165 protein-coding genes, 1 pseudogene and 1 riboswitch are annotated in these 177,364 nt (G+C 69.1%); of the genes and pseudogenes, 79 read left to right on the plus strand and 87 right to left on the minus strand.

The window, feature by feature from the left end:
* On the minus strand, positions 1-675 hold a 675-nt coding region (locus AWB92_RS23800; RefSeq protein ID WP_142282281.1), incomplete at its 3' end, for a PE family protein.
* A 176-nt stretch (positions 676-851) separates the two neighbouring features.
* On the opposite strand from AWB92_RS23800, the gene AWB92_RS23805 reads away from it, so the two are divergent.
* Positions 852-1,679 (plus strand): SDR family NAD(P)-dependent oxidoreductase, encoded by an 828-nt coding sequence (locus tag AWB92_RS23805; protein WP_068184338.1) that lies wholly within the window; start codon positions 852-854, stop codon positions 1,677-1,679.
* Between the two features lie 78 nt (positions 1,680-1,757).
* Here AWB92_RS23805 and AWB92_RS23810 read toward each other — a convergent pair whose 3' ends face one another.
* Genes AWB92_RS23810 through AWB92_RS23820 form a run of 3 tightly spaced genes read right to left on the minus strand, consistent with a single transcriptional unit; the run spans position 1,758 to position 4,817 of the window.
* Positions 1,758-2,609 (minus strand): glycine betaine ABC transporter substrate-binding protein, encoded by an 852-nt coding sequence (locus AWB92_RS23810; RefSeq protein ID WP_085190059.1) that lies wholly within the window; start codon positions 2,607-2,609, stop codon positions 1,758-1,760.
* Entirely contained in the window at positions 2,606-3,778 is a 1,173-nt protein-coding gene (locus AWB92_RS23815) for an NADP-dependent malic enzyme (protein ID WP_142282282.1), read from the minus strand. The genes AWB92_RS23810 and AWB92_RS23815 overlap by 4 nt, the downstream gene beginning before the upstream one ends.
* 49 nt (positions 3,779-3,827) lie before the next feature.
* On the minus strand, positions 3,828-4,817 hold the full coding sequence (locus tag AWB92_RS23820) for a malate dehydrogenase (protein ID WP_068184328.1): 990 nt from the start codon (positions 4,815-4,817) through the stop codon (positions 3,828-3,830).
* Between the two features lie 168 nt (positions 4,818-4,985).
* Here AWB92_RS23820 and corA point away from each other — a divergent pair, with 168 nt between their 5' ends.
* Positions 4,986-6,089: a magnesium/cobalt transporter CorA gene (gene corA / locus AWB92_RS23825; RefSeq protein ID WP_085190313.1), complete on the plus strand. Its 1,104-nt coding sequence runs from the start codon at positions 4,986-4,988 to the stop codon at positions 6,087-6,089.
* Positions 6,090-6,189: 100 nt separating this feature from the next.
* Here the strand turns inward: corA and AWB92_RS23830 are convergent, their stop codons facing one another.
* The 6 genes from AWB92_RS23830 to AWB92_RS23855 are packed head-to-tail and all read right to left on the minus strand — an operon-like array spanning position 6,190 to position 11,546.
* Positions 6,190-6,768, minus strand: coding sequence for a suppressor of fused domain protein (locus tag AWB92_RS23830; protein ID WP_085190315.1), 579 nt, complete (start codon positions 6,766-6,768; stop codon positions 6,190-6,192).
* A gap of 2 nt (positions 6,769-6,770) precedes the next feature.
* Entirely contained in the window at positions 6,771-7,943 is a 1,173-nt protein-coding gene (gene ugpC / locus AWB92_RS23835; protein ID WP_085190065.1) for a sn-glycerol-3-phosphate ABC transporter ATP-binding protein UgpC, read from the minus strand.
* Positions 7,944-7,947: 4 nt separating this feature from the next.
* Entirely contained in the window at positions 7,948-8,781 is an 834-nt protein-coding gene (locus AWB92_RS23840) for a carbohydrate ABC transporter permease (RefSeq protein ID WP_085190317.1), read from the minus strand.
* Positions 8,771-9,586, minus strand: coding sequence for a sugar ABC transporter permease (locus AWB92_RS23845; RefSeq protein WP_241523566.1), 816 nt, complete (start codon positions 9,584-9,586; stop codon positions 8,771-8,773). Before AWB92_RS23845 ends, AWB92_RS23840 begins: the two co-directional genes overlap by 11 nt.
* Positions 9,587-9,639: 53 nt before the next feature.
* Positions 9,640-11,019, minus strand: coding sequence for an extracellular solute-binding protein (locus AWB92_RS23850; protein ID WP_085190069.1), 1,380 nt, complete (start codon positions 11,017-11,019; stop codon positions 9,640-9,642).
* Entirely contained in the window at positions 11,019-11,546 is a 528-nt protein-coding gene (locus AWB92_RS23855; protein WP_068184318.1) for a general stress protein, read from the minus strand. Before AWB92_RS23855 ends, AWB92_RS23850 begins: the two co-directional genes overlap by 1 nt.
* Before the next feature lie 66 nt (positions 11,547-11,612).
* On the opposite strand from AWB92_RS23855, the gene AWB92_RS23860 reads away from it, so the two are divergent.
* From AWB92_RS23860 to AWB92_RS23880, 5 genes are all read left to right on the plus strand, one after another.
* Positions 11,613-12,140, plus strand: a complete 528-nt coding sequence (locus AWB92_RS23860) for a DUF4190 domain-containing protein (protein WP_085190071.1) — start codon at positions 11,613-11,615, stop codon at positions 12,138-12,140.
* Positions 12,141-12,205: 65 nt separating this feature from the next.
* Positions 12,206-13,519 carry a CBS domain-containing protein gene (locus tag AWB92_RS23865; RefSeq protein WP_085190073.1) on the plus strand — a complete coding sequence of 438 codons (1,314 nt, stop codon included), beginning with the start codon at positions 12,206-12,208 and terminating at the stop codon, positions 13,517-13,519.
* Positions 13,516-14,058, plus strand: a complete 543-nt coding sequence (locus AWB92_RS23870) for a DUF1003 domain-containing protein (protein ID WP_085190075.1) — start codon at positions 13,516-13,518, stop codon at positions 14,056-14,058. Before AWB92_RS23865 ends, AWB92_RS23870 begins: the two co-directional genes overlap by 4 nt.
* A gap of 100 nt (positions 14,059-14,158) precedes the next feature.
* Positions 14,159-15,409: a lytic murein transglycosylase gene (locus tag AWB92_RS23875; RefSeq protein ID WP_173817478.1), complete on the plus strand. Its 1,251-nt coding sequence runs from the start codon at positions 14,159-14,161 to the stop codon at positions 15,407-15,409.
* A 34-nt stretch (positions 15,410-15,443) separates the two neighbouring features.
* Complete coding sequence (locus AWB92_RS23880; protein ID WP_085190076.1) at positions 15,444-16,577, plus strand: Mrp/NBP35 family ATP-binding protein; 1,134 nt, start codon at positions 15,444-15,446, stop codon at positions 16,575-16,577.
* Between the two features lie 80 nt (positions 16,578-16,657).
* On the opposite strand, the gene tatB is transcribed toward AWB92_RS23880, so the two are convergent.
* The 3 genes from tatB to rseA form a co-directional block, all read right to left on the minus strand.
* Entirely contained in the window at positions 16,658-17,059 is a 402-nt protein-coding gene (gene tatB, locus AWB92_RS23885; RefSeq protein ID WP_085190078.1) for a Sec-independent protein translocase protein TatB, read from the minus strand.
* A 7-nt stretch (positions 17,060-17,066) separates the two neighbouring features.
* On the minus strand, positions 17,067-18,575 hold the full coding sequence (locus tag AWB92_RS23890; protein WP_085190081.1) for a trypsin-like peptidase domain-containing protein: 1,509 nt from the start codon (positions 18,573-18,575) through the stop codon (positions 17,067-17,069).
* Between the two features lie 137 nt (positions 18,576-18,712).
* Positions 18,713-19,087, minus strand: coding sequence for an anti-sigma E factor RseA (gene rseA, locus AWB92_RS23895; protein WP_085190321.1), 375 nt, complete (start codon positions 19,085-19,087; stop codon positions 18,713-18,715).
* Positions 19,088-19,490: 403 nt separating this feature from the next.
* Between rseA and AWB92_RS23900 the strand changes: the two genes are divergently transcribed.
* Entirely contained in the window at positions 19,491-22,082 is a 2,592-nt protein-coding gene (locus tag AWB92_RS23900) for a LuxR family transcriptional regulator (protein ID WP_241523563.1), read from the plus strand.
* A gap of 213 nt (positions 22,083-22,295) precedes the next feature.
* Positions 22,296-23,132, plus strand: a complete 837-nt coding sequence (locus tag AWB92_RS23905) for an SHOCT domain-containing protein (RefSeq protein ID WP_085190083.1) — start codon at positions 22,296-22,298, stop codon at positions 23,130-23,132.
* Positions 23,133-23,197: 65 nt separating this feature from the next.
* Here the strand turns inward: AWB92_RS23905 and sigE are convergent, their stop codons facing one another.
* On the minus strand, positions 23,198-23,980 hold the full coding sequence (gene sigE / locus AWB92_RS23910) for an RNA polymerase sigma factor SigE (RefSeq protein WP_068189350.1): 783 nt from the start codon (positions 23,978-23,980) through the stop codon (positions 23,198-23,200).
* A 202-nt stretch (positions 23,981-24,182) separates the two neighbouring features.
* Between sigE and AWB92_RS23915 the strand changes: the two genes are divergently transcribed.
* The 6 genes from AWB92_RS23915 to AWB92_RS23940 all read left to right on the plus strand — a co-directional run bounded on the left by AWB92_RS23915 (position 24,183) and on the right by AWB92_RS23940 (position 30,506).
* Positions 24,183-24,851 (plus strand): O-methyltransferase, encoded by a 669-nt coding sequence (locus AWB92_RS23915; protein WP_085190085.1) that lies wholly within the window; start codon positions 24,183-24,185, stop codon positions 24,849-24,851.
* Between the two features lie 80 nt (positions 24,852-24,931).
* The gene (locus AWB92_RS23920) at positions 24,932-25,570 is read left to right on the plus strand and encodes a TetR family transcriptional regulator (protein ID WP_085190087.1); all 639 of its coding nucleotides are present in this window, start codon (positions 24,932-24,934) and stop codon (positions 25,568-25,570) included.
* The gene (locus AWB92_RS23925) at positions 25,560-26,480 is read left to right on the plus strand and encodes an ABC transporter ATP-binding protein (protein WP_085190090.1); all 921 of its coding nucleotides are present in this window, start codon (positions 25,560-25,562) and stop codon (positions 26,478-26,480) included. Before AWB92_RS23920 ends, AWB92_RS23925 begins: the two co-directional genes overlap by 11 nt.
* Complete coding sequence (locus AWB92_RS23930; RefSeq protein ID WP_142282285.1) at positions 26,477-28,120, plus strand: ABC transporter permease; 1,644 nt, start codon at positions 26,477-26,479, stop codon at positions 28,118-28,120. Before AWB92_RS23925 ends, AWB92_RS23930 begins: the two co-directional genes overlap by 4 nt.
* A gap of 13 nt (positions 28,121-28,133) precedes the next feature.
* Positions 28,134-28,808 (plus strand): isoprenylcysteine carboxylmethyltransferase family protein, encoded by a 675-nt coding sequence (locus tag AWB92_RS23935; protein WP_085190094.1) that lies wholly within the window; start codon positions 28,134-28,136, stop codon positions 28,806-28,808.
* A gap of 18 nt (positions 28,809-28,826) precedes the next feature.
* The gene (locus tag AWB92_RS23940) at positions 28,827-30,506 is read left to right on the plus strand and encodes a CocE/NonD family hydrolase (protein ID WP_085190096.1); all 1,680 of its coding nucleotides are present in this window, start codon (positions 28,827-28,829) and stop codon (positions 30,504-30,506) included.
* On the opposite strand, the gene glgC is transcribed toward AWB92_RS23940, so the two are convergent.
* Positions 30,503-31,717 carry a glucose-1-phosphate adenylyltransferase gene (glgC, locus tag AWB92_RS23945; RefSeq protein WP_068112822.1) on the minus strand — a complete coding sequence of 405 codons (1,215 nt, stop codon included), beginning with the start codon at positions 31,715-31,717 and terminating at the stop codon, positions 30,503-30,505. The genes AWB92_RS23940 and glgC overlap by 4 nt on opposite strands.
* A gap of 155 nt (positions 31,718-31,872) precedes the next feature.
* Here glgC and glgA point away from each other — a divergent pair, with 155 nt between their 5' ends.
* Positions 31,873-33,036 (plus strand): glycogen synthase, encoded by a 1,164-nt coding sequence (gene glgA / locus AWB92_RS23950; RefSeq protein ID WP_085190324.1) that lies wholly within the window; start codon positions 31,873-31,875, stop codon positions 33,034-33,036.
* Between the two features lie 7 nt (positions 33,037-33,043).
* On the opposite strand, the gene AWB92_RS23955 is transcribed toward glgA, so the two are convergent.
* The 5 genes from AWB92_RS23955 to folP form a co-directional block, all read right to left on the minus strand.
* Positions 33,044-33,211 carry a DUF3117 domain-containing protein gene (locus AWB92_RS23955; protein WP_003406247.1) on the minus strand — a complete coding sequence of 56 codons (168 nt, stop codon included), beginning with the start codon at positions 33,209-33,211 and terminating at the stop codon, positions 33,044-33,046.
* A gap of 186 nt (positions 33,212-33,397) precedes the next feature.
* Positions 33,398-33,964, minus strand: coding sequence for a DNA-3-methyladenine glycosylase I (gene tag / locus AWB92_RS23960; RefSeq protein ID WP_085190098.1), 567 nt, complete (start codon positions 33,962-33,964; stop codon positions 33,398-33,400).
* Positions 33,961-34,302, minus strand: coding sequence for a DivIVA domain-containing protein (locus AWB92_RS23965; RefSeq protein ID WP_085190100.1), 342 nt, complete (start codon positions 34,300-34,302; stop codon positions 33,961-33,963). The genes tag and AWB92_RS23965 overlap by 4 nt, the downstream gene beginning before the upstream one ends.
* A 38-nt stretch (positions 34,303-34,340) precedes the next feature.
* The gene (locus AWB92_RS23970; protein ID WP_085190102.1) at positions 34,341-35,297 is read right to left on the minus strand and encodes a glucosyl-3-phosphoglycerate synthase; all 957 of its coding nucleotides are present in this window, start codon (positions 35,295-35,297) and stop codon (positions 34,341-34,343) included.
* On the minus strand, positions 35,294-36,118 hold the full coding sequence (folP, locus tag AWB92_RS23975; RefSeq protein ID WP_085190326.1) for a dihydropteroate synthase: 825 nt from the start codon (positions 36,116-36,118) through the stop codon (positions 35,294-35,296). Before folP ends, AWB92_RS23970 begins: the two co-directional genes overlap by 4 nt.
* 237 nt (positions 36,119-36,355) lie before the next feature.
* Between folP and AWB92_RS31145 the strand changes: the two genes are divergently transcribed.
* Both AWB92_RS31145 and AWB92_RS31150 read left to right on the plus strand, forming a co-directional pair.
* Positions 36,356-38,101, plus strand: a complete 1,746-nt coding sequence (locus AWB92_RS31145; protein ID WP_142282286.1) for a PE family protein — start codon at positions 36,356-36,358, stop codon at positions 38,099-38,101.
* 108 nt (positions 38,102-38,209) lie between these two features.
* Entirely contained in the window at positions 38,210-40,024 is a 1,815-nt protein-coding gene (locus AWB92_RS31150; RefSeq protein ID WP_085190104.1) for a PE family protein, read from the plus strand.
* Between the two features lie 61 nt (positions 40,025-40,085).
* On the opposite strand, the gene fadD6 is transcribed toward AWB92_RS31150, so the two are convergent.
* Together fadD6 and AWB92_RS23995 are read right to left on the minus strand one after the other, a co-directional pair.
* Positions 40,086-41,867, minus strand: coding sequence for a long-chain-acyl-CoA synthetase FadD6 (fadD6, locus tag AWB92_RS23990; protein WP_085190106.1), 1,782 nt, complete (start codon positions 41,865-41,867; stop codon positions 40,086-40,088).
* A 48-nt stretch (positions 41,868-41,915) separates the two neighbouring features.
* Positions 41,916-42,458 (minus strand): TIGR00730 family Rossman fold protein, encoded by a 543-nt coding sequence (locus AWB92_RS23995; protein WP_068188415.1) that lies wholly within the window; start codon positions 42,456-42,458, stop codon positions 41,916-41,918.
* 61 nt (positions 42,459-42,519) lie between these two features.
* On the opposite strand from AWB92_RS23995, the gene AWB92_RS24000 reads away from it, so the two are divergent.
* Both AWB92_RS24000 and AWB92_RS24005 read left to right on the plus strand, forming a co-directional pair.
* Positions 42,520-44,661 (plus strand): AAA family ATPase, encoded by a 2,142-nt coding sequence (locus AWB92_RS24000; protein WP_193791428.1) that lies wholly within the window; start codon positions 42,520-42,522, stop codon positions 44,659-44,661.
* 75 nt (positions 44,662-44,736) lie between these two features.
* On the plus strand, positions 44,737-46,236 hold the full coding sequence (locus AWB92_RS24005; RefSeq protein ID WP_085190108.1) for a cellulase family glycosylhydrolase: 1,500 nt from the start codon (positions 44,737-44,739) through the stop codon (positions 46,234-46,236).
* Between the two features lie 3 nt (positions 46,237-46,239).
* Here the strand turns inward: AWB92_RS24005 and AWB92_RS24010 are convergent, their stop codons facing one another.
* The 5 genes from AWB92_RS24010 to AWB92_RS24030 are packed head-to-tail and all read right to left on the minus strand — an operon-like array spanning position 46,240 to position 49,709.
* Complete coding sequence (locus tag AWB92_RS24010) at positions 46,240-46,635, minus strand: type II toxin-antitoxin system VapC family toxin (protein ID WP_085190110.1); 396 nt, start codon at positions 46,633-46,635, stop codon at positions 46,240-46,242.
* Between the two features lies 1 nt (position 46,636).
* Positions 46,637-46,885, minus strand: a complete 249-nt coding sequence (locus AWB92_RS24015) for a type II toxin-antitoxin system prevent-host-death family antitoxin (RefSeq protein ID WP_085190112.1) — start codon at positions 46,883-46,885, stop codon at positions 46,637-46,639.
* Positions 46,886-46,917: 32 nt separating this feature from the next.
* Positions 46,918-47,982: a succinyl-diaminopimelate desuccinylase gene (gene dapE / locus AWB92_RS24020; RefSeq protein ID WP_085190114.1), complete on the minus strand. Its 1,065-nt coding sequence runs from the start codon at positions 47,980-47,982 to the stop codon at positions 46,918-46,920.
* Positions 47,983-48,008: 26 nt separating this feature from the next.
* A complete protein-coding gene (locus AWB92_RS24025) occupies positions 48,009-48,746 on the minus strand; it encodes a hypothetical protein (RefSeq protein ID WP_085190116.1) in 738 nt (245 codons plus the stop codon).
* A 45-nt stretch (positions 48,747-48,791) separates the two neighbouring features.
* The gene (locus tag AWB92_RS24030) at positions 48,792-49,709 is read right to left on the minus strand and encodes an NAD(P)H-binding protein (RefSeq protein ID WP_085190118.1); all 918 of its coding nucleotides are present in this window, start codon (positions 49,707-49,709) and stop codon (positions 48,792-48,794) included.
* A 97-nt stretch (positions 49,710-49,806) separates the two neighbouring features.
* On the opposite strand from AWB92_RS24030, the gene AWB92_RS24035 reads away from it, so the two are divergent.
* Positions 49,807-50,292 carry a helix-turn-helix domain-containing protein gene (locus AWB92_RS24035; RefSeq protein ID WP_085190120.1) on the plus strand — a complete coding sequence of 162 codons (486 nt, stop codon included), beginning with the start codon at positions 49,807-49,809 and terminating at the stop codon, positions 50,290-50,292.
* 92 nt (positions 50,293-50,384) lie between these two features.
* Positions 50,385-51,338, plus strand: a complete 954-nt coding sequence (dapD, locus tag AWB92_RS24040; protein WP_142282297.1) for a 2,3,4,5-tetrahydropyridine-2,6-dicarboxylate N-succinyltransferase — start codon at positions 50,385-50,387, stop codon at positions 51,336-51,338.
* Here dapD and AWB92_RS24045 read toward each other — a convergent pair.
* From AWB92_RS24045 to AWB92_RS24080, 8 genes are all read right to left on the minus strand, one after another.
* Positions 51,335-52,594, minus strand: coding sequence for an MFS transporter (locus AWB92_RS24045; RefSeq protein WP_085190330.1), 1,260 nt, complete (start codon positions 52,592-52,594; stop codon positions 51,335-51,337). The genes dapD and AWB92_RS24045 overlap by 4 nt on opposite strands.
* A gap of 204 nt (positions 52,595-52,798) precedes the next feature.
* Complete coding sequence (locus tag AWB92_RS24050) at positions 52,799-54,229, minus strand: acyl-CoA synthetase (protein ID WP_085190124.1); 1,431 nt, start codon at positions 54,227-54,229, stop codon at positions 52,799-52,801.
* A 9-nt stretch (positions 54,230-54,238) separates the two neighbouring features.
* Positions 54,239-55,150, minus strand: a complete 912-nt coding sequence (locus AWB92_RS24055) for an alpha/beta hydrolase (RefSeq protein ID WP_085190126.1) — start codon at positions 55,148-55,150, stop codon at positions 54,239-54,241.
* Positions 55,151-55,178: 28 nt separating this feature from the next.
* Entirely contained in the window at positions 55,179-56,057 is an 879-nt protein-coding gene (locus AWB92_RS24060; protein ID WP_085190128.1) for an alpha/beta fold hydrolase, read from the minus strand.
* Positions 56,054-56,515, minus strand: a complete 462-nt coding sequence (locus AWB92_RS24065) for a nitroreductase family deazaflavin-dependent oxidoreductase (protein ID WP_085190131.1) — start codon at positions 56,513-56,515, stop codon at positions 56,054-56,056. The genes AWB92_RS24060 and AWB92_RS24065 overlap by 4 nt, the downstream gene beginning before the upstream one ends.
* Before the next feature lie 38 nt (positions 56,516-56,553).
* Positions 56,554-57,435 (minus strand): RNA polymerase sigma factor SigI, encoded by an 882-nt coding sequence (gene sigI / locus AWB92_RS24070; RefSeq protein WP_085190133.1) that lies wholly within the window; start codon positions 57,433-57,435, stop codon positions 56,554-56,556.
* 121 nt (positions 57,436-57,556) lie between these two features.
* The gene (locus AWB92_RS24075; protein WP_085190135.1) at positions 57,557-58,525 is read right to left on the minus strand and encodes a zinc-dependent alcohol dehydrogenase family protein; all 969 of its coding nucleotides are present in this window, start codon (positions 58,523-58,525) and stop codon (positions 57,557-57,559) included.
* Positions 58,526-58,564: 39 nt separating this feature from the next.
* The gene (locus AWB92_RS24080; RefSeq protein WP_085190332.1) at positions 58,565-59,023 is read right to left on the minus strand and encodes a hypothetical protein; all 459 of its coding nucleotides are present in this window, start codon (positions 59,021-59,023) and stop codon (positions 58,565-58,567) included.
* 136 nt (positions 59,024-59,159) lie between these two features.
* On the opposite strand from AWB92_RS24080, the gene AWB92_RS24085 reads away from it, so the two are divergent.
* Entirely contained in the window at positions 59,160-59,963 is an 804-nt protein-coding gene (locus tag AWB92_RS24085) for a helix-turn-helix transcriptional regulator (RefSeq protein ID WP_085190137.1), read from the plus strand.
* Positions 59,964-59,972: 9 nt separating this feature from the next.
* Here the strand turns inward: AWB92_RS24085 and AWB92_RS24090 are convergent, their stop codons facing one another.
* On the minus strand, positions 59,973-61,058 hold the full coding sequence (locus AWB92_RS24090; RefSeq protein WP_346962959.1) for a zinc-dependent alcohol dehydrogenase family protein: 1,086 nt from the start codon (positions 61,056-61,058) through the stop codon (positions 59,973-59,975).
* Positions 61,059-61,215: 157 nt separating this feature from the next.
* On the opposite strand from AWB92_RS24090, the gene AWB92_RS24095 reads away from it, so the two are divergent.
* Positions 61,216-61,761, plus strand: coding sequence for a hypothetical protein (locus tag AWB92_RS24095; protein WP_085190141.1), 546 nt, complete (start codon positions 61,216-61,218; stop codon positions 61,759-61,761).
* Here the strand turns inward: AWB92_RS24095 and AWB92_RS24100 are convergent.
* Together AWB92_RS24100 and AWB92_RS24105 are read right to left on the minus strand one after the other, a co-directional pair.
* The gene (locus AWB92_RS24100; protein WP_085190143.1) at positions 61,756-63,912 is read right to left on the minus strand and encodes a CoA transferase; all 2,157 of its coding nucleotides are present in this window, start codon (positions 63,910-63,912) and stop codon (positions 61,756-61,758) included. The genes AWB92_RS24095 and AWB92_RS24100 overlap by 6 nt on opposite strands.
* Complete coding sequence (locus AWB92_RS24105; protein ID WP_085190145.1) at positions 63,909-65,378, minus strand: aldehyde dehydrogenase family protein; 1,470 nt, start codon at positions 65,376-65,378, stop codon at positions 63,909-63,911. The genes AWB92_RS24100 and AWB92_RS24105 overlap by 4 nt, the downstream gene beginning before the upstream one ends.
* A gap of 201 nt (positions 65,379-65,579) precedes the next feature.
* On the opposite strand from AWB92_RS24105, the gene AWB92_RS24110 reads away from it, so the two are divergent.
* The 9 genes from AWB92_RS24110 to AWB92_RS24150 are packed head-to-tail and all read left to right on the plus strand — an operon-like array spanning position 65,580 to position 73,324.
* Positions 65,580-66,761 carry a cytochrome P450 gene (locus AWB92_RS24110; protein WP_085190147.1) on the plus strand — a complete coding sequence of 394 codons (1,182 nt, stop codon included), beginning with the start codon at positions 65,580-65,582 and terminating at the stop codon, positions 66,759-66,761.
* Positions 66,761-67,957 carry an acyl-CoA dehydrogenase family protein gene (locus AWB92_RS24115; RefSeq protein ID WP_085190148.1) on the plus strand — a complete coding sequence of 399 codons (1,197 nt, stop codon included), beginning with the start codon at positions 66,761-66,763 and terminating at the stop codon, positions 67,955-67,957. The genes AWB92_RS24110 and AWB92_RS24115 overlap by 1 nt, the downstream gene beginning before the upstream one ends.
* The gene (locus AWB92_RS24120) at positions 67,954-68,502 is read left to right on the plus strand and encodes a MaoC family dehydratase N-terminal domain-containing protein (protein ID WP_085190149.1); all 549 of its coding nucleotides are present in this window, start codon (positions 67,954-67,956) and stop codon (positions 68,500-68,502) included. The genes AWB92_RS24115 and AWB92_RS24120 overlap by 4 nt, the downstream gene beginning before the upstream one ends.
* A complete protein-coding gene (locus AWB92_RS24125) occupies positions 68,502-68,900 on the plus strand; it encodes a Zn-ribbon domain-containing OB-fold protein (RefSeq protein WP_085190150.1) in 399 nt (132 codons plus the stop codon). The genes AWB92_RS24120 and AWB92_RS24125 overlap by 1 nt, the downstream gene beginning before the upstream one ends.
* A gap of 8 nt (positions 68,901-68,908) precedes the next feature.
* Positions 68,909-70,024, plus strand: a complete 1,116-nt coding sequence (locus tag AWB92_RS24130) for an acyl-CoA dehydrogenase family protein (RefSeq protein ID WP_085190151.1) — start codon at positions 68,909-68,911, stop codon at positions 70,022-70,024.
* Complete coding sequence (locus AWB92_RS24135) at positions 70,021-70,473, plus strand: MaoC family dehydratase (protein WP_085190152.1); 453 nt, start codon at positions 70,021-70,023, stop codon at positions 70,471-70,473. Before AWB92_RS24130 ends, AWB92_RS24135 begins: the two co-directional genes overlap by 4 nt.
* Positions 70,470-71,639 carry a lipid-transfer protein gene (locus AWB92_RS24140; protein WP_085190153.1) on the plus strand — a complete coding sequence of 390 codons (1,170 nt, stop codon included), beginning with the start codon at positions 70,470-70,472 and terminating at the stop codon, positions 71,637-71,639. Before AWB92_RS24135 ends, AWB92_RS24140 begins: the two co-directional genes overlap by 4 nt.
* Positions 71,640-71,648: 9 nt before the next feature.
* The gene (locus AWB92_RS24145) at positions 71,649-72,719 is read left to right on the plus strand and encodes a zinc-binding dehydrogenase (RefSeq protein WP_085190154.1); all 1,071 of its coding nucleotides are present in this window, start codon (positions 71,649-71,651) and stop codon (positions 72,717-72,719) included.
* The gene (locus AWB92_RS24150) at positions 72,719-73,324 is read left to right on the plus strand and encodes a TetR/AcrR family transcriptional regulator (protein ID WP_085190155.1); all 606 of its coding nucleotides are present in this window, start codon (positions 72,719-72,721) and stop codon (positions 73,322-73,324) included. Before AWB92_RS24145 ends, AWB92_RS24150 begins: the two co-directional genes overlap by 1 nt.
* Positions 73,325-73,426: 102 nt before the next feature.
* On the opposite strand, the gene AWB92_RS24155 is transcribed toward AWB92_RS24150, so the two are convergent.
* The 4 genes from AWB92_RS24155 to pruA all read right to left on the minus strand — a co-directional run bounded on the left by AWB92_RS24155 (position 73,427) and on the right by pruA (position 77,117).
* Entirely contained in the window at positions 73,427-74,170 is a 744-nt protein-coding gene (locus AWB92_RS24155) for an MBL fold metallo-hydrolase (RefSeq protein WP_085190156.1), read from the minus strand.
* A 32-nt stretch (positions 74,171-74,202) separates the two neighbouring features.
* Complete coding sequence (locus AWB92_RS24160) at positions 74,203-74,418, minus strand: hypothetical protein (protein WP_085190157.1); 216 nt, start codon at positions 74,416-74,418, stop codon at positions 74,203-74,205.
* Positions 74,419-74,526: 108 nt separating this feature from the next.
* On the minus strand, positions 74,527-75,486 hold the full coding sequence (locus AWB92_RS24165; protein ID WP_085190159.1) for a proline dehydrogenase family protein: 960 nt from the start codon (positions 75,484-75,486) through the stop codon (positions 74,527-74,529).
* Entirely contained in the window at positions 75,486-77,117 is a 1,632-nt protein-coding gene (gene pruA, locus AWB92_RS24170; protein WP_085190161.1) for an L-glutamate gamma-semialdehyde dehydrogenase, read from the minus strand. Before pruA ends, AWB92_RS24165 begins: the two co-directional genes overlap by 1 nt.
* An 84-nt stretch (positions 77,118-77,201) precedes the next feature.
* Between pruA and AWB92_RS24175 the strand changes: the two genes are divergently transcribed.
* Both AWB92_RS24175 and AWB92_RS24180 read left to right on the plus strand, forming a co-directional pair.
* A complete protein-coding gene (locus AWB92_RS24175) occupies positions 77,202-78,782 on the plus strand; it encodes a helix-turn-helix domain-containing protein (RefSeq protein ID WP_085190163.1) in 1,581 nt (526 codons plus the stop codon).
* A gap of 80 nt (positions 78,783-78,862) precedes the next feature.
* The gene (locus AWB92_RS24180; protein ID WP_085190165.1) at positions 78,863-80,377 is read left to right on the plus strand and encodes an HNH endonuclease signature motif containing protein; all 1,515 of its coding nucleotides are present in this window, start codon (positions 78,863-78,865) and stop codon (positions 80,375-80,377) included.
* A 19-nt stretch (positions 80,378-80,396) separates the two neighbouring features.
* Here AWB92_RS24180 and AWB92_RS29635 read toward each other — a convergent pair.
* The 3 genes and pseudogenes from AWB92_RS29635 to AWB92_RS24195 form a co-directional block, all read right to left on the minus strand.
* Positions 80,397-80,501: pseudogene (locus tag AWB92_RS29635) on the minus strand (SHOCT domain-containing protein); the annotation flags it as partial.
* 678 nt (positions 80,502-81,179) lie between these two features.
* On the minus strand, positions 81,180-81,494 hold the full coding sequence (locus AWB92_RS24190) for a hypothetical protein (protein WP_085190170.1): 315 nt from the start codon (positions 81,492-81,494) through the stop codon (positions 81,180-81,182).
* Positions 81,495-81,624: 130 nt separating this feature from the next.
* Entirely contained in the window at positions 81,625-82,092 is a 468-nt protein-coding gene (locus AWB92_RS24195; RefSeq protein WP_142282288.1) for a hypothetical protein, read from the minus strand.
* Positions 82,093-82,263: 171 nt separating this feature from the next.
* Between AWB92_RS24195 and AWB92_RS24200 the strand changes: the two genes are divergently transcribed.
* The 4 genes from AWB92_RS24200 to AWB92_RS24215 all read left to right on the plus strand — a co-directional run bounded on the left by AWB92_RS24200 (position 82,264) and on the right by AWB92_RS24215 (position 85,128).
* The gene (locus tag AWB92_RS24200; protein ID WP_085190174.1) at positions 82,264-83,067 is read left to right on the plus strand and encodes a Stf0 family sulfotransferase; all 804 of its coding nucleotides are present in this window, start codon (positions 82,264-82,266) and stop codon (positions 83,065-83,067) included.
* A gap of 117 nt (positions 83,068-83,184) precedes the next feature.
* Positions 83,185-83,322, plus strand: a complete 138-nt coding sequence (locus AWB92_RS30130) for a hypothetical protein (protein WP_173817477.1) — start codon at positions 83,185-83,187, stop codon at positions 83,320-83,322.
* A gap of 4 nt (positions 83,323-83,326) precedes the next feature.
* Complete coding sequence (locus AWB92_RS24210) at positions 83,327-84,454, plus strand: YeiH family protein (RefSeq protein WP_085190178.1); 1,128 nt, start codon at positions 83,327-83,329, stop codon at positions 84,452-84,454.
* A gap of 29 nt (positions 84,455-84,483) precedes the next feature.
* Positions 84,484-85,128, plus strand: a complete 645-nt coding sequence (locus AWB92_RS24215; RefSeq protein WP_085190180.1) for a GAP family protein — start codon at positions 84,484-84,486, stop codon at positions 85,126-85,128.
* Between the two features lie 35 nt (positions 85,129-85,163).
* On the opposite strand, the gene AWB92_RS24220 is transcribed toward AWB92_RS24215, so the two are convergent.
* Genes AWB92_RS24220 through fdxA form a run of 3 tightly spaced genes read right to left on the minus strand, consistent with a single transcriptional unit; the run spans position 85,164 to position 88,967 of the window.
* On the minus strand, positions 85,164-87,500 hold the full coding sequence (locus AWB92_RS24220; RefSeq protein WP_085190334.1) for an APC family permease: 2,337 nt from the start codon (positions 87,498-87,500) through the stop codon (positions 85,164-85,166).
* A 46-nt stretch (positions 87,501-87,546) separates the two neighbouring features.
* A complete protein-coding gene (gene dapC, locus AWB92_RS24225) occupies positions 87,547-88,632 on the minus strand; it encodes a succinyldiaminopimelate transaminase (protein ID WP_142282289.1) in 1,086 nt (361 codons plus the stop codon).
* Positions 88,633-88,640: 8 nt separating this feature from the next.
* Positions 88,641-88,967 carry a ferredoxin gene (gene fdxA, locus AWB92_RS24230; protein ID WP_068132416.1) on the minus strand — a complete coding sequence of 109 codons (327 nt, stop codon included), beginning with the start codon at positions 88,965-88,967 and terminating at the stop codon, positions 88,641-88,643.
* A gap of 371 nt (positions 88,968-89,338) precedes the next feature.
* On the opposite strand from fdxA, the gene AWB92_RS24235 reads away from it, so the two are divergent.
* Complete coding sequence (locus AWB92_RS24235) at positions 89,339-89,674, plus strand: hemophore-related protein (RefSeq protein WP_085190185.1); 336 nt, start codon at positions 89,339-89,341, stop codon at positions 89,672-89,674.
* A gap of 13 nt (positions 89,675-89,687) precedes the next feature.
* On the opposite strand, the gene AWB92_RS24240 is transcribed toward AWB92_RS24235, so the two are convergent.
* Entirely contained in the window at positions 89,688-90,455 is a 768-nt protein-coding gene (locus tag AWB92_RS24240) for a maleylpyruvate isomerase N-terminal domain-containing protein (protein ID WP_085190187.1), read from the minus strand.
* Positions 90,456-90,485: 30 nt separating this feature from the next.
* On the minus strand, positions 90,486-93,062 hold the full coding sequence (locus AWB92_RS24245) for a bifunctional FO biosynthesis protein CofGH (RefSeq protein ID WP_173817483.1): 2,577 nt from the start codon (positions 93,060-93,062) through the stop codon (positions 90,486-90,488).
* A 233-nt stretch (positions 93,063-93,295) separates the two neighbouring features.
* Here AWB92_RS24245 and AWB92_RS31155 point away from each other — a divergent pair, with 233 nt between their 5' ends.
* Positions 93,296-94,384 carry a PE family protein gene (locus AWB92_RS31155; RefSeq protein ID WP_085190191.1) on the plus strand — a complete coding sequence of 363 codons (1,089 nt, stop codon included), beginning with the start codon at positions 93,296-93,298 and terminating at the stop codon, positions 94,382-94,384.
* A 9-nt stretch (positions 94,385-94,393) separates the two neighbouring features.
* Here AWB92_RS31155 and AWB92_RS24255 read toward each other — a convergent pair whose 3' ends face one another.
* The gene (locus AWB92_RS24255) at positions 94,394-94,855 is read right to left on the minus strand and encodes a hypothetical protein (RefSeq protein WP_068103087.1); all 462 of its coding nucleotides are present in this window, start codon (positions 94,853-94,855) and stop codon (positions 94,394-94,396) included.
* A gap of 92 nt (positions 94,856-94,947) precedes the next feature.
* Positions 94,948-95,850: an N-acetyl-1-D-myo-inositol-2-amino-2-deoxy-alpha-D-glucopyranoside deacetylase gene (mshB, locus tag AWB92_RS24260; protein ID WP_085190193.1), complete on the minus strand. Its 903-nt coding sequence runs from the start codon at positions 95,848-95,850 to the stop codon at positions 94,948-94,950.
* 66 nt (positions 95,851-95,916) lie between these two features.
* Between mshB and AWB92_RS24265 the strand changes: the two genes are divergently transcribed.
* Positions 95,917-96,522, plus strand: coding sequence for a TetR/AcrR family transcriptional regulator (locus tag AWB92_RS24265; protein ID WP_085190195.1), 606 nt, complete (start codon positions 95,917-95,919; stop codon positions 96,520-96,522).
* Here AWB92_RS24265 and AWB92_RS31160 read toward each other — a convergent pair.
* The 4 genes from AWB92_RS31160 to AWB92_RS24285 all read right to left on the minus strand — a co-directional run bounded on the left by AWB92_RS31160 (position 96,519) and on the right by AWB92_RS24285 (position 103,436).
* A complete protein-coding gene (locus AWB92_RS31160) occupies positions 96,519-98,801 on the minus strand; it encodes a PE family protein (protein WP_277622329.1) in 2,283 nt (760 codons plus the stop codon). The genes AWB92_RS24265 and AWB92_RS31160 overlap by 4 nt on opposite strands.
* Positions 98,802-99,035: 234 nt before the next feature.
* On the minus strand, positions 99,036-100,922 hold the full coding sequence (locus tag AWB92_RS24275; protein ID WP_173817484.1) for an ABC transporter family substrate-binding protein: 1,887 nt from the start codon (positions 100,920-100,922) through the stop codon (positions 99,036-99,038).
* A 67-nt stretch (positions 100,923-100,989) separates the two neighbouring features.
* Positions 100,990-102,879, minus strand: a complete 1,890-nt coding sequence (gene typA / locus AWB92_RS24280) for a translational GTPase TypA (RefSeq protein WP_085190202.1) — start codon at positions 102,877-102,879, stop codon at positions 100,990-100,992.
* A gap of 164 nt (positions 102,880-103,043) precedes the next feature.
* A complete protein-coding gene (locus AWB92_RS24285; RefSeq protein WP_085190204.1) occupies positions 103,044-103,436 on the minus strand; it encodes a (deoxy)nucleoside triphosphate pyrophosphohydrolase in 393 nt (130 codons plus the stop codon).
* 200 nt (positions 103,437-103,636) lie between these two features.
* Between AWB92_RS24285 and AWB92_RS24290 the strand changes: the two genes are divergently transcribed.
* Positions 103,637-104,413 (plus strand): DivIVA domain-containing protein, encoded by a 777-nt coding sequence (locus tag AWB92_RS24290; RefSeq protein WP_085190206.1) that lies wholly within the window; start codon positions 103,637-103,639, stop codon positions 104,411-104,413.
* 41 nt (positions 104,414-104,454) lie between these two features.
* Positions 104,455-104,739, plus strand: coding sequence for a 4a-hydroxytetrahydrobiopterin dehydratase (locus AWB92_RS24295; protein WP_067151040.1), 285 nt, complete (start codon positions 104,455-104,457; stop codon positions 104,737-104,739).
* On the opposite strand, the gene AWB92_RS24300 is transcribed toward AWB92_RS24295, so the two are convergent.
* Positions 104,736-105,959 carry a mannosyltransferase gene (locus tag AWB92_RS24300; protein WP_085190336.1) on the minus strand — a complete coding sequence of 408 codons (1,224 nt, stop codon included), beginning with the start codon at positions 105,957-105,959 and terminating at the stop codon, positions 104,736-104,738. The two genes, AWB92_RS24295 and AWB92_RS24300, sit on opposite strands and share 4 nt — an antisense overlap.
* A 142-nt stretch (positions 105,960-106,101) precedes the next feature.
* Between AWB92_RS24300 and AWB92_RS24305 the strand changes: the two genes are divergently transcribed.
* Positions 106,102-106,770 (plus strand): hypothetical protein, encoded by a 669-nt coding sequence (locus AWB92_RS24305; protein ID WP_085190208.1) that lies wholly within the window; start codon positions 106,102-106,104, stop codon positions 106,768-106,770.
* A gap of 49 nt (positions 106,771-106,819) precedes the next feature.
* The gene (locus AWB92_RS24310; protein ID WP_085190210.1) at positions 106,820-107,887 is read left to right on the plus strand and encodes a hypothetical protein; all 1,068 of its coding nucleotides are present in this window, start codon (positions 106,820-106,822) and stop codon (positions 107,885-107,887) included.
* A 2-nt stretch (positions 107,888-107,889) separates the two neighbouring features.
* Here AWB92_RS24310 and AWB92_RS24315 read toward each other — a convergent pair whose 3' ends face one another.
* On the minus strand, positions 107,890-108,504 hold the full coding sequence (locus tag AWB92_RS24315; RefSeq protein ID WP_085190212.1) for a TIGR03086 family metal-binding protein: 615 nt from the start codon (positions 108,502-108,504) through the stop codon (positions 107,890-107,892).
* A gap of 50 nt (positions 108,505-108,554) precedes the next feature.
* On the opposite strand from AWB92_RS24315, the gene AWB92_RS24320 reads away from it, so the two are divergent.
* Positions 108,555-108,983 carry a MarR family transcriptional regulator gene (locus AWB92_RS24320; protein ID WP_085190213.1) on the plus strand — a complete coding sequence of 143 codons (429 nt, stop codon included), beginning with the start codon at positions 108,555-108,557 and terminating at the stop codon, positions 108,981-108,983.
* On the opposite strand, the gene AWB92_RS24325 is transcribed toward AWB92_RS24320, so the two are convergent.
* Positions 108,984-109,130 carry a DUF1059 domain-containing protein gene (locus AWB92_RS24325; protein WP_068103058.1) on the minus strand — a complete coding sequence of 49 codons (147 nt, stop codon included), beginning with the start codon at positions 109,128-109,130 and terminating at the stop codon, positions 108,984-108,986.
* Positions 109,127-109,708, minus strand: a complete 582-nt coding sequence (locus tag AWB92_RS24330; protein WP_085190215.1) for an HhH-GPD-type base excision DNA repair protein — start codon at positions 109,706-109,708, stop codon at positions 109,127-109,129. Before AWB92_RS24330 ends, AWB92_RS24325 begins: the two co-directional genes overlap by 4 nt.
* Positions 109,709-109,816: 108 nt before the next feature.
* On the opposite strand from AWB92_RS24330, the gene AWB92_RS29645 reads away from it, so the two are divergent.
* The 3 genes from AWB92_RS29645 to AWB92_RS24350 are packed head-to-tail and all read left to right on the plus strand — an operon-like array spanning position 109,817 to position 112,503.
* Positions 109,817-110,848 carry a hypothetical protein gene (locus AWB92_RS29645; RefSeq protein ID WP_142282291.1) on the plus strand — a complete coding sequence of 344 codons (1,032 nt, stop codon included), beginning with the start codon at positions 109,817-109,819 and terminating at the stop codon, positions 110,846-110,848.
* Positions 110,849-110,874: 26 nt separating this feature from the next.
* On the plus strand, positions 110,875-111,402 hold the full coding sequence (locus tag AWB92_RS24345; RefSeq protein ID WP_085190221.1) for a nuclear transport factor 2 family protein: 528 nt from the start codon (positions 110,875-110,877) through the stop codon (positions 111,400-111,402).
* Between the two features lie 21 nt (positions 111,403-111,423).
* Positions 111,424-112,503 carry a hypothetical protein gene (locus AWB92_RS24350; protein WP_085190223.1) on the plus strand — a complete coding sequence of 360 codons (1,080 nt, stop codon included), beginning with the start codon at positions 111,424-111,426 and terminating at the stop codon, positions 112,501-112,503.
* Here the strand turns inward: AWB92_RS24350 and AWB92_RS29880 are convergent.
* Complete coding sequence (locus AWB92_RS29880) at positions 112,500-112,676, minus strand: DUF5302 domain-containing protein (protein WP_158090405.1); 177 nt, start codon at positions 112,674-112,676, stop codon at positions 112,500-112,502. The two genes, AWB92_RS24350 and AWB92_RS29880, sit on opposite strands and share 4 nt — an antisense overlap.
* Positions 112,677-112,718: 42 nt before the next feature.
* Positions 112,719-113,162, minus strand: coding sequence for a PPOX class F420-dependent oxidoreductase (locus tag AWB92_RS24355; protein ID WP_085190225.1), 444 nt, complete (start codon positions 113,160-113,162; stop codon positions 112,719-112,721).
* Between the two features lie 32 nt (positions 113,163-113,194).
* Here AWB92_RS24355 and AWB92_RS24360 point away from each other — a divergent pair, with 32 nt between their 5' ends.
* The gene (locus AWB92_RS24360) at positions 113,195-113,710 is read left to right on the plus strand and encodes a DUF1697 domain-containing protein (RefSeq protein ID WP_085190227.1); all 516 of its coding nucleotides are present in this window, start codon (positions 113,195-113,197) and stop codon (positions 113,708-113,710) included.
* 18 nt (positions 113,711-113,728) lie between these two features.
* Here the strand turns inward: AWB92_RS24360 and AWB92_RS24365 are convergent, their stop codons facing one another.
* Positions 113,729-114,094 carry a GntR family transcriptional regulator gene (locus AWB92_RS24365; protein ID WP_066930370.1) on the minus strand — a complete coding sequence of 122 codons (366 nt, stop codon included), beginning with the start codon at positions 114,092-114,094 and terminating at the stop codon, positions 113,729-113,731.
* Positions 114,095-114,131: 37 nt separating this feature from the next.
* On the opposite strand from AWB92_RS24365, the gene AWB92_RS24370 reads away from it, so the two are divergent.
* Positions 114,132-114,845 (plus strand): NAD-dependent deacylase, encoded by a 714-nt coding sequence (locus AWB92_RS24370; protein WP_085190229.1) that lies wholly within the window; start codon positions 114,132-114,134, stop codon positions 114,843-114,845.
* Positions 114,846-114,970: 125 nt separating this feature from the next.
* Here the strand turns inward: AWB92_RS24370 and AWB92_RS24375 are convergent, their stop codons facing one another.
* Genes AWB92_RS24375 through AWB92_RS24385 form a run of 3 tightly spaced genes read right to left on the minus strand, consistent with a single transcriptional unit; the run spans position 114,971 to position 118,633 of the window.
* The gene (locus AWB92_RS24375; protein ID WP_085190230.1) at positions 114,971-115,612 is read right to left on the minus strand and encodes a class I SAM-dependent methyltransferase; all 642 of its coding nucleotides are present in this window, start codon (positions 115,610-115,612) and stop codon (positions 114,971-114,973) included.
* Entirely contained in the window at positions 115,609-116,307 is a 699-nt protein-coding gene (locus AWB92_RS24380; RefSeq protein WP_085190231.1) for a TetR/AcrR family transcriptional regulator, read from the minus strand. Before AWB92_RS24380 ends, AWB92_RS24375 begins: the two co-directional genes overlap by 4 nt.
* Before the next feature lies 1 nt (position 116,308).
* Positions 116,309-118,633 carry an MMPL family transporter gene (locus tag AWB92_RS24385; protein WP_085190232.1) on the minus strand — a complete coding sequence of 775 codons (2,325 nt, stop codon included), beginning with the start codon at positions 118,631-118,633 and terminating at the stop codon, positions 116,309-116,311.
* Between the two features lie 332 nt (positions 118,634-118,965).
* On the opposite strand from AWB92_RS24385, the gene AWB92_RS31165 reads away from it, so the two are divergent.
* Positions 118,966-119,097: a hypothetical protein gene (locus AWB92_RS31165; RefSeq protein ID WP_142282293.1), complete on the plus strand. Its 132-nt coding sequence runs from the start codon at positions 118,966-118,968 to the stop codon at positions 119,095-119,097.
* A gap of 130 nt (positions 119,098-119,227) precedes the next feature.
* Here AWB92_RS31165 and AWB92_RS24390 read toward each other — a convergent pair whose 3' ends face one another.
* Together AWB92_RS24390 and AWB92_RS24395 are read right to left on the minus strand one after the other, a co-directional pair.
* Positions 119,228-119,980, minus strand: a complete 753-nt coding sequence (locus tag AWB92_RS24390; RefSeq protein ID WP_085190233.1) for a 3-hydroxyacyl-CoA dehydrogenase — start codon at positions 119,978-119,980, stop codon at positions 119,228-119,230.
* 43 nt (positions 119,981-120,023) lie between these two features.
* The gene (locus AWB92_RS24395; RefSeq protein WP_085190234.1) at positions 120,024-121,106 is read right to left on the minus strand and encodes a CaiB/BaiF CoA-transferase family protein; all 1,083 of its coding nucleotides are present in this window, start codon (positions 121,104-121,106) and stop codon (positions 120,024-120,026) included.
* Positions 121,107-121,199: 93 nt separating this feature from the next.
* Between AWB92_RS24395 and AWB92_RS24400 the strand changes: the two genes are divergently transcribed.
* Both AWB92_RS24400 and AWB92_RS24405 read left to right on the plus strand, forming a co-directional pair.
* On the plus strand, positions 121,200-122,012 hold the full coding sequence (locus AWB92_RS24400) for an enoyl-CoA hydratase (protein WP_085190338.1): 813 nt from the start codon (positions 121,200-121,202) through the stop codon (positions 122,010-122,012).
* 74 nt (positions 122,013-122,086) lie between these two features.
* Positions 122,087-123,454, plus strand: a complete 1,368-nt coding sequence (locus AWB92_RS24405; RefSeq protein ID WP_085190235.1) for a DUF2867 domain-containing protein — start codon at positions 122,087-122,089, stop codon at positions 123,452-123,454.
* Here AWB92_RS24405 and AWB92_RS24410 read toward each other — a convergent pair.
* The gene (locus AWB92_RS24410; RefSeq protein WP_085190236.1) at positions 123,417-124,139 is read right to left on the minus strand and encodes a type II CAAX endopeptidase family protein; all 723 of its coding nucleotides are present in this window, start codon (positions 124,137-124,139) and stop codon (positions 123,417-123,419) included. The two genes, AWB92_RS24405 and AWB92_RS24410, sit on opposite strands and share 38 nt — an antisense overlap.
* Positions 124,136-125,284: an NAD(P)H-binding protein gene (locus AWB92_RS24415; RefSeq protein WP_085190237.1), complete on the minus strand. Its 1,149-nt coding sequence runs from the start codon at positions 125,282-125,284 to the stop codon at positions 124,136-124,138. The genes AWB92_RS24410 and AWB92_RS24415 overlap by 4 nt, the downstream gene beginning before the upstream one ends.
* Before the next feature lie 425 nt (positions 125,285-125,709).
* Here AWB92_RS24415 and AWB92_RS24420 point away from each other — a divergent pair, with 425 nt between their 5' ends.
* The 3 genes from AWB92_RS24420 to AWB92_RS24430 are packed head-to-tail and all read left to right on the plus strand — an operon-like array spanning position 125,710 to position 128,341.
* Positions 125,710-126,813, plus strand: a complete 1,104-nt coding sequence (locus AWB92_RS24420; RefSeq protein ID WP_085190238.1) for a 3-oxoacyl-[acyl-carrier-protein] synthase III C-terminal domain-containing protein — start codon at positions 125,710-125,712, stop codon at positions 126,811-126,813.
* 14 nt (positions 126,814-126,827) lie between these two features.
* Positions 126,828-127,328, plus strand: a complete 501-nt coding sequence (locus tag AWB92_RS24425; protein WP_085190240.1) for an isoprenylcysteine carboxyl methyltransferase family protein — start codon at positions 126,828-126,830, stop codon at positions 127,326-127,328.
* Positions 127,325-128,341, plus strand: coding sequence for an NAD(P)/FAD-dependent oxidoreductase (locus tag AWB92_RS24430; protein WP_085190242.1), 1,017 nt, complete (start codon positions 127,325-127,327; stop codon positions 128,339-128,341). Before AWB92_RS24425 ends, AWB92_RS24430 begins: the two co-directional genes overlap by 4 nt.
* On the opposite strand, the gene AWB92_RS24435 is transcribed toward AWB92_RS24430, so the two are convergent.
* Both AWB92_RS24435 and AWB92_RS24440 read right to left on the minus strand, forming a co-directional pair.
* Positions 128,338-129,141 carry a crotonase/enoyl-CoA hydratase family protein gene (locus AWB92_RS24435; protein WP_085190244.1) on the minus strand — a complete coding sequence of 268 codons (804 nt, stop codon included), beginning with the start codon at positions 129,139-129,141 and terminating at the stop codon, positions 128,338-128,340. The two genes, AWB92_RS24430 and AWB92_RS24435, sit on opposite strands and share 4 nt — an antisense overlap.
* Positions 129,138-130,283, minus strand: coding sequence for a thiolase family protein (locus AWB92_RS24440; protein WP_085190246.1), 1,146 nt, complete (start codon positions 130,281-130,283; stop codon positions 129,138-129,140). Before AWB92_RS24440 ends, AWB92_RS24435 begins: the two co-directional genes overlap by 4 nt.
* A gap of 280 nt (positions 130,284-130,563) precedes the next feature.
* Between AWB92_RS24440 and AWB92_RS24445 the strand changes: the two genes are divergently transcribed.
* Positions 130,564-132,102, plus strand: a complete 1,539-nt coding sequence (locus AWB92_RS24445) for a tectonin domain-containing protein (RefSeq protein WP_142282294.1) — start codon at positions 130,564-130,566, stop codon at positions 132,100-132,102.
* 73 nt (positions 132,103-132,175) lie between these two features.
* Here AWB92_RS24445 and AWB92_RS24450 read toward each other — a convergent pair whose 3' ends face one another.
* From AWB92_RS24450 to AWB92_RS24480, 7 genes are all read right to left on the minus strand, one after another.
* Positions 132,176-133,660, minus strand: coding sequence for an aldehyde dehydrogenase family protein (locus tag AWB92_RS24450; protein ID WP_085190250.1), 1,485 nt, complete (start codon positions 133,658-133,660; stop codon positions 132,176-132,178).
* 91 nt (positions 133,661-133,751) lie between these two features.
* Positions 133,752-134,969, minus strand: coding sequence for a cytochrome P450 (locus tag AWB92_RS24455; RefSeq protein ID WP_085190252.1), 1,218 nt, complete (start codon positions 134,967-134,969; stop codon positions 133,752-133,754).
* Positions 134,969-135,949 carry an SDR family NAD(P)-dependent oxidoreductase gene (locus AWB92_RS24460; protein WP_085190255.1) on the minus strand — a complete coding sequence of 327 codons (981 nt, stop codon included), beginning with the start codon at positions 135,947-135,949 and terminating at the stop codon, positions 134,969-134,971. Before AWB92_RS24460 ends, AWB92_RS24455 begins: the two co-directional genes overlap by 1 nt.
* Positions 135,942-137,084 (minus strand): spirocyclase AveC family protein, encoded by a 1,143-nt coding sequence (locus AWB92_RS24465; RefSeq protein WP_085190257.1) that lies wholly within the window; start codon positions 137,082-137,084, stop codon positions 135,942-135,944. The genes AWB92_RS24460 and AWB92_RS24465 overlap by 8 nt, the downstream gene beginning before the upstream one ends.
* Positions 137,084-138,202, minus strand: a complete 1,119-nt coding sequence (locus tag AWB92_RS24470; RefSeq protein ID WP_085190259.1) for an ABC transporter substrate-binding protein — start codon at positions 138,200-138,202, stop codon at positions 137,084-137,086. The genes AWB92_RS24465 and AWB92_RS24470 overlap by 1 nt, the downstream gene beginning before the upstream one ends.
* Before the next feature lie 83 nt (positions 138,203-138,285).
* Entirely contained in the window at positions 138,286-139,137 is an 852-nt protein-coding gene (locus AWB92_RS24475; RefSeq protein ID WP_085190261.1) for a CbbQ/NirQ/NorQ/GpvN family protein, read from the minus strand.
* A gap of 28 nt (positions 139,138-139,165) precedes the next feature.
* Positions 139,166-140,866 carry a VWA domain-containing protein gene (locus tag AWB92_RS24480; RefSeq protein WP_085190263.1) on the minus strand — a complete coding sequence of 567 codons (1,701 nt, stop codon included), beginning with the start codon at positions 140,864-140,866 and terminating at the stop codon, positions 139,166-139,168.
* Positions 140,867-140,979: 113 nt separating this feature from the next.
* On the opposite strand from AWB92_RS24480, the gene AWB92_RS24485 reads away from it, so the two are divergent.
* The 9 genes from AWB92_RS24485 (at position 140,980) to metE (ending at position 151,519) form a co-directional block, all read left to right on the plus strand.
* Positions 140,980-141,954: an SDR family NAD(P)-dependent oxidoreductase gene (locus tag AWB92_RS24485; RefSeq protein ID WP_085190265.1), complete on the plus strand. Its 975-nt coding sequence runs from the start codon at positions 140,980-140,982 to the stop codon at positions 141,952-141,954.
* Between the two features lie 45 nt (positions 141,955-141,999).
* Positions 142,000-143,145 carry an acyl-CoA dehydrogenase family protein gene (locus tag AWB92_RS24490; RefSeq protein WP_085190267.1) on the plus strand — a complete coding sequence of 382 codons (1,146 nt, stop codon included), beginning with the start codon at positions 142,000-142,002 and terminating at the stop codon, positions 143,143-143,145.
* Positions 143,142-144,227 (plus strand): acyl-CoA dehydrogenase family protein, encoded by a 1,086-nt coding sequence (locus AWB92_RS24495; RefSeq protein ID WP_085190269.1) that lies wholly within the window; start codon positions 143,142-143,144, stop codon positions 144,225-144,227. Before AWB92_RS24490 ends, AWB92_RS24495 begins: the two co-directional genes overlap by 4 nt.
* The gene (locus AWB92_RS24500; protein WP_085190271.1) at positions 144,227-144,874 is read left to right on the plus strand and encodes a nitroreductase family protein; all 648 of its coding nucleotides are present in this window, start codon (positions 144,227-144,229) and stop codon (positions 144,872-144,874) included. The genes AWB92_RS24495 and AWB92_RS24500 overlap by 1 nt, the downstream gene beginning before the upstream one ends.
* 62 nt (positions 144,875-144,936) lie before the next feature.
* Positions 144,937-146,229, plus strand: a complete 1,293-nt coding sequence (locus tag AWB92_RS24505; RefSeq protein WP_085190273.1) for a TetR/AcrR family transcriptional regulator — start codon at positions 144,937-144,939, stop codon at positions 146,227-146,229.
* 78 nt (positions 146,230-146,307) lie between these two features.
* Positions 146,308-147,150 carry an SDR family oxidoreductase gene (locus AWB92_RS24510; RefSeq protein WP_085190275.1) on the plus strand — a complete coding sequence of 281 codons (843 nt, stop codon included), beginning with the start codon at positions 146,308-146,310 and terminating at the stop codon, positions 147,148-147,150.
* Between the two features lie 75 nt (positions 147,151-147,225).
* The gene (locus AWB92_RS24515; RefSeq protein WP_085190277.1) at positions 147,226-147,882 is read left to right on the plus strand and encodes an SDR family oxidoreductase; all 657 of its coding nucleotides are present in this window, start codon (positions 147,226-147,228) and stop codon (positions 147,880-147,882) included.
* Positions 147,883-147,945: 63 nt separating this feature from the next.
* Positions 147,946-148,881 carry a cytochrome P450 gene (locus tag AWB92_RS24520; RefSeq protein ID WP_085190279.1) on the plus strand — a complete coding sequence of 312 codons (936 nt, stop codon included), beginning with the start codon at positions 147,946-147,948 and terminating at the stop codon, positions 148,879-148,881.
* A 47-nt stretch (positions 148,882-148,928) separates the two neighbouring features.
* Positions 148,929-149,119: riboswitch (cobalamin riboswitch) on the plus strand.
* Positions 149,120-149,245: 126 nt separating this feature from the next.
* Positions 149,246-151,519, plus strand: coding sequence for a 5-methyltetrahydropteroyltriglutamate--homocysteine S-methyltransferase (gene metE, locus AWB92_RS24525; RefSeq protein WP_085190281.1), 2,274 nt, complete (start codon positions 149,246-149,248; stop codon positions 151,517-151,519).
* Positions 151,520-151,616: 97 nt separating this feature from the next.
* On the opposite strand, the gene AWB92_RS24530 is transcribed toward metE, so the two are convergent.
* Positions 151,617-153,365, minus strand: coding sequence for a DUF3556 domain-containing protein (locus tag AWB92_RS24530; protein ID WP_085190282.1), 1,749 nt, complete (start codon positions 153,363-153,365; stop codon positions 151,617-151,619).
* A gap of 110 nt (positions 153,366-153,475) precedes the next feature.
* Between AWB92_RS24530 and AWB92_RS24535 the strand changes: the two genes are divergently transcribed.
* On the plus strand, positions 153,476-153,694 hold the full coding sequence (locus tag AWB92_RS24535; RefSeq protein ID WP_142282295.1) for a hypothetical protein: 219 nt from the start codon (positions 153,476-153,478) through the stop codon (positions 153,692-153,694).
* Between the two features lie 80 nt (positions 153,695-153,774).
* Here AWB92_RS24535 and prpD read toward each other — a convergent pair whose 3' ends face one another.
* Positions 153,775-155,283 carry a 2-methylcitrate dehydratase PrpD gene (prpD, locus tag AWB92_RS24540; protein WP_085190340.1) on the minus strand — a complete coding sequence of 503 codons (1,509 nt, stop codon included), beginning with the start codon at positions 155,281-155,283 and terminating at the stop codon, positions 153,775-153,777.
* 89 nt (positions 155,284-155,372) lie between these two features.
* Between prpD and AWB92_RS24545 the strand changes: the two genes are divergently transcribed.
* The 8 genes from AWB92_RS24545 (at position 155,373) to AWB92_RS24580 (ending at position 166,061) form a co-directional block, all read left to right on the plus strand.
* Entirely contained in the window at positions 155,373-155,609 is a 237-nt protein-coding gene (locus AWB92_RS24545; protein ID WP_068128487.1) for a hypothetical protein, read from the plus strand.
* Complete coding sequence (locus AWB92_RS24550) at positions 155,593-157,005, plus strand: 2-polyprenyl-6-methoxyphenol hydroxylase-like oxidoreductase (RefSeq protein WP_085190287.1); 1,413 nt, start codon at positions 155,593-155,595, stop codon at positions 157,003-157,005. The genes AWB92_RS24545 and AWB92_RS24550 overlap by 17 nt, the downstream gene beginning before the upstream one ends.
* Before the next feature lie 11 nt (positions 157,006-157,016).
* Complete coding sequence (locus AWB92_RS24555) at positions 157,017-157,454, plus strand: ester cyclase (protein ID WP_085190289.1); 438 nt, start codon at positions 157,017-157,019, stop codon at positions 157,452-157,454.
* Positions 157,455-157,486: 32 nt separating this feature from the next.
* The gene (locus tag AWB92_RS31170) at positions 157,487-158,035 is read left to right on the plus strand and encodes a PE family protein (RefSeq protein WP_085190291.1); all 549 of its coding nucleotides are present in this window, start codon (positions 157,487-157,489) and stop codon (positions 158,033-158,035) included.
* 95 nt (positions 158,036-158,130) lie between these two features.
* Positions 158,131-160,752: a LuxR family transcriptional regulator gene (locus AWB92_RS24565; protein WP_085190293.1), complete on the plus strand. Its 2,622-nt coding sequence runs from the start codon at positions 158,131-158,133 to the stop codon at positions 160,750-160,752.
* Between the two features lie 42 nt (positions 160,753-160,794).
* Entirely contained in the window at positions 160,795-163,380 is a 2,586-nt protein-coding gene (locus tag AWB92_RS24570; protein WP_173817480.1) for a helix-turn-helix transcriptional regulator, read from the plus strand.
* Positions 163,381-163,460: 80 nt separating this feature from the next.
* Complete coding sequence (locus AWB92_RS24575; RefSeq protein WP_085190297.1) at positions 163,461-164,522, plus strand: GGDEF domain-containing protein; 1,062 nt, start codon at positions 163,461-163,463, stop codon at positions 164,520-164,522.
* A 168-nt stretch (positions 164,523-164,690) separates the two neighbouring features.
* Complete coding sequence (locus AWB92_RS24580; RefSeq protein ID WP_085190342.1) at positions 164,691-166,061, plus strand: NAD(P)/FAD-dependent oxidoreductase; 1,371 nt, start codon at positions 164,691-164,693, stop codon at positions 166,059-166,061.
* 57 nt (positions 166,062-166,118) lie between these two features.
* Here AWB92_RS24580 and AWB92_RS24585 read toward each other — a convergent pair whose 3' ends face one another.
* The 6 genes from AWB92_RS24585 to AWB92_RS24610 form a co-directional block, all read right to left on the minus strand.
* Positions 166,119-166,403: a WXG100 family type VII secretion target gene (locus AWB92_RS24585; RefSeq protein WP_085190299.1), complete on the minus strand. Its 285-nt coding sequence runs from the start codon at positions 166,401-166,403 to the stop codon at positions 166,119-166,121.
* Positions 166,404-166,414: 11 nt separating this feature from the next.
* Positions 166,415-166,711 (minus strand): WXG100 family type VII secretion target, encoded by a 297-nt coding sequence (locus AWB92_RS24590; protein WP_068108169.1) that lies wholly within the window; start codon positions 166,709-166,711, stop codon positions 166,415-166,417.
* Positions 166,712-166,803: 92 nt separating this feature from the next.
* Entirely contained in the window at positions 166,804-167,913 is a 1,110-nt protein-coding gene (locus AWB92_RS24595) for a PPE family protein (RefSeq protein ID WP_173817481.1), read from the minus strand.
* 94 nt (positions 167,914-168,007) lie between these two features.
* Positions 168,008-169,651 (minus strand): PPE family protein, encoded by a 1,644-nt coding sequence (locus tag AWB92_RS24600; protein ID WP_085190303.1) that lies wholly within the window; start codon positions 169,649-169,651, stop codon positions 168,008-168,010.
* Positions 169,652-169,660: 9 nt separating this feature from the next.
* The gene (locus AWB92_RS24605) at positions 169,661-171,388 is read right to left on the minus strand and encodes a PPE family protein (RefSeq protein WP_085190305.1); all 1,728 of its coding nucleotides are present in this window, start codon (positions 171,386-171,388) and stop codon (positions 169,661-169,663) included.
* Between the two features lie 9 nt (positions 171,389-171,397).
* Positions 171,398-172,945 (minus strand): PE family protein, encoded by a 1,548-nt coding sequence (locus AWB92_RS24610; RefSeq protein WP_085190307.1) that lies wholly within the window; start codon positions 172,943-172,945, stop codon positions 171,398-171,400.
* Between the two features lie 363 nt (positions 172,946-173,308).
* On the opposite strand from AWB92_RS24610, the gene AWB92_RS24615 reads away from it, so the two are divergent.
* Both AWB92_RS24615 and AWB92_RS24620 read left to right on the plus strand, forming a co-directional pair.
* Positions 173,309-176,539 carry a LuxR family transcriptional regulator gene (locus tag AWB92_RS24615; protein WP_241523565.1) on the plus strand — a complete coding sequence of 1,077 codons (3,231 nt, stop codon included), beginning with the start codon at positions 173,309-173,311 and terminating at the stop codon, positions 176,537-176,539.
* Positions 176,540-176,739: 200 nt separating this feature from the next.
* A partial coding sequence (locus tag AWB92_RS24620; RefSeq protein ID WP_085190311.1) for a PE family protein occupies positions 176,740-177,364 on the plus strand: 625 nt, incomplete at its 3' end.

The following is a 177,364-nucleotide window of genomic DNA, read 5'->3' on the forward strand; positions in this document are numbered from 1 at the left end:
GAACAGCACCGCGCTGCCGCCCCCGCCACCGGGCCCGGGGTTGCCGCCGTTGACACCGCTAGCGGCGGCCCCGCCGAGCCCGCCGTTTCCGCCGTTGCCATGGAGCAGGCCGCCGCTGCCCCCGTGACCGCCGTTGGCGCCGGCCCCGCCGCCACCGCCGCCTCCCCCGTTGCCGAGCAGCCCGGCGTCGCCGCCGTTGCCGCCGGCCACGCCGTTGGCCATCTGAGTGAACCCGGTTCCGCCGTTGCCCCACAGCAGCCCCCCGGCACCGCCGTTGGGGTTCGTCGCCGTGCCGTTGGCGCCGTCGCCGATCAGCGGCCGCCCCAGCAGCGCCTCGGTGGGGGTGTTCACCAGGCCCAGCAACTCTTGCTCCACGCCCTGCAGCGGGTTGGCGTTGGCGGCCTCCGCGCCCGCGTACGCGGCCGCGCCGGCCTGCACCGCCTGCGCGAACTGCTGATGGAATGCCGCCGCCTGCGTGCCGAGGGTTTGGTAGGCCCGGCCGTGGGCGCCGAACACGTCGGCGATGGCCGCCGACACGTCGTCGGCGCCCGCCGGCAGCAGCTCGGTGGTCGCGGCCGCGACCACGCGGTTGACCTCACCCAACGAGTAACCGATGCCGGCCAAATCCGTTGCCGCAGCCTCCAATCCGTTGGGCAGGGCCACCAAGAACGACATCGCCACCTCCGAATCGCCGGTCGGGAGGGAAGCATCTCATGTTTGCTGCCGCCCGCGCCGCGATATGGCCGACACCGGCCGGCCGCGGCGGCTGCCCGGCCGCGCCTCCTCCCGATGGCGCCGATACCCGGGGTACCGGTTAGCCTCGACACCGAGCCGACACGAGGAGGGTGCTCATGCAGGGATTCGCGGGAAAGGTCGCCGTGGTCACGGGTGCCGGTTCGGGTATCGGTCAGGCGTTGGCGATCGAGCTGGCCCGCTCGGGCGCCAAGGTGGCCATCAGCGACGTCGACACCGAGGGCCTGGCCCACACCGAGGAACGGCTGAAGGCCATCGGCGCGCCGGTCAAGGCGGACCGGCTCAACGTCACCGAGCGCGAGGCCTTCCTGGCCTACGCCGACGACGTCGCCGAGCACTTCGGCAAGGTCAACCAGATCTACAACAACGCCGGCATCGCCTTCACCGGCGACGTCGAGGTCAGCCAGTTCAAGGACATCGAGCGGGTGATGGACGTCGACTTCTGGGGCGTCGTGAACGGCACCAAGGCGTTTCTTCCGCACCTGATCGCCTCCGGGGACGGCCACGTCGTCAACGTGTCCAGCGTGTTCGGGCTGTTCTCCGTGCCGGGCCAGGCGGCGTACAACGCGGCCAAGTTCGCCGTTCGCGGCTTCACCGAGGCGCTGCGGCAGGAAATGGTGCTGGCCCGCCACCCGGTCGCGGTGACCACCGTGCACCCCGGCGGCATCCAGACCGCGATCGCCCGCAACGCCACCGCCGCCGAGGGACTCGATCCCGAGCAGCTGGCCAAGCTGTTCGACAAGCGGCTCGCCCGGACCAGCCCGGAACGCGCCGCCAAGGTCATCCTGGACGCGGTGCGCAAGAAGAAGGCCCGGGTGCTGGTCGGCACGGACGCCAAGCTGTTGGACGTGATGGTGCGGGTGGCGGGCCCGTATTACCAGCAGCTGTTCGGCCCGGTGATGGGCCGCTTGATGCCCAAGCCATAACGGCCGCGCCGAGACTGCGCTCAGCGCGCCCGATCGTGGCGAAAGCACGCTCTCAGCGCAGACTCGACGGCCAGATCCTTAGCGCCCCAACGGGTGTTCGGCCAGCCAACCGCCCGCGACTGCCTGCGGGTCGGCGCCGCCGGCCACCTGCCGGCGCATGTCGGCCAGCGCCGCGGTGTCCAGCACGCCGGCCACCTCGTTGATCGCCAGCAACTGCCGATCTTTCAGCGCGTTTCGCCGATACAAGGGCACCACGTTCTCGGCCTGGATCAGCGCGGGTTTGCCGTCGGCCAGCGCGACCAGGTCGCCCGGGCTGTTGGGGTCGGCGGTGGTGGTCCATCCCGCCGACGGCTGCCCGGCCCGCACCGCCGCGAAAAGCGCGTCTTCCGAAGGGAATTCGCGCGGCGCGGGCAGCCGGCAGGATCCCACGGCCGCGGGTGCGTGAAATCCGGTGACGGCCCCGATCGCCAGCCCGTCGCAGTGCGCCTGCAGCGTGCTCAGGTCCGCGGTGAGGTCGTGCCCGCCCCAGGCCTTCGCGGTGGCCCGGGTGACCAGCAGCACGGGCTTGTCCTCGGCGGCGGTGGCGTAGTCACCGGCGAGGACGCCCTCGGGCAGCGCCGCGATCATCGCCCGGTAGACCTGGGCGTCGGACATCGCCATCGCGCCGGGCTGCAGGAGCCGCAACGTCTGTCCGGTGAACGCGGGCACGACGGTGAACGCGCCCGAGTCCAGCTTCGCCATCGGGTCGGGGGCGGTTTCCGGCCGGGCCGCGAAACCGTAGGACCGCAGCGCCGCCGTGTAGAGGGCGGCCAGCAGCGTCGACTCGGGGTCGGGCCGCGACCCGACCACCAATTCCGTTGCGGGACGGCCATGGCCGCAGCCCGCCACCGCAAGCAGCGCGGCCAGCAGCAGCGCAGCCAGCCTGGTCACACGGAGGAGTCGGAAGCGATCGCGACGGCGGCGGCGACGGCTTCCCCGACGCGGGAGTCCAGCGGGCTCGGGACGATCCGGTCGATCGCGAGGTCGTCGCTGACGACGGAGAAGATCGCCTCGGCGGCGGCCACCATCATCTTCTCGGTGATGCGGCGGGCCCCGGCGTCCAGCGCGCCGCGGAAAACCCCCGGGAACGCCAGCACGTTGTTGATCTGGTTGGGAAAGTCGCTGCGGCCGGTCGCCACCACCGCCGCGTACCTGGCGGCGACGTGGGGGTGGATTTCCGGGTCCGGGTTGGACAGCGCGAACACGATCCCGCCCGGCGCCATGGTCGCGACCAACTCCTCGGGGACCACTCCCCCCGACAGGCCGAGGAACACGTCCGCGCCTTCGAGCGCCTCGACGAGGCCACCGGACAGGCCGTCGGGATTGGTCCGCCGGGCGAGTTCGACCTTGACGCCGTTCATATCGTCGCGCCCGCCGTGCAGGATGCCGCGCGAGTCGAGCACCGTGATGTCCGAAACACCCATCGTCAGAAGGAGATTCGTGCACGCCACCCCGGCGGCGCCGGCACCCGAGACCACCACGCGCAGCGAGGACATGTCGCGGCCGAGCAGCTTGCTGGCGCCCATCAGCGCGGCCAGCACCACGATCGCCGTGCCGTGCTGGTCGTCGTGCATCACCGGACAGTCCAGCGCCTCGATGACCCGCCGTTCGATCTCGAAGCAGCGCGGGGCGGAGATGTCCTCGAGGTTGACGGCGCCGAACGTGGGGCGCAGCCGCACCAGCGTCTCGACGATCTCGTCGGGGTCCTTGGTGTCCAGCACGATCGGAATCGCGTTCAGCCCGCCGTACGCCTGGAACAGGGCGCACTTGCCCTCCATCACCGGCAGCGACGCCGCGGGGCCGATGTCGCCGAGGCCGAGCACCGCGCTGCCGTCGCTGACGACGGCCACCAGCCGGTTCGACCAGGTGTACCGCGCGGCCAGGGTGCGGTCCGCGGCGATCGCCCGGCTGACCTGCGCCACGCCCGGGGTGTAGGCGATCGACAACGCGCGCTGGGTGTCCAGCGGCGCGCTCAGGGCCACCGAAAGCTTCCCACCTACGTGCGCATCGAAGATCTCGTCGTCTCCGATGGCCAGCTGCGGCGACGCGGTGTGTGGCATCGCATCAGGGTAAGGGCTACCCATTAGTAGGCCTAATTTCCGTCTGAGATCAGATGAGGCCGAGCTCCGTGACCGCGTTGCGCTCGTCGGCCAGCTCCGCGGTCGACTTGTCGATCCGGCCGCGGGAGAACTCGTCGATCTCCAGGCCCTGCACGATCGACCAGTTGCCGTCCTTCGTGGTCACCGGGAACGAGGAGATCAGGCCCTCGGGCACGCCGTAGGAACCGTCGGAGACGACCGCCATGGAAAGCCAGTCGCCCGCGGGGCTGCCGAGAAGCCAGTCACGGGCGGCGTCGATGGTCGCCGACGCGGCCGACGCGGCCGACGAGGCGCCGCGCGCGTCGATGATCGCGGCGCCGCGCTTGGCGACGGTCGGGATGAAGTCGTTCTCGATCCACCCCTGGTCGCCGACGACCTCGGCCGCGTTCTTGCCGCCGACCTCGGCGTGGAAGATGTCGGGGTACTGGGTGGCCGAGTGGTTGCCCCAGATCGTCATCTTCTTGATGTCGGTGACGGCGGCGCCGGTCTTCTTCGCCAGCTGCGATATCGCCCGGTTGTGGTCGAGGCGGGTGAGCGCGGAGAACCGCTCCCGCGGGATGTCGGGCGCGTTGGTCATCGCGATGAGCGCGTTGGTGTTGGCCGGGTTGCCCGTCACGCCGACGCGCACGTCGTCCGCGGCGACGGAGTTGAGGGCCTTGCCCTGCGCGGTGAAGATCGCGCCGTTGGCCTCCAGCAGGTCGCCGCGCTCCATGCCCGGGCCGCGCGGACGCGCACCGACGAGCAGGGCGAGGTTCACGCCGTCGAAGATCTTGTTCGGGTCCGCGCCGATTTCCACGCCCGACAGCAGCGGGAAGGCGCAGTCGTCGAGTTCCATCACGACGCCCTCGAGCGCCTTGAGCGCCGGCTCGATCTCGAGCAGCCGCAGCTCGATCGGGCGGTCGGCGCCCAGCAGCGCCCCGCTGGCCAGGCGGAACAACAGGCTGTAGCCGATCTGGCCGGCGGCGCCGGTGACGGCGACCTTGACAGGACTTGCGCTCACGTCGATTTACTCCTCAGGACACGGTTGCGGTCGACGTCGAAACTAGCGCACCGCCGTCGGCGCGAAATCTCCGGTCCAGGGCGCGCGCGGAGTCTTCACATCGCGTTTCAGCAGGACGCGTAGCATTGACCACCGCTTTCCCGACCTGCGCCGCGATCGGAGGTGACGGTGTTTCCCGGACCTGACGCGTTGCCCGAAGTGCTGCGACCACTCGTGCCCGAGCCCCGCGAGCAACGCACCCAGCCTGTCGAGCAGGCACCCGTCGAGAGCCTGGTCGACTGCGCCGTCTACGTCGACGGCCATCGGCTCCCGGGGAAGTTCAGCTATTCGGCGGCGCTCACCCGGGTGCGCCAGACCCAAGTGTTCGGGCAGCAGGCGTTCGTCTGGGTCGGGTTGCGGGAGCCGAGCCTGGCCGAAATGCAGGAGGTCGCGGACGTCTTCGGGCTACATCCCCTGGTCGTGGAGGACGCCGTGTGCGCGCACCAGCGGCCCAAGCTGGAGCGATACGACGAGACATTGTTCCTCGTCCTGAAGACCGTCAACTACGTCCCGCACGAATCGGTGGCGGCGGCCCGCCAGATCGTCGAAACCGGCGAGGTGATGGTGTTCGTCGGCAAGGATTTCGTGGTCACCGTCCGCCACGGCGAGCACGGCGGTCTGTCCGAGGTGCGCAAGCAGATGGAGGCCGACCCCGAGCAGATGCGCCTGGGGCCGTATTCGGTGATGCACGCCATCGCCCATGAAGTGGTGAACCACTATCTCGAGGTGAGCCACCTGATCGAATCCGACATCGACAGCATCGAAGAGGTGGCGTTTGCGCCCGGCCGCAAGATCGACGTCGAACCGATCTACCTGCTCAAGCGCGAGGTCGTCGAGCTACGCCGGTCGGTCAACCCGCTATCGGGCGCGTTCCATCGCATCCAGGTGGAAAACAAGGACTTGATCTCCAAGGAGGTGCGGCGCTACCTGCGCGACCTCGCCGATCACCACTCCGAGGCCGCAGAGCACATCGCCAGCTACGACGACATGCTCAACTCGCTGATCCAGGCCGCCCTGGCCCGGGTCGGCATGCAGCAGAACAACGACATGCGCAAGATGGCGGCCTGGGCCGGTATCTTGGCCGTGCCCACCATGGTCGCCGCCATCTACGGGATGAACTTCCATTTCATGCCCGAGCTGAACTGGACGTGGGGCTATCCCGGCATCATGGCGTTCATGGCGATGTTCTGCCTGGTCCTGTACTTCCAATTCCGCCGCAACAACTGGCTTTAATGCGGGTTTCAGTGTGCGCCCAGGGCTTTGCGTGTGCATCCAGGGCGGGATTTCTCGATTTTCCCGCCGCTGATACCCACTCAAAGCCGCCACTGCACACTCAACTGGGTTGCGCCGCAGGGCGTTTCGGGTCCAGCACGTCGACGCCGTCGTTGCGCCAGGCTTGCCGCATCGCCTCGGCACCCTTGAGCCGCACCCAGGCCGCCTCCGTCGCGGTGATGGGGGTCACCGACAGGAACTTCACCGCCTCACGCGGCGGGTCGAGCGGTAGATCCGGGATGTCGGTGTCGCCCAGCAGCACCGCGGTGAACGGCACCCAGCCCGACGGCCACGCCCACAGCGGCGAGCCGAGGTCGACGAGGGCGTCGGCGACCAGCACCACGCCCTCGACGGCCGGCGTCGCCGCCAACACGGCCAGGCTGCGCGCGATGCCGGTGGCCGGCCCGGGATCCCGCAGCCGCAACACGATTTCGGCGCGCGGGCCGCGCAACGGGTCGGCCAGCACCTCGGTCGGATCGGTCATCGGGTGCCGCGAGCAACCCAGCGACACGTAATGCACCAATCCCCCGCCGCGAAATCGCAGCACCTCAATGGGCTCGGTGCCCAGGAACGTGACGCTGGCCGAGTCAGGCTCGGCGCCGGCGAAGTGGTCGCGCAGGTGCGCGCGCACCAATTCCAGGGTCACGGGGCGACGGGCAGTGTCAGGTTCACCCCGGAGTCGGCGTCGAAGACGGCGACCTTCGTCGTGTCGAGGGCCAACTCGATCGACTGCCCGATGGTCGCCTTCGACTCCGCGGGAACCCTTGCCACGAACTGGTTTTCGTGCACCTCGCCCTGCGCTTCCAGCTCGTCGAGCTGGGCGGCGTGCACGGCCGGGCCCGCGGTGGTGAAGTACACATACTTGTCGGCACCCAGCGATTCGACCATGTCGACCTTCACCTCGAAGGTCAGCGCCCTGATCCGCTGATAGCCGTCGATCAGCGCGGCGTCGGCCAGGTGCTCCGGGCGCACGCCGACGATGACGTTCGCCGGCTTGTCGTGCGCCGAGATCTCGCGCTGCACCTCCGGGTCCAGCATCACCTCGCCGAACGAGAGGGTCAGCCCGTTCGGCGTCAGCTCTGCGGGGAAGAAGTTCATCGCCGGCGAGCCGATGAACCCCGCGACGAACAGATTCGCGGGACGCTCGTACAGCTCGTCAGGAGTGCCGATCTGCTGCGCCACACCGCCGTGCATCACCACCACGCGGTCCCCCAGCGTCATGGCCTCGGTCTGATCGTGGGTGACATAGACGGTGGTGGTGCCCAATCTGCGCTGCAGCCGCGCGATCTCGCCGCGCATCTGCACCCGCAGCTTGGCATCCAGGTTGGACAGCGGCTCGTCCATCAGGAACGCCTTGGGATGGCGCACGATCGCCCGGCCCATCGCGACCCGCTGGCGCTGGCCACCGGAAAGCTGGGACGGCTTGCGGTCCAGAAGCTCGGTCAGGTCAAGGGTTTTCGCGGTCTCTTCCACCTTCCGCGCGATTTCTGCCTTCTTCATCTTCGCCAGGGTCAGCGGAAACGCGATGTTCTGGCGCACGGTCATGTGTGGGTAGAGCGCATAGGACTGGAACACCATCGCGATGTCGCGGTCCTTGGGCGCCTTCTCGTTCATCCGCTGGCCGTCGATGCGCAGCTCGCCCGACGAGATGTCCTCAAGCCCGGCGATCATGTTCAGCGTCGTGGTCTTGCCGCAGCCGGAAGGCCCGACCAGGATCAGGAATTCACCGTCGGCGATGGTGATGTTCAGGTCCTTCACCGCCGTGGCGCCGTCGGCGTAGCTCTTGTTGACGTTCTCCAACACGATCTCGGCCATCGCGCTATCCCTTCACAGCGCCAGAGGTCAACCCGGCGACAATCCGTCGTTGGAAAATTAGAACAAAAACGATGATCGGGACGGTAATCACGACGGCACCGGCCGCGATCGACCCCGTGGGTTCCTCGAACTGCGAACTGCCGGAAAAGTTCGCGATCGCCACCGGCGCGGTGATGGCCGCCTTGGTGGCGGTCAGCGACAACGCCAGCAGCAGGTCGTTCCAGGCGAAGATGAAGACCAGGATCGCCGAGGTCACCAGGCCGGGCGCCGCCAGCGGCACGATCACCCGGCGGAAGGCCTGACCCGGCGTGGCGCCGTCCATCTTGGCCGCCTTCTCCAGGTCCCACGGAATCTCGCGGAAGAACGCCGACAGCGTGTAAATGGCAAGGGGCAGAGCGAAAGTGATGTACGGCAGGATCAGGCCCGGCCACGTGTCGAACAGGCCGAGCGCGCGTTCGATGTTGAACAGCGGGGTGACCAGCGAGATGGCCGGGAACATGGTGATCAGCAACGTGGCGCCGATCAGCGCCCGCTTGCCGGGAAAGTCCAACCGGGCGATCGCGTAGGCCGCCATGGCACCCAGCGCCACCGCGATCGCCGTGGTGATCAAGCCGATGCCGATCGAGTTGATCAATGCCGAGCTGAAGAACTCGCCCCGGAAGATGCCGCGGTAGTTCTCCAGGGTCACCGAGGACGGAATCAGCTTGCCGTCCTTGACCGTTGACGACGGCTTGAGCGACAGCGACAGAATCCACAGCACCGGGACGATCGCGTACACCACCACCAGCGTGTCGATCACGGCCCAGACGGCCAAGCGCCCGACGGGTTTAGCGGCCATCGCCCGCACCACCGGGCGCTGATGCGCCGAACGCCTTGATGTACACCAGCGCGATGATGCCCACACAACAGAAGATCAGCACGCTGATCGCCGAGCCCAGGCCCACGTTGAAGCCCTTGAACAGGTTGTCGTAGCCCAGGATTGACACCGAGTCGGTGTTGTTGGCGCCGTCGGTCAGCACGTAGATGTTGTCGAAGATGCGGAACGCGTCCAGGGTCCGGAACAGCAGCGCGACCACGACCGCCGGCTTGATGATCGGCAGGATGATCCGGGTCAGCCGCCGCCACGCGCCGGCCCCGTCGACCTGCGCGGCCTTCAGCAGGTCCTCGGGCACCAGCGCCAGCCCGGCCAGCAGCAGCAGCGACATGAACGGCGTGGTCTTCCAGACCTCGGCCAGCACGACGATGCCAAGCGACGGAATCTGTTGCGTCAGTGGGGCGCTCCCGTGCGGTAACAGGTTGGCCAGGTAGCCGGTCCCGGGCGTCCACGCGTAGTACCAGCTGTACGACGCGACGACGGTCACGATGCCGTAGGGGATCAGCACCGCGGTGCGCACCAGGCCCTTGCCGACGAGCGTGCGGTGCATCACCAGGGCCAGCGTCAGGCCCACCACGAACTCGATCGTCACCGAGACCGCCGTGATTCCCAGCGTCACCAAAAGCGCTGTCCACCAGTACCGGTCGGTCAGGATCGTCTGGTAGTTGCCCAGCCCGACGAAGGCGGTGTCACCCGGCGTGGCAAGGTTGTTGCGCTGCAGGCTGAGCCAGACCGCGTAGCCGATCGGGTAAGCCGTCACCGCGAGCATCAGGGTCGCGGCGGGTGCGACCAATGTGAACGCCAGTCGCCGCTCGGCGCGGCTCACGGCAGCAGCCCCTTGCCGTCGATCGCCTTCTGCGCCTGCGCGGTGAGCTCGTCGGCCGTGCGCTCCGGGTCGATCCGGGTGATCGGGCTCAGCGCCGCCGACAGCCGCAGCGACAGCGCCTGGTACACCGGCGTCGCCGGGCGCACGGCCGCGTCGGTGAGCTGCTGGCGGATCACCGTGTGCATCGGATACTTCGCCTGGAATTGCGGATCGGAATACAGCGAAGTGCGCACCGCGGGCAAGCCGCCGGCGATCGACACGTACTTCTGGCTCTGCAGGCTGCGCAGGCAGCGCACCGCCTCGAACGCCTCCGCGCGGTGGCGGGTGGTGCTGGCCACCGCCAGGTTCAGCCCGCCGATGGTCACCTTGGCCGGGCGGTCCGGCGCCACCCGCGGGTAGGGCGCGAACCCGAAGACCCTCTGGCTTGCCTCGTAAGCGATGCGGAATTGCTCGTCGGTGGGCACGAAGGTGCCGACGTCGTTGATGCTGCCGGCCAGCGCCGGATCGCGGTTCAGCGGCAGGAACGGCACGCCGCCCTTGACGGCGTTCTCCAGCAGGGAGGCCAGCACGTAGGGCCAGTTGACCTCGAGCGCGGCCCTGCCCTGTTCCACCGCCAGCCGCGCGGTGCCCTCGTCGGTCCGGCTGAACGACGGGTCGGCCCCGGGCGCGGTGGCCACCGACTTGAGGACCCGCAGGGCGTCGACGGTGGCGGTCCGGTGCGCCGGCGTGTCGGTCAGCGTGACGCGACGGCCGTCGTCGGAGAGCACCTGCCCGCCCGCGCTCACCAGCAGCGTGTTGAACCACACCACCAGGCCCTCGCCCTCGTTGGCCTGCGCGGCGATCCAGGAAGGCTGGCCCGCGTCGTGCAGCCGGGTGGCCTCGGCCACCATGCGGTCCCAGGTCGACGGCGGCTGGCTCACCAAATCCGGCCGATACCAAAGCAATTGGGTGTTGGTGGTCACGGGTGCGCCGTACAGCCGCTGCTTCCACCGCGCCGTCGCCAGCGGGCCCGGCAGGGTATCGACGGTGGCGTCGGACTCGGCCTGTCCGGCGGGATCGTCGGACAGCGGCAGCGCCCAGCCCGCCTCGGCGAATTCCGCGGTCCACACCACGTCCAGCGCCATCACGTCCAGGCCGCGGTCGTGGGCGCTCAGCCGGCGGGCCAGCTGCACCCGCTGCTCCCCGGGGCCGCGGGGCAGGCTGACGTGCCGGACCGTGAACCCCAGTTGCCGGGTGCATTCCTGCGCGACCGCGGTGAAGGTGGCCGCGTCGGTCGCCGGCGTGTAGAAGCTGACCGTCATCCCCGAGCCGGCCGCCGCGCAGCCGGACAGCAGCGCCGACGCGACGGTGAGCGTCGCCAGGCCACGACGACCCATCAGATCGCCAGGCGCGCCAGCAGATCCCGTGCCTTCTCCGCGTTTTGCGGATCGCAGAGCACGTCGTAGCGTCCGGCCACCAATTGCAGAGTGGAGCTGAAATCCCTTGTGCCACGGGCCATTGCGTAGGGCACGGCGGAGGTGATCAGGCCGAAGAACACCCCGGCGACCAGGCCGGTGACCAGCGCGGCCCACGGATTGGGGCTGAAGAAGCCGAGCACCAGGCCGATGAACAGGCCCAGCCAGGCCCCGCTGATCACCCCGCCGCCCAGCACCTTGGGCCACGACAGCCGGCCGGTGACGCGCTCGACCTGCATGAGGTCGACGCCGACGATGGTCACCTGCTGCACCGGAAACTGTTGGTCGGACAGGTAGTCGACCGCGCGCTGCGCCTCGGCGTAGGTGGGATAGGAGCCGACGGGCCAGCCCTTGGGCGGTGTCGGCAGCGAGGGCACGCCGCGCCGGCCGGCCGCCGCGCCCGTGGGCGTGGCGCCGGGAACCTGTCCGGGCTGGAAAGGACTACTCATCGCCGCTCATTCTCCTCCGCCTCGGCCATCCTCTCATCCCGAACCCGTTTTGCTAGGTTGAGCACCATGTCAGCCCCCGGCGACCCCGGCGATGGCGCCAAACCGCCGCAAGGCGGCGGCCGGGATGATTGGACGCCGCCCTGGGATCCGCCCGCGCTCGAGTATCCGGCATATTCGCCCCCGGGCTACCCGCCGGGCTATCCCGCCGACTACCCACCGCCGATGCCGCCGCCCGAGTACGGGCCGCCCCCGGGGTACGGCCCACCGCCCGGCTATGGACCCACCCCCTATCCCGCCGGATATCCCGGCTACGGGCCGCCGTCCTATCCCGGCGGCTACTTCGCGACGCCGGACTACCGGGTCCAGGCGGGGACCAACGGCATGGCGATCGCGTCGCTCATCTCGTCGTTCTCCGGCTTTCTGTGCTGTGCGATCGGCTCGATCGTGGCCATCGTGCTGGGCGTCATCGCGCTGAACCAGATCAAGCGAACCCGCCAGGAGGGCTACGGTTTGGCCGTCACGGGAATCGTGGTCGGCGCGGGCACCCTGGTGGTCTTTTTGGTCATCGCGATGTTCAGCATCCGTTCCCATTAGGGCAACTCGCCGCACCGGGGCGTCGCAGCCTGCCATCCGGGCGACGGCTGAATAGGCTCTCTGGCATGGGACCGGTCAACAGGGTGTACGTCGCGCGGCTCCCGCGAATGCTGGTGTTGGGTCCGCTCGGCGAAAACTTCGGCCGCGTGCGCGACGTCGTGATCAGCATCAGCATCGTCCGCCAGCAGCCCCGCGTCCTGGGGCTGGTGGTCGATTTGGCAACGCGCCGCAGCATTTTCATCCCGATGCTGCGGGTCGCCGGGATCGAGCCCGACGCGGTGACGCTCAACACCGGCAGCGTGTCGTTGCGCCACTTCGAGCAGCGGCCGGGCGAGGTGCTGGCGATGGGCCAGGTGCTCGACACCGTCGTCAAGGTCAACGATCCCGAACTGCCGGAGCTGGCCGGTCTCGACGTCGTCATCACCGACCTTGGCATCGAGCAGATCCGGACGCGCGACTGGCTGGTCACCCGGGTCGCCGTGCGCACCCAGCGACGGCTGCGACGGCGCGGCCCCGTGCACGTCGTGGACTGGCAGAACGTCCAGGGCCTGACCCCGTCGGCGCTGGCGTTGCCCGGCCAGGGGGTGGCACAGCTGCTGGACCAGTTCGAGGGGCGCAAGGCGGTCGACGTGGCCGACGCGATCCGCGGGCTGCCGCCCAAGCGGCGCTACGAGGTGCTCAAGGCGCTCGATGACGACCGGCTGGCCGACGTCCTGCAGGAGCTGCCCGAGTTGGACCAGGCCGACGTGCTCTCGCAGCTCGGCACCGACCGATCGGCCGACGTGCTCGAGGAGATGGACCCCGACGACGCCGCCGACCTGCTCGGCGTGCTGAACCCGACAGACGCCGAAATGCTGCTGACCCGGATGGACCCCGACGAGTCGGAACCGGTGCGCCGGCTGCTGACCCACTCCCCCGACACGGCGGGCGGCCTGATGACCTCGGACCCGGTGGTGCTCACCCCGGACACGTCGGTCGCCGAGGCGCTGGCCCGGGTCCGCGACCCCGACCTCACCGCGGCGCTGTCGTCCATGGTGTTCGTGGCGCGCCCGCCGACGGCCACCCCCACGGGGCGCTACCTGGGCTGCATCCCGTTGCAGCGGCTGCTGCGCGAGGCGCCGGCGGAACTGGTCGGCGGGATCGTCGACAGCGACCTGCTGACCCTGACCCCGGAGACCCCGCTCGGCGCGGTCACCCGCTACCTTGCCGCCTACAACCTGGTGTGCGGTCCGGTGCTCGACGACCAGAACCACCTGTTGGGCGCGGTGACCGTGGACGACCTGCTCGACCACCTGCTGCCGCACGACTGGCGCGTGGATGTGCAGCAGCTGGACACCACTGGCCGCATCGAACAACGACTGGGAGGGGCGTCCGGGTGAGCAGATCCACCGCAACGCGCCGGCTTTACACTCCCCGGACGTCGCGCCGGTATTCGCCCCGCGTCGACCCCGAGGCCGTCGGGCAGATCACCGAGTCCATCGCACGGTTCTTCGGCACCGGCCGCTACCTGCTGATCCAGACGATCATCGTGCTGGCTTGGATCGCGCTGAACGTGTCCGCGGCCGAGCTGCGCTGGGATCCCTACCCGTTCATCCTGCTCAACCTGGCCTTCTCCACGCAGGCCGCCTACGCGGCGCCGCTGATCCTGCTGGCCCAGAACCGGCAGGAGAACCGGGACCGCGTCGCGCTCGAAGAGGATCGGCGCCGCGCCGCCCAAACCAAGGCCGACACCGAGTACTTGGCCCGCGAACTGGCCTCGTTGCGGCTGGCGGTGGGCGAGGTCGTGACCCGTGAGTACCTGCGCGACGAGCTGGAGGACCTGCGTTCTATGCTGGCCCGGTTGCAGCCGGAAGGTGCGGACGGGGAGGCCGCGAGGGCGGGTGACGACTGGGAGCGAACGGCTAAGAAATCCCGGTAATTATCAAATCCACCATTGCGCCACTCCCGTCACGGGGGTTATGTATTGTGATCTGGTTCACGAAGCTCAGCAGGTAGTTTCCCGACCTTAGGACCGTCGAGTGCGCATTGGGGCACGCTGGGGTAAACGCCCCGACGCCGCGGCCGAGCGGCAACGCGCACGCCTGACAAAATCGCCGGTTTTCGGGGTCGCCGTCATCACTCCCCTGGTCTTCGCCGGAGCGGTCGGCGGCGCGGCTCCCACTTTCCCCGGGCATGCCCCACCGGTGCACAGCCAGGTCATGCCGGTGCGCGACGCCGCGATCTTCCCGGTGGCCGCGGTTTCGCCGAGCGCGCCCGACACCACCGGGCCGGTGGTCTTCGCGATCGACCGGGCACCGACGGCGTTCCACATCGCCGAGGCCGCCCCGTCCGCGCCGCCTCCCCCGATGATCGTGAGTGCGCCTGGCGCCCTTGGCATTCCGTCGGTCGCGCTCGCCGCGTACCGCAGCGCCGAACAGAAGATGGCCGTCGCCGCCCCGAACTGCGGCGTCAGCTGGAACCTGCTCGCCGGCATCGGCCGCATCGAATCGGGCCACGCGAGTGGCGGCGCCGTCGACGCGCGCGGCACCGCCGTCGTCCCGATCTATGGCCCCGCGCTGGACGGCACGCTGCCCGGCAACGAGGTCATCCTGCAGAGCACCGCCGGCAACCGCCCCACCTACGCCCGCGCGATGGGGCCGATGCAGTTCCTGCCGGGCACCTGGGCGCGCTATGCCGTCGACGGCAAGGGCGACGGAACGGCCGACCCGCAGAACTTGTTCGACTCCACCCTGGCGGCCGCCCGCTACCTGTGCAGCGGCGGGCTCAACCTGCGCGACCCGTCGCAGGTGATGTCGGCGATCCTGCGCTACAACAACTCGATGGCCTACGCGCAGAACGTGTTGGGCTGGGCCGCGGCCTACGCCACCGGCGTGGTTCCCGTCGACCTGCCGCCGATGACCGGGCCGCCGCCGCCGCTCGGCAACGCACACGACGATCATCCGGAGGGGCTCGGCCCCAACCTGCCGATGAACGTCATCGGCCTGCCGTCGGACGACTTCTTCGCGCGGACACCGCTGATCGACCTGAGCGGAACGCCGTCCACCGGCCAGCAGCCGATGTACCCGTGGATGCAACCCACGCCGCAGCAGTCGCCGACGCAACTGCCCGGCTGCACCGTGATCTGCATCGGTCCGCAGAACCCGCCGCCGCCAGCCTTCGGGCAGCCGGCGTTCGGTCCGCCGCCCGCCAACCCCGTTCCGCCGGCCCCGGTGGGCCCCGCCGCGGGGCCGCAGGCGTCGGGATCGCCCAGGCCCGGCCCGGCCGGCTAAAGGGACCCGCCGCGCACGCCTAGACTCGGCGGTGATGACCACCGATCTAGCTGCCGCTATCCGCACCGCCCTGGGGAAGGTGATCGACCCCGAATTGCGCCGTCCCATCACCGAACTCGGGATGGTCAAGAGCGTCGACGTCGACGCCGACGGCGCCGTGCACGTCGCGATCTACCTGACCACCGCCGCCTGCCCCAAGAAGACGGAAATCACCGAGCGGGTCGCCGGCGCGGTCGCCGACGTGCCCGGCACCGGCGCCGTCAAGGTCAGCCTGGACGTGATGAACGACGAGCAGCGCACCGAGCTGCGCAAGCAGTTGCGCGGGGACGCCCGTGAGCCGGTCATCCCCTTCGCCCAGCCCAGCTCCCTGACCCGGGTCTATGCCGTCGCGTCCGGCAAGGGCGGCGTCGGGAAGTCCACGGTCACGGTCAACCTGGCGGCGGCGATGGCCGCCCGCGGGCTGTCGGTCGGCGTGCTGGACGCCGACATCCACGGCCACTCCATCCCACGGATGATGGGCACCACCGACCGGCCCACCCAGGTCGAGTCGATGATCCTGCCGCCCATCGCCCACGAGGTGAAGGTCATCTCGATCGCCCAGTTCACCCAGGGCAACACCCCGGTGGTGTGGCGCGGGCCGATGCTGCACCGCGCGCTGCAGCAGTTCCTGGCCGACGTGTACTGGGGCGACCTGGACGTCCTGCTGCTCGACCTGCCGCCCGGCACCGGCGACGTCGCGATTTCGGTGGCCCAGCTGATCCCCAACGCCGAGATCCTGGTCGTGACGACCCCGCAGCTTGCGGCGGCCGAGGTCGCCGAGCGGGCCGGCAGCATCGCGCTGCAAACCCGGCAGCGCATCGTCGGCGTCGTGGAGAACATGTCCGGGCTGACGCTGCCCGACGGCACCACCATGCACGTGTTCGGCGAGGGCGGCGGGCGGCAGGTCGCCGAGCGGTTGTCCCGCGCCGTCGGCGCCGACGTGCCGCTGCTGGGTCAGATTCCGTTGGACCCATCCCTGGTCGCCGCGGGTGATTCCGGCGTCCCGGTCGTGCTGAGCGCGCCGGACTCCCCGGTCGGCAAGGAACTGCGCGGCGTGGCCGACACCCTGTCGGCGCGAAAGCGTGGGCTGGCGGGCGTGTCGCTGGGCCTGGACCCGACGCGCCGTTAGCTCACCCACCCGCGAGCGACCTTGTTTGCACGGCGACACGCCATAAACGGCGTACATCTGCGGTCGCCCGCGACCAGAGATCAGGTCGCGTCGGTGTCGAATGGGGCCGGGCCGGACGCGCGCGGCTCGGTGACCGGCTGGGGCGGCTCCGCCGGCTGCACCGGTTTAGGCGCCCCATTCACGGGCCCCTCGAAATTCCCGGTCAGGAACGAGTCGTCGCCGTCCAGCAGGTGCTTGGTCAGCGCGGCGCGCGGCGTCATGCCGCGCAGCTTCTGCAGCTCGGACAGCGGGGCGCGCAGGTCGTCGAACTCGGGTCCGATGTCCTCGCGCAGCTGGTTGGTCACGCCGCTGAGGTAGTCGCGGGCCTGCCGCAGCGCGGTGGACGTCCAGCGGATGGCGCCGGGAAGGCGCTCGGGCCCGAGGATCACCAGCCCGACCACGACGAGGACCAGGATGTGCTCCCAGCTGAGGTTGGAGAACATCGAACGCCTAGTCCGGATCCGGTTTCACCGTCAGCGTGACGTGGCGGCCGTCACGGACCACCTCCACCGGGGAGTCCTGGCCGATGGTCAGCTGCCGGACGGCGACGACGAACTCGTCGGCGTCGGCGACCTTCCGGCTGCCGACCTTGACGATCACGTCGTTCTCCAGGATCCCGCCCTTCTGCGCGGGGCTGCCCGCCTTGACGTTGGCGACCTGGGCGCCGGAGGCGATCGCGTTGCTCACCGAGCGGGTGCTGACCCCGAGCGTCGGGTGCACGATCTTGCCGTCCTTGATCAGGGTCTGCGCGACCTGCTTGGCCTCGTTGATCGGGATCGCGAAGCCCAGCCCGCTCGCGCTGTCCGACAGCGACTTGCCCGCGGTGTCGATGCCGATCACCTGGGAGTCCATGTCGATCAGCGGGCCACCGGAGTTGCCGTGGTTGATCGAGGCGTCGGTCTGTAGGGCGTCGATGACGGTGTCGGTGTCCGAGCCCTCCCCGGACAGCGGGACGGGCCGGTGCAGGGCGCTGATGATGCCGTGGGTCACGGTGCTGCGCAGCCCCAGTGGCGCACCGGCGGCGATGACCTCGTCACCGACCCGCACCTTGTCGGAATCGCCGAGCCGGGCCACGGTCAGGTTGTCGACGTTGTCGACCTTGAGCACGGCCAGGTCGGTCTTCGGGTCGCGACCGACCAGGTTGGCGGGCACTTCCTTGCCGTCGTTGAACACCACGGTCGTCTTGAACTGGCTCGGGTTGTTGGCCGCCTCCGAGATCACGTGGTTGTTGGTGACGATGTAGCCGCGGCCGTCGATGACGACGCCGGAGCCCTGCATGCCCTCCTGATCGCTCTTCGACTCGATGGTCACCACCGCATTGGCGGTCGCGGCGGCCACCTTGGCGAACCGGCCGGCCGGCGACTCGCCGTTGCCGGGGGTCGCCAGGCTCACCTTCGAGGTGGTGAACGCCTCGACGACCTCGGCCGTCTTGCGGCCGATCACGCCGCCGATCATGCCGATGACCAAGGCGATCAGCAGCAGGACGGCCAGCGCCAGGTAGGACACTTTGCGCCCGAACAGGACGTCGCGCACGCCGAGCTTGCCGGTGTAGCCGGGCACGCCCTGCGGCGGCGCCGGCGGCACGGCCGGGGTGCCCAGGGCAGCCCCGGCGGCCGGGTCGCGCCAGGGGTCTTCGGCGCCGTCGGGCTCGTCGCCGTCCTTCTCGGCCGTCAGCGCGCCACCATCGATCGGGTGACGCTGCAGCGTGTCCACGGTGCCGACGGGCTTGCTGAAGGCCTCCTCCAGTACCGGGTCGGCCGGTTGGTCGTGGGGCGCGAATTCCCCCTCGTCGCGGTACTTCGGCGGGCGCACGCGCTCGGCCACGAAGGAGCCCTGTTGCCCGGCGGGACGGCTGAACAACTGACGGGATGCGGGGTCGACCGGTGGCCGTGAGATGGGACGCGGCGCCAGGCGGTTCCCGCCCTGGTTTCCGCCGTCAGTACGGTCGTCGGAGGTCACGTTACCCCTTTGGATTCTCTTCTCGAGCGCTCGAGACAAGGCCCGCTTACCGGGCGCTTTGCGCCCCCACCGGCGTTGTCCGTGTCCACCCTAGTATCCACAATGCGCCGTTGGTCGGCACGAACGCGCGTGTGGGGCTACCGGCGCTTACGCTGATCGCGCGCGTCGCGCTCGGACGTGTCGTCCTCCGCGGGGTAGTGCGGTATTTCGGATAGCAGCCCGAGCAGGTTGCTGGGGATGCGAATCGGATGGGAGTCGCGCAGCGCGGCGCGTGCCCGGCTCTGATCCTCGACCTCCGCCGCGCATTCCGGGCACAGCGAGAGATGGTGCGCCGCGCGCAGGTGCGCGTTCATCCGCAGCTCGCCGTCGACGAAAGCCGCGATGGCCTCGATGGACAGGTGCTCCGTGGAACGGAACCGGCGCGGCGCGCCGACCGGTTCGTCGCTTTGGGAGGCGAACTGCGAGGGCAGCCAGGAGAACGCGCGGCGAAACACCTCTCCCCGGTCGGCCATCACCACATCCCTTCGGGGAACTCTAAGATTTCTAAGCCGCGCATAATTCGAATGTAGCGCGGCGCGGCCGCCGATACCCCGTGTACGGCTCGCAAAAATCCCAGGATTCGCGGCCGAGGCGGCCTCGCGACGTCGAGTCGGCGGGTCCGGCGCGTGCCGGCGCCGATTTCTTCATCCATTCGCCATCGTTGTGCGCGGCGCGCGGACCAGCGCCGGGGCTACAGTGAATCCGCATCATGTCCAGGTGTGCGGTTGCAGTGGCCGCTGAAGTCGTGCGGGCCGCCCCGGGCGCTCACTGGTTAGTGTGCGCCGGCGCGACGGCGCCGTTGATGGGGAATTCTCCCCATTTAGGCCGGCATTCGTGGTGGGCGGCACCGTGACTTCGGGCCGCAACGTAAATCGCTTGCTGGAGCGCGAGGCGGTCCTCGCGGAGCTTGATGGTCTGACGCGGGCGGTACGCCGCGGCAGCGGCCGGGTCGTCTTGTTGCGGGGCGAGGCCGGGGTTGGCAAGACTGCGGTGGTCAACGCGTTCACCGCGGGGCTCGATCGGTCGGTGCGGGTGTTGGCGGGCGGGTGCGACCCGCTCAGCGCGCCTCGGCCGTTGGGGCCGCTGCTCGACGCGCTGACCGGGTGGGGTCCCGCGGCGGCCGCGCTGGAGGCGGCAATCGATGCGGGGGACACGGCGGCGTTGTACCGGCGGCTGTTGGCGCTGCTGCGCGACGGGCAGCGCTGGGTGTGGGTGATCGAAGACGCCCATTGGGCCGACGGAGCCACCCTGGATCTGCTGCGGTTTGTCGCGCGGCGCAGCGGCGCGCTGCCGCTGTTGCTGGTCGTGACCTATCGCGACGACGAGGTGGACGCCCGGCACCCGCTGTCGGTGGCGCTCGGGGACGTGGCCACCTGTGCGGCGGTGCGCCGCATCGAATTGAAGCCACTCAGCCGCGACGCCGTGGCGGTGCTGGCCGCCACGAGCGGTATCAACGCCGACCGGTTGCATCAACTCACCCGCGGTAACCCGTTCTTTGTCACGGAGGTGTTGGCCGCCGGCGTCGATGCGCTGGACCGTAATGCCTTGCCGCGCAGCGTTTCCGAGGCGGTGTGGGGCCGGTTGGCGCGCTTGTCGGCGGAGGCCCGCGAAATCGCCCGAGTGGTGGCGGTATGCGGGACCAACGCCGACACGGCCCTGCTGCATCAGCTATGTCCGGCGGCCGGCGCGGGGCTGGCCGAATGCCTGGACGCCGGCATGCTCGTCGCCGAGGGAGACGCGATCGGGTTTCGCCACGAGCTGGCCCGGCGCGCCACACTGGACCGCATCGACGACTACCAGCGCAGAGCGCTGCATACCCGGGCGCTCGCTGCCCTGGCCGAGCCGCCCGTCGATCCGAACACGTTGGCCGCGTTGGCCTTTCACGCCGACGAGGCCGACGATTCCGCGGCTGCCGTCCAGTACGGCGTCGCTGCCGCGCAGCGCGCCGCCGGGCTGGGGGCGCACCGCCAAGCCGCGGAGCTCTACGCCCTGGTCCTGCGCCGCGCCGACGCCTCGCCCGCCGAAGAAAAAGTGGTCTGGCTTGAGCAACACGCGCAGGCCGCCTACCTGGGCGGGTTCGTGCAGCCATCCGTGCGCTCGTATCGGGCGGCGATCGCGCTGCGCCGTCAATTGGAGGATCCCCTGGGCGAGGGCGACGACCTGCGCCGGCTCTCGCACGTGTTGAGCCGCCTCACCGAGGCCAGGAAGGCCGGCCAGGCGTCGTTGCGCCTGCTGGAGCAGTGCGGGCCCACCCCGCAACTGGCTTCGTCGCTGGCTCACATGGCCGAGCTGTCCATGATGGCCGACGACCCGGCCTGCGCCGAGTACGCGGCCCGCGCGAGCGCCTTGGGCAACCAATTGCACCTGCCGGCCGTCGTACTCAAGGCGAACTACTATGCGGCCCTGTTCGGGCTGCTGCGCACGGGCGCGGGGTGGGACGAGCTAGAAGGCGCGTGGCGGGAGGCGATGGACAGCCCGGAGCTTGCGGAGCTCGCCGGGCTGATGGGCATGGGGCTGTGCTGGCAGGCGGCGCTGCACTACGAAGTCGATCGCGCCGAGGGCTACATCGCCGAGACGACGGCGTTTTGCGCCGATCACGATTTGGCCACCTATGAGCCGCTCGCGGTGTCGGCCGCGGCGTTCGTCGCGTTGCACCGCGGGGATTGGGCTCGCGCCGCCGCATATGCCGAGGACGTGCTGTCTCGACCCGCGATGACCCCGCTGCACCGGTTCTTGCCGTTGACCACCCTCGGTCTGATCCACGCGCGACGCGGCCAGGGACCGGTGTCCGCGCTGCTCGACGAGGCCCTGGCCGCCGCCGAACGCGACGATTTTTTCCGCCTGGGACCCGTGTGGCCCGCCCGCGCCGAGGCGGCCTGGCTACGCGGCGACGACGACACCGCCCGCGCCGAGGCGCAAGCGGGGCTGGCGACGGCTCGCGACCACGCCAACCCGTGGCTGGTCGGATCCCTTTGTCGCTGGGTCCGTTTGGCGGGCGGTGAACCCGATGACCGCCGAACGCTGAGCACCCACTTCGAGCTGGAGGCCAGTGGTGACTGGCGCGGCGCCGCGGCCGAATGGACGCGCCGAGGTTGCCCTTACGACGCCGCCGTCGCCCAGCTCGGGGGTGACATCGCCGCGGTGGAATCGGCGCTGGCCACGTTCCGCCGGCTGGGCGCGACGGCCGTGGCGCGGCGCGCCCGCCATCGCCTGACTGAGCTGCGCGGCCGCACGCCACGGACCCGGCGCGCGGACATCCGGGCCGACCCGGACGGGCTCAGCCGCCGCGAACGGGAGGTGCTCACGCTGATCGCCGCCGGCCATAGCGACGCCGACATCGCCACCAAACTCTCGATCAGCCCGAAAACCGTTGGCCACCACGTCGAATCGATCCTGACCAAACTCGGCGTGGAGAACCGCACCCAGGCCGCCGCTCAGGCACGGCAACCCCAAACGATCGACTCCTGATCAGGCCAATTGCGCCTACTCGAAGCGGCAAGCGAATAACAATCGTCGCCGTTTTCCTCGCGCATTTGACGGTCAGTGAAACTCGGTTCCAAGAAATATAGGGAAAATTCCCCATCAACCGCCGCCGCTGGCCAGCGCACACTGGCTAACTAGCGCGGCCCCCGAAGCCCGCGCACTGCCGGCGCCAGCCGACCGCAACGACAGGATCCAACCATGAATCTGAGGCGCTACCTCAAGGCTCAACCCATCGTTCTGAGGTATGGGTTCATGGGGCCGGTCTTACTGATCGGCTACTTCTTCGTGATTCCGCCCATCGCACGGCGGAACGAACCCTGGGTTCTGTACATCGGGCTATTCATCACCTTTGCCGCCGTGGTAGCCACGCCGTTCGTGGCCAACTCCATCGGCAGGCGGGAAGCTGAGCTTGCGGCGCTCGAACAGAGCGGGGTGCTGGCGCTGGCCTGGATCATTGGCCTGACCGAAACGGGGACCCGCATCAACGACCGCCCGGTGATCAAAGTGAACCTGCGCATCGCCGGGCCGGGGTTCGCGTTCGACAGCCAGAAACGGATAGAGGCCGACATTGTGCGACACGGCAATCTCATTCGGGGCAAACTCGTCGTGCTGGTGGACCCAGCCACTCAAAATTACGAAATTGACTGGGGCAGGAGTTCTTTAGTCAACGGTATGGCGCCGGCTCAGTTCACGAGCGTCGAGGACAACAGGACCTATGACCTGACGGGTCAGGCGGGCCCCTTGATGGAGATCCTGCAGATCTACAAGGCCAACAACATTCCGCCGAGTGGAGTGGTCGACATGCGCTCCAACCCGGCGCTGCGCCAGCAAGTCATGGCCGTGGTGCGCCGCGCCGCGGCCCAGCAGACCCCTCCAGCGGCCGCGCCCGCCGCACCCACGGCAGCCCCGCCCGCACCCGCAGCGCATCCGACCGTCTCGCAGCGGCTCCGGAAGCTCGAGACGCTGCGCGCCACCGGGGCGATCTCCGACGTGGAGTACAGCGCGAAGCGCGAGGCAATCATCTCCGAGCTCTGAGAGCCCACCCCTCTTTGATTGGCGAGCCCTTAAGACCGTGGCGACCGCCCGGTGCGCCCTGGCGGTTAGGCCGACTTGACCTGCGCCGCGTCACCGGTTTGCGGGTGTGCGGCGAGGTAGTCGCGCAGCGCCTGGCGACCGCGGTGGATGCGGCTGCGCACAGTGCCCAGCTTGACGCCGAGGGTGGCGCCGATCTCCTCGTAGGACAGACCCTCGATGTCGCACAGCACGACCGCGGCGCGAAATTCCGGCGGCAGCGAGTCCAGCGCGGCCTGCAGGTCCGGCCCGAGTCGCGAGTCGTGATAGATCTGCTCGGGGTTGGGCTCGTCGGCGGGCACCCGGTCGTAGTCCTCGGGCAGCGCCTCCATGCGGATGCGCGCGCGCCGGCGCACCATGTCCAGGAACAGGTTGGTGGTGATGCGGTGCAGCCAGCCCTCGAACGTCCCGGGCTGGTAGTTCTGCACCGAGCGGAAAACCCGGATGAACGTCTCCTGGGTCAGGTCCTCGGCGTCCTGCTGGTTGCCCGAAAGGCGGTAGGCCAGCCGGTACACCCGGTCGGCGTGTTGGCGCACCAGCTCGTCCCACGACGGCATCGTCGCCATGTCCCCCGTCGCGTCGAACACCGCGGTGCCCTGCAACGCGTCCGTCGTTTCCACCCATTCGTCGTCAGGGCAGTCCTGGACGTGAGACATGGTGGTCGGGCTCAAAAGCGCTGTGGTGATTGGATCCTCCAGAGTTGGCCTGCCGTCAAAGTTCGGCAGCTCATCGACCGCGTCAACGCGGAGTTCCCAGCGTGTATTCCCATTCCGGCGATTTGTATTCCCGGCCCCCACCACCCCGCGTTCCATATGCATACCGTCACCCATCGGCGTATGCAGGGCATAGGAGCAATCTGAGGTTTGCCTGAGAAACCAGATCGTTACCAACGTTGAGCAGGGCGAATCCGTCGGCGAGTGAGCTTCGTCGCGCCGCGGGCTTTGGGCGTGTCGGGGCGGTCCGGTTTAAGGCGCGCCTGCCGGACCGCGCCGCAAATTGGAATACGCTGCGGGCATGGACGGCACCGACGAAAAAACCCCCGCCCAGGCGGCCCCCAGTCGAGCCGAATCGCTGTGCGCGCACGCCGAGGCCTCGATCTCGGAGGACGCGCTGCTGGCGGCCGCCCGCGAGCGCGCCGAGGAGATCGGCGCCGGGGCGGTGACGCCCGCGGTCGGGGCGCTGTTGAGCCTGCTGACCAAGCTCAGCGGCGGCAAGGCCGTCGCGGAGGTGGGCACCGGCGCCGGGGTCAGCGGGCTGTGGTTGCTGTCGGGCATGAGCGACGACGGGGTGCTGACCACGATCGATATCGAGCCCGAGTACCTGCGGATCGCCAAGCAGGCGTTCACCGACGCAGGCATCGGACCGTCGCGCACCAGGCTCATCGGCGGCCGCGCTCAGGAGGTGCTCACCCGCCTCGCCGACCAGTCCTATGACCTGGTGTTCATCGACGCCGACCCGATCGACCAGCCGGACTACGTCATCGAGGGCGTGCGCCTGCTGCGGTCCGGCGGTGTCATCGTGGTGCACCGCGCGGCGCTGGGCGGACGGGCCGGCGATCCCGCGGCCCGCGACGCCGAGGTGACCGCGGTCCGCGAGGCGGCCCGGCTCATCGCCGAGGACGAGCGGCTCACCCCCGCCCTGGTGCCGCTCGGCGACGGGCTGCTGGCCGCGGTCCGCGACTAGCTCCCGCAGCCAAATCTTTACGAGTTCCTGACGGGGCGCCTCCTTGACCGGCGGTTGAACGCACGTTTAGTGTACTGAACATGCGTTCAGCCGACCTGACCGCCGCCGCCCGGATCCGAGACGCGGCCATCGAGCAGTTCGGTGAGCGCGGGTTCGACGTCGGCCTTCGCAAGATCGCCGAGGCAGCGGGCGTGAGCGCCGCGCTGGTGATCCACCACTTCGGCTCCAAGGAGGGCCTGCGCAAGGCTTGCGACGACTACGTCGCAGAACAGATCCGCGAGACCAAGGCGGAGGCGCTGCAATCCAACGACCCGGCCGTGTGGTTCGGACAATTAGCCGAAATCGAAGAATTCGCCCCGATGACCGCCTACGTGTTACGCAGCATGCAGACCGGCGGCGACCTCGCGAAGATGTTGTGGCAGAGGATGATTGACAACGCCGAGGGATACCTGGAAGACGGCGTGCGGGCCGGGACCATCAAGCCTAGCCGTAACCCCCGGGCCAGGGCCAAGTACCTGGGCATCACGGGAGGCGGCGGGCTCCTGCTCTATCTGCAAATGCACGACACCCCAACCGATCTGCGTGCGGTCCTGCGCGACTACGCGCGGGACATGATCCTGCCGGCCCTGGAGATTTACACCGAGGGCCTGATGGTCGACCGCACCATGTACGACGCATTCCTGGCAGTAGAAGATCAAGGAGAATCACATGACGGCTAACACTGTCGCACCCATCGAAATCCGGGGCCTGACCAAGAACTTCGGCGCGGTGCGCGCGCTGGACGGCCTCGACCTCACGGTGCGTGAGGGAGAGGTGCACGGCTTCCTCGGGCCGAACGGGGCGGGGAAATCGACGACCATCCGCATCCTGCTGGGCCTGGTGAAGGCCGACGGCGGAAGCGCGCGGTTGCTGGGCGGCGACCCGTGGACCGACGCGGTCGACCTGCACCGCCAAATCGCCTACGTGCCGGGCGATGTGACGCTGTGGCCCTCACTGACCGGCGGCGAGACCATCGACCTGCTGGCCCGCATGCGCGGGGGGCTCGACGAGGCGCGCCGCGCCGAGCTGATCGAGCGCTTCGACCTCGACCCGCACAAGAAGGCACGCACCTACTCGAAGGGCAACCGGCAGAAGGTCTCGCTGATCTCGGCCTTCTCGTCACACGCCCGGCTGCTCCTGCTGGACGAACCCAGCAGCGGACTGGACCCGTTGATGGAGAACGTCTTTCAGCAGTGCGTCGCCGAGGCACGCGACCGCGGCACGACGGTCCTGCTGTCCAGCCACATCCTGGCCGAAACGGAAGCGCTCTGCGAGAGGGTCACCATCATCCGCGCGGGCCGGACCATCGAGAGCGGCACGCTGGAGTCGATGCGCCATCTCAGCCGCACCTCGATACGGGCCGAAATGGTCGGCGATCCGGGCGATCTCAGGCGCATCAAGGGCGTCGAGGACGTCAGCATCGACGGCAACACCCTGCGCGCCCAGGTCGACAGCGAAAGCCTGGGTGAACTCATCCGCGCCCTCGGCGACGCCGGCGTGCGCAGCCTCGTCAGCCAGCCCCCGACGCTGGAGGAACTCTTCCTGCGCCACTATGACACGACGGACAGCCAGCGGAAGGTTTCGGCATGAGCACCGCGACCCTGGATCGGCCCCGCCACCCAGCGCACCCGGCGCCCCGGGCCGGCTCGAATTTCTCTGGGACGCTTGGCATGTTGCGGCTCTACCTGCGCCGCGACCGGGTCTCGTTGCCGCTGTGGGTGCTGCTGCTGTCGGTGCCACTGGCCAGTGTCTACGTCGGCAGCGTCCTTAAGGTCTACCCCACCGAGACCGCCCGCGCGGGCTTCGCGGCGTCCATCATGGCCAGCCCTGCCCAGCGCGCGCTCTACGGCCAGGTCTACAACCACAGTGTTGGCGCCGTTGGCATTTGGAAGGCCGGGATGTTCCACCTGCTGATCGCGGTGGCCGTCATCCTCACGGTGATCCGCCACACCCGCGCCGACGAGGAGACCGGCCGGACCGAACTCGTGGACTCGACCGCGGTCGGCCGGTACGCGAGCCTGACCGCGGCCCTGCTGTTGTCGTTCGGGGCGTCGATCGCCACCGGCGCGATCGGCGCGGCCGGGCTGCTCACCACCGACATTCCGCGCGCCGGGTCGCTGGCGTTCGGCGCCGCCCTGGCCTGCTCCGGCCTGGTCTTCACCGCGGTCGCCGCGGTGGCCGCGCAGCTGTCGCCGAGCGCCCGCGTCGCGCGCGGCACCGCGTTCGCGGTGTTGGGGACCGCGTTCACGCTGCGCGCCGTCGGCGACGCGGGCGACGGAACGCTGTCGTGGTTCTCGCCGTTGGGATGGTCGCTGCAGGTCCGGCCCTACGCAGGCGATCGCTGGTGGGTGTTGCTGCTGCACCTGGCGACGACGGCCGTGCTGACCCTGGTGGCCTACCGACTGCTCGCCGGCCGCGACGTGGGCGCCGGGCTGATCGCCGAACGTCCCGGTCCCGGCCGGGCCGGACCGCGGTTGGGCGGCGTCGACGGCCTGACGTGGCGGCTCGACCGCGGCGCGCTGGTGCTGTGGACCGTCGGCCTGTGCCTGTACGGCCTGCTGATGGGCAGCGTGGTGCACGGCATCGGCGACGAGCTTGGCGACAGCACCATGGTGCGCGACATCGTCGCGCGGATGGGCGGCACCAGCGCGCTGGAGGATGCATTCATCGCAGTCGCCTACGCGATGATGGGCATGGTGGCCGCGGCGTTCGCCATCTCGCTCACGCTGCGCCTGCACCAGGAGGAAACCGGCCAGCGCGCCGAGACCACGCTGGCCGGCGCCGTCTCCCGAACCCACTGGCTGGCAAGCCATTTGGCGGCCGCCCTGCTCGGGTCCGCGGTCGCGATGCTGCTCAGCGGCGTGGCCGGCGGGCTCGTCTACGGGGTAGCGGCCGGCGACGTCGGCGGCAAGCTGGCCGTCGTGGTCGGCACCGCGGCCGTCCAGCTGCCCGCCGTCTGGCTGCTGGCCGCGGTCACCGTCGCGCTGTTCGGCCTGGCCCCGCGGTTCACCCCGGTGGCGTGGGGCGTCCTGGTCTGCTTCGTCGCGATCTACCTGATCGGCGAGCTGGCCCGGTTCCCGCAGTCGCTGCTCGACCTGGAACCGTTCGCCCACATTCCGCGGGTCGGCGCCGACTTCACCGCCGCGCCGCTGCTCTGGCTGCTGGCCATCGACGCCGCACTGATCATCTTGGGAGCCACGGCCTTTCGACGCCGTGATCTACGATCCTAGGGAGGGCACGATCATGAAAACCGCAATCCGATTGACGGCATCCTCGATCTTCGGAACGGCCGCAACCTGTTTGATTTTGTTCGGACCGGCGGGCACGTTCCACTATTGGCAGGCATGGGTTTTCCTCGCCGTGTTCGTAGTGGCCTCGCTCGGCCCCACCATCTACCTGGCCAAGTACAACCCGGCGGCCCTGCGGCGGCGTATGCACGCCGGCCCGCGGGCGGAAACCAGGGCGGCCCAGAAGGTCATCATCACCAGCTCGTTCCTGGTCCTCTTCGCGATGATGGCGTTCAGCGCACTCGATCACCGGATGGGCTGGTCGACGGTGCCGGTGTGGCTGTCCCTGTTCGGCGACGTGCTGGTGGCCGCCGGGCTCGGCCTCGCCATGCTGGTAATCATCCAAAACAGTTACGCCGCAGCCACCGTCACCGTCGAAGCGGGCCAGAAGGTCGCCTCCGGCGGCGTCTACAAGTTCGTCCGGCACCCGATGTATGTCGGGAACGTCATCATGATGGTGGGCATGCCGATGGCGCTGGGCTCTTACTGGGGCCTGCTCTTCGTCATCCCCGGGGTCGCGGTGCTCGTCTTCCGCATCCTCGACGAAGAGAAGCTGCTCATCCAGGACCTGCCGGGGTACCGCGACTACGCGCAGCACGTGCGGTATCGCCTGGTGCCCAATGTCTGGTAGCCGCCCTAGGGTATTGGCGTGGCCCGAAATCCGGCACCCGCGCTCGACCGGCCATGGCGACGTCGCGGCGCCCTGCGCTACGCGCTGACCCGGCTCCGCGGCATCGCCAAGCCGCCCATCACCGTCACCCCGGCGCCCCCCGTCATCCTGGTCGAGCGTGACGTCGGCGTCCCCACCCGCGATGGGACGGTGTTGCGGATCAACGTCTGCCGCACGCCCGACGACACGCCTCGACCGGTGATCCTGAGCGTCCATCCGTATGGCAAGGACAACCTGCCGCGGCGGCGGGCCGGGCGGTGGACCTTCTCGGTGCAATACCGGGTGTTGCGCCAGACCCAGCCGATCACCTTCTCCGCACTGACCGGTTGGGAGGCGCCGGATCCGGCGTGGTGGACCGCGAACGGCTTCACCGTCGTGAACGCCGACATGCGCGGCTGCGGCCACTCCGACGGCACCGGAAACCTGCTGTCGCGCCAGGAGGCCGAGGACAGCTACGACCTGGTGCAGTGGATCGCCGGCCGGCCGTGGTGCGACGGCCGCGTCGTGATGCTCGGGGTGTCCTACCTGGCCATCACCCAATACGCCGTCGCCGCCCTGCAGCCGCCGGCGCTGCGGGCGATCTGCCCGTGGGAGGGCTTCACCGACGCGTATCGCGACCTGACCTTTCCCGGCGGCGTTCGCGAGCTCGGCTTCACCCGGTTGTGGTCGCGCAACGTGCGCCGCGACACCCGGCAGCGCTACGACCTCGAGCGGATGCAGGACGCCCACCCGCTGCGCGACGACTTCTGGCGCTCGGTGGTGCCCGAGCTGTCGGCGATCAAGGTTCCCATGCTGGTCTGCGGCAGCTTCTCGGATAACAACCTGCACAGCCGCGGTTCGATCCGGGCGTTCATGCGCGCGGGTTCCGCCCACGCCCGGCTCTACACCCATCGCAGCGGCAAGTGGTCGACGTTCTACTCCGAGGCGGCGCGGGCCGAACAGCTCGAGTTCTTCCGCGGCGTGCTGGATGGCGCCGAGCAATCCCGCAGCGTGCGCCTCGAAGTGTGTGAGGACCGCGACACCGTCGCCGCGGTGCGCGAGGAATCCGACTGGCCGCTCCCCCGGACCCGTTGGCGGCCAATGTATCTCGCGGATGCTGGAGTCTTGGCACCCGATCCGCCGACGCGGGTCGGCAGCGTCGCGTTCGAAACCGCCTCCAACGCAGCTGCGTTCAGCTGGACGGTCCCGGACGACGTCGAGCTGACCGGCCCGATGGCGGCCCGGCTCTGGGTCGAACTGGACGGCTGCGACGACGCCAACCTGTTCGTCGGCGTGGAGAAGTGGCGGGACGGGCGGTTCGTCGGGTTCGAGGGGTCGTACGGGTACGGGCGCGACCGGGTCACCACCGGGTGGCAGCGGGTCTCGCTGCGGGCGCTCGACCCGCAGCTTTCCCAGCCGTGGGAACCCGTCGCACGATGCGCCGAGCCGCAGCCGGTCTCCGCCGGCGAGGTGGTCGCCGTCGACGTCGCGCTGGGCCCCTCGGCCACGCTGTTTCGCGCGGGCGAGCAGCTGCGGCTGGTGGTTGCCGGGCGCTGGCTGTGCCCGACCAACCCGCTGACCGGTCAGATGCCCGCGGCGTATCAGGGCTCACCGCGCGATCGCGTCACCCTGCACTGGGGCCCGGACCACGACGCGCACCTGCTGATCCCGGAGATCTAGATCCAGACGCCCTTGCCGACCGCGACCACGCCGCCCGCGCTGATCGCGAAGCGCTCGCGGTCCTTCTCCAGGTCGACCCCGACCATCTCGCCGGGTCCCACGACGACGTTCTTGTCCAGGATCGCGTGCCGCACCACCGCGCCGCGGCCGACGCGGGCGCCCGGCATGATCACGCTGCCCTCCACGATGGCGCCGTCGTCGACGACGACGTTCGACGACAGCACCGAGTTGCGCACGGACGCCGCCGAGATGATGCTGCCGGCGCCCACGACCGACTCCTGGGCCGAGCCGCCGTTGACGAACTTCGCCGGCGCCAGGTTCTCCGACTCGCCCCGGATCGGCCAGCGCTTGTTGTAGAGGTTGAACACCGGGTGCACCGAGACCAGGTCCATGTGCGCGTCGTAGAACGCGTCCAGCGTCCCGACGTCGCGCCAGTAGCCGCGGTCGCGGTCGGTGGCCCCGGGCACCTCGTTGTCGGAGAAGTCGTACACCGCGGCGATCCCGTCTTCCACCAACCGCGGGATGATGTCGCCGCCCATGTCGTGATCGGAGTGGTCGTCGTCGGCGTCGGCGCGGATCGCGTCGATGAGGACCTTGGTGGTGAAGATGTAGTTGCCCATGGAGGCGAACGTCGACTCCGGGTCGTCGGGGGTGCCCGGCGGCTCCAGCGGCTTCTCCACGAAATTGCGGATCCGACCGGACTCGTCGGCGTCGATGCAGCCGAACGCGCTGGCGTCGGCGCGCGGCACCCGGATGCCGGCCACCGTCGCGCCGGCGCCGCTGTCGATGTGGAACTGGACCATCTGCTCGGGGTCCATCCGATACACGTGGTCGGCGCCGAAAACGACTATGTAGTCGGGGTCTTCGTCGTAGATCAGGTTGAGGGACTGATAGATCGCGTCGGCGGAGCCGGTGTACCAGCGCGGGCCGAGGCGCTGCTGTGCGGGCACCGGGGTGATGTACTCGCCGGCCAGGCCGGACAGCCGCCAGTTCTGCGAAATGTGACGGTCGAGTGAATGCGACTTGTATTGCGTGAGAACGCAGATCCTCAGATAGCGGGCATTGACCAGGTTGGAGAGCACGAAATCGATCAGCCGGTAGGCGCCACCGAAGGGAACGGCGGGTTTGGCCCGGTCGGCGGTCAGAGGGTACAACCGCTTGCCCTCCCCGCCGGCCAGGACGATCCCCAGCACGTGTGGCGCTTCCCTCATGACTACAAACTATCGGCCCCCGCGAACCGCTGCCAGGGGGAGCGCGCTATTGGCGGCACGCTGACGGGCTGTCCGTCAATGGTTTTGGGTCCGCACCGCCGCCCGATCCTTGGCCCGAGATGCGGGCCGCCCCGCCGTCGAACTACGGTGCGGGTATGCGGGTGGCGATGATGACGCGGGAGTACCCACCAGAGGTCTACGGAGGAGCCGGGGTACACGTCACCGAACTCGTCGCCCAGCTGCGCCGGCTGTGCGCGGTCGACGTGCACTGCATCGGCGCACCCCGGCCGGATGCGTTCGCGCAGCAGCCCGACCCGCGCATCCACGGCGCCAACCCGGCCCTCCTGACGCTGTCCGCCGACCTGATGATGGCCAACGCCGCGTCGGCGGCGAACGTCGTGCACTCGCACACCTGGTACACCGGGCTGGCCGGGCACCTGACCGCGTTGCTCTACGACATCCCCCACGTTTTGACCGCGCATTCGCTCGAGCCGCTGCGGCCGTGGAAGGCCGAGCAGCTCGGCGGCGGCTACCGGGTGTCGACGTGGGTGGAGCGGACCGCGGTGCTGGGCGCCGACGCCGTCATCGCGGTCAGTTCGGCGATGCGCGAGGACATCCTGCGCGTCTACTCCACGCTGGATCCAAGCCAGGTGCACGTCGTGCGCAACGGCGTCGACACCAACGTCTGGTATCCGGCCGGCCCGGCGGAGAGTGGGTCGGTGCTGGCCGAACTCGGCGTCGACCCGGCGCGGCCCATGGTCGCGTTCGTGGGTCGGATCACCCGGCAGAAGGGCGTCGCACACCTGGTGGCGGCCGCGCACCGGTTCAGCCCGGAGGTGCAGTTGGTGCTGTGCGCCGGCGCCCCCGACACTCCGGAGCTGGCCGAGGAGGTCCGGGCCGCCGTCGCCGAGCTGGCCCGCGAGCGCGACGGGGTGTTCTGGATCCGGGAGATGCTCCCCATCGGGGAATTACGCGAAATACTTTCGGCGGCAACGGTTTTCGTGTGCCCATCGGTTTACGAGCCGTTGGGGATCGTGAACCTCGAGGCGATGGCCTGCGCGACGGCGGTGGTGGCCTCCGACGTGGGCGGGATCCCCGAGGTGGTTTCGGACGGGGTCACCGGGTCGCTGGTGCGCTTTGACCCCGACAACCCCGCCGCATTCCGGGCCGGCCTGGCCAGTGCGGTCAATGAGCTGGTGGCCGACCCCGACAGGGCAAAGCGCTATGGCGAAGCCGGGCGCCAGCGCTGCGTGGAGGACTTCTCGTGGGCGCACGTCGCCGAGCAGACGCTGGAGATCTACCGGAAGGTGTGCGCGTAAAGGCGCCTTAGCTGGTTACGCCCTTGAGTTCGTCGCCCAGGGCGGCGGCTTCGTCGGGTGTCAGCTCCACCACCAGCCGACCGCCTCCTTCGAGCGGTACCCGCATAACGATGCCGCGCCCCTCCTTCGTTGCTTCCAAAGGACCGTCTCCGGTACGGGGCTTCATCGCCGCCATCGAGTGCTCCCTCCAGATTCGAGCTGGCCCGCGTTCGCGGGCCTGGTCGGCGCCGAGCATGCCCCGCCAGTGGATTTCCAGCCATACCCGACTTTGAAATGCATCGACTGCCAAATCACGCCTCCATTGTTCCCTATCCGGGGCGGCAGTTACACAAAGACCCGCTTCTGAAGCCTGATCAGCCCCTCAAAGTGGCGTGGCGGGCACCCAGCAACCGCGAATATGGTCATCGACCATGCCGGTCGCCTGCATCAGCGCATAGGCCGTGGTGGGCCCGACGAAGCGGAATCCGCGTCGTTTCAATTCCTTGGCCATCGCCTTCGATTCGGCGGTGGTCGAGGGAATTTCCGACGCGTCGGCCGGGCGGGGGCGCCGGGACGGCGCAAACGACCACAGCAGCTTGGACAGGTCCTCGGCGGACCCCAGCTCTGCGGCGGCGCGCGCGTTGGCGATCGTCGCGTCGATCTTGGCGCGATTGCGCACGATGCCATCGTCGGCCAGCAGCCGCTGCACGTCGGCGTCGGTGTAGCCGGCGACGGTCTCGATGTCGAACCCGGCGAAGGCCCGCCGGAAGTTCTCCCGTTTGCGCAGGATGATCAGCCAGGACAGGCCGCTCTGGAAGGCCTCGAGGCTCATCCGCTCGAACAGCGCCACCCCGTCGTGCACGACGCGGCCCCACTCTTGGTCGTGGTAGTCGCGGTACATCTCGGTGCCGTCCGCCCACGGACAGCGGATTCGGCCGTCTTCGCTCACATCTTGTCCTGACGATCCTCGGCGTCATCAGGTTCCACGGGATCGCTCGGTCTGGACGCCTCGACCGCCGCCAGCTGGCCGCGCAGCGCCTCGAGTTCGCGGGCGAGCCGGTCCAAGACCCAGTCCACCTCGCTGGTCTTGTATCCCCGCAACACCTGGGTGAACTTGACGGCGTCGACGTCGGCGCCGGTGACGCCGTACGCGGGCAACACCGTCGCCGTCGTCCCGCGCGGCAGGGGCGGCAATTGCTCGCCACGACCGAACAGCAGGCTGGCCGCGCCGAACAAGACGACCGCCACCAGCACCAGAACCACCAGGTACAGCAACACCAACGCCACGTCGTCGATATTGCCCTATCCCGCCGACAAGTCGGCGATCAGCGCGGCCGGAGCCCGTTCATCGGCGGCCGGTCGTCCAGCGAGACCGGCGAGGTGCGCGCGGTGTAGCCGTAACCGTCGGGGCCTTCGGCGAAGAACTGGGTCAGTCCGATCCCGGAGTCGGGGATCCCGCAGCGCGACAGCAGGGTCGCGATGACCTGGCGGCTCATCGCGCCGAGCTCGGCCAGCGGTCGGTTGCGGTGCGCCCGAACGCCGAGGTTGACCTGGGCGATCGCGTCCAGGCCCAACCGCTCGAAGGTGTCCACCAGCAGGCCGATTTCCACGCCGTAGCCCGGCGCGAACGGCAGGGAGGTCAGCAGTTCCCGGCTGGCCGCGTACTCGCCGCCCAACGGCTGCAGGATGCAGCTCAGCTCCGGGCGCAGCGCCGCCAGCAGCGGCCGCGCCACCAGCTCGGTCACCCGCCCGCCGCCCCCGTCGGCGCCGTGCAGCGGCCGCCGGTAGAAACTCTTGACCAGGTGGATCCCGTCGCCGGTGAGCAGCGGTGTCACCAGCCAGGGCACGAACATCGGGTGCGGGTTGATCAGGTCGGAGTCGACGAAAACGACGATGTCGCCGCGGGTGGCCGCGAGCGAGCGCCACAGCGCCTCGCCCTTGCCGGGCCGCACAGGCACCTCAGGCAACGCCTGTTCGCGGCTGACGACGCGGGCGCCGGCGGCGATGGCGCGAATCTCGGTGTCGTCCGTCGAACCGGAATCCAGCACGATCAGCTCGTCGACCAGGCCATCGACCAGCGGTGAGATGCTGTCGATCACCGACTCGACGGTCGCTTCCTCGTTGAGCGCCGGCAGCACCACCGAGATGGTCCGGCCGGCCTTCGCCTCCTCCAGCTCGCGGACCGTCCGGCCGCGGCGGCTCCACCTGCGGTCGGCCAGCCAGACGTCCCCTGGCCGCGCCGCGAGCACGCCCTCGCTGGCAAGGTCCACCAGCTCCGTCATGCCAGCCCCCTTACCGTGCGCGCCGGTCGGCGCACCCCCTGGATCGAGGACACCATCTCCAGCACCCGCCGGGTGGCCTCGACCTGATGCACGCGGAACATTCGGACGCCCGCCGCCGCCGCCAGTGCCGTGGCGGCCAGCGTCCCCTCCAGCCGTTCGGTCAGCTCCACCCCCAAAGTCTCCCCGACGAAGTCTTTGTTACTCAAAGCCATCAGGACGGGCCATCCGGTGTTAACAAGTTCGCCTGCGTGTCGCAACAAAACCAGCCCGTGGAAGGTGTTCTTGCCGAAGTCGTGGGCCGGGTCGATGAGCACCCGGTCACGGGCCACCCCGGCCGCGACCGCCCGCTCCGCCGCGCCGGTCACCTGGCGAATCACGTCGTCCAGAACGCCGCGGGTGGTGGTTCCGTAACTCACCCGGAACGGGCGGGTGCGCGGCAGCGCGCCGCCGGTGTGCGAACACACCAGCCCCGCGCCGAACTCGGCGGCGACCTCGGGCAGGGCCGGGTCGATGCCGCCCCAGGTGTCGTTGATCAGGTCCGCGCCGGCCGCGCAGGCCACCCTGGCCACCCCGGAGCGCCAGGTGTCGGCGCTGATCAGCTGGTCGGGGTAGGCGTCGCGCAGCCACTCGATGAAGGGCACCAGCCGGGCGATCTCGGTGTCCTCGTCGACGTTCTCGCCCGGGCCCGCCTTGACGCCGCCGACGTCGATGACGTCGGCGCCCTCGGCGATGGCGCGGTGGACGGCATCCCGGGCGGCCTCGTCGCTGAAGGTCGCACCCCGGTCGTAGAACGAATCCGGGGTGCGGTTGACGATCGCCATGATCAGCGCGCGGTCGCCCGCGACCGGCCGGCCGCACAGAGTCTGCACGGGTCTATGGTGCCTGGCCCGGTCCGCGAGTGTGCGGCCAGCCGCACATTGGACGCCGAACTCGCGACTGGCCGCGCGCTCGGCACCACCCCGAGTGCGCCGCCCGGCCTCGGCACAAATAAATGGGGAGAATTCCCCATCAACTGCCGCCGCCCCGCCGCGCACACTTCACAGCGACGGGAGGCCGAGATGTCTTTTGTGATTGCCGCGCCGGAGTTCGTGGCGGCGGCGACGACGGATTTATCCAACATCGGCTCGGCCATCAGCGCCGCCAACGCGGCCGCAGCGACCCGAACGACCGGGCTGCTGGCCGCGGGCGCCGACGAGGTGTCGGCAGCGGTGGCATCGCTGTTCTCCGGCCACGCAATGCAGTTCCAGGCGCTCGGCGCGAAGGCGGCGGCGTTTCATGCCCAGTTCGTGGCGGCGTTGGGCGGCGCAGGCGCCGCGTATGCGGCCACCGAGGCGGCCAATGCGTCGCCGCTGGACGCCGTCTGGCAGCCCATTCGCGCGGTGATCAATACGCCCACCGAGCTGTTGTTGGGCACCCCGCTGATCGGCAAGGGGATCAACGGAGCGCCCGGCACCGGGCAGCCCGGTGGGCCGGGCGGGCTGTTGTTCGGCCCCGGCGGCGACGGCGGGTCCGGCGCGCCCGGCCAACCCGGCGGCCGCGGCGGCAACGCCTGGTTCTTCGGCAGCGGCGGCCGCGGCGGAGACGGCGGCACGGGCCTCACCGGCACGGCGGGCTCGGGAGTCAGCCACACGAACGGCGGCGTCGGCGGATTCGGCGGCACGGGCGGGGCCGGCGGCAACGGCGGGCTGATCTTTGGCAACGGCGGCGCCGGCGGCATTGGCGGTGTGGGTGGGCTCGGCGGCGCGGGCGGGGCGGGCACCTCCGGTCTCGTCGCCGGCAACGGCACCAACGGCGGTCAAGGCGGCGCGGGCGGTGCGGGGGGCATAGGCGGCCAAGCGGAGGGCTTGTTCGGCCACGCCGGAGCCAACGGCAATGGCGGCCTTGGGGGCACTGGCGGCCAAGGCGGGCAGGGCGGCAGCCCAATCTTCGCCGGTGACGGCGGCAACGGCGGCAACGGCGGGACCGCTGGCGTGGGCGGCAGCCCCGGCGGCGTGGGCGCCGTCGCAGGCAACGCCGGCGATGGCGGCGACGGTGGTGGCGGGGGCGCCGGCGGCGGCATCGACACCACCGGCAATGTCGTCGTGGGCGGCGGCAACGGCGGCCACGGGGGTAACGGCGGCAACGGCTACGCCGGCGGAAAGGGCGGCGACGGCGGCCCCGGCGGTTCGGCCGTCCTCACGAACACCACCGCCGGCGCGGCGGGCGGCGGCGGTGGTGGCGCCGGCGGCAACGGCGGTACCAGCGTCGGTGGTGGCCTCGGCGGCCACGGCGGCAACGGCGGTGCCGGTGGCACGGCCCAAATTGACGGCGCTGCCGCCACCGGTGGCGGGGGGGCCGGTGGCAATGGCGGCGCCGGCACCTTCGGTCTCGGGGGCTTTGGTGGTGCCGGCGGCGGTGGCGGTGCCGCCAGCGTCGGCGCCAGCGGGCCCGGGATCGCCGGCGGTCCGGGCGGCTCCGGGGCCAACGCCCAAGGCGGGTTTGGCGGCTTCGCCGCCGGTGGTTCCGACACCGGCTCATTCGACTCCGCCGGCGGGGGCGGTGGAGGAGGAGGCGCCGTCAACGGCGGCATGGGCGGCACCGGCGGGGCAGGGGGCGGCGCCGGGGCCAACAGTGGTGGCGGCGGCGAGTTCAACGGCGGCGGTGCCGGCGGTGGCGCCGGTGCATCCGGCAGCGGTGGGGTCAGCGGTGCCCCCGGCGGTGCTGTCGGCACCAACGGCGGTGGCGGTGGCGGAGGTGGCGCCACCGCCGGAGCGGGCGACTTCGGCGGCAGCGTCGCCGCCGGCGCTGGCGGCCACGGCGGCTAGCAATAGGGGCAACCCCTACGAGCGGATAAATGGGGAAAATTCCCCATCAACTGGCACCGCCTCCGCGCGCACACTTCACGGCAACGGCCTGGATCGACGGGAGCGGCCATGTCCTTTGTAATTGCGGCGCCGGAATTCATTGGGGCGGCGACGACGGATTTGCACAACATCGGCTCAGCGCTGAGCGCCGCAAACGCCGCGGCGGCGGGGCCGACAACCAGCGTGTTGGCCGCGGGCGCCGACGAGGTGTCGGCGGCGGTGGCGTCGTTGTTTTCCGGGCAAGCAGTGGAGTTCCAGGCGCTCAGCGCGCAGGCGGCGGCCTTTCATTCCCAATTTGTGGCGGCGTTAGGCGGCGCGGGCGCGGCCTATACGGCCAGCGAGGCGGCCAACGCCTCACCGTTGGACGCGCTCTGGCAACCCGTTCGCGGCGTGATCAATTTGCCCACCGAGCTGTTGCTGGGCACGCCGTTGATCGGCAAGGGGATCAACGGCGCCCCGGGTACCGGGCAGCCCGGCGGGCCCGGCGGACTGTTGTTCGGACCGGGCGGTGATGGCGGATCCGGCGCGCCCGGGCAGCCCGGCGGGCGTGGGGGCAACGCCTGGCTGTTCGGCAGCGGCGGCCGCGGCGGCACCGGCGGGACGGGCATCACCGGCACCACGGGCGACGCGACCCAGAGCACCAATGGCGGCCTCGGTGGTAACGGCGGCGTGGGCGGGGCAGGGGGGAACGGCGGGTTGATCTTCGGCAACGGCGGTACCGGCGGTGCCGGCGGTGTAGGCGGGACCGGCGGGCACGGCGGCAACGGCCCCGACGGCGAGTTCGGCGGCGCGGTCAACGCCTTCAGCGGCACCGACGGCGGCCAAGGCGGCAACGGCGGCCAGGGTGGGGTCGGCGGCCAAGCCGAGGGGTTGTCGGGAATGTTCGGCGGCCATGCGGGTGCCAACGGCAACGGCGGCGCCGGCGGCGACGGCGGCCAGGGCGGCCAGGGCGGCGGCGGCGCCTTCGACGATGGCACCGTCAACGGCGCTGGCAATGGTGGCAACGGCGGCAACGGCGGCGCCGCCGGCCTGGGTGGCGGCGCCGGCGGCCCCGGCGGCATCGCGGGCGCGGCGGGTACCGGTGGCAACGGCGGCGACGGCGGCCCCGGCGGCAACAGCACCTTCGGCCTCGACGGCCCCGGCCAGGGCGGAAACGGCGGCAACGGCGGTGCCAGCACCGGGAACGGCGGCAACGGCGGCAACGGCGGTAACGGCGGTACCGGCAGCTTCAGTGCGACCGTCGGCAACCCCACCGGCTTCGTCATGGGCGGGGGTGGTGGCAGCGGCGGGGCGGGCGGCGATAGCACCGGCGGTGGCACCGGCGGCACCGGCGGCACCGGCGGCACCGGCGGCGGGGCGCAGTCCTTCGGCATCGGCCACACCATCGCCGACGCCAGCGCCAGCGGCGGCAACGGTGGCGGCGGCGGCGGCCCCGCCGGGGTCACCGGTGCCATCGGCGGTCCCGGTGGTGGTGGCGGCGGCGGCGGGATTGCCACCGTCGGTGCCAACACCGTCAACATCGGTGGCCAGGACGGCGTCAGCGCGAGTGGCTCCGGCGGTGGCCACGGCGGCCTCGCTGGCGCGGGCTCCGGCGGCGCCAACACCTTCGATGCCGCCGGCGGGGGCGGCGGCGGGGGCGGCGGTATCGGCGGTATCTTCGGCGGCACCGGCGGCGTCGGCGGCGCCGGCGGTGGTGCCGACTTGCTTAGCGGCGGCCCAGGCGGTCCCGAGGGTCAAAACGGCGGTCACGGCGCGGTTGGCGCCGGCGGCAGCGCCGGTCCCGGTGGTACCGGACATACTGGCGGAGGTGGGGGCGGCGGCGCCGCCGTCGTTATGGGTGCCGCCGGCAGCGCCTTCGGCGGCACCGGCGGCAACGGCGGCTAGCACCGACCGGACAAAGACCATCCGCGAACGTGCGGCTGGCCGCAGAATCGGCGCAGACGCCCTACCCCTTGGGGCGCTTACCGGCCGCGACCTCTTCCGGGTACTCGTCGTAGAACGGCACGTAGCCCTCGTCGCGGCCGGCCAGCACGTAGAGCGGGTCCTTGACGTCGGGGCCGTAGGCCTGCTCCCGGAGCTCCACCTTGCGGCTCTTGAACGTCGTGGTGTGCTCCAGCGTCTTGACCACCCGCACGAACAACGGCAGCGCATAGGGCGGCAGCTGGGAGTACACCGCGCGGGCCAACGACTGGCCGTCGAACTCGGCGCCCTCGCGCAGCTGGACCGCGGCCATCCCGGCGCGCCCGCCGGTGTGCGGGATCTCCACGCCGAACACCGTGCATTCCTCGACGGAAGCGTCGGAGGCCAGCGCCGCCTCGACCTGCGTGGTGGCGACGTTCTCGCCCTTCCACCGGAACGTGTCGCCGAGCCGGTCGACGAACGCGGCGTGCCCCATGCCCTGCGGGCTCATCACGTCGCCCGAGTTGAACCACACGTCTCCCTCGCGAAAAGCGTTGCGCACCAACTTCTTTTCGGTCGATTCCTGGTCGGTGTAGCCATCGAACGGCTGCAGCTTGTTGACCGGGCTGAGCAGTAGGCCGGGCTGGCCGGCGGGCACCCGGCGCACCCGGCCGTTCTCGTCACGCAGCGGCTCGCCGGTGTCGGGGTCGTACTCCACGTAGGCCAGCGGCATCGGGAAGATGCCGGTGGACCGGGGCACGTTGAAGACGTTGATGAACGCGGTGTTGCCCTCGCTGGAGGCGTAGAACTCGCACACCCGCTCGATGCCGAACCGCCGGGTGAACTCGTCCCAGATCTCCGGGCGCAGCCCGTTGCCGGCGATCACCCGCACCTTGTGCGCCCGGTCGGTAGGCTTGGGCGGCTGGTTGAGCAGGTAGCGGCAGATCTCGCCGATGTAGATGAACGCGGTGGCTTCGGTCGCGATCACCTCGTCCCAGAACTTCGACGCCGAAAACGACTTGCCCAACGCCAGCGTCGCCCCGGAGTTGATCACCGACGACAACGCCACCGTCAGCGCGTTGTTGTGGTACAGCGGCAGGCAGCTGTACAGCGTGTCGGTGCTCTTCAGCCGCAACCCGATGCCGCCGAACGCGGCCAGCGCCTTGAGCCAGCGCAGGTGCGTCATCACGCTCGCCTTGGGGAAACCCGTTGTGCCCGAGGTGAATATGTAGAACGCGGTATCGCGGGCCTGCACGGCCGTCGCCGACGCCGGGTTGGTCGCCGGCGCGCTGACCGCGAAGCGGTCCAGGTCCTCGACGGTCAGCGTTTCGGTGGCGCCGGTGCCGCCGCACTCGGCCACGGCGCTGACCAGATCGGTCTCCGCGATCAGCACCTTGGCGTCCAGCAGGCCCAGGCTGTGCGCCAGCACCTCGCCGCGCTGGTGGTAGTTGATCATCCCGGCAACCGCGCCGCACTTGACCGCGGCCAGCATGGCCAGCACCGCATGCGGCGAGTTGCGCAGCATGATCGCGACGACGTCACCGCTGCCGACGCCGTGCGCGGCCAGCACCGCGGCGTACCGGTTGGCGGTCGCGTTGGCGTCGCGGTAGGTCAGCTGCTGATCGCCGAACCGCAGGAAGACCCGGTCGCCGTGGCGGGCGGCCCGGTCGGCGAAGACCGTCCCGATCGACTTCTTGGAACCCGGCTGGGCGAACAGCCCGGTCAGTGCCCCACGCACGATCGTCGGCATGTCGGCCAGCAGGCCCGGCACCCGAGATGCGATGTCGGTCAGCCTGACGGCCGTGCGCGCTCCCCCGTCGTCGGACACGTTTCCCTCTATTCCTGTGAGTCCTCACGGCGCACGTTCGCCCGGCACTCAGGCTGGTGCGCACGCCTCCACTGCGGCCCCCACCTTATCCACCAGCACCAACCGGTCCATCGCCGCTTGCGTGATGTACCCGCTGTCGAGCAATCCGCACAACCACAGCCACAGCCCCTCGTAATGCCCGAAGGGGTCCAGCATCACGATGGGTTTGTCGTGCACCCCCAGATAACCCGTGGTCCACGCGTCGAACAGCTCGTCCAGGGTGCCGACCCCGCCGGGCAGCACGACGAACGCGTCGGCGCGGGCCTCCATGATCTGCTTGCGCTCGTGCATGGTGTCGCTGACGATCAGCTCGTCGGCGTGGCGGTCGGCGACCTCGAGGCGCATCAGGTTCTGCGGAATGACGCCGACGGTCCGTCCGCCGCGGGCGCGCGCCGCGCTCGCCACCGCGCCCATCGCCGAAACCCGGCCGCCGCCCCACACCAGCGTCCAGCCGCGCTCGGCGATCGCCTCGCCGAGTTCCGAAGCCAGCTCAAGCAATTCGGGGTGCTCCGGGCCCGACGCGCAGTACACGCACACCGCCCATTCGCGCATACAACGAAAGGTAGACCAAGCCCGGTGCGGCGCGCACACTGCGCGCAATAAACTCCGGCTGGTGCCGATTCGTTGGAACGTCCCCCAACACGAGGCGGCGTTGGAGCGGCTGAACGACGCGCTCGGGGCGGGCCGCGGCGCCGTCGTGCTCGGGCCCGACGGCTGCGGCAAATCCACCCTGGCCCGGCTGGCCGCCGAGGGCTACGGCCGCGCGCACCCGAGCACCCTCACCCGCTGGGTCACCGGCACCCCGACCGAGCGCGCCGTACCGTTCGGGGCGTTCAGCCACCTGGTCGCGATCACCGACCTCGGCAAGCCGGCCGCCCTGTTGCGGGCCGCCCGGGCGTCGCTGGCCGGCGGGAACGACCTGCTGCTCGTCGTCGACGACGCCCACCAGCTCGACGTCCTGTCGGCCACGCTGGTCTACCAGCTGGCGCTGGCCGGCACTGGCCGGATGGTGGTCACGGCCCGCGGCCCGGATTTTTCGGCGGCGCCCGACGCCATCGCGGCGCTGTGGACCGACGGCTTGCTGCCGCGAATCGATGTCGAGGCGCCCGGCGGCGCGACCACAGCCGCTCAGGTCGACTCGTTCATCGCCGAGCTGCCCGGCCCGGCGCGGGCGGTGCTGGACTACCTCGCCGTGGCTGAGCCGCTGTCGGTCGCCGACCTGACCGCCCTCGCCGGGGCGGGCGCCGTCGGCGAGGCGGAGGACCTCGGCGCGGCGGAAACCCGGGTGCGCGGCGGCAGTTCGGATGTTCCTGACGAGCCGGTCGTGTACACCGCACATCCGCTGTTCGCCGAGCGGGCGCGCGCCGCGCTCGGTCCCGACGACGCCCGGCAACGGCGCACCGCCGTCGTCGAGCTGCTGTCCCAGCGCGCGTCGGACCACCTCAGTGATCGGCTGCGGCTGGCGTCCCTGGCCCTGGACAGCGACGCCCCCCAGCGCGTCGCCGACGTCGCCGACGCCGCGCAGCAGGCCCTGCGCCTGGGCGACCTCGCGCTCGGCGAACGTCTGGCCCGCTCGGCGCTGGAGCGGTCCGGGGGCCTGGCGGCGCGGCTGTCGCTGGCGCACGCCCTCGGGTGGCAGGGCCGCGGCCGCGAGGCCGACGCGCTGCTAGCCGAGGTCGACTCCGCCGCGCTGGCCGAGCCGGCGCTGATGGACTGGGCGCTGCTGCGGGCCGCCAACCAGTTCTGGATGCTCAGCGAACCCGAGCGGGCCACCGCGTTCCTGCGGACCATCCGCAATCGGGTCACGGATCCGGGCCCGCGCACCACCCTCGACGCGCTCAGCGCGACGTTCGCGATGAACGCCGGCAATGTCGGATACGCCGTCAAGATCGCCGGTGAAGTGCTGGATTCACCGTCGGCCGGTGACCAGGCGGTGGCCTGGGCCGCCAGCACCGCGGCGCTGTGCGCGGCGCGGCAGGGCCGATTCGGCGACGTGGAGCCGCTGGCGCAGCGCGCCCTGTCCGCGGAACACCCCGGGCTGCTGCGCTTCACGATCGGGCTGGGCCAGACCACCGCGCTGTTGATGGCGGGCCGGCTGCCCGACGCGCGCGAATTGGCCCAGCAGTTCACCGATTTCGCCGAATTGCAGCAGCCGGGCCGCGCGATCGGCGAGGTGCTGCTGGCGCACGTGCTGATCGCCGAGGGCGAGTTCGCGCAGGCGGCGGCGCTGCTCGGCCCGGCCGCCGCCACGCTGGAACGCACCGGCTACTCGTGGGGGCCGCTGTCGCTGACGCTGCTGGCGACGGCGCTGGCCCAGCAGGGCGACATCGCCGCCACCGCGAAGGCCTTGAGCCGGGCCGAGTCTCGGCACGGCACGAAGTCGGCGCTGTTCGGCCCGGAGCTCGGCATGGCGCGGGCGCGGCGGCTGGCGGCCACGCGCGACTCGGCCGGCGCCGTCGCGGCCGCCCGCGACGCCGCCCGGATGGCCGAGCGCGGCGGGCAGTCGGCGGTGGCGATGCGCGCCTGGCACGAGGCCGTCCGCCTCGGCGACACCCGCGCGGTGGACCCGCTGGCCCGGCTGTGCGCCGAGGTGGACTGCGTGGTGGGCGGCCTGGCGCTCGCCCACGCGCGCGCCCTGGCGTCCGGCGACGAGGCGGCGCTGCGGGCCGTGTCGGAGGAGCTGGCGGAAGCCGGGATGCGCGCCGCGGCCACCGACGCCGCCGCGCAGGCGCACCGCATTGTGCGCCAACCGTGACGCGCCCGTGTTACAGCAGTGACTATTGCGCCTCACTGTTTCCGAAAGTGACTTCGCTCGGGGCTTGGAGGCTGCATGCGTATCCGCCCTTCGCGCGCGGCCCGGCTGCTCGCGGCCGGTTTGCTGATCGCCGCGCTGACGACCGACGCGTCGTCGGTCGTCGCCCCGCCCCGCGCCTCGGCGGCGCCCAGCGGCCCGACGCTGCCGCTCGGCCACGCCGGCCGCTGGATGACCGACGCCGACGGGCGCGTGGTGATCCTGCACGGGCTCAACCAGGTGTACAAGATTCCGCCGTACACGCCGTCGGCCGACGGGTTCGGCGACGACGACGCGGCCTTCCTGCAGGCCAACGGCTTCAACGCGATGCGGGTGGGCGTTATCTGGGCCGCCGTGGAGCCGCAGCCGCTCACATACGACGACAACTACCTCAACTCGATCGCGCAGACCGTGGCGACCCTGGCGTCGCACGGCATCGTCAGCCTGCTCGACTTCCATCAGGACCTCTACAACGAGGCGTTCCAGGGCGAGGGCGCCCCCGCGTGGGCCGTGGCGCAGGCGGGCCTGCCCAACCCGCAACTCGGCTTTCCGGGCAACTACTTCCTCAACCCCGCCGAGGAGTACGCCTGGAATGCCTTCTGGCGCAATGCCCCCGCGCCCGACGGGATCGGGCTGCAGGATCACTACGCGCGGGCGTGGGCGCACGTCGCGGGCTTCTTCCACGGCAATCCGGGAGTGTTCGGCTACGAGGTGTTGAACGAGCCGTGGCCCGGCTTCATCTGGGAGGGCTGCTTCGACTTCGTTCTGGGCTGCCCGGTCCAGGACCACAAGCTGACCGTGTTCTACCGAAAGGTGGTGCCGGTCATCCGCGCGGCCGACCCCACCACGCTCGTGTTCTTCGAGCCGAACACGCTGTCCGACGAGGGCGTCCACACCGACCTGGGCGGGGTGGTCGACCCGAGCACCGGGTTCTCCTTCCACGACTACTGCGCCATCGAATCGGTGCTGCACAAGAACATCACCTGCCGCTTCCAGGACGGCCTGACGATCACCAACGCGAACCTCTACGCGTTCTTCCACCACATCCCGCCGCTGCTGACCGAGTTCGGCGCCACCAACGACCTGAAGAACATCGCCGAGGTGATGCGTCACACCGACCGGCAGCGGATGGGCTGGCTGGAGTGGGCGTACACCGGCAACGACAAGACAAGCTCGTCGCCGACCGACCAGGCGCTGGTCTTCGACCCGAGCCAGCCGCCGACCGGCGCCAACGTCAACGCGGCCAAGCTCGCGGTGCTCGCCGCGCCGTACCCGCAGGTGGTGGCGGGCACGCCGCGGGAGTGGTCGTTCCAGTCGGGCATCTTCCGGCTCTGCTACACCACCGAGCGGGCCGACCACGCGGGCAGCTTCGCCGCAGGCGCGCAGACGTTCATCTCGGTGCCGCCCGTCGAGTATCCGAACGGCTACCACGCGAATGTCACGGGAGGACAAGTTGTTTCGCCGCCCAACGCGCCCGTGCTGGCCGTCGTGGCGAACGCGGGCGCCGGCAGGGTCGACGTGGTCGTGGCCGCGGCGTGACGCTCAAATGGTGACTACGCGGACAAGGCCGTCCAGCCCGGCGAAGTCATCACCGTTGCGGGTGTAGAGGTCAAGGCGACTCGCGTGGGCGGTGGCCGCTACGAGCAGATCGGCGAATCGACTCCTGGGCTTACGTCCTTCGCGGACCACCGCCGCGACGACGAGCCCGTAGCTGCGCGCGGCGGCCGCATCGAACGGAATCGGTTCCAGAATCGATTCGACCTCCTGCAACCGAGCCTGACGTTTCGCCGCCTCCACCGCGTTCGCGGCCAGCAGTGGACCGGACGCCAGTTCCGCCGCAGTGATCGCCGATATCGCCATCTCGTCGGGCAGCGCGGCGACGACGGCCGGCTCATGCCAGTCGACCACAACGGAGGTGTCGAGGAGGCCGGACGACACCTCAGAGGCCCTGGTCGATCAACCGGTCCACGTCTACCCGGAACCGGCGATGGTCGATCCGCACCGCCGCCGCCGCGAGCGCCGCGACTTCATCGCGGGAGACGAAGCGGCGGCGACCGGTCTTGATGGGGCGGAGTTCGGCCACGGGTTCTCCATTGCGCGTGACGACGAAAGTCTCACCCGCCGTTACCGCTTCGATCACCCGGGCATTGTCGTTCCGCAGCTCGCGCTGGGCGATGGTCCGGACCACGGCACAAGTGTAGCAATGTGTGCTACAGCGCGCTACGCACCCAGGTAGTGCCGCAGCATCTCCACCGCGGCGGTGATGTTGGCGACGGGCACCCGCTCGTCGCGGGTGTGGGCCAGGTTGGGATCGCCCGGGCCGAAGTTGACCGCCGGGATACCCAGCGCGGCGAACCGCGCCACGTCGGTCCAGCCGTACTTCGCGCGCACCCGCCCGCCGGCGGCCTCGACCAGGGCCTTGGCGGCGGGCTGGGACAGTCCGGGCAGCGCGCCCGCCGCGGAGTCGGTCATCTCGATCGCGACGTCGAGCCCGTCGAACACCTCGCGCACGTGCTGCAGCGCCGCGTCGACCGAGCGGTCCGGGGCGAAACGGAAGTTGACCGTCACCGCGGCCGCGTCGGGGATCACATTGCCGGCCACGCCGCCGTCGATGCGCACCGCCGACAAACCCTCGCGGTACTCGCAGCCGTCGATGTCCACGGCGCGCGCGCGGTAGGAGGCCAGCCGGTCCAGCACCGCGCCCAGCTTGTGAATCGCGTTGTCGCCCAACCAGGATCGCGCCGAATGCGCGCGCGTTCCGGCAGCGCTGATCACCACCCGCAGCGTGCCCTGGCAGCCGGCCTCGATGTAGCCGCCGGTGGGCTCGCCCAGGATCGCGACGTCGGAGGTCAACCACTCCGGCAGCTCGCGCTCGATGCGGCCCAAACCGTTTGCCGCCGCGTCGATTTCCTCGCAGTCGTAGAACACCAGCGTCAGGTCGTGCACCGGCTCGGCTACCGTCGCGGCCAGGTGCAGGAAGACCGCGTCGCCCGACTTCATGTCCGCGGTGCCGCAGCCGTACAGCTCGCCGTTTTCCAGGCGGCTGGGCAGGTTGTCCGCCACCGGCACGGTGTCGAGGTGCCCGGCCAGCAGCACCCGCGACGGCCGGCCCCACGACGTGCGCGCCAGCACGGCGTCGCCGTTGCGGACGATCTCGAAGCCCGAGGTCTGGGCGCGCAGCGCGGCCTCCACCTCGTCGGCAAGGCGCGCCTCGTCCCGCGACTCGCTGGGGATGTCGACCAGCGCGGCCGTCAGCCCGATCGGGTCACCGCGCAGGTCCAGCACGAAGCCCAGCCTAGCCCTTGGGGCGATCAGGTCAGGACGTAGTCCCCGGCGAATTCGATGCCGATCAGCAAAGATTCGGGATCGGCCGGCACCACCGGACGGTTATCTTCGGGACGCGGCACCACTTTTCGATTCCGGGGGAACATGATGCCGTCGGAGTCGGCGTAGTCGTACAGGTAGTGGGCGGCGGGCCTGGAGCCGAGGACCTCGGCTGCGTAGTCATGGCGGGCGATGAGCCCGTCGCTGTCGACGTAGAGAACCTGGACCGGGCAGTGGGTGGCGATGTGCGACGGGAACGTCAGCCGCAGCCGCCGCCAGTCCTTGCCGGGTCCCTCGTGCCAGGGATCGATCTCCTGCGCGTCGACGTCGGGCCTGCTCGCCACAAACGGCAGGTTGAGGTAGTTCCACAGCGCGTAGCCGGCGAAGTACAAGCCGTGCAGGTGGTCCCACGGTGTTTGCAGAGAGTGCCCGGCGAAGGCATCGCGCGGATGCCGGCGATCCTCCAGGACCGTTCCGTGCGCGGACTCGGTCCAGACCCGCTCAGGGGTGTAGAAGCCGCGCGCGTCGTCCCCGGTGAACGGGTGGAGTTGCAGGGTCTGCCTGGCGGTCTCGGCCTCGGCGCGCCCATCGGCGAGCAGGGTCGGTTGGCCTTTGAGCGACCAGGTCATTCCCCAGGATCGCAGACCGGTGGACACGGTGCGGACCTCACGCCACCGCTTCAAGCCGCCGTGCGCGGCGACGGCGACATCGAGCAGATCGCTCATGGGTGTTCTCCTAACAGCTCAGCGCAGCAATGGGTTTCGTCGGCCTCAGGCGGCCGCGAGCAGCTCGCGCAGCGCGAATCGGCCGTCGCGTTCGAAGGCGGCACGGTTGGCGGTGACGAACTCGGCCACGGTCATGGGATTGTGCCCGCCGACGACCTCGACGAGATTGTTCTCGCCCGCGAAAATGCCGTCGCGGTAGTCCTGGGCGACGCTGCTGATGTGTTGCACGAAAAAGTCCGTCATACCGTGGGCCGTGAGGGCCGCCGCGAACGCGGGGATGTCGACCGGCTCGTAGCGAACCGGGATGCCGAGGGTGCCCGCGATTTGATCGGCGATGGCGTAGTGGTCGAGCTCTTCGGCCCCGACCAGCGGGTAGACCTGGCGGTCGTGCGGGGCGGGGTTTTGCAGGATCGCGGCGATCACCCGGGCCTGGTCGTATCCGGCGATGGGAGCGTGGCGCCCATTGCCGAACGGCAGCGGCAGCACACCTTCGTTGTCGTTGCGAAGGAATTGCCATGTCAACCACTCGGCGAAGAAGGTCGGGCGCAGGTGGGTGGTGCCGAACGCCGAGCGGTCGAGTAACCGTTCGGCGAGCCAATGCTGCTGGGCGGCATGGCTTTTCGCATCACGTCGCGCCGAGATCTGAGACATGTTGACCACTGCCTCGACGCCGGCCTCGCTGGCGGCCTGAGCGAAGATGGCGGTGGCGGACAGCAGGCCGGGGACTATGGGGTAGCAGAAGTAGGCGGCGCTGACACCGGACATCGCCGAGCTCACCGCGCGGAAATCAAGCAGGTCGCCTTCGACGACCTCGGCTCCGACCGCCGCCAGCGCCTCGGAGCGCTGGTCAGCGCGGTGTACGAACGCTCGCACCCGATGGCCGGCTTCGCGCAGGAGACTGACGGTGGGCGCGCCCGTGTTGCCGGTGGCGCCGGTGATGAGGAACAGCCGATCGGATGACATGTCTTTCCCTCCGTGGTTCTTGCTGACTAACGATGTCGTTAGTAAGATGTAACCATCGATGGCTGAGTAACGCAAGCGTTAGTTATCAGGGGCGCGCATGGAGTTCGAGAAGCGGCTGCAGGACCGGCAGCAGTGGTCGATCGGCGACGCCTGCTCGATGTCGAAGGTGCTCGAGCTGCTCAGCACCAAGACCGCTTTCCAGGTGATCCGCGAATTATTCTTCGGCACAACGCGGTTCGAGGATTTTGTGGAGCGGATCGGAACGTCGGCGCCGGCGGTGTCCCGCGCGCTCAAGCAGCTTGAGGCGGCACGGATCGTGGCCCGCATTCCCTATCAGGTGCCGGGAAGCCGTGCGCGACACGAGTACCGACTCACCGAGGCCGGGGAGGATCTGCTGCCGGTCTTCATGTCGCTGGTGCAGTGGGGTGACACGTACCTGCACGACGGGGCGGCTCCCTTGTCGTTCGTCGACGCCGACACCGGCCGCACCCTCGGGGTCTGCGTGACCGCCGACACCGACGGCCCGAAGAAGCGCTCAGCCGACATCCGGGTACAACAAAATGCCGCCCGCCGGCGCCGTTGAGCAGTGGCGCCCCCGAGCGCGAGCAGACACAAAAGCGCCATTTTCATCGGCGTGTCGGGGGCTTTTGTGTCTGCTCGCGCCGGGACAGTAACCTGACCGCCGTGACTGGAGCTGTAGGCATTGGGCTGGCGACGCTGGCGAACGACGGGTCGGTGCTCGACACGTGGTTTCCCGCACCGGAACTGACGGAATCGGGCGCCGGCGGCACGTCGCGGCTGGCGTTGTCCGACGTTCCGCCGGAACTGGTCGCGCTGGTCGGCCGCGACGACGATCGCGGCACCGAGACCGTCGCGGTGCGCACCGTCATCGGTTCGCTGGACGACGTGGCCGCCGACGCCTACGACGCCTACCTGCGGCTGCACCTGCTGTCGCACCGGTTGGTGGCGCCGCACGGGCTGAACGCCGGCGGCTTGTTCGGGGTGTTGACCAACGTCGTGTGGACTAATCGCGGTCCCTGCGCGATCGAGGGGTTCGAGGCGGTGCGCGCGCGGCTGCGCCGCCACGGGCCGGTGACGGTCTACGGCGTCGACAAGTTCCCCCGGATGGTCGACTACGTCCTGCCCACCGGGGTGCGCATCGCCGACGCCGACCGGGTGCGCCTGGGCGCGCACCTGGCGCCGGGCACCACGGTGATGCACGAGGGCTTCGTCAACTACAACGCCGGCACCCTGGGCGCGTCGATGGTCGAGGGACGCATCTCGGCCGGGGTCGTGGTCGGCGACGGGTCGGACATCGGCGGCGGGGCGTCGATCATGGGCACCCTGTCCGGCGGTGGGACGCAAGTCATTTCGATCGGCAAGCGGTGCCTGCTCGGCGCCAACGCGGGCCTGGGCATCTCGCTGGGCGACGACTGCGTCGTCGAGGCCGGCCTGTACGTCACCGCGGGCACCAAGGTCACCACGCCCGACGGCACGGCGGTCAAGGCCCGCGAGCTCTCCGGCGCCAACAACCTGTTGTTCCGGCGCAATTCGGTCACCGGGGCGGTCGAGGTGGTGGCCCGCGACGGTCAGGGCATCGCGCTGAACGAGGACCTGCACGCCAACTAGCCGAGGGGCGTCCCGTTGGTTTCCGGCAGCAGGTAGGTGCAGACCAGGCCGACCGACGTCAGCGCGGCCAGCATGGCGCCGATCGCCCAGCTGCCGTACGTCGCCAGGAGCGTCCCGGCGAGCAGCGGCGGCAGGGCCCCGCCGATGACCCCAGCGAGGTTGAGGGCCAGCGCCGACCCGCTGTAGCGGTATCGCGTGGCGAACAGCTCGGGGATGAAGGCGGCGGTGGGCCCGGAGCCGATCGCCCCACCGATCGCCATCCCGACGACGGCAACCACGTACAGCGCCGGGTTGCGGGTGTTCAGCAGCGGCATCACCACGAACGCCCAGGGCAACAGGAGGGACCAGCCGAGCAGCATCAGGCGACGGCGCCCGACCAGGTCGGACAGGGTGGCCGAGGCCGCCACCGTCGCGATGCTGACCAGCCCGGTCAGCGCGCCCACCGACCAGATGAAGCCGCGGGTGTACCCGAGATGCGAATTGGCGTAGATGAGCAGATAGGTATGACCCAGGTAGCCGAACCCGAACCCGCCCAGCAGGCTGCCGCCGGCCAGCAGGATCTCGCGGCGCTGCAGGCGCCACAGCTCCCCGAGCGGCGCCTTGGGCACCAGGTCGCGCGCCTTCTCCTCTGCGAATACCGGGGTCTCGTCGATGTTGAGCCGCACGTACAGCGCGATCCCGATCAGCCCCGCGCTGAACAGGAACGGCAGCCGCCATCCCCACTGCATGAACGCGGCGCTGTGCTCCCCGATGCTGAAGTTGACGCCCAAGAAGGTCAGGCTGGCGAGCACCGCCGCGGTGCCGGCACCGAGCAGGGTGAACATGCCGTAGCGGCCCCGCTTGCCGGCGGGCGCGTACTCGGCGCTCAGCAGCGCCGACCCCGCCCATTCGCCGCCGACAGCGAACCCCTGCATGAGTCGCAACACGATCAGGATCAACGGGGCGGCCGCACCGATGGCGGCCGTGCTGGGCACCAGCCCTACGCTGACCGTCGAGACGGCCATGATCAGCAGCGTGGCGATCAGCGTCTTCTTGCGGCCCAGCCGGTCGCCGAAGTACCCGAACACGGCGGCGCCCAGCGGCCGGGACAGGAACGCCGTCGCGAACGTCGCCAGCGAGGCGACGACGCCCAGCGTCGAACCGAGGCGCGGGAAGAACACCGTCGGGAACACCAACGCGGCCGCGGTGCCGTAGATAAGGAAGTCGTAGTACTCGATCGCCGAGCCGACCAGGCAGGCGGCCGCCACCCGCCGCATGGGCGTGTGGGCGCGCTCGGCCACAACCGTCGGCAGTTCCGTCACGACTACGACGGTAGGTGAAGGTGCGCCGTCACGCTCGATGGAAAACCTGGCAAAACCCTGCGTGTCTCGCCCGGGCCGATGGCCGCGAGCGCGTGTTTGCACAGCGACACGCCGTCAACAACGTACATTTGCGCGCGCTCGCGCCAGACAGCCCGCGGCTCAGCCCTCGGACAGCAGCTGCTTCTTGAGCACCTTGCCCATGGCGTTGCGGGGCAGCGCCTCCACCAGACGCACCTCGCGCGGACGCTTGTGGATCGAAAGCTCTTGGGCGACGTAGTTGATCAGCTCGTCGGTGTTCAGGTCGGACGAGCCGACGACGAAGGCGACGATGCGCTGGCCCAGGTCCTCGTCGGGCAGCCCGACGACGGCCGCCTCCTGCACGCCGGGGTGCCCGAGCAGCGAGGTTTCGATTTCGCCCGCGCCGACGCGGTATCCGCCGGACTTGATCAGGTCGACCGACTCGCGTCCGACGATGCGATGCATGCCGGCGTCGTCGACGACCGCGACGTCGCCGGTGCGGTACCAGCCGTCGTCCCCGAACGCCTCGGCGGTGGCCTCGGGCCGGTTCAGGTAGCCGTCGAACATCATCGGGCCCCGAACCTGAAGCCGCCCAACGGTTTCCCCGTCGTGCGGCACCGGGTTGTCGTTGTCGTCGAGCAGCCTGGTCTGCACGCCGGCGACCGGCAGGCCGACCCAGCCCGCGCGGCGCTCGCCGTCGGCCCGGGTCGAGATGGTGATCAGCGATTCCGAGGCGCCGTAGCGTTCGATGGGCTGATGCCCGGTGAGTTGGGCCAGCCGGTCGAACACCGGCACCGGCAGCGGCGCGCTGCCGGACACCAGGAGCCGCGCCGGGCGGAGCGCCTCGGCCGCCGACGCGTCGGCGACCAAGCGCGACCATACGGTCGGCACCGCGAAGAACAGCGAGCCCCGCGACTCCGAGGCGGCTTTCGCATAGCCGGCTGGAGTGGGTTTGCCGGTGTGCACGAAGCGGTTTCCGATCCGCAGCGACCCGAGCAGGCCCAGCACCAGCCCGTGCACGTGGAACAGCGGCAGGCCGTGCACCAGGACGTCGTCGGCGGTCCACTGCCAGGCCTCGGCCAGCGCGTCGAGGTCCGCGGCGATCGCCCGGCGGCTCAGCACGACGCCCTTGGGCAGCCCGGTGGTGCCCGACGTGTAGATGATCATCGCGGTGGCATCGGGTGACGGCTCGGGATAGCGGTGCCAGGAACGGGCGTGCAGTCGCACCGGAATGTGCGGCAGCCCTTCGGTTGCCGAGTCGTCGGCGGGTTCGGGCCCTAGCCAGGCCCGCGCGCCGGAGTCGGTGAGCATGTGCCGGCGTTCGGCCGCACCGACGTCGGAGGGTACCGGCACGAACGGCACGCCCGCGATCAGGCAGCCGGTGATCGCCAGCACGGTCGCCGCGGACGGCGTGGCCAGGACCGCGACCCGTTCCGCGCCGGCCACCCGCTCGGCGACCGAGGTGGCGGCGCCGACCAGGTCGCTGCGACTCAGCGTGACGCCGTCGATGCTGACCGCGTCCGCGATGTCGGTGGTGGTAACGGCCGAGGGGTTCAGCGATGCCAGCAGCACGACTGCAGGCTACCCGGCCTTCTCGTCCCAGATCTTCATCAGGGTGGACAGGATCTCCTCGCCGCGACCCAGCCCGGCCAGATGACTCTCACCCGGAAGCACGAACAGCTCCGCGTCGGGCAGCAGCGAGACGACGTGCTCCCCGTGGGCGAACGGGACGATGTGGTCGCTGTCGCCGTGCCACCACCGGACCGGGACTTTCACCTCGTCGAGCCGGAATCCCCAGTCCCGGGTGAACAAGATCACGTCGTTGAACGGGGCCGCCAATTGCTTGCGGCTGCCGTTGAGCAGGTCGTCGAGGAACATCGCGGCGAACTCCGGCCGGGTAAGCAGGCGCCGGTCGCCCTCCGGCGATATCGCGGCGTACAGGTACAGCGCGGGATTGGCGACCGGACGGATCGCCCGGATCACCAGGCTCGCGCCGATCCGCAGCGGGTCGCCCCCCAGCCGCAAGAACGGCGCCGCCCGCTTGCCCAGGTTCATCAGGCCGCTGGTGATCCCCTCGTCACCGAGGAACGGTGCGACGCCGCCGAGCACGCCGACCGCGACGACACGATCGGGCAGCACCGCGCCGGACGCGAGCGCATACGGTCCGCCGCCCGACAGGCCGATGACCGCCATCTTGTCGATGCCCAGCGTGTCGGCGATCGTGCGCAGGTCCTCGCCGAAGGCCCGGATGTTCTCGTACCGATGGGGCGTCGACGAACCGGTGCCCGGCCGGTCCATGCCGATCAGCCGGATGTCGTGCTGTTCGGCGTAGACGCGGGCCTCGACCGGGATCTGCCGGCGGGCCCCGGGCGTTCCGTGCAGCCAGAAGACCGCGCGACCCCATGGGGCGCCGAACTCGGCGAACCCGATTTGGCGGTCCTCACCGACCGCGATGTTGCCTTCGAGCTTGGGGCGGGCGATCGCGATGGCCATGCCTGGAGCTTGTCATGTGACGCGCCGATTACGAAAGGCTCACGGCCTGCTGGACGAAGGACCGCAGCGCCGAGGCCACCAGGTCCGGGTCGTCGCACATCGGAAAGTGGTTGCCGTGGCGCACCTTCAGCTGTTGCGCGGTCGGGAACAACGCCTTCCAGCGCGGCTGAAACCGCAGCGGGTCGTTGAACTGACCGAAGACGGTCAGCAGCGGCCGGGCAGCCAGGGGTCCGCGCAACGCGGCGTCGACCTCGCCGTAGAGGGCTCGCGCGCCGCGGGCGTCCCGGAAGTACGCGTGCCAGGCCCGCCGCGCCGGTGCGCCGACGCCGGCCCGGAAGACCGCGCGGTCGGCGCGCCCCCAGTGCCGCCCAACGCCGAAGCTGGTCGAAGTGATGCGCGCCAGCAAGTTGGTCGCGACGTCCACCTCACGGACCGGGGCGCTGCCCATCACGGCGAGCATGCCGCGAAACGCGGGGCCGGTGGGCGTCCAGGCGAAGCAGTTGACCGCGGCCAGCGCCGCGACGCTGTCAGGACGGCGGGCCGCGGCCAGCAGCCCGGCCGGGCCCCCCAGGTCGTGGGCGACCAGGGTGACGTCGCGCAACTGCAGCGCATCGATGACGGCGGTCACCGCGTCGCCTGCCTGGGCCAGCGTCGGGTTCGGCGTCGGGTCACTGAGCCCGCAACCGGGCGCGTCGACAGTGACGCACCGAAAATCGTTCTGCAGGCGCAGCAATACGTCGCGCCAGACGAAGCTCCAGCTGCCGACGTGAACGAACAGCAGCGTGCGCCCGCGGCCGGTGTCGGTGACCGCGATGCGGCCTTCCGGGCGGCTCACGGCGTAGGTGTCCCACGGCCACGCCGACGACGGCAGCCAGTCAGGGCGGTCAAGTGTGGCAAGGGTTTTCATGACGAAACCTCCGGATTGGCGATGCGCAGAAACAGGTACTGCCGGATCCCGTACATCTTGAACATGAGCCGGTTGAAGGCGCCGAAGGATTGCCTCACAAGGGGTTTCGCGTCGGCCGCGTCGACGAACCGCGGCTGCGTCGCGTGATAGGTCTTGCCGCCCAGCGCCACCACGCACCCTCCGGCGGCCCGGACGTTGCGGGCCCAATCGGACACATTGCCGAACGACAAGGGAATCACGATGGTGTCGCCCGTGACGTGGGCTCCCGTGGAGGTCACGTACCGCTTGCCGGACTTGCGGCCGACGTGATGGACGCGGGCGATGAGCGGCACGAAGCGTCGCCCGGCCAGCAGGCCGACCAGCGGGTTGAGCAATCGCGACGATGGCCCTAGGAGCACCCTGGCGACGAGTGACGGTCCTACCGGGACGAACGAATTTTGTTGTGCTGCAGTACTCATGAATCTAAAGGACGACGCGGAGGTACGGAATGTGACGCCTACCGGTTGCCGCCGAGTTCGGCGCGCAGCGGCTCCAGCGTCGAAGGGCGCACCAGGACATGGATTTTGGTGATCTTGTCGTCCCGGATGGTCAGCGCCAGCAGGCCGGCGAGGCGGCGGTTGACGAAGCCCAGCACCGCGGGCTGACCGCACACCGGCTGCGCCACCAGCACGGTGCCCGGACCGCTCCAGTGGCGCAGGATGTTTCGCCCGACGCGATCGGCGCCCAGGACAATAAGGCCGCTGCGGGCGTCGATTTCACCGGACACGTCGGGGTCGAGCACGCCCAGCAGCGCATCGAGGTCGCCCGTGGAGCACGCCTCGATGAATGCCCGGGTGACCTGCTGGTGCTCGACCGGTTCGATACCGCCGGAGCGCATTCGGGATTCGCCGATCTTGCGCCGGGCACGATGCGCCAGCTGCCGGCAGGCGGGCGCGCGGCTGCCGACGGTCGCGGCGATGGAGTCGTAGGGCACCTGGAAGATGTCGTGCAGCACGAACACCACCCGCTCGGCGGGCGTGAGGCGTTCGAGCACGACCAGCAGGGCCAGCCGGACCTCGTCGTCCAGGGTCACCCGGTCGGCGGGATCCACCGCCGGCGACGGGCGGTCGCGGTAGCCGTGCTCGTTCATGTCGTGCGGGCGTTCCCGGCGCGATGACGCCGACTTCATGTGATCCAGGCACAGCCGGCTGGTCACCACGATCAGCCAGCCACGCTCGTCGTTGATGGCACCCAACGGAGCCTGGAGCAGCCGGAAGAAGGCCTCCTGCACCACGTCCTCGGCCGCGCCGACATCGCCCAGCATCCGGAACGCCAGGTCCAGCAGGTAGGCGCGGTTGGCCCGCCACGCGTCGCTCACCTGGTCGTGCCGAGAATCCATGAAGTTCAGGACGAAACGGCCGGGCCAAATGTGACACGCGGCGGCCGTCGGTAGTGGCTCAGTTAGAAGTGGCCTGGTTCCAGCGCTTGGGAGAGCTTCCACAGCCGTCCGGTGTACGCCCTCATCCCCCGGCGACTTTCAGCAGGATCTTGCCGCCACGCAGGAGATGCGACACCGCGTCCTGGATCTGCTCCAGGGGATACACGGCCGCCACCGGAACCACGAGGGCGCCGTCGGCCACCAGCGGTGCCGCCTCACGGATGACAGGCAGCACCTTGTCGCGGTAGTCGAAGTCGCCGACAAAGAATCCGCGGACGCTGAGGTGCTTGGCAACCAGCGTCGAGGTGTCGACCCACATGGGTTCGTCCCTTGCCCAGGAATAACTCACCAATGATCCACCGTCGGACAGCAATTCGAGCAGCCGCGCCACCCCTGGACCACCGACGGCGTCCACCGCCAGCGCCACCCGCGCGTCGCCGATCATTGCCCGAACATCGCCGACCGCGTCGGGGTCGTCGGCGTGGACCACGTCGCCCCCGGCTGCTGTGAGCTCGGCGAACGTTGTCTCGTCGCGGGCCAGGTTGATCGTCTTCAGTCCGCGACGCTTGGCCAGCGCGATCAACGACCTTCCCACGCCGGAGTTCGCGGCGTTCTGAACCACCCAGTCACCCGGCTGCAGGGTGGTGCATTCACTGAGCATCAAGCCCGCGGTCGGAGGGTTGCTGCCCAGCATCGAGTACTGCTCGATGCTGCCGCCGGCGGGGAGCGCGAACAGGCCGTCGGCCGGCACGACGAGCCGCTCACGCCACGCCCCCGCGTACAGGGGTAGCACGACCAGATCGCCGACCTGGAGTCCATCGACCTCGGCGCCGGTGGCGAGCACGCGGGCGACCCCCTCTGCCCCGGGTACATGGGGCAGGGGCGGTCGCGCCAGCATGCCAGTGACAACGAGTAGGTCGTGTTTGTTCAACGGCGACAACTCGACGCTGACCAGAACCTCATGCGGCCCGGGTGGCGGCGGCTCCTCGATGTCGACGACGCGGAGCACCTCTGCAGGGTCGCCGAACCTCTCAATTTGGATGGCGCGCATATCAATTCCTCTCACCGGGCTGGTCAGTTTTGGAAACGGTTATCGCCGAATTTCGGCGCCACCGCGGGCTTCGATGGCCTTGACGCTGTGGACGAACGGCTTCTTCAACACGTTGCGGCCGCCCGTCGCGAGGAGGAGCGCCAACACGCGGCCCTTGAAGGACTTGCCCTCGCGGACGATGACGACGTCCACATCCGTGGTGCCGTCGGGACGCCGGGTCAGGGTGTAGACGTAACCCGACGCGCCACCCCAGGTGTTCGAGTCGGTGGTCGTCAGCACGACGCGGTTGGGATCGGACCAGTCGTAATGCAGGCGCTCCCAGATGCCGCCCGAGCCTTCGGTGATGTCGGCGTCACGCTCGCCCAGGCGGTGCACCTTGAGGTCGCTGTCGGCGCTGTTCGGGAAGATCTCCGAACGTCCCGGCCCGAAGTCGGTGAGCCCGGCGACGAACTGCTCAGGGGTGGAGGTTGTCGACTGGTGAAAGTGAAGAGTGGTCATGGCGTGCTCCTTGATTAGCGGTGTGGGTATTTCGTCCACGGGAAGCGTTTCGCCGGTAACGCCAATTCCGGGTAGGGACTGCGGAAGGCAACCCTGTTCATCCTGGTACTGCGGGGAACAGCCTTAAGATCGGGCGATGGCGTCAACGACAAGTGCGCTGGGTGACTTCCTGCGCGCGCGCCGCGAACAAATCCGGCCTGAGGATGTCGGGTTGGATTCCGGACGTCGCAGACGCGTTCCGGGATTGCGCCGCGAGGAGTTGGCGATGCTCGCTGGGATCAGCGTCGACTATTACCTGCGGCTCGAGCAAGGCCGTGACCAGCACCCGTCCGCACAGGTGCTCGATGCGCTCGCCCGGGCGCTGCGACTGGATATCAAAGCCACACAACATCTGCATCGGCTCGCGGGATTGCAGGCGACGCATAGCCCTCGACCTGCTGCAGAGACGGCGACTGACGGTCTCGATCAATTGATCGCTCAGATCTCGCTTCCTGCGGTCGTCACCAACCGATACCAGGATGTGTTGGCGGCCAACGCGATTGCCCGCGTATTGTCACCAGGGTTCGCGCCCGGCGAGAACATGCTGCGGTGGCGGCTGCTGGCACCGGCTGCTCGCGAATTCTTCGCCGATTGGGACGACGCGACTGAAGTCGCGGTGAGTGGATTACGTGAATCCACGGCCGGTGATCTGGGCGACCCCCGCCTACGCGCCCTGATTGACGAGCTCTCGGCAGCCAGCGATCGGTTCCGCGAACTGTGGGCACGCGCAGATGTCGGATACCGCACCGGCATCCTGCACATGCGGCATCCCGTCGCGGGTGACCTTTACCTTCACCGCACCAGGCTCAGCGTCCCCGAGTCGGACACTCAGGTGTTCATTTACCATCCCGAACCGGACAGTGATTCGGCGAAAGCTCTTGTGGCATTGGCAGCTTCTTAACCCACATTCTCACGGTTCGAAAATCAGCAGGGGCTTGCCCCCGTGTGCGGGAGCTTCGGCCAAATAGACCGCTTCGCTGAACTTTTCGACGCGGATGGGCTGGCCCTCCGGCACGCGCAACGCGCCGCTGTCGGCGAGCTGAACAGTCCGGTTGATCGTTGCGGCCATCCGCTCCTTCGGGGCCTCGGTGAACCAGCGGAACAGCCAGAATCCCCGAACGGTCTTGGTTTCGTAAATGAGCGAACGCGCGAAGATCGGGATGGTGAGTTTGTCGGCATCGGTTTGGCGGTGCGTGGACAGCGCGCCGTAAACGATCAGTTCACCGTGTGGCGCCAGCGCGCGCGACACGTCCGCACCCACCTGACCGCTGACACAGTCGATCGCCTTGGAAACGGCATCGTGGCCTGCGATGTCGGCCACCCGTTCGCGCAGGTCCTCATCCTCGGTGCAGATCACCGCGGTGCCGCCCAGCCTGAGGATGTCCTCGACCGCGGATCGGCGGCGGACCACGTTCAGCGTCTTGAAGCCGACGTGCGCTCCGAGTTGGATGACCGACTGACCCACGGTTGAACCGGCCGCGGTCTGCAGGAGCCATTCACCCGGTCGAACATCGAGTTCATCACCGGTCAAGATCACCGCGGTGAGTGGATTGCTGAGAATCTGGGCGGCCGTGGAGTTGCTCATGCCGTCGGGAACAGGCAACACCCGCCTGGCGTCCGCAACAACATAGTCCTGCCACGTGCCCGTGACCCCGATCGTGATGACACGCTGCCCGACGGTCAGATCGTCTGCGCCGCTACCGAGTTCGTCGATCACACCGACGGATTCGATTCCGGGCACGGCGGGGAACTCCGGGGTGAATCCATATCGTCCGCGGATGGTATGCAGATCGCTGGCATGGACCGGTGCAGCCGTTACGCGGATCCGGACCTGGCCCGGACCGGGCTCCGGAACCGGGCGCGTCTGCAGGTTCAGGACCTGGGACGGTTCGCCTAACGTGTCGGCGACGAGAGACCGCATCGCTCGCATCGTCCTCACGCTCCTTCTGTCGCTCCATATCTCAGCGGTTCGGTTCGCACAGCGTCGGCCGCCCATGGCGGCGAAGATCGGATCAGGCTGGTCAACTGCAGCCGCCCGAGCCCCAATGCTGCCACCGCGGGCAGGGTTTTAGGGTCCCATCTCGACCGCTGCGGATACAGGGGGAAAGTCCCCGGCCGTCACATTTCGCGACGCCGCGGCGTCCTTACCAGACATGAGCCGCATCCCCACCCACACCGTCGACGACGCACCGCAGGCCAGCCGGCGCCTGCTCGCCAACGTCATCCAGTTCTCCCCGACCGGCCGACCGCTGAACCTGCACGGACAGATGGCGCACTCCCCAGCGGTGCTCGTCGCGTACACGTCGCTGCGCGCGGCGACCGCCGAGCACGGCACCGTCGGCCCGCGGGTGTCCGCAGCACTCATGCTCGCGGCGGGCGGCGTCATCGGCAATGACTACGTCGTCGCGATCACCGAACGGCTGGCCAAGCTCGCCGGCTGGGCCGACGAGCAGATCGCGGCGCTGCGAGCCGGGACCGCAACCGGCGACACCAAGGTCGACGCGATCGCCGGGTTGGTCCGGGAGGCGACGGCCGACTCCGGCCGGGCCGGCGACGCCGCGTGGAGTCGCGCCGTCGACGCCGGCTGGACCGACGAACAATTGACGGAGGCCTTCGCCTATCTCGGCCTGACCGTCTTCACCGCGTACTTCCTCAACTATGCGCAGACCGAGCTCGACGTCCCGGTCGTGGCGCTATGAACCGAGCGGCCGATCGCCGATCACCCGTTCGGCCCGCAGCGCGGCCAGCTCGTCCGCGGAAAGGCCGAGCCCTCGCAGGATCTCGTCGTTGTGCTGACCCAGCGTCGGCGGGGCGCCGCGGTGGTGGCGCACCGGCCCGGGGGTGATGCGAAACGGCCAGCCGGGGTAGCGGTGCGCTCCGGTGACGGGATGTGTGAACTCCTCGTAGTATCCGCGAGCGTCGAGCTGAGGTATGTCGTACATCTTCTCGCCGGTGATCACGGGTTCGGCTGGAATGCCTTGCGCGTGAAGGGTTTCGACGACCGTGTCGGGGGTCTCGGTGCGGGTCCAGGCGGCGACCATCTCGTCGAACGCGTCGTGGTCGATTCCCGGCTCCTCGGGCAGCGACAGCGCCACCCAAGCGTCGTCGACGTTTGTCGGGTACACGCCCTGCAGGTAGCCGCGCCGGCGGTTGCCTTCCCGCGCTTGCACGACTCCGTTCATCGAGTACTCGATCACCGGTTCGGCGGTCACGGCGGCGGCGACCTCGATCTGGGCGACCTCGATCAGCTGGCCCTCCCCCGTCGTGCCCCGATGCTCGAGCGCAGCCAGCAGCGCGACCCCGGCGTGCACCCCGACGATCGGGTCGGCGGGCCCCTGCGGGTTGCACGGCGGCCCGTCCGCGTACCCGGTGACGGCCGACATCCCCGCGGTCTGCTCGAAGTTCAGCGCCCAGCCGACGTAATCGCGCCAGGGGCCATGCAAACCGAAACCCGGCATCCGGACCATGATCACGTCGGGCTTCAGCGTTACCAGCGACTCGTAGTCCAGACCGAACTGCTCCACCACTCGCGGGGAAAAGTTCTCCACCACGACGTCGGCCTGCGCGGCCAGCCGCCGGACGATTTCCCGGCCGCGCTGCGAGGTCAGGTCCAGCGTCAGGTCCTTCTTGTTGAGGTTGGTGGCCTGCCACAGGCCGCTGCGCTCGTACCAGTCGTCGCCCTCGAAGGGAAACGCGCCGGAGTAGCGAAACCCGTCGGGCCGCTGGATCGATTCGACCTTGACGATGTCGGCGCCGAACGCGCCCAGGTAGCAGGTCAGGTACGCGCCGGCCCAGAATGTGCTCAAATCGAGGACTTTCAGTCCTGCGAACGGCAGTGCCGCCGGCGCCCGAAGGGGCACCGGATCCTGCTGCACCGCAGTCCCTTTCGTCGGCCGGAACGGCGCGCGGGGGTATTGGAATCTCCCACCATCTACGAAGAACTCGCGTTTGGCGTATTGCGGACATCCCAGGACGGTGGCGCCGTCGTTGACCGGGGTGGCCGGAATGCGCATCGCCTGGGCGAGTTCGACGATCTCGGCGACGGTCTGCTCGGCCAGCAACGGCTCTGCGCGAGCGTAGAATTCGGCGCGTTCGGGGCCGCCCAGCATGATCGGGATCTGCTGGTCGCCGAACTCGGGCAGGCCGAGCATCGCGCACACATCCAGCCAGTGCTGACCCGTCAGGCAGTTGATTCCCACCCAGCCGTCCGCGGCGCGGACCACACCCAGCATGGGAGCGCCCCGGGCGTTGGGGGGCAAGCCGAGGCTGAGCATCTTCTGCGCCATCAGCATGGGATACGGCAGGGTCGAGAGCAATGATTCGAATTCCGAAACATCAACCTGGACAACCTGATCGGAGGCAAGGCGGAGCGCGGTCAACGCGCCCAGCGCGCCGTAGGCACCCGCGACGTACTCGGCGATCCGCGCGCCGACCTGCACCGGCGGGCGGTCGGGATCGCGGGCGCTGACCCAGCCCGACGCAGCCTGCAGCGTCAGCGACGTGGCCGGCCGGTCCCGCGACGGCCCGGACTGCCCGAAGGCAGATATGCGGAGCAGCACCAGGCTGTCGAGATCGAAGCCCAACGCTTCCAGCTCTCCCGGCCCGAGGTTCTCCACCAGCACGTCCGCCTGCCCGACCAGGTCCGGGGCGTCCTCCAGCGCCACAATCCGCTTGCCGGCGTTGAGGTACTCGAACAACCCACCACTGCCCCAGTGGCGCAACGGATCTCCGCCCGGCGGCTCAACCTTGATGACCTCAGCACCGAGGTCGACGAAAAGCTTTGCCGCATAAGGGCCGGAGATCTCCCTGGTGATTTCGACGACGGACAGCCCCGCAAGGGGTCCGCTCACGCGGGAACCCCGATGGCCATTGCCTCCATGTACTGGTACAGCCCGGCGATGCCGCCGCCCTCGCGCCCCAACCCGCTGAGCTTGAACCCGCCGAACGGCGCGCCGCCCGGACCGCACCCGTTGACCGCGACCTGCCCGGTGCGGATGCGTCGCGCGACGCCGACGGCGCGATCCACATCGCCGCCCCACACCGCCCCGGAAAGCCCGTACTGAGAGTTGTTTGCGATGGCGACCGCGTCGTCGTCGTCGCGGTAGCGCAGCACCGTCAGCACCGGCCCGAACACTTCCTCCTGAGCGATGGTCGAATCCGGGTCGACGCCGGTGAGAATCGTCGGCTCGAAATAAAATCCGACGTCCAGGCCGGCCGGGCGGCCACCGCCGGTCGCCAGCCGGGCCCCGTCGCGGACCGCCCCGTCGACATGCGCCTGGACCCGGTCCCGCTGCGCGGCGCTGATCAGCGGCCCCATCTGCACGTCGGGGTCGGCGGGGTCGCCGACCTTGACGGCGCGGGCCAGCGCCACCAGCCGGTCGACCACGTCGTCGTGCAGCGAATCGGGAAGCAGCATCCGGCTGTGCAGGATGCAGGCCTGCCCCGCGTGCAGCGAGCACGAGTCGAACAGCATCTGCTGCAACATCTCGTCGGTGACCTCGGTGTCGTCCAGGACGATGCTGGCCGACTTGCCGCCCAGCTCCAGCAGGATCCGCTTCATGGTGTCTCCCGCGGCGGACATGACCTGGCGCCCGACGACGGAGCTGCCGGTGAAGCTCACCATGTCGATCCGCGGGTCGGTGGTGAGCAGCTTGGCCGCCTCGATGCCCGACGGCGTGACGACGTTGACCACGCCGGGCGGGATGTCGGTCTCCTCGTCGATGATCCGCGCGAGCGCGAGCCCCGCGAGCGGGGTCAGCGGCGAGGGCTTGAGCACGACGGTGTTGCCCGCGGCCAGCGCGTGGTTGAGCTTCATGACGTTGAGGCAATGCGGGAAGTTCCACGGCGTCAGGACCGATACGACGCCCAGCGGCTGGTGACGCAGCAACGTGGTGCCCGCGCTCATCCCGGTCACCGCTTCCTCGCCGAGCTGTTCGGCGAGCTGGGCCGCGACCATCGACATGTATCCGGCCCCGTCGATTTGCATCATCCGCTCGTTCGAAACGCAGCCCCACTCCGCCTGCGACAGCGCGAAAAACTCGTCGGCGTGCTTGAGCAGCGCCGCGCCGAGCTGGTTGAGGCAGCCGGCCCGCTCCGCTGGGCCCATGCGGCCCCACGGCCCGCTGTCGAAGGCCCGTCGCGCGGCGTCTATCGCCGCGCCGACCTGCGCGATGCTCGCGTCGGGCGCGGTGCCGATCGATTGCTCGGTCGCCGGATTGATGTCGTCGTAGCGACCGTCCTCCGGGTCGACCCATCTGCCGTCGATGTAGAGCTGGTAGGTGTCGACAAGAGTTCCCGGAGTTTGTAGCTCGGTCATGCGCGCTTCCTCACCAGAACGTCGGTCATCTAGACAGTCAGTGTTCACCCGCGGCCCTCTGGCGTCAATCATCAATTAAACGAATTCCACCCTATTTCACGGCGTTGGCGGTCCATTGACAGACCTCGCCGGACCGAGTAGACACAACGTCGCAAGACACATTGGTGTGATGTGTCGGATCGTCCGTCAGGGAGGCTGGCCGTGCGGACCACATTTCCGTTGCACTCCCCTGACTTCTACGCGGGCGATCCGTACCCGGCGTACCGGGAGCTGCGCGCGTCGTCGCCGGTGTGCTGGAACGACGTGACGAACTTCTGGGCGCTGCTGAAGTACGAGGACATCCGCTTCGTGTCGAGCAACCCCGCGCTGTTCAGCTCGACCGAGGGCATCACGATCCCCGATCCCGCACAGCCGAGCCCGGTCCAGCCCGGCAGCCTGATCTTCACCGACCCGCCGCGGCACCGGCAGATGCGCAAGCTGATCAACTCCGGCTTCACCCGGCGGCGGGTGGCCGTCCTCGAGCCGAAGATCCGCGAGATCGTGCGGGGCATCCTCGACGACGTGCAGCCCGATTCCGTCCACGAGTTCGCCGAAGAGATCGCCGCGCCGTTGCCCACCCGGATGATCGCCGAGCTCATCGGCGCCCCGCCCGACGACTGGGAGCAGTTCCGGGCCTGGTCGGACGCCGCCACCGGCAGCGCCGACCCGGAGATCGAACTCGATCCCCTGGTGGCCATGGGCCAGCTTTTCGAGTACTTCCAGAAGCTGATCGCCCAGCGACGCGTCGAGGGGCACGACGACCTGCTGTCGGTACTGGCGGGCGCGGAGATCGACGGGGTCCGGCTCACCGACGAGGACCTGCTCAACTTCGCCTTCCTGCTGTTGGTCGCCGGCAACGAAACCACCCGCAATCTCATCGCTTTGGGCACGTGCGCGCTGATCGCCCACCCCGACCAGTGCCGGCTGCTGGTCGAGGACCGCTCGCTGATCCCGGGCGCCGTCGAGGAGATGCTGCGCTGGAACAGCCCGGTGGTGCACATGGCCCGCACCGCGACAGCCGACGTCGAGATCCGGGGGCAGCGGATCGCCGAAGGCGACACGGTGGTGATGCTGTACGGGTCGGCCAACCGCGACGAGGACATCTTCGGCGCCGACTCGGAGGAGTTCAAGGTGACCCGCCACCCGAATCCGCACATCGCGTTCGGGTGTGGTGAACATTCTTGCGTCGGTGCGCAATTGGCCCGCCTGGAGGCCTCGGTGATGTTCGACGAGCTGCTGCGGCGCTTCCCCCGGCTGGAACTGGTCGGCGAGGTGGACCGGATGCGCGCCACCATGGTGCCCGGCGTGAAGCGGATGCCCGTGCGGCTCGGGACGGCCGAGTGATGGAGCTCGACTACACACCCGAGCAACAGCAGCTGCGCGCCGAGATCCGCGCCGCGCTGGAGCGGGTGATGACGCCCGAACGCACGATGGCGCTCAGCGAGCGGATGGAGGGCGGTCCCGAGGTGCGCGAATGCGTACGCGCCCTGGCCGCGGCCAACCTGCTCGGTGTCGGCTGGCCCAAAGAGTATGGCGGACGCGGGTTTTCGGCGATCGAGCAGTTCATCTTCGCCCAGGAAGCGCAGCGGGTCAACGCGCCGATCCCGCTGGTGACGCTCAACACGGTCGGCCCCACCCTGATGCAGTGCGGCACCGAGGAACAGAAGCGGAAATTCCTGCCCGCCATCCTCGACGGCAGCGTGGAGTTCGCGATCGGCTACTCCGAGCCGGGGGCTGGCAGCGACCTGGCGTCGCTGCGCACCACCGCGGTGCGCGACGGTTCGGACTATGTGATCAATGGCCAGAAGATGTTCACCAGCGGCGCCGCCTACGCCGATTACGTCTGGCTGGCCGCCCGCACCGACCCGAACGTCAAGAAGCACAAGGGCATTTCGATCTTCATCGTACCCACCTCGTCGCCCGGCTTCTCCTGGCAGCCGCTGCACACGATGCCGGGCATCTCCACCTTCTACACGTTTTACGACGACGTCCGGGTACCGGCCAGCGCCATCGTGGCCGGGGAAAACCAGGGCTGGCAGCTGATCACCACCCAGTTGAACTTCGAACGCGCCGCGCTGGGCAACCTCGGCGCGCTGGAGCCGCTGTTCGAGAAGACCCTGGATTGGGCGACCACCACCGAACTCGACGGCGGCCGCGTCATCGACCAGCCCTGGGTACGGCTCGCGCTGGCCAGGGTCGAGGCGCAGGTCGCCGCGTACAAGCTCGTCAACACGCGGGTGAACGCGGCGATGACGAAAGGCGAGCTGAACATGGGAGAGGCGTCGGCGGCCAAGGTTTTCGGCACCGAGCTCACCCAGCAGGTCGCCCGCCAGCTGCTGGAGGTGCTCGACGGCAACGGGGTGCGCCGCGGCGACGACGCGCCGCTGCGGGGCGCCCTGGAAACCGCGTACCGCTGGGCGGTCATCAACACGTTCGGCGGTGGCGCCAACGAGATTCAGCGTGACATCATCGCCATGGCCGGGTTGGGGATGCCGAGGGCACCCCGCGACCTTCGCCCCCAGCAAACAGGAGGATCATGACCGACCAAGATGCCGAGGTGCTTACGAAGCTGCGGGCGCTCGTGGGCCAGCCCACCGGCGGGACCGGAAAGCCCTCGGTGGCACCGGATCCGGTCAACCAGCCGATGATCCGGCACTGGGCCCACGCCCTCGACGACATGAACCCCGTCTACCTCGACCCGGAGTTCGCGGCGTCGTCGCGGTTCGGCGGCATCGTGTCGCCGCCGGTGATGCTGCAAACCTGGACGATGCCGTCGCCGAAATTGGAGGGCATCGGCGACCGGGGCGGCTCCCCCGTCGAGATCCTCAGCAACCCAACGGCATTCTTGGACGAGGCCGGATACACCAGCACGGTGGCCACCAACTCGGAGTTCGAGATCGAACGTTACCCACGGCTGGGTGACGTCATCAGCGCGACGTCGGTGTTCGAGGAAGTCTCCGACGAGAAGAAGACCGCGCTGGGCACCGGGTTCTTCTTGACATGGGTGATCACCTACACGGATCAGGACGGTGAGGTGCTGGGACGACAGCGATTCCGCGTGCTCCGATTCAGGCCGGCCCGCTGATGGCCCCCCGGCTGGCGCCGGCGATCAGCCCGGACACCGAGTTCTTCTGGAATGGCCTGCGCCAGCACAAGCTGCTGATCCAGCGCTGCGGCGGATGCGGGGCGCTGCGCCACCCGCCCCGCCCCATGTGTCCGAACTGCCGGTCCCTGGACTGGGAGGCCATCGAATCCGCTGGCCGCGGCACCGTGTACAGCTACGTGATGCCGCACGAACCCCGGTTCCCGTTCTTCGAATATCCCTACATCGTGGCGCTGGTACAGCTCGACGAGGGGGTGCGGGTGGTGTCGAACCTCTGTGGCATCGACCCCGCCGACGTCACGGTCGGGATGCCGGTCGAGGTCTTTTACCAGGCCTTCGATGACGACCTGGTGCTGCACCAGTTCCGGCCTCGGCAGTAGGTGGCGCAATGGATTTCACGTTCACCGAAGAGCAGGAGACGATCGCCAAACTCGCCCGCGACGTCTTCGAGCGCCGGGCCACCCCCGAACGGCTGACCGAGCTGGAGGCCGGCGAGACCCGTTATGACGCCGCGCTGTGGAGCGAGCTCGCGGCCGCCGACCTGTTGGGCACCGGGCTGCCCGAGGCGGCCGGCGGCACGGGCGGCGGCTTCCTCGAGTTGGGCGTGCTCCTGGCCGAGGTGGGCTTCAGCGTCGCGCCGGTGCCCGCGTACCCGACGCTCGTGCTGGGCGCCGACCCGATCGCCCGGCACGGAACCCCCGAACAACAACGGCGGTTCCTGCCCGGCGTCATCGCCGGAAACCGCATCCTGAGCGGGGGCCTGCAAGAGCCCGGCCGCTCCAATCCGACGCGGCCGTCCACCAAAGCCTCTCGCGACGGCGCGAATTGGCGACTCGACGGCGCCAAACAGCTGGTGCCGGCGGCGCAGCTGGCCGACACCATCCTGATCCCCGCCTGCACCGACGACGGCGACATCGGGGTGTTCCTGCTGCCCACCGACACTCCCGGCGTCGAGGTCCGCCCGGTTGCGACCACCAATCGCGAACCGCACGCGGACGTATTCCTCAATGGTGCAACCGTTTCCGCCGACGACCGGCTCGACGGCCCCGTCGAGTCGTTGCACACGCGCGCGCTGGTGGGCCTGTGCGCGATTCAGCTCGGCGTCGCCGAGCGCGCGCTGCGCATCGCGGCCGACTACACCAGCGGCCGTGAGCAGTTCGGCCGGCCGATCGGCAGCTTCCAGGCGGTGCAACAGCGGATGGCCGACGCCTTCATCGACGTCGAGGCGATCCGATGGACCACCTGGCACGCGGCGTGGCTCGTCGCGCGCGGACGTCCCCCCGAAGAGGCGCAGCGGGCGGCTCGCATCGCGAAGTTCTGGGCGGCCGAGGCCGGCGCCCGCGTCGCCGCCACCGCCCAACAGGTGCACGGCGGCATCGGGATCGACGTCACCTATCCCCTGCACCGCTACTTTTTGTGGGCCAAGCACAACGAGCTCGCCCTCGGTCCCGCCACTGCGCAGCTGGCCAGTATCGGCAGCACCTATTCGGAAGGAAACCGATGACAGCCACCCAAAGCCGCACCACCCTCAAGTGGGCCGACATCAACGTTAACGACGAGGTGACCCCGCTCGAGATCCCCATCACCACAACGATGATCGTCGCCGGCGCCATCGCGTCGCGGGATTTCATGCCGGTGCACCACGACCGCGACTACGCCAACAAACAGGGATCCCCGAACCTGTTCATGAACATCCTGACCACCAACGGGTTTTGCGTGCGCTTCCTCACCGACTGGGCCGGCCCCGAGGCGATGGTGAAGAACCTGTCGATCCGCCTTGGCGTGCCGTGCTTTCCCGACGATCCGCTGCGCTTCACCGGCAGCGTGACATCGAAGACGGAGGGATCGGACGGTGAGAACTTCGTCGAGGTGACGTTCAAGGGCTCCAACAGCCTTGGCGATCACGTCTCCGGCACCGCCGTCCTCAGCCTGCTCGACAGGGCCGGCTCATGAGCCGCTTGCTGCCCGGGAGTTGCGCCATCGTCGGCATCGGCCAGACCGAGTTCTCCAAGGAATCCGGACGCAGCGAGCTGCAATTGGCTTGCGAGGCGGTCAGCGCGGCGCTCGACGACGCCGGCCTGGAACCCGCCGACGTCGACGGCATGGTCACCTTCACCATGGACTCCAGCGACGAGATCGACATCGCCCGCAATGTGGGCATCGGCGACCTCAGCTTCTTCTCCCGCGTACACCACGGCGGCGGCGCAGCGGCCGGCACGGTCGTGCACGCGGCGATGGCCGTCGCGACCGGCGTCGCCGACGTGGTGGTGTGCTGGCGGGCCTTCAACGAGCGCTCCGGCTTCCGCTTCGGCGGCAGCGGGCGCGACATGAGCGCGACGCCGCTATTCATGGCGCACTACGCGCCGTTCGGATTGCTCACCCCCGCGGCCTGGGTCGCGATGCACGCCCAGCGCTACATGTCCACGTACGGGGTGACCAACGAGGACTTCGGCCGCATCGCCGTCGTCGACCGGGCGCACGCGGCCAAGAACCCCGACGCGTGGTTCTACCAGCGCCCGATCACCCTGGAGGACCACCAGAACTCGCGCTGGATCGTCGAACCCGTGCTGCGGCTGCTGGATTGCTGCCAGGAGAGCGACGGCGGGGTCGCTCTGGTGGTGACGAGCGCCGAACGCGCCCGCGACCTTCGCCAGCCGCCGGCCGTGATCACCGCAGCCGCCCAGGGCGCGGCCGCCAACGGGGAGATGATGACCAGCTATTACCGCGACGACATCACCGGGCTTCCGGAAATGGGGGTGGTCGCCAACCAGCTGTGGCGCGATTCGGGCCTCAAGCCCCAAGACATCCAAACCGCCTTCATCTACGACCATTTCACCCCGTTCGTGTTCACGCAGCTCGAGGAGCTCGGCTTCTGCGGGCGCGGCGAGGCGAAGGACTTCGCGACGGTCGAGCGGCTCTCGCTGGGTGGGGAATTTCCGATCAACACCAACGGCGGGCTGCTCGGCGAGGCCTACATCCACGGCATGAACGGCATCACCGAGGGCGTGCGGCAGGTGCGCGGCACGTCCCACAACCAGGTCGAGAACGTCGAGCACGTGCTGGTCACGTCCGGAACCGGCGTCCCCACCAGCGGCCTGATCCTCGCACCCGCCGATTAGGGGGAACTCATGCCCAAGCTCGCGGTATTGACCGCACCCGGGGGGCCGATCGCGCTGGCCGAATTCCCGCTCACCGCGCCCGCGCCGGGGACGGCGGCGCTGCGACTGCGGATGGCGGGGATCTGCGGATCCGACCTGCACATCTTCCGGGGCGAGCTGCCGTTGCCGTGCCCGTTTGCCCTGGGTCACGAAATGGTTGGCGAGATAGTCGAACTCGGCGAGGGGATGACGACCGACGCGACCGGCAAGCCGCTCACCGTCGGCGACCGCGTCGTCACACCGTACTTCTGGACCTGCGGGCAGTGTCACGCGTGCGCGCGCGGCAGGTCGTACGCGTGCCAGAACCTGATGGCCGGCGAATATCGCACGCACGAGCAGGCCCCGCACTTCGTGGCCGCGCACGGCGAGTACTACTACACCAGCCGGCGGCAGCCGTTGTACAAGGTGCCCGAGGAACTCCCCGACGAAGCCGTGACACCGCTCAATTGTGCTCTGGCGCAAGTGCTGTTCGCGCTGCGCGACGTGCGGCTGGGCGACACGGTCGTCATCCAGGGCGCGGGCGGGTTGGGCATCAACGCCGCCGCCGTGGCCCGGACCGCCGGCGCAGCGGCCGTCATCGTCATCGACAAGATCGCCGAACGGCTCGACGTCGCATCGGATTTCGGCGCGACCCATTGCATCGATGCCAGCGACATCTCGTCGTACGAGGTGACCGAGCTTGTCCGTGCACACACCGACGGCATCGGCGCCGACTGGGTGCTCGAGGTCGTGGGCGTGCCAGGCGTCATCCCCGACGGAATCGGCTTCTTGAACAACGGCGGCACCCTGCTCGAGGTCGGCAACGTCGGGATGGGGCGCACCTTCGAGCTCGACCCCAGCGCCCTCGTCTACGGCAACAAGTCGGTGCGCGGCGTGATGCTCTACGACCCGGTCACGCTGGCGATCGGCTTGTCCTTCCTGCGGCACACCGATTTTCCGTTCGATCGGCTGATGCCCAAGCCCTTCCGGCTGGACGACGTCAACGAGGCCTTCGCCGCGGCCGATGCCGGGCTGGTGCCGCGGGGAGCGTTGGTGCCGTGATGTCACAAGCGGCGGAAACCACCGATACGCGGGAACTCATCGTCGAGTCCGCATTCGTTTGTTTTGGCAAGCAGGGGCTGCAGAAGGCGACGATCGTCGACATCGCCCGGACAGCCGGCGTGTCGCGCAGCACCATCTACGAGTACTTCAGCGACAAGGCCGAAATCATCGAGGCGTGCGCCGAACACGCGTCCGAACGCTTCTACCGCGAGATGTCCAGGGCGATGGCCCAGGGCAGCTCGCTCGAGGACAAGCTCTGCCGCGCAGCGGTTTTCGTGACCCAGGCGCGGCGGGTCATCGCCTCCGAGAAGTACTTCGACGAGGACGCGGTCAGCCTGCTGCTTACCAAGGACGCCGCGGTGTTGCTGCGCGAGTGCGTCGACTTCTTCGCGCCGTATCTCGCCGCGGCGCGGCTCACCGGTGAGGTCCGCAAAGACCTCGACATCGAGGCGGCCGGCGAATGGTTCGCCCGGATACTCTTCTCGCTCTTCAGCACCCCGTCGTCGACCCTGGACATGGACGATCCCGAGGTGGCGGCGGAGTTTGTGCGCGCACACGTGGTGCGGGGCTTCGGCAGCGATCGCCCGCGACCCCGCCGCGGTTAGCGGCGGCATCGAGTGTGCAACCACGGCGTTGCGTGTGCATCCATGGCGGGATTCGGGCGATTTTTCCACCTTGTGCTCACACTCAAGTACCCGACTTCACACTCAGCGGCGCTGTTGCGGCCAAACGGTTTCGGCGACATGCACCGGGCGGCCGTGGCCCGGGAGCAGGTGCGCAACGGGTAGTTCCTCCAGACGCTCGCGGGTGGCGGCGGCGCTGGACGCGTCGACGATTTCGGTTGTGTGCCAAACCCTTCCGCGAACGGTCAGCACGGCGTCACCGGACAGCAGCGTCCGGGTCGTCGGGTTCCACAGCGCGACGCTGTCGTCGGTGTGACCGTTCGCATTGATCACCGTCCACTCCGGCGCGCCGGGCAGCGGCTGGCCGTCGGCGAGGCCGCCGGCCGGCGCCGGACCCCTCCAGCGCATGCCGAGCGGCGTGCCATATCCCGCCACCCGGGCGCCGCCGACGAGGCCGGCCACGCCGACCCGGTCGAGCGGCTGGTCGATCATGGTGGGCCAGATCGTCGCGGCCTTGGCCGGCGTCGGGGTGCGCGGTTTCACGCCGTCGAGGTAGGTGAGCGTCGCCTCGGGCAACCAGATCGGCGCGCGGTGCCGCGCAGCCAGTTCCACCGCGCCGGCCACGTGGTCGCTGTGTCCGTGCGTCGCCACCACGGCCTGCAGGGTTCCGCCGCGGCACAGCACCGCAGCGAGATCGCCGGCGACCCGCGGCAGCCCGGCGTCGACCACCACCACGCCGTCGTCGCCCCGCACGACATAGCAGTTGAAGATCCAGCGCGACACCCGCGTGACGCCGATGTCGGGCATCTCATCGACAACCAGGCTCATGCCCGAGAGGCTACGCCCGGCGCACGCGACCGCTAACCCGCGCCAGGCACCGGAATCGGGAAGTCCAGGGGCGGCGACCACGGCGGGGCCGGCGGCGCCGGCGGCGGCGTGGGCGGCGGACCCGCGGGCTGCCCGGGCGGCGGGGGTGGCGGGGGGTCGGCGTGCGCCGCGCCGGCGCCGATACCGGATGCGCCCACCCCCAGCGCCGCGGCGACGGTGAAACCGGCCAACAGCTGCTTGATACGCATGGCCCGAATCTATATCGAGTGTGCATCCTGGGCGTTGAGTGTTGCGACTAGGCGGGATTTCGGCGAAATCTTCACCCTGGGTTCACATTCAACGCCGTGCGTTCACACTCAATGCGTCAGCGCGCGCAGGAAGAACGCCAGGTTGGCCGGCCGCTCGGCGAGCCGCCGCAGGAAGTATCCGTACCACTGGGTGCCGAACGGCACGTATACCCGCACGCGGTTGCCCGCGTCGGCCAACCGTCGCTGCTCGCCGTCGCGGATGCCGTAGAGCATCTGGTATTCGAGATCTCCGGCGACGCGGCCGGATTCGGCCACCATGGCGGGCACCAGGGAAATGATGGCCGGATCATGCGTCGCGACCATCGGATAGCCCGACCCCGCCATCAGCACCCGAAGGCAACGCAAGTACGAGTCGGCGACGTCGGCGGCGTCCCGGTAGGCCACCGACGCCGGCTCGTCATAGGCGCCCTTGCACAACCGGATCCGTGCGCCGGACGCGGCGAATTCCTCGCAGTCGCCCAGCGTGCGCCGCAGGTAGGCCTGCAAAACCGCACCCAGCCAAGGGAAGTCGGCGCGCAGGTCGTGCACGATCGACAGCGTCGAGTCGGTGGTGGTGTGGTCCTCGGCGTCCACCGTCACCCAGATACCCGCGCGCCGCGCGGCCGAGCAGATGGACCAGGCGTTCTCCCGCGCGATCTTCTCGCCGTCGCGCTCCAGCGACTGGCCCAGCGCCGACAGTTTGAGCGACACCTCCAGCGGCCGGCCGCCGTCGTCACCCAACTCGCCGGACCGGCCCAGCGCCTCGATCAGATCCAGGTAAGTCTGCGTCGCCGCGTCGGCGTCGTCGGCGTCGGTGACGTCCTCGCCGAGGTAGTCGACGCTGACCCAGCGGCCCGAATCACGCAGCGCAGCAACGCTCTTGAGCGTGGACTCGATCGTCTCCCCCGGCACGAACCGGCGCACCACCCGGCGGGTGATCGGCAACCGCTCGGCGGCCCGGCGCAACCCCTCGCGCCGCCGGGCCGCCATGATGGCCGGACGCACGGTGCGGGCGAACAGCCCGCCCATCAGTCGGCCGCCATGTGCGGATAGGTGTGGTCGGTGGCCGGGACGAACGTCTCCTTGATGGTGCGGGCCGACGTCCAGCGCAGCAGGTTCAGCACCGATCCGGCCTTGTCGTTGGTGCCGGACCCGCGCGAACCGCCGAACGGCTGGCGCCCGACCACCGCCCCGGTCGGCTTGTCGTTGACATAGAAGTTCCCGGCGGCGAACCGCAGCCGCTCCTGCGCGGTCAGCACCGCGGCCCGGTCGTCGGCGATGACCGCGCCGGTCAACGCGTACCGCGAACCGGTGTCGATGACGTCGAGGATTCGTTCGTACTGGTCGTCGGGATAGACGTGCACCGATAGCAGCGGGCCGAAGTACTCGGTCGCAAAGGACTCGTCGGTCGGGTCGTCGGACAGCAGCACGGTCGGCCGCACGAAATAGCCGAAGGCGTCGTCGTATTCGCCGCCCACCGCGATGGTCATCCCGGGCGCGCCCTTCGCCCGCTCGATGGCGTCGACGTTCTTGATGAAGGCGCGCCGGTCGATCAGGGCGCCGCCGTAGTTGGTCAGGTCGGTGATGTCGCCGTAGCGCAGCGCGGCCGTCTTGCCCAGGAACTCGTCGCCCATGCGCTGCCACACCGAATGCGCGACGAACGCCCGCGACGCCGCCGAGCATTTCTGCCCCTGGTAGTCGAAGGCCCCGCGAATCAGCGCCGTGCACAACACATCCGGACGCGCCGAGGCGTGCGCGACGACGAAGTCCTTGCCGCCCGTCTCCCCGACCAGCCGCGGATAGCTGCGGTAACGGCCGATGTTCGCGCCGACCCGCTGCCACAGCTGTTCGAAGGTGGTCGTCGACCCGGTGAAGTGGATGCCGGCCAGCCGCGGATCGTCCAGGGCCACATCGGAAACCGCGAACCCGTCGCCGGTCACCAGGTTGATCACGCCGGGCGGCAGGCCCGCGGCCTCCAGCAATTGCATGGTCAGATACGCCGACAGCGTCTGGGTGATGGACGGCTTCCAGACGACGGTGTTGCCCATCAGCGCGGGCGCGGTCGGCAGGTTGCCGGCGATCGAGGTGAAGTTGAACGGCGTGATCGCGTAGACGAAGCCGTCCAACGGGCGGTATTCGCTGCGGTTCCACTCGCCGGGTCCGCTGATCGGCTGCTGCGCCAGGATCTGTCGAGAGAACGCGACGTTGAACCGCCAGAAGTCGACCTGCTCGCACGGCGAGTCGATCTCGGCCTGGTAGGCGGACTTGGACTGGCCGAGCATCGTCGCGGCCGCGATCTTTTCCCGCCACGGCCCGGCCAGTAGGTCGGCGGCCCGGAGGAACACCGCGGCCCGCTCGTCGAAGGGCATCGCCGCCCAGGCGTCCTTGGCGGCCATCGCGGCCTCGATGGCGGCCGTCGCGTCGGCGTGCCCGGCGTTGGTCAGGGTGCCCAGTGTCGCGGCGTGCCGGTGCGGCTGGACGACGTCGATGCGCTCGCCGTCGCCCATCCGGTGGTTGCCGGCGATGACATGCGGCAGGTCGCTCGGGTTGTCGGCGAGTGCGCTGAGTTCGGTGAGCAGGCGCGCGCGTTCGGGGGATTTCGGGGCGTAGTCGTGAACCGGCTCGTTGCTCGGCAGTGGAACCTGGGTGATCGCGTCCATGCCGCTAAGGGTCCCCCGCGCGGGCCAGGATCCTGTTAGCCGATTGGACAAGAATTGCGGCATTGAGTAGTAGGATCAGACAACATGCAAACGGCGCGGGTCGGCCTGGGCCAGCTGCTGCTCGCGCTGGACGCGACGCTGGTCAGCCTGGTGGACGCCCCCCGCGGCCTCGACCTGCCGGTGGGATCGGCGGCGCTCATCGATTCCGACGACGTGCGGCTGGGCCTGGCCGCGGCGGCCGGTGCGGCCGACGTCTTCTTCCTGCTCGGGGTCCGCGACGACGAGGCGCTGCGATGGCTCGACCAACAAGCGCGCGCGCCGGTCGCCATTTTCGCCAAGGAGCCGTCGGCCGCCCTGGTGGCGACGGCGGTCGCGGCCGGGTCGGCGGTGGTGGCCGTCGAACCGCGGGCGCGCTGGGAACGGCTCTACCAATTGGTCAACCACGTCCTGGAACATCACGGCGACCGTGGCGATCCCGTCGACGATTCGGGCACCGACCTGTTCGGCCTGGCGCAGTCGCTGGCGGACCGCGTCCACGGCATGGTCTCCATCGAAAACGCCCAGTCGCAGGTGCTCGCCTACTCGGCCTCCAACGACGAGGCCGACGAGCTGCGCCGCCTGTCCATCCTGGGGCGCGCCGGCCCGCCCGAGCATCTGGAGTGGATCGGCCAGTGGGGCATCTTCGATGCGCTGCGGTCCAGCGGCGAGGTCGTGCGCGTCGCCGAGCGCCCGGAGTTGGGCCTGCGCCCGCGGCTGGCGATCGGGATCCATCAGCCAACGGCCGGTGCGCGCCGGCCGCCGACATTCGCCGGCACCATCTGGGTGCAGCAGGGATCGCAGCCGCTGGCCGACGACGCCGACGAGATGTTGCGCGGGGCAGCGGTTTTGGCCGCCCGGATCATGGCCCGGCTGGCCGCTCGGCCGTCCACCCATGCGCGACGGGTGCAGCAACTCCTCGGCCTCACCGACGACGAGCCCGCCGATGTGCCCGCCATCGCCCGCGAACTCGGTCTCGCCGCCGACGGGACCGCCGCGCTCATCGGCTGGGACACCCGGGCCCGGCATCCGCGGCTGGCCGACGTCCTGGCGTTGAGCGCCAGCGCCTTTCGCCGCGACGCTCAGGTCGCCGCGCGCGGCTCGCGCATCTATGCGCTGCTGCCGCAGACCGCGCCCACCCGGTCGGTCACCTCGTGGGTGCGCGGCACGATCGGCGCGCTGCGCACCGAACTCGGCGTCGAGCTACGCGCGGCCATCGCCGCGCCGGTCGTGGCCCTCACCGAGGTCGCCGCGGCGCGCGCGGAGGTGGACCGCGTGCTCGACAGCGCCGAGCGACACCCGATTCTCGGACAGGTGACCACGCTGGCCGAGGCGCGGACCACCGTCCTGCTCGACGAGATCGTCACCCTGGTCGGCGCCGACAAGCGCCTGGTCGATCCCCGGATCCGCGACCTACGGGAGCAGGATCCCGTGCTGGCCGAGACGCTGCGCACCTACCTGGACAGCTTCGGCGACGTCGGCGCCGCCGCGTCCGCGCTGCGGGTGCATCCAAACACCGTCCGCTACCGGGTGCGGCGGATCGAGAAGTTGCTCGGCGCCTCGATGTCGGATCCCGAAGTGCGACTGGTGTTCTCGCTCGGGTTGCGGGTTACCGAACGCCCAGCCTAGTTATCCACAGTTGGCAGTTTGTCCACAATTGGGCTTCTCACTAACGGTTCACGTCAGTCGGGATCACTAGGTTCGAAACTATGTTCGATTCCCAGGCGCCGGACGCCGACGTGGTGGACGCTATCACCGACGGCGCTCGCGCCGAGTCGGCCGCCGCGGCGCACCGGTTGGCGGCGATCGCCGAGCTGGTCACCCGCCGCGCCGATGGCCCGACGGATCGCGCGCACTGGTCGTGCGACAACTGGGATGCAATAGCCGCCGAAGTGGCCGCGGCGCAGTGCATTAGCCATGCGCTGGCGTCGGGGCAGATGTATTTGGCGGTGGCGCTGCGCGACCGCTTGCCCAAGGTCGCGGCCCTGTTCGCCGAGGGCGCCGTCAGCGTGCGGCTGGCCTCGGCGATGGTGTGGCACACCGACCTGATCAAAGACCCCGACACACTGCGGTTGGTCGACGAGGCGCTGGCCGCCGACGCCAGGCACTTCGGCCCGATGTCGGTGAGCAAGACCGCGCAGGCCATCGACGCCATCGTGGATCGCCACGACCCCGGGGCCCTGCGACGCGCCCGCGCCGGCGCGCGCGGGCGCCACGTCACGATCAGCCCCGCAGACGACCAGTCCGGCACCGCAGCCCTGTGGGGTTCGCTGCTGGCCACCGACGCGGCCGTGTTGGAGCGCCAACTGACCCACATGGCCGGGCAGGTTTGCCGGGACGATCCCCGCACGCTCGATCAGCGCCGCGCCGACGCGCTGGGCGCCCTGGCCGCGGGGGGTCAATACCTCGCCTGCGCGTGCGGTGGCGCCGAGTGCCCTGCTGCCGGGGAGGCCGACCCGCGCGCCGGCGCAGTCGTCGTCCACGTCGTCGCCCGCGAGGACACGTTGGACGCCCAGCCCGACCCGCACACTTCCGGCGAGCGCCCGTCGCGACCGATCACCCCGGGGATGACCCTGGCCGAGGCGCTGGCCCCCGAGCCCGAACCTCACCTGCCGCGCACGCCGCGGCCCCCGGCCGCGCATCTGCTCGGCGGCGGCACGCTGCCCGCGTCGATGGTCGCCGAGTTGATCCGCGCCGGAGCCAAGGTCACGCCGGTGCGCTTTCCCGCCGATGCCTTACCCGAACCGAACTACCGGCCCTCGGCGCAGCTACAGCGGTTCATCCGCTGCCGCGATATGACCTGTCGCTTTCCGGGCTGCGACCGGCCCGCCGAATTCGTCGACATCGACCACACCATCCCCTACCCGCTGGGGCCCACCCATCCGTCCAACCTCAAATGCCTGTGCCGCAAACATCACCTGATCAAGACGTTCTGGCCCGGCTGGCGCGACGCGCAGTGGCCCGACGGCACCGTGGTGTGGACCTCGCCGAGCGGACGCAAATACAAGACCTATCCGGGCAGCCGGCTGCTGTTTCCGACGCTATGTCTGCCAACGGGCGAATTACCTGCTGCCCCAACGACATCCCCACCGCCGGGCGACCGCGGGATCATGATGCCCACCCGGCGACGCACCCGTGAACAAGACCGCAACCGCCGCATCGACGCCGAACGCGCCCTCAACGCCGACCGCGTCGCCGAACGCAACAAGCCCCCGCCCTTCTAGGGATTGACCGGCGAGCGCTTCATATCTCGTTGATGATCTGCTCGCGCTTGGCGGCGTACTCGGCCTCCGAGATCACCCCCGTGGCGCGCAGTGTTTCCAGCTCTTGCAGTCGCTGGGCGATCGACCGCCGCGGCGGCGTGGCAGCGGGTGGGCTCATTCCCGGCGCGATCCCAAGGCATTCCGAAATGCGCTGCAGGACAACGTCCTTCCCTTCGGCCAGGGCCGCCAAGCCCAACTGCGTGGCGCTCCAGTGGCGGGTTCCACCATGGTCAATCCAAGTTTGGCAGACGAGTCCGGCACGCTCCAAGAGCTGCACAACCTCCAACACGCTCACAAACGGGGGAAGCGCGGGATTATGAAAACACCAGGAGGAGAGCAGGCTTTGATCGATGCCCCCACCGGCGTCGGGGCTGAGGAGGCCGAGCGTGGGCCACTTTGCTCCTTCTGGGCCGAATGCTCGCATCACCTCTGCGGCCTGCTCGGCCAACTGGCGGTCTAACTCGCCGATGCGTTTCTCAGGGCCATACCGGTCCATGAGCAAATGGTCCCACCCCGCAAGCCGCGGCGGTAGGGCGTCGTCACTCGCCGATGCCACGCCCGTGTGGAAAACCATTTCGCCGGCCGGTGATCTGCGAGCGTCAACTTGTGATGGCGCGTATACAGAGCATGGTTGGGCCAACTCTCATGAACAAGGTTTTCGATGACTGAGGAGATGTCCGCCGCACCAACTAGCATCGACCCGCGCTGCGAGGGGAGAAGCTAAGCGATCCCATTGCGCGGCCGGTCTTTTCGCTCGGTCTTCCTATTGCCAGTCGACCGGCAGATCGCCCGCATGGTTGGGGCAGACGTCAATGGTGGCGGCCTTCAGGACGTGCGCCGCATCCAGTGGCGGCATTTCCTTGGACAGCACCACGAAGGCGTACTGCCCCGCATACGACGAATACCCCTGGATCATCGCGTCGGCGTGATCGTCCATCAGCGCACACGCTTCGCGCTCGCGGTTGGTGTCGGAGTGTGCGAAGCCGGTGCCAAACCAGGCGGCCAGGCCGACGGCCGCGGCGGTGGTGATGGCCCGAGTGGCGCTCCGGCCGGTGCCACAGTATTGGCGTGTGTGCAATTTCTTAGGGGACATGTCGAGTTTTACCCGAGCGACCCAGAAATTAAACGAAATAAACCCGCCGAATTTCGAAAGCTATTTGTCGCGACCGACAATTATTACATTAAAAGACAGGCGTCGAATAACCCCGTCAGCCCAATTGATACGACTCGCGGGACACCCGGAAAAAGTGCCCGGTCCCGGCGTCGGTGCACGTCACCCCATCGGGCTGGCTGCTGCACGTGATCGCGCCGAGCGATCTCGACTGACCCAAGCCGAGCGCCGGCCACGACCCCGCCCCCGAACCGAGCGCCGAGTACGTGCAGGCGACGTAGGGAGCCTGGCCCTGGTCGAGCCGGAAATCGCGACCCAGATCCGATCCGGGCGGACACGGTCCCCCATTCTTGTCCCGGCCCACTGCCTGCGGGACCGGGTAGGTGTGGTCACCGATCTGGCACACGGCAATCGGCAGCGGAGCGTCCTCGCCGTTGAGAATGCATCGAATGTCTCCCGACGCGGACGCGAACTGCTGGTAATTGTCGTCGGCGTGCGCGCTCGCCGCGCCGAAAAGCAATAGGGCCGGGGCGACAACGGCAACCGCCGCGGAGATCCTGTTCATTCGGTGCTCCCTTCCCGCGATGTTCGGGTGCGGCATGAACAAGCCGAAAGGCAACTTTTGCACGCCGGTAATCATCGCATCCGGGACCGCCCGCCGCGCCACAATAGTTATTTTCACCATGAAGACAATTCCATGTCTTGCAGCGGGTTTCGATCCGGATAGGCTTCTTTGGTGACAAGAAAGCCGTCGTCATATTTGGTGCTGGCTTCCCAGCGCAGCGGCAGCACGCTGCTGGTCGAATCGCTGCGCGCGACCGGCGTCGCCGGCGAGCCGCAGGAGTTCTTCCAATACCTGCAAACCACCAGCCAGGCCCCGCAGCCGCGGGAGTGGTTCGCCGATGTGGACGACGCGTCGATCCTGAGCCTGCTCGATCCGCTCGACGAGGGGAAGCCGGACCTCGCGCCGGCCGAGGTCTGGCGCGACTACATCCGCACCGTCGGGCGAACCCCGAACGGCGTGTGGGGCGGCAAGCTGATGTGGAACCAGACGCCGCTGCTGTTGAGCCGCGCCAAAGACCTCCCCGAGCGATCGGGCGACGGCCTGAGGGCCGCGATCCGCGACGTCATCGGCGAAGAGCCGCTGCTCATCCACGTGCACCGACCCGACGTGATCTCCCAAGCCGTGTCGTTCTGGCGCGCGGTGCAGACGCGGGTGTGGCGGGGCAGGCCCGATCCGGCGCGCGACGCGCGCGCCGTCTACCACGCCGGGGCGATCGCGCACGTGGTCCGCATGTTGCGTGCTCAGGAGGAGGGCTGGCGGAGGTGGTTTGTCGAGGAAGACGTCAAGCGGATCGAAGTTCCCTATCCGGTGTTGTGGCGCAACCTGACTCAGGTGGTGGGAACCATCCTCGAGGAACTGGGCCTCGACCCGCGGCTGGCGCCGCAGCCGGTGCTGGAGCGCCAAGCCGACCAACGCTCCGACGAGTGGGTGGAACGGTACCGCGCGGACGCCGAGCGAGACGGGCTACCAACCTAACGGCGACGAACGCGGGCACCGCCCTTGCGCCGCCGCCGGTTTCGACCGGGCCGTCGACCTAAATTCAGCGCGAGCCAATCGCTTGGTCGCCGGCGCCGGCCGGACAACGATGTCATCGTGAGCGAACAGGATTCGAAGCCGCTCGGTTGGCGCGAGCGGCTCGGCTCGGTGTCGGTGGACTGGTGGGCGACCTTGCTCGCCGGCGTGATCACCGCATTGGCGGTGGCCAACGTGCTGCCGAAGATTCCGTGGTGATCGCGTGAGCACCACCGAAGTCCAATCCCCAGAATACGAAGACGCGCTCGACGAGCCCGCCTTCACCAGCCGGCGGCCGCTGGATTACGTGCCGGGCATCCTGCTGCTGATCGGCGTGGGCCTGCTGGGCAAATACGCCCAGATCTGGTGGAACGCGCTGGCCAAACACCACCACTGGCACGTCCCCGACATCGAATACGTGTTGTGGGCCATCGTGATTGGGCTGCTGATCACCAACACCGTCGGCCTGCACCGGATATTTCGCCCCGGTGTGCAAACCTACGAGTTCTGGCTCAAGGTCGGGATCGTGGTGCTGGGGGCCCGGTTCGTGCTCGGCGACATCGCCAAGCTGGGCGGGCTGAGCCTGATCCAGATTCTGGTCGACATGGCGGTCGCGGGAACCATCATCATCGTCGCCGCCCGCGCATTCGGGTTGTCCGGAAAACTCGGCTCCCTCCTGGCCATCGGCACCTCGATCTGCGGGGTGTCCGCGATCATCGCCGCCAAGGGCGCGATCCGGGCGCGCAACTCCGACGTGGCCTACGCGATCGCCGCGATCCTGGCGCTGGGCGCGGTGGCCCTGTTCGTGCTGCCGCCGCTGGGACACTCGATCGGCCTGACCGATCGCGAATTCGGCATCTGGGCGGGGCTGGCGGTGGACAACACCGCCGAAACCACCGCCACGGGCTATCTGTTCTCCGACCACGCCGGCAAGATCGCCGTGCTGGTCAAGTCGACCCGCAACGCCCTGATCGGTTTCGTCGTCCTGGGCTTCGCGCTGTATTGGGCCGCGCGCGGCCAGGCCGACGAGATCGCCCCCGGCTTCAAGGCCAAGGCCGTGTTCGTCTGGACGAAGTTCCCGAAGTTCGTGCTGGGTTTCCTGGCCGTCTCGGCGATCGCCACCGCGCACTGGCTGACCAAGGGGCAAACCGCCAACCTGGCCAACGTGTCGAAATGGGCGTTCCTGCTCACATTCGCCGGCGTGGGCCTCAACACCGACATCCGGCAGATCGCCCGCACCGGGTGGCGCCCGCTGGTCGTCGCGGTCATCGGCCTCACCGTCGTCGCGACGGTGTCGCTCGGCATCGTCCTGCTCACCTCCCGCGTCTTGCATTGGGGCGTAACGGCCTAGCGGATACCCGGGCGGTAACCTGGCCCGCAATGTGGATCACCATCCTGGTGATGGCCGTCGCCGTCAGCCTCGAACCCTTCCGGGTCGGCATGACGGTACTGATGTTGAACCGGCCACGGCCGATGCTGCAGCTGCTGGCGTTCCTGTGCGGCGGCTTCGCGATGGGCATGAGCGTGGGCCTGGTCGTGCTGTTCGTCTTGCGGCGCAGGCTGCTGTGGTCGACGTACCTCACGCTGCCGCGGGTGCAGGTCTGCATCGGCGTACTGGCGCTGTTGGCCGCGGCCGCGCTGGTCCTGACCCGCAACCGGGTGGCCGTCCCGGAAACGGTGACGACGCGCGCGCAGCGGCTGGTGGCCGGGCGGTCGCTGTGGGTGGCGGGCGCGGCCGGCCTCGGAATCGCGTTGCCGTCGGTCGACTATCTGGCCGCGCTGGCCGTCATCCTGGCGTCGGGTGCCGCGGCCGCCACGCAGGTCGGCGCGCTGCTGATGTTCAACGCCGTGGCCTTCGCCCTGGTGGAGATTCCCCTCGTGGTCTACCTGCTGGCGCCCCAAGCGACGCGCGACTCGATGGCGGCGCTGCACAACTGGATCCGCTCGCGCCGCCGCATCGAGGTCACCGCGCTGCTGGCCGCGGTCGGGTGCGTCCTGCTGGCGGTCGGCCTAGCCGGTATCTGAGGCCAACACCGAAACCAGCAGGGCCGCCAGTCGTTTCAGGACCCGGCGGCCTTCGCGGGGTCCTCGATGATGTGATACGCGGGGTCGACCAGCGCCATCGGTTGGGTGCCGCTCTGCCGGGGCTTGCCGGTGATCCGCAGCAGCTGACCGGGCTGGATGTCGGCGCCGCCGCGGCCGTGCCGGAATGTCACGCAGATCTCGCCGCTGTTGTCCCCGACGACGACGCGCCGGACGGTGCGCCTGCGTTCGTTGACGTCCTCGACTTCGTTGACCCGCCCCTCAAAGGTGGCGCGCTGCCCGGGAATAAGACCCCCGACGGTGATCACCGACGCCGACCGATCGGGGTGTTCGTAGGCTTCGACTTCCTGTTCCTCGTCCCTCGAGACCCACGCCTCGATCTTGTCGAGCTCGCGGGAGATTCGTTGCTCGAACCCTTCGGGGTAAGCCTCCTTGATCCGCGAATCCACGTCGTAGGGAACGATGGTCGCCGCGGCGTCCGGGATCAGGCTGACCGCCCGGGCCACCTTGTCGGCGGTGCGGTCGTGCAGCAGGCGCCCCAACAGCGGGGCGTAAGTCCGGCGGGGCAGCAGCACGGTGACGTTGGTGTTCCGGTGTTCGTCGCGCGCCTTGGCGACCAGCACCTGCGCGGCACGCGTGACCCGGCGGTCCGGGCAGTCGACCACCCGCAGCGGGGTGTCGAGATCGAAGTCGTCCCAACGCTTTCGCAACGCCTTCGCGTGGGCGTCGTCCACCATGAAGTGCACCGCGACCAATTCGTCGGCGCGCAGCCCCCTGCCGTAGCGCAGCGCTTCGATGACCGCGAGGTCGAGGGAGTTCACGAACACGAACACCTTGTGCCGGGCGTACTTCACCAATTCGGGGCGGTCCGTGCGGAACATCTCGAGGATGGCCGCCTCGGCGCGGTATTCGCGGTTCAGCCGCGTCAGCGCGAACACCAGCACGGGAAAGACCACGACCACCAGCCAGGCGCCCTCGGTGAACTTCGCCACCGCGAAGATTCCCACCACGATGGTCGACAGGATCGCCGCGGACAGGTTGATCGCGAGGCGCCGTCGCCACCCCGGCTCCCGATGGGTGAGATGGTGTTTGGTCATCCCGTAGCCGGCCATCGAGAAACCGGTGAACACGCCGATCGCGTAGAACGGGACGAGGGCGGTGACCGAGCCGCCGGTCGCCAGCAGCAGCACCACCGAAAGCCCCGTCAGCGTGATGATGCCGTTCGAAAACACCAGCCGGTGGCCGCGTTTCATCAGCTGGCGCGGCAGGAAACGGTCTTCGGCGACGAAGCTCGCCAGCGCGGGGAATCCGTTGAAGCTGGTATTACCGCCGGTGAACAGGATGGCGGCGGTCGACGCCTGCACGAGAATGAACAGGACGTTGCCAATCGCCCCGTTGCCGAAAACCGCGCGGGCAACCTGCGACAGCACCGACGGATATCCGGCCTCGAACGGCGTCGAGTGGGTGACGAACGTCAGGTAGGCGACGCCGGCCAGCAAGAACCCGAGTATGCACGCCATGATGGTGAGCACCCGGCGGGCGTTGCGTCCCTGCGGCTTACGGAAGACGTTCACCGTGTTGGAGATCGCCTCGACCCCCGTCAGCGACGAACCGCCGTTGGCGAACGCACGCAGCAACACTAGCACCGTCGCGCCCATCACCAGGCCGTCCCCTCGATGAACCGGCACCGCCCCGGCGATGTGCTCCGCGTCGTAAGTCGGTAATCCCCAAAATATCTCGCGAATGACGCCGGTCGCGATCGTCAAGCCGATCATCGCGACGAAGAAATACGTCGCAACGGCGAACGGCCGCCCCGCTTCCTTCAACCCGCGCAGGTTTGCGTAGCACATGACGATCACCACACCCACCGTGATCGCCAGGCTGTAGGGACCGAGCACCGGGATCGCCGACACCACCGCCACCGTGCCCGCGGCCGTCTGCACCGCCACGGTGACCACGTAGTCGATCAACAACGCGGCGGCGGCGACCTGCGCCACCCGGGGCCCGAAATTCTCGCGTGCCACGATGTATGAGCCGCCCGCACGGGTGTAGGCCATCACAACCTGGCGGTAGGACGCGGCCACCAAAGCCAGGATCACCAAAATCACGCCGTTAATGGGCAGCAACAACGTGAATGCCGCCAGCCCCGCAGCCGGCAGCAGCTCGATCAGGATCTGTTCGCTGCCGTAGGCGGTGGACGAGATCGCGTCGGGTGCAAGCGCGCCGAGCGCAACCCCGTTAGAAAGCCTCTCGTGTGTCAGCTTCTCGGTGATCAGCGGCTTCCCGAGAAACACGCGCTTGGCGATGTCCCCGACCGACGTCGGGATCGGGACCTTGCTCGTAGAAGTTGTCACGACCTGCATTCTGCCGCTCGGCCGGTTCGCGCGGCGGGCGGACGGGCTAAGTCAGCCGCGAGACCGCCGCGGCGATGCGCTCGTCGGTGGCGGTCAGCGCGACCCGCACGTGCCGGGCACCGCCCGGGCCGTAGAAGTCGCCGGGCGCCACCAGGATGCCGAGGGAGGCAAGCCGCGAGACGCTGTCCCGGCACGGCTCGCCGCGGGTGGCCCAGAGATAGAGGCCGGCCTCGGAATGGTCGACGGCGAAACCGGCGGAGCGCAGCGCGGGCAACAGGGCGGCGCGCCGCCGTTCGTACCGCTCGCGCTGCACCCGCTCGTGGCCGTCGTCGTCGAGCGCTGCCACCATGGCGGCCTGCACCGGCGTCGGCACGATCATTCCGGCGTGTTTGCGCACCGCGAGCAGCTCGCCGACCAGGGCCGGATCCCCGGCGACCAGGCCGGCCCGATAACCGGCCAGCGACGAGCTCTTCGACAGCGAGTGGATCGCGAGCAGCCCGGTATGGTCGCCGTCGCACACCGAGGGATGCAACACCGACAGCGGTTCGGCGTCCCAGCCCAGCCCCAGGTAGCACTCGTCGGAGGCGACGATCACCCCCCGCTCGCGCGCCCATCCGACGACCTTGCGCAGGTGGTCGACGCCCAGCACCCGACCGGTCGGGTTGCTCGGCGAGTTCAGGTAGAACAGCGTCGGGGATTGCGGGCCCACCTGGGTCAGCGAGTCGGCGCGCAGCACCGGGGCCCCGGCCAGCCGCGCGCCCACGTCATACGTCGGGTAGGCCAGCTCCGGCACCACGATCAGGGCCTCGCGGCCCAGGCCCAGCAGCGTCGGCAGCCAGGCGATGAGTTCCTTGCTGCCGATCACCGGCAGCACGGCCGCCTCGGTCAGCCCGGTGATCCCGAAACGGCGGGCCAGCGCGGCGACCGCCGATTCGCGCAGTCGCGCCGTGCCGGCGGTGGCGGGGTACCCGGGGGCCGAGCTGGCGGCCGCCAGCGCCTCCCGGATCAGCGGCGCGACTGGGTCTACCGGGGTGCCGACGGACAGGTCGACGATTCCGTCCGGATGCGCCGCGGCCCTCGCCTTCGCGTCGGCCAGCGTGTCCCAGGGAAACTCCGGCAGGGACGCCGACACCGTTCCGCTCAGTCGCCCTCGCCCTGGGGCGGCAGGTCCTTGACGACCTGCGGGTCGTTCTCGGTCAGACCGACCTTCGCAGCGCCACCCGGCGACCCCAGCTCAGCAAAGAAGTCGGCGTTGATCTGTGTGTACTGGCTCCACTGCTCCGGCACGTCGTCTTCGTAATAGATCGCTTCGACGGGGCAGACCGGCTCACAGGCCCCACAGTCGACGCACTCATCGGGGTGGATGTACAGCATCCGGGCACCCTCATAGATGCAGTCGACCGGGCATTCCTCGATGCATGCCTTGTCCTTGATGTCGACGCAGGGCTCGGCGATCGTGTACGTCACAGACATCTCCTCCATGTACTGCGTGTGGGCTGCGGTTCGGCTCGCCGCGGCGCTCCGGCCGCGTCAGCGCAAGCATTCGGTTACTGATACTAGACGTTGCACATACACGTCAACCACTCGGCACCCCGCCGGTTCGCTAACGTGTCGGGGCCGGGCCGGGTGCGGCGGCCCCTGCGGCATTTCACCGAGGGCGAACACCCACGTATAACGCCCTGACCTGCGCATAGTTACGATTAGAAGTTCCTGTGCGATAACGGTTGCGATAGAAGATTGCTCACGGGGCCTGGTAGCCTCGACCGCAGACGGCAACCGTTGGGCAATGTCGTCGCCGTTTTATCGACGGTGCATTGAATGGGGAAGGTGTCCACAGAATGGTCAGGCTGTCGTTAACCAAACTTGCCGCCGCCGCTGGAGGCGTGGCATTCGCGTTGACGGCCGGCTCGGGGATCGCATCCGCGGATCCCCTGGATCCGGTCGTCAACACCACCTGCAACTACGGCCAGGTGATGGCCGCGCTCAACGCGACGGACCCGGCGGCTGCCGCGCAGCTCACCGCGTCGCCGATCGCGACGAGCTACCTGCGCCAGTTCCTGGCCTCGCCGCCGCCGAAGCGGATGCAGATGGCCCAGCAGATCCAGGCCATGCCGCAGGCCGCGCCGTACTTCAACGACGTGATCGCGGTGGCCGGGAGCTGCAACAACTACTGAGCGCGCCAGCGCGTCAGTAGCCGCTGAGCAGTCGGCGCACCTGGCCCAGCAGTTCGGGGCCGGCGTCGCTGCAAATCCGCGACGGGTTTCCGGGGCGGCGACCCCAGAGCAGTAAAACCCTTGCGGCGGAGTCGGTTTCGAGGATGGCCGGGCCTTCGGGCCCGGCCATTCCGATTGAGGTCTTTTCGGCGTCGGCGGTGACCACCACGTCGTCGCTGCCGAAGACGCGCAACCGCGCCTCGATTCGCTCGCCCGGTTCCAGCGACTTGGCGCCCTTGGCGAGCAGCGGGCGTCCCACCGCGACGACGCTGTGCGTCGTCATCCAGGGCTCGGCGAGCCGGGCGGCGAACCCGGTGTCCTCGTCCCCAGTGATGTCCCAGCCGTGCAGGACGAGTTCCTCCCGCATGTGCTCGGCGAACCAGGGCACCTTCATGGTGCGTCCGGTCCAGGCGACGTCGGTGTCGGCGGGAACGCTCTCGGCGGCGGCCGCGACCTCGTTCAGCGTGGTCATCCGGTCGTGCAGCGCGTCCCAGAGGTCCGAGTCGTTCATGGCGCGCAGCGGGGCCTCCCGTTCCTCGAAGCCGCGCGTGCCGACGGGTTCGCCCTCCAAGTGGGCTCCCAGCACCCGGGCGAGCTCCTCGGCGTTTCCGGCCTGATGGATGACGATGTCGCGCACCGTCCACGCTTCGCACCAGGTGCCCGACTCAGGGCGGCGCCGCTGCACCGCGTCCAGGAAGGGCTGCCATTCCGGGAATCGGTCTTGATCGATGTGTTGCTTCACGGCCTCGGGTATACCCGCGGCCACCGACAGCTACGCGGCGAGCGGGGCGTACGTAGTGGTGCGCTGACGCGCCGGGCGGCCGATGCCCTCGGCGATCGCGGCCAGCTCCGCCGCGGTCTTCGACGACCCGTGTTCGGACCCGGCCATCCGCGAGATGGTCTCCTCCATCAGCGTCCCGCCCAGGTCGTTGGCGCCGCCGTTGAGCATCACCCTCGTACGTTCGACCCCGAGCTTGACCCAGCTGGTCTGGATGTGAGAGATGCGGCCGTGCAACATGATTCGCGCCAGCGCGTGCACCGCACGGTTGTCCCGATGGCTGGGCCCCGGGCGCGCCGCGCCGGCCAGGTACAGCGGCGAGTTCTGGTGCACGAAAGGCAACGGGACGAACTCGGTAAAACCGCCGGTGCGGTCCTGGATGTCCCGCAGCACGTTGAGGTGGCCCACCCAGTGCCGCGGGGTGTCAACGTGGCCGTACATCATCGTCGACGACGACCGCAGGCCCACCTCGTGCGCGGTGCTGACGATCTCGATCCACAACGAGGTGGGCAGCTTGCCCTTGGTGAGCACCCAGCGCACCTCGTCGTCCAGGATCTCCGCGGCGGTGCCGGGGATGGTGTCCAGGCCGGCCTCGCGCAGGCTGATCAGCCACTCGCGAATGCTCAACCCGCTCTTGGTCACACCGTTGGCGATCTCCATCGGCGAGAAGGCGTGCACGTGCATCGAGGGCACCCGGGCCTTGACGGCGCGCACCAGCTCGGCGTACCCGGTCACCGGCAGTTCGGGGTCGATCCCGCCCTGCATGCACACCTCGGTGGCACCCTCGACGTGCGCCTCCCAGGCGCGGTCGGCCACCTCCTCGGTGGACAGCGAATAGGCGTCGGCGTCGCCCTTGCGCTGGGCGAACGCGCAGAAGCGGCAGCCCGTGTAGCAGATGTTGGTGAAGTTGATGTTGCGGTTCACCACAAAGGTCACGTCGTCGCCGACGGCGTCGCGGCGCAGCGAATCCGCCAGCGCGGCAACCGCTTCCAGCGCCGGGCCCTCGGCCGTCGCCAGCGCCAGATACTCCTCGTCGGTGCACCCCGCCGGGTCGCGCTCGGCCGAGCGCAGTGCGGCGAGCACGTCGGTGTCCAGGCGTTCTGGCGTTTTGGCGCCCTGCGCCGCCAGCTCGTGCACGTGCGCGCGGATCGATTCCCAATCGCCGAACGCGCTGTCGAGGTCGCTGCGGGCCGCGGTGTTGCGGCCTTCGGTGTCGATCGCCGCATTGAGGTCGACCCGGCCGGCGGACTCCACGTCGTCGGGCTCCTGCCACGGCATGCCCACCGGGTTGACGTCCCGGGCCAGGCCGGTCGCCGGGTCCGCCAGCGCCAGCACGTGTCCGCGCACCCGCGGGTCGATCCACGCCGCGCCGGCCTGGACATACTTGGGCTGCGCGGTCAGCCGCTGCACCAGGTCATACCCGCCCTCGGCGGTGACCGCGGCCAGCTCGTCCAAGGCGGGCCAGGGACGTTCGGGATTGACATGGTCGGGCGTCAACGGCGAGACGCCGCCCCAATCGTCGACCCCGGCGCGGATCAGGGCCAGGCACTCCTCGCGCGACACCAGGTTGGGCGGCGCCTGGATGCGCATGCCGGGGCCGAGCACCAGCCGCGCGACCGCCACCGTCGCCAGGTAGTCCTCGATCCCGGCGTCGGGGAACGCCGCCATCGCGGTGTGCTCCTTGGCCCGGAAGTTCTGCACGATCACTTCCTGGACGTGCCCGAACTCCTTGTGCGACTTGCGAATCGCGTGCAGGGTGTCCGCGCGTTCGGCGAGCGTTTCGCCGATGCCGACCAGCAGCCCGGTGGTGAACGGAATGGACAGCCGCCCGGCGTCGGTCAGGGTGCGCAGCCGAACCGCCGGGTCCTTGTCCGGGCTGCCGTAGTGCGCAAGCCCTTTCGTCTCGAAGAGCCGCCGCGACGTCGTCTCGAGCATCATGCCCATCGACGGCGCCACCGGCTTGAGCCGCGACAACTCCGACCAGCTCATCACGCCAGGGTTCAGGTGCGGCAGCAGCCCGGTTTCCTCGAGGACCCGGATCGCCATCGCCCGCACGTAGGACAGCGTCGAGTCGTAGCCGCGTTGGGCGAGCCACTCCCGTGCCTCCGGCCATCGGTCCTCCGGCCGGTCGCCGAGGGTGAATAGCGCTTCCTTGCAACCGAGTTCGGCCCCGCGGCGGGCGAGGTCGAGTATCTCGTCGGGCTCCAGGTACATGCCGGCGCCCCGCGCGCGCAGCTTGCCCGGGACGGTGACGAACGTGCAGTAATGGCAGCTGTCGCGGCACAGGTGGGTGACGGGGACGAACACCTTGCGCGAATAGCTGATCGGCAGCCGCCCGCCCGGTCCGCGCCGCCCCGCCGACTCGAGGCCCGCGTCGCGCACCCGCGCCGCGCTCGCGCACAGATCGGCGAGGTCCTCGCCGCGCGCGGTCATGGCGACGGCCGCCTCCTCGACGTTGAGCGCGACCCCGTCCCGGGCCCGCCGCAAAACGCGCCGCAATGCCGACGCGCTGGCCTTGGGCGGAACGACGGGGCTAGGCAGCGCGGTGGGCGCCGGAGGCTCCGGTGTCAGTGGCACGTTGGTGTAACTTCCCCACGATCGAATTTCATCCGGCTCGGCCCAACCTGTGCAGCTCTGGGCGGCGGTGCCATATGCGCAACAGTAGCGCCAGGCTCTCGCCGGTCTGCGGTCGACATCCCGGCACCGCGGCCCCCGCGCGGGGCTCCTTAGTTAAGTGTTTGACGAACTTGCCCGCCGGCCAGCAGCGATCGAGATAGCATCCGTCCTATCCAGGGAGGTACCGAATGTCGTTCCTATTCGCCACCCCGGAGGCGCTGGCGGCAGCGGCTTCGGACTTGGCTGGCATTGGTTCGACCATCAACAGCGCCAGCGCGGCGGCGGCGGCCCCCACATCCGCGGTCGCGGCCTCGGCGGCCGACGCGGTGTCGGCCCAGGTCGCGGCGTTCCTCTCCGAGCACGGGCTGGGATATCAGCAGTTCAGCGCGCAGATCGCGCAGTTTCACGAGCAATTTGTCCAGACCTTGAGCTCCGGCGCGAACGCGTTCGCGGCGGCCGAGTCCAGTGCCGCGCAGAACCTCGCCGGTGCGGTCAACGCGCCCGCCGCGGCGCTGCCCGGGGCCGCGGAGAGCCTCGCCAGCGCGGTGAATGCGCCGGCCGCGTCGCTGCTCGGCGGCGGTGGCGGCGGCGTCGCGGGCGTCGTCGGCGGCGCCGTGGCCAATGCGGTGAACCGCGTGGAGAGCGTCGTGGCCGGCTCCAACTTCCTGGGCGGCGCCGGACTGGTGGGCGGGGGCGGTGTCGCCGGCATGGTCGGCGGCGGCCTGTCCGCCGCGGTGAACCAGGTCGAGAGCGTGGTGGCCGGCTCCAACTTCCTGGGCGGCGCCGGCCTGCTCGGCTCCGGTTTACCGGGTGGCCTTTCGGCGCTCGCCGGTGAAGCCGGCGCGCTGTTGCCGACCGGCGGCATCCGCGCCCTCACCGCGGCCAGCGCGCTCGTCACACCGGCCGCCATGACCAACGCCGCGGTCGTGCCGGCGGCGTCCGGGTCGATCGGCGACGCCATCAAGGCCGGGTACCTACTCGCCGAGCCGTATGTGCAGTACGGTTTCGACCTCGCCGCGTACGCGGTCGGTTACCTGCCCTACGTCGGCTGGCTGGCCCCCCAGATCTATTTCCTCTACGACCTTTTCGAGCCCATGGTGCAGGCCGGCCTGTTCAACACCATCGACTGGCTGCAGGGCAGCATCAGCTTCGCTCAAGGGCTGGCCAACTTCTGGGATGCCACCACGGCGTCGATCAACCAGTTCATCAACACCGAGATCTACTGGGCGCTCAGCTTCCTCCCGCCGCTGCCGCCGTTGCCGCCGTTCTTCCCCTAACCCGGGTCGTCAGCCGCGCAGGCCGCGCCGGAACAGCACCCACACCGGCGGCGCGACACCCAGCGCGATCAGGACCAGGGCCCCGTACGCCATCAGTCCCCGCCCGCCCAGGATCACGTCGTCGCCGGGACCGCCCATGCTCAGCACGGCGACCGTCAGCAGCCACGTCCACAGGGGCAGCGCGGCCACCCGCGCGGAGCGGGTCCACAGCCCGGCGGCCCACACCAGTGCCGCGTTGACGAGCCCGCTGACCAGCGCACTGATGGGGAACGGAATCGAACCTATATAGGAAGGAAGCAGCATCGCGCCGGCCAGTGCCGAGAGGATCCCGTCCACAGCCAGCAGCGCCAAAACGACGAAACGAATCGCCGGATCCGTGGCGCCGCCGTCCTGGATGGAAGCGGCGCGTGGCTTGGTTTCGGTCAGGTCGGGACGCTGTCGACGTTGGCGAGTATCGAGCCGATGACCCACTGCAGACTGTCGAGCCGGTCCTGCCAATGCTGCATATTGGGGTCCAGGTCGGGGTCCATGCGAATTCCTTCCGTGGCTGCCTGTTTGGCAGCCTACCGCGTTGCGGCCGCGGTCAAACCGAGTCCCGCGAGCAGGTCCGTCTCCCATCCGCGCCCGTCGCGCTCCCCTGCGGAGCCTTCCACCAGCACGTAGTGCTCGTCGGGCAGGATGGGCAGCGCGAAGTTGTTCGACAGCGCGAGGGCGCGGGCCGTCGGGCCGACGACGAGCTGGGTTTCGTGGGCGGCCAGGGCGGCGATCTTCGCCGCGAGCGCATCCGGGGCGGCCTGCACGACGGCGTCGATGTCGGCATCCGCGTATCCGAAGTCGAACTCCTCTTGCGGCGGGACCATCCAGCCGGGCAGCAGGTCTTTCCGATCGAGCTCCCGCCAACCGGCCTGAAACGCGCTCGCGGCCAGGACCGTCCAGTAGAACTTGGGCACCGCCCAGGGCTCGCCCGGGTAATCGTCGGTGGCGGCGGCGGCGACCGCGGCGGTCGTGACGGTGTGGGTGTGGATGTGGTCGGGATGGCCGTAGCCGCCGTTGGGGTCGTAGGTCACGACGACGTGGGGGCGCTGCTCGCGGATGACGGCGACCAGTGCGCCGACGGCCTCGCGTTCGTCGGCGTCGATGAACCTCTGCCGACCCCGCGGCGGGGTGCCCTCCATCCCGGAGTCGCGCCAGCGGCCCGCGCCGCCCAGATAGTGGGGCGCGTCGACGCCCAGCGCCCGCAACGCGGCCGTGAGCTCGCCGATCCGGTAGCCGCCCAGTTGGTCCGCGCGGTCGACGGCGAGCCCGGCCCATCGGTCGCCGATGACCTCGCCCTCCTCACCGAGCGTGCAGGTGACGACGCGGACGTCCGCCCCGCGGGCGGTGTAATGCGCGATGGTGGCGCCGTTGGCGAGGCTCTCGTCATCGGGATGCGCGTGGACGAACAGCAGCCGTGGAGTCTCGGGCATGCAGGCACCCTACCCCCGTCTCGCCGAGGCTCGGCGAATAGGAACGCGGGCGGCTACTATCGAGAAATGCCGCAGCTAACCCAGGGCCGGAGCAGCGTCCGGAGCCGCCGACGTGGCGAGGTGCTCGAACGTGCGCTCTACGAGGCCACGCTGGTCGAGTTGGCCGAAGTCGGCTACGGCGGGCTGACCATGGAGGGTATCGCGGCGCGGGCGCACACCGGCAAGGCGGCGCTGTACCGGCGCTGGTGCAGCAAGCACGACCTGGTGCACGCCGCCCTGGTCTACGCGCTGCCGCCGACGCCCGAGCCGCGCTCCGGCCGGTCAGCCAGGGAGAACCTGCTGACAATGTTCACGTCGCACCGCGACATGTTGGCCGGAAAGACCACCTTTCCCGGCATGTACGTCGTCCAGCAGCTGCTGCACGAACCGGAGATGCGCACCATCTTCGCCGACGCCGTGGTGGCCCCGCGCCTGAAGGTAATCGAATCGATCCTGCAGGCCGCCGTCGAGGACGGCGACCTCGACCCCGCCACGATCACGCCGCTGACCGCGCGCGTCGGACCGGCGTTGATCAACCAACACTTCCTGCTCACCGGGGACCCGCCGAACCGGCGCGAACTGGCGATGGTGGTCGACACGGTGATCCCGCCGCGGGCGGCTCCCCAGGCCTAGGCCATGAAAAGTCCGGCGAAGTCGGCACCGGCGGCCAGGGTCTGGTCGAAGATGCCCTCCAGCCCGCCGATGTTGCCGCCGTTGAACACCTGCGCACCGGTACCGGTCAGGACCGTTCCGACCGCCGGGAACTGCACACCGCCCACGAAGCTGTTGATCGTTTGCTCGCCGGTGAGCAGCAACAGGTTGGGGACGTTGAACAGCCGGTTCAGCCCGCCGTTGAATGCGGTGTTGGTCCCGAATGTCGCTGTCTCCCAAGCCACTTCGTTGCTCACCAGGTTGGCGTTGAAAGCGGCCTCGGACGGAATCAGGTTGGACAGGAAGTTGATCTGACCCGACGCCAAACCCTGCAGACCCGCCGTCGGCGCCGCCACCAGCGCCACGCCGAGGTTTGGCACCCCGGCGACCAGCGACCCGTTCAGCGCCGCGTTCAGTGACGCCTGCAAGCCGGCCGCGTTGATCCCCGCTGTCAACGCGGCCTGCAGGGCGCCATTGCCGGTCAACGAGGTCGCCACCCCGCTGATGACGTTCAGGTCCCACAGGAACTTGGTGTCCAGGGCGCCGAGGAACCCGCCGAGCGTGCCGCCGGCGATCAGGTTGCCCGGCGCGCCGACGGCGAGGCTGGCCAGGATGGCGCCGCCGGTTGGAAGCTGCGCGCCCAAGATGCTGTCGAAGGTCACCTCGCCGGTGCCCAGCACCAGGTTCCAGAAGTTGAAGAAGTTGTCGATCGAGCCGCCCAACGCGCCGGTGCCGCCGAAGAGCGCCGTCTCGAGCGCTGTCTCCTGGGCGACCAGGGACGTGTTGAGGCCGAGCTCGTTGGTGATCAGCGACGTGTTGAAGCCGACCTCCATCGCCTGCAGCTGGGTCAGGAACGCGGGCACGTTGGGCGCCGTCAACAGCACCTGCCAGGGCGCGACCAGGTTGGCCAACAGCGTGGGAAGCCCGGCGAGCCCGAGGCTGAGGCCGCCGTTCAAGGCGAGGTTCAGCTGAGCGCTGAGCCCGTTGAGCCCGGCCATGATGTTCACGCCCAGGCTGGGGCTCAAGCCGAGCGCACCGCCCAGCGCGTTGAGCGCGACGGTCAGGTTGGCCGGCAGGGTGAGGCCGCCCGACAGGGCCGGCAGCCCGGCGCTCAGGTTGGCGATCAGCGACCCGCCGGTTTGCAAGGCACCGGACAGGGCGGCGCCGAGGCCCGACAGGCTGCCGCCGAAGCCGCCCGAGAGCGCGGCGTTGATGGCGCCGTTCAGCCCGGCGAGCCCCCCGGTGAGGCTGGCCTGGAGGCCGGGGAACCCGGCGGTCAGGCTCGTCACCAGCGCACCGCCCGTCTGGGCCAATCCCGACAGCCCACTGCCGATGTCCGCCGCCAGGGTGGCGCCGAGTGGCCCGAGGCCGGAAAGGCCGCCGCCGAGGCCAGCCGACAGCGCGGCGTTGATCGAGGCGCTCAGGCCGCCAAGCCCGCCGCTCAGGCTGGCCACGAGGCCCGGCAACGCGAGGCTCAGTCCGCCGGCCAGCCCGGCGCCGAGGTTCGCCGCCAGCGTGTTGCCCGCCTGGACCAAGCTCGCGAGGCCGGTGTTGAAGCCGGTCGCCAAGGCCGCACCGAGCGGCACCAGGCCCGAAAGGCCGCCGCTCAAACCGCCCGACAGCGCGGCGTTCAGCGAAGCATTCAGCCCCGACAGCCCGCCGCTCAGGCTGGCCTGCAGCCCGGGCAGCGCGGCGTTGAAGCCGCCCGCCAGCCCCGACAGCCCGGTGCCGATGTTCGTCGCGATCGCGCCGCCGGTCTGCGCCAGCGCCGTCAGTCCGCCGTTCACGTTGGTCGCGATCGCCGCGCCGAGCGGCGCCAGGCCGCCCAGGCTGGCGCCCAAGCCCAAGTTGCCCGACAGCGCGGCGTTGAGCGAAAGCCCGATCGCGTTGATGTCGGCGCTGAGGCTGGCCGCCAGCCCTGAGATCCCAGCGCTCAAGTCGATGCCAAGCGCGGGGACCGCGCTCGCCAGCGTCTGCACGACGTTTACCTCGGCGGCCGCATAGGCGCCTGCCCCCGCGCTCAAAGTTTGAACGAACTGCTGGTGGAATACCGCCGCCTGCGCACTGAGTTGCTGGTAGCCCGCGGCGTGCGAGGAGAACAATGCGGCAATTTCCGCCGAAACTTCATCGGCGGCCGCGGGTAGCAGTCCCGTCGTCGCCACCGCGGCCGCGGAGTTGGCCGAACCGATGGCGGCCGCAAGGTTCGCCAAATCCGTTGCGGCATCGGCAATCAGCTCTGGCGCTGCGATGAGAAATGACACTTCGACCTCCCCGATTCACCCCACGTGACCGCCGGCGACCGTTTTCCCGAGCAGCCGTTCAGCGATGGCCGCAGCGTATCGAAATGGTGTTGTGAAAACGTTTGTTTGCACGAACTGGCTTTGCAGGTATTGAATTCGGCGAGCCGTAATTAATTCGTTACCTTTTTTTGGGACGGCGGTATTAGATACCCATTTTTTGGAAAATGATTGTTTTCAATACCAAATAAATGGCGCCTAGGGCCCGGTTTTGATCCATTGGCCGGCGTCTCCGACGATGCCGACGGGAACCGCGCCGGACAGGCTGACGTTTTGCACGCTGGGGCCGGCCGCGACGATCGTCGTGTCCTGCAGGATCGGCAGCACCGTGGACATGTTCCACAGCCGCGGCTCCACCGCGGTGATCACGTCGTTGATGCTCTTGGTGCCGTTCAGCGCGGCGTCGATGTTCGACTGGATGCTGCGGTCGCAGATTCCGGTGAGGTTCGACGGCGCCTGCACCAGGGCGCCGGGCTCGGGTGGGCGGCTCGGCGGTGCCGACGTCGGCGTCGTGACGGTGGTGGCGGGCGCGGTGGACGGCGTGGGCCCGGCCGCGGGGGTGGTCGTGGCCACGTTCGAGGTCGGGACCGTCGTCGTCTGCAGCGCGGGGCAGCCGTAGCGCGAGGCCAGCAGCGTCGCCAGGTTGCCCCCGGCCCGGTGCCAGCCGACGATCGCGTCGACAGAGTTGTTGTTCAGCGCGTCGCGGTACAGCGTCACCGGGTCCAGCGCCAGCACCGTCGCCGCGATGCCGACGTTGCGCAGCTGGTCGGCGGCGGTGTTGGCCACCGCGACAGAGGTCGGGTCGTTCGCCGCCACCCCGATGATCAGCGACAGCTGCTGGCCGTCCTTGCTGATGCGGCCGCGGGTGACCTCCGGCGGCCCGGTGCTCGCGGGGGTCGGTGCCGGCGACGTCGACGTGTTGGGCTCGACCTTGTATCCGGAGCTCTCCAACAACGCCAGCGCGGCGGGCGTGGTCATCGCGGGCGGCGCGGTCGGCTCGTAGCCGGGGTCGCTCGGCGAGCGGATCTGGGCCTGGTCGAGCGTGACCGTGTTGTCGCTGCCCGCGCCGACGGCCGCCAGCAGATCGACGTCGAGCAGGCCCAGGATCGCCTTGCGGACCTGAGTGTCGGACAGCTTGGACTCGTTGGCGCGCAGCGTGAGCTGCATGACCCGCGGCGTCACGATCCGCGCGGTGCGCACGTCCGGGATGGCTGACAGCTGCGCGAAGGCCGCGGAGCCGCCGTGCACCTGGGCGACCTGGGTGTCGCCGTTGCGCACGGAATCGGCCAAGGCGGCCGGCGCGCCGGCCCGGCGGAACAGGATCAGTGCGGGCTTGGCCGGCGGTCCCCAGTAGCGGTCGTTGCGGGCGATCAGGATCTCGTCGCGCTGCGGGTCGATGCTCTCGACCCGGAACTGGCCGCCGGTGACCGGCAGGGCCCGTGCCAGCCCGGCCGCGAATCCGCCCGGCACGTCCTTGACGATGTGGGCCGGCAGGATGTTGCTGAACAGCTCTTTCCACGCCGGATACGGTTGCGCGAACGTGACGACGGCCTGCTTGCCGCCCTCGAGCGACTGCACCCCGGTGATGAGGTCGTATCCGGCCGGATCGACGACCCCGGGCTGGCTGACCATTTGGCGCCACAGGTACCAGAAGTCGTCGGCGGCGATGGGCGCGTTGTCGGTCCACTGCGCCTCGGGCCGGATCTTGTAGGTCACGGTGAACGGGTTTTGGTTGGTCACGTCCGCGGACACCAACAGGGTCGGGTCCATCTCCCAGCGCGACCCCGTCGGCGTGGCGGGATCCGGCACCGGCCGAAACGCGCTGGGCAACACCAGCGCGCTGATCGCCGCGTTCACCGGCGACAGGTCGCTCAGCAGGTGCGGGTTGAACCCGGCGCCGATCGAATCGATGCCCATGATGATCTGGGTGGGCCGCTGCGGCGGCGGCGCCGAATTGTGCGGGGTGTCGGTGCTCTGGGGCGCCGGCGGCGGGTTGACCGTGCACGCCGCCAGCACCAGCCCGACCAGCGAGACCAGCACGCCGACCCTCAGGAACAGGCGGCTGGCTCGTCTCGGCACGCCCATCAGGGTATCGAGCACCTGCTCAGCAACCCGGCCAACCACGCCCGTGACGCGGCCCGGCGCCAAGCCGCTAGCCCCGCGCCTTGGCCCGCGCCCGGCTGCGGGCCCGGGAGGGGGCGTCGAGCTCGACCTTGCGCACCCGCACGATCTCGGGGGTCACCTCCACGCATTCGTCGGGCGCGCAGAACTCCATGGCCCGTTCCAGGTCGAGCTCCAGCGGCTTGGCCAGCGTCTCGATGACGTCCGCGGTCGACGACCGCATGTTCGTCAGCTTCTTCTCGCGCGTCACGTTGATGTCGAGATCCTCTGGGCGCGGGTTGATTCCGACGACCATGCCCTCGTAGGTGTCCTGCCCGGGCTCGACGAAGAACTGGCCTCGGTCGGCGAGCTGGATGAGGGCGAACGGCGTGATGGTGCCCGACCGGTCGGAAACCAGCGAGCCGGTGTGGCGGGCCCGGATCTCCCCCGCCCACGGGCGGTAGCCGTCGAACACCGCGTTGGCGATGCCGGTGCCGCGGGTCAGGGTGAGGAAGTCGGTGCGGAAGCCGATCAGGCCGCGGCTGGGCACGACGAAATCCATCCGGACCCAGCCGGCCGCGTGGTTGGCCATCTCCTCCATCCGGCCCTTGCGGCCGGCCATCAATTGGGTGATCGCGCCGACGAATTCTTCGGGGCAGTCGATAGTCATCGCCTCGAACGGCTCGTGCAGCTGACCGTCGATGGTCTTGGTGACCACCTGCGGCTTGCCGACCGTCAGTTCGAAGCCCTCGCGGCGCATCTGTTCGACCAGCACGGCCAGGGCGAGCTCGCCGCGGCCCTGCACCTCCCACGCGTCGGGCCGGCCGATGTCGACCACCCGGATCGACACGTTGCCGACCAACTCGGTATCCAGCCGGCCGCGGACCATCCGCGCGGTCAGCTTGTGGCCGGACACCTTGCCTGCCAGCGGCGAGGTGTTGGTGCCGACCGTCACCGAGATCGCCGGCTCGTCGACCGTGATGCGCGGCAGCGCGTGGGCGTGGTCGGGATCGGCCAGCGTGTCGCCGATCATGATCTCGGGGATGCCCGCCACCGCCACGATGTCGCCGGCGATCGCCTCGTTGGTGGGGCTGCGCTCGACGCCCTCGGTGGCCAGCAGCTCGGTGATCTTGGCGCTGGTGATCACCGGCACCCCGTCGACCTCGCGCATCCAGGCGACCTGCTGGCCCTTGCGCAGCTTGCCGTTGTAGATGCGGATCAGCGCGAGCCGGCCGAGGAAGGCCGACGCGTCGAGGTTGGTCACCAACGCCTGCAGCGGCGCCTCGGGGTCGCCCGACGGGGGCGGGATGTGCTCCATCAACACGTCGAACAGCGGGTCGAGGTTGTCGCCGGCCGGCACCTCGCCGTCGGCCGGCTGTTCGGTGCTCACGATTCCCGCCCGCCCGGACGCGTACAGGGTCGGCAGGCCCAGGGCATGCTCGGCGGCCTTGGCCGCCTCGTCGTCGAGGTCTGACGCGACGTCGAGCAGTAGGTCGTGGCTGGCGTCGACGACCTCGGCGATGCGGGCGTCGGGCCGGTCGGTCTTGTTGACGACCAGGATGACCGGAAGATGCGCGGTCAGCGCCTTGCGCAGCACGAACCGGGTCTGCGGCAACGGCCCCTCGGAGGCGTCGACCAGCAGCAGGACGCCGTCCACCATGGACAGCCCGCGCTCCACCTCGCCGCCGAAGTCGGCGTGCCCCGGGGTGTCGATCACGTTGATGACCGTGACCGTCCCGTCGCTGTTGTGGCGGTGCACGGCGGTGTTCTTGGCCAGGATGGTGATGCCCTTTTCCTTTTCCAGGTCACCGCTGTCCATGATGCGTTCCTGGGTGTCGTCGCCGCGGTGATGCAGCGCCCCGGATTGCCGCAGCATCGCGTCGACCAGGGTGGTCTTCCCGTGGTCGACGTGGGCGACGATGGCGACGTTGCGGAATGGCACGTCGGTGATTCTGGCAGCGGGGGCCTCAGATAGCGAACCGGCCGCTGCCCGACCGCTTGACCGCGCTGAGTGTGCGGTGGCGGCGTTGAGTGTGCGGTGGCGGCGCGTGCGGTCGGCGTGTCGTCACCGTCAGCGCACACACGACGCCCTGAGCGCGCTTTCGATCACAGCGCTCGAACGAGGTCCGGTAGCCAGCCGCGATCGGCCGGGACCCAGTCGATGTCGTGTAGTTCCGCGGCGGTCACCCACCGCAGCGCCCGATGGTCTCGCGGGTGTGGCTCACCGCCAAGGAGCCGGACGTGATACGCCCGCAGCGTCATCGTTTCGTTCAGCGGAATGTCGGCGCCCAGGCGGTCGCCCACCACAAGGTCGCCGCTCTCGAGGCCCAACTCCTCCACCAACTCTCGGGCCAGCGCGTCACGTTCGGTTTCACCGGGTGCGACCTTGCCGCCGGGCAGTTCCCAAAGGCCGGCCAACTCGGGCGGCCGGACTCGCTGCGCCACCAAAACCTTGGAGCCGGAGATGATCGCTGCGGCGACGACGATCCGGGTCGGCATGGCCAGTGACGGTATACCGTGGGGCGCGGCTCGCCGGAGGGGCCACCGTCCCGGGAACTGCTTCACGCACCGAGCGCGTTGCTCCGAATCGAATTCCCTTGGGGCACAACGCCTGTATTACGGTTTGAGCGCCAAAGTGGAATACTCGAATGCGTCGGTCACGACCTCTACGGGGCACTTTCTGAGAATCGGGGTTGGCAATGATCACCGAAACCGCAACGACGTTCGGCCGCACGTTCAGGGGCTACGACCCGGCCGCGGTCGATGCCTACATCGAGATGTTGCTCACCAAGCAGAAGTTGCTGATCGACGAGGTCCAGAGCTTAAGAGCCCAGCGAAATGAATCCGGCGACGAAGCGGCCGCGCTGCGCATCGAAGTCGCCTGTCTCAACGACGAGGTCGCCATGCTGTCGGACACCTCACCGTCGCCCTACGCGATGCAACACCGGATGGCGAAGATGCTGCGGCGGGCGATCGATGAGGTTTCCCGGATGCAGGCCGAGGCGCGAGCCGAGGCCGACGCCCTGATCGCGGCGGCCGAGGCCGAGGCCCAGGCCGCGCAACGGGAGCACCGAGAACTGTTGGCGGACATAGCCTTACAGCAAAGTGCGCTAGAAGCGCAGTGCGCGGAAACCAAGAAGAATGTCGACGCCGAAGTCGCCGGGAGGCGCGCCGAAGCCCAATCGTCGATCGATCACGCGTGGCAGGAAGCCCAGCAGCAACGTGAGCAGCTCCTCGCCGACGCAAGGCAACAAGCTCGTCTCGTCCATGAGCAGGCCCGGCAAGCGGTGACCGAGGCGAACCAGCAGCGCATCATGATCCTGGAAGAACTGATGGGCATTGCCCGCGACCTGCAAGCGGTTCCGGCCAGCCTGGAGTCCGCCTATCAGGAACTGAGGAATCCGCCGGAGGCCAGCGTCGTGGTGCCCTTGGACCAGAGAAGTCAAGCGCCGGCCGGCCCCGCCGTAGCCTCGTAGGTGAGCACCGTTCCCATCCCAGACGAGAGGACGCCTCCGGCATGGCTGTGTTAACGGATGAGCAAGTAGACGCCGCACTGCCCGAACTCAACGGATGGGAGCGTGCCGACGGCGCCCTGCGCCGGTCGATCAAGTTCCCGTCGTTTCTGGACGGCATCGACGCCGTGCGCCGGGTGGCCGAGCACGCCGAGAGCAAGGATCATCATCCGGATATCGATATCCGTTGGCGGACAGTGACTTTCGCGCTGGTCACGCATTCCGAGGGTGGCATCACCCAGAACGACGTCGACATGGCGCGCGACATCGACGGGATCGTCGGCGGCTAAGCCGTCGGCTCGGCGCGTCGGCCGGATGCCGCGATCCAGATCAGCGTCGCCACCGCCGCCACGATGTAGACCAGCCCGGCCCAGGCCAGGTACCAAGGCCGGCTGATCTGCCAGATGGTCGGTTGCGCGAAGCTGAGCAACCACGGCACCCCGACGATGGTGAGCGCCAACCAGCCCCAGCCGACAACGCGAGCGCCGGGCCGCTCGCGCGCCGGCCCGTGGATCACCCAGATCATCAGCGGCACCAGCCACACCCAGTGGTGCGTCCACGAAATCGGCGAGAGCAACAGCCCGAACAGCTCGACCACCAGCAACTTGCCCAGCCGATCGGTGGGGTCCAGCGCCCGCCAGGCCAGGACGGCCAGCACCGCCGTCACCGTGACGGCCCCCAGCACCAGCGGACCGAAGCCGGCGTCGTGGCCGAGGATCCGCGAGATGCCACCGCGCCAGGATTGATTGAACGACGTGGCGATCGGCCCCACCCGGTGCGCGTCGCCCAGCAGATCGGTGAAGTAGTAGCGGGCCTGGTCGCCGACGACCAGAACCGACACGCCCACGGTGGCCAGGAAGACGACCGCCGAAAACACTGCCGCACCCCAGCGCCGAACGCCGAGCAGGTACACGCCGGCGATCGCCGGCGTCAACTTGATCCCGGCCGCCACGCCGACCAGCAACCCCGATAGCCACCAGCGCGTCGTCCAGGCCGCCCACAGCACCGCCAGCATGAGCAGCACGTTGACCTGGCCGTAGTCGAACGTGCTGCGGAGCGGCTCGATCCAGATGGTGACCGCCGTCCACAGCATCGCGACGCGGTGACCCGCCCCCGCGGGCACACCCATCAGGCGCTGGCTCAGCCGGATCGCGCCGTACAACGCGGCGATCGTCGCCACCTGCCACAGGAAGGCCACCAGCGCAAACGGCAGCAGGTGCAGCGGGTAGAACACGACCGCCGCGAAGGGCGGATAGGTGAACGGCAGCGGGAAGTCCGGCGTCTGGTCGGCGTAGACGTAGCTGTACAGGGTGCCGGGATGGTCGAGGGCGGCGGCGCCGCCGAGGTAGACGTGCAGGTCGACGAAGTTCGCGCCGTTCGGCGCCAGGTACGTCCAGGCGAGTCGCGCCGCGACGCTCGCGATCAGCAGCGCCGGGGCCGCCGCCCGCCGCCGGGTGCGGGGTGCCGCCTGGGCGGCCGGGATGGTGTCTATCCGCCCGACTTTAGCCATCGCCCGGTGTTCTGTGGGCCGCCCGGTCACCGCCGTCACTCGTATCGGTAACGATCGAATAAATGCCACACGTGTCACTTGAGTCACACCAGTATCAACGTAACTTCGGGGCCGAACCCATCATCGACAACCAGGGAGAGTCATGCCAACCATCTGGACCTATCTGCGAGCGGCCGCCGTCTTGGTCGGTTCGTCCGCCGCCCTACTGACGGGCGGGATCGCCCACGCCGACCCCGTCCCCGCGCCGCCGGTGCCGAACATTCCGCAGCAGCTGATCAGCTCGGCGGCCAACGCGCCTCAAATCCTGCAAAACCTCGCGACCGCCCTCGGCGCCACCCCGCCCGCGGCGCCCGCTTCGCCGGGCATCACGTTCCCGGGACTGCCCTCGGCGACGTCGCCCGTGTCGCCTTCGGCGGGCGTCCCGTCCATTCCGGGGCTCACCCCGCCCGCCGCGGCGACGGCCCCGGCGGCGACGCCGACCATCCCGGGCCTCGGTTCGCTCCCGGGCCTGGCCCAGACCACCCCGGCGGCGCCCGCCGTTCCGGCGGCCCCGTCGATTCCGGGCCTGCCCGCCATCCCGGGCCTGTCCTCGCCGGCGGCTCCCGCCGCCCCGGCGACACCGCAGATCCCGCAGGCGAAGGTGGACATGCCGGCCCTGCCGTCGGGCCTGCCGGTCAACGTGCCCGCGCAGCTGACGATCCCGCAGGATCTGCAGGCGCTGGCCACGGGTCAGGCCCCGGCGGCACCGGCGGCACCGGCCGCACCGGCGCCCGCCAGCCCGATGTCGCCGCTGCTTTCGGCCCTGCCCTGAGCAGCTCGATACCCAACTGAACCGCCACTAGCCAGGACCGGAGGACATCGTGGCAACCACTAGGAATCTGTCCAAGGGTTTGGCCGCTGTTGTCGTGGCGTCGGCTGCCGCGTTCGGGTTATGCCCGAGCGCGGCGGCCGACCCGGCGGCGCCGCAGCCGACACCGCAGCCGAACTCGACCCAGCAGCTTCCGGGCCTGCCCGCCCTCTCGGAGCTGAGCCCGATCATCCAGCAGGCGGCGAGCAATCCGGGGCAGGCGACGCAGCTGCTGATGGCCGCCGCCCAAGCGTTCACCCACAATCCGACGGCGCCCGCCGAATCGAAAAACGTTGCGGCGTCAGTGAATAAGTTCGTGGCTGAGCCGGGGTCTCCGGGCGCCGCCCCGGCCGAGACCGCGCCGGCGCAGCACGTGCCGCCGTTGGGCATCGAGCCCGGGCTGCAGTCGCACCTGCCGCCGGGGATCGATCCGGCGCGCGCGGCGGGCCCCGGGCCCGTTGCCGCACCGCCGGCCGCCCCCTCCGCGGCCCAGTCCGCGCCGATGCCGCCCGCCGCGACGCCGGGTACCGAGCCCGTCGCGGCCACCGCGCCGGCGCCGCCGGCACCAGCCGCGGCCCCGGCCCCCGCGCCGGCACCCGCCGCAGCCCCGGCCCCCGCGCCGGACGCGGCACCCGCTCCTGCACCGGCTCCGGCGCCGGGCCTGGGCCCTGACGCCCCGCCCACGCAGGACTTCATGTATCCGTCGATCGGCACGAATTGCCTTGCGGACGGCAGCAGTTCGATCGCGACCGCGCTGTCGGTGGCGGGGCCGGCCAAGATCCCGACGCCGGGACCCGGGCCGGGCCAGACCGCCTACGTGTTCACCGCGGTCGGCACACCGGGGCCCGCCGAGGTGCAGAAGCTGCCGTTGAACGTCACCTGGGTCAACCTCACCACGGGCAAGTCCGGGACGGTCGCGCTCAAGCCGCGCACCGACATCAATGGGGATGGGCCGACGACGCTGACGGCGATCGTCGACACCGGCTCGGGCAGCATCATGTCGACGATCTTCGGGCAGGTCACCACCAAGGAAAAGCAGTGCCAGTTCATGCCCACGATCGGTTCGACGGTGGTGCCGTAGCTCTAAGCGTTCCAGCCGGGCGCGCGGCCGAGGTGGCCGAGGATGCGGTCGAGGTCGCTCGCGCCGTCGGGCGCGGTGACGGCCGGGCCGAACGGGGCGCCGTCCGTCGCGCGGTACTCACCATCCGGAATCGCGAACACCAGCGGTAGCACGGCGGCCACCACGTCATCCGGAAGCGCAAAGGGGGCGCCGATGCTCTGCGCGACGTCCCAGCCGTGCACCACGTAGTCCACGAAGTGGAAGCCGATCGCGATCGCGCCGGGGAAGGCCGCCCCCGGCCCGAAATCGGGCAACGAGAAACTCGCGTCGAGCACGCCGTCGGCGGCGAAAGCGTCGAGCACGTCGGCGGCGGCCGCGGCGTAGGTGCCGCCGGGGTCGGCCGCGACCGCCTCGACCACGCGGTCCGCCTGCCAAACGGTCGCGCTGTCGCCGTGGCCCCGGGCGGCCGCGGCGAACCCCCGATGCTGCGCGGTCATGTGGGCGAGCAGGTCCAACAGGTCCCAGCCCGCGCAGGGCGTCGGCCGGGACAGGTCGTCGCGCGTGACGCCCGCGACGACGTCGACGGAAGCCTGTACGGCGGCGCGGTGGAACGGTCGAACATCGGAAATAGTATGCATTCGTAGATCGTATGCGTGCGCATATTATCCGTCAACGCTACGCTTCCAGCATGGCGAGGGCGAGGCGTCCCGATCTCGCGGCGATGATGGGGCCGCTGGTCCGCGAGATGATGGCGGCCGAGGTCCCGGTGCTGGAAGCACACGGGTTGTCGATGTGGGGCTACATCGTGCTGAGCGCGCTCGATCGCTCGCCGGTGCGCAGCCAGGCCGCGCTCGCCGGGGCGATCGGCGCCGACAAGACGCGCATCATCCCCACGCTCGACGACTTGCAGGACCGGGGCTATATCGAGCGCCGGCCCGACCCGGACGACCGCCGCGTGCGCCTGCTTGAACTCAGCGAGGCGGGTCGGGCCGCGAAAGATGCCGCGCAGGAAGACATTCAGCGCGGCGAAGAGCGCTGGCTCGGGAGGCTGTCCGCCGAAGACCGTCGCCTGTTCCTGCGCGTCCTGCAGCAGCTGTCGGCGACGGACGGCGGCTAGCTAGTACGCCATGAACAGGATGGCGTCACGGTCGTACTCGAGGCCCGGGTGGGCGCTCGCGAGGTGAGCCTGGGTGAGCTCGACCAGCTCGTCCTCGTCCTTACCCGTGATGGCTTCGCCGCACGGACACGTGATGTGTGTCTTCACGTTGCCGCCTTTCCCTTCGCTGCTGCCTTCATCTGCTTCTTATACGACCGCACCTGTCCAAGGGAATGGGCGTCGACGATGTCGGCGACGGACAGGTGCGTGCCCGCCTTGCCGAAATCGCCGGCCGCCTCGCGCCAGCCCGTCGGCGTCACGCCGTACTGCTTACCGAGCAACGCCAGGAAGATCTTCGCCTTCTGCTCGCCGAAACCGGGCAGCCCCTTGAGCCGGCGCAGCAACTCCTTGCCGTCCGGCTGACCGGCCTTCCACAGTCCGGCGGCGTCGCCGTCGTAGTCATCCACGATGATCTGCGCCAGGGCCTGGATGCGCTTGGCCATCGACCCCGGGAAGCGGTGCACCGCAGGCCTTTCCGCGCACAACGCGGCGAACTTGTCCGGGTCGTAGGCGGCGATCTCGCCGGCGTCCAGGCCGCCCATCCGGTCCGCGATCTTCTTCGGTCCCGCGAAGGCGGTCTCGAACGGCACCTGTTGGTCCAGCAGCATGCCGATCAGCAACGCGAACGGGTCGTCTTCCAGCAGCGCGTCGGCGGCCGGATCTTGGGCAAGCTGCAGTCGCGGCATCAACACAGTCTAGAACTGCGAAGCGGAGGGGACTGTGCGCGAGGCCTTTGGGCAATGCGGCGAGATGAAACTCGCGGCTCATAGCCCCGAAGTGGGATCCTTTTTCAAATGAGCATCCACGACGGATCGCCCGCGTCGCGCCAGTTCGTGGCGTCCTCCCCGTCCATGTCCTCCCAAATGACCGCGTTTGCCACCGGAAAGGGGCGGTACGGTGTGCAGGCGGCGGGCTTCGCGTTGATCTTTGTAATGGTCGGGGGGGTCGTCACCCGGCGAAGCGAGGGAATGGCGATCGCCGGCGCGGGGCTGGTGGCGCTTTCGGTTCTCGCTCTGGCGTGGACCGCGTACGTGTGGTGGCGTTCGCGCCGAAAGATCATCATTGGCGTCACGAGCGAAGGCCTGACCGTCAATCAGCGCGACGTTTTTCCATTCGTTGACGCAAAGCTCGGCCCATGGGTGAACATGGGCCTGGCCCTTCACCTGCGACGTCGCCGTCGCCGGTTTGTTCTCGGCGGACGAGATCGTCGCATCGCTCCCACAACACGGCTCGAGGAGCCGCCCGTACAGACCGTCGACGCGTGGTTGTGGGACTCAGAGTTCGATGAGCTTCTCTCCGTCAGCGGCCGCGGGAGTGGGGTGGATGCGCGCGGGCCTGCACCGGGGGAACCGACTCGGTGTCTGCTGTTTCCCAACCCCTATTTGGCCGAACAGATGGGATCGTTTGCCTTCCGAAAACAAGCTCGACTTCAGCGATCGCTTTCGAAACCGAGCCTGGTCGTTGATGTGGACAACGACGCGATGCGGGTTATGGACCCGACCACCGACGCGCTCAGCGCCTCGGCCTCGCGCGCGGACGTGACCGCGACACCGACAAGTTTCCAGGCGGACAGCGTCACGAGCGGCGATGGCAGCACGCATGACTACCCCGCGACGCCCGGCCTGGTCGTGCGTGTTCCGGGTGCGCAACCACTGACCATCGGATGTCTCGACTTGGTGGGGTCACAATTTCGATTTTCGTGGCGCGGCGATGTGCCTCGGTCGAATGAACGCCCTGCCTATGTGGTCTCGGCGGCGGACTTGCGGACGCTCGTCGAGACATTCGGCCTGGCAACCCATCTGGAAGACGGGACAAATCGGGCTTGACCAGAAACCCGCCGAGTTATCGTGGCGTGGTGGTGGATGAGGCCAAATTGGAACTGATGCTGGCCCGAGACGAACTGCATCAGCTCGTCAATGCCTACTGCCGCGCCGTCGACCGCGCCGATTATGAAGCGCTGCGCGCCCTCTACCACCCCGACGCGACCGACTCGCACGGCTCGTTCTCGACGGGTGGCGTCGAGCAGTTCATCGACCAGCTGCGCGCGGCGGAACCCTACGTGCGTGTCTCCCAACACAACGTCACCACAACGAATTTCGTGATCGAGGGCGACGCGGGCCGCGGTGAAATCTACTGCCTGGTGTTTCACACCTTCGCCGGTCCCGAACACGACATCGACGTCATCATCGGCGGCCGGTATCTGGATCGGTACCTCAAACACGACGGCCGCTGGAAGTTCGGTCAACGCACGATCGTGGCGGACTGGGCGTACCAGAAGGACCCGTCGGAACTGGACTTCGGACACCCCAGCACCCGCGGCAGCCTGCGCGGGCAACCCGGCCAGGACGACCCGTCGATCGGCCTGTTCACACCCGACTGAACCGGTGGCATCCTTCTCGGCATGAGTGTGCGGGACGAGTCGACCGCCGGACGGCAGTTCGTGGCCAAGCTCCCGTTCCCGCTGTCCAAAGCGATGTCGAAAATGATCACCGACGAGGCGCGCCCCAACTGGGTTTACTTCATCGTCATGGGGGTGGCGCTGGCGGCGGTCTACGGGGGCTTCTACCTGGCGGAGCACGCCCCGGCCGGATGGGAGCACACGCCCACCGCCGGAGTGGTCGGCATCGTCCTCGTCGTGATCGCGCTGATCTATGTCGGGTGGCGCGCCACCGGGGAGGTCCGCATCTCCATCACGGGCGACGAGGTCACCGTCATGAAGCGGCACGGTGGTGTCTTCTCGTTCAGTGATGCGACGCTTGGCCTCTGGGCGTACGGCAGCGCGACCAAGGTGATGGGTAGCGCGCTGCACCTGCGGTCCGGTAGCCATCACTTTGTCCTCGGTGGACGGGATCATCGCGTGGCCGCCGGAACGCGGCTCGACGAGCCGCCCCAGGGCTACGTCGACGCCTGGCTGTGGCCGTCGGATTTCGACGAGCTGCTCGCCATCGTCGGCCGCCGAAGTCGCTTGGCTGCGCACCAACCCGGGCCGACCGAACTCGCTCGCTGTCTGCTGTATCCCAACATGGAATTGGCGCAACAGATGTCGACGTGGTCCGTGGTGGGCAAACAACGACTCTTCGCGTCGGCCTCGCAACCACTGGTGGCCCTGGAGCTGGGTGGGGATTCCATCCGCGTGCTCGACGCGAGCAACGGGGCGCTCATCGCGACGGCTCCTAGTGCGCAGGTGACCGCGACGCCGGAAACCTACAAATGCCGGCGGTGGCGAAACGGCCCGTCCTACAAGCAACCCAAGCCGTCGCCCGTTCTCGTGCTGTGCGTTCCCGGCGTGGAGCCCATGCCGATCGGATGCCAGGAGTACCGCGGCGTGCTGGACTTCTCATCGCGGTTCGCATGGCGCGGCACGGTCCCGGATCGGGTGAACCGGCCGGCCGATTATTCGGTCGCGGCCGGCGATTGGCTGCTGCTCGTCGATCGATTCGGCCTGACCCCGGAGCTGGTGGACAGGGCGCAGGTGAATTAGCCGCTCTTGCGGCGGAATTCGCGGCGGCTCTCCACGGGGCCGTGCGCGCGCGGGCGCTTGTCGCCACCGTCTTTGTGCTCCGAAGCGCCCGACGACTTCGCCTTCTTGCGATCGAGGGCTTCACGGAACTTGCGCTTCGTGTCGTCCTCTTCTTGCGGGTTCGATTCGGCCATACCGGCAGCCTAGCCTGGACAGCCGCGGCTGGCTTGTGGTTTTTACCGCTTGCCCGGCGGCATGCCGTAGACGTGCGAAATCCGCAGCGTCATCAGCACCCGCCGGTCGGTGACCATCGCCTCCCGGTACTCGTCCCAGTCCGGATGCTCGCCGGCGATGTTGCGATACAAGGCAATCAGACCCTCGACGGTGTCGTCGTCGGGCGCGGCGGCCGGGGGCGTCAGTTCCGCCTTCCCTTCGGCGACGGCATACGACCATCCGTCGTCGGCGTCGACCAGGATCGAGGCGCGGGGGTCGCGGCGCAGGTTGCGGGTCTTGGCCCGAGGCTCGGTGATCGACACGCGCACCACCAGCTCGCGCGGGTCGAAGTGATAGCTCACGTTCGACAGTTGGGGCCGCCCGTCGCGCTTGATGGTGGCCAGCACCCCGAGGGAGTTCCCGCTGATCACGGCCAACAGCTTGTCGTCGAAGACTTGGCGTCCCATGCACCGAGCCTACGTCGTGGTGAAATCGGGACATGACCAAATACGCAGCGTTCCTGCGCGGCGTCAACGTCGGCGGCGTCAACCTCAAAATGGCCGAGGTTGCCGGCGCGTTGACCGAGGCGGGGTTCGCCAACGTCCGCACGATCTTGGCCAGCGGCAACGTGCTGCTCGAGTCGTCCGCCGGGGCGGCCGCGGTGCGCAAGAAGGCCGAGGCCACGTTGCGCGAGAGGTTCGGCTATGACGCGTGGGTGCTGGTGTACGACATCGACACGGTGCGCGCCGTCGTCGAGGCCTACCCGTTCGAGCGCGAGGTCGAGGGGTACCAGTCCTACGTCACCTTCGTCGCCGACAAGGGGGTGCTCGACGAACTCGCCAAGTTGGGCGGGGGCGCCGATGAGAAGATCAGTCGCGGTGACGGCGTCGTCTACTGGCAGGTTCCCAAGGGCGCCACGCTGGACAGCACGATCGGCAAGACGATGGGCAAGCCGCGCTACAAGTCCTCGACGACAACCCGCAACCTGCGCACGCTGGACAAAGTGTTGCGCTGATTGCCTTGCGCGCCAACGTCACTCGTCGGGCACGTTGGTCAGGTAGCGCATCGCGTCGGACTTGGTCAGCCCCAGCGCCTTGGCCACCTCGACATACTCCTTGGCGGCCGCCGCCATCGCGGCGTCGGTCGGATCGAAGCGGGAGATGAAAGTGCCGAAGCGCCCGCGGGTTTCGACGATCGCCGCCGACTCCAGCTCGCGGTAGGCCCGCGCTACGGTGTTTGCCGCGACGCCGAGCTGGCCCGCCAGGTCACGCACCGTCGGGAGCCGGGAACCGGGCGGCAACGCACCCGCCCGAACCCCGTCAATGACCTGGGTTCTGAGCTGGTCGAACAGCGGTTTGCCCGCCTTCACGTCGACCTTCAGCCAATCCCGCAGCTCCACTTCTTCAGTATGTCCCAAGCACGACTATCTTTGTGGGATGCGAGTAACTGTGCTCAGCGGCGCGGGGATTTCGGCGGAGAGCGGCGTGCCGACATTCCGGGACGACAAGAACGGATTGTGGGCCCGCTTCGATCCCTACGAGCTGTCCAGCACGCAAGGGTGGCGCAAGAACCCGGAACGGGTCTGGGGCTGGTATCTGTGGCGCCACTACCTGGTCGCCGACGTCGAACCCAACGCCGGGCACCTCGCCATCGCCGCGTGGCAGGACCACGCGGATGTCACCGTCGTCACCCAGAACGTCGACGACCTGCACGAGCGCGCCGGCAGCTCCCCGGTGCACCACTTGCACGGAAGCCTCTTCGAATTCCGTTGCGACCGTTGCGATATGGACTACACCGGCCCGCTGCCCCGAATGTCCGAGCCGGCCGTGGAGGTCGAACCCCCGGTGTGCCACTGCGGCGGCCTGATCCGGCCGGACATCGTGTGGTTCGGTGAGCCGCTGCCCGACGAGCCGTGGCAGCACGCGGTGGATGCGACCCAGGCCGCCGACGTGATGGTGGTGGTGGGGACCTCGGCGATCGTCTACCCGGCGGCCGGGCTGCCGGACCTGGCGCTGTCCCGCGGCGCCGTCGTCGTGGAGGTCAACCCCGAGCCGACACCGCTCACCCGCAGCGCCACGATCAGCATCCGCGAGAGCGCGAGCCAGGCGTTGCCGGAGCTGCTGCAGCGGCTGCCCGCCCTGCTGAGGTAGGGCCGCGCGTCCTCGACCGACGCGGCGATCCAAGGACCACCACATGATCCGCGAACGTGATAGCGCAGGCGATATCGCCTTTGACTGTCGCCTATTGGTGCTCGGCGCCCGGCGCGGCGGGAAACCTACGGCCGCCGCGCCCGGCCCAGCGCCAGCTCCGACACCGGCAACGGCGCCCATATCGGCAGCGTCCATTCCCGCCGCGACGTGTCCACCTCGAACCCGGCGTCGACGATCGCCCGCTCGGTGTCGCGATGGGTGTGGCAGTTGCCGAACAGCCTGGGCCACAGCGTCGCGTCGGCGAAGCGCTGCCACCGGCCCCGCCCGCCGGCGCTGGCCACATGCTCGAGGAATCGCAGCTCGCCGCCCGGCCGCAGCAGCGAGTACATCCGGCCCAGCACGCCGGGAACGTCGCGCACCGAGCACAACACCAGCGAGCACACGACGGCATCGAAGAGCTCGCCGTCGCTGAACGCCTCGGCGGTCCCCCCGATCACCATGACCGGCACCGGCGCCGCCTCGGCCGCGACGCGGGCGTGGGCTCTCAGCCGAGGCTCGGGCTCGACGGCGATCACCTGCTCGACCGTCGGCGGATAGTTGGCGAAGTTCGTCCCGACGCCTGCGCCGATTTCCAGCACCCGGCCCGACAACCCGGCCACGTTCTCGCGGCGCAGCGCCCGAACCGCCTCGGTCTCGTGGGCGGCGACGACGGGCCAAACACGCGCGAAGAACGGGTTGTCGATCGTGCGCTCGGCTGCCTGCGTCATTTCCGCGACTCCTCCGGCGGTCGATGCGCCGCCACCCATGCCGCCAACATCTGGGGTGTGGCGTCTCGGCCGCAGTATCCCATTACCAATTGCCCACAGAACACGGAGGACAGCACTCGGTCGGCAAACGCCTCGGCGTCGCCGAACGGCAGGTGTGGCTTGGCGATCAACATGGCCGCGACGCCGTGCAGCGCGCTCCACAATTCCAGCGCGACGGTTGTCGGGTCGACCGGGCGGTAGGTGCCGTCGTCCATCAGCCGCTGCACGGTCGCGCGGATGTGCTTGAACGCGGAGTTGCTCAGCGTGGTGTCGACGCTGCTGCCGGAGCGCCACTCACCCATCGTGGCGATGCGGTACAGCCCCGGGGTCTGGACCGCGAGCCGGACGTAGGCCAGCCCCTGCGCGCGCAAGACCTCCACCGGGGAGGTGTGCGCGGCGGCCAGGCGCCGCATTTCGGGGTCCAGCTTTTCGAAGTAGCGCGCGCACACCGCGTCCAGCAGGGCGTCCTTGTCGGCGAAATGCAGATAGATCGACGGCGGCGTGACGCCGACGCGTTGTGCCACCGAACGGATCGACACCGACCCCGCGTGCCCGGTTTCCAGCAGCAGCTCGGTGGTCGCGTCCAGGATCTCGTCGTGCAGGCGCTCGCCCGAGCCGCGCGGGGCCCGGGCGCGACGCAGACCGTCGACCGACACGTCAACCAATGCGGGTCACCGATTCGTGGACTGGGTGCCCATTGTGTTGCACCGGCTCCCCGGTCGGCTCGGGGTGGAGCGCTATCTCGGAGGGCGCCTCGCTGATGCCGAACCGCTCGTGCACCCACACCAAAGGCTTTGGCGCCCACCAGTTCCAGCGGCCCATCACGTGCATGAAGGCCGGGACCAGAACCATGCGGACCAGGGTGGCATCCGCGAACACGGCGAGCACCAGGCCGAGGCCGAACATCCGCATGAAGGACACGTGCGCGGCGATCAGCGCGGCGAACGACATCGACATCACCAACGCGGCCGCGGTGATCACCCGTCCCGTGCGCGCGACGCCGTGCGCCACCGCTTCGTCGTTGGCGGCGTGCGCGTCTTTTCCGGTCGGGTTCGCCGGTCGGTACTCCAGCCAGTACTCCCGGATGCGGGAGATCAGGAACACCTCGTAGTCCATCGACAGCCCAAAGGCTATGCAGAACAACAACACTGGCATGTTCGCCACCAGCGTCCCGCTGGGCGTGGTGCCGAGCGCGCCGAGGTGGCCGTCTTGGAAGATCCACACCAGCGCCCCGAACGCCGCGCTCAGCGACAACACGTTGCACACCAACGCCTTCAGCGGCAGCACCGCGCTGCCGGTGAGCAAGAACAGCAACACGAACGTGACGGCGGCCATCAGCCCCAGCACGAGCGGGAGGCGGTCGGTCACCGCGTCGACGCTGTCCCGGTTGACCTGCGCGACGCCGCCCATTTCGACGGATCTGCCGCCGGGCCCCGGCACCCCGTGCAACCGCTTGAGCTGCGTGTCATTGGCCTGGGTGAACAGCGGCGCGGTGCTGTTGACGGTCAAGAACGCGCTGCCGTCGACCAACCCCGTGGCAGCGGCGGGTGGGCCCACCGGGTTTCCGTTCACGAAGGTCCCGCCTGGCGCCGAGACGCCCGAGACGTCGGGAACCCGGGACAGGGCGGCGGCGTACTTGTCCAGATCCCCCGGGTTCAGTCCGCGCACGTCACGGACGACGACGGGCACCGCGGTGGCGGAGTCGTGCGCAAACCCGGTGCGCAACTCGTCGCCGACCTGATGCGACGACGCGGAACGCGGCAGCACCCGGTCGTCGGGGAAGCCCCACTTGACCGAGAAGAACGGCAGCCCCAGCAACAGCAGCAGCGCCATGACGGCCAGGCCGATCGGCGCCCAGCGCCGCATCACGAACTTGCTCGACCGGTACCAGAACCACTGCTCGACCGGCCGGTGCAGGGGGTCCGGGCGGCGCAGGGCGTGGCGGATCAGCCGGCGCACGTCCAGCGAGTCCAGCCGATCACCCAGCAGCACGATCGCGGCCGGGGTCACCACGATGGATGCGGTGGCGACGAAGGCCACGGTGGCCACACCGGCATAGGCGAAGGACTTCAGGAAGTACATGGGGAACGCCACCGTCGCCGACATCGACAACGCCACGGTGACGGCGGAGAACAGCACGGTGCGCCCGGACGTGGCCATGGTCCGGATCAGCGCCTCGTTGCGGTCGCTGCCCTCGGCCAGCTCGTCGCGGTATCGGCTGACGATCAGCAAGGTGTAGTCGATCGCCAGCGCCAGGCCCAGGGCGGTGCTGAGGTTGAGCGCGAAGATCGACACCTCGGTGGTGAACGTGATCAGCCGCAGCACCGTCATCGAACCGACCACGGCCAGCGCGCCGAGGGCCATCGGCAGCGCCGCCGCCAGCAGCCCGCCGAACACCCAGATCAGCACCAGGAAGCTCAGCGGAAGCGCGATCATCTCCATGACCACCAGGTCTTCCTGGTTCTGCTTGTTGATCTGCGCGTACTGCATCGCCGGGCCGCCGGCGCGGACGGCGACACCGTCGCGGTCGTGGACGAATTGGTCCGCCAGGGTTTGGGCGTTGCTCTGCGCGTAGTTCTCGCCGCCCTTGAGGTTGATGACGATCATCCCGGACTTGCCGTCCTTGCTGATCAGGTCGGCGGCGGCCTGCGGCGGTGCGGTCCAGGCCGAGGTCACGTTGTAGACCAACGACGACCCTTGCAGGTCGCGGACGAGGTCGATGCCCACCTTGCGCGCCTGGTCGCTCTGGGCGCCCGCCGGCGAGGTCACCATGACCAGCATCTGCTGTCCGCTCTGCCCGAACTTTTCGGTGAGGATCTGGATGGCGTGCGCCGATTCCGAGTTGGGGTCTTGGAAGCCCCCGGGTGACAGGCTCTTGGCGACAGGAATGCCGAAGACGGCTGCCCCGATGAAGACCAGGATCGCGATCGCAATTATCCGTCGTGGCGCAGCAATAGCCAGTCGAGCGATCGCTTGAAGCATGTCCCCGGTCCTCCCGCCGCCGTGCCGGTCCCGCTGGGCCCGCCACTGACTGGGCGGTAACTTATCAGCGATAACTGACAGGTGTCAAACAACACTATCCATAAACACGGCTCCCCGCGGTCGGATGGTTCAAACGGGCCGAAACCCTTCGTTTTCGGTGCGGCGGCTATGGGCTCGGCCCGGAAAATGGCCGGGATCCGTGCGGGTCACGGCGGCAATCCCGCCCGGCGGCCACCGGCCTACCCGCCGGAAACCTACCGGCCGGTAAATTGCCATTATTTTCCGAATCGTGACTCATCGATTCCTTAGAGGCGGCCCATACGCTCATAGTCATGTGGATCGACGACTCGAGTGCCGACGTCATCAAGGCTGACTTCGAGGCTCTCTACCACGGCGACGTGCTGGTGGAAGGCGAGACCTCCGAGCAGTTCGAAGACCAGCACACGCTGCCTACGGCAAGCTGACCGCCATGAGCGTGCTAGCACGGCTGCTGATGGCCGAACCCGCCATCACCCGATGGTTCCGTCGATAGCGACTGATCTTGCTTAAGACGAAAACCCCCCGCGCATCGCGGGGGGTTTTCGTTCCACCGGCTTAGCGGGGGGCCATCCGAATGGCGCCGTCCAGGCGGATGACTTCCCCGTTGAGCATCGGGTTCTCGACGATGTGCACCGCAAGCGCGCCGTACTCGTCGGGGTCACCGAGCCGGGCCGGGTGCGGCACCTGCTTGCCCAGCGACTTTTGCGCCTCCTCGGGCAGCGAACCCAGCAGCGGAGTCTTGAACAGCCCCGGCGCGATCGTCACCACCCGGATCAGCTCGCGCGACAGGTCGCGGGCGATCGGCAGCGTCATGCCGACCACGCCGCCCTTGGACGCCGAGTAGGCGGCCTGGCCAACCTGGCCCTCGAACGCCGCGACCGAGGCGGTGTTGATGATGACGCCGCGCTCCTCACCGAGCGGCTCGGTCTTGGCGATGCGCTCGGCGGCGAGGCGCAGCACGTTGAACGTGCCGATCAGGTTGACCTCGACCACCTTCTTGAAGCCGTTCAGCGGGAAGGGACCGTCCTTGGACAGCGTCTTGATGGCGTTGCCGATGCCGGCACAGTTGACGTCGATGCGCAGCGGGCCAAGCGATTCGGCCACGTCGAGCGCCTTGGTGACGGCGGCCTCGTCGGTGACGTCGGCCTCGACGAAGCGGGCGCGCTCCCCCAGCTCGCGGACCGCCTCCTCGCCCCGCAAGTCCAGCACCACCACCTGCGCGCCGGCGTCGAGGAGCCGCTTGGTGGTGGCCAGGCCCAGGCCCGACGCTCCCCCGGTGACGACGGCTACGGCGTCCTTGATCTCCATGCGGGTTCTTTTCCTCTCGTCCAGCCAACCAGTTGGTTGGCGACTATACCCAGTCCCCGAGGACCGAATGGATGTCGGGCGTCGGCTCCGCCGGGCGCGGAATGTCCGGTGCGGTGCGGGAGAACCGCGGCGCCGGCAACGGCTGCAGGCCGCCGTTCACCTCGTAGAAGGTGTTGCGCTCGGTGATGTGCGGCTCGGTCTGCACCTCCCCGAACGCGAGCACCGGCGTCACGCAGGCGTCCGAGTCGGCGAACACCTTGGCCCAGTGGTCGCGGTCGCGGCTCGCGAACGTCTCGGTCAGCACCGCCCGCAGCTCGGGCCAGCGGGCGGCATCGTTCTGCGGCGGCAGGTTGGCGGCGTCCAGGCCCAGCCCGGCCAGCATCGCCGCGTAGAACTGGGGCTCGATGGCGCCGACGGCGACGTAGCGCCCGTCGGCGCACTCGTACGTGTCGTAGTAGGGCGCGCCGCCGTCGAGCATGTTGGTGCCGCGCACGTCGGTCCACATGCCGGACGACCGCATCTGCCACATCATCTGGATCAGCACGCTGGACCCGTCGACCATGGCGGCGTCGACGACCTGGCCCTTGCCGGACGTCTGCCGCTCCCACAGCGCGGACAGGATGCCGACCAGCAGGAACATCGAGCCGCCGCCGAAGTCGCCGACCAGGTTCAGCGGCGGCACCGGCCGCTCGTTGGCCCGCCCGATGGCGTGCAGGATCCCGTTCAGCGAGATGTAGTTGATGTCGTGGCCCGCCTGCTGGCTCCGCGGGCCGGTCTGGCCCCAGCCGGTCATGCGGGCGTAGACCAGGCGCTCGTTGACCTTCGCGCAGTCCTCCGGGCCCAGGCCGAGCCGCTCGGTGACCCCGGGCCGGTAGCCCTCGATCAGCACGTCCGCCTTGGCGACGAGCTTGAGCACCAGGTCGCGTCCCTCTTCGGACTTGAGGTCGGCGGTCACCACGCGTCGGTTTCGGCTCATGGAATCCTTCACGACCCCGCCCGGCGCCCCCGAGGGCCGGTCGACGCGGACGACGTCCGCACCGAGGTCCCCGAGGATCATCGCGGCGTGCGGGCCGGGCCCGATGCCGGACAACTCGACAACACGCAATCCCTGCAGCGGTCCCGCCATTGGTGCACCCGACCTTTCGTCCGCTCTGACGTCCATCGCATCTTCGCAGCCGCGCCCTGCAGCCGCGCACCCCGGTCACATATGGTGAGCCCCATGCCGGAATCTGGGATCGCCACGCTCGCACCCGTCGCGGGCCTCGACGTCACGCTGACCGACGGCGTGCTGTCGGTGACCATCAACCGCCCCGACAGCCTGAATTCCCTGACGATCCCGGTGATCACCGGCATCGCCGACGCGATGGAACGGGCCGCCACCGACCCCGACGTCAAGGTGGTGCGCCTGGGCGGGGCCGGCCGCGGCTTCTGTTCCGGGGCGGGTATCAGCGCCGACGACATGTCCGGCAGCGGCGGCGTCCCGCCGGACGAGATCGTCCTGGAGATCAACCGGCTGGTGCGGGCCATCGCCGCGGTGCCGCACCCGGTGGTCGCGGTCGTCCAGGGCCCGGCGGCCGGAGTGGGCGTGTCCCTCGCGCTGGCCTGTGACGTCGTATTGGCTTCTGACAAAGCGTTTTTCATGCTCGCCTTCACCAAGATCGGGTTGATGCCCGACGGCGGCGCGTCGGCATTGATCGCCGCCGCGATCGGCCGGATCCGGGCGATGCAGATGGCGTTGCTGCCCGAACGATTGCCGGCCACCGACGCCCTGTCCTGGGGACTGGTCACCGCGGTCTATCCCGCCGACGACTTCGAGGCCGAGGCGGACAAGGTGATCGCACGGTTGCTCGCGGGCCCGGCGGTGGCGTTCGCCAAGACCAAGCAGGCGATCAACGCGGCCACGCTCACCGAGCTGGACGCCGCCCTGGACCGTGAATACGAGGGACAGTCCCGGCTGCTGGTGTCGCACGACTTCAAGGAGGGCACAACGGCTTTCCAGGAACGCCGCGCCGCCACCTTCACGGACCGCTAAGGGCTTACTTCACCCAGAACGGGCAATCCTTCCTCGCGTTGGCTTCGAATAAACTCGCGAGGAACGGAGAATCGATGGTGCGCTGCCTGGTCACCGGGGCGACCGGCTACATCGGTGCCCGGCTGGTGCCCCGACTGCTCGACGAGGGCCACGAGGTTCGCGCCTTGGCGCGCGACCCGGGCAAGCTGGCCGACGTGCCGTGGCGGGAGCGGGTGGAGGTGGCGCGCGGCGACCTCGGTGACGTCGAGTCGCTGACCGCGGCGTTCGACGGGATCGACGTTGTCTACTACCTGGTCCACTCGATGGGCGCCGCCAAGGACTTCGCCGCCGAGGAAGACCGCGCCGTGCGCAACGTGGTGACCGCCGCACGCCGCACCGGGGCGCGGCGGGTGGTGTACCTGAGCGGGCTGCATCCCGAGGGCACCAAGCTGTCCGAGCACCTCGAGTCGCGCACGGCCGTCGGCGACGCCCTCATCGACTCCGGCATCGAGACGGTGGTGCTGCAAGCCGGGGTGGTTGTCGGGTCGGGTTCCGCGTCATTCGAGCTGATCCGCCACCTCACCGACCGGTTACCGGTGATGACCACGCCGAAGTGGGTGCACAACAAGATTCAGCCGATCGCGGTGCGCGACGTGCTGCATTACCTCGTCGCCGCGGCGACGGCGCCGGTGCCGAAGTCGCGGACATGGGACATCGGCGGGCCCGACGTCCTGGAGTACGGCGACATGATGCGCATCTACGCCACCGTCGCGGGGCTCGGGAAGCGATATCTGATTGTGCTGCCGTTCCTCACACCCACGATCGCGAGCCTTTGGATCGGCACCGTCACCCCGATCCCGCCCGGGCTGGCGCGCCCGTTGATCGAATCGCTCGAATGCGATGCCGTGATGCGCAATTCGGACATCGATTCCATCATCGCGCCGCCGGCGGGCGGCCTCACGGGCTACCGCCGCGCTGTCGAACTCGCGCTCGACCGCGAAACGCGCGGCCTGACCGAGGCAACCTGGGCCTCCCTGGAATCGGACCCTGCCGAGCCGCTGCCGAGCGACCCGGACTGGGCCGGCGAGATCATCCACTACGACGTGCGGAGCGCCGAGACCGCCGCCGAGCCCGGCGAGGTGTGGCGGGCGGCCGAGGCCGGGATCGCCCGCAGCCGCCTCTTCCGGGGCTGGGTCGTCGAGGAGCGCAAACCCGGCAACGCGCTGCGACTGAGCTCGGGGCAGAGCTCGGTGGGCCAGGGGTGGCTGGAGATCGGCGTCGCGCCCCGCGACGGCGGGGGCAGCCACTACACGCAGCGGGCGACCTTTGTACCGTGCGGCCTGCCGGGACGGCTTTACTGGGTCGCGTTGCGGCCCTTGCGAATCGCCGCGCTGCGGGCCTTGGCGCGCGACGCCGCGCGAGGCGTCAGACGCCGAACAGCGGGGGCAGTGCGAGCACCATGATCAGGCCCCACACGAAATGCGTCAGCACCGGTGCCAGCACCCCGCCGCTGGCCCGGCGTTCCAGCGCGCACACCGTTCCCAGGATGACCGCGGCGAACCCGAGCATCGGGTTCCCGCTGACCAGGGTCGCGCAGACGTACAGCAGCGTCGAAATCACCACCGGACGGCGCCGGCCCAGCGCGGTGTAGAGCGCGCCGCGGAAGAAGATCTCCTCGGCCACGCCGTTGATCACGGTGATCGCCACGATGAACGGCAGATAACCGTGATGGGCGTACAGCAGCACCCGCGTGATCAATGCGGCGACAGCGGGGATCTCGCGGGCGATCAGTCCGCCCACCAGGAAGGCGCCGCCGAGGAGCAGGCCGGCGATCGTGCCCGTGATGACGGGCCGTTGGTTGCGCCCGCGCCAACAGATACCCCCCAGATGTAAAGGGCCCGAGAGGAATCCACCGGTGAGCCACACGGCCGCCAGCAGCAGGGTCAGCCAGTAGAAGCTCGTGTCGCCCGGGTGGCGGCGCAACGAGAACCCGAGCACCGCCGCGCCCACCGCGAGCGTGATGGCGACGACGACGCGCCGGCGCCGCACCATGCCGGGCGGTTCGTTGTGGGGCACAGCGACATTGGTGATGGCACGGCGCAATTCCGAGGTGACGCTGGCGCGATACGGCGTGGTCGACTGGGTCATGCCGGGCGCACCTTCGCGTTGAGGGCGAGCACGATGTCGAGGCCGGTGCGCACCGCGCCGGCCAGCGGTCCGGGGACATTGTTGACCAGCCGCAGGGTCGGCCGGGCGACGCGCGGGGTGATCGCGCGGGCCAGGCGGCGGATGCGCAGGGCGTCGCCGCCGGCCCACGCGGGGTCGCTGTCGGCCAGCTGGTGGGGATCGGTCAAGGCGTTGACGGGCCTGGGGCGGCGACCGGACCGGTCCGCCAGGGCCAGGGTGATCGCGTCCTCGACGCCGAGCAGTCCACCTGGCGGGTCGGGCACCCGATCGCGCAGGCCGCTGACGGACGCGACCATCGGATGGTCCAGCGACTCGACCAAATCCGCGGCCAGTCCCGGGGGCACCGGCAGCGCGACCCCGGTGACCAGCGATGCCAGGCCGGTGTCGACCCTGCCGACCGGTAGGGCCGCGTGCCACCTGCCGGAGATCCGCGCATACGTCTTGAGCAGCCCGCGGTAGGAGGTCGTAGTGGGCCCGGAGATGTCGTAGGCGCCCGCGGGCACCAGATTGGGATCCGCCGCGGCGACGAGATAGTGCAGGACGTCGCGGATGGAGATCGGGTCGATGGGGTTGTCCATCCAGTTCGGAATCGGGATGAGCGGGAACCGGTCGCCCACGTAGCGCATCATCTCGAACGACGTCGAGCCGGCCCCGATTATCATCGCCGCGCCCAGCCAGACCAGCTCGGGGCCGCCCTCGACCGTCAGGGCCTCGGCCACCTCGGCCCTACTCGTCAGGTGCTCCGACAGCGCCTCGTCGGCGGGCACGAAGCCGCCGAGGTAGACGATGCGCCGCACGCCGGCGTCCCCGGCCGCCACCGCGACGTTGGTGGCCGCGGCCCGGTCGGCGTCGCGGAAGCCGGGCTGCCCGATCGCGTGCACCAGGTAATACAGCACGTCGATCGGGCCGGCGGCGTCCATCGCGCGCTGTACAGATGTTGGATTGGACGCGTCGAGGGTGACGGGTAACACGTCGTCAAACCACCCTAAACGCTTGAGCCGCTCCGGGTTTCGGGTGGCGGTCACGACCTGATGCCCATCCTCCAGCAGCGCCGTGACCAGGCGCGAACCGACATAACCGGTGGCACCGGTGACCAGAATCCGCATACTCCCGACCCTACCGACGATGCGGGCGCATGCAGTCGCTTCGCTGATCCGGAAAAGTTAGAGCGGTATATATCGCGGAATTACCAATACCGGCATCGGCAACATGGGCCGCGTAAGGCGTGCTTATTCAACTCGGGTACAAAAGGCTATGACGCGGCATATTGAACTCGTGTGCATCAAATCGGGAATTACACAACGCGGGCAACGATGATTCCGGTGGCCTCTCGCAGCGAAACAAGCGCGACGTCGTCTCCGTTATGCGGCATTGAAGAATCGTTGCGGGCCAGGCTTTTTGGGGTCTAGTTGAATGCCGGTGCCATCGGCGCTGTCGGCGCGGGCCGCATCAGCCTGCCCGGAATTTGCATTCCGGCGCTGTGGCGTAGCGCACATTGAACCTGTCGGACGGCGGTAACGTGACCCCCTACATGGAGGAGATAATCGGGGGTAATTCGGTTCGGCCAAGATCGAGGACGCTCACAGCCGAGGCGGTTCCGTCCGTCGCAGGAGTTTCAGTAAAGTTCCCACCCAATCGATACACGCAGGATGAGACCATCGGCGCGTTGACCGAGTTCGCGGGTCCGGAATTTCGGAAGTTCGCCCGCAGCAGCGGGGTCGAGTTCCGAAACATCGCCCTACCACTGTCGCGATACGGCGAGCTGAGCGGCTTCACCGAGGCCAACGATGCCTACATCGAAATCGCGCTCGACCTGGCCGAGGAGGCGATGCTCACCGCGCTTGACCAGGCCAATGTCAAGCCGTCGGAGGTCGACGCCATCTTTTCGACCACGGTGACCGGGTTAGCGGTCCCGTCGCTGGAGGCGCGGCTGGCCACACGACTCGGATTTCGGCAGGACGTCAAGCGGATTCCGCTGTTCGGCCTGGGTTGCGTCGCCGGCGCGGCCGGCATGGCCCGGGTGCACGACTACCTGCGCGCATTCCCCGCTGACGTGGCGGTGCTGCTGGCGGTCGAGCTTTGCTCGCTGACCGTGCAGCGCCAGGACCATTCGCTCCCAAATCTGGTGGCTTCCAGCCTGTTTGGCGATGGTGCCGGCGTCGTCGTCGCCGTGGGCGCCGACCGCGCTTCCAGATCGGGGGCCGGGCCCAAGCTGCTGGCCACCCGCAGCCGGACCTACCCGGACACCGAGGACGTGTTGGGCTGGAACATCGGCAGCAGCGGGTTCCAGATCGTGCTGTCCGTGGAGATTGCGACCATCGTCGAGAAGTACCTGGGCGACGACATCCGCGACTTCCTCGCCGACCACGGGCTGAGCACAGCCGACGTGTCGACGTGGCTGTTGCACGCCGCGGGTCCGAGGGTGATCGACGCGGTCCAAGACGTGTTGGAGTTGCCCCCGGATGCGTTCGCGCACACCAGAAACTCGTTGCGCAACAACGGAAACCTTTCGTCGGTTTCGGTGCTTGATATACTGCACGCCACCATGGCCGACCCACCGTCGCCGGGCTCCATCGGGCTGATGATCGCGATGGGACCGGGCTTTTCCGCCGAACTCGTCCTGCTGAGCTGGTAGGGCGCGATACAGCTATGTATTACTTGCTGATTCTCGCGGTGGGCGTCGAACGGCTCGCCGAGCTGGTGGTCGCCCAACGGAACGCGCGATGGTCTTTTGCCCAGGGCGGCAAGGAGTTTGGCCAGAACCACTATCCGGTGATGGTCGCGCTGCACACCGCGCTGCTGTTCGGTTGCCTCATCGAACCCTGGGCGCTGCACCGCCCGTTCATCCCCTGGCTGGGCTGGCCGATGGTGGTCGTGCTGGCGGCCAGCCAGGGGCTGCGCTGGTGGTGCATCCGGACGCTGGGCCGGCGGTGGAACACCCGGGTGATCGTGTTGCCCTACGCGCCGCTGGTGGTCCGGGGCCCCTACCGATGGCTGCACCACCCGAACTATGTCGCCGTGGTGGCCGAGGGGTTCGCGCTGCCGCTGGTCCACACCGCGTGGCTGACGGCGATCATCTTCACGCTGGCCAACGCGATGTTGCTCCGGGTGCGCCTGCGGGTGGAGAACTCCGCCTTGGGGTACGTATGAGCGGCTACGACTCCGACCTGCTGATCGTCGGCGGCGGCCCGGGCGGCCTCGCCACGGCGTTACACGCTCGCCGCCAAGGGCTTTCGGTGATCGTGGCCGAGCCCCGCGAGGGCCCGATCGACAAGGCGTGCGGCGAGGGGCTGATGCCCGGCGGTCTGGCCGAGCTGACGTCGCTCGGCGTGGATCCGGCAGGGATGCCGTTCCGCGGCATCGCCTACGTGAACGAACAACGCCGGGCGGAGGCGCGGTTCCGCAGCGGGCCGGGCAGGGGCGTGCGACGCACGACGCTGCACGCGGCACTGGCGGCGCGGGCCAAAGAGGAAGACACCGAGTGGATCCGGGCCCGCGTGACCAGCGTCCAGCAGGACGCGCACGGCGTGACCGCCGCGGGAGTGCGCGCTAAATGGTTGGTGGCGGCCGACGGGCTGCACTCGCCGGTGCGCCGCGCCGTCGGAATCCAGGCCAAGGCCGGAACGCCCCGGCGCCACGGCGTGCGGTGGCACTTCAAGGTGCCGGCGTGGTCGGAGTTCGTGGAGGTGCACTGGTCCCGCTGGGGTGAGGCCTACGTGACCCCGGTGGAGCCGGACCTGGTCGGCGTGGCGATCCTCTCCGGGGGGCGACCCGACCTGGCTTGGTTCCCCTGGCTGGCCCGCCACCTGCAGGGCGCCGAGCGCGGGCACCCCCGCGGCTGCGGCCCGCTGCGCCAGGTGGTCTCCCGCCGCGTCGCGGGCCGGGTGCTGCTGGTGGGAGACGCGGCCGGCTACGAGGACGCCCTGACCGGCGAGGGCATCAGCCTCGCGGTCAAGCAGGCGGCCGCGGCGGTCGACGCCATCGCCAACGACACCCCGTCGTCGTACGAGGCCGCATGGCACCGGGTCACCCGCAACTACCGGCTACTCACCCGGGCGCTGGTACTGGGCAGCGCGCCGCGCGTCGCCCGCCGCGCCATCGTCCCGGCGTGCACGCTGCTACCGGGCGTGTTCGACCGCGCGGTGAACACGCTGGCGCGCTAGCGCGCCTTCCAGACGGGCTCCCGCTTCTCGGCGAACGCCACGGGTCCTTCCTTGGCATCCTCGGATCGGATCAGGGTCTGCATCTCGCGCATGGTGCGCTCCCAACCGGGCTCGTCGCCGACGATGACGCCGTCGTCGACGCCGTAGGCGATGCGCTTGCTGGCCTGCACCGACAGCGGCGCGTTGGCGGTCACCCGCGCCGCCAGGGCCAGCGCGGCGTCCAGCACGGAACCCTCGCTGACCACCTGGTTGATCAGGCCCCATTCGAAGGCGTCGGACGCGGTGATCGGCTCGCCGGTCAACAGCAATTCCATGGCCACTTTGCGGGGCAGCTGGTCCATGATCCGGAAGACGCCGCCGGCGGCCGCGATCAGCCCGCGCTTGACCTCCGGCAGCCCGAACGTGGCGCGCTCGTCGGCGACCACCAGGTCGCTGGCCAACGCGAGTTCCGTGCCGCCGCCCAGTGCGGTGCCATTGACCGCGGCGATCGTCGGCTTGTCGATGAAGTGGTGCACGTAACCCGCGAAGCCCCACTCGCCGTGCTCGGGGTGATACAGGTTCTCCCGGCGCGAGATCGCCTTGAGGTCCGCGCCGGCGCAGAACGACTTGTCCCCGGCGCCGGTGATCACCACCGCCCGCACGTCGGGGTCGTGTTGCGCCTGCTCGAGCGCATCCCCGACGCCGATGCTGACGGCCGCGTTGACCGCGTTGCGGGCCTCGGGCCGGTTGATGGTTATCACCATCACGTTGCCGCGGTGCTCGACAAGGGCTCCCGGCTGGCCGTTGCCAGCTTCGGTCACAGCAGTTCCACGATCGTGGCGTTGGCCTGACCGCCGCCCTCGCACATCGTCTGCAGTCCGTAGCGAATTCCCTTGTCGCGCATGTGGTACAGCAGCGTGGTCATCAGCCGCGCCCCCGAGCCGCCGAGCGGGTGGCCGAGCGCGATCGCGCCGCCGTTGGGGTTGAGCTTCTTCTCGTCGGCCCCGATGTCCTTGAGCCACGCGAGCGGGACCGGCGCGAACGCCTCGTTGACCTCATAGGCCCCGATGTCGCTGATCGAGAGGCCGGATTTCTTCAGCGCCTTCTGGGTCGCCGGGATGGGCGCGGTCAGCATGATCACCGGGTCGGCGCCGGCCAGCACCGCGGTGTGCACCTTGGCGATCGGGGTGAGGCCCAGTTCCTTGGCCTTTTCGGCGGACATGAACAGGATCGCGGCCGAGCCGTCGGTGATCTGCGAGGAGTTGCCGGCGTGGATCACGCCGTCCTCCTTGAACGCGGGCTTCAGCGACGCCATCTTTTCCATCGGGGTGCCGCGGCGGATGCCCTCGTCCTTCAAGACGATGTTGCCGTCCTGGTCCTTGATGCCCACGATCTGGTCGTCGAACGCGCCGGAATCCTGTGCTGCGGCGGCCTTTTCGTGCGATCCCAGGGAGAACTCGTCGAGCGCGAGCCGGTCGAAGCCCCACTGCTCGGCGATCATCTCCGCGCCGATGCCCTGATTCGGCGTGCGGTGGTACCGGTCCTTGAAGGCCTGCGGGTACGGGTTGCCGCCGTTGGCCAGCGACGATCCCATCGGAGTGCGCGACATCGACTCGACACCGCCGGCGACGACGACGTCGTAGTGCCCGGCCACCACGCCCGCCGCGGCGAAATGGATGGACTGCTGGCTCGACCCGCATTGGCGGTCGACGGTCACGCCCGGGACGGTCTCGGGCCAGCCGGCCGCCAGCACCGCGGTGCGCGCGATGTCGATGGCCTGTTCGCCGGCCTGGCTGACGCAGCCCCAGATGACGTCGTCGACGAGCCCGGGGTCGATGCCGGCCTTTTCGACCAGCCCGTTGAGGACCTGCGCGGACAGGTCGGCCGAGTGCACGCCGGACAGCCCGCCGTTGCGCTTACCGAGCGGGGATCGAACGGCCTCGACGATGACGGCTTCAGCCATGGTGGTGTCTCCTTTGACTTGGGGTCTGCGTCGATTGTCAACCAAGGGGTTGGGAGGGAGTGGGGCGGGGTGGTTTTCCTAGCCCACCTAGCCGAAAAGACGAACGACCGAGTTCAAGATGAATTCGAGTAGCACCCCGAAGACGCATTGGAGTAGCCCACTACGCACGCCAAGACCGGATCGCGTTGGACACCATCTGTGAGTGGGTGGTCCTACGGGCAGAGCGACCTCCCGAATCCAGCCAGGAGAGCAATACCCAACCAGGTCCGAGGAGCGACCAATGACCACAGATCCGAAGTTTGGTGCAATTCCGTCACCACGGCATGCCCTGGCAGCCGCGACGCCTCACGTGGCGACGGCGCTGACACCGCCGAACAGCATCGTCGTGCCGTCGCAATTGTCCATCTGGGGCAACGACGTCCACGGCGACTGCGTCACCGCCGAAGAAGCCTTCGCCAAGTCGTGCAACAACCCCGAAATCTTCATCAGCGAAGCCGATGTCATCGCATGGGCCACCCGGCACGGGGTTCTTGAGGGCGCAACACTGGTCGAGGTGTTGGACTTCATGCAGTCCGACGGGTTCTCGGGCCCGTCCGCGACCTACGACGACGGAAAGTACGTCTCGGTCGACTGGAGCAACTCCGACACCTTGCAGAACGCGATTTCACAAGGCCCGGTGAAGATCGGCGTCGCCGGAGAGCAGCTGCTCAACACCTGGCGCGCCAACGACGGGAAGAGCGGTTGGTTTGCGACGAGCTACAACGTCGACAAGAACGAAAACCACTGCGTCAGCTTGTGCGGCTACGGCACGATGAGTTGGCTAGCCGAGCAGCTTCAAGTCTCGGTGCCCAGCGGGGTGGACGGCACGAAGGTCGGCTACGCGCTGTTCACCTGGGACTCGATCGGCATCATCGACGAACCGTCCATGAGGGCAATCACCTATGAGGCGTGGTTGCGCACCCCGACAACCGTCTCCGTCGCCCGTTGGCCGGATTGGCTGCAGCTCGACCACAATCCGGCGACGATAGCCATCGTGGCTGACGGCGCGGATCTCTACCAGTTGCACGACACCGGCAAGATCTTTCGCTACACCGGAACACCGATCACCGGCTGGGAAATGCTGGACCAGAATCCCGACACCAAGATGATCGCGGCCAGCGGCGGCAACCTCTACCAGCTGCACAACACCGGAAAGATCTTCCGCTACACCGGAACACCGATAACCGGCTGGCAACTGCTGGACCAAAACCCCGCCACCGTGTCAATCGTGGCCGACGGGTCCAACCTCTACCAGCTGCACGACACCGGAAAGATCTTCCGCTACACCGGAACACCGATAACGGGCTGGCAACTGCTGGACCAGAACACCGCGACGATGCAGATCGCCGCCAGTGGAGGCAACCTCTACCAGCTGCACAACACCGGAAAGATCTTCCGCTACACCGGAACACCGATCACCGGCTGGCAACTGCTGGACCAGAATCCCGCGTCCGTGTCGATCGTGGCCGACGCGGGCCGCCTGTATCAGTTGCACAACACGGGAAAGATCTGGCGCTACACCGGAACACCGATGACCGGCTGGCAGCAGCTGGATCAGAATCCGGCAGCCAAGCAGATCGCCGCCGCCTCGGGAAACCTGTTCCAGATTCACAACACCGGTGCGATATGGGCATATGTCGGGCCGCCTAACACCGGTTGGCAGCAGCTCGACGGCAACGCGGCTTCCGTCTCGATCGCCGCGTCGGGCACCAGCCTGTACCAGCTGCACAGCACCGGCATGATCTGGCGCTACACCGGTCCGCTGAATCCGGTTCTGTAGCAGGTACTCAAGGGAACGGCCCTCGGAGAGGATTCGAGGGCCGTTCCTTTCCGCGTACTCAGCTTCGCGGCCATCACCCGGCGGGGTAAGCCACCGACTTGATCTCGGTGTACTGGTCGAAGCCGGCGACGCCGTTCTGGCGGCCCACCCCGCTGTACTTGTAACCGCCGAACGGCGTGTCGGCGCCGTACGGCGCGCCGCCGTTGACGCCCATGAAGCCGGCCCGGATGCGGCGGGCCACCGCCAGCGAACGCTCGAGCGAGCCGGACATCACGTTGCCCGCCAGCCCGTACTTGCTGTCGTTGGCGATCCGGATCGCGTCCTCCTCGTCCTCATACGGGATGACCGCCAGCACGGGACCGAAGATCTCCTCCTGCGCGATGGTCATGGAGTTGTCGACGTCGGTGAAAAGTGTTGGCCTGACATAGAATCCCTTGTCGAAGCCAGTGGGCGCGTCCGGGCCGCCGACCAACGCGGTGGCGCCCTCCTCGACGCCCTTGCGGATGTAGCCCATCACGCGGTTGCGCTGCACCTCCGAAATCACCGGCCCGCACAGGGTTCCGGGATCCTGCGGGTCGCCGCACGTGACGTTCTCGTAGATGCTCTTGAGGATCGCGACGCCCTCGTCGTAGCGGGACCGCGGCAACAGCATCCGGGTGGGATTGGCGCAGCCCTGCCCGGCGTGCATGCACGGCGCGATGCCGATCGCGCAGGCCGCGCCGAAGTCGGCGTCCTCCAAGACGATCGTCGCCGACTTGCCGCCGAGCTCCAGGAACAGCCGCTTCATGGTGGCCGCACCCTTTTCCATGATCCGCTGGCCGACCACGGTGGAGCCGGTGAACGAGATCAGGTCGACCTTGGGTGACAGCGTGAGCTCCTCGCCCACAAAGTGATCCGACGCGGTGACCACGTTGACGACGCCGGCGGGAATGTCGGTCTTCTCGGCGATGAGCCGGCCCAGCCTGGTCGCGTTGAACGGCGTGTTGGGCGCCGGCTTGAGCACCACGGTGTTGCCGGTGCCCAGCGCCTGGCCGAGCTTGTTGAGGGTGACCTCGAAGGGGAAGTTCCACGGCACGATGGCGCCGACGACGCCCACCGGTTCCCGCCAGACCTTGCGGGTGGTCAGCGTGCCGGTCAGGCTGATCACCTTGTCGCCGAGGTCGGTTTCCCAGGCATACTCGTCGATCAGCCGGGCCGGGTACTTCAGTCCGTCTTCGAGTGGGGCGTCCAGCTGGGGGCCGAAGGTGATGGCCCGCGGCGAGCCGACCTCGAGGATGAGCTCCTCGCGCAGCTCCTCCTTCTCCGATTCGATCGCCTCATGCAGCTGCAACAGGCAGCGCTTGCGCAGCTCCCGGTTGGTCGACCAGTCCGTCTCGTCGAAGGCGCGCCGCGCGGCGTCGATGGCGCGGTGCATGTCTTCCTTCGACGCGTCCGCGACCTCACCGAGCGGCTCCTCGGTCGCGGGGTTGATGTTGGTGAAGGTGCCGGCCTGGCCCTCGACGAGCTTGCCGTCGATCATCATCTTCGGCTCGAAACGGACCTTTACAGCCTCAGTCATGTTTGTCACTCTCTTCTGAGTCGTTGAGGGGCTACAGAGAGCCTTACTGGAAAGTAGCCGATTGGCAATATCCAACCTTCGGGAGGGCTGGCTAGCAGGGGTCGAACAGCACCGGCAGCGACGTCGGCGACCGGAAAACCTGCCCGCGGATGTGGGGGTCGTCCGCGTCGGGGTCCAGCCGCAGGTTCGGCAGCCGGTCGAGCAGTAGGTTGACGGCGGTGCGCATCTCCAGCCGGGCCAGGTGCATGCCGAGGCACACGTGCACGCCGTGGCCCCAGCCGAGGTGACCCCGCGCCTGCCGGAAGATGTCGAACCTGTCGGGATCGGGATAACGGTCCTCTTGGCGGTTGGCGGCCCCCAGCATCGGCATCACGGTCGAGCCGGCCGGGATCGGCACCCCGCCGAGTTCGGTGTCGCGGGTGGTGACCCGGGTGATGGTCAGCAGGGGCGGCTCCCACCGCACGCTTTCCTCGACCGCCTGCGGCAGCAGGGACCGGTCCGCGCGGACGGCATCCAGCTGCGCCGGATCGGACAGCAGCGCGAACAGCATGCTGCCCAGGGCCCGGTACGTCGTCTCCACCCCGGCCGGCAGCAGCAGGCGCAGGAACGAGTAGATCTCCTCGTCCTCGAGCTTCTCGCCGTCGATTTCGGCCTGGGCCAGGGCGCTGATCAGGTCGTCGCGCGGTTCGGCACGGCGGGCCTGCAGTATCGGCGCGAAGTAATCGCACAGCGCGGCCGAGGCCGCAAGCCCGCGTTCCGGGTTCATCAGCCAACTCAGCAGCGAAATCGACCACCGCTGGAACTGCGGGTAATCCTTCTCCGGCAAGCCCAGCAGGCCCGCGATGATCCGGCTCGGATAGTCGAAAGTGAACTCCTTGACCAGATCCGCCTTGCCGTTCGGCGCGAAGTTGTCGATCAGGCCGTTCGCCACGCGGCCGACCAACTCGTCCTGCCAGCGCGCCAATGACTTCTGCGAGAAGGCCTTCGACACCAATGACCGCAGCCGGCCGTGGATCGGCTCGTCCATGCCGAGCATCACGCCTTTACCCAGCACCGGGCCGAACGCGGCGATGACGGCGGCCGAGGAGAACGTCTCGTTGTCGCGCAGCATCTGCTGGATGTCCTCGTGGCGATACACGATGAACATCGGCAGGCCTTCCTCGTGCGGAAGCGCTCCCGACGTCTCGAGCCGCTGCACCGGTTCCTCGCGGCGCAGGCGCGCCAACTCGGTGTACGGGTCACGCACGTCACCGGAGATCGCGTCGTCGAAGGCGCCGAAGTCCTCCAGGTCGTCAAAAAGCTGTTCCATTACTGGTCCCCTGTTCTTTGTCGTCTCGCGGCAAGGCGCTCCAGCACCGGCTGCGGAAGAACCCGCGCCGCCAACACGATCGCTCGCTGGGGCCAAGTCAACGGCCAGGCCCCGCCCCGCATCGCGCCCTGTCTGGGAAGGCCCAGCACGATCCGCGAAAGGTGGTGCATGCCGGAAGCCGGAAGGATCCTGTTGGCCGCCAACAGCATCGAGGAGTCGGCGCCCACACCGCGGCGGCGGAACGCACCCCGGTCGGCCAGCGCCTTGAGCAGTCCGTCGGCGAAGCGCTCGGGTGGCCGGGCGAAACTGATCGCGAACCGCCCGCGAGTGTTCATCGTGTTGTGCAGCCGGGCGTACGGGCCGCCGAAGTCGCGATTGTCGGTGGTGCCCGCGTCTGTGATGATCTCGGTGTCGTACATGCCGGCCACCAAAACGGTGACTCCGAGACCGAACGGAGCGATCTCGCCCGCCATCGACTCGCCCCACCGCTCCAACGCTCCCTTGGCCGCGGCGTACGGCGCGGTGCCCGGTTGACCCCGGACGCCGGCCGCGCTGGATACCAGGACGATGCGCCCCTCCCCCGCCGCCCGCATCGACGGCAGCAGCGCCTGGGTGAGCGCGACGGGACCCATGACGGTGGTCCCGAACATCCTCTGCCACAACGCCATATCGGTTTCCTCGACGACTCCCGCGGCAGAGATCCCGGCGTTGTGCACGAGCGCGTAGGGGGCGCCGACGGCTTCCTCGATCGCCTTGGCGGCCGCCGAGATCGACGCGGCGTCCAACAGGTCGAGCTGCACGCCGATCAGCCGGTCGTCGTCGGGCGACGCGCCGGTTTCGCTGCGCAGCAACGGCATTCCCTTGTCGGGGTTGCGCATGGCCGCGACCACGCGCCACCCTTCGCGGTACAGGCGCACGGCCGAGGCGAACCCCAGCCCGCGCGACGCGCCGGTGATGACGACCGTGCCCGGCTCAGCCATTCTTGCCCGGGGTCACGCAGGCGCCCTGACCGGGCGGCGGCGGCTGGACGACGGGCCGGCCGTCGGGTTCCCCGCTCGCCCAGGTCGACCAGATACCGACGGAGTACGGCCCCTGGGCGCCCGCCTTCTCGTAAAACCCTTGCGGGTCATACACTTTGGCTTCGGGATACGGCCACGGGCAGGCCACCGAGGTCGCGGCGTGGCTGACTTTGATGACCCAGAACCAGGCACCGTAGGCGAAGTAGGACACGTTGATGATGGCGAACATCACCAGGAACGTGCCGAGCACCGGGCGGCTCGGGAAGATCCTGGCCTTCGCGGCCAGCTTCTCGGCCACGGATTTCCCGGTGTCGTCGCGGTAGCAGAGGATCGCCGCGGGCACCATTACGAACGTCACCGAGAACGACTCCCAGATCAGCGGGAACTGGAAGGTCGTCCCGGTGAACACCGAGCCCCACGGAATCACCTGCGAGTAGATGTACATGCCCCAGTGGATGAGGGTGTTCTCCAAAAACGCATCCATGACAAAGCCGATCACCATGGTGACCAGTCCGAGGCAAACCAAGGGGTGTCGCGACACAAAAGCCTCGGGCCCGTATTTGGCCTGCAGCTTCCGCAGAATCCAGACCGCCGGGAAGTAGGGGCCGAAATAGAACATGACGTAGCCGAACACCACGAACGGCTCGACCGTTGGCGACAACGAGACGAGGGGCCACGACTCCGGCCAGTGAACGAGGTCGGGGTTGTACACCGCGAACGGCGACCAGTTCATGATCGGGTCCTGCCACACGATCAGCGTGGTGCACAGGAACATCAGCATCACCGGGCTGCCCGGATTGCGCCGCCAGCCCCTGATGAACACCAACAGCAGCACGATCAGCGCCACCACGGTGGCCCAGTCCAGGAATCCGATGTAGTCCAGCCCGAACGTGAATTTCACCGGACGCGGCCGACCTTGCACGTTTGGGTTGGCGACCCGCGGGTCGAGCGCGACGCGGGCGTTCGCGATGAAGAACAGCGCGAACGCCGCCAGCGCGGCGCCGGCGATCCAGCCGCCCCAGCCGCGCTTTTCGCGTCGCGGTGCGGCCGGCGGCTGCTCGTGCGCGACGGGTGGTGTGGATTGTTCCGTCGACATCAGCCGTCCTCTCCGAAGCGATCGACCAGGCGCGAGTTGGTGCCGTCGGCGTCCAGCGTCCGCGCCACCAGGTAACCGGCGCCCATCCACGCCCGCCGCGTCCACTTGCCGAACGACACCCGGGTGCCGGGCGCGCCCGAGGCTGCGGGCAACATCTTCACCCGCTCCAGCGCCTCCTTGACGCCGCGCGGGCTGAGCGGGTGGGCGTCGGAAAACGCGCGCACGAGGGTTTCGGCGACATCCCGGTTGACCACCAGCACGCAATATTCGGGGCGGCTGCCCTCGTACTTGGCGGCGTAGCGATCGAGGAAGTCCTGGCCGACCCGATTCGCCTCGTCGTACTGGTCGACCCCGATCCAACCCATGAACGCGTTCCACATGATCGGGTTCACCCACGCGTTCTGGAAAGCCGTGGTGGTGAAGCGCGGCGGGTCCCAATCGACGGCCTCGAGCGCCGGGTTGATGAACACGATCCCGAAGCCGAAGCCCAGGTGCACGATCGCTTCGGCCTTGGCGTCGTGCAGGGTCCGCACGGCGTCGTTGATGTCCTGCGCGGTCTGCGCAATCGCCGCCTCCGCGACGATGCGGATGCCCTTGCGCCGGCAGGCACTTCGTAGATTCTTCAGGTAGGTCTCGCCGATCAGGTTCTGCTCCACGAGCACCCCGATCTCGGCGAGCCCGCGTTTGGCGACGAGGTCCGCGATGAAGATCGGCTCGTCGGTCAACGAACCCTGCGGGAAGGAGAAGGTCCATTCGCCCAGCCAGTCATCGGTGCCGGTGACGCTGATCGCGGGCACCTTGAACCGCTCCTCGATCGCTTCGCGGGTGGGTACGCAGTTGTCGGTGATGTGCGGGCCGAACACCACCAGGCAGCCCTCGTCGACGAGCTCGCCGAAGGCGTCGATCACCGCCTTGACCGATCCCTTCGGCAACCCCTCCACCTCGCGGTAGATCATTTGCACCGGGCGATCGATCAGCCCCTGTTCCCGGGCTTCTTCGAAGACGAGGTCGAAGCACCGCGTGAAACTCGCCAACAGTTCCTCGGGGAATCCCGGTGGCAGCCTGAAGTCCATCAGGTAGCCGACCTTGATCGGTTCTGCGGTGCTTTCGTAGGACATCTGACCTCCCGGGTGGCATACCTACGCGCCCGAACTCATAAACCTAATATTTGTTCTGACCCTAGCGGTGGCCCTGTGCAGCGTCAATCGTGGGGCCCGCCGGCCGCACCCAAATAGATGTCGATCATCTCGCCCAGTCCCTGCCCCACCGCGACGTCGTCGGTGAGCGGGCCGGCGATCGCGGCGCGGGCCGCCTCGCGCATCGTCAGACCCTCCGCCACCAGCCGGGCCGCCGCGATCAGCACGCGCGTCGAGGCGACCTCGCGCAGGCCGCCGGTTTCCAGCCGGCGGATCGCCTGCCCCAAACGCACCAGCTCGGCGGCGGTGGCGACGTCCACTGCGGCCTCGTGCGCAATGATCGCCTCCTCGACATCGGCTGCCGGAAAGCCGAATTCGATGGCGACCATCCGCTGACGCGTCGAATCCTTGAGGTCCTTGAGCACGCTTTGATAGCCCGGGTTGTAGGACACCACCAGTCCGAATCCGGGTGCCGCGTCCAACGTGACTCCGAGACGCTCGATGGGCAGCTGGCGGCGGTGATCGGCGAGCGGATGCAGCACCACGGTGGTGTCCTGCCTGGCTTCCACCACCTCGTCGAGATAACAGATCGCCCCCTCGCGCACCGCGCGCGTCAGCGGTCCGTCCACCCAGACCGTCTCGTCGCCCTGCAACAGGTACCGGCCGACGAGGTCCGCGGTGGTGAGGTCGTCATGACAGGCGACCGTGATCAGCGGCCGGCCGAGGTCGTAGGCCATCGCCTCGACGAACCGCGTCTTGCCGCAACCCGTCGGCCCCTTCAGGAGAAGAGACAGCCCCTGGCGATACGCCGCCTTGAAGACGGCCTCCTCGCCGCCGATCGCCTTGTAGTAGGGCCGTACCGTCTCCGCCTCGGGGGTCGCGCCATTCCGGTAACCAAGCCCGGGCTCGTTGGCCATAGCTTCCCTTCCCCAAGTTGGTTGGAGCCTAACCGGAACAGATGTTTGTTTCAACGACCCGGCGGCGGACCTCGGCCGAGCGCAGCGCGGACCGGAACAGCGGCCCGATGACGCCGGAGAGTTGCTCCGGGCGTGCGATCGTCGCGTGCGCGGCGCTGCCGAAGACCCTGCGCAGCGACCGCACGTCCGTTCCCGCGCCGATCGTCAGGCACACGCAGCCGGTGCCCCGGCGGCGGGCTTCGGTCAAGGCGCGATGCGCGTCCGCGGCGCCGTAGGGGCGCTCGTATCCATGGTCGTACGCGAGCCCGTCGGACAGCACCACCAGCAGCCGCCGCGACGTACCGCCGCGCGCCTCGAGGACCGCCGAGCCGTGGCGGATGGCCGCGCCGAGGCGGGAGAAGGCGCCGGGTTCCAGGCTGTTCAGCCGCCGCATGACCACGGAATCGAGGTGGTCGTCGAATCGTTTGACGGGCACCATGCTCACCGCGCGCCGGCCCTGCGAGTAGTAGGCGTACAGCGCGACGCGGTCGCCCAGGTCGTGCAGCGCGACGGCGAGGTTGGCGACGGCCGCCCGCTGTTGCTCGTGCACCGTCCGCCCGGCCGTTCCGGGCTCCGCCGCCGAACCCGAAACGTCGAGCAGGAGCAACACCGACAGGTCGCGCCGGCGGCGCAGGCTGTCGAGATAGACCGCCTCGTCGGGCACCGACCCGGCCAGTACCTCAACGCGGGCCTCCACCGCCGCGTCGATATCGATGTCGTCGCCCTGCGACTGGCGGTGGCGGCGGTGCAATCCCATCCCCAGGCGGGACAGGGGGCGCCGCACGCCGATCGCGGCTTCGATGGCTTGGGTCGCCTGTGCCTTGATCGTCGGCTCGACCTCACGCACCGTGCACCACGCGGGACGGTAGCTCTTGCGCGCGAAGTCCCATTCGGGATACGTCAAGCCGTCCCCGGGCGTCGGGGCGCGGTCGTCGGTGCTGTCATCGGGCGACGTGGACGCCAGCGAGGCGACCGCGTGCGGCCCGCGTTTCGCCGAATTCGTCCGGTGCGTCGGGGTATCCGCGCCGGGCGGTCCGCCGCCGCTGCCGGTCTTGCGCGCGGACGACAGCATCTTCTTCAACCACTTTCCGATGAAGCCGCCCCCGCCGATGGGGCTGGTGAACACGTCCGGGTCGTCGGAATCGTCGGTCTGCGCGTCGTCCAGTTCGGCGAGTTGCCGCGCCCGGCCCCGCGGCACGTGCGGTGGGTTCGCCTCCTCTTGTGTGGCCGCCCGGGATGACAAGGCCAGCACCTTGCCCGGGCGGATCACGCCGAACTCGGGCGGTGGATCGGCGATTGCTTCTCGTCCCCTGGCGATCGTCAGCGACGCGGCGGGCGAGTCGGCGCGGCTCGCGATCTCGCGGTTGCCCAGCGCCGCCAGGCCGCCCGGCAGCAACGCGCTGTTGGCCGCCAGCGCGCGATGGCCCTCGACGGCCAAATAGCGCCTGGCCAGCCGGGGACGCCGAACCAGCGCGCGCACCGCGTCGGGCTCGAGGCTGCCGGCCGAGATCATCGAGGCCTGAACGGCGATCGCCCCGAGGGTCCCGGCCGCGCCGACGTGGATCGTCTGGCCGTCGGTCCACGAGGCTTCACCCGGCTGCAGTTCCATGACCGCGACGGGGCGGCCCGCGAGTGCGGATGCGAACATGCCGAGGGCCCGCGATCGGTCGCCACGCGCGTCGTTTGTCATCGGCCCCCGCATCGGTGCAGCTTGTTGACCAAATATCTGTTCCAGCGTAGGGTCCGGTTCCGCCCGCGGTCAATCACGGCGGGCGGTCGGTCGTACTTATCAAGGAGCGCACCATGATTGACTTCACCGACCGGGTGGCGGTGGTCACCGGCGCCGGGCGCGGGCTCGGCCGGTTGTACGCGCTCGACCTGGCGCGCCGCGGCGCCGCGGTGGTGGTCAACGACCTCGGTGGCTCGATGGGTGGGGACGGGGCCGACGCGCGGGTCGCCGACGAGGTGGTCGACGAGATCACCGAGGCGGGCGGCAGCGCCATCGCCTCTTACGACTCGGTCGACAGTCCCACGGGCGGGCAGGCGATCATCGACGCCGCCGTGGGCGCCTTCGGGCGGCTCGACGCGGTCGTCAGCAACGCGGGAATCTTCGGGACCGTGCCCTTTGAAGACATTTCCCCCGGGGAGTGGACGCGCATGCTGCGCGTGCACCTCGACGGCGGCTTCTACCTGTCCCAGCCTGCGTATCGGGTGATGAAGAACAACGGGGGCGGACGATTCGTGTTCATCTCCTCCTCCGCCGGAATCTTCGGCCAGCCGATGGAGGCCCATTACGCCGCGGCGAAGGCCGGCCTGGTCGGGTTGACCAACGTCATCGCCATCGAGGGCGAAGCGCACGGAATCTTCGCCAACTCCGTTATGCCGACCGGCTTCTCGCGCATGGTCACCGAGACGGTGGGCGACGAGAAGTTCCTCGCCGAATCCGGCTTCATGCGGGCCATCCGGCCCGAACTCGTCGTGCCACTGGTGACCTTCCTCGCCAGCACCGCCTGCACGTTCACCCACCGCAACTATTCGGCCGCGGCCGGGCGCTACGCGCGGGTATTCGTCGGCCTCAGCGAGGGCTGGCTGGCGGACGCCGAGAGCCGACCGACCGCCGAAGACATCGAGGCACACCTCGAGCAGATGTCGTCCACGGAGAGGTTCATCGTGCCCACGTCGATCGTCGACGAGGTGCTGGAAGTGTGTGAGCGGCGTGGCATCAGCGCGATGCCCGACGACGCCGACGTCGCATTCCCCGAACCTCGCGGGGGCTGAGTGCATAGTTGACCTAATATCTGCTCCAACGTAGTGTCCGGAAAAATGGACTTCTCCTACCCCGCCGAAGTGGAACAGTTCCGCACCGAGCTGCGGGACTGGCTGTCGGCGAACCTGACCGACGAGCTGGCGGCGGCCCGCCGCCCGGCCGGGCGCGACGACGCGGGGATCGAGTTATTGCGGGGCTGGAGCGCGACGATGGCCGACGCCGGGTGGGCCGCCGTGTCCTGGCCACGCGAATACGGTGGCCGCGGTGCGACCGTCCTCGAGCAGCTCGTCTACACCGAGGAGACCACCCGCGCGCGGGCGCCCATGCCGCTCAACGTCATTGGGATGAACAACATCGCCCCCGCGATCATGCAGTACGGCACCGAAGAGCAGAAGAAGACGCTGCTCCCCCGCATGATGCGCGCCGACGACATCTGGTGCCAGGGAATGTCGGAGCCCGAGGCCGGAAGCGATCTCGCCGCGCTGCGCACGCGGGCCGTGCGGGACGGGGACGAATTCGTGATCAACGGCCAGAAGATCTGGACCTCGCTCGGGCATCGCGCGGACTGGTGTCAGCTCTACGTGCGCACCGATCCCGACGCGCCGAAGCACCAGGGGATCTCCTGCCTCATCGTCGATATGGCGCTGCCCGGCATCGAGGTCCGCCCCCTCGTAACACTCAACGGCGACACCGATTTCGCCGAGGTGTTCTTTCGCGACGTCCGGGTGCCGGCCGATGCGCTGCTCGGGCCGCTGAACGCCGGCTGGCAGGTGGCCACCACCACGCTGAGCCACGAACGCGCCGGGGCGGCGCGGCTGTACGCCGAGATGCAGGTGCGGCTGGAAGAGCTGGTCGACGACTTCGCCGCGCAAGGCGACGCGCTCGAAGACCCGCTGATACTGCGGCGCCTCGGCGAAATCGCCGTCCGCATCAAGTATCTCGAGGTGCTCTGTCAGCGGTCGATCTCCGCGACGCTGCACGGCGGCGACCCCTTCGCATCGGCCAGCCTGGCCAAGACCGTGTGGGGGGAGATCGGCCAGGACATGGCCGCGCTGGCTTTCGACGTGCTCGGCAGCCACGGCGCCAGCGCCCCGTGGGCGAACTACCGCCTCTCGTCGCGCTCGCTGACCATCGCGGGCGGGACGACGCAGATCAACAAGAACATCACCGCGCAGCGCGTGCTGGGATTGCCCCGCCGATGAACCTCGAACTCACCGACGAGCAGGTCGCGCTGCGCGACACCACGCGGCGCTTTCTCGCCGAGAAGGCACCGATTTCGGGGCACGTGCGGGCGCTGCTCGACGATCCCACCGGCGTCGACGCGGCGGTCTGGCGCGGCCTGGCCGACCTGGGGGTGACCGGGCTGCTGGTGCCGGAGGAACACGGCGGGGCCGGGATGACCATGGTCGAGGCCGGCGTGGTCGCCGAGGAGCTCGGCGCGGCCCTGCACCCGGGGCCGTGGTTGTCGAGCGCGGTGGCGGCGGCGCGCGCGCTGACGCGGATCGCCGGCAATGGCAGTGGTGCAACGATTTTGGCCGGCATCGCCGACGGCAGCACCGTCGCAACCGTCGGCTTTCCGTTCGAGGGCGCCCCCGTCGAGGCGGCCGGGCAGGTCCTGCGGGGCGAGATCCCCGCGGTGCCCGACGCCGCGGCGGCCGACACCTTGCTGGTGCTCGCCGAGGACCCGGCGGGCATCGGCCTTTACGCGCTGAAGACCGGCTCGCCCGGGATTTCCATAACACCGGAGCGCGGTATCGATCAGACCCGCAAGTGTTTTCGCGTCGAGCTGGACGGGGCGTCCGCGCACCGGCTGGCCGCGGCCGCGCCGAACGACGTTGCGGCCGTGATCGACGACGTCCTCATCGCCACCGCCGCCGACGCGCTGGGCGCCGCGCGGGCGGTCATGCAGCTGGCGATCGAATACGCCAAGGTGAGAAAGCAATTCGGTCAGGTCATCGGCTCGTTCCAGGCGGTCCAACACCTGTGCGTCGACATGTACGAGACCGTCGAGCTGGGCCGCAGCGGTGTGATCCACGCGCTGTGGGCCGCCGACCACGCCGGCGCCGAGGAACGCCATCTCGCCGCGCTGCGGGCGAAGGCTTTCGCCGGGCGGCTGGCGACCGTGGGCGACACCGCCATCCAGGTGTTCGGCGGCATCGGCTACACCTGGGAGCACGACGCCCATCTCTACCTCAAGCGCCTGCTGAGCTGGAGCGAGCTTCTCGGTAGGCCCGACCGCTACCTCACCGAAATCGGTGCGCGCCTTGCCAAACGGGGTCCCTGATGGACATCGAATACCTGCTGACCGCGACCCGGTCGGCCCGCAATTCGCTCGACCTCGGCGCGCCGGTCGACATGGAGGACATTCGCGACTGCCTGCGCATCGGCATGCAGGCCGCCAACGGCTCGAACCAGCAGACCTGGCGATGGCTCGTGGTGACCGACCCGGCGCTGCGCGACAAGATCGCCGAGCTGTACCGCGAGTCGTATCTGCTTCGCGTCGGCGGGCAGCTGCTGGCCGATTTGCTTCCCGCGGGCACGCCGGAAAGTCGCATCATGTCGTCGACGGAATGGCTGGTCGAGAACATGGCGCGGGTGCCCGTGCTGGTGATCCCGTGCTACGAGCCTTACTTGCCCCGCGTCGACGGCGACGAATCGTTCCACCGGGCCACGCTGTACGGCTCGATCTTCCCGGCCGTGTGGAACTTTCAGCTCGCCCTGCACACCCGCGGCTACGGCACCTGCATCACGACGCTGCACCTGCACCGCGAGGGGGAGATCGGCCGCTTGCTCGGCATTCCCCCGACCTACGCGCAGGGCTGCCTGCTGCCGGTGGGCCGCCTGCGCGCCGGGCACACCTTCCGGCCGGCTCGTCGCCGGCCCGTCGACGAGGTGGTTGCGCGCGATGCCTGGGACGGTCCGGCGCTCTAGAATGGGGGCTTCGGCCCGGTCTGATAGCCTTTACCAAAGATTTGGTTCGGCCGGGAGGACGGATGCCTAGCAAAGCCCGGCCGTCGATCGCCGCCCGGGTAGACAACGCGGACGACTCCGGCACCCGTCGCACCGAGATCCTGCAGACCGCGGCGTCGTTGATCGCGTCCTCGGGATTGCGGACGTCGCTGCAGGAGATCGCGGACGCCGCCGGCATCCTCCCCGGCAGCCTGTACCACCACTTCGAGTCCAAAGAGGCGATCCTGGTCGAGCTGACCCGCCGCTATCAGGAGGACCTGACGCGCATCGGACAGGCCGCCCAAGCCCGGCTGGACGAACCCGACCCGCGACCGGCTTCGGAGCAGATCGTCGAGCTGGGATCGGCGATCGCGAATTGCGCGGTGCGACACGGGGCCGCGCTGCAGATGTCGTTCTACGAGGGCCCTGGCGACGACCCCGAGCTGATGAAGCTGACGCAGCAGGCACCCACCGCGGTCCAGGAGGCGATGCTGCAGACGCTGCGCGCCGGCAGGTGGAGCGGCTACATCAAGCCCGACATCGACCTGCCCACGTTGGCCGACCGCATCTGCCAGACCATGCTGCACGTCGGGCTCGACGTCATGCGCCACAATTCCCCGGCCAACCAGGTTGCCGGCCTGTTGTGCCGAATCATCTTGGCGGGACTGGCGGCCCGGCAACCCACCGACGCGGCGTTAAATCGATCCAAAGCCTTCGCGGCGGCAAACGCCGTCATCGACACGTGGGCCGACGACGGCGACGCGGATCCCGACGACAAGGCGGCCCACGTCCTCGCGGTGGCGCGAACGGAGTTCGGCCGCAAGGGATATGAGGTCACCACCATCCGGGACATCGCATCCGCGGCCGGGCTGGGCACCGGGACCGTTTATCGGGTGATCGGGTCCAAGGACGAACTCCTCGCGTCGATCATGGAGTCCTTCGGCAGGAAGGTGGAGGCCGGTTGGGTGAGCGTCTTGCAATCCGACGCCACGGCGGTCGAGAAGCTGGACGCGCTCAGCTGGGTCAACGTCAACGCGCTCGATCGGTTCTCCGACGAGTTCAGGATCCAGCTCGCGTGGATGCGCCAATCGCCGCCCAACACGCCGAACCCGGGCTGGCTGTATGCCACGCGGCTACGGCAGATGAAATCGCTGCTGTCCGAGGGCATCCGGTCGGGGCAGATCCGCATCGACGCCCCGTCCACGGCGATGCTGGCACGATGCGTCATCGGCCTGCAGTGGATACCGGAGAACATCCTTCGCGCCGTCGGCAAACGAGCCGCGCTGGTGCACGCCCGCGACACGGTGCTGCGTGGCGTCGCGGTCCGCGGCAAGTAGGTATTGAAACCAAATAACTGTTACCCATACAGTTGGGCAGTTAGAACCGGGTTGGCAGTGAGCGAGAAGAGGATTTCCATGACTATCGTCGATCGGTTGCGCTACGACGGCAAGCGCGCACTCGTTGTTGGCGGCGCGACGGGCATGGGCGCCGCGGCGGCCAAGTCGGCGGCCGAACTCGGCGCCGAGGTCATCGTGCTGGACTACGCCCCCGTCGGCTACGACGTCGCCCAGTCGGTGCAGGTCGACCTGCGCGACCCCGCGTCGATCGACGCCGCGCTCGCGCAGGTGGACGGTCCCATCCACGCGCTCTTCTCGGCGGCCGGCATCGCCGAGGGCACGACCGACCTGATGGCGATCAATTTCATCGGCCACCGGTACGTCATCGACCGCCTGCTCGAGAAGAACCAGCTTCCGTCGGGCTCGGCGATCTGCTTCATCTCCTCGGTGGCCGGCATGGGCTGGGAGAACGACCTGGAACTGCTGACGGAGTTCCTCGCCAACGCGGACTTCGCGTCGGCGCAGGAGTGGGTGAAAGCGCACGAATCCGAGGGCATCATCCACTACGGCTTTTCCAAGAAGGCCGTCAACGCCTACGTCGCGACCCAGGGTTACCCGCTGCTGAAGAAGGGCATCCGGATCAACGCCATCTGCCCGGGCCCCACCGACACCCCGCTGGCGCAGGCCAACGCCGACCTCTGGCTGACGTTCGCGCAGGACTACCGCGACGAGACCGGCTCCAAGGTCCACACCCCGGAGCAGATGGGTGACGTGATGGCGTTCCTGAACAGCGCCGCCGCGTTCGGCATCAACGGGATCACCCTGTTGGTGGACTACGGGCACACGATGGCGTCGCTGACCGGCGCCTACCCGCCCGGCAAGCCGATCATCGACCTGATCATGGGCCGGGTGAAGCTGTAGTGGCGATCGCGAGCGCGGCGTAGCCGGGCGAAGCGAGTCGCCACCATCGCGACTAGGGGCGCTACCGTCGGGGACATGGCACGAGTCATCGTCATCGGCGGTCACGGCAAGGTCGCCCTGCAGCTGGCCCGCATCCTGACCGAGCGTGGCGACGACGTGACTTCGGTCTTCCGCAACCCCGACCACAGCGACGACGTTGCCGCAACCGGCGCCGCCCCGGTGGTGGCCGACATCGAGCGACTGGACACCGGCGCACTCGCCGGCCTGCTGGCGGGTCACGACGCGGTCGTGTTCTCCGCCGGCGCAGGCGGCGGCAACCCGGCCCGCACCTACGCCGTCGATCGCGACGCCGCGATCCGAGTGATCGATGCCGCCGCGCGGACCGGCGTCAGGCGGTTCGTGATGGTGTCCTACTTCGGCGCGGGCCCGGATCACGGTGTGCCGAGCGAGAATTCGTTTTTCCCGTACGCGGAGGCCAAGGCCGCCGCGGACGCGCACCTGCGCGCCAGCGACCTGGACTGGACGGTGCTGGGGCCGGGCCACCTCACCCTGGAACCGCCGACCGGGCGCATCGTCATCGGCAAGGGGAAAGGCGAGGTCTCCCGGGCTGACGTCGCGCTCGTGGTGGCCGCGTCGCTGCACGACGACTCGACCATCGGCCGCACCATCGAATTCAACAACGGCGCCGGGGGGAACGGCGTCCCCATCGCCGAAGCACTCGCTGACCAGTAAACTCCGCTGCGCACGGAGCTTCGGGGGGACGGATTCGCTGTTAGGCACGGGAGGACAGGGCGCGTGAACCTTGCCGACTGCCCGGTCTTTCCCGCCGAGGCGGGAGCCGCCCTGAGCACGGACCGCGGCGTGGGTTGGCGCCTGGCGCGACAAGCCGGCCCGGTTTTGCGAGACCCGACGGGCAATTGGGTGTTCGTCGTCGGGCGGGATGAGGTGTTGGCGCATCTCGACGATGCGCGGCTGGACCGCGCCCGCGCGCTTCCCGAGAGCGATCTCGACGTTCACCAACGGCTGTTCGCGCCGAAAGCTGCTCATGACATTGCTGCGGCGTTCCGCCCGACCGCCGCCGCGCTGATCGATCGTTTCGCCGCCGCCGGTGGCGGTGACGCGGTGGCCGAGGTGACCGCTCCGATGGCCGACGCCCTTTTCGACATCGTGGCGCGCCTGCGGCTGCTGCCCGCGGAGCACCTGGCCGGGCAGTCCGGCCACGTCTTCGCCGAAGCGTGCCGCAACCTGTTCAAACACGCCGGCTGGCATCTACTCGTGTTGGCGGGCGACCCCGAATTGTGCGACACGCTTCGAGGCCGACCCGAGCTGATCCGTGAGTTCGTCGAAGAGATCCTGCGGTTGGAGCCGATGGTGCAGGGCTGCCAACGTTTCACCACTCAGCCGATGACCGTCGCCGGGGTGGACATGCCACCCGGCGTGGTGGTGATGTTGTGCATCGCCGCCGTGCAGCGGGACGGCAGCGACGCCATGTCCACCGATGATCTCGTGATTGGCGTTAGGGCGCACCGGCATTGGAGTCTGGGTGCGGGATCGATGCGTTGCCGTGGCGGGCACATCGTCCGGCAGGTGTTGCGCGTGCTGGTCGAGGAGTGGCTCGAGCGGGCCGGGCATCTCGGGCCCGCCCCGGGTTTCCGGCCGACGGCCGGATTCCCGAACACCGAGAACTCGTTGTGGCTGCCGAAGCTGCCGCTGGTTGCGAGGGCCTTGTAGACTCCGCTGCGCAGCTGGTTTGCCGTCGCCGCAACCGTGGCGCCGGCATCGAGCGACGCATGTTAGGCATGCATCGCGAGAGGGAACCCGGTGGGAGTCCGGGACTGTCCCGCAGCGGTGAGCAGGAACGACCGCCGTCAAACGCACTGATCGAAAGATCGGGAAGCGACGGCCACTAGGAGCACCACCCGGTGCGCGCCTGCGAGTCCGAAGACCTGCCGGCTGTGCCGGGCGCGCCGCGTCCGGCGGCTCATCGCCTCGTGGAATGGGCGTTTGGTCGTTGCCGTTGCGGCTTGTGTGCCGCGACGGGCTCGGCTGTTGCGTCCGCCGGCGGTGATCCACCCGTCGAGTGTTAGGACGAAATGTGACCTCCTCTCAACCATTCACCGCCACCGTTACCGGCTCCCCGCGCATCGGCCCGAAGCGCGAACTCAAACGCGCGACCGAGGGTTATTGGGCCGGACGCACCAGCCGATCGGACTTGGAATCCGTCGCCGCTTCCCTGCGCCGCGATATGTGGTCCCAGCTCGCGTCCGCCGGCCTCGACTCGGTGCCGGTGAACACCTTCTCCTACTACGACCAGATGCTCGACACGGCCGTCATGCTCGGCGCGCTGCCGGCTCGGGCCGGCGAAGTCCCCGACGAACTGGACCGCTATTTCGCCCTCGCCCGCGGCAACGACGACATCGCGCCGCTGGAGATGACGAAGTGGTTCGACACCAACTACCACTACCTGGTCCCCGAGATCGAGCCCGCGACCCGGTTCGCGCTGAACCCCGACAAGGTGCTCTCGGAGCTGAAAGAGGCGTTAGCGCAAGGCATTCCCGCTCGGCCGGTGGTCATCGGTCCGGTCACGTTCCTGCTGTTGAGCAAGGGCATCAACGGCGGTGGTGCGCCGATCGAGCGGCTGCGGGAACTGCTGCCGATCTACTCCGAGCTGCTCTCGCTGCTCGCCGAGCACGGCGCCCAGTGGGTGCAGTTCGACGAGCCGGCCCTGGTGACCGACATCTCCCCCGACGCGCCCGCGTTGGCCGAGGCCGTCTACACCGCGCTCGGCTCGGTGAGGGACCGGCCCGCGATCCACGTCGCCACCTACTTCGGCGACCCCGGCGCGGCCCTGGCGGGCCTGGCCCGCACGCCCGTCGAAGCCATCGGCGTCGACCTGGTGGCCGGTGCCGGCACCGCGGTGGCGGGCATTCCGGAACTGTCTGGCAAGCTGCTGGTGGCCGGCGTCGTCGACGGACGCAACGTCTGGCGCACGGACCTGGAGTCGGCGCTGGCCAAGCTGACCGCCCTGCTGGGTTCGGCTGGCAGCGTGGCGGTTTCGACGTCGTGCTCCACCATGCACGTGCCGTATTCGCTGGAGCCCGAAACGGGGCTGGACGACAACCTGCGCAGCTGGCTGGCGTTCGGGGCCGAAAAGGTAAGCGAGGTCGTCACTCTCGCGCGCGCCCTGTGTGACGGGCGCGACGCCGTCACGGACGAGATCGCGGCGTCCAACGCCGCCGTCGCCTCCCGTCGCAGCGATCCGCGGCTGCACAACGCCGGGGTCCGCGCCCGGATCGACGAGATCATCGCGTCGGGCACGCACCGCGGCGACGCGGCCGAACGCCGCGCCAGCCAGGAGGCGCGGCTGCACCTGCCGCCGCTGCCGACCACGACGATCGGCTCGTACCCGCAGACGTCGGCGATCCGCAAGGCGCGCGCGGCATTTCGGGCCGGCGAGATCGACGAGGCCGAGTACGTCGCCAAGATGCGCAAGGAGATCGCCGACGTCATCGCGCTGCAGGAGCAACTGGGCCTGGACGTGCTGGTGCACGGCGAGCCCGAGCGCAACGACATGGTGCAGTACTTCGCCGAGCAGCTGGAGGGCTTCTTCGCCACGCAGAACGGCTGGGTGCAGTCCTACGGCAGCCGCTGCGTGCGGCCGCCGATCCTCTACGGCGACGTCGCGCGGCCCCACCCGATGACCGTCGAGTGGATCCGCTACGCCCAGTCACTCACCGACAAGCCGGTGAAGGGCATGTTGACCGGGCCGGTCACGATCTTGGCCTGGTCGTTCGTGCGCGACGACCAGCCGCTGGCCGACACCGCCAACCAGGTGGCGCTGGCCATCCGCGACGAGACGGTGGACCTGCAGGACGCGGGCATCGCGGTGATCCAGGTCGACGAGCCGGCGCTGCGCGAGCTGCTCCCGCTGCGCCGCGCCCAGCAGGAGGACTACTTGCGTTGGGCGGTGGCGGCTTTCCGGCTGGCGACCTCCGGCGTGGCCGACTCGACGCAGATCCACACCCACCTGTGCTACTCAGAATTCGGTGAGGTGATCGGCGCCATCGCCGACCTGGACGCCGACGTCACGTCGCTCGAGGCGGCCCGCTCGCACATGGAGGTGCTGGACGACCTGAACTCGGTCGGCTTCGCCAACAGCGTGGGCCCGGGCGTCTACGACATCCACTCACCGCGGGTGCCGAGCGCGGGCGAGATGGCCGAGTCACTGCGGGCGGCGCTGAGAGCAGTACCGCCGCAACGGCTTTGGGTCAACCCGGACTGCGGGCTGAAGACCCGCAACCCCGACGAGGTGACCGCGTCGCTGCGGAACATGGTCGCCGCGGCCCGGGAGGTCCGGGCGGATACGTGACCCCCGAACGTCACGCTGGCGTGGCTCTCGACGCCGAGCGTCACTCTGGCGTGACGCTCGTCGGCTCGTCGAGGCTCGGCGTCGCCCGGCCCGAGCGTCACTCCGGCGTGACGTTCGGCGCCGGCTCCGACAGCACCTGGACCGGCACGTCGTCGGCCCAGGGCTGGCGGGTCACCATGTCGGCGACGCGCACGATGCCCCGCTCGAACTCGCCGGTGGCCGCGTCCACCAGCCGGTAGGCCTGGGTCTGCTTGTGGATCGGCTGCGCGTCGAGCAGCACGACCCGCACCTCACCGGGCGCGAAGTGGCAGCGCTGCTGCATGGCGGTGATGAGTTGCTCGTTGTGCATGTGCCCGTCACCGAAGTTCCAGCCGATGGCGGTGCTGCAGATCCGCTCGCCGTCGGTGATGATGTAGTCGTCCTCGTTCTGGCCGGCCATGGCGCGGTGCGCCAGCGTGAACAGGGCCCGGCCGTGCGTGTTGAACCCGCGGAACGCGTACCCCATGTAGATGGGGATCTGGGCCGCTTCCGGGCTGCCGTAGAAGCGCTCCAGCTGTGCCTGCGGCATGCTGGCGATCGCCACGATGCCCCGGCCGATCTTGTCGTTGGCCGACGGTTTCATGCACCACAGCGTGGTGTCCCAGTTGCCGGCGTAGTAGCGCATGCCCGGCAGGAACGAGATCTTGCGCGGGAACAGGTTGCCCAGCACCACGATTCCCGCGATGACGACGAACAGGATCGCCACCGCCACGGGGTGTTTCAGGTCCGCCAACCCCAGCCGGGCGTGCGCGACGAACAACGACAGCACGCCGAAGATCATGAAGACGTTCCACTCCAGCGGCACGCCCATCGGTATGGACAACAGGATCCCCAGATGGAAGCAGACCATGACGAACGCCGCCACGGTCGTCGGCCAGCCGCCGTGGCAGAAGAACAGCGGCAGCGGCACCAACATCTCGATCGCCGTGCTCACGTGGGCCAGGAACCGGGACAGCCGCCCCGGCCGCAGGTCCTCGGGGAACTTCTCGAAGAACTGCCGCTTCAGCCAGCGGGGCCGCACCAGCGGGTTGTTGGACATCATCGTGGAGATCACGAACGGGAAGTGCTTGTTGAGCTTCGACGTCGCCGCGCCCATCCAGATGACCAGGAACACCACCTTGGACCCGACGATCATGTCGGCCCCGCCGAAGAGGAAGGTCACGGCCATCGCCGCGTACACCTCGCCGCGGGCGGCCAGGAAGATCACCTTGTCGCGCAGCCCCGCCGCCGCGAGGATCAGCAGGATCACCACGATGCGCCAGGTCGGCAGCAGCCCGACGCTGGTACCCAGTTCCGGCACCGGGCCGGTCCCGTCGACGAACAGAGTCCACAGCGTCATCACCAGCAGCGCCGCATAGAGGAAGACGTCCACCGGTTTGCGGGTCGTGCCGCGGGTCAGCGGGACGCGATCCGGCCACGGTGGTAGCCGGATCGTGCCGAACCGCATCCAGTACAGGATCGAGCCCATGGGCGGGAAGAACCGGTTGTTCAACGGCCCGAAGCCGCAGCCTAGCCCGATCACCTCGAACAGCATCGTGTAGAGCACGACCTTCTCGAAGACGATCGGCTCGGACCACCAGTGCGCGACGTTGGTGAACCCGCCGAGTCCCTTGGTGGCCGAGGCGAACAGCCATCCGAAGAGGATGTAGAGCAGGATCTTCAGCACGTAGAACAGGTGCAGCGCGACCGGCGTGCCGAAGCCCACCTCGGCCCAGTGCCGGGCCATCGGACGGATCTTCTCGCTGCGGGTGCCCTTGTTCCATTCCTCCATGTCGAGCTGGGGCAGCTCGGGCTTGAGAAATCCCATGGTTTGACAGGTTAGAACGCGTTCTAGGCGTATGGCTTGGGTAGGGGCAAAGAATCTTTTGCCCGCAAGTTAACCGGCGGATACCGTGAAGTCGCTAGGAGAACTCCACCATGAGCAGACTTCGATACGTCGTCGCGGCGGTGATGGTTGCCTCCGCACCGATCGCCGGCGTCGGTGTGGCCCGGGCCGACGCGCCCGCGCCGGGTGATTCCTGCACCGTGTTGCACGCCACCACCACCGACGCCAACGGCCGCACGATGTGGTGCAACCCCACCATGACCGGCGCCCATTCGCTGGTGTGGCAGTACGGTGGGCCCGCCACGCCTTAGCCGGGTTCGAGTGTGAGCTGACGGCTTTTCAGTCTGCGCTCACGGCGACGACACGCCGCGCGGTTACGCCGCAATGCAACTCAGCCGAAGATCCCCGGCGGGATCGTCGGCGCTGCATCCAGCACCGCTGGGTCGATCACGATATTCAGCGCATCCACCGACTCGAGGTCGGCCAGCGATTCGACGGCGGACAGGAACCTGCGCTGCTCGGCCGGATCGACGATCTCGTCGGCGAGCTCGGTGAACTTGCCCACGTACTGCGGGCGCCGAAACGGCCGGGCGCCCAACGGGTGGGCGTCGGCCACGGCCAGCTCGTCGCAGATCACCTCGCCGGTCTTGAGCGTTACCTCGGCGCGGGCCCCGAACGCCTGCTCGGCCGGGTCGGTCGAGTGGTAGCGGCGGGTCCATTCCGGGTCCTCGACGGTGGAGATCTTGCGCCACAGTTCGACGGTGTCGCGCCGGTGGGACCGTTCCGGGGCGTAGGAGCGCTCGTGGTGCCACGTGCCGTCCTGCAACGCGACGGCAAAGATGTAGGGCAGCGAGTGATCCAGCGTCTCCCGTGACGCGTCGGGGTCGAACTTCTGGGGATCGCCGGATCCCGTCCCGATCACCACGTGGGTGTGGTGGCTCGTGCGCAGCACGATCGCCGCGACCCGGTCCAGGTCGCCGATCCGGGAACGCATCCGCCGGGCCAGGTCGATCGGTGCCTGGCTCTGGTATTCCGCCGAGTGCTCCTTGGTGTAGCTGTCCAGGATCGCGCGCTTGGGTTCGCCGGGGGACGGCAACGGCACGCGGTACGCGCGCTCGAACCCGCCCAGCAGCCGGGCGATCACCCCGTCCTCACCCTCCCAGATCGGGGCCGGCGACCGCTCGCCGCGCATCGCCCGGTCGACCGCCTCGATAGCGACCTTCCCGGCATGCGCCGGGGCGAACGCCTTCCAGCTGGAAATCGTGCCCTTGCGCGATTGGCGGGTGCTGGTGGTCAGGTGCAGCGCCTGACCGATCGCCTGGTAGATCGTCTCGGTTTCTAACCGAAGCAGGGTGCCGAGGCCGGCGGCCACCGCGGGTCCCAGATGCGCGACGTGGTCAATCTTGTGCTCGTGCAGGCAGATTCCGCGGGCCAGGTCGATCTGCACCTCGTAGGCGGTGGCCACGCCGCGGATCAGGTCGTCGCCTCCCACGCCGAGCTGCTGCGCCACGGCGATGAGCGGGGGGATGGTGTCGCCGGGATGGGAGTACTCGGCGGCCAGAAACGTGTCGTGGAAGTCGAGCTCGCGGACCGCGACGCCGTTGGCCCACGCCGCCCATTCCGCCGAGTAGGCGCCGCGGGAACTGGGGACGCCAAAGACCCGCGCGCCCCGTTGGGCGCGATGCGCCAGCGCCTGCCGGCGGGCCACCGTGACGGGCCTGCGCAGCACGGCCGCAGCGCTGACGGCGGCGTTGTCGATGATGCGGTTGGCCACCATCTCCGCCGTTTCCGGCTCTACGGGTACCGGGTCGGCCGCGACCTGGGCGATCTTGGCGGCCAGGTGTTCCCCGCGCGGGAAGTCGTCGGAGCTGCGCCGCGCCCGGACCGTGTGCACCAGCATGACCAATGAGTACGTGACGGCGCAGCCCACGACAAATGGAGTACTCCGGTACTCAATCCCGACCGGTCGCACCATCGGATGCTGATCGGGTGACCGATGATCTCAGCGACCGCGAAGCCGCGCTGCGTCGATTGCCGGTGCCGTACTCGCTGGCACTGCGACTGCGCGAGGCGGGCGTGGCGCGCGAGGTCATCGGCGAATACGTCGGCGTCGAGGACTCTTCCCTGGACGGCTTTTACCGGATCGCCGAACAGAAGCTCACCGCGCTGCAGCAGCAACGCGAGCCCGAACTCGAGAAAGGGATCCGCAATGCAGGTATTGGGTGAGCGCGCGGTCGTTTTGGGGGCGAGCATGGGCGGACTGCTCGCCGCGAGGGTGCTGGCCGATTTCTTCGAGACCGTCACGGTGTTCGAGCGGGACGAGCTAACCAACGATCCCGTCAACAGGCGGGGGGTGCCGCAGGGTCGGCACGTTCACGCGCTCCTGCCGCGCGGCGCTCGTGTCCTGGACGAGCTTTTCCCCGGGCTCCTCGACGAGCTGCTTGCGGCGGGCGCGCCAGTTTGGAACGACGGCGACCTGTCCAAGGCGTACCTGTCCTACAGCGGCCACCGGATGTTGTCGTCCGGAGTCGTAACCGGTGATTACACGGAAATGGCCCTGTACATGCCGAGCCGGCCGCTCTTGGAGTGCCACGTTCGGCGGCGCCTGCGGCGGCTTGGCAACGTGACGATCCATGCCGGCCACGACGTCAGCGAACTGACGGCGGCCGCGGACCGCGGTCGCATCACCGGGGTGCGGGTGGTGGACCGCGCCGGCGGCGCCCCACAGGAATTTGCGGCGGACCTGGTCATGGACGCCATGGGGCGCGGGGCCCACACGCCGGCTCTGCTCGAGAACCTCGGCTACGGGCGACCGGCCGAGGACCACATCATCATGCATACGACCTACGTCAGCCAACCGCTGCGGATCCCGCCCGGCACCCTGAGGGAAAAGATGGCCGTCATCAGCCCCGCGCCGGGCCGGCCAAGGGGCATGTTCTTGGTTGGCTACGAGCGCGACACCTGGATATTCACGGTCTACGCGCTGGCCGGGCATGAGCCGCCGCGCGATCTGCCCGGGATGCTGTCGTACGCCGAGGATTACGGCCCGGCTCACTTGCTCGCGGCCGTGCGCGCCGGCGAACCGCTGGGGCCGGTGGTGCAGCATCGGATGCCGTCCAGCCAGTGGCGGCGCTACGACAAGATGCGGCGACTCCCCGACGGCCTGCTGGCCTGCGGTGACGCGATATGCAGCTTCAATCCGATCTACGGGCAGGGAATGACGGTGGCGGCGCTGGACGCCGTGGCGCTGCGGGACTGCCTGCGGCGCGGCGTTAGGGACCTGCCCCGCCGGTACTTTCGCGACACGGCCAAAACGATCGGCCAGGCCTGGCGGACCGGGGCGACCTCCGACCTGACGTTCCCGGAGGTCCGAGGGCGAAGGACGCCGTCGATGCGCATCACCAACCGGCTGGTGGAAAGCGTGCTGGCGGCATCCGAGTCCGACACCATGGTCGGCACCCAGTTCTTCAGAGTGACCGGGCTGCTCGATCCCCCGACCCGGCTGCTTCGTCCGTCGTTCCTCTACCGGGTCGCAACCGTCAATCGGCGCGGCGCACAACGACATTCGCTGTCCGGGGTTGTCGATCGCACCGATACCCCATTCGCAAGTATCCAGGAATAAGGAGCGCCGTCATGACCGCGATCGACGAAATCACGAGCCTTCGCCAGCGCCGCGAAGAAATCATCATGCAACACGCCGAGGCGGAAAACCGGCACGACATCGAGGCGACCATCGCCACATTCCACCGCCCGCGTTACGAGGTGAACGGGCAAGCCAGCGATGGCGAGTCCGCCGTCCGAGAATTGCTGCAGGGCTTGATGTCCGCGTTGCCGGATCTGCACGCCGAGGTCGGCAGGCTGCGCCATGCCGACGACGCGGTATTCGGCGAGACGGTTATCACCGGCACCCACGGCGGGGAATGGGCGGGCATCCCGGCCACCGGACGCCGCGTAGAAATTCCGGTTGCCGGAATCTTCGAGTTCGACGGGGACAAACTGCTGTGCGAAAAGGTCTACATGGACTTCGCCATGCTGCTGACTCAGATCGGTGTGCTACCTGAATTCAGCTGAGTAGCAGCGGGAAAGCGAAAAGGAGGATAGCGATGTCGGCCGTAATCGCCGTTCCCGAGGCAATGTCCTCGGCCGCAACGGATTTGGCAAAGATTGCTTTGAATCTCAACGCGGCCCATGCGGTGGCGGCGACGCCGACCGTGGCGGTGCTGCCGCCCGCCGCGGACGAAATCTCGACGGGTGTCGCGCAGCTGTTCGCCGAGCACGCACAGGGATATCAGGCGCTGGCCGGGCAGGCCGCGGCATTCCACGATCAGTTCGTGCAGCACCTGACCGCGGGCGCGAGCGCGTACGCCACCGGCGAGGCCGCCAACGCCGCGTTGTTGGCGCCAATCACCGATATTGCGGGGTCTATCGGTGCCATCGGGGGTTTGCCGGGCCAGGCGATCGGCTTGTTCAATAGCGTCGGGAGCCAGCTACTCAATACGATCGCCACCTTCCGTGGTGCGTTCGTCGCGACATTGGCGCCCTTTTTGGCAGTTACCGCATTCATCGCGATTATCGCGATAATCGTGGCGGCCGTGCTGATATTCCAGCTACTCAATGGGGCAGGGTTTAAGTGGCTCCTCGGCTCGTGGTGACGGGATGCCGACCTCGGCTGCAGGAGCCCCAAGAGTTTTAAAGCAAATGGTTGAAATTCGCCGCGGCCTTGGCCCGGTGTTCCTATGCTGTCCCGATGCGTTTGTCCTGGCCCCTAACTGGGCGCGCCGAGGAGTTGCGGAGCATCGGGACCGCGATTGCGGATCCTGACTCTGCAGGCATCCTCGTGTGCGGCGCCGCGGGCGTCGGCAAGAGCCGAGTCGCCCGGGAAGCGCTTGCCGCGGCTACGTCGCGGGGCTGCGTCGTCCGTTGGGTAGTGGGCACCACCGCGGGCCGGTTATTACCCTTCGGCGCACTCTCGTCATGGACGACGCCGGCCGGCGTCGACAGCCTCCAACTGGTCCGCGCGGTGATCGAGGAGCTCACCGCCGCCCCGAACGGCGCCCCAGTGGTCATCGGTGTCGACGACGCGCATCTGCTCGATGACCTTTCGACGTTCGCGCTGCAGCAGATCGTCCAGCGGGCCGCCGCGAAACTCGTCCTGACGGCTCGCAGCGGTGAACCGATCCCCCCGGCGACGCAGGAACTGTGGACGGGAAGCGCGTTCGACCGACTCGACGTCCAGCCGCTGTCGGAGGATGAGACCACCGCGCTGGTGTCGACCGCCCTCGGTGGTCCGCTGGATCCGCATGCGGCCGAATGGTTGTGGAGGCTGACCCGCGGTAATCCGTTGTATCTGCGCAACATCGTCGAACGCGAATTCGCCGACGGCCGACTGGTGGCCGAGCGTGGTTGCTGGCACTGGACCGGCGAACCGGTGCTGCCGCCGAGCTTGCTCGAGTTGGTCGACTCGCGGATCGGCGCGGTCCCGCCCGCCGTCAGCGACGTCGTCGACCTGCTCGCCGTCGGTGAACCAATCGAGTTGGGTTCACTGGCGCGAATAACCGATGCCGCGGCGGTCGAGGAGGCCGACCTGCGCAGCCTCGTCACTCTGGAAACCGTCGAAGACCGGACACAGGTGCGGCTCGCTCATCCCCTTTACGCCGAGGTGCGCCGGCAACGCACCGCCCCGACGAGGCTCCGCCGCTTGCGGGGCCTCGTCGCCGCCGAACTCGGTTCATCGGAGTGGTGCGATGACATGCGAACGGTGGTGCGCCGGGCGGCGTTAAGCCTGGACTCCGATCTGCCGCCCGACGCCGATCTGCTCCTCCGCGCGGCGCAGGGTGCCGTGTGGCTCGCCGACCTGCCTCTGGCGGACAGGCTGGCGGAGGCCGCCATCCGCTCCGGCGCGGGCCCGGAAGCGAACTTCGTTCGTGCGCACGCGCTTTCATGGCTCAGTCGCGGCCAGGAAGCCGACGATTTCCTTGCGGACATACCGCTGGCGCAGCTCGATGACCTGAACCGGTCCCGCCGCGCTTGCCTGCGCGCCGTCAACATGTTGTGGTCACTGGCGGACGGCGACGGCGCCAAACAGCACATCGACGACGCCAGGGCCACCACCTCCCCGCGCGCCCAGGGAAGCCTTGACGCGGCCTGCACCATGTACTGGGCGGCGATGGGGCAGCCGGACAGGGCCATGGCATCGGCGCGGAACCTCGATATCGATCTCCTGCCCGCGGTCGTCGGGGCAGTGGCAAGTTGGGGGATTGTCGCCGCCGCGGGCGACATCGGTCGCGCCTCCGAGGCGGTGGCCGGCGCGGAGCGCGCGTACGCCATTGCGGTGCGCTCGTTCGACGCCGCCCACATGCGGTTCGTGATCGCCGATGTGCACCTGGGAGCACTCCTGCTTGCCGGCCGGATAAACGAGGCAACGTGCCTGGCCGAACACCTGGCTCAGGAGGCCGCCAACCTGCCTGGCGCCGCGTCGCTGATCAGCACCGCGTTGGCGGGCCGCGCCGCCCTCGGCGCCGGCCGCCTCGACGAGGCGAGCGGGCTGCTGCCGCCGGTCGTCGACACCTTGGTCGCCGTCGGCGAACAAAACGGCTTCACCTACCGGTACCGGTTGCCGATCGTCACCGCGCTGGCCACTCAAGGGCTCGGCGACGACGCCGCCGCCGCACTCGCCACGCTGGAGCGACACCGCCACCCCAGCTGGCGGTATTTGGACTACGAGCGCGGCCTCGCCAAGGCCTGGGTGGCCGCGTGTCAGGGTGCGGTCAGTGAAGCGATCGACATTGCGGTGTCGGTCGCCGAAATAGCCTGTGCCAACGGGCAATTCGCCGCAGAAGTGGTGTGCCTACAGACCGCCACCCAGTTCGGTGACACTCGGCGCGCGCCCCGACTGCGAGAGCTGGAAACCGTCGTGGAAGGTCCGCGCGCCGGTATAGCAGCGCGGTTCGCGGCCGCCCTGCACGCCGGCGACGGAGCCGAATTGGAAACGGTGTCAGTGGACTTCGAGGAGATCGGGGACGTCGTGGCGGCCCTCGACGCCGCCGCACACGCGGCGATCGCCTATCGCCGCGGCGACTTGCGGGGATCGGCGTTGAAGTGCTCGACCCGAGCGGACGCGCTGGCCGAAAAGTGCGGCGGCGCCCACACTCCGGCACTGCGCCAAGCCAGTGAGCGGCTGCCGCTCACCGATCGCGAGCGCGAAATCGTGATGCTGCTCGGGCAGGGGTTGTCCGGCCGAGCGGTTGCCGAGCGGCTGACCTTGTCCGTTCGTACCGTCGAGGGCCACATCTACCGCGCCATGGCCAAGACGGGCGCCGCCAGCCGCGACGAACTCGCGGGACTGTTGCGCCCAGATCGATCGAGTTGACAGTTGCGTTTGACGTGGCCGCTGATCGGCCGGGCGCAGGAAATGGCGGTCATCGAAGCCGCCATCGCCGAGTCGACGATGGCCGGGATCATCGTTTCCGGCGCGGCCGGCGTCGGAAAGAGCAGGGTGGCGCGGGAGGCGCTCGGGGCCGCGGCCTCGCGCGGGTGTGAAACTCGTTGGGCGGTAGGCACTTCGTCGGCGCAGTCACTGCCGCTCGGATCGTTCGCCGCATGGACGAACTCGCCGCGTCCCGACAACAGCCAGTTGGTTCACCTCGTCCGCGACGTGATCGAGTCGGTGACCGCGGCACCACCGCACGTCCCGGTGGCTGTCGCCATCGACGACGCGCATTTGCTCGATGACCTATCGGCCTTCGTCCTCCATCAGATCGTCCAGCGGCAAGCGGCCACGGTGGTATTGACGATTCGCAGCGGCGAGCCCGTTCCCGCCGCGGTGCAAGATGTGTGGCGCAGCGCCCAGTTCGAACGCCTTGACTTGCAGCCCCTTTCGGCCGATGAAACGGCAACCCTGTTGTCAGCGGCGCTGGACGGCCCGGTGGATCCAGACGCCGTCCAGCGCCTGTGGAAGCTCACCCGCGGCAACGCGCTGTATCTCCGCAACATCGTCGAGCACGAGGTGTCCGACGGGCGGTTGGCGCAATGGCACGGTTACTGGCGATGGAGTGGCGATCCGATCGTGCCGCCCAGCCTGGCCGAACTGATCGAGTCGCGGATCGGAACGCTTCCCGACGCGGTCGGCGACGTTGTGGACGCGCTCGCGGTTGGGGAGCCGATCGAGCTGGCGTCGTTGGCGCGAATCGCCGACCCGGCGGCGATCGAGGACGCTGACGTGCGTGGCTTGATCGCGCTCGGCAAAGTCGACGGGCGTCTCGAAGTTCGGCTCGCTCATCCCCTGTACGGCGAGCTGCGCCGGTATCGGGTCCCCTCGACCAGGCTGCGCCGGTTACGGGGCCGGGTAGCAGCGGAGCTGGCCGCGTCGGAAGATCGCGACGAGGTGCGAACACTGGTGCGACGAGCGGTATTAACCGTTGATTCCGATCTCAGACCAGACCCGGACTTGTTGGTCAGAGCCGCCGAAGGCGCCATGTTCCTGGCGGACGCGCCGTTGGCAGATCGGCTCGCGGCCAACGCCATTCGGGCAGGCGCGGGCGCGCCGGCGTACAACATCCGTTCGTTCGCGCTGGCATGGCAGGGCCGCGGTGAGGAGGCCGACGCCATGGTAGCCGCGACGCCCACCGAGGGTCTGACCGAGGCCGACAGGGTGTACCTGCTCGGCAATCGCGGGTTCAACAAGCTGTGGGGGCTCGCCGATCCGGAGGGGGCGAAGGAGCTTCTCGACGAAGCCGCGCGCATCGCAACGACGTCCACCCGCAGCTGGAGCGACGCCTACCTGACCGTCTACTGGGCATCGATGGGCCAGCCGGAAAAGGCACGGAATTCGGGCGATCGCGTCGATCTCGAGCGGCTGCCCGGGATCATCAGCTCGGCGGCAGCGTGGGCGCTGGTCGTGGCCAACGGGGATGCGGGGCGCGCCGCCGAGGCGGACAGGACCGCCGAAATCGGTTATGCGTACGCGCAACGCAGCGGGGTCGCCGCCCACATGAGACTCCTGATCGTCGACCGCCATGTCGGCGCGCTTCTGCAGTGCGGCCGGTTGGGTGAGGCGAATTCGTTGGCGCAGCGGGGGCGCGCGGAGACGGTGGACATTCCCGGCGTCGCTCAGCTGATCAGCACGGCGATCGCGGGCCGGGTCGCGGTCGGATCGGGCCGACTGGACGAAGCCAGGCCACTGTTGACGACCGTAGTCGAGTTCTTTGGCGGCGATTCCAACGGTCTTCGGTACCGATACCTGGTCCCGCTCACCACGGCGCTGGCGATGTGCGGCTCGACCGACGACGCGGTGGCCGCGCTCGGCGCCGTCGAAGCGGAACACCATCGGAGCTATGGATTCGTCGAATACGAGCGCCAACTGGCGCACGCCTGGGTGGCCGCATCCCAGGGCGAGGTCAGTGCAGCGATCAAGAGCGCGCGGTCCGCGGCCGAAATAGCTTGTGCCAATGGGCAATTCGCTGCGGAAGTGGTGTGTCTGCAGACCGCCACCCAGTTCGGTGACACCAGGTGTGCGCCTCGGCTACGCGACCTGGAGGCGATCGTGGAGGGCCCGCGCGTCGGCGTCGCGGCGCGGTTCGCGGCCGCCCTTCGGACCGGCGACGGGGCCGAGCTATTGGCGGTGTCAGAGCAATTCGAGCAAATCGGGGACTTGGTTGCCGCGGTTGACGCGGCCGCGCACGCGGCCATCGCCTATCGCAAGGGCGACTTGCGGGGATCGGCGCTGAAGTGTTCCGCCCGTGCGGACGCGCTGGCCGACAGGTGCGGCGGCGCCCGCACTCCGGCGCAACGCCAGGCCACCGAACGGTTGCCCTTCACCGATCGCGAGCGTGAAATCGTGATGCTGCTCGGGCAGGGGCTGTCCGGCCGAGCGGTTGCCGAGCGGCTGACACTGTCCGTCCGTACGGTCGAGGGGCACATCTACCGGGCGATGGCAAAAACTGGCGTAACCAGCCGCGACGAGCTCGCGGCCTTGCTACGCCAACATCGATCGGGTTGACGGGTCGCGGTCGCCTTTTCGTCAGATTTGCAACGCCGACCGCGGTTTGGTGCTGAGCTATCCCCGAAGGGAGGTGCAGCGTGTCCCGGTTCACGTCGTGGCTCGGCGAGCCCGATCACTACGACTGGATCACGGCCACGCTGCGCGAGCGCGGACTGCTTCGCGCGGCACAGGTGACCCTGGCTGTCATCTCCTCGGTATCGGCGCTGGTACCGGTGGCCACCATGCTCAGCACCCGTCGCCCGACGGCCGAGGTGGTGCTCGTCGACGCCGGCGCGGCGGTCTTCGTCGTCGCGCTGAGCGTCTACTGGTTGACACGGTGGCCCACGCGGGTTCAATCGGAGATCTTCGGAGTTATCGCCGCGACATGCATCGCGGGGTGGAGCCTGACCCAGCCAACCGCCGCCCTGGCGGCCGTCGGCTGCTGCGCCATGGCCATGAACAGCGGGTACGTCGCCCTTTTCCACAACAACAGATTGCTGGCGTTCAGCGCGAGCCTGGCAGGGATCGTCACCGTCGCGACCGCGGTGCACCTAGCCCGCGAGGTGGACGTCGGAACCGGGCTCGCCGCGTTCTGGGTGATCGCGATGCTCAACGTGTCGTTCCCCGTCGCGATGCGAGGGATGTCGCGGGCCATGGGAACCTACGCCGAACTCGCCGACGAAGACTCGCTGACCGGGCTGTTCAACCGCCGGGCGTTCATCGCCGCCCTCACCCGCAGACTCCGCGATCCGCACGCCGACGACACCCATCTGACCATCACCATGGTCGACCTGGATGCGTTCAAGCGCATCAACGACACCCTCGGCCACGCGGCGGGCGATCGCGCGTTGGTCGCCGTCGCCGAGGTGCTGCAACAGCAGGCGGCGCCGACGGCGGTGCTGTGCCGCGCGGGCGGCGAAGAGTTCCTCATCGCCACCGTCGGCCCGTCGCCGGACGCCGAGGCGATCTCGGCGGGATTGGGCGCGGCCATCGCCGCCCTTCCGCAGGGGCTGACCGCCAGCATCGGCACGGCCACCGCCGAGCTGTCCCCGATGGGAACCTCCGACATTCCCGGACTCATCGAAAAACTCATCGACGTCGCGGACAGCGCGATGTACACGGCCAAACGCCGCGGCGGCAATCAGGCCCATCATCTTTGACGCCAACCACCAAGCGCGACAAGGGCTTTGCGAGCCGCGGCGGTCAGACCCCGGGCCGGGCCGGTCGGCAGCCGCTGAATCGCCCGAGAAATCGGGGTGAACACGCTACTGCCGGCACTGCGATCGGTGTAGTTTGCTGCTGGGGCGGGCCGGGTGAAGGAGCCAGTCGTGTCGGACGTTGATTACTGCGTGGTCGGGGCCGGGTTCGCGGGTTTGACGGCCGCCCTGCGGCTGAAGCAAGCCGGTCGCTCGGTGGCCTTGCTGGAGGCGCGTGACCGGGTCGGCGGTCGCACGTTTACGGTCACCCGCGACGACGGCACCTGGATCGACCGCGGCGGCGCCTGGGTAGGGCCGGGCCAGGATCGCATCTACGCGATGATGCACGAGTTCGGCGTGCCCGAATACAAGCAGCACAACGACGGCGACGCGATGATGGTCCTCGACGGCAAGAAGCACCGCTACGGTGGCACCATCCCCTGGTCGATGAGCCCGTGGGCGGTCGCCAACCTCGGCGTCGGTCTGCTCTCGTTTGAGAATATGTGCAAATCGATTCCGCGCGAGGCGCCGTGGGAGGCGAAGAACGCCGCCGAGTGGGACCGCATCAGCCTGGGCGAATGGATCGACAAGAACACCATGTCCCAGCAGGCCCGCGAGATGCTGGACATGGCGCTGTCCGGCGTGTACACCTCGGCGGGGTCGGAGACGTCGCTGCTGTGGGCGCTGCTACAGATGGGCTCGGGCGGCGGGCCCACCTTCGTCATCTCGGGCAAGGGCGGCGCCCAGGACGCCCGGCCCGTCGGCGGGATGGGTGCCATCTACCGGCAGATCGCCGCCGAACTCGGTGACGCGCTGCACCTTTCGCGCCCCGTCCGGCAGATCACCCAGGACGACGGCGGCGTGACGGTCGCGGCCGACGGCTTGACGGTGCGGGCGCGGCGGGCCATTGTCGCGATCCCGCTTGCCATCGCCAGTTCGATTGTTTACGAACCGATGTTGCCGGTGGACCGGGCACTTCTGCACCAGCGCATGCCAAGTGGCGCCGTCATCAAGATCTCGATCATCTACGACGAGCCGTTCTGGCGTGCCGACGGATTGTGCGGCCAGTCGGCCGCGCCCGGGTCGCCGGCCACGCTCACCATCGACGCCTGCACGGACACCGCGGACCCCGGCATCATGTGCGTGATCACCGAGGGGGCGGCCGCGCGGCGACTGACAAAGATGGACGAGGCCGACCGGAAAGCGGCGGTGATCGCCGAGCTGGTCGATCGGTTCGGCGGCAAGGCCAAATCGCCGCTGGAATTCCACGAACAGAACTGGACCACCGAGCGCTACTCCGGTGGCGGCATGATCAGCCACGCCCCGACCGGCGTGCTGACCGAATTCGGCTACACCCTGCGGGAGCCCTGCGGCCGCGTGCACTGGGCAGGCACCGAGAGCTCGGCGATCATGTGCGGGTGGATAGACGGCGCGATCCGCTCGGGCGAGCGCGCGGCCGCCGAGGTGATGGCGACCGAAACCGCTACGGCCGCAGTCAGTTAGGCCTGCGATGGGACGCGGGCAGCACGCCGTTGTGCTACCCGCTCCTGGGGGCACTGGTCACGCCCAGCCGGCGCCCACTGCCGAATCAGTGCTGGCCATGTTGCTGCCCGCGGACTGAACCTTGGCGCCGTGGGCATTGGCCTGCTCGTAGATCACCTGGAAGTTGCGACCCAGCTGCGTGATGAACTCCTGGCAGGCCACCGATCCTGCGCCGCCCCAGAAATCCCCCGCCGCCAACACGTCTCGCACGATCGCCTGGTGTTCGGCCTCCAGCGACGCCGCCTGTGCCCGGATCAGCGCCCCGTGCGAATCCACGTCACCGAATTGGTAATTGATCGTCATTGCCAAATCTCCTAGCTGCTCAACGCTTGCTGCGAAGCCTGCTCTTGCTGCTCGTAGTTGTTGGCGTCGCGAACCAGCCCGTCGCGCACGCCCTGCAGCATGCTCACGATGTTGCGAAACGCCTGATTCATCTGTCCCATCGTGTCGTAGGACGTCGCCTGGGCCGCCCCACTCCAGCTCGTTCCCGAAATGTCTTGCGACGACGCCCACATGCGTCGCGCCTCGTCCTCGACCGTCTGCGCGTGCACCGAGAAACGGCTCGCCATTTCCCGCATCGCATACGGATCGGTCATAAACCGAGTAGCCACCGGTTTGCTCCTTTCAAGAAGTGATCAATCTCTTTGTGCCGCCGCGTCACACGCGGTGGCGGATCTCGACAGCCTTACCGCTCACCCCCGCCCTATCCGACCCCGACCCGCGGCACCACGCTGGGCCGCGACTGCACCACATGCGGACTGGCCCCGCCGCGGCCCAACATCCCACCCGCCGCTCCACCGCCCATGCCGCCCAGCGGCATCGGCATCATCGGCATGCCGCCCGCCGCAGGACCGACTCCCGCAGCGCCACCGGGGAGTTCGCCGCCCAGCCCCGACATGGCCGCGCTGACCATCCGCGCCGGCATCGACCCCTGCCACGTCGGGGGCACGGACATCGACCCCACCAGCCGCGCCTTGCCCAAACCGCCCGTCATCGCAGAACCCGCGCCCCCGCCGCCAAGTGGGGCCGCCACCGGAGCGGTGCTCCCGACGAACTTCGGGACGTCTGCCCCCACCGCAGCGTTGGCCAATCCCGCCGTGCCGGCGTTCGCCCCCTGCGCGAGCGACATGATCGGCGACATCAGCATGCTGACGGGCAAGGTCGCGACCTGGGCCAGCGACGACAGCGACGACAGCGGCGCCCCGGACACCAGTGATTGCACCGCGGCCACCAGGGCCGAAAGGGGATCAGCCGCCCCGCCGCCCTGCGCCGCCATTCCGGCCAGGTCCACCGGCGGCGCCGCGAACGGCGTCAACGACGACGCCACCGACATCGCCCCGGCGTGGTAGCCGGCCATCGCGGCGACGTCCTGGGCCCACATCTCCATGTAGTGGAACTCCGTGGCCGCGATCGCCGGAAAGTTCTGGCCCAGAAAGTTCGTCGCCACCAACGTCATCAGCTGCGCGCGGTTCGCCGCGACGGCGACCGGGTGCACGGTGGCCGTCTGCGCCGCCTCGAACGCCGTCGCCGCGGCCCGGGCCTGCGCCGCGGCGCCCTCCGCCTGGACCGCCGATCCGGCCAACCACGACACGTAGGGCGCGGCCGAGCCCGCCATCGCCTGCGACGCCGGGCCCGTCCACGGGCCGCCGATCAGCGCCGAGACAACGGAGGCGAACGACGACGCCGACGACCGCAAGTCGGCGGCCAGCCCGTCCCAGGCCGTCGCCGCCACGAACAGCGGACCCGCGCCCGCGCCGGCATACATTCGCGCCGAATTGATCTCCGGCGGCAACAACGAAAAGTCCGACATCACGGTCCCAACTATGCGAAGCGGCGAACGGAACTACGTCGGTCAAAACTCGTAGATCCGCGCAGTGCGGGGTCGTAGATCGCCATTCGGACATTCCCTAGTGGAAGAAGCCGGCCTGGGAGCTGCCATGGTTGAAGCCGCCGGAGCTGAAGTTGCCCAGGTTCGCGATGCCCGAGGAGAGCAGGCCCGCCAGCCCGATGCCGGTGACGTCGGCGCCCGCGTTGCCGATGCCCACCGCGAAGACGCCCGAGTTGTTGAAGCCCGCGTCGACGCCGCCGCCCGTGTTGTTGAAACCGGAGTTGAAGCCCGCGCCGGTGTTCATGAAGCCGGAGTTGTCGAAACCCCCGTTGAAGAACCCTGAACTCCCCGCGCCGGTGTTACCGAAGCCGGAGCTGGTGATACCGGTCGGGGTGATCGCGCTGAAGAAGCCGGTGTTGAGGTCGCCGGTGTTGAAGGCGCCCGTGTTGGTGTTCCCCGCGTTCGCCCATCCCGTGTTCAACATGCCGGTGTTGAAGTCGCCGGTGTTGTCGCCGCCCGTGTTGAAGCTGCCCGTGTTGTTGCCGCCGGAATTTCCGAAGCCGAAGTTGGAGCTGCCCGCATTCCCGGCGCCGAAGTTGAAGGATGCCCCGTTGCCGAAGCCGAAGTTCACCTCGCCAGCGTTGCCGAATCCGGTATTCGTGATGCCCGAGTTCCAGAACCCGGTGTTGGTGTCGCCCGCGTTGCCGAAGCCGAAATTGCCGCTGCCCGAGTTGAAGAAGCCCATGTTCCCGGTTCCCGAGTTGAAGAACCCGACATTTCCCGTCCCGGAGTTGCCGAAGCCGAGGTTGCCGCTGCCGGAGTTCAGCGCCCCGAAGCCGATCTGGTTGTCACCGGTGAGCCCGAAGCCGATGTCGTTGCTTCCGGTGTTCCCGAAGCCGAAGTCGTGGTTGCCGGTGTTGGCGGCGCCGACGTTGTTGTTTCCTCGGTTCCCGAAGCCCATGTTGGCCTGGCCGCGGTTCCCGCTGCCGACGTTGCCGCTACCGAGGTTGCCGTTGCCGAGGTTGCCGGAGCCGCTGTTGCCGTTGCCGAAGTTGCCATTGCCGGCGTTGCCGCTGCCGGCATTTCCGCTGCCGAGGTTGCCCATGCCCACGTTGGTGTTGCCGACGTTGCCGGCGCCCACGTTGGTGTTTCCGGCGTTTCCGGCGCCCAGGTTGAGGTTGCCGATGTTGCCCAGGCCGAGGTTGATGTTCGGCAGCGCGGCCTGGGCCAGCTGGGCGGCCACCGCCGTCGCCCCGCCGTGATAGCCCACCATCGCCGACACGTCCGTGGCCCACATCGCCTCGTACTGCGCCTCGGCCGCCGCGATCGCCGGGGCATTGAGCCCCAACAGGTTTGAGCGCACCAGCGAGACGAACTGGTTCCGGTTGGCCGCCACCGCCGCCGGATGCACCGACCCCGACACCGCCGCCTCAAACGCCGACGCCGCCGCCCGCGCCTGACCCGCCGCCTCCCGCGCTTGCGCCGCCGCCGCGCTCAACCACCCCACATACGGCATCGCCGCATCCGTCATCGCCACCGCCGCCGCACCCTGCCACGCCGCACCGGCCAACCCCGACGTCACCGCCCCGAAAGACGAAGCCGCCGAACCCAACTCACCCGCCAAACCCTCCCACGCCACCGCCGCATCCAACATCGGACCCGGCCCCGCACCCAAATACACCCGCGCCGAATTGATCTCCGGCGGCAACACCAAAAAACTCATCACACGTCCTTACTGGAAGAAGCCCGACTGCGCGTCACGCTTGTTGAAGAAACCCGAGCTCTCGATGCCGGAGTCGGCGATGCCCCCGTCGAAGTCGCCCGTGGTGGCGATGCCCGCGCTTTCGAAGCCGGAGTTCGCGATGCCCGCATTGAAGTCGCCCGAGTTTTGGACGCCGGCGCCAAAGACGCCCGTGTTCTCGAAACCGGAGTTGAACGCGACTCCGGTGTTAAAGAAGCCCGACGAGCTGGAGCTCGAGTTGAAAAAGCCGGAGGAACCAGAGGCATTGCCGAAGCCCGAGCTTGTGACGCCCAGCTGGGTGACCGCGCTGCCGAAGCCGGTGTTCAGGCTTCCCGAGTTGAAGCCGCCCGTGTTGGTGGCGCCTGAGTTCGCCCACCCCGTGTTGTTGGACCCGGAGTTGAAGTCGCCCGTGTCAAAGGCTCCCGAGTTGCCGCTGCCCGTGTTGACGGCGCCGGAGTTTCCGAAGCCCATGTTCAGCGTGCCCGCGTTCCCGTAACCCACGTTGTCAAGGCCGGCACTGCCCCAGCCGAGGTTCTCGGCGCCACCGTTGCCGAAGCCGGTGTTGACCGAGCCACCGTTCCAGAAGCCGGTGTTGGTGTCACCGCCGTTGCCGAACCCGAAGTTGCCGGTGCCCGAGTTGAAGAAGCCGACGTTTCCGGTGCCCGAGTTGAAGAGGCCGATGTTTCCCGTGCCCGAGTTGCCGAAGCCGAGGTTGCCGCTGCCGGAATTCAGAGCGCCGAAACCGATCTGGTTGTCGCCGGTGAGCCCGAACCCGATGTCGTTGTTGCCCGTATTACCGAAGCCCATGTCGTGGTTGCCGGAGTTGGCGGCGCCGACGTTGTTGTTGCCGCGGTTGCCGAAGCCCATGTTGCCCTGGCCGCGGTTGCCGCTGCCGACGTTGCCGACGCCGTTGTTCCCGTTGCCGATGTTGCCGCCACCGAGGTTGCCGGTGCCGACGTCGTTGTTGCCGATGTTTCCGCTGCCGACGTTTCCGCTGCCGAAGTTTCCGTCGCCGAGGTTGCCGCTGCCGACGTTTCCGCTGCCCAGGTTCTGGTTGCCGAAGTTGCCGTTGCCGACGTTGTTGTTGCCGTGGTTTCCGCTGCCGACGTTCGTGTCGCCCGTGTTGCCGCTGCCGGCGTTCTGGTTGCCGGCGTTTCCGCCGCCGAGGTTGAGGTTGCCGATGTTGCCCAGGCCGAGGTTGATGTTGGGCAGCGCGGCCTGGGCCAGCTGGGCGGCCACCGCGGTCGCACCGCCGTGATAACCCACCATCGCCGACACGTCCGCGGCCCACATCGCCTCGTACTGCGCCTCGGCCGCCGCGATCGCCGGAGCGTTGAGCCCCAACAGGTTTGAGCGCACCAGCGAGACGAACTGGTTCCGGTTGGCCGCCACCGCCGCCGGATGCACCGACCCCGACACCGCCGCCTCAAACGCCGACGCCGCCGCCCGCGCCTGACCCGCCGCCCCCGACGCCCGCGCCGCCGCCGCGCTCAACCACCCCACATACGGCGCCGCCGCCGCCGTCATCGCCACCGCCGCCGCACCCTGCCACGCCGCACCGGCCAACCCCGACGTCACCGCCCCGAAAGACGAAGCCGCCGAACCCAACTCACCCGCCAAACCCTCCCACGCCACCGCCGCATCCAACATCGGACCCGGCCCCGCACCCAAATACACCCGCGCCGAATTGATCTCCGGCGGCAACACCAAAAAACTCATCACACGTCCTTACTGGAAGAAGCCCGACTGCGCGTCACGCTTGTTGAAGAAGCCGGAGTCGTCGTTGCCCGAGTTGCCGATGCCCGAGTTGAAGACGTTCGAGTTGCCGATGCCGATGTTGTCGAAGCCGGTGTTCCCAATCCCCGCAAGGAAACTGCCCGAGTTGCCGATTCCGACGTTGTTGCCGTTGCCCGAGTTTCGGAAGCCCGACTCGAAGGCCAGGCCGGCGTTTTGGAAGCCGGACGTGTCGCCGCCCGCGTTGAAGAAGCCGGAGCTGTCCAGACCGGTGTTGCCGAAGCCCGAGTTCTTCACCCCGGCCGGGGTGATCCCGCTGCCGAAGCCGGTGTTCAGGTTGCCCGCATCGAATCCGCCGGTGTTGCTCGCGCCCGAATTTCCCCATCCGGTGTTGAAGTTGCCCGCGTTGAAGTCACCGGTGTTGAGGGAGCCGGCGTTTCCGTTGCCGGTGTTCTGGAAGCCGGAGTTCCCCATCCCGAAGTTCTGGGAGCCGCCATTGAACATGCCCAAGTTGTTCGAGCCGCCGTTGGCCGCGCCGAAATTGCTGAATCCGCTGTTGAGTAAGCCGGTATTGCCCAGACCGGAGTTGGTGAACCCGGTGTTGAAGCTGCCCGAATTCTCGAATCCGAAGCTGTGGTTGCCGGAGTTGAAAATGCCGACGTTTCCGGTGCCCGAGTTGAAGAAGCCGATGTTCCCGGTGCCCGAGTTGCCGAAGCCGAGGTTGCCGCTGCCGGAATTCAGTGCGCCGAAACCGATCTGGTTGTCGCCCGTCAGCCCGAAGCCGATGTCGTTGTTGCCCGTGTTGCCGAAACCGAAGTTGTGGTTGCCGGTGTTGGCGGCTCCGACGTTGTTGCTGCCGCGGTTCCCGAAGCCCATGTTCGCGTCGCCGCGGTTGCCGCTGCCCATGTTGCCGCTGCCCAGGTTCCCGTTGCCGACGTTGGTGTTGCCGAGGTTTCCGGCTCCGACGTTGCCGACGCCGTTGTTCCCGAAGCCGGTGTTGTTGTTGCCGGCGTTCCCGCTGCCCAGGTTTTGGCTGCCGCGGTTGCCGTCGCCGATGTTGCCGAAGCCGTTGTTCCCATTGCCGACGTTGCCGCCGCCGATGTTGCCGCTGCCCAGGTTCTGGCTGCCGCTGTTGCCGCTGCCCACGTTGCCGCCGCCGTTGTTGCCCCCGCCCACATTGCCGGCGCCGACGTTGCCGATGCCCAAGTTGGCCAGGACGTCCTGCGCCGCGGCCTGCGTGGGCGCCCCGATCATCGACGCGTTTTCCGCCTCTGCTTCCGCGTAGAGCGCCCCGCCGGCGCTCATGGCCCGAACGAACTGCTGATGGAAGCTCGCCGCCCGGGCGCTCAGCGCCTGATACAGCTCGGCATGCCCGGAAAACAGGGCGGCGATCGCGGCCGAGACCTCGTCGGCACCGGCCGCCGCGACCGCGGAGGTCGGAGCGGCCGCCGCCGCGTTTGCCGCGCTCAACGCCGAGCGGATGCCCTCCAGATCCGCCGATGCGGCCGCCAGCATCTCCGGGGCCGCTACCACGTACGACATTGCCGTCCCTCCCGATCGTTCGCCGTCGGGCGAGGGGTGAAAACGCAGCGAATTGCGAACCCGGCCCCCGACGTGTGTTGGAAACGAGTCAAATATGCGGGGGATTGCGTCGAACTAACGTCGGTCGTATCGCGTAGATACAGAGCATGAGGGGTCGTAAATGCAGCGAGGCCCGGGGTCGTAGGACCGCCCACGGCAAAGCGGCAGCCCATGTCCGCGGGCCCGCCGTGGCTTCCTCCCCCGCCGCGATGACCTCAATGGATTTGCGTTGGAACTGGACCCTGGGCGGGTGGCATGAGCGAAACTGATGTGCGCGGGGGCATACGGTCATGGAACAGGAGTGACCCTGGCGTCAGAGAGTTCATGCCCACGGGAACTGTGACCCTGCTGGTCGCCGATTTCGAGGGCTCCGAGCGACTGTGGGAGTCGCGGCCGGAGCAAATGACGGCCGCGCTCGCGCGCCTTGACCGCGCCGCCTCAGAGGTCGTCCCCACCCACGACGGCGTGCTGGCGATCGAGCCGGGTGTCGGCGACAGCTTCATGGCCGCCTTCGCGCACGCGACCGACGCGGTGGCGTGTGCTGTGGAGTTGCAGCGCGCGCCGCTGGCGCCGATTCGGCTGCGGATCGGCGTGCACACCGGCGAGGTCGAGCTGGACGACGCCGGCGACTACGTTGGCTCGACCCCAGAGCGGGCGGCACTCCTGCGCGACCTTGCGCACGGCGGCCAGATCCTGCTCTCGGGCATCACCCGCGACCTGGTCGTCGACCAATTGCCGGCCGATGCCTGGCTGACCGATCTCGGCACCCACCAGCTCGGCGACCTACCGCGCCCCGAACGGGTGGCGCAGCTGTGCCACTCCGACCTGGATGTCGAGTTCCCGCCGCTGCGCACCACGGGCAGCGTCGTCCCGCACGGCCTCCCGGTGCAGCTGACCCGGTTCGTGGGTCGCGTCACCCTGACCAACGACGTCGTCAAGGCACTGTACGAGAACCGGCTGGTGACCCTTGCGGGCGCCGGCGGCGTCGGCAAGACCCGGCTGGCGGTCCAGGTGGCCGCGCAGGCGGCGGCCGAGTTCGACGGCAATGTGTGGTTCGTCGACCTGACGCCGGTCACCGACCCCGACGTGGTGCCGGTCGCGGCGCTTCGGGCGCTGGGCCTGCCCGACCAGCCGGGCCGCTCGGCGACGGACACCCTGGTGCGGTTCCTCGGCGATCGCCGGGTGTTGCTCGTCCTGGACAATTGCGAGCACCTGATCGACGAGTGCGCCGACCTGACCCTCGCGCTGCTGGGCGCGTGCCCGCAGTTGACGATCCTGACCACCAGCCGCGAGCCGATCGGGGTGGCCGGCGAGGTGACCTGGCGGGTGCCGTCGCTGTCGCTCGCTGACGAAGCGATCGAACTGTTCGTCGACCGTGCGCGCCTGGCCCGGCCCGACTTCGACATCGCCGTCGACGACACCGCCGCGGTCCGCGAGATATGCGAGCGCCTGGACGGCCTGCCCCTGGGGATCGAGCTGGCGGCGGCGCGGGTGCGGATGATGTCGCTGACCGAGATCCTCGACGGCCTGCGTAACCGGTTCCGGCTGGTCACCGGCGTCCGTCCCGGGACGCGGCGCAAACGGACGTTGGGTGAATCGGTCGACTGGTCCCACGAGCTGCTGAGCGAGCCGGAGCGCGTGCTATTCCGCCGGCTGGCGGTTTTCCGAGCCGGATTCGACCTCGACGCCGCGCGGGTCGTCGGCGACGGCGACCCGGCGCAGCAACTCCAGATCCTCGACCGGCTCGCCCAGCTGGTGGACAAGTCCCTTGTGGTGGCGGAAAACGCCGGCGACAGGACCCGCTTCCGGCTACTCGACACGGTGCGCCACTACGCGATGGCCAAGCTGATTGAATCCGGTGAGGCCGACGAGGTGCACGCGCGGCACCGCGATTACTACGCCGCGCTGGCGGCCCTGCTGGACAGCCCCGCCGACCCCGACCATCAGCGCCGCATCGAACAGGTCGAGATCGAGATCGACAACCTGCGGGCCGCGTTCGCGTGGAGCCGCCAAACCGGGGACATCGAGCGGGCGCTGGAGCTGACGTCGTCGCTGCAGCCGCTGTGGCAGACCCGCGGCCGCATCCAGGAGGGGCTGGCGTGGTTCGACGCCACGCTGCCCGAGGACAACGCAGGGATCTCGGCCGTGGTGCGCGGGCGCGCCCTCGCCGACAAGGCGGCCCTGGACGCGTCGCGCAGCATCGGCGACAACCTCGAGCAGGCGCAACAGGCCGTCGCGATCGCACGCCAGATCGACGACCCCGCGCTGCTGGCGCGCGCGCTCACCGCCTGCGGCGCGATCGCTTCCTACAGCGCCGACGCGGCCCGCCCGTACCTGGCCGAGGCCATCGGCATCGCCCGCACGCTGGACGACCAATGGCGACTGATCCAGATCCTGACCTGGCAGGCGAACGGCGCGTTCTACGCCGGCGATCCGGTCGCCGCCGAGGCGACCTCCCGCGAAGGCTGCGAGCTCGCCGCCTCGATCGGCGACCGGTTCCATGCGCGCTCGTGCCACTGGACCCTGGGCCTGGCGCACATGATGAAGGGCGAGTTGGTCAAGGCCGTCGAGCAGTTCGGCGAGGTGACCGCCGACGCCGACGCGGCGCACGACGTCCTGTTCCGGTGGGGCGCGCGGCTGAGCCTCAGCCTCGTGCTCTCCTTCCAGGGCGAGGTGGAGGCGGCCGCGGCCGCGGCCCGCGCGTCCCTGGAAGCCGCGTCGGATTTGTGGCCGTACAACGAGGGATTCAGCTATGCGGTGTTGGCCACCGCGGCGCTGGCCGCCGGCGACGTCGCGGCGGCGACCGCGGCCACCGAGGCGGCGCAGCAGCGGGTGACCGTCGAGGGCGAGTTGGGTGCGGCGATCGCCAACCCGATCGTCGAGGTCGCCCTGGCCCGAGGGGATCTGATCGAGGCCGGACGCTGGGCGGACCACCAGGTCGCGTCGTCGGCGGGCTGGCACCTGGCCCGGGCGCTGACCCGGCGCGCGCGCGTCGCGATCGCCAAGGGCGAGCCGGATCAGGCCGAGCGCGACGCCCACAAGGCGCTCGGCTGCGCCGCCGAGTACGGCGCGCACCTCGCCGTCCCCGACATCCTCGAATGCCTAAGCCGGCTGGCCGCCGACGGCCAGAGCCATCGCGACGCGGCGCGGCTGCTGGGTGCCGCGGACACGATCCGGCGGCAGATCGGCGCGGTGCGGTTCCGGATCTACGACGCGGATCATGCGCGCACGGTCGCGGCGCTGCGCGAGGCCATGGGCGCGCAGGACTTCGACGCCGCGTGGGCCGAAGGGGCCGGGCTCTCGCTCGACGAGGCCGTCGCCTACGCGCGCCGCGGCCGGGGGGAGCGCAAGCGCCCGACGAGCGGCTGGGCGTCGCTGACCCCGACCGAACGGGACGTCGCGCGGCTGGTCGCCGACGGGCTGGCGAACAACGAGATCGCCGCCCGGCTGTTCATCTCCCGGCGGACGGTGCAAACCCACCTCACGCACGTCTACGCGAAGCTGGGCATCACGTCTCGCGTGCAACTCGCCCAGGAAGTGGCCGGCCGCGGCTGAGCGCCGCATGGCATAGCCAAATATGCCTAAGCACCGCGAACGGGCAGATCTACGACCCCCTGCCGCGCGCTATTTACGAGCTTTGACCGACGTTTTGCACCCGCATCGGCCCGCATCCTGGACTCGATTCCAGATGAATGTCGGGCTGGGGTAGCAAAGCACATCCCCCCGAACACGTGATGACGATCGGGAGGAAAGCAATGTCGTTCGTGATAGTGGACCCCGCGCTGGTGGCGGCCGCGGCCGCGGATGTGGAGAACATCGGATCGGCGCTCAACGCCGCCCACGCGGCGGCGGCAGGCCCGACGACCGCGGTGCTGGCCGCCGGCGCCGATGAGGTGTCGGCGGCGTTGGCCACGCTGTTTTCCGGCCATGCCCAAGAGTTTCAGGCGCTGGGCGCCGAGGCGGCGCTGTTCCATCAGCAATTCACACAGACGATGAGCGCGAGCGGGGCGATGTTCGCGGCCGCCGAAGCCGCGAACGTGTCGCCGCTGCAGACCGTGCTCGATGGGATCAACGCGCCCATCCAGGCCGCGACGGGGCGCCCCCTGATCGGTAACGGCGCCAACGGCGCCGCGGGGACCGGTCAAAACGGCGGCGACGGCGGTTGGTTGATCGGTAACGGCGGCGCCGGCGGGTCCGGAACCAACGGTGCCACGGGCGGTAACGGCGGCAACGGCGGGGCCGCCGGGTTGATCGGCACCGGCGGCGCCGGTGGCGCCGGCGGAGCCGCCTTGGTAGGCCCCGGTGGAGCCGGCGGCCACGGCGGCGCCGCGGGGCTGTTCGGCTCCGGCGGCGCCGGTGGGGCGGGTGGGAATTCGGAGG

The organism is Mycobacterium sp. IEC1808 (genome assembly GCF_002101935.1).
In the GTDB taxonomy this organism is placed as follows: Bacteria; Actinomycetota; Actinomycetes; order Mycobacteriales; family Mycobacteriaceae; genus Mycobacterium.

What these genes read in the sequence shown, in the direction of transcription:
- AWB92_RS23805 (WP_068184338.1), top strand. Translation starts at nt 852, where the DNA reads ATGCAGGGATTCGCGGGAAAGGTCGCCGTGGTCACGGGTGCCGGTTCG.
- AWB92_RS23815 (WP_142282282.1), bottom strand. Translation starts at nt 3,778, where the DNA reads ATGCCACACACCGCGTCGCCGCAGCTGGCCATCGGAGACGACGAGATC.
- ugpC (WP_085190065.1), bottom strand. Translation starts at nt 7,943, where the DNA reads ATGGCCGAGATCGTGTTGGAGAACGTCAACAAGAGCTACGCCGACGGC.
- AWB92_RS23840 (WP_085190317.1), bottom strand. Translation starts at nt 8,781, where the DNA reads ATGGCCGCTAAACCCGTCGGGCGCTTGGCCGTCTGGGCCGTGATCGAC.
- AWB92_RS23845 (WP_241523566.1), bottom strand. Translation starts at nt 9,586, where the DNA reads ATGCTCGCGGTGACGGCTTACCCGATCGGCTACGCGGTCTGGCTCAGC.
- AWB92_RS23850 (WP_085190069.1), bottom strand. Translation starts at nt 11,019, where the DNA reads ATGGGTCGTCGTGGCCTGGCGACGCTCACCGTCGCGTCGGCGCTGCTG.
- AWB92_RS23855 (WP_068184318.1), bottom strand. Translation starts at nt 11,546, where the DNA reads ATGAGTAGTCCTTTCCAGCCCGGACAGGTTCCCGGCGCCACGCCCACG.
- AWB92_RS23860 (WP_085190071.1), top strand. Translation starts at nt 11,613, where the DNA reads ATGTCAGCCCCCGGCGACCCCGGCGATGGCGCCAAACCGCCGCAAGGC.
- AWB92_RS23865 (WP_085190073.1), top strand. Translation starts at nt 12,206, where the DNA reads ATGGGACCGGTCAACAGGGTGTACGTCGCGCGGCTCCCGCGAATGCTG.
- AWB92_RS23880 (WP_085190076.1), top strand. Translation starts at nt 15,444, where the DNA reads ATGACCACCGATCTAGCTGCCGCTATCCGCACCGCCCTGGGGAAGGTG.
- tatB (WP_085190078.1), bottom strand. Translation starts at nt 17,059, where the DNA reads ATGTTCTCCAACCTCAGCTGGGAGCACATCCTGGTCCTCGTCGTGGTC.
- rseA (WP_085190321.1), bottom strand. Translation starts at nt 19,087, where the DNA reads ATGGCCGACCGGGGAGAGGTGTTTCGCCGCGCGTTCTCCTGGCTGCCC.
- AWB92_RS23905 (WP_085190083.1), top strand. Translation starts at nt 22,296, where the DNA reads ATGAATCTGAGGCGCTACCTCAAGGCTCAACCCATCGTTCTGAGGTAT.
- sigE (WP_068189350.1), bottom strand. Translation starts at nt 23,980, where the DNA reads ATGGAACGCGGGGTGGTGGGGGCCGGGAATACAAATCGCCGGAATGGG.
- AWB92_RS23915 (WP_085190085.1), top strand. Translation starts at nt 24,183, where the DNA reads ATGGACGGCACCGACGAAAAAACCCCCGCCCAGGCGGCCCCCAGTCGA.
- AWB92_RS23920 (WP_085190087.1), top strand. Translation starts at nt 24,932, where the DNA reads ATGCGTTCAGCCGACCTGACCGCCGCCGCCCGGATCCGAGACGCGGCC.
- AWB92_RS23925 (WP_085190090.1), top strand. Translation starts at nt 25,560, where the DNA reads ATGACGGCTAACACTGTCGCACCCATCGAAATCCGGGGCCTGACCAAG.
- AWB92_RS23930 (WP_142282285.1), top strand. Translation starts at nt 26,477, where the DNA reads ATGAGCACCGCGACCCTGGATCGGCCCCGCCACCCAGCGCACCCGGCG.
- AWB92_RS23935 (WP_085190094.1), top strand. Translation starts at nt 28,134, where the DNA reads ATGAAAACCGCAATCCGATTGACGGCATCCTCGATCTTCGGAACGGCC.
- glgC (WP_068112822.1), bottom strand. Translation starts at nt 31,717, where the DNA reads ATGAGGGAAGCGCCACACGTGCTGGGGATCGTCCTGGCCGGCGGGGAG.
- glgA (WP_085190324.1), top strand. Translation starts at nt 31,873, where the DNA reads ATGCGGGTGGCGATGATGACGCGGGAGTACCCACCAGAGGTCTACGGA.
- AWB92_RS23955 (WP_003406247.1), bottom strand. Translation starts at nt 33,211, where the DNA reads ATGGCGGCGATGAAGCCCCGTACCGGAGACGGTCCTTTGGAAGCAACG.
- AWB92_RS23970 (WP_085190102.1), bottom strand. Translation starts at nt 35,297, where the DNA reads ATGACGGAGCTGGTGGACCTTGCCAGCGAGGGCGTGCTCGCGGCGCGG.
- folP (WP_085190326.1), bottom strand. Translation starts at nt 36,118, where the DNA reads ATGGCGATCGTCAACCGCACCCCGGATTCGTTCTACGACCGGGGTGCG.
- AWB92_RS31145 (WP_142282286.1), top strand. Translation starts at nt 36,356, where the DNA reads ATGTCTTTTGTGATTGCCGCGCCGGAGTTCGTGGCGGCGGCGACGACG.
- AWB92_RS31150 (WP_085190104.1), top strand. Translation starts at nt 38,210, where the DNA reads ATGTCCTTTGTAATTGCGGCGCCGGAATTCATTGGGGCGGCGACGACG.
- AWB92_RS23995 (WP_068188415.1), bottom strand. Translation starts at nt 42,458, where the DNA reads ATGCGCGAATGGGCGGTGTGCGTGTACTGCGCGTCGGGCCCGGAGCAC.
- AWB92_RS24005 (WP_085190108.1), top strand. Translation starts at nt 44,737, where the DNA reads ATGCGTATCCGCCCTTCGCGCGCGGCCCGGCTGCTCGCGGCCGGTTTG.
- AWB92_RS24025 (WP_085190116.1), bottom strand. Translation starts at nt 48,746, where the DNA reads ATGAGCGATCTGCTCGATGTCGCCGTCGCCGCGCACGGCGGCTTGAAG.
- AWB92_RS24030 (WP_085190118.1), bottom strand. Translation starts at nt 49,709, where the DNA reads ATGTCATCCGATCGGCTGTTCCTCATCACCGGCGCCACCGGCAACACG.
- AWB92_RS24035 (WP_085190120.1), top strand. Translation starts at nt 49,807, where the DNA reads ATGGAGTTCGAGAAGCGGCTGCAGGACCGGCAGCAGTGGTCGATCGGC.
- AWB92_RS24045 (WP_085190330.1), bottom strand. Translation starts at nt 52,594, where the DNA reads ATGCGGCGGGTGGCGGCCGCCTGCCTGGTCGGCTCGGCGATCGAGTAC.
- AWB92_RS24055 (WP_085190126.1), bottom strand. Translation starts at nt 55,150, where the DNA reads ATGGCCATCGCGATCGCCCGCCCCAAGCTCGAAGGCAACATCGCGGTC.
- AWB92_RS24060 (WP_085190128.1), bottom strand. Translation starts at nt 56,057, where the DNA reads ATGAAAACCCTTGCCACACTTGACCGCCCTGACTGGCTGCCGTCGTCG.
- AWB92_RS24065 (WP_085190131.1), bottom strand. Translation starts at nt 56,515, where the DNA reads ATGAGTACTGCAGCACAACAAAATTCGTTCGTCCCGGTAGGACCGTCA.
- sigI (WP_085190133.1), bottom strand. Translation starts at nt 57,435, where the DNA reads ATGGATTCTCGGCACGACCAGGTGAGCGACGCGTGGCGGGCCAACCGC.
- AWB92_RS24075 (WP_085190135.1), bottom strand. Translation starts at nt 58,525, where the DNA reads ATGCGCGCCATCCAAATTGAGAGGTTCGGCGACCCTGCAGAGGTGCTC.
- AWB92_RS24080 (WP_085190332.1), bottom strand. Translation starts at nt 59,023, where the DNA reads ATGACCACTCTTCACTTTCACCAGTCGACAACCTCCACCCCTGAGCAG.
- AWB92_RS24085 (WP_085190137.1), top strand. Translation starts at nt 59,160, where the DNA reads ATGGCGTCAACGACAAGTGCGCTGGGTGACTTCCTGCGCGCGCGCCGC.
- AWB92_RS24090 (WP_346962959.1), bottom strand. Translation starts at nt 61,058, where the DNA reads ATGGGCGGCCGACGCTGTGCGAACCGAACCGCTGAGATATGGAGCGAC.
- AWB92_RS24095 (WP_085190141.1), top strand. Translation starts at nt 61,216, where the DNA reads ATGAGCCGCATCCCCACCCACACCGTCGACGACGCACCGCAGGCCAGC.
- AWB92_RS24105 (WP_085190145.1), bottom strand. Translation starts at nt 65,378, where the DNA reads ATGACCGAGCTACAAACTCCGGGAACTCTTGTCGACACCTACCAGCTC.
- AWB92_RS24115 (WP_085190148.1), top strand. Translation starts at nt 66,761, where the DNA reads ATGGAGCTCGACTACACACCCGAGCAACAGCAGCTGCGCGCCGAGATC.
- AWB92_RS24120 (WP_085190149.1), top strand. Translation starts at nt 67,954, where the DNA reads ATGACCGACCAAGATGCCGAGGTGCTTACGAAGCTGCGGGCGCTCGTG.
- AWB92_RS24125 (WP_085190150.1), top strand. Translation starts at nt 68,502, where the DNA reads ATGGCCCCCCGGCTGGCGCCGGCGATCAGCCCGGACACCGAGTTCTTC.
- AWB92_RS24130 (WP_085190151.1), top strand. Translation starts at nt 68,909, where the DNA reads ATGGATTTCACGTTCACCGAAGAGCAGGAGACGATCGCCAAACTCGCC.
- AWB92_RS24135 (WP_085190152.1), top strand. Translation starts at nt 70,021, where the DNA reads ATGACAGCCACCCAAAGCCGCACCACCCTCAAGTGGGCCGACATCAAC.
- AWB92_RS24140 (WP_085190153.1), top strand. Translation starts at nt 70,470, where the DNA reads ATGAGCCGCTTGCTGCCCGGGAGTTGCGCCATCGTCGGCATCGGCCAG.
- AWB92_RS24145 (WP_085190154.1), top strand. Translation starts at nt 71,649, where the DNA reads ATGCCCAAGCTCGCGGTATTGACCGCACCCGGGGGGCCGATCGCGCTG.
- AWB92_RS24150 (WP_085190155.1), top strand. Translation starts at nt 72,719, where the DNA reads ATGTCACAAGCGGCGGAAACCACCGATACGCGGGAACTCATCGTCGAG.
- AWB92_RS24155 (WP_085190156.1), bottom strand. Translation starts at nt 74,170, where the DNA reads ATGAGCCTGGTTGTCGATGAGATGCCCGACATCGGCGTCACGCGGGTG.
- AWB92_RS24160 (WP_085190157.1), bottom strand. Translation starts at nt 74,418, where the DNA reads ATGCGTATCAAGCAGCTGTTGGCCGGTTTCACCGTCGCCGCGGCGCTG.
- AWB92_RS24165 (WP_085190159.1), bottom strand. Translation starts at nt 75,486, where the DNA reads ATGGGCGGGCTGTTCGCCCGCACCGTGCGTCCGGCCATCATGGCGGCC.
- pruA (WP_085190161.1), bottom strand. Translation starts at nt 77,117, where the DNA reads ATGGACGCGATCACCCAGGTTCCACTGCCGAGCAACGAGCCGGTTCAC.
- AWB92_RS24175 (WP_085190163.1), top strand. Translation starts at nt 77,202, where the DNA reads ATGCAAACGGCGCGGGTCGGCCTGGGCCAGCTGCTGCTCGCGCTGGAC.
- AWB92_RS24180 (WP_085190165.1), top strand. Translation starts at nt 78,863, where the DNA reads ATGTTCGATTCCCAGGCGCCGGACGCCGACGTGGTGGACGCTATCACC.
- AWB92_RS24195 (WP_142282288.1), bottom strand. Translation starts at nt 82,092, where the DNA reads ATGAACAGGATCTCCGCGGCGGTTGCCGTTGTCGCCCCGGCCCTATTG.
- AWB92_RS24215 (WP_085190180.1), top strand. Translation starts at nt 84,484, where the DNA reads ATGTGGATCACCATCCTGGTGATGGCCGTCGCCGTCAGCCTCGAACCC.
- AWB92_RS24235 (WP_085190185.1), top strand. Translation starts at nt 89,339, where the DNA reads ATGGTCAGGCTGTCGTTAACCAAACTTGCCGCCGCCGCTGGAGGCGTG.
- AWB92_RS31155 (WP_085190191.1), top strand. Translation starts at nt 93,296, where the DNA reads ATGTCGTTCCTATTCGCCACCCCGGAGGCGCTGGCGGCAGCGGCTTCG.
- mshB (WP_085190193.1), bottom strand. Translation starts at nt 95,850, where the DNA reads ATGCCCGAGACTCCACGGCTGCTGTTCGTCCACGCGCATCCCGATGAC.
- AWB92_RS24265 (WP_085190195.1), top strand. Translation starts at nt 95,917, where the DNA reads ATGCCGCAGCTAACCCAGGGCCGGAGCAGCGTCCGGAGCCGCCGACGT.
- AWB92_RS24275 (WP_173817484.1), bottom strand. Translation starts at nt 100,922, where the DNA reads ATGGGCGTGCCGAGACGAGCCAGCCGCCTGTTCCTGAGGGTCGGCGTG.
- AWB92_RS24285 (WP_085190204.1), bottom strand. Translation starts at nt 103,436, where the DNA reads ATGCCGACCCGGATCGTCGTCGCCGCAGCGATCATCTCCGGCTCCAAG.
- AWB92_RS24290 (WP_085190206.1), top strand. Translation starts at nt 103,637, where the DNA reads ATGATCACCGAAACCGCAACGACGTTCGGCCGCACGTTCAGGGGCTAC.
- AWB92_RS24295 (WP_067151040.1), top strand. Translation starts at nt 104,455, where the DNA reads ATGGCTGTGTTAACGGATGAGCAAGTAGACGCCGCACTGCCCGAACTC.
- AWB92_RS24300 (WP_085190336.1), bottom strand. Translation starts at nt 105,959, where the DNA reads ATGGCTAAAGTCGGGCGGATAGACACCATCCCGGCCGCCCAGGCGGCA.
- AWB92_RS24305 (WP_085190208.1), top strand. Translation starts at nt 106,102, where the DNA reads ATGCCAACCATCTGGACCTATCTGCGAGCGGCCGCCGTCTTGGTCGGT.
- AWB92_RS24315 (WP_085190212.1), bottom strand. Translation starts at nt 108,504, where the DNA reads ATGCATACTATTTCCGATGTTCGACCGTTCCACCGCGCCGCCGTACAG.
- AWB92_RS24320 (WP_085190213.1), top strand. Translation starts at nt 108,555, where the DNA reads ATGGCGAGGGCGAGGCGTCCCGATCTCGCGGCGATGATGGGGCCGCTG.
- AWB92_RS24330 (WP_085190215.1), bottom strand. Translation starts at nt 109,708, where the DNA reads ATGCCGCGACTGCAGCTTGCCCAAGATCCGGCCGCCGACGCGCTGCTG.
- AWB92_RS29645 (WP_142282291.1), top strand. Translation starts at nt 109,817, where the DNA reads ATGAGCATCCACGACGGATCGCCCGCGTCGCGCCAGTTCGTGGCGTCC.
- AWB92_RS24350 (WP_085190223.1), top strand. Translation starts at nt 111,424, where the DNA reads ATGAGTGTGCGGGACGAGTCGACCGCCGGACGGCAGTTCGTGGCCAAG.
- AWB92_RS29880 (WP_158090405.1), bottom strand. Translation starts at nt 112,676, where the DNA reads ATGGCCGAATCGAACCCGCAAGAAGAGGACGACACGAAGCGCAAGTTC.
- AWB92_RS24355 (WP_085190225.1), bottom strand. Translation starts at nt 113,162, where the DNA reads ATGGGACGCCAAGTCTTCGACGACAAGCTGTTGGCCGTGATCAGCGGG.
- AWB92_RS24360 (WP_085190227.1), top strand. Translation starts at nt 113,195, where the DNA reads ATGACCAAATACGCAGCGTTCCTGCGCGGCGTCAACGTCGGCGGCGTC.
- AWB92_RS24370 (WP_085190229.1), top strand. Translation starts at nt 114,132, where the DNA reads ATGCGAGTAACTGTGCTCAGCGGCGCGGGGATTTCGGCGGAGAGCGGC.
- AWB92_RS24375 (WP_085190230.1), bottom strand. Translation starts at nt 115,612, where the DNA reads ATGACGCAGGCAGCCGAGCGCACGATCGACAACCCGTTCTTCGCGCGT.
- AWB92_RS24385 (WP_085190232.1), bottom strand. Translation starts at nt 118,633, where the DNA reads ATGCTTCAAGCGATCGCTCGACTGGCTATTGCTGCGCCACGACGGATA.
- AWB92_RS31165 (WP_142282293.1), top strand. Translation starts at nt 118,966, where the DNA reads ATGTGGATCGACGACTCGAGTGCCGACGTCATCAAGGCTGACTTCGAG.
- AWB92_RS24390 (WP_085190233.1), bottom strand. Translation starts at nt 119,980, where the DNA reads ATGGAGATCAAGGACGCCGTAGCCGTCGTCACCGGGGGAGCGTCGGGC.
- AWB92_RS24395 (WP_085190234.1), bottom strand. Translation starts at nt 121,106, where the DNA reads ATGGCGGGACCGCTGCAGGGATTGCGTGTTGTCGAGTTGTCCGGCATC.
- AWB92_RS24400 (WP_085190338.1), top strand. Translation starts at nt 121,200, where the DNA reads ATGCCGGAATCTGGGATCGCCACGCTCGCACCCGTCGCGGGCCTCGAC.
- AWB92_RS24405 (WP_085190235.1), top strand. Translation starts at nt 122,087, where the DNA reads ATGGTGCGCTGCCTGGTCACCGGGGCGACCGGCTACATCGGTGCCCGG.
- AWB92_RS24410 (WP_085190236.1), bottom strand. Translation starts at nt 124,139, where the DNA reads ATGACCCAGTCGACCACGCCGTATCGCGCCAGCGTCACCTCGGAATTG.
- AWB92_RS24415 (WP_085190237.1), bottom strand. Translation starts at nt 125,284, where the DNA reads ATGCGGATTCTGGTCACCGGTGCCACCGGTTATGTCGGTTCGCGCCTG.
- AWB92_RS24420 (WP_085190238.1), top strand. Translation starts at nt 125,710, where the DNA reads ATGGAGGAGATAATCGGGGGTAATTCGGTTCGGCCAAGATCGAGGACG.
- AWB92_RS24425 (WP_085190240.1), top strand. Translation starts at nt 126,828, where the DNA reads ATGTATTACTTGCTGATTCTCGCGGTGGGCGTCGAACGGCTCGCCGAG.
- AWB92_RS24430 (WP_085190242.1), top strand. Translation starts at nt 127,325, where the DNA reads ATGAGCGGCTACGACTCCGACCTGCTGATCGTCGGCGGCGGCCCGGGC.
- AWB92_RS24440 (WP_085190246.1), bottom strand. Translation starts at nt 130,283, where the DNA reads ATGGCTGAAGCCGTCATCGTCGAGGCCGTTCGATCCCCGCTCGGTAAG.
- AWB92_RS24445 (WP_142282294.1), top strand. Translation starts at nt 130,564, where the DNA reads ATGACCACAGATCCGAAGTTTGGTGCAATTCCGTCACCACGGCATGCC.
- AWB92_RS24450 (WP_085190250.1), bottom strand. Translation starts at nt 133,660, where the DNA reads ATGACTGAGGCTGTAAAGGTCCGTTTCGAGCCGAAGATGATGATCGAC.
- AWB92_RS24455 (WP_085190252.1), bottom strand. Translation starts at nt 134,969, where the DNA reads ATGGAACAGCTTTTTGACGACCTGGAGGACTTCGGCGCCTTCGACGAC.
- AWB92_RS24460 (WP_085190255.1), bottom strand. Translation starts at nt 135,949, where the DNA reads ATGGCTGAGCCGGGCACGGTCGTCATCACCGGCGCGTCGCGCGGGCTG.
- AWB92_RS24465 (WP_085190257.1), bottom strand. Translation starts at nt 137,084, where the DNA reads ATGTCGACGGAACAATCCACACCACCCGTCGCGCACGAGCAGCCGCCG.
- AWB92_RS24470 (WP_085190259.1), bottom strand. Translation starts at nt 138,202, where the DNA reads ATGTCCTACGAAAGCACCGCAGAACCGATCAAGGTCGGCTACCTGATG.
- AWB92_RS24475 (WP_085190261.1), bottom strand. Translation starts at nt 139,137, where the DNA reads ATGGCCAACGAGCCCGGGCTTGGTTACCGGAATGGCGCGACCCCCGAG.
- AWB92_RS24480 (WP_085190263.1), bottom strand. Translation starts at nt 140,866, where the DNA reads ATGACAAACGACGCGCGTGGCGACCGATCGCGGGCCCTCGGCATGTTC.
- AWB92_RS24485 (WP_085190265.1), top strand. Translation starts at nt 140,980, where the DNA reads ATGATTGACTTCACCGACCGGGTGGCGGTGGTCACCGGCGCCGGGCGC.
- AWB92_RS24490 (WP_085190267.1), top strand. Translation starts at nt 142,000, where the DNA reads ATGGACTTCTCCTACCCCGCCGAAGTGGAACAGTTCCGCACCGAGCTG.
- AWB92_RS24495 (WP_085190269.1), top strand. Translation starts at nt 143,142, where the DNA reads ATGAACCTCGAACTCACCGACGAGCAGGTCGCGCTGCGCGACACCACG.
- AWB92_RS24500 (WP_085190271.1), top strand. Translation starts at nt 144,227, where the DNA reads ATGGACATCGAATACCTGCTGACCGCGACCCGGTCGGCCCGCAATTCG.
- AWB92_RS24505 (WP_085190273.1), top strand. Translation starts at nt 144,937, where the DNA reads ATGCCTAGCAAAGCCCGGCCGTCGATCGCCGCCCGGGTAGACAACGCG.
- AWB92_RS24510 (WP_085190275.1), top strand. Translation starts at nt 146,308, where the DNA reads ATGACTATCGTCGATCGGTTGCGCTACGACGGCAAGCGCGCACTCGTT.
- AWB92_RS24515 (WP_085190277.1), top strand. Translation starts at nt 147,226, where the DNA reads ATGGCACGAGTCATCGTCATCGGCGGTCACGGCAAGGTCGCCCTGCAG.
- AWB92_RS24530 (WP_085190282.1), bottom strand. Translation starts at nt 153,365, where the DNA reads ATGGGATTTCTCAAGCCCGAGCTGCCCCAGCTCGACATGGAGGAATGG.
- AWB92_RS24535 (WP_142282295.1), top strand. Translation starts at nt 153,476, where the DNA reads ATGAGCAGACTTCGATACGTCGTCGCGGCGGTGATGGTTGCCTCCGCA.
- prpD (WP_085190340.1), bottom strand. Translation starts at nt 155,283, where the DNA reads ATGCTGGTGCACACGGTCCGGGCGCGGCGCAGCTCCGACGACTTCCCG.
- AWB92_RS24550 (WP_085190287.1), top strand. Translation starts at nt 155,593, where the DNA reads ATGCAGGTATTGGGTGAGCGCGCGGTCGTTTTGGGGGCGAGCATGGGC.
- AWB92_RS24555 (WP_085190289.1), top strand. Translation starts at nt 157,017, where the DNA reads ATGACCGCGATCGACGAAATCACGAGCCTTCGCCAGCGCCGCGAAGAA.
- AWB92_RS31170 (WP_085190291.1), top strand. Translation starts at nt 157,487, where the DNA reads ATGTCGGCCGTAATCGCCGTTCCCGAGGCAATGTCCTCGGCCGCAACG.
- AWB92_RS24565 (WP_085190293.1), top strand. Translation starts at nt 158,131, where the DNA reads ATGCGTTTGTCCTGGCCCCTAACTGGGCGCGCCGAGGAGTTGCGGAGC.
- AWB92_RS24570 (WP_173817480.1), top strand. Translation starts at nt 160,795, where the DNA reads ATGGCGGTCATCGAAGCCGCCATCGCCGAGTCGACGATGGCCGGGATC.
- AWB92_RS24585 (WP_085190299.1), bottom strand. Translation starts at nt 166,403, where the DNA reads ATGACGATCAATTACCAATTCGGTGACGTGGATTCGCACGGGGCGCTG.
- AWB92_RS24600 (WP_085190303.1), bottom strand. Translation starts at nt 169,651, where the DNA reads ATGAGTTTTTTGGTGTTGCCGCCGGAGATCAATTCGGCGCGGGTGTAT.
- AWB92_RS24605 (WP_085190305.1), bottom strand. Translation starts at nt 171,388, where the DNA reads ATGAGTTTTTTGGTGTTGCCGCCGGAGATCAATTCGGCGCGGGTGTAT.
- AWB92_RS24610 (WP_085190307.1), bottom strand. Translation starts at nt 172,945, where the DNA reads ATGTCGTACGTGGTAGCGGCCCCGGAGATGCTGGCGGCCGCATCGGCG.
- AWB92_RS24615 (WP_241523565.1), top strand. Translation starts at nt 173,309, where the DNA reads ATGCCCACGGGAACTGTGACCCTGCTGGTCGCCGATTTCGAGGGCTCC.